219 protein-coding genes, 8 tRNA genes, 1 other RNA gene and 1 riboswitch (1 of these 229 running past the window's edge) are annotated in these 227,231 nt (G+C 71.2%); of the genes, 147 read left to right on the top strand and 81 right to left on the bottom strand.

The window, feature by feature from the left end:
* The 3 genes in view from EDF40_RS06095 to EDF40_RS06085 are tightly spaced (at most 52 nt apart) and all read right to left on the bottom strand, a layout consistent with a single transcriptional unit that may run on beyond the window.
* Window positions 1–324 carry the 5' portion of an HdeD family acid-resistance protein gene (locus EDF40_RS06095; RefSeq protein WP_185002820.1) on the bottom strand. The gene continues 252 nt to the left of window position 1, outside the view, so 324 of the gene's 576 nt are visible here — the first part of the coding sequence; it begins with the start codon at window positions 322–324; its stop codon lies beyond the left edge, outside the window.
* A gap of 52 nt (window positions 325–376) precedes the next feature.
* Complete coding sequence (locus tag EDF40_RS06090; RefSeq protein WP_185002817.1) at window positions 377–619, bottom strand: hypothetical protein; 243 nt, start codon at window positions 617–619, stop codon at window positions 377–379.
* A 52-nt stretch (window positions 620–671) separates the two neighbouring features.
* On the bottom strand, window positions 672–1,136 hold the full coding sequence (locus EDF40_RS06085) for a MarR family winged helix-turn-helix transcriptional regulator (RefSeq protein ID WP_123338763.1): 465 nt from the start codon (window positions 1,134–1,136) through the stop codon (window positions 672–674).
* A 62-nt stretch (window positions 1,137–1,198) separates the two neighbouring features.
* Between EDF40_RS06085 and EDF40_RS06080 the strand changes: the two genes are divergently transcribed.
* The 3 genes from EDF40_RS06080 (at window position 1,199) to EDF40_RS06070 (ending at window position 3,546) form a co-directional block, all read left to right on the top strand.
* On the top strand, window positions 1,199–1,567 hold the full coding sequence (locus EDF40_RS06080; protein ID WP_123338764.1) for a VOC family protein: 369 nt from the start codon (window positions 1,199–1,201) through the stop codon (window positions 1,565–1,567).
* 67 nt (window positions 1,568–1,634) lie between these two features.
* Window positions 1,635–3,038, top strand: a complete 1,404-nt coding sequence (locus EDF40_RS06075) for an LLM class flavin-dependent oxidoreductase (RefSeq protein WP_221180443.1) — start codon at window positions 1,635–1,637, stop codon at window positions 3,036–3,038.
* 4 nt (window positions 3,039–3,042) lie between these two features.
* Complete coding sequence (locus EDF40_RS06070) at window positions 3,043–3,546, top strand: N-acetyltransferase (protein WP_123338765.1); 504 nt, start codon at window positions 3,043–3,045, stop codon at window positions 3,544–3,546.
* A gap of 4 nt (window positions 3,547–3,550) precedes the next feature.
* Here the strand turns inward: EDF40_RS06070 and EDF40_RS06065 are convergent, their stop codons facing one another.
* The gene (locus EDF40_RS06065; RefSeq protein ID WP_123338766.1) at window positions 3,551–4,138 is read right to left on the bottom strand and encodes a VOC family protein; all 588 of its coding nucleotides are present in this window, start codon (window positions 4,136–4,138) and stop codon (window positions 3,551–3,553) included.
* 117 nt (window positions 4,139–4,255) lie between these two features.
* Window positions 4,256–5,011 carry an SGNH/GDSL hydrolase family protein gene (locus EDF40_RS06060; protein ID WP_123338767.1) on the bottom strand — a complete coding sequence of 252 codons (756 nt, stop codon included), beginning with the start codon at window positions 5,009–5,011 and terminating at the stop codon, window positions 4,256–4,258.
* 173 nt (window positions 5,012–5,184) lie between these two features.
* Here EDF40_RS06060 and EDF40_RS06055 point away from each other — a divergent pair, with 173 nt between their 5' ends.
* Genes EDF40_RS06055 through EDF40_RS06030 form a run of 6 tightly spaced genes read left to right on the top strand, consistent with a single transcriptional unit; the run spans window position 5,185 to window position 12,318 of the window.
* Window positions 5,185–6,744 carry an NCS1 family nucleobase:cation symporter-1 gene (locus EDF40_RS06055; RefSeq protein WP_123338768.1) on the top strand — a complete coding sequence of 520 codons (1,560 nt, stop codon included), beginning with the start codon at window positions 5,185–5,187 and terminating at the stop codon, window positions 6,742–6,744.
* A gap of 56 nt (window positions 6,745–6,800) precedes the next feature.
* The gene (locus tag EDF40_RS06050) at window positions 6,801–7,565 is read left to right on the top strand and encodes an aspartate/glutamate racemase family protein (RefSeq protein WP_123338769.1); all 765 of its coding nucleotides are present in this window, start codon (window positions 6,801–6,803) and stop codon (window positions 7,563–7,565) included.
* Window positions 7,562–8,956 carry an allantoinase AllB gene (allB, locus tag EDF40_RS06045; protein ID WP_123338770.1) on the top strand — a complete coding sequence of 465 codons (1,395 nt, stop codon included), beginning with the start codon at window positions 7,562–7,564 and terminating at the stop codon, window positions 8,954–8,956. Before EDF40_RS06050 ends, allB begins: the two co-directional genes overlap by 4 nt.
* Before the next feature lie 43 nt (window positions 8,957–8,999).
* Window positions 9,000–10,232 carry an alanine--glyoxylate aminotransferase family protein gene (locus EDF40_RS06040; RefSeq protein WP_123338771.1) on the top strand — a complete coding sequence of 411 codons (1,233 nt, stop codon included), beginning with the start codon at window positions 9,000–9,002 and terminating at the stop codon, window positions 10,230–10,232.
* Window positions 10,229–11,488 (top strand): allantoate amidohydrolase, encoded by a 1,260-nt coding sequence (locus EDF40_RS06035; protein ID WP_123338772.1) that lies wholly within the window; start codon window positions 10,229–10,231, stop codon window positions 11,486–11,488. Before EDF40_RS06040 ends, EDF40_RS06035 begins: the two co-directional genes overlap by 4 nt.
* Entirely contained in the window at window positions 11,485–12,318 is an 834-nt protein-coding gene (locus tag EDF40_RS06030) for a MurR/RpiR family transcriptional regulator (RefSeq protein ID WP_123338773.1), read from the top strand. The genes EDF40_RS06035 and EDF40_RS06030 overlap by 4 nt, the downstream gene beginning before the upstream one ends.
* Here the strand turns inward: EDF40_RS06030 and EDF40_RS06025 are convergent.
* A complete protein-coding gene (locus EDF40_RS06025; protein WP_123338774.1) occupies window positions 12,285–12,791 on the bottom strand; it encodes an SRPBCC family protein in 507 nt (168 codons plus the stop codon). The two genes, EDF40_RS06030 and EDF40_RS06025, sit on opposite strands and share 34 nt — an antisense overlap.
* Window positions 12,788–13,363 (bottom strand): GNAT family N-acetyltransferase, encoded by a 576-nt coding sequence (locus EDF40_RS06020; protein WP_123338775.1) that lies wholly within the window; start codon window positions 13,361–13,363, stop codon window positions 12,788–12,790. The genes EDF40_RS06025 and EDF40_RS06020 overlap by 4 nt, the downstream gene beginning before the upstream one ends.
* Before the next feature lie 44 nt (window positions 13,364–13,407).
* Between EDF40_RS06020 and EDF40_RS06015 the strand changes: the two genes are divergently transcribed.
* Entirely contained in the window at window positions 13,408–14,445 is a 1,038-nt protein-coding gene (locus tag EDF40_RS06015) for a dipeptidase (RefSeq protein ID WP_123338776.1), read from the top strand.
* A 78-nt stretch (window positions 14,446–14,523) separates the two neighbouring features.
* A complete protein-coding gene (locus tag EDF40_RS06010) occupies window positions 14,524–15,552 on the top strand; it encodes a YhcG family protein (RefSeq protein ID WP_123338777.1) in 1,029 nt (342 codons plus the stop codon).
* Here the strand turns inward: EDF40_RS06010 and EDF40_RS06005 are convergent.
* Complete coding sequence (locus tag EDF40_RS06005) at window positions 15,543–16,214, bottom strand: DUF899 family protein (protein ID WP_123339044.1); 672 nt, start codon at window positions 16,212–16,214, stop codon at window positions 15,543–15,545. The genes EDF40_RS06010 and EDF40_RS06005 overlap by 10 nt on opposite strands.
* Before the next feature lie 166 nt (window positions 16,215–16,380).
* Between EDF40_RS06005 and cysK the strand changes: the two genes are divergently transcribed.
* Window positions 16,381–17,319, top strand: a complete 939-nt coding sequence (gene cysK / locus EDF40_RS06000; RefSeq protein WP_123292013.1) for a cysteine synthase A — start codon at window positions 16,381–16,383, stop codon at window positions 17,317–17,319.
* Entirely contained in the window at window positions 17,316–17,900 is a 585-nt protein-coding gene (gene epsC / locus EDF40_RS05995) for a serine O-acetyltransferase EpsC (RefSeq protein WP_260212519.1), read from the top strand. Before cysK ends, epsC begins: the two co-directional genes overlap by 4 nt.
* A 14-nt stretch (window positions 17,901–17,914) precedes the next feature.
* On the opposite strand, the gene EDF40_RS05990 is transcribed toward epsC, so the two are convergent.
* Window positions 17,915–18,214: an excalibur calcium-binding domain-containing protein gene (locus EDF40_RS05990; RefSeq protein WP_240347376.1), complete on the bottom strand. Its 300-nt coding sequence runs from the start codon at window positions 18,212–18,214 to the stop codon at window positions 17,915–17,917.
* Window positions 18,215–18,369: 155 nt separating this feature from the next.
* Between EDF40_RS05990 and EDF40_RS05985 the strand changes: the two genes are divergently transcribed.
* A complete protein-coding gene (locus tag EDF40_RS05985; protein WP_123292015.1) occupies window positions 18,370–18,744 on the top strand; it encodes an MmcQ/YjbR family DNA-binding protein in 375 nt (124 codons plus the stop codon).
* Here the strand turns inward: EDF40_RS05985 and EDF40_RS05980 are convergent, their stop codons facing one another.
* Complete coding sequence (locus EDF40_RS05980; protein WP_123338780.1) at window positions 18,745–19,410, bottom strand: MOSC domain-containing protein; 666 nt, start codon at window positions 19,408–19,410, stop codon at window positions 18,745–18,747.
* Window positions 19,411–19,516: 106 nt separating this feature from the next.
* Here EDF40_RS05980 and EDF40_RS05975 point away from each other — a divergent pair, with 106 nt between their 5' ends.
* From EDF40_RS05975 to EDF40_RS05965, 3 genes are read left to right on the top strand one after another with little or no spacing between them, the layout of a single operon-like run.
* Window positions 19,517–20,071 carry an RNA polymerase sigma factor gene (locus tag EDF40_RS05975; RefSeq protein ID WP_111084365.1) on the top strand — a complete coding sequence of 185 codons (555 nt, stop codon included), beginning with the start codon at window positions 19,517–19,519 and terminating at the stop codon, window positions 20,069–20,071.
* Window positions 20,068–20,709 carry a hypothetical protein gene (locus EDF40_RS05970; protein ID WP_148053788.1) on the top strand — a complete coding sequence of 214 codons (642 nt, stop codon included), beginning with the start codon at window positions 20,068–20,070 and terminating at the stop codon, window positions 20,707–20,709. Before EDF40_RS05975 ends, EDF40_RS05970 begins: the two co-directional genes overlap by 4 nt.
* Window positions 20,706–21,014: a hypothetical protein gene (locus tag EDF40_RS05965; RefSeq protein WP_123338782.1), complete on the top strand. Its 309-nt coding sequence runs from the start codon at window positions 20,706–20,708 to the stop codon at window positions 21,012–21,014. Before EDF40_RS05970 ends, EDF40_RS05965 begins: the two co-directional genes overlap by 4 nt.
* A 209-nt stretch (window positions 21,015–21,223) precedes the next feature.
* On the opposite strand, the gene EDF40_RS05960 is transcribed toward EDF40_RS05965, so the two are convergent.
* The 7 genes from EDF40_RS05960 to EDF40_RS05930 form a co-directional block, all read right to left on the bottom strand.
* A complete protein-coding gene (locus tag EDF40_RS05960) occupies window positions 21,224–22,390 on the bottom strand; it encodes a low temperature requirement protein A (RefSeq protein WP_260212522.1) in 1,167 nt (388 codons plus the stop codon).
* A 92-nt stretch (window positions 22,391–22,482) separates the two neighbouring features.
* Window positions 22,483–23,373 carry a phospholipase gene (locus tag EDF40_RS05955; protein WP_123338783.1) on the bottom strand — a complete coding sequence of 297 codons (891 nt, stop codon included), beginning with the start codon at window positions 23,371–23,373 and terminating at the stop codon, window positions 22,483–22,485.
* A 291-nt stretch (window positions 23,374–23,664) separates the two neighbouring features.
* Window positions 23,665–24,120, bottom strand: a complete 456-nt coding sequence (locus EDF40_RS05950; RefSeq protein ID WP_111084361.1) for a MarR family winged helix-turn-helix transcriptional regulator — start codon at window positions 24,118–24,120, stop codon at window positions 23,665–23,667.
* Between the two features lie 186 nt (window positions 24,121–24,306).
* A complete protein-coding gene (locus EDF40_RS05945) occupies window positions 24,307–24,957 on the bottom strand; it encodes a GntR family transcriptional regulator (protein ID WP_123338784.1) in 651 nt (216 codons plus the stop codon).
* 141 nt (window positions 24,958–25,098) lie between these two features.
* Window positions 25,099–25,890, bottom strand: coding sequence for a DUF2071 domain-containing protein (locus EDF40_RS05940; protein ID WP_185002815.1), 792 nt, complete (start codon window positions 25,888–25,890; stop codon window positions 25,099–25,101).
* On the bottom strand, window positions 25,887–26,285 hold the full coding sequence (locus tag EDF40_RS05935; RefSeq protein WP_123338786.1) for a hypothetical protein: 399 nt from the start codon (window positions 26,283–26,285) through the stop codon (window positions 25,887–25,889). Before EDF40_RS05935 ends, EDF40_RS05940 begins: the two co-directional genes overlap by 4 nt.
* 29 nt (window positions 26,286–26,314) lie before the next feature.
* A complete protein-coding gene (locus EDF40_RS05930) occupies window positions 26,315–27,595 on the bottom strand; it encodes a phosphopantothenate--cysteine ligase family flavoprotein (protein WP_123339045.1) in 1,281 nt (426 codons plus the stop codon).
* 64 nt (window positions 27,596–27,659) lie between these two features.
* Between EDF40_RS05930 and EDF40_RS05925 the strand changes: the two genes are divergently transcribed.
* On the top strand, window positions 27,660–28,451 hold the full coding sequence (locus tag EDF40_RS05925) for an NRDE family protein (RefSeq protein WP_185002813.1): 792 nt from the start codon (window positions 27,660–27,662) through the stop codon (window positions 28,449–28,451).
* A 238-nt stretch (window positions 28,452–28,689) separates the two neighbouring features.
* Here EDF40_RS05925 and EDF40_RS05920 read toward each other — a convergent pair whose 3' ends face one another.
* Complete coding sequence (locus EDF40_RS05920) at window positions 28,690–29,598, bottom strand: SDR family oxidoreductase (protein ID WP_123338788.1); 909 nt, start codon at window positions 29,596–29,598, stop codon at window positions 28,690–28,692.
* Window positions 29,599–29,708: 110 nt separating this feature from the next.
* Here EDF40_RS05920 and EDF40_RS05915 point away from each other — a divergent pair, with 110 nt between their 5' ends.
* The 3 genes from EDF40_RS05915 (at window position 29,709) to EDF40_RS05905 (ending at window position 32,448) form a co-directional block, all read left to right on the top strand.
* Complete coding sequence (locus tag EDF40_RS05915; protein WP_260212523.1) at window positions 29,709–30,818, top strand: LLM class flavin-dependent oxidoreductase; 1,110 nt, start codon at window positions 29,709–29,711, stop codon at window positions 30,816–30,818.
* 148 nt (window positions 30,819–30,966) lie between these two features.
* Entirely contained in the window at window positions 30,967–31,596 is a 630-nt protein-coding gene (locus tag EDF40_RS05910; RefSeq protein WP_123292027.1) for a hypothetical protein, read from the top strand.
* 360 nt (window positions 31,597–31,956) lie between these two features.
* The gene (locus EDF40_RS05905) at window positions 31,957–32,448 is read left to right on the top strand and encodes a pyridoxamine 5'-phosphate oxidase family protein (RefSeq protein ID WP_123292028.1); all 492 of its coding nucleotides are present in this window, start codon (window positions 31,957–31,959) and stop codon (window positions 32,446–32,448) included.
* Window positions 32,449–32,592: 144 nt separating this feature from the next.
* Here EDF40_RS05905 and EDF40_RS05900 read toward each other — a convergent pair whose 3' ends face one another.
* Window positions 32,593–33,834, bottom strand: a complete 1,242-nt coding sequence (locus EDF40_RS05900; RefSeq protein WP_123338789.1) for a hypothetical protein — start codon at window positions 33,832–33,834, stop codon at window positions 32,593–32,595.
* A 228-nt stretch (window positions 33,835–34,062) separates the two neighbouring features.
* Between EDF40_RS05900 and EDF40_RS05895 the strand changes: the two genes are divergently transcribed.
* Window positions 34,063–34,464 carry a RidA family protein gene (locus EDF40_RS05895; RefSeq protein WP_123313916.1) on the top strand — a complete coding sequence of 134 codons (402 nt, stop codon included), beginning with the start codon at window positions 34,063–34,065 and terminating at the stop codon, window positions 34,462–34,464.
* Between the two features lie 101 nt (window positions 34,465–34,565).
* Here EDF40_RS05895 and EDF40_RS05890 read toward each other — a convergent pair whose 3' ends face one another.
* The 5 genes from EDF40_RS05890 to EDF40_RS05870 are packed head-to-tail and all read right to left on the bottom strand — an operon-like array spanning window position 34,566 to window position 40,014.
* Window positions 34,566–36,263, bottom strand: coding sequence for an amidohydrolase family protein (locus EDF40_RS05890; protein ID WP_123338790.1), 1,698 nt, complete (start codon window positions 36,261–36,263; stop codon window positions 34,566–34,568).
* Complete coding sequence (locus tag EDF40_RS05885; protein ID WP_123338791.1) at window positions 36,260–36,919, bottom strand: bifunctional 4-hydroxy-2-oxoglutarate aldolase/2-dehydro-3-deoxy-phosphogluconate aldolase; 660 nt, start codon at window positions 36,917–36,919, stop codon at window positions 36,260–36,262. Before EDF40_RS05885 ends, EDF40_RS05890 begins: the two co-directional genes overlap by 4 nt.
* A 55-nt stretch (window positions 36,920–36,974) precedes the next feature.
* Window positions 36,975–37,952: a sugar kinase gene (locus tag EDF40_RS05880; protein ID WP_123338792.1), complete on the bottom strand. Its 978-nt coding sequence runs from the start codon at window positions 37,950–37,952 to the stop codon at window positions 36,975–36,977.
* Complete coding sequence (locus EDF40_RS05875) at window positions 37,949–38,794, bottom strand: IclR family transcriptional regulator (protein WP_123338793.1); 846 nt, start codon at window positions 38,792–38,794, stop codon at window positions 37,949–37,951. The genes EDF40_RS05880 and EDF40_RS05875 overlap by 4 nt, the downstream gene beginning before the upstream one ends.
* Window positions 38,794–40,014: an alanine racemase gene (locus EDF40_RS05870; protein WP_185002811.1), complete on the bottom strand. Its 1,221-nt coding sequence runs from the start codon at window positions 40,012–40,014 to the stop codon at window positions 38,794–38,796. Before EDF40_RS05870 ends, EDF40_RS05875 begins: the two co-directional genes overlap by 1 nt.
* A gap of 171 nt (window positions 40,015–40,185) precedes the next feature.
* Here EDF40_RS05870 and EDF40_RS05865 point away from each other — a divergent pair, with 171 nt between their 5' ends.
* Window positions 40,186–41,583 carry an MFS transporter gene (locus EDF40_RS05865; protein ID WP_123339047.1) on the top strand — a complete coding sequence of 466 codons (1,398 nt, stop codon included), beginning with the start codon at window positions 40,186–40,188 and terminating at the stop codon, window positions 41,581–41,583.
* A 152-nt stretch (window positions 41,584–41,735) separates the two neighbouring features.
* Window positions 41,736–42,512, top strand: a complete 777-nt coding sequence (locus EDF40_RS05860; protein WP_111084345.1) for an endonuclease/exonuclease/phosphatase family protein — start codon at window positions 41,736–41,738, stop codon at window positions 42,510–42,512.
* Window positions 42,513–43,050: 538 nt separating this feature from the next.
* On the opposite strand, the gene EDF40_RS05855 is transcribed toward EDF40_RS05860, so the two are convergent.
* Genes EDF40_RS05855 through EDF40_RS05845 form a run of 3 tightly spaced genes read right to left on the bottom strand, consistent with a single transcriptional unit; the run spans window position 43,051 to window position 45,802 of the window.
* Window positions 43,051–43,668 (bottom strand): methionine ABC transporter permease, encoded by a 618-nt coding sequence (locus EDF40_RS05855; RefSeq protein ID WP_111084480.1) that lies wholly within the window; start codon window positions 43,666–43,668, stop codon window positions 43,051–43,053.
* A 50-nt stretch (window positions 43,669–43,718) separates the two neighbouring features.
* A complete protein-coding gene (locus tag EDF40_RS05850; protein WP_123338795.1) occupies window positions 43,719–44,849 on the bottom strand; it encodes a methionine ABC transporter ATP-binding protein in 1,131 nt (376 codons plus the stop codon).
* Entirely contained in the window at window positions 44,849–45,802 is a 954-nt protein-coding gene (locus tag EDF40_RS05845) for a MetQ/NlpA family ABC transporter substrate-binding protein (protein WP_123338796.1), read from the bottom strand. Before EDF40_RS05845 ends, EDF40_RS05850 begins: the two co-directional genes overlap by 1 nt.
* Before the next feature lie 146 nt (window positions 45,803–45,948).
* Between EDF40_RS05845 and EDF40_RS05840 the strand changes: the two genes are divergently transcribed.
* Window positions 45,949–46,443: a 2'-5' RNA ligase family protein gene (locus EDF40_RS05840; RefSeq protein WP_123338797.1), complete on the top strand. Its 495-nt coding sequence runs from the start codon at window positions 45,949–45,951 to the stop codon at window positions 46,441–46,443.
* Window positions 46,444–46,569: 126 nt separating this feature from the next.
* On the opposite strand, the gene EDF40_RS05835 is transcribed toward EDF40_RS05840, so the two are convergent.
* The 3 genes from EDF40_RS05835 to EDF40_RS05825 form a co-directional block, all read right to left on the bottom strand.
* Entirely contained in the window at window positions 46,570–47,817 is a 1,248-nt protein-coding gene (locus EDF40_RS05835; protein ID WP_123338798.1) for an FAD-binding protein, read from the bottom strand.
* Window positions 47,818–47,858: 41 nt separating this feature from the next.
* Window positions 47,859–49,340 carry an MDR family MFS transporter gene (locus EDF40_RS05830; RefSeq protein WP_123338799.1) on the bottom strand — a complete coding sequence of 494 codons (1,482 nt, stop codon included), beginning with the start codon at window positions 49,338–49,340 and terminating at the stop codon, window positions 47,859–47,861.
* Window positions 49,341–49,472: 132 nt separating this feature from the next.
* On the bottom strand, window positions 49,473–49,754 hold the full coding sequence (locus EDF40_RS05825; protein WP_228509678.1) for an acylphosphatase: 282 nt from the start codon (window positions 49,752–49,754) through the stop codon (window positions 49,473–49,475).
* A 166-nt stretch (window positions 49,755–49,920) separates the two neighbouring features.
* On the opposite strand from EDF40_RS05825, the gene EDF40_RS05820 reads away from it, so the two are divergent.
* The 7 genes from EDF40_RS05820 (at window position 49,921) to EDF40_RS19145 (ending at window position 56,385) form a co-directional block, all read left to right on the top strand.
* Window positions 49,921–50,619, top strand: coding sequence for an NrtR DNA-binding winged helix domain-containing protein (locus EDF40_RS05820; RefSeq protein WP_111084339.1), 699 nt, complete (start codon window positions 49,921–49,923; stop codon window positions 50,617–50,619).
* Between the two features lie 8 nt (window positions 50,620–50,627).
* Window positions 50,628–51,899: a quinolinate synthase NadA gene (gene nadA / locus EDF40_RS05815; protein WP_123338800.1), complete on the top strand. Its 1,272-nt coding sequence runs from the start codon at window positions 50,628–50,630 to the stop codon at window positions 51,897–51,899.
* Window positions 51,900–51,936: 37 nt separating this feature from the next.
* Window positions 51,937–53,568: an L-aspartate oxidase gene (gene nadB, locus EDF40_RS05810; RefSeq protein WP_123338801.1), complete on the top strand. Its 1,632-nt coding sequence runs from the start codon at window positions 51,937–51,939 to the stop codon at window positions 53,566–53,568.
* Complete coding sequence (gene nadC, locus EDF40_RS05805; protein WP_123338802.1) at window positions 53,565–54,443, top strand: carboxylating nicotinate-nucleotide diphosphorylase; 879 nt, start codon at window positions 53,565–53,567, stop codon at window positions 54,441–54,443. The genes nadB and nadC overlap by 4 nt, the downstream gene beginning before the upstream one ends.
* Before the next feature lie 2 nt (window positions 54,444–54,445).
* Window positions 54,446–55,621 carry a cysteine desulfurase family protein gene (locus tag EDF40_RS05800; protein ID WP_123338803.1) on the top strand — a complete coding sequence of 392 codons (1,176 nt, stop codon included), beginning with the start codon at window positions 54,446–54,448 and terminating at the stop codon, window positions 55,619–55,621.
* Window positions 55,622–55,714: 93 nt separating this feature from the next.
* Window positions 55,715–55,981 carry a hypothetical protein gene (locus EDF40_RS05795; protein ID WP_131921776.1) on the top strand — a complete coding sequence of 89 codons (267 nt, stop codon included), beginning with the start codon at window positions 55,715–55,717 and terminating at the stop codon, window positions 55,979–55,981.
* A gap of 322 nt (window positions 55,982–56,303) precedes the next feature.
* Window positions 56,304–56,385, top strand: a tRNA-Ser gene (locus EDF40_RS19145).
* A gap of 69 nt (window positions 56,386–56,454) precedes the next feature.
* On the opposite strand, the gene EDF40_RS05785 is transcribed toward EDF40_RS19145, so the two are convergent.
* Window positions 56,455–56,967 carry an MSMEG_6728 family protein gene (locus EDF40_RS05785; protein ID WP_123338805.1) on the bottom strand — a complete coding sequence of 171 codons (513 nt, stop codon included), beginning with the start codon at window positions 56,965–56,967 and terminating at the stop codon, window positions 56,455–56,457.
* A gap of 89 nt (window positions 56,968–57,056) precedes the next feature.
* Here EDF40_RS05785 and EDF40_RS05780 point away from each other — a divergent pair, with 89 nt between their 5' ends.
* Window positions 57,057–57,653 (top strand): NAD(P)H-dependent oxidoreductase, encoded by a 597-nt coding sequence (locus EDF40_RS05780; RefSeq protein ID WP_185002809.1) that lies wholly within the window; start codon window positions 57,057–57,059, stop codon window positions 57,651–57,653.
* A gap of 116 nt (window positions 57,654–57,769) precedes the next feature.
* Here the strand turns inward: EDF40_RS05780 and EDF40_RS05775 are convergent, their stop codons facing one another.
* Both EDF40_RS05775 and aroQ read right to left on the bottom strand, forming a co-directional pair.
* Window positions 57,770–58,822, bottom strand: a complete 1,053-nt coding sequence (locus EDF40_RS05775) for a Gfo/Idh/MocA family protein (RefSeq protein WP_260212530.1) — start codon at window positions 58,820–58,822, stop codon at window positions 57,770–57,772.
* Between the two features lie 311 nt (window positions 58,823–59,133).
* Window positions 59,134–59,577: a type II 3-dehydroquinate dehydratase gene (gene aroQ / locus EDF40_RS05770; protein WP_123292051.1), complete on the bottom strand. Its 444-nt coding sequence runs from the start codon at window positions 59,575–59,577 to the stop codon at window positions 59,134–59,136.
* Between the two features lie 142 nt (window positions 59,578–59,719).
* Between aroQ and EDF40_RS05765 the strand changes: the two genes are divergently transcribed.
* A complete protein-coding gene (locus EDF40_RS05765) occupies window positions 59,720–61,390 on the top strand; it encodes a sodium:solute symporter family protein (RefSeq protein WP_123338808.1) in 1,671 nt (556 codons plus the stop codon).
* A 22-nt stretch (window positions 61,391–61,412) separates the two neighbouring features.
* Window positions 61,413–61,748, top strand: coding sequence for a hypothetical protein (locus EDF40_RS05760; protein ID WP_111084327.1), 336 nt, complete (start codon window positions 61,413–61,415; stop codon window positions 61,746–61,748).
* Between the two features lie 271 nt (window positions 61,749–62,019).
* On the opposite strand, the gene EDF40_RS05755 is transcribed toward EDF40_RS05760, so the two are convergent.
* Window positions 62,020–62,415 carry a hypothetical protein gene (locus tag EDF40_RS05755; RefSeq protein WP_148053789.1) on the bottom strand — a complete coding sequence of 132 codons (396 nt, stop codon included), beginning with the start codon at window positions 62,413–62,415 and terminating at the stop codon, window positions 62,020–62,022.
* A gap of 231 nt (window positions 62,416–62,646) precedes the next feature.
* Between EDF40_RS05755 and EDF40_RS05750 the strand changes: the two genes are divergently transcribed.
* From EDF40_RS05750 to EDF40_RS05740, 3 genes are read left to right on the top strand one after another with little or no spacing between them, the layout of a single operon-like run.
* Window positions 62,647–63,063 carry a VOC family protein gene (locus tag EDF40_RS05750; protein ID WP_123338810.1) on the top strand — a complete coding sequence of 139 codons (417 nt, stop codon included), beginning with the start codon at window positions 62,647–62,649 and terminating at the stop codon, window positions 63,061–63,063.
* Between the two features lie 37 nt (window positions 63,064–63,100).
* Window positions 63,101–63,718, top strand: a complete 618-nt coding sequence (locus tag EDF40_RS05745; protein WP_123338811.1) for a DNA-3-methyladenine glycosylase I — start codon at window positions 63,101–63,103, stop codon at window positions 63,716–63,718.
* Between the two features lie 35 nt (window positions 63,719–63,753).
* Window positions 63,754–64,566 carry a DJ-1/PfpI family protein gene (locus tag EDF40_RS05740; protein WP_123338812.1) on the top strand — a complete coding sequence of 271 codons (813 nt, stop codon included), beginning with the start codon at window positions 63,754–63,756 and terminating at the stop codon, window positions 64,564–64,566.
* 50 nt (window positions 64,567–64,616) lie between these two features.
* Here the strand turns inward: EDF40_RS05740 and EDF40_RS05735 are convergent, their stop codons facing one another.
* Both EDF40_RS05735 and EDF40_RS05730 read right to left on the bottom strand, forming a co-directional pair.
* Window positions 64,617–65,087, bottom strand: coding sequence for a GNAT family N-acetyltransferase (locus tag EDF40_RS05735; protein ID WP_123338813.1), 471 nt, complete (start codon window positions 65,085–65,087; stop codon window positions 64,617–64,619).
* Window positions 65,084–65,911, bottom strand: a complete 828-nt coding sequence (locus EDF40_RS05730) for a LysR family transcriptional regulator substrate-binding protein (RefSeq protein WP_185002807.1) — start codon at window positions 65,909–65,911, stop codon at window positions 65,084–65,086. The genes EDF40_RS05735 and EDF40_RS05730 overlap by 4 nt, the downstream gene beginning before the upstream one ends.
* Before the next feature lie 33 nt (window positions 65,912–65,944).
* Between EDF40_RS05730 and EDF40_RS05725 the strand changes: the two genes are divergently transcribed.
* On the top strand, window positions 65,945–66,334 hold the full coding sequence (locus tag EDF40_RS05725; RefSeq protein ID WP_123292059.1) for a DUF5997 family protein: 390 nt from the start codon (window positions 65,945–65,947) through the stop codon (window positions 66,332–66,334).
* Between the two features lie 39 nt (window positions 66,335–66,373).
* Window positions 66,374–66,880, top strand: coding sequence for a hypothetical protein (locus tag EDF40_RS05720; protein ID WP_123338815.1), 507 nt, complete (start codon window positions 66,374–66,376; stop codon window positions 66,878–66,880).
* Between the two features lie 20 nt (window positions 66,881–66,900).
* Here the strand turns inward: EDF40_RS05720 and EDF40_RS05715 are convergent, their stop codons facing one another.
* Together EDF40_RS05715 and EDF40_RS05710 are read right to left on the bottom strand one after the other, a co-directional pair.
* On the bottom strand, window positions 66,901–67,341 hold the full coding sequence (locus EDF40_RS05715) for a phage holin family protein (RefSeq protein ID WP_123338816.1): 441 nt from the start codon (window positions 67,339–67,341) through the stop codon (window positions 66,901–66,903).
* A 197-nt stretch (window positions 67,342–67,538) separates the two neighbouring features.
* Entirely contained in the window at window positions 67,539–69,014 is a 1,476-nt protein-coding gene (locus EDF40_RS05710) for an MFS transporter (protein WP_123338817.1), read from the bottom strand.
* A 112-nt stretch (window positions 69,015–69,126) separates the two neighbouring features.
* On the opposite strand from EDF40_RS05710, the gene EDF40_RS19140 reads away from it, so the two are divergent.
* Both EDF40_RS19140 and EDF40_RS05700 read left to right on the top strand, forming a co-directional pair.
* Window positions 69,127–69,693: a TetR/AcrR family transcriptional regulator gene (locus EDF40_RS19140; RefSeq protein WP_123338818.1), complete on the top strand. Its 567-nt coding sequence runs from the start codon at window positions 69,127–69,129 to the stop codon at window positions 69,691–69,693.
* A 9-nt stretch (window positions 69,694–69,702) separates the two neighbouring features.
* Complete coding sequence (locus EDF40_RS05700; protein ID WP_123292064.1) at window positions 69,703–70,230, top strand: Lrp/AsnC family transcriptional regulator; 528 nt, start codon at window positions 69,703–69,705, stop codon at window positions 70,228–70,230.
* Window positions 70,231–70,243: 13 nt separating this feature from the next.
* On the opposite strand, the gene EDF40_RS05695 is transcribed toward EDF40_RS05700, so the two are convergent.
* On the bottom strand, window positions 70,244–70,675 hold the full coding sequence (locus tag EDF40_RS05695) for a GNAT family N-acetyltransferase (RefSeq protein ID WP_111084314.1): 432 nt from the start codon (window positions 70,673–70,675) through the stop codon (window positions 70,244–70,246).
* Window positions 70,676–70,786: 111 nt separating this feature from the next.
* Between EDF40_RS05695 and EDF40_RS19135 the strand changes: the two genes are divergently transcribed.
* The 7 genes from EDF40_RS19135 to ribH all read left to right on the top strand — a co-directional run bounded on the left by EDF40_RS19135 (window position 70,787) and on the right by ribH (window position 79,940).
* Window positions 70,787–72,118, top strand: a complete 1,332-nt coding sequence (locus EDF40_RS19135; RefSeq protein ID WP_185002804.1) for a hypothetical protein — start codon at window positions 70,787–70,789, stop codon at window positions 72,116–72,118.
* Between the two features lie 88 nt (window positions 72,119–72,206).
* On the top strand, window positions 72,207–73,796 hold the full coding sequence (locus EDF40_RS05680) for a hypothetical protein (protein ID WP_185002802.1): 1,590 nt from the start codon (window positions 72,207–72,209) through the stop codon (window positions 73,794–73,796).
* A 163-nt stretch (window positions 73,797–73,959) separates the two neighbouring features.
* Window positions 73,960–75,300, top strand: coding sequence for an esterase family protein (locus EDF40_RS05675; RefSeq protein ID WP_260212535.1), 1,341 nt, complete (start codon window positions 73,960–73,962; stop codon window positions 75,298–75,300).
* Entirely contained in the window at window positions 75,297–77,720 is a 2,424-nt protein-coding gene (locus tag EDF40_RS05670) for a bifunctional lysylphosphatidylglycerol flippase/synthetase MprF (protein ID WP_123338821.1), read from the top strand. Before EDF40_RS05675 ends, EDF40_RS05670 begins: the two co-directional genes overlap by 4 nt.
* A 167-nt stretch (window positions 77,721–77,887) precedes the next feature.
* A riboswitch (FMN riboswitch) is annotated at window positions 77,888–78,022 on the top strand.
* A 90-nt stretch (window positions 78,023–78,112) separates the two neighbouring features.
* Window positions 78,113–78,784, top strand: a complete 672-nt coding sequence (locus EDF40_RS05665; protein WP_123338822.1) for a riboflavin synthase — start codon at window positions 78,113–78,115, stop codon at window positions 78,782–78,784.
* Entirely contained in the window at window positions 78,784–79,464 is a 681-nt protein-coding gene (gene ribB, locus EDF40_RS05660) for a 3,4-dihydroxy-2-butanone-4-phosphate synthase (RefSeq protein ID WP_123338823.1), read from the top strand. The genes EDF40_RS05665 and ribB overlap by 1 nt, the downstream gene beginning before the upstream one ends.
* Complete coding sequence (gene ribH, locus EDF40_RS05655; protein WP_123338824.1) at window positions 79,461–79,940, top strand: 6,7-dimethyl-8-ribityllumazine synthase; 480 nt, start codon at window positions 79,461–79,463, stop codon at window positions 79,938–79,940. The genes ribB and ribH overlap by 4 nt, the downstream gene beginning before the upstream one ends.
* An 84-nt stretch (window positions 79,941–80,024) precedes the next feature.
* Here ribH and EDF40_RS19130 read toward each other — a convergent pair whose 3' ends face one another.
* The 5 genes from EDF40_RS19130 to EDF40_RS05635 form a co-directional block, all read right to left on the bottom strand.
* Entirely contained in the window at window positions 80,025–80,195 is a 171-nt protein-coding gene (locus EDF40_RS19130) for a hypothetical protein (protein ID WP_159574085.1), read from the bottom strand.
* Between the two features lie 66 nt (window positions 80,196–80,261).
* Window positions 80,262–80,810, bottom strand: coding sequence for a TetR/AcrR family transcriptional regulator (locus tag EDF40_RS05650; protein ID WP_123292071.1), 549 nt, complete (start codon window positions 80,808–80,810; stop codon window positions 80,262–80,264).
* 95 nt (window positions 80,811–80,905) lie between these two features.
* Window positions 80,906–81,820 (bottom strand): carbohydrate ABC transporter permease, encoded by a 915-nt coding sequence (locus EDF40_RS05645; RefSeq protein ID WP_123292072.1) that lies wholly within the window; start codon window positions 81,818–81,820, stop codon window positions 80,906–80,908.
* On the bottom strand, window positions 81,817–82,851 hold the full coding sequence (locus EDF40_RS05640) for a carbohydrate ABC transporter permease (RefSeq protein WP_111084305.1): 1,035 nt from the start codon (window positions 82,849–82,851) through the stop codon (window positions 81,817–81,819). The genes EDF40_RS05645 and EDF40_RS05640 overlap by 4 nt, the downstream gene beginning before the upstream one ends.
* Window positions 82,848–84,158 carry an ABC transporter substrate-binding protein gene (locus EDF40_RS05635; RefSeq protein WP_260212536.1) on the bottom strand — a complete coding sequence of 437 codons (1,311 nt, stop codon included), beginning with the start codon at window positions 84,156–84,158 and terminating at the stop codon, window positions 82,848–82,850. Before EDF40_RS05635 ends, EDF40_RS05640 begins: the two co-directional genes overlap by 4 nt.
* Window positions 84,159–84,360: 202 nt before the next feature.
* Here EDF40_RS05635 and EDF40_RS05630 point away from each other — a divergent pair, with 202 nt between their 5' ends.
* The 5 genes from EDF40_RS05630 to EDF40_RS05610 all read left to right on the top strand — a co-directional run bounded on the left by EDF40_RS05630 (window position 84,361) and on the right by EDF40_RS05610 (window position 90,764).
* Entirely contained in the window at window positions 84,361–86,397 is a 2,037-nt protein-coding gene (locus EDF40_RS05630; protein ID WP_123338825.1) for an aldo/keto reductase, read from the top strand.
* Window positions 86,376–87,407, top strand: coding sequence for a LacI family DNA-binding transcriptional regulator (locus EDF40_RS05625; RefSeq protein ID WP_123338826.1), 1,032 nt, complete (start codon window positions 86,376–86,378; stop codon window positions 87,405–87,407). The genes EDF40_RS05630 and EDF40_RS05625 overlap by 22 nt, the downstream gene beginning before the upstream one ends.
* Window positions 87,408–87,846: 439 nt before the next feature.
* Entirely contained in the window at window positions 87,847–89,370 is a 1,524-nt protein-coding gene (locus EDF40_RS05620) for an MFS transporter (RefSeq protein WP_123292076.1), read from the top strand.
* A 225-nt stretch (window positions 89,371–89,595) separates the two neighbouring features.
* A complete protein-coding gene (locus tag EDF40_RS05615; RefSeq protein WP_111084301.1) occupies window positions 89,596–90,105 on the top strand; it encodes a flavin reductase family protein in 510 nt (169 codons plus the stop codon).
* A gap of 44 nt (window positions 90,106–90,149) precedes the next feature.
* Window positions 90,150–90,764 carry a superoxide dismutase gene (locus EDF40_RS05610; protein ID WP_123338827.1) on the top strand — a complete coding sequence of 205 codons (615 nt, stop codon included), beginning with the start codon at window positions 90,150–90,152 and terminating at the stop codon, window positions 90,762–90,764.
* A gap of 84 nt (window positions 90,765–90,848) precedes the next feature.
* Here EDF40_RS05610 and EDF40_RS05605 read toward each other — a convergent pair whose 3' ends face one another.
* Window positions 90,849–91,424: a hypothetical protein gene (locus EDF40_RS05605; RefSeq protein ID WP_123338828.1), complete on the bottom strand. Its 576-nt coding sequence runs from the start codon at window positions 91,422–91,424 to the stop codon at window positions 90,849–90,851.
* Between the two features lie 154 nt (window positions 91,425–91,578).
* On the opposite strand from EDF40_RS05605, the gene EDF40_RS05600 reads away from it, so the two are divergent.
* Window positions 91,579–92,550 (top strand): carbohydrate kinase family protein, encoded by a 972-nt coding sequence (locus EDF40_RS05600; protein WP_123338829.1) that lies wholly within the window; start codon window positions 91,579–91,581, stop codon window positions 92,548–92,550.
* Window positions 92,551–92,604: 54 nt separating this feature from the next.
* On the opposite strand, the gene EDF40_RS05595 is transcribed toward EDF40_RS05600, so the two are convergent.
* The 5 genes from EDF40_RS05595 to upp all read right to left on the bottom strand — a co-directional run bounded on the left by EDF40_RS05595 (window position 92,605) and on the right by upp (window position 98,099).
* The gene (locus EDF40_RS05595; protein ID WP_123338830.1) at window positions 92,605–94,062 is read right to left on the bottom strand and encodes a serine hydrolase; all 1,458 of its coding nucleotides are present in this window, start codon (window positions 94,060–94,062) and stop codon (window positions 92,605–92,607) included.
* Entirely contained in the window at window positions 94,059–95,408 is a 1,350-nt protein-coding gene (locus EDF40_RS05590) for a deoxyribodipyrimidine photo-lyase (protein ID WP_123338831.1), read from the bottom strand. Before EDF40_RS05590 ends, EDF40_RS05595 begins: the two co-directional genes overlap by 4 nt.
* Window positions 95,405–95,917, bottom strand: coding sequence for a MarR family winged helix-turn-helix transcriptional regulator (locus EDF40_RS05585; RefSeq protein ID WP_123338832.1), 513 nt, complete (start codon window positions 95,915–95,917; stop codon window positions 95,405–95,407). Before EDF40_RS05585 ends, EDF40_RS05590 begins: the two co-directional genes overlap by 4 nt.
* A 278-nt stretch (window positions 95,918–96,195) precedes the next feature.
* Window positions 96,196–96,966 (bottom strand): winged helix-turn-helix domain-containing protein, encoded by a 771-nt coding sequence (locus EDF40_RS05580; protein ID WP_123292081.1) that lies wholly within the window; start codon window positions 96,964–96,966, stop codon window positions 96,196–96,198.
* A gap of 497 nt (window positions 96,967–97,463) precedes the next feature.
* A complete protein-coding gene (upp, locus tag EDF40_RS05575) occupies window positions 97,464–98,099 on the bottom strand; it encodes a uracil phosphoribosyltransferase (protein ID WP_111084293.1) in 636 nt (211 codons plus the stop codon).
* Between the two features lie 76 nt (window positions 98,100–98,175).
* Here upp and EDF40_RS05570 point away from each other — a divergent pair, with 76 nt between their 5' ends.
* Window positions 98,176–98,607 carry a nucleoside deaminase gene (locus EDF40_RS05570; protein ID WP_123339051.1) on the top strand — a complete coding sequence of 144 codons (432 nt, stop codon included), beginning with the start codon at window positions 98,176–98,178 and terminating at the stop codon, window positions 98,605–98,607.
* Window positions 98,608–98,634: 27 nt separating this feature from the next.
* On the opposite strand, the gene EDF40_RS05565 is transcribed toward EDF40_RS05570, so the two are convergent.
* Window positions 98,635–99,591 (bottom strand): cation diffusion facilitator family transporter, encoded by a 957-nt coding sequence (locus EDF40_RS05565; protein ID WP_123338833.1) that lies wholly within the window; start codon window positions 99,589–99,591, stop codon window positions 98,635–98,637.
* Window positions 99,592–99,655: 64 nt separating this feature from the next.
* Here EDF40_RS05565 and proC point away from each other — a divergent pair, with 64 nt between their 5' ends.
* Entirely contained in the window at window positions 99,656–100,486 is an 831-nt protein-coding gene (gene proC / locus EDF40_RS05560) for a pyrroline-5-carboxylate reductase (RefSeq protein WP_123338834.1), read from the top strand.
* A gap of 12 nt (window positions 100,487–100,498) precedes the next feature.
* On the opposite strand, the gene EDF40_RS05555 is transcribed toward proC, so the two are convergent.
* The gene (locus tag EDF40_RS05555) at window positions 100,499–101,164 is read right to left on the bottom strand and encodes a TrkA family potassium uptake protein (RefSeq protein ID WP_111084290.1); all 666 of its coding nucleotides are present in this window, start codon (window positions 101,162–101,164) and stop codon (window positions 100,499–100,501) included.
* Window positions 101,165–101,186: 22 nt separating this feature from the next.
* Window positions 101,187–102,620, bottom strand: coding sequence for a TrkH family potassium uptake protein (locus EDF40_RS05550; protein ID WP_123338835.1), 1,434 nt, complete (start codon window positions 102,618–102,620; stop codon window positions 101,187–101,189).
* Between the two features lie 74 nt (window positions 102,621–102,694).
* Between EDF40_RS05550 and EDF40_RS05545 the strand changes: the two genes are divergently transcribed.
* The 5 genes from EDF40_RS05545 to EDF40_RS05525 all read left to right on the top strand — a co-directional run bounded on the left by EDF40_RS05545 (window position 102,695) and on the right by EDF40_RS05525 (window position 104,361).
* Entirely contained in the window at window positions 102,695–103,210 is a 516-nt protein-coding gene (locus tag EDF40_RS05545; RefSeq protein WP_123292085.1) for a helix-turn-helix transcriptional regulator, read from the top strand.
* Window positions 103,211–103,310: 100 nt separating this feature from the next.
* On the top strand, window positions 103,311–103,505 hold the full coding sequence (locus EDF40_RS05540; RefSeq protein WP_022902482.1) for a helix-turn-helix domain-containing protein: 195 nt from the start codon (window positions 103,311–103,313) through the stop codon (window positions 103,503–103,505).
* A 128-nt stretch (window positions 103,506–103,633) separates the two neighbouring features.
* On the top strand, window positions 103,634–103,732 hold the full coding sequence (locus tag EDF40_RS05535; protein WP_003792170.1) for a 30S ribosomal protein bS22: 99 nt from the start codon (window positions 103,634–103,636) through the stop codon (window positions 103,730–103,732).
* Between the two features lie 84 nt (window positions 103,733–103,816).
* Window positions 103,817–104,071, top strand: coding sequence for a glutaredoxin family protein (locus EDF40_RS05530; RefSeq protein ID WP_123338836.1), 255 nt, complete (start codon window positions 103,817–103,819; stop codon window positions 104,069–104,071).
* Window positions 104,068–104,361, top strand: a complete 294-nt coding sequence (locus EDF40_RS05525; protein ID WP_123338837.1) for a Dabb family protein — start codon at window positions 104,068–104,070, stop codon at window positions 104,359–104,361. Before EDF40_RS05530 ends, EDF40_RS05525 begins: the two co-directional genes overlap by 4 nt.
* 184 nt (window positions 104,362–104,545) lie before the next feature.
* Here the strand turns inward: EDF40_RS05525 and aspS are convergent, their stop codons facing one another.
* Window positions 104,546–105,886 (bottom strand): aspartate--tRNA(Asn) ligase, encoded by a 1,341-nt coding sequence (gene aspS / locus EDF40_RS05520; protein WP_123292088.1) that lies wholly within the window; start codon window positions 105,884–105,886, stop codon window positions 104,546–104,548.
* A 227-nt stretch (window positions 105,887–106,113) separates the two neighbouring features.
* On the opposite strand from aspS, the gene EDF40_RS05515 reads away from it, so the two are divergent.
* Window positions 106,114–106,398 carry a hypothetical protein gene (locus EDF40_RS05515; protein ID WP_148053790.1) on the top strand — a complete coding sequence of 95 codons (285 nt, stop codon included), beginning with the start codon at window positions 106,114–106,116 and terminating at the stop codon, window positions 106,396–106,398.
* Window positions 106,398–106,628: a hypothetical protein gene (locus EDF40_RS18815; RefSeq protein WP_148053791.1), complete on the top strand. Its 231-nt coding sequence runs from the start codon at window positions 106,398–106,400 to the stop codon at window positions 106,626–106,628. The genes EDF40_RS05515 and EDF40_RS18815 overlap by 1 nt, the downstream gene beginning before the upstream one ends.
* Here the strand turns inward: EDF40_RS18815 and EDF40_RS05510 are convergent.
* Window positions 106,617–106,991, bottom strand: a complete 375-nt coding sequence (locus tag EDF40_RS05510; RefSeq protein ID WP_111084475.1) for a MerR family transcriptional regulator — start codon at window positions 106,989–106,991, stop codon at window positions 106,617–106,619. The two genes, EDF40_RS18815 and EDF40_RS05510, sit on opposite strands and share 12 nt — an antisense overlap.
* A gap of 69 nt (window positions 106,992–107,060) precedes the next feature.
* Here EDF40_RS05510 and EDF40_RS05505 point away from each other — a divergent pair, with 69 nt between their 5' ends.
* The 6 genes from EDF40_RS05505 to ccsB all read left to right on the top strand — a co-directional run bounded on the left by EDF40_RS05505 (window position 107,061) and on the right by ccsB (window position 113,400).
* A complete protein-coding gene (locus tag EDF40_RS05505; protein WP_123338839.1) occupies window positions 107,061–108,551 on the top strand; it encodes a SulP family inorganic anion transporter in 1,491 nt (496 codons plus the stop codon).
* A 68-nt stretch (window positions 108,552–108,619) separates the two neighbouring features.
* On the top strand, window positions 108,620–109,276 hold the full coding sequence (locus EDF40_RS05500; RefSeq protein ID WP_123338840.1) for a histidine phosphatase family protein: 657 nt from the start codon (window positions 108,620–108,622) through the stop codon (window positions 109,274–109,276).
* Window positions 109,273–109,929, top strand: a complete 657-nt coding sequence (locus EDF40_RS05495) for a TlpA disulfide reductase family protein (RefSeq protein WP_260212542.1) — start codon at window positions 109,273–109,275, stop codon at window positions 109,927–109,929. Before EDF40_RS05500 ends, EDF40_RS05495 begins: the two co-directional genes overlap by 4 nt.
* Window positions 109,930–109,974: 45 nt before the next feature.
* Entirely contained in the window at window positions 109,975–110,673 is a 699-nt protein-coding gene (locus tag EDF40_RS05490; RefSeq protein WP_123292336.1) for a cytochrome c biogenesis CcdA family protein, read from the top strand.
* The gene (locus EDF40_RS05485; RefSeq protein WP_260212544.1) at window positions 110,657–112,366 is read left to right on the top strand and encodes a cytochrome c biogenesis protein ResB; all 1,710 of its coding nucleotides are present in this window, start codon (window positions 110,657–110,659) and stop codon (window positions 112,364–112,366) included. Before EDF40_RS05490 ends, EDF40_RS05485 begins: the two co-directional genes overlap by 17 nt.
* A 5-nt stretch (window positions 112,367–112,371) precedes the next feature.
* Window positions 112,372–113,400: a c-type cytochrome biogenesis protein CcsB gene (gene ccsB, locus EDF40_RS05480; protein WP_123339054.1), complete on the top strand. Its 1,029-nt coding sequence runs from the start codon at window positions 112,372–112,374 to the stop codon at window positions 113,398–113,400.
* Window positions 113,401–113,519: 119 nt separating this feature from the next.
* Here ccsB and EDF40_RS05475 read toward each other — a convergent pair whose 3' ends face one another.
* Window positions 113,520–114,509 carry an o-succinylbenzoate synthase gene (locus EDF40_RS05475; protein ID WP_123338841.1) on the bottom strand — a complete coding sequence of 330 codons (990 nt, stop codon included), beginning with the start codon at window positions 114,507–114,509 and terminating at the stop codon, window positions 113,520–113,522.
* A 133-nt stretch (window positions 114,510–114,642) separates the two neighbouring features.
* Here EDF40_RS05475 and EDF40_RS05470 point away from each other — a divergent pair, with 133 nt between their 5' ends.
* Genes EDF40_RS05470 through EDF40_RS05455 form a run of 4 tightly spaced genes read left to right on the top strand, consistent with a single transcriptional unit; the run spans window position 114,643 to window position 118,204 of the window.
* A complete protein-coding gene (locus EDF40_RS05470; protein ID WP_123338842.1) occupies window positions 114,643–115,053 on the top strand; it encodes a hypothetical protein in 411 nt (136 codons plus the stop codon).
* 22 nt (window positions 115,054–115,075) lie between these two features.
* On the top strand, window positions 115,076–116,005 hold the full coding sequence (locus EDF40_RS05465; RefSeq protein WP_111084280.1) for a 1,4-dihydroxy-2-naphthoyl-CoA synthase: 930 nt from the start codon (window positions 115,076–115,078) through the stop codon (window positions 116,003–116,005).
* A gap of 16 nt (window positions 116,006–116,021) precedes the next feature.
* Window positions 116,022–117,197 carry an AMP-binding protein gene (locus EDF40_RS05460; RefSeq protein ID WP_123338843.1) on the top strand — a complete coding sequence of 392 codons (1,176 nt, stop codon included), beginning with the start codon at window positions 116,022–116,024 and terminating at the stop codon, window positions 117,195–117,197.
* A gap of 5 nt (window positions 117,198–117,202) precedes the next feature.
* Window positions 117,203–118,204 (top strand): 1,4-dihydroxy-2-naphthoate polyprenyltransferase, encoded by a 1,002-nt coding sequence (locus tag EDF40_RS05455; RefSeq protein ID WP_123339055.1) that lies wholly within the window; start codon window positions 117,203–117,205, stop codon window positions 118,202–118,204.
* 12 nt (window positions 118,205–118,216) lie between these two features.
* On the opposite strand, the gene EDF40_RS05450 is transcribed toward EDF40_RS05455, so the two are convergent.
* Window positions 118,217–118,552 carry a DUF4229 domain-containing protein gene (locus EDF40_RS05450; RefSeq protein ID WP_123338844.1) on the bottom strand — a complete coding sequence of 112 codons (336 nt, stop codon included), beginning with the start codon at window positions 118,550–118,552 and terminating at the stop codon, window positions 118,217–118,219.
* Between the two features lie 64 nt (window positions 118,553–118,616).
* Here EDF40_RS05450 and EDF40_RS05445 point away from each other — a divergent pair, with 64 nt between their 5' ends.
* Both EDF40_RS05445 and menD read left to right on the top strand, forming a co-directional pair.
* A complete protein-coding gene (locus EDF40_RS05445) occupies window positions 118,617–118,973 on the top strand; it encodes a PLD nuclease N-terminal domain-containing protein (RefSeq protein ID WP_131921755.1) in 357 nt (118 codons plus the stop codon).
* Entirely contained in the window at window positions 118,966–120,771 is a 1,806-nt protein-coding gene (menD, locus tag EDF40_RS05440) for a 2-succinyl-5-enolpyruvyl-6-hydroxy-3-cyclohexene-1-carboxylic-acid synthase (RefSeq protein ID WP_123339056.1), read from the top strand. The genes EDF40_RS05445 and menD overlap by 8 nt, the downstream gene beginning before the upstream one ends.
* A gap of 45 nt (window positions 120,772–120,816) precedes the next feature.
* On the opposite strand, the gene EDF40_RS05435 is transcribed toward menD, so the two are convergent.
* Window positions 120,817–122,076, bottom strand: a complete 1,260-nt coding sequence (locus EDF40_RS05435; RefSeq protein ID WP_123338845.1) for an isochorismate synthase MenF — start codon at window positions 122,074–122,076, stop codon at window positions 120,817–120,819.
* A gap of 108 nt (window positions 122,077–122,184) precedes the next feature.
* Here EDF40_RS05435 and EDF40_RS05430 point away from each other — a divergent pair, with 108 nt between their 5' ends.
* The 4 genes from EDF40_RS05430 (at window position 122,185) to EDF40_RS05415 (ending at window position 126,663) form a co-directional block, all read left to right on the top strand.
* Window positions 122,185–122,976 carry a demethylmenaquinone methyltransferase gene (locus EDF40_RS05430; RefSeq protein ID WP_111084274.1) on the top strand — a complete coding sequence of 264 codons (792 nt, stop codon included), beginning with the start codon at window positions 122,185–122,187 and terminating at the stop codon, window positions 122,974–122,976.
* A gap of 32 nt (window positions 122,977–123,008) precedes the next feature.
* Window positions 123,009–124,085, top strand: a complete 1,077-nt coding sequence (locus EDF40_RS05425; RefSeq protein WP_123338846.1) for a polyprenyl synthetase family protein — start codon at window positions 123,009–123,011, stop codon at window positions 124,083–124,085.
* 86 nt (window positions 124,086–124,171) lie between these two features.
* Entirely contained in the window at window positions 124,172–125,545 is a 1,374-nt protein-coding gene (locus tag EDF40_RS05420) for an FAD-dependent oxidoreductase (RefSeq protein WP_123338847.1), read from the top strand.
* 5 nt (window positions 125,546–125,550) lie between these two features.
* Window positions 125,551–126,663, top strand: coding sequence for a heparan-alpha-glucosaminide N-acetyltransferase domain-containing protein (locus EDF40_RS05415; RefSeq protein WP_123338848.1), 1,113 nt, complete (start codon window positions 125,551–125,553; stop codon window positions 126,661–126,663).
* 369 nt (window positions 126,664–127,032) lie between these two features.
* On the opposite strand, the gene cls is transcribed toward EDF40_RS05415, so the two are convergent.
* Together cls and EDF40_RS05405 are read right to left on the bottom strand one after the other, a co-directional pair.
* Window positions 127,033–128,493 carry a cardiolipin synthase gene (gene cls, locus EDF40_RS05410; protein WP_123338849.1) on the bottom strand — a complete coding sequence of 487 codons (1,461 nt, stop codon included), beginning with the start codon at window positions 128,491–128,493 and terminating at the stop codon, window positions 127,033–127,035.
* 5 nt (window positions 128,494–128,498) lie between these two features.
* Window positions 128,499–128,987, bottom strand: a complete 489-nt coding sequence (locus EDF40_RS05405; RefSeq protein WP_123338850.1) for a YajQ family cyclic di-GMP-binding protein — start codon at window positions 128,985–128,987, stop codon at window positions 128,499–128,501.
* Between the two features lie 137 nt (window positions 128,988–129,124).
* Here EDF40_RS05405 and EDF40_RS05400 point away from each other — a divergent pair.
* The 5 genes from EDF40_RS05400 (at window position 129,125) to EDF40_RS05380 (ending at window position 131,731) form a co-directional block, all read left to right on the top strand.
* Window positions 129,125–129,209 (top strand) — tRNA-Tyr (locus EDF40_RS05400).
* A 57-nt stretch (window positions 129,210–129,266) separates the two neighbouring features.
* Window positions 129,267–130,088 (top strand): inositol monophosphatase family protein, encoded by an 822-nt coding sequence (locus EDF40_RS05395; RefSeq protein WP_123338851.1) that lies wholly within the window; start codon window positions 129,267–129,269, stop codon window positions 130,086–130,088.
* A gap of 148 nt (window positions 130,089–130,236) precedes the next feature.
* Window positions 130,237–131,460 carry a M23 family metallopeptidase gene (locus EDF40_RS05390; RefSeq protein ID WP_123338852.1) on the top strand — a complete coding sequence of 408 codons (1,224 nt, stop codon included), beginning with the start codon at window positions 130,237–130,239 and terminating at the stop codon, window positions 131,458–131,460.
* Window positions 131,461–131,553: 93 nt separating this feature from the next.
* Window positions 131,554–131,625: transfer RNA gene (locus tag EDF40_RS05385), tRNA-Thr, on the top strand.
* A gap of 32 nt (window positions 131,626–131,657) precedes the next feature.
* Window positions 131,658–131,731: transfer RNA gene (locus EDF40_RS05380), tRNA-Met, on the top strand.
* A 255-nt stretch (window positions 131,732–131,986) separates the two neighbouring features.
* On the opposite strand, the gene EDF40_RS05375 is transcribed toward EDF40_RS05380, so the two are convergent.
* The gene (locus EDF40_RS05375; protein ID WP_123338853.1) at window positions 131,987–132,385 is read right to left on the bottom strand and encodes a hypothetical protein; all 399 of its coding nucleotides are present in this window, start codon (window positions 132,383–132,385) and stop codon (window positions 131,987–131,989) included.
* A 129-nt stretch (window positions 132,386–132,514) separates the two neighbouring features.
* Between EDF40_RS05375 and EDF40_RS05370 the strand changes: the two genes are divergently transcribed.
* The 3 genes from EDF40_RS05370 to EDF40_RS05360 are packed head-to-tail and all read left to right on the top strand — an operon-like array spanning window position 132,515 to window position 134,417.
* The gene (locus EDF40_RS05370) at window positions 132,515–132,964 is read left to right on the top strand and encodes a MaoC family dehydratase N-terminal domain-containing protein (RefSeq protein WP_123292106.1); all 450 of its coding nucleotides are present in this window, start codon (window positions 132,515–132,517) and stop codon (window positions 132,962–132,964) included.
* Complete coding sequence (locus EDF40_RS05365) at window positions 132,961–133,386, top strand: MaoC/PaaZ C-terminal domain-containing protein (RefSeq protein ID WP_123338854.1); 426 nt, start codon at window positions 132,961–132,963, stop codon at window positions 133,384–133,386. The genes EDF40_RS05370 and EDF40_RS05365 overlap by 4 nt, the downstream gene beginning before the upstream one ends.
* Before the next feature lie 2 nt (window positions 133,387–133,388).
* Window positions 133,389–134,417 (top strand): UDP-N-acetylmuramate dehydrogenase, encoded by a 1,029-nt coding sequence (locus EDF40_RS05360; RefSeq protein WP_123338855.1) that lies wholly within the window; start codon window positions 133,389–133,391, stop codon window positions 134,415–134,417.
* Window positions 134,418–134,531: 114 nt separating this feature from the next.
* Here EDF40_RS05360 and EDF40_RS05355 read toward each other — a convergent pair whose 3' ends face one another.
* Window positions 134,532–135,713, bottom strand: coding sequence for a pyridoxal phosphate-dependent aminotransferase (locus tag EDF40_RS05355; RefSeq protein WP_123339057.1), 1,182 nt, complete (start codon window positions 135,711–135,713; stop codon window positions 134,532–134,534).
* A 180-nt stretch (window positions 135,714–135,893) separates the two neighbouring features.
* Between EDF40_RS05355 and EDF40_RS05350 the strand changes: the two genes are divergently transcribed.
* The 9 genes from EDF40_RS05350 (at window position 135,894) to EDF40_RS05315 (ending at window position 143,419) form a co-directional block, all read left to right on the top strand.
* Window positions 135,894–135,966, top strand: a tRNA-Trp gene (locus EDF40_RS05350).
* 35 nt (window positions 135,967–136,001) lie between these two features.
* Window positions 136,002–136,265: a preprotein translocase subunit SecE gene (gene secE, locus EDF40_RS05345; protein WP_228504884.1), complete on the top strand. Its 264-nt coding sequence runs from the start codon at window positions 136,002–136,004 to the stop codon at window positions 136,263–136,265.
* 119 nt (window positions 136,266–136,384) lie between these two features.
* Complete coding sequence (gene nusG / locus EDF40_RS05340; RefSeq protein ID WP_111084261.1) at window positions 136,385–137,398, top strand: transcription termination/antitermination protein NusG; 1,014 nt, start codon at window positions 136,385–136,387, stop codon at window positions 137,396–137,398.
* A 144-nt stretch (window positions 137,399–137,542) separates the two neighbouring features.
* Window positions 137,543–137,974 carry a 50S ribosomal protein L11 gene (rplK, locus tag EDF40_RS05335; protein ID WP_022906459.1) on the top strand — a complete coding sequence of 144 codons (432 nt, stop codon included), beginning with the start codon at window positions 137,543–137,545 and terminating at the stop codon, window positions 137,972–137,974.
* Between the two features lie 90 nt (window positions 137,975–138,064).
* Window positions 138,065–138,754, top strand: a complete 690-nt coding sequence (rplA, locus tag EDF40_RS05330) for a 50S ribosomal protein L1 (RefSeq protein ID WP_123292110.1) — start codon at window positions 138,065–138,067, stop codon at window positions 138,752–138,754.
* A 154-nt stretch (window positions 138,755–138,908) separates the two neighbouring features.
* Complete coding sequence (locus EDF40_RS05325) at window positions 138,909–140,051, top strand: DUF3696 domain-containing protein (protein ID WP_123338856.1); 1,143 nt, start codon at window positions 138,909–138,911, stop codon at window positions 140,049–140,051.
* Complete coding sequence (locus EDF40_RS18810; RefSeq protein WP_148053792.1) at window positions 140,048–141,010, top strand: hypothetical protein; 963 nt, start codon at window positions 140,048–140,050, stop codon at window positions 141,008–141,010. Before EDF40_RS05325 ends, EDF40_RS18810 begins: the two co-directional genes overlap by 4 nt.
* On the top strand, window positions 141,010–142,728 hold the full coding sequence (locus tag EDF40_RS05320) for a DUF262 domain-containing protein (protein ID WP_123338857.1): 1,719 nt from the start codon (window positions 141,010–141,012) through the stop codon (window positions 142,726–142,728). Before EDF40_RS18810 ends, EDF40_RS05320 begins: the two co-directional genes overlap by 1 nt.
* 82 nt (window positions 142,729–142,810) lie before the next feature.
* Window positions 142,811–143,419, top strand: coding sequence for a Pr6Pr family membrane protein (locus EDF40_RS05315; RefSeq protein WP_123338858.1), 609 nt, complete (start codon window positions 142,811–142,813; stop codon window positions 143,417–143,419).
* On the opposite strand, the gene EDF40_RS05310 is transcribed toward EDF40_RS05315, so the two are convergent.
* Entirely contained in the window at window positions 143,416–144,099 is a 684-nt protein-coding gene (locus EDF40_RS05310; RefSeq protein ID WP_123338859.1) for a YqaJ viral recombinase family protein, read from the bottom strand. The genes EDF40_RS05315 and EDF40_RS05310 overlap by 4 nt on opposite strands.
* 67 nt (window positions 144,100–144,166) lie before the next feature.
* Window positions 144,167–145,378 carry an ROK family protein gene (locus tag EDF40_RS05305; protein ID WP_185002799.1) on the bottom strand — a complete coding sequence of 404 codons (1,212 nt, stop codon included), beginning with the start codon at window positions 145,376–145,378 and terminating at the stop codon, window positions 144,167–144,169.
* A gap of 144 nt (window positions 145,379–145,522) precedes the next feature.
* Here EDF40_RS05305 and EDF40_RS05300 point away from each other — a divergent pair, with 144 nt between their 5' ends.
* The 6 genes from EDF40_RS05300 (at window position 145,523) to EDF40_RS05275 (ending at window position 151,962) form a co-directional block, all read left to right on the top strand.
* Window positions 145,523–146,269 (top strand): sugar phosphate isomerase/epimerase, encoded by a 747-nt coding sequence (locus tag EDF40_RS05300; protein WP_123292112.1) that lies wholly within the window; start codon window positions 145,523–145,525, stop codon window positions 146,267–146,269.
* The gene (locus EDF40_RS05295; RefSeq protein ID WP_123338860.1) at window positions 146,266–147,411 is read left to right on the top strand and encodes a Gfo/Idh/MocA family protein; all 1,146 of its coding nucleotides are present in this window, start codon (window positions 146,266–146,268) and stop codon (window positions 147,409–147,411) included. The genes EDF40_RS05300 and EDF40_RS05295 overlap by 4 nt, the downstream gene beginning before the upstream one ends.
* A 115-nt stretch (window positions 147,412–147,526) precedes the next feature.
* Window positions 147,527–148,828, top strand: a complete 1,302-nt coding sequence (locus tag EDF40_RS05290; RefSeq protein ID WP_123338861.1) for an ABC transporter substrate-binding protein — start codon at window positions 147,527–147,529, stop codon at window positions 148,826–148,828.
* Window positions 148,829–149,052: 224 nt separating this feature from the next.
* Window positions 149,053–150,048: a carbohydrate ABC transporter permease gene (locus EDF40_RS05285; RefSeq protein ID WP_111084254.1), complete on the top strand. Its 996-nt coding sequence runs from the start codon at window positions 149,053–149,055 to the stop codon at window positions 150,046–150,048.
* Window positions 150,041–150,880: a carbohydrate ABC transporter permease gene (locus EDF40_RS05280; RefSeq protein ID WP_111084253.1), complete on the top strand. Its 840-nt coding sequence runs from the start codon at window positions 150,041–150,043 to the stop codon at window positions 150,878–150,880. Before EDF40_RS05285 ends, EDF40_RS05280 begins: the two co-directional genes overlap by 8 nt.
* A gap of 140 nt (window positions 150,881–151,020) precedes the next feature.
* A complete protein-coding gene (locus EDF40_RS05275) occupies window positions 151,021–151,962 on the top strand; it encodes a hypothetical protein (RefSeq protein WP_148053793.1) in 942 nt (313 codons plus the stop codon).
* A 60-nt stretch (window positions 151,963–152,022) separates the two neighbouring features.
* Here EDF40_RS05275 and EDF40_RS05270 read toward each other — a convergent pair whose 3' ends face one another.
* From EDF40_RS05270 to EDF40_RS05250, 5 genes are all read right to left on the bottom strand, one after another.
* The gene (locus EDF40_RS05270) at window positions 152,023–152,700 is read right to left on the bottom strand and encodes an ABC transporter ATP-binding protein (RefSeq protein ID WP_111084468.1); all 678 of its coding nucleotides are present in this window, start codon (window positions 152,698–152,700) and stop codon (window positions 152,023–152,025) included.
* Between the two features lie 134 nt (window positions 152,701–152,834).
* Window positions 152,835–154,394 carry an ABC transporter permease gene (locus EDF40_RS05265; RefSeq protein ID WP_123338863.1) on the bottom strand — a complete coding sequence of 520 codons (1,560 nt, stop codon included), beginning with the start codon at window positions 154,392–154,394 and terminating at the stop codon, window positions 152,835–152,837.
* Between the two features lie 129 nt (window positions 154,395–154,523).
* Window positions 154,524–155,234 (bottom strand): glycosyltransferase, encoded by a 711-nt coding sequence (locus tag EDF40_RS05260; RefSeq protein WP_185002792.1) that lies wholly within the window; start codon window positions 155,232–155,234, stop codon window positions 154,524–154,526.
* Complete coding sequence (locus EDF40_RS05255) at window positions 155,231–156,586, bottom strand: bifunctional PIG-L family deacetylase/class I SAM-dependent methyltransferase (protein ID WP_260212557.1); 1,356 nt, start codon at window positions 156,584–156,586, stop codon at window positions 155,231–155,233. Before EDF40_RS05255 ends, EDF40_RS05260 begins: the two co-directional genes overlap by 4 nt.
* Window positions 156,583–157,620, bottom strand: coding sequence for an acyl-CoA/acyl-ACP dehydrogenase (locus tag EDF40_RS05250; RefSeq protein ID WP_123338866.1), 1,038 nt, complete (start codon window positions 157,618–157,620; stop codon window positions 156,583–156,585). Before EDF40_RS05250 ends, EDF40_RS05255 begins: the two co-directional genes overlap by 4 nt.
* 104 nt (window positions 157,621–157,724) lie before the next feature.
* On the opposite strand from EDF40_RS05250, the gene EDF40_RS05245 reads away from it, so the two are divergent.
* The 5 genes from EDF40_RS05245 (at window position 157,725) to EDF40_RS05225 (ending at window position 162,430) form a co-directional block, all read left to right on the top strand.
* Complete coding sequence (locus tag EDF40_RS05245; RefSeq protein WP_017888661.1) at window positions 157,725–158,465, top strand: response regulator transcription factor; 741 nt, start codon at window positions 157,725–157,727, stop codon at window positions 158,463–158,465.
* Window positions 158,462–159,982, top strand: a complete 1,521-nt coding sequence (locus EDF40_RS05240) for a HAMP domain-containing sensor histidine kinase (protein WP_123338867.1) — start codon at window positions 158,462–158,464, stop codon at window positions 159,980–159,982. The genes EDF40_RS05245 and EDF40_RS05240 overlap by 4 nt, the downstream gene beginning before the upstream one ends.
* A gap of 280 nt (window positions 159,983–160,262) precedes the next feature.
* Complete coding sequence (gene rplJ, locus EDF40_RS05235; RefSeq protein WP_123292121.1) at window positions 160,263–160,778, top strand: 50S ribosomal protein L10; 516 nt, start codon at window positions 160,263–160,265, stop codon at window positions 160,776–160,778.
* A 51-nt stretch (window positions 160,779–160,829) separates the two neighbouring features.
* Window positions 160,830–161,210 (top strand): 50S ribosomal protein L7/L12, encoded by a 381-nt coding sequence (rplL, locus tag EDF40_RS05230; RefSeq protein WP_017888664.1) that lies wholly within the window; start codon window positions 160,830–160,832, stop codon window positions 161,208–161,210.
* 302 nt (window positions 161,211–161,512) lie between these two features.
* On the top strand, window positions 161,513–162,430 hold the full coding sequence (locus tag EDF40_RS05225; protein WP_123338868.1) for a type IV toxin-antitoxin system AbiEi family antitoxin domain-containing protein: 918 nt from the start codon (window positions 161,513–161,515) through the stop codon (window positions 162,428–162,430).
* 184 nt (window positions 162,431–162,614) lie between these two features.
* Here the strand turns inward: EDF40_RS05225 and EDF40_RS05220 are convergent, their stop codons facing one another.
* Entirely contained in the window at window positions 162,615–164,039 is a 1,425-nt protein-coding gene (locus EDF40_RS05220; RefSeq protein ID WP_123338869.1) for an amino acid permease, read from the bottom strand.
* A 159-nt stretch (window positions 164,040–164,198) separates the two neighbouring features.
* Here EDF40_RS05220 and EDF40_RS05215 point away from each other — a divergent pair, with 159 nt between their 5' ends.
* The 7 genes from EDF40_RS05215 to EDF40_RS05185 all read left to right on the top strand — a co-directional run bounded on the left by EDF40_RS05215 (window position 164,199) and on the right by EDF40_RS05185 (window position 174,666).
* Window positions 164,199–166,073 (top strand): ABC transporter ATP-binding protein, encoded by a 1,875-nt coding sequence (locus EDF40_RS05215; RefSeq protein ID WP_123339059.1) that lies wholly within the window; start codon window positions 164,199–164,201, stop codon window positions 166,071–166,073.
* Window positions 166,074–166,389: 316 nt separating this feature from the next.
* On the top strand, window positions 166,390–168,630 hold the full coding sequence (locus EDF40_RS05210) for an adenylate/guanylate cyclase domain-containing protein (RefSeq protein ID WP_123338870.1): 2,241 nt from the start codon (window positions 166,390–166,392) through the stop codon (window positions 168,628–168,630).
* Complete coding sequence (locus EDF40_RS05205) at window positions 168,627–170,060, top strand: mechanosensitive ion channel domain-containing protein (RefSeq protein ID WP_123338871.1); 1,434 nt, start codon at window positions 168,627–168,629, stop codon at window positions 170,058–170,060. Before EDF40_RS05210 ends, EDF40_RS05205 begins: the two co-directional genes overlap by 4 nt.
* Before the next feature lie 10 nt (window positions 170,061–170,070).
* Window positions 170,071–171,435: a cystathionine beta-synthase gene (locus tag EDF40_RS05200; protein WP_123338872.1), complete on the top strand. Its 1,365-nt coding sequence runs from the start codon at window positions 170,071–170,073 to the stop codon at window positions 171,433–171,435.
* Window positions 171,436–171,449: 14 nt separating this feature from the next.
* Window positions 171,450–172,595 carry a cystathionine gamma-synthase gene (locus EDF40_RS05195; RefSeq protein ID WP_123338873.1) on the top strand — a complete coding sequence of 382 codons (1,146 nt, stop codon included), beginning with the start codon at window positions 171,450–171,452 and terminating at the stop codon, window positions 172,593–172,595.
* A 66-nt stretch (window positions 172,596–172,661) separates the two neighbouring features.
* On the top strand, window positions 172,662–174,062 hold the full coding sequence (locus EDF40_RS05190) for an MFS transporter (RefSeq protein ID WP_123338874.1): 1,401 nt from the start codon (window positions 172,662–172,664) through the stop codon (window positions 174,060–174,062).
* Between the two features lie 31 nt (window positions 174,063–174,093).
* On the top strand, window positions 174,094–174,666 hold the full coding sequence (locus tag EDF40_RS05185) for a substrate-binding domain-containing protein (protein WP_185002790.1): 573 nt from the start codon (window positions 174,094–174,096) through the stop codon (window positions 174,664–174,666).
* Between the two features lie 74 nt (window positions 174,667–174,740).
* On the opposite strand, the gene EDF40_RS05180 is transcribed toward EDF40_RS05185, so the two are convergent.
* Window positions 174,741–175,322: a TetR/AcrR family transcriptional regulator gene (locus EDF40_RS05180; RefSeq protein WP_185002788.1), complete on the bottom strand. Its 582-nt coding sequence runs from the start codon at window positions 175,320–175,322 to the stop codon at window positions 174,741–174,743.
* A gap of 225 nt (window positions 175,323–175,547) precedes the next feature.
* Between EDF40_RS05180 and EDF40_RS05175 the strand changes: the two genes are divergently transcribed.
* On the top strand, window positions 175,548–176,804 hold the full coding sequence (locus EDF40_RS05175; protein ID WP_123338877.1) for a multidrug effflux MFS transporter: 1,257 nt from the start codon (window positions 175,548–175,550) through the stop codon (window positions 176,802–176,804).
* Between the two features lie 64 nt (window positions 176,805–176,868).
* Complete coding sequence (locus tag EDF40_RS05170; RefSeq protein ID WP_123338878.1) at window positions 176,869–178,962, top strand: helicase HerA-like domain-containing protein; 2,094 nt, start codon at window positions 176,869–176,871, stop codon at window positions 178,960–178,962.
* 19 nt (window positions 178,963–178,981) lie between these two features.
* Here the strand turns inward: EDF40_RS05170 and EDF40_RS05165 are convergent, their stop codons facing one another.
* The gene (locus EDF40_RS05165; RefSeq protein WP_123292133.1) at window positions 178,982–179,626 is read right to left on the bottom strand and encodes a hypothetical protein; all 645 of its coding nucleotides are present in this window, start codon (window positions 179,624–179,626) and stop codon (window positions 178,982–178,984) included.
* A 292-nt stretch (window positions 179,627–179,918) separates the two neighbouring features.
* Window positions 179,919–180,006 (bottom strand) — tRNA-Ser (locus EDF40_RS05160).
* Between the two features lie 121 nt (window positions 180,007–180,127).
* Here EDF40_RS05160 and pta point away from each other — a divergent pair.
* Window positions 180,128–182,236 (top strand): phosphate acetyltransferase, encoded by a 2,109-nt coding sequence (gene pta, locus EDF40_RS05155; RefSeq protein ID WP_123292134.1) that lies wholly within the window; start codon window positions 180,128–180,130, stop codon window positions 182,234–182,236.
* A 66-nt stretch (window positions 182,237–182,302) separates the two neighbouring features.
* Window positions 182,303–183,499: an acetate/propionate family kinase gene (locus EDF40_RS05150; RefSeq protein WP_123292135.1), complete on the top strand. Its 1,197-nt coding sequence runs from the start codon at window positions 182,303–182,305 to the stop codon at window positions 183,497–183,499.
* Window positions 183,500–183,830: 331 nt separating this feature from the next.
* Here the strand turns inward: EDF40_RS05150 and EDF40_RS05145 are convergent, their stop codons facing one another.
* The gene (locus EDF40_RS05145) at window positions 183,831–184,505 is read right to left on the bottom strand and encodes an SDR family oxidoreductase (protein ID WP_123338879.1); all 675 of its coding nucleotides are present in this window, start codon (window positions 184,503–184,505) and stop codon (window positions 183,831–183,833) included.
* Window positions 184,506–184,542: 37 nt separating this feature from the next.
* Between EDF40_RS05145 and ffs the strand changes: the two genes are divergently transcribed.
* The 14 genes from ffs to EDF40_RS05075 all read left to right on the top strand — a co-directional run bounded on the left by ffs (window position 184,543) and on the right by EDF40_RS05075 (window position 206,496).
* Window positions 184,543–184,639, top strand: an RNA gene (gene ffs / locus EDF40_RS05140) — signal recognition particle sRNA small type.
* 321 nt (window positions 184,640–184,960) lie between these two features.
* On the top strand, window positions 184,961–185,650 hold the full coding sequence (locus tag EDF40_RS05135) for a choice-of-anchor G family protein (protein WP_123338880.1): 690 nt from the start codon (window positions 184,961–184,963) through the stop codon (window positions 185,648–185,650).
* Entirely contained in the window at window positions 185,539–192,552 is a 7,014-nt protein-coding gene (locus EDF40_RS05130) for an Ig-like domain-containing protein (protein WP_123338881.1), read from the top strand. The genes EDF40_RS05135 and EDF40_RS05130 overlap by 112 nt, the downstream gene beginning before the upstream one ends.
* Before the next feature lie 164 nt (window positions 192,553–192,716).
* Entirely contained in the window at window positions 192,717–195,536 is a 2,820-nt protein-coding gene (locus EDF40_RS05125) for a DNA polymerase III subunit gamma and tau (protein WP_123338882.1), read from the top strand.
* Entirely contained in the window at window positions 195,536–196,135 is a 600-nt protein-coding gene (gene recR / locus EDF40_RS05120) for a recombination mediator RecR (protein ID WP_111084231.1), read from the top strand. Before EDF40_RS05125 ends, recR begins: the two co-directional genes overlap by 1 nt.
* 116 nt (window positions 196,136–196,251) lie before the next feature.
* The gene (locus EDF40_RS05115; protein WP_123292139.1) at window positions 196,252–197,517 is read left to right on the top strand and encodes an aspartate kinase; all 1,266 of its coding nucleotides are present in this window, start codon (window positions 196,252–196,254) and stop codon (window positions 197,515–197,517) included.
* A gap of 32 nt (window positions 197,518–197,549) precedes the next feature.
* Window positions 197,550–198,602, top strand: a complete 1,053-nt coding sequence (locus EDF40_RS05110; RefSeq protein WP_123292140.1) for an aspartate-semialdehyde dehydrogenase — start codon at window positions 197,550–197,552, stop codon at window positions 198,600–198,602.
* An 86-nt stretch (window positions 198,603–198,688) separates the two neighbouring features.
* Complete coding sequence (locus EDF40_RS05105; RefSeq protein ID WP_111084228.1) at window positions 198,689–200,176, top strand: malate:quinone oxidoreductase; 1,488 nt, start codon at window positions 198,689–198,691, stop codon at window positions 200,174–200,176.
* Window positions 200,177–200,222: 46 nt separating this feature from the next.
* On the top strand, window positions 200,223–201,329 hold the full coding sequence (locus EDF40_RS05100) for an Rv2578c family radical SAM protein (protein ID WP_123338883.1): 1,107 nt from the start codon (window positions 200,223–200,225) through the stop codon (window positions 201,327–201,329).
* Between the two features lie 153 nt (window positions 201,330–201,482).
* Window positions 201,483–202,736: a sensor histidine kinase gene (locus EDF40_RS05095; RefSeq protein ID WP_123338884.1), complete on the top strand. Its 1,254-nt coding sequence runs from the start codon at window positions 201,483–201,485 to the stop codon at window positions 202,734–202,736.
* Window positions 202,733–203,992, top strand: a complete 1,260-nt coding sequence (locus tag EDF40_RS19125; protein ID WP_185002786.1) for a hypothetical protein — start codon at window positions 202,733–202,735, stop codon at window positions 203,990–203,992. The genes EDF40_RS05095 and EDF40_RS19125 overlap by 4 nt, the downstream gene beginning before the upstream one ends.
* The gene (locus tag EDF40_RS05085) at window positions 203,979–204,680 is read left to right on the top strand and encodes a response regulator transcription factor (RefSeq protein ID WP_235035937.1); all 702 of its coding nucleotides are present in this window, start codon (window positions 203,979–203,981) and stop codon (window positions 204,678–204,680) included. The genes EDF40_RS19125 and EDF40_RS05085 overlap by 14 nt, the downstream gene beginning before the upstream one ends.
* Window positions 204,680–205,306 (top strand): thymidine kinase, encoded by a 627-nt coding sequence (locus tag EDF40_RS05080; RefSeq protein WP_123292145.1) that lies wholly within the window; start codon window positions 204,680–204,682, stop codon window positions 205,304–205,306. Before EDF40_RS05085 ends, EDF40_RS05080 begins: the two co-directional genes overlap by 1 nt.
* A gap of 128 nt (window positions 205,307–205,434) precedes the next feature.
* A complete protein-coding gene (locus tag EDF40_RS05075) occupies window positions 205,435–206,496 on the top strand; it encodes an LLM class flavin-dependent oxidoreductase (RefSeq protein ID WP_123338885.1) in 1,062 nt (353 codons plus the stop codon).
* An 81-nt stretch (window positions 206,497–206,577) separates the two neighbouring features.
* Here EDF40_RS05075 and EDF40_RS05070 read toward each other — a convergent pair whose 3' ends face one another.
* From EDF40_RS05070 to EDF40_RS05050, 5 genes are all read right to left on the bottom strand, one after another.
* A complete protein-coding gene (locus EDF40_RS05070; protein ID WP_148053794.1) occupies window positions 206,578–207,195 on the bottom strand; it encodes a response regulator transcription factor in 618 nt (205 codons plus the stop codon).
* On the bottom strand, window positions 207,192–208,235 hold the full coding sequence (locus EDF40_RS05065) for a sensor histidine kinase (RefSeq protein WP_123338887.1): 1,044 nt from the start codon (window positions 208,233–208,235) through the stop codon (window positions 207,192–207,194). The genes EDF40_RS05070 and EDF40_RS05065 overlap by 4 nt, the downstream gene beginning before the upstream one ends.
* A 150-nt stretch (window positions 208,236–208,385) precedes the next feature.
* A tRNA-Pro gene (locus EDF40_RS05060) sits at window positions 208,386–208,459 on the bottom strand.
* 91 nt (window positions 208,460–208,550) lie between these two features.
* A complete protein-coding gene (locus EDF40_RS05055) occupies window positions 208,551–209,507 on the bottom strand; it encodes a metallophosphoesterase (protein WP_123338888.1) in 957 nt (318 codons plus the stop codon).
* On the bottom strand, window positions 209,504–212,068 hold the full coding sequence (locus tag EDF40_RS05050; RefSeq protein ID WP_123338889.1) for a transglycosylase domain-containing protein: 2,565 nt from the start codon (window positions 212,066–212,068) through the stop codon (window positions 209,504–209,506). The genes EDF40_RS05055 and EDF40_RS05050 overlap by 4 nt, the downstream gene beginning before the upstream one ends.
* A gap of 50 nt (window positions 212,069–212,118) precedes the next feature.
* On the opposite strand from EDF40_RS05050, the gene EDF40_RS05045 reads away from it, so the two are divergent.
* Window positions 212,119–212,277 (top strand): DUF4177 domain-containing protein, encoded by a 159-nt coding sequence (locus tag EDF40_RS05045; protein ID WP_017888699.1) that lies wholly within the window; start codon window positions 212,119–212,121, stop codon window positions 212,275–212,277.
* Window positions 212,274–212,735: a RidA family protein gene (locus tag EDF40_RS05040; RefSeq protein WP_123338890.1), complete on the top strand. Its 462-nt coding sequence runs from the start codon at window positions 212,274–212,276 to the stop codon at window positions 212,733–212,735. The genes EDF40_RS05045 and EDF40_RS05040 overlap by 4 nt, the downstream gene beginning before the upstream one ends.
* A gap of 69 nt (window positions 212,736–212,804) precedes the next feature.
* Here EDF40_RS05040 and acs read toward each other — a convergent pair whose 3' ends face one another.
* On the bottom strand, window positions 212,805–214,766 hold the full coding sequence (gene acs / locus EDF40_RS05035; protein WP_123338891.1) for an acetate--CoA ligase: 1,962 nt from the start codon (window positions 214,764–214,766) through the stop codon (window positions 212,805–212,807).
* 679 nt (window positions 214,767–215,445) lie between these two features.
* On the opposite strand from acs, the gene EDF40_RS05030 reads away from it, so the two are divergent.
* From EDF40_RS05030 to EDF40_RS04975, 12 genes are all read left to right on the top strand, one after another.
* Window positions 215,446–216,507 carry a TadA family conjugal transfer-associated ATPase gene (locus EDF40_RS05030; protein ID WP_123338892.1) on the top strand — a complete coding sequence of 354 codons (1,062 nt, stop codon included), beginning with the start codon at window positions 215,446–215,448 and terminating at the stop codon, window positions 216,505–216,507.
* Between the two features lie 59 nt (window positions 216,508–216,566).
* Window positions 216,567–217,367 carry a type II secretion system F family protein gene (locus tag EDF40_RS05025; protein ID WP_185002784.1) on the top strand — a complete coding sequence of 267 codons (801 nt, stop codon included), beginning with the start codon at window positions 216,567–216,569 and terminating at the stop codon, window positions 217,365–217,367.
* Between the two features lie 84 nt (window positions 217,368–217,451).
* Entirely contained in the window at window positions 217,452–217,664 is a 213-nt protein-coding gene (locus tag EDF40_RS05020; protein WP_123338894.1) for a DUF4244 domain-containing protein, read from the top strand.
* Window positions 217,648–218,010, top strand: a complete 363-nt coding sequence (locus EDF40_RS05015; protein WP_123338895.1) for a TadE family protein — start codon at window positions 217,648–217,650, stop codon at window positions 218,008–218,010. Before EDF40_RS05020 ends, EDF40_RS05015 begins: the two co-directional genes overlap by 17 nt.
* A gap of 16 nt (window positions 218,011–218,026) precedes the next feature.
* Window positions 218,027–218,485 (top strand): hypothetical protein, encoded by a 459-nt coding sequence (locus EDF40_RS05010; RefSeq protein ID WP_185002782.1) that lies wholly within the window; start codon window positions 218,027–218,029, stop codon window positions 218,483–218,485.
* A complete protein-coding gene (gene topA, locus EDF40_RS05005) occupies window positions 218,461–221,268 on the top strand; it encodes a type I DNA topoisomerase (protein ID WP_123338896.1) in 2,808 nt (935 codons plus the stop codon). Before EDF40_RS05010 ends, topA begins: the two co-directional genes overlap by 25 nt.
* Entirely contained in the window at window positions 221,265–221,900 is a 636-nt protein-coding gene (tmk, locus tag EDF40_RS05000) for a dTMP kinase (protein ID WP_123338897.1), read from the top strand. Before topA ends, tmk begins: the two co-directional genes overlap by 4 nt.
* Window positions 221,901–221,996: 96 nt before the next feature.
* A complete protein-coding gene (locus EDF40_RS04995) occupies window positions 221,997–223,139 on the top strand; it encodes a DNA polymerase III subunit delta' (protein ID WP_123338898.1) in 1,143 nt (380 codons plus the stop codon).
* A 48-nt stretch (window positions 223,140–223,187) separates the two neighbouring features.
* A complete protein-coding gene (locus EDF40_RS04990; RefSeq protein WP_111084208.1) occupies window positions 223,188–223,823 on the top strand; it encodes a TetR/AcrR family transcriptional regulator in 636 nt (211 codons plus the stop codon).
* A gap of 46 nt (window positions 223,824–223,869) precedes the next feature.
* Window positions 223,870–223,942 (top strand) — tRNA-Thr (locus EDF40_RS04985).
* 194 nt (window positions 223,943–224,136) lie between these two features.
* Window positions 224,137–224,943, top strand: a complete 807-nt coding sequence (locus EDF40_RS04980) for a glycoside hydrolase family 16 protein (protein ID WP_123338899.1) — start codon at window positions 224,137–224,139, stop codon at window positions 224,941–224,943.
* 112 nt (window positions 224,944–225,055) lie between these two features.
* Window positions 225,056–225,496: a BLUF domain-containing protein gene (locus EDF40_RS04975; RefSeq protein WP_123338900.1), complete on the top strand. Its 441-nt coding sequence runs from the start codon at window positions 225,056–225,058 to the stop codon at window positions 225,494–225,496.
* A gap of 15 nt (window positions 225,497–225,511) precedes the next feature.
* Here the strand turns inward: EDF40_RS04975 and EDF40_RS04970 are convergent, their stop codons facing one another.
* A complete protein-coding gene (locus EDF40_RS04970) occupies window positions 225,512–227,179 on the bottom strand; it encodes an HAD family acid phosphatase (protein ID WP_123338901.1) in 1,668 nt (555 codons plus the stop codon).
* Between the last annotated feature and the right edge of the window lie 52 nt (window positions 227,180–227,231).

Here is a 227,231-nt window from a genome sequence, read left to right as displayed (position 1 = left end):
GCCGATCACGAACGCGATCCACCGCACCCCGACCGGCGGGGCGACGAGCGCCACGATGCCCCCGGCGAGGATCAGTGCGCCGAGGACGACCAAGCCGATGCGGCGGCCGGTGCCGATCCCGCGGGCGAACGCACGGACGATCATCGACAGGCCGGACACCAGCAGGTAGATACCGAACACCCACGCGACCGCGAACAGCGTCGCGTGCGGGTGCACGAGTGAGGCGACACCGACGAGGACCGCCACGATGCCGACGATCAGCAGCGCGGTCCGTAGTCGTCGATCCCCGCCGACGTCGGTGACGACGTCGTCCTGCAGCGCCATGGTGTCCGCCCTTCCCTGAGAGGATCTGGTCCTGCGCGCTTCTGCGTCAGGGCTACTCCTCGGAACCGCCCGTGTCCGGTGCCGATGCGGACGCATCGGTCCGCGCGGGGTCGGTGCGGCCCGGCGGGCGCGCTGGCCACGTGACGAGCAGCAGCACCGCGACCGGGCCGAACAGCAGCGTCAGGAGGAACCAGGTCCACGCCGATCGGTTCCGGGTCCGGGCGTACCCACCGGCGAGCATCGCGACGCTGAGCCAGAGGCTCGACAGGTACAGGCCGGAGAAGTCCTCGTGCACGAACGGTTCCCTTCGAGAGATACATCAATACCGGTCGAAGGGTAGCGCGTCGTCAGACCGCGGTGGCCTCGTCGTCGCTGGTGCGACGGAGGGAGCGCACCATGCTGCGCAGCGCCCCCCGCGCCGCCACCTGCTGCTCGTCCGACAGTCCGTCGAGCATCCGGACCTCGACGCCGCGGACAGCCGCGCTCGCGAGCTCGAGGCTCGCCTGCCCGCTCGCCGTCAACCGCGTCGGGAGCGCCTTGCCCACCGGCGCCTCGGTGGCCCGCGTCACGAAGCCGTCCCGTTCCAGGGCCTGCAGCAGCACGTTCATCGACTGCCGGGTGACGAAGGCGCCGCGTGCGAGCTCGGAGTTCGACAGTCCGGGCCGCTGGGCCAGCAGTTCGAGGCACGAGTAGTGCGTCATCGTCATGCCGAGGGGGCGCAGCACGGCCTCCATCGCGGCGCGGAGCGCGCTCGCGGCTTCTTTGAGCAGGTACCCGAGGGACATCTCGAGGTCGATACCGTCTTGACTCATGTCAGGAGTCTGACATAGATTGCTCCGTGTCAGAAGACTGACACGACACGAAGGAGCACCACATGCCCGTCACCGGACCCGATTTCATCTCCCTGCAGACCCGCGACCTGACGGCGTCCCAGGCGTTCTACGAGCAGTACCTCGGTCTGGTCCGCTCGCAGGCCGGCCCGCCGCACGCCGTCGTCTTCGAGACGACGCCGATCGCGTTCGCACTGCGGGACGTCGTCCCCGGCACCGACCTCGACGCGGTCTCGCAGCCGGGCATCGGGGCGGCGATCTGGCTGCACGCGACCGACGTGCAGGCCATCCACGACGCCCTGGTGGCCGACGGCCACACGATCGTCGCGGCGCCGATCGACGGCCCGTTCGGTCGGACGTTCACCTTTGCCGACCCGGACGGCTACCAGGTCACGCTCCACGACCGCGCCTGAGTCGCCGGCCGTCACGCTTCGTCACGATGGATGACGGACGCAGACCCCGCACGTAGCGTCGCCAAGCGTGACCAGCAGCAGCGAGCCCCGGCAGATCCGCTTCAACGCGTTCGACATGAACTGCGTCGCGCACCAGTCCTCCGGGCTGTGGCGGCACCCGCGCGACCGATCGCGGGACTACCGCGACCTGACGTACTGGACGGACCTGGCGAAGACGCTCGAGCGCGGGGCGTTCGACGGCATCTTCATCGCCGACGTGCTGGGCACCTACGACGTGTACGGCGACTCGAACGAGGCCGCACTCCGCACGGGCTCGCAGGTGCCGGTCAACGACCCGATCCTGCTGGTGTCGGCGATGGCGTCGGTGACCGAGCACCTCGGCTTCGGGATCACGGCGGGCACGGCGTACGAGCACCCGTACCCGTTCGCCCGGCGGATCTCCACGCTCGACCACCTGACCAAGGGGCGCGTCGGCTGGAACGTCGTCACCGGCTACCTGCCGAGCGCCGCGCGGAACATGGGCCAGACCGACCAGCTGTCGCACGACGACCGCTACGACGTGGCCGACGAGTACCTCGAGGTCCTCTACAAGCTGTGGGAGGGCTCGTGGGAGGACGACGCGGTCGTCGCCGACCGCGCGTCCGGCGTCTTCACCGACCCGGCGAAGGTGCACCCGATCGAGCACCACGGCAAGCACTTCGACGTGCCGGGCATCCACCTGTCCGAGCCGTCGGTGCAGCGTTCGCCTGTCATCTACCAGGCGGGCGCGTCGCCGCGCGGCATCCGCTTCGCAGCGGAGAACGCCGAAGCCGTCTTCGTGGGCGCACCGACCGTCGAGCAGCTCGCGTCGACCGTCGCGAAGGTCCGTGACGCCCTGGAGGCAGCTGGTCGCGACCGCTACGCCGCTCGCGTCTACACGCTGCTCACCGTGATCACGGACGCCACCGACGAGCTGGCGCAGGCGAAGTACGAGGACTACCTGTCGTACGCGTCGGAGCTCGGTGCGCTGGTGCTCAACTCCGGCTGGATGGGCGTCGACCTGTCGCAGTGGGACCTCGACGAGCCCCTCGGTGATGTCGAGTCGAACGCGATCCAGTCGGTGGCGGCGAACATCGCGGCGGCGACCGGCGAGGACGGCAGCTCGTGGACGATCCGCGACCTCGCCCGGCACACCGCGATCGGCGGGCTCGGGCCGGTCGCCGTCGGCGGGGGAGCGACCATCGCCGACCGCTTGCAGGAGATCCAGGAGCTCACCGACGTCGACGGCTTCAACTTGGCGTACGCGGTGACCCCGGGCACGTGGGAGGACGTCATCGAGTTCGTCATCCCCGAACTCCGGGCGCGTGGGGCCTACCCGACCGGCTACGAGCCCGGTTCGCTGCGGCACAAGCTGCACGGCCGCGGTGACCGGCTGCCCGACGAGCACCGTGGGGCGTCGTTCAGGATCGGCAGCAGCGCGGTCGTAGGCTGACCGGGTGATCGAACCGTCCGTGTCCGTGCGTCCAGCGGACCCGGACGAGGTCTCGGCGTGTGTCGACCTGTGGGTCGCAGCGGTCGCGGCACGGGACAGCGTTCCGGAGTCCGACGCGGTGCGAGCCCGCGCGGCGTCGAAGTTCGCCGTGCCGCGCGTCGCACTGCTCGTCGCTGCCGGAGCGGCCGGTGCGATCGACGGCTTCGCGCTCGTGACGGCGCCGGGGTCCGGGCGTCCGACCGACCCGTCCGACGCCGCCTACCTGTCGCTGCTCGCCGTCCGCCCGGACGTGCAGGCGCGGGGTGTGGGGCGTGCGCTCCTGGCCGCGTCGGTCGACGCGGCGTCGGCGACGGGACACCCCGCGGTGGTCCTGCACGCACTCGCCGGCAACGAGCGGGCGCTGCGGCTCTACGAAGCCGGCGGGTTCCGGGCGGACGGGGTCGAGTTCCCGCACGCCCTGACGGGCGGGCCGACGCGGACGTACATCGCGACGGCCCCGGCGCACTGAACGGTCAGACGCGCCACTTCGGTCGCGGGGCGTGGTCCTCGTAGGACTGCCGACTCGGGTAGGTGATCAGCTCGATCGTCGATCCCCACGGGGTGCCGACGTACACGAACCGGTTGCCGAATCCTCCCTCGTTGCCGCCCAGGTCGCGCGGGTCCGCGTACCGCTGGCCGCCCGCCGTCTCGATGTGCGACAGCGCGTGGTCGATGTCGTCGACGTAGAACGCCACGTGCTGCCAGCCGAGGTCGCTCGCGCGGACGGCCGGGCGCTGATCGGGGCCGTGGTACTCGAACAGCTCGAGTCCCGGACCGTTCGGCAGCGCGAGCATGCGCAGCGCGCCCTGGGCCATGGTCTTCGGGATGCCGAGCCGGCGCTGCACGTCGGGTTGACCGCGGAGCGGTTCGCTCCGGAGGAACCGGTCGTACAGGGGGACGGCGTCGAGTCCCAGGACGAAGAAGTCGGTGGCCTGGTCGATGTCGGGCACGGTGAGGCCGATGTGGTCGATGCCGTGTGCGGTGCTGGGGGTGCCCGTCGGGGTGGTGACGGTTGCAGGACGTGTCGCGGTGGTGCCGGATGGGCGTGGCGCAGTGTGCATGGTGCCGTCTCCCCTGAGTTCGGCTCGGACGTGGATCACCCGAGTAGAACGGCTGCGCGCGGGGGAGGACAAGCGGAGCGCGGGACGCGTGCGGAGAACCGCCGCGATCGTGCGTGATCAGTCGACGGGGGTCCACGCCGGGTACGTTGCCGAGCGTCCGTCGCCCGAGGACCGCCGGGTGACGCGGCGCTGCACCCAGGGCAGGACGTGCTCGCGGTAGTAGCGGAGTTCCTCGGAGAATCGGGTGCGACCGGTCTGTTCGGACGCCGGCTCGATCGGTGCCGGTCCGTCCCCGATCGCGTGCAGGGCGAGGTCCGCGACGCGCTGGTGGCCAGTGTCGTTCATGTGCAGCCGGTCCTCGGACCAGAACTCGGCACGGCGCAGGTGTGGATCACGGGACACGTCGACGAAGGGCAGGTCGTACCGCCGGGCGAGGTCGGCGAGGGCGTCGGCCCAGGCGTCGCCGCGCGCGTTGATGAGGTGCCCCAGGGGGAGCCGGGCGCTCGGGTCGGCCGGGCTCAGCAGTGCCAGGTGGACGCCGCGGTCGAGGACCGTCCTGACCGCTGCCTCGAGCGGCGCGATGAGGGCGGCAGCGTCGAACCGTGGCCGCAGCAGGTCGTTGCCGCCGGCGCAGAAGGTGATGAGCGTCGGGGTGGGGTCGAGTGCGAGCGCCGCGTCGAGTTGCTCGTCGAGGACCCCGGCGAGCAGGCGCCCGCGGACCGCGAGGTTGGCGTACCGGACGTCTGCGTCGTGCGCACGGGCCATGCCGCTCGCGAGTCGACCGGTCCAGCCGGGGAACGGTACGGCGCCGGCGTCGCCGATGCCCTCCGAAAAGCTGTCGCCGATCGCGACGTAACGGATGGTGTCGGGCATGGGGCCATCATCGTGCACATGTCTGTGCACGTTCTGGTGTGGAACGAGCGTTTCAGGACAGCGACCACGACACACGACCGTTACACGAGGGAAACGGCGGGCGCGAAGAGGCTCCCTAACTTCTGTGGTGGAGGCGATCACCGCCTCCCCACCCCACTCCCTCGGAGGACGCCATGGCTACCGATCTCGTGACACCCGTCGCAGCGCCCCACGCCCCCACCACGACCGCCGCACCCGCTGGTGCCGGCGTCGTCAAGCCCGGGTACGACCCGGCGCTCACGAACGAGGACCTCGCCCCGCTGCGCAAGCAGAGCTGGACGAGCTACAACTTCTTCGCCTTCTGGATGTCCGACGTGCACTCGGTCGGCGGCTACGTCACCGCCGGGTCGCTCTTCGCACTCGGCATCGCGAGCTGGCAGGTGCTCATCGCCCTGGTGGTCGGCATCCTGATCGTGCAGGTCTTCGCCAACCTCGTCGCCAAGCCGTCGCAGCGCACCGGCGTGCCCTACCCGGTCATCAACCGTGCGGTGTTCGGGGTGCTCGGGGCGAACGTGCCCGCGATCATCCGCGGGCTGATCGCGATGGCCTGGTACGGCGTGCAGACGTTCCTCGCCGCGCAGTCGCTCAACATCATCTTCCTGAAGTTCATCCCCGCCTCGGCCGGGCTGCTCGACCACTCGTTCCTGGGGCTGTCGGCGCTCGGGTGGATCTCGTACGCGATCCTGTGGGTCGCGCAGGGGGCCCTGTTCTGGATGGGCATGGAGGCCATCAAGAAGTTCATCGACTGGGCGGGCCCGGCGGTGTACGTCGTGATGATCGCGCTGGCGATCTACCTCGTCAGCCAGGCCGGCATCGGCAACATCTCGTTCACGCTGTCGGTGGGAGAGCCGCTCTCGTTCGGCGCGTCGATCCCGGTCATGCTCTCCGCGGTCGCCCTGGTGGTCAGCTACTTCTCCGGCCCGATGCTCAACTTCGGTGACTTCTCGCGCTACGGCAAGTCCTTCGCGTCCGTCAAGCGGGGCAACTTCTGGGGCCTGCCGATCAACTTCCTGTTCTTCTCGGTGCTCACCGTGCTGTGTGCGAGTGCGACCGTGCCGGTCTTCGGCAAGCTCATCACCGACCCGATCGAGACCGTGCAGGCGATCGGCGCTCCGTTCGCGATCCTGCTCGGCGGCCTGACCTTCGTGACGGCGACGGTCGGCATCAACATCGTCGCGAACTTCATCAGCCCCGCGTTCGACTTCTCGAACGTCGCTCCGCGCAAGATCTCGTGGCGAGCCGGCGGCATGATCGCCGCGGTCGGCTCCGTGCTGCTGACCCCGTGGAACTGGTACGGCAACGACCAGGCCATCCTGTACACGCTCGGGGTGCTCGGCGCGCTGATCGGCCCGCTGTTCGGCATCCTGATCGCCGGGTACTACATCGTCGGGAAGCAGCGCATCGCCGTCGACGACATGTACACGAAGGACACCTCGGCCCGGTACTGGTACCGCGGCGGCTTCAACCCGAACGCCATCGGTACCCTCGTCGTCACCGGGGTGGTCTCGGTCGCCAGTGCGGTGCTGCCGCCCGCGCTCGGGATCCTGCCGGGGTTGAACAACTACAGCTGGTTCATCGGCTGCGGCCTGGGACTCGTGGTCTTCTGGGGCCTCGAGCGGGTCCGGCCGAGCATGCCGGAGCTCGCCTCGGACGACCCGACGGTCGACGACGGCGCCGCCGTCGGGCGAGCCTGAGACGCCCCCGCACCACCAGCGACACCCGCACCGCCCGCACCACCGGAAGGACCCCGATGCGCATCCGCGTCGTCAACCCGAACACCACCGCCTCGATGACCCGCTCGATCGGCGTCGCCGCCACCGCGGTCGCCGGCCCGGGAACCATCGTCGAGGCGGTGAACCCCACGATGGGCCCGGCGTCGATCGAGAGCCACTACGAAGAGGCGCTCGCGGTGCCGGGGCTCCTCGAGCAGATCGCGCTCGGGGAGCAGGACGGCGTGGACGCCTACGTCGTCGCCTGCTTCGGTGACCCGGGCCTCGACGCCGCGCGGGAGCTCGCCGCCGGGCCGGTCATCGGGATCGCCGAGGCGGGCTTCCACGCGGCGGCGATGCTCGGGCGCCGGTTCGGCGTCGTGACGACCCTGGCGCGGACGACCGGACGGGCCCACGAGCTCGCCGAGCGCTACGGCTTCGCGTCGCTCGTCACCGAGATCCGGGCGTGCGAGGTCGCGGTGCTCGAGCTCGACGACCCCGCCTCGGGAGCACGTGCCCTGGTGATCGAGGAGTGCCGGGCCGTCATCGCTGGCGGAGCCGACGCGGTCGTGCTCGGCTGCGCGGGGATGGCGGACTTCTGCGCCGAGGTCTCGCGGGCGATCGGGGCGCCGGTCGTCGACGGCGTCGCCGCGGCGACCGTGCTCGCCGAGTCGCTCGTGCGGCTCGGGCTCTCGACGGGCAAGCACGGCGAGTACGCCACCCCGCCGACTAAGGCGATGTCGGGTCTGCTGGCGGGCTTCGAACGCCAGCCGGCGGCGGCCGCGACGGTCGGGGCGGGCGCATGACGGGCCTCCCGGCCGCCGCCGACACCGTCGCGGACCTCGTCCTGCGCGCGGATCGCGCCTGGATCGACGGAGCCTTCCGCCCCGCTGCGGTCGTCGTGCGCGACGGCCGCGTCGACGGCGTCCTGCCCGTCGACGCCGTGGTCCGGACGCTCGACGACCGCACCGTGCCGGACGACCAGGTCCTGCTGCCCGGCCTCGTCGACACCCACGTGCACGTCAACGAACCCGGACGCACCGAGTGGGAGGGGTTCGCCTCCGCGACCCGGGCCGCCGCCCTCGGCGGGGTCACGACCATCATCGACATGCCGCTCAACTCGATCCCCGCGACGACGACGGTCGAGGCGCTCGCCGTGAAGCGGGCGAGTGCCGAGGGGCGGGTCGCCGTCGACGTCGGGTTCTGGGGCGGGGCGGTCCCCGACAACGCCGGCTCGCTCGGCGCACTGCACGACGCGGGTGTCTTCGGCTTCAAGTGCTTCACCGCGCCGTCCGGGGTCGACGAGTTCCCGCACCTGGACGCCGACCAACTGCGCGCCGCGATCGAGGAGGTCGCCCGGATCGATGCCCTGCTCATCGTGCACGCCGAGGACCCCGAGTTCCTGGTCGACCACGCCGCGCTCGGCGGCCACTACGAGGACTTCCTCGCCACCCGCCCGGTCGACGCCGAGCGGTCCGCCATCGCGCGGGTCATCGACGGCGCACGGGCCACCGGCGCCCGGGTCCACATCCTGCACCTGTCCGACGCGGGAGCGATCCCGATGATCCGCGCCGCGAAGGACGACGGCGTCCGGATCACGGTCGAGACCTGCCCGCACTACCTGTCGTTCGAAGCGGGGTCCATCCCCGACGGCGCGACCGAGTACAAGTGCTGCCCGCCGATCCGTGACGACGCGAACCGTGACGCCCTGTGGGCCGGTGTGCTCGACGGCACGATCGACATGATCGTGTCCGACCACTCGCCGTCGACCGCCGACCTCAAGGTCGACGACTGGGGACTCGCCTGGGGCGGGATCGCCGGCCTGCAGGTCGGCTTCCGGGCCGTCTGGACCGAGGCCCTCCGCCGCGGCGTCCCGCTCGAGGCGCTGCTGCCGCTGTTCACGACCGGTCCGGCAGCACTCGTCGGCTTCCCCGACCGCGGGGTCATCGCCCCCGGCGCGCTGGCCCACTTCGCCGTGTTCGACCCGTCCGCCACGGCCGTCATCGACGTGGCCGGCCTCGCACACCGCAACCCGGTCTCCGCGTTCGCCGGCCTGGAGGCCCGTGGCCGCGTCACCGAGACCTGGCTGCGCGGGCGCGTGGTGGCGTCCACCGCGTCCGGCGTCACCGCCGTCGAGGGGCAGCTCGTCGCTGCGCCCGCGACCGCGGATGCCCGGGTCACCGAAACACGTCTGTAACGATCGTTCCGGTACGCTCGTGACCGGAACGGAAGGATCAACCATGCACCCCGTGAACCCGCCAGCCCGCCTCCTCATGGGCCCCGGCCCGATCACCGCCGACCCGCGTGTGCTCCGCGCCCTGTCGACCCCGCTCGTCGGGCAGTACGACCCGTGGATGACCTCCGCCATGAACGACACCCAGGAGCTCTACCGCGGTGTGTTCGGCACCACGAACGACGCCACCGTGCTCGTCGACGGCACCTCGCGCGCCGGGATCGAGGCGGTGCTCGTGTCGCTCCTCGCACCGGGTGACCGCGTGCTCGTGCCGGTGTTCGGCCGGTTCGGGCACCTGCTCGCCGAGATCGCCGGCCGTGCCGGGGCCGAGGTCCACACCATCGAGACCGCGTGGGGGCAGGTCTTCACACCGTCCGCGATCGAGGACGCCATCGTCCGTGTCCGGCCGAAGGTGCTGGCGATCGTGCAGGGTGACACCTCCACGACGATGAACCAGCCGCTCGACGAACTGGGCGCGATCTGCGAGCGGCACGGCGTGCTGTTCTACACCGACGCCACGGCGACCGTCGGCGGCAACCCGCTCGAGGTCGACGCCTGGGGCATCGACGCCGTCAGCGCCGGCCTGCAGAAGTGCCTCGGCGGGCCGTCCGGCAGCGCACCGGTCACCGTCTCGCCGCGTGCGACCGCCGTGCTCGACGAGCGCCGCAGCGTCGAGGCGGGCATCCGCGAACCCGGTGACGACGTCGCCGACGAGCCGATCCGCTCGAACTACCTCGACCTCGCGATGATCCTGGACTACTGGGGCCCGCGGCGCCTGAACCACCACACCGAGGCCGCGTCGATGCTCTACGCCGCCAACGAGTGCGCCCGCATCCTGCTCGACGAAGGGCGCGAGCAGGCGATCGCTCGGCACGAACTCGCGGGCCGCGCGATGCTGCAGGGCGTCCAGGCGCTCGGGCTCGGGGTGTTCGGTGACGTCGCACACAAGATGCACAACGTCGTCGCCGTGGAGATCCCGTCCGACGTCGTCGGCGACCAGGTCCGTGGTTCGATGCTCGACGACCACGGCATCGAGATCGGCACCTCGTTCGGACCGCTGCACGGCAAGGTCTGGCGCATCGGCACCATGGGCTACAACGCCCGCAAGGACACCGTCGTGACGACCCTCGCCGCCCTCGAGCACGCGCTCCGCCGTGCGGGGCACGCCGTCCCGCACGGCGGTGGGGTCGACGCGGCCCTCGACGCCTTCGCCGGTGCGCCGGTCGGGGTGCTGGCGTGACCGCGGCCCCGGTCGTGACCGCCACCGCCCTGGGCACCGCCGACGCCGAGCTCGTGGCGCGCTGGTGCGACGAGCTGGCCCTGGTCACCGCGGAGACCGGTCGGATCACCCGCGTGTACCTGTCGCCCGAGCACGCCCGCGTCAACGGGATCGTCGCCGGGTGGATGCAGGATGCCGGACTCACCACCTGGCAGGACGCCGCCGGCAACCTGCACGGACGGGTCGACGGCGCGACGCCCGACGCCCCCGTGCTGCTGCTCGGCTCGCACCTCGACACCGTGGTGGACGCCGGCCGCTACGACGGGATCGTCGGGGTCCTGATGGCCATCCGCACCGCTGCGCGACTGACGACCGCGGGACCGCTGCCCGTCGCGCTCGAGGTCATCGCGTTCTCCGACGAAGAGGGGACCCGCTTCGGCAAGGCCCTGCTCGGGTCGTCCGCCGTCGCCGGGGTGTGGGACGAGTCCTGGTGGGACCTGGCGGACGGCGACGGCGTGACCCTGCGCGAGGCCTTCACCCGGTTCGGGCTCGACCCGGCCCGGGTGGGTGACGCGACGGCAGACCCGACGACGCTCGCCGGGTACCTCGAGGCGCACATCGAACAGGGCCCGTACCTCGAGCAGGCCGGTCAGGCGCTCGGCGTCGTCACGAGCATCGCGAGCGCCCGACGCTTCTCGGTCGAGGCCGTCGGCGAGGCCCGGCACGCGGGCGGAACGCCGTACGAGCGCCGCCACGACGCGCTGCTCGCCGCGGCCGAGGCCGCCTTGGCCGTCGAGCGGATCTGCCGGGCGTCGCACCACGTCGGCACCGTCGGCACGATGACCGTCGAACCGGGCGCCGTGAACGTGGTCCCCGGGCTCGCGCGGTTCTCGGTGGACCTGCGCGGCGAGTTCGACGACGGCCGCGACGCGGTCTGGGACGAGCTCACGAAGGCGTTCTCGCTGATCGGGGAACGACGCGGGGTCAGCGTCACGCCGACCGAGGTGCACCGTGCACCGGCGGTGTTCTGCGCGCCGCGGCTGATGGACGCCGTCCGCGCCGGCATCGAGTCGACGGGCGAGGCTGCGCCGATGGAGCTGTTCTCGCGGGCCGGACACGACGCCATGTCGCTCGGGCTCGTCACCGACGTCGCGATGCTGTTCCTGCGCAACCCGGACGGCATCAGCCACCACCCGGACGAGTTCGTCTCGACGCCCGACATCGCGCTCGGGCTCGACGCGCTCGCCGTCGCGGTGGAGCGGGTGGCCCGGGCATGAGCACCGCCGGACCGGACGTCCGCGCCCGCATCGACTCCGTCTGGGAGCAGCTCTCGCCCGCCGAACGCCGCGTCGCCGCGATGGTCCGGCACGACCCGGAACTCCTGCTCGTCGGAACCTCGGCCGAGCTCGCCGCCGAGTCGGGCACGTCGAAGGCCACGGTGTCCCGGCTCGTCCGGTCGCTCGGGTTCCAGGACGCGGCCGAGGTCCGGCAGAACCTGATGTCCGCACGCGGTTCCGGCCTGCCGTGGGTGGCGGAAGACGCCGCCCACGTCGACCAGCGTGCCGTCGAGGCCCGCAACCTCGACGCGGCCTTCGCCTCGCTGGCCCGTGCCGATCGTCCGCGACTCGCTCGCCGCATCGTCCGCGCTCATCGTGTGCTCGTGTTCGGGGAGCGCGGTGCCTACCCGGTGGCGCTGCAGCTCCGCGCGCAGCTCGCCCAGGTCCGCTCCGACGTCCGGGTCGGTCCGGCCCCGGGGCAGCGGCTCGGCGAAGAGGTCGCCGACCTCGACCGCCGTGACCTCGTCGTCCTGGTGACCGTGCGTCGTCACACCGCCGGGGTCGACCGGATCGTGCGGCACTGCGTCTCGACCGGCGCCGACGTCGTCGTGCTGGGCGACCCGACCGCAGCCGTCATCGCGGCACCGGCGAACACGGCGATCCTGTGCCCGGTCGACTCGCCGGCGGCGTTCGACTCGATGGCGGCCATGTTCGCGGTCGTCGCGGCCATCGCGAACGACGTGTACGAAGCCTCGGGGCCGGCCGGCCGCGCGCGGGTCGACGCGGTGGCGAGTGCCTACGACGCGCTGGGGGAGCTCGCAGCGCCCTGACCGTCGCGGCCGTCCCGGCCGTCGGCGTGCAGCTCGGTGGCGAGCGACGCGTTGCGCTCACGGATGAGCCGCGGCAGGTAGCGCTCGAGGGCGACGACCTCGGCCAGACGACCGAGCGGGCCGAACGGTGCGCGGAACGTGATGGTGTCGACCATGCGCGTGCCGCCGGCCGACGGCTCGAACCGGTGCTCGTGGTGGAAGCGGGCGAACGGCCCACGCACCTGTTCGTCGACGAACCGGTGTGGGGCCTCCAGAGCAGTGATCCGACTCGTCATCCGCCAGACGATCCCGAAGTGCCGCGCGCGCCACGTGACGGACTCGCCCAGGCCGATCGTGCCGGACGTCGTGCCGGCGACGGCGCGTTCGTCGGTCGCAGCCATCGACCGCTCGTGCGCGCCGATGTCGAGTGACAGCGCGAACGCGCGCTCGGGCGGTGCCGCGAGCTCGGTCACCACGCGGAACGTCACCGTCACGACGCGGGCCAGACCGTCGGCGTCGAGCGGTCGTCATCGTGCAGAGCAGCCGCGATGAGCTGGTCGTGGCGTCGTCCGCGGTGGAACACGCCGGACCGGAGCCGTCCCTCGTAGCGGAGCCCGAGCCGCTGCGCGATCGCCGCGGACGGGGCGTTCGCCGCGATCGCCCGCCACTGCACGCGGACGAGCCCGAGCCCGTCGGACGACGGCGTGAACGCCCAAGCCAGGACGGCGGCTGCGGCCTCGGTCACGAAGCCGTGGCCGCGCCCGTCCGGGTGCACGGCGTAGCCGACCTCGGCCGCGCCGTCGACGAACCCGAACAGTCCGATCGTCCCGAGCAGCCGGAGGTCGTCGGCCCGCCGGATGCCGAACTCGTAGCGGGAGTCCGTGGACCAGCCCGCGCGCACGACGTCGGTGATCCAGTTGTGTGCCTCGGCGTGGCCGTACGGCACCGGTACCGGTGTGTAGGCGACGACGTCGGGATCGTTCGCGTAGGCGATGACGTCCTCCGCATCGGACGGTTCCGGCACGGAGAGCACCAGGCGATCGGTCCGGAGGGTGACGGGGTCCACGCACCGAGCCTAGCCACGGCAGTGCGCGCGGTACCGTCGGGAGCATGACGTTCGACGCGATCCCGTTCCCGGTCATCGACGGCCACAACGACCTGCCGTGGGAGCGCCGCGAGACCCACGACTCCGGGGTCGAGGGCATCGACACCGAGGTCGACTCGCTGCACACCGACCTGCCGAAGCTCCGCGCCGGTGGGGTCGTCGGCCAGTTCTGGTCGGTCTTCGTGCCCGTCGACGAACCGGACCCGGTGCGGACGACGCTGCAGCAGATCGACCTGGCGCACCGGATCATCGCGCGGTACCCGGAGTCGCTCGCACTGGCCCGGACGGCGACCGAGGTGCGGGCGGCGGTCGAGTCCGGCCGGATCGCGTCGCTGCTCGGCGCCGAGGGCGGGCACTCCATCGGCGACGACCTGGCGGTGCTCCGCGACTTCGCCCGACTCGGCGTCCGGTACATGACGCTCACGCACAACGACGACACCCCCTGGGCCGACTCGGCGACGGGCTCGCGTCCGCACGGCGGGCTGACCGACCGCGGCCGCCAGGTGGTGGCCGAGATGGAGCGGATCGGCATGCTCGTCGACCTGTCCCACACCGCACCGGCGACCATGCGGGACACCCTCGACGTCGCCACGCAGCCCGTCGTGTTCAGCCACTCGTCCACCGTCGCCGTCGACGACCACCCGCGGAACGTGCCGGACGACGTGCTCGCCCGGCTGTCGGACAACGGCGGCGTCGTGATGATCACGTTCGTGCCGAAGTTCGTCTCCCGCGACTGGGTGGACTGGGAGGACGCCGGCTCGGTGGGGGAGCCGCCGCTCGTGACGGTGTCGGACGTCGCGGACCACGTCGAGCACGCCCGCGACCTCGCCGGCGCAGCACACATCGGCCTCGGCGGGGACTACGACGGCACCCCGGTGCTGCCGCCGGACCTGCGCGACGTGTCGCGGTACCCGGTGCTCGCGGCCGAGCTGCAGCGGCGCGGGTGGGGAGCGGACGACCTGCGGGCGCTCGCCGGGGGCAACGTGCTGCGGGTGCTCGAAGCGACCGACGAGCGCTTCGCGCGGACAGCATTCGTGCGCTGACCCTGGCCATGTGCTTTCACACCTGACGTCCATACCGATTCGTGGACGGCGCGTGCCAGCAGCCCCCACGATCGGCGGATGACTGATGGATCGACGCTCCCGGCCGAGTACGAACACACGTTTCGAGTGATCCGCGAACAGGTGACCGCGACGCGGCATCGCGTGCAGCTGGCAGCGAACGCGCAACTGGTGCACCTGTACTGGTCGATCGGCACGGTCCTGCTCGAGCGGTCGAAGAGCGGGCAGTGGGGGAGCGGTGTCCTGAACCGGCTCGCCGACGATCTGCGAAGCGAGTTCCCGTCGATGAAGGGGCTGTCGGCGACGAACCTCAAGTACATGCGGCAGTTCGCAGCGGCCTGGCCTGAGGAAGCATCAATTGGTCCACAGCTTGTGGACCAATTGCCGTGGGGGCACATCCGTGCTCTGCTCCCAGTGCCGGAGCCTGATCGCCGGGCTCGGTACGCAGTAGCTGCAGTTCAGGGCAGCTGGTCGCGAAGCGCGCTCGTGCACAACCTGCGAACCCGTGTCCTGGAGCGCAGCGGGACTCCGCCAACGAACTTCGGTCGTCTCCTGGACGAAGACGGTGCCGATCTGGCTCGGCAGATGACCCGGGACCCGTACGTGCTCGACTTCCTCGCCGTCGACGGCGACCTCGACGAGCGAAAGCTCGAGCGCGCACTGGTGCAGCGGATCGAGGAAACCCTCCGCGAGTTCGGTACCGGGTTCGCATTCGTCGGGCGGCAGGTGCACTTCGACGTCGACGGCAACGACTTCTTCGTCGATCTCCTCTTCTTCCACGTCGAGCAGCTCCGGTACGTCGTCGTGGAACTCAAGACCGGAGAGTTCCGGCCGGACAACATCGGGCAGCTCTCGTTCTACGTCGCCCTCGTCGACGGCGAGCTCCGCCGCCCAGCGCACGCTGAAACGGTCGGGCTGTTGCTCGTCGCGGGCAAGAACGACGCCGTCGTCCGGTACGCACTCGGCGCGTCCAACGCCCCGGTGGGAGTGGCTTCGTTCGATCTGCTGCCAACTGAGCTGCAGCGAGCGCTGCCTTCGGAGGCGCAACTCCGGCGGGCGCTGCGGCCAGCGGAGGACGCTCAGCCGTAGGTGGGGTACTGCGGCCAGCCCTCGGGGCTGTCCTCCCAGTCCTGCTGGCGGCCGTACGCGGTGCGGTCCATGATGTGCGCGACCGGCAGGATGGCCTCCGTCCCACGCGATCCGGTGGCGTACGTCAGGTAGGGCACGCCGTCGCGCAGCAGGTAGTACGAGTAGCCCGGCACCGGACCGTCGTAGTCGTCGTGGTGCAGGGTCCATCCCCAGTCGTCGTGGTAGCTCGTGGCGCCCGACGACACCCACCGGTGCGGCCAGCCGCGCAGCTCCCGCCAGCGCTCGAGCTTCTCGATCGGGGCCTGCGAGACCATGGCGAACGCGATGCCCTCGTCGTCGAGCCGGCCCGTGTTCGCCGGCAGGTTGTCCACGGCCCAGGTGCAGCTCGGGCAGCCGTCGTCCCAGTCGGGCGCGAACATCACGTTCTGCACGAGGAGCAGGTAGCGGCCGTCGAACAGCTCGGAGAGCCGGACCGGGCCGTCGGCACCCTGGAACTCGTAGTCCTCCACCTGGACCATCGGGAGTCGGCGGCGGGCGGCGGACACCCGGTCGCCGTGCCGGGTGAGTTCCTTCTCTTCGCGGACCTGGGTGGCGAGTGCCTCGTCGAACGCGGCACGGTCGACCACGGGCGGTGCGACCTCGGGTTGCTGCAGCTTGGACATGGCGACCTCCTCGTCGTTGCCCGGCACCGTACGCCCAGGTGGGCCACACGGCAACGGGAGCCCGATGCCGTGGACAGGACCACCTGGGGTCCGGTCGCTAGGATCGGGCGCACACCGCGCCTCCAGGAAGAGCGATGCGCGACCTGACCCGATGAGGACGGACCGGATGAGCGGCACGATCTACGACAACATCTCCCAGGCGTTCGGCAACACCCCGCTCGTCAAGCTGAACCGGCTGCCGAAGGCGGGCGGCGCCGAGGTGCTGGCCAAGCTCGAGTTCTACAACCCCGGCGCCAGCGTGAAGGACCGCCTCGGCGTCGCGATCATCGACGCGGCCGAGCAGTCCGGCGACCTGCAGCCGGGCGGCACCATCGTCGAGGGGTCGTCGGGCAACACCGGCATCGCCCTTGCGCTCGTCGGTGCGGCCCGCGGGTACAAGGTGATCATCACGATGCCGGAGACGATGAGCGTCGAGCGTCGTGCAGTGATGCGCGCCTACGGGGCCGAGATCGTGCTCACCCCCGGTCCCGAGGGCATGAAGGGCGCGGTCGAACGCGCCGCCGCGATCGTCGACGAGACGCCCGGCGCGATCCTCGCCCACCAGTTCGAGACCGCCGCGAACGCCGCGATCCACCGGAAGACCACCGCTGAGGAGATCCTGCGCGACACCGAGGAGCACGTCGACGTGTTCGTCGCCGGCGTCGGGACCGGTGGCACGATCACGGGTGTCGGCCAGGTGCTCAAGGAGCGCGTGCCCGGCGTGCAGATCGTCGCGGTCGAGCCGAAGGACTCCCCGCTCCTGACCGAGGGCAAGGCCGGACCGCACAAGATCGCGGGCATCGGCGCGAACTTCATCCCCGAGGTCCTCGACCAGTCCGTCATCGACGAGGTGTTCGACGTCGAGCTCGACGACGCTCTGCGTGTGGCGCGGGCGCTCGCGACCGACGAGGGCATCCTCGCCGGCATCTCGTCCGGGGCGATCATCCACGCCGCGCTCGAGATCGCCGCACGACCCGAGAACGCCGGCAAGCGCGTCGTCGCGATCGTCTGCGACACCGGGGAGCGCTACCTGTCGACGGTGCTCTTCGAGGGACTCACTGCGTGAGTCGTCCCGTCCGACGAGGCGTGCTGCGGACGGTCCGGGAGGACCTGGCCGCAGCACGCCGCGGCGACCCCGCCGCCCGTGGTGACCTCGAGAACGCGATCGTCTACTCCGGGCTGCACGCCATCTGGACCTACCGCGTGACGCACCGGCTCTGGCTCGCCAGGGGCCTGCCCGGAGCTCGGTTCGTCGCGCGGGTCATCGGCCAGGCAGCACGGTCGGTCACGGGCATCGAGATCCACCCCGGCGCCCGCATCGGCCGACGGTTCTTCATCGACCACGGCATGGGCGTCGTGATCGGCGAGACCGCGGTGATCGGAGACGACGTCGTGCTGTTCCACGGGGTGACCCTGGGCGGGCGCGGCGGCGACCACGGCCCAGGAGCCCGACGGCACCCGGTGGTCGGCGACCGCGTCGTGCTCGGCGCGGGATCGTCCCTGATCGGGGCGATCAGCATCGGGCAGGACTCCGTCGTGGGTGCGAACACCGTGGTGACGAAGGACGTCCCCGTGGGGTCGGTCGTCACCGGGGTCGCCGGGACCGCCCGCCCGAGGTCCGGGCACGAGGGCGTCCCGACGCTCTGACGGGTGCGCGCCGCTCAGCTCTTCTCGCAGGCGATGCCGTCCTTGTCGCGGTCGAGTTTCGCGTTCGCCTTGTACAGGGCGTCGTCCTTCTTCACCGTGCCCTTGAGCGCACGGGTCGTGGTCTTGCCGCCGGAGACGACCTTGTTCTGCGTGACGGACTTCTTCGCGATGCCGCCCGAGTACACCTTCTGTACCGCGGTGCAGTTGGCGTAGGTCTTCGGGGCGGCTTGCGCGGTGGAGGCACCACCGACGACGACGGTGGTGGCGAGGACTGCGGTGGCGGCGGCGATGCCGAGGGTACGGATGATGCGCACGGGTTCCCCCTGGAACAGGTGTGTGGCCGCCGGGGCGACCGCCGCGTCGGGTACGCGGCGAGCTGATCCTACGATGTGAACGACGCTCATGACATGCCCCCGAACAGGTCCGGTCCGCGAGCCGCGGTGTCGGGCGTCTGGGGCATGCTGGGTGCATGGACGGCGCGCAGTTGCACGAGATCGCGAGTCGCACCGCGATGGGCCTGCCCGCGGTGTTCGAGACCGAGCCCTTCGGCGAGGGCGCCCTGGTCTACAAGGTCGTCGACAAGATGTTCGTGATGACGAGCGAGCTCCGTGGTGTGCCGATCGTCAACCTGAAGTGCGCGCCGCCGCACGGGGCAGCACTCGTCCGCGACCACGCCGAGATCACACCGGGGTGGCACATGAACAAGCGCCACTGGATCACGCTCGCTCCCGGTGACGGCATCGACGAGACCCTGGTCGAGGACCTCGTCGCGAACGCCTACGACCTGGTCGTCGCCGGGTTGCCCCGAGCGAAGCGGCCCCTCGACCCGACGCGCGGCGACTGATCAGGAGCTGGCGGCTGCCGAGGAGCTGGCGGCTGCCGAGGACCGGGCGAGGACCTTCGACACGTCGCGGACGACCTTCGGCGCGAGTCGCTCCCCGGACTCGAGCACCGCACGGGCACGCTCGGGGGTGAGCCCCGCGAAGACCTCGCCGATCGTCACGCCGTGCTCCGGCCGGTACGTCACGACGACCGGGTCGCCTGCTGCCACCGGGCCGGACTTCACGACCCGCAGGTACGCGCCCGGACGGCCTTCCTCGGTGAACCGCCGGACCCACTTGTCGACGCCCATCCGGCGCGCGAACGTGCCGCACGGGATCCGGGGGATCGTCACCTCGAGCTCCAGCGTCTCGCCGATGCGCCACCGCTCGCCCGTCACGGCCCCGGTGACGTCGACGCCCGTGGTCCGCAGGTTCTCGCCGAACAGGCCCGGCGGGATCTCGCGGTCCAGCGAGGCGGCGAAGTACTCGGCGTCCTCGTCGGCGTAGGCGTACACGGCCTGGTCCTCGCCACCGTGGTGCTTCCGGTCGGCCTGGACGTCGGCGTACAGCCCGAGCGGTCGGACCCGGACCTTGCCGTCGACCGGACGCTTGTCGATGGCGGTGACGCCGATCGTGCCGGAGTCGGGCAGCAGGCGGTCGACGCGGCAGACGGCGGTGACGAGCGACATGTCTCCACTCTGGCGCAAGTGTGACGACAAGTGTGACGATCCGCCGTCCTCGCGCGTCCCATCAGCGACCGACCTCGTTCCCAGCCCCGACCAGTAGAAGGAAAGCGTGCACCACCAGTCCCTCGCCGAGCTCGACGACGCGGTCCTCGCCGGCCGGTCGTCCGATGGCGACGTCCGGGCCTTCGAGGTCCTGATCCGCCGCTACACACCGCTCCTGCGCGCTTACGCCCGTCGGACCCTGGGATCGACCGACGAACTCGACGACGTCGTGCAGGAGACCTTCATCACCGCGTGGGACCGCCTGGACCGGCTCGAGGACCACGCCAAGGTGAAGTCCTGGCTGATGCGGATCCTCAGCCGGAAGTGCCTGGACCGCATCCGGGCCCGCCGGTTCCACGACGACGTCACCGAACTCGAGGTCGCCGCACCCGCCGACGACGCTCCCGACCGGGTCGCCGAGGCCCGCTCGCGCGAGGAAGCGGCGGAGACGGCGCTCGCCGAACTGCCCGAAGCCCAACGACGCTGCTGGATCATGAAGGAGGTGCTCGAGTACAGCTACGACGACATCGCCGCAGAACTCGACCTGCCTCCCTCGACGGTCCGCGGACTCCTGTCCCGAGCGAGGAAGAACATGATCCGACTCATGGAGGGATGGCGATGAGCGACCTCGACGCACTCGAACTCGACGACCTCGACGGCCACTCCATCGACGAGCTCGCCGACTACCTGGACGCCGGCATGCAGCCGCCGGACCCCACCATCGACGGCTCACCCGCGTGCCAGAACGCCCTCGCGGCGATCCTGCGCGTGCGGCACGCGTCGCTCGGGTCCCTCGAGGCCGCCGCCCGCGACGAAGCCCCGGCCGACGAGTCGTGGATCGGCGGCGTGCTCGCCAACATCTCGCTGGAGTCCCGCTCCGGACGGGACGTCCCGCTCCGCGCGCAGTCCGAGTCGGAGCGCCCGGTGATGACCGAGGGAGCGATCCGGTCGCTCATCCGCCGGACCGGCGACGGTGTTCCCGGCGTCCTCGTCGCCCGGTGCCGGCTCGACGGCGACGTCACCGAACTCGCCGCACCGGTCCGCGTGGTCGTCGAGGTCGCGATCATGTCCGGCCCGTCGATCGTCGCGACGGCGGACCTGGTCCGCACCGGGGTCGCCCAGGCGCTGGCCGAGCAGACCGATCTGGTCGTCGAGTCGATCGACGTGGTGGTCCGCGACCTGCTCGAACCGCAGCCCGACAACACCGACGACCCGAACACCGACACCGACACCGACACCGACACCGAGGGGACCCGATGAGCACCACCGACGACACCCTCGCCGTGGTCGAACAGGCCGTGGTCGACGTCCCCGGCGTCACCGACCTCTACCGCGCCCGCCCGACCGTGGCCAGCACCGTCAGTGCCGTCCGCGGCATGGCGTCCAGCACGACCCCCGCACGCATCGTGGTCGACGACGGCGTCCTGCGGGTCGTCATCGGCACCGACGGACACCGCCCCGCGCCCGAGGTCGCCCGCGCCGTGCACGACGTCGCCCTGACGACGGCGTCAGCGCACGGCCTGGCGCTCACGCGGGTCGACGTGCGGGTCGCGCGGGTGGGGTGAACCCGGCTCGTCAACGCGACACAGTCCCGTCACCGTGCACGGACCGTCCCGCTGAAGGGACACAGTCCCATCACCGTGCACGGACCGTCCCGCTGAAGCGACAGAATCCCGTGAACAGTTCGCGGGTCTCTGTCGCTTCGGCGATGACGGACGGGAGGCCCGTGGCGGCGCCGTCACGGGCCTCCCGTCCGATCACCGGTCGCGGTTCGTCACCGGATGCGGCGCGTCCCCGGCCGTCGCTCGGCGACCTCGAGCACCACGACGATCGCGGCGACGAGCAGCGCGGTCCCGACGAGGGAGACGTCGGGCACCGCGATCGTCGCGAGGATCGCGACGGCGAGCACGACGACGATCGCGTTCCACCCGGCGGACAGCGACGGCCGGAGTGCGAGCGCCCAGATCGCGAGCACGAACAGCGCGACCGGGACGGCCACGGTCGCAGCGACCGTGGCGTGCGACAGGTCGGCCTCGCCGGCGTCCGCGCTGACCGCGACCTCGATCCCGGCCGGCAGCGCACCCGCGGCGGCGAACACGAAGTAGTGGCCGTAGCCGAACACGAGCGCGCTCGGCAGGTTCCGGATGTGGTCGTGCTGCTCGCGCGAGAAGTAGATCCACCAGAGTCCGGCGACGATGACGAGCCCGGCCGCGGCCAGCACGAGCAGCGACGCGAGGTGGTCGGCCTGGGCGATGCCGTCGATGACCGCGTTCGCCGAGGCGACGAGTCCTTCGCCCAGCACGATGAGGGTGAACAGCGCGTACCGCTCGGCGATGTGGTGCGTGTGCCACGGCGTCGTCTCGCCCGTGCCCTCGGCGATCGGCGGGACGAGGACCTCGAGCAGGACGAGGACGGGGAACGCCCACACCGTCGATCCCTGCGGCAGTGCGAGCATGCCGACCCAGAGCGCCTGCACGACGACGATGCCCACGGCGTACCGGAGTGCGGTGCGGCGGTACCGCGAGGACGACACGGCGACGCGGAGCCACTGCGCCACCATCGCCAGGCGCATCACCACGTAGCCGATCACCGGGACCGTGAAGTCGCCCTCGGTCATCGCGGCGTGCACCCCGGCGGCGAGCACGAGCACGCCGGCCATCTGCACGAACGTCGTGATGCGGTACAGCCAGTCGTCGGTGTCGAACGAGGTCGCGAACCAGCTGAAGTTCAGCCACGCCCACCAGATGGCGAAGAACACCATGGCGTACGCCACCACCGCGGAACTGACGTGCCCCTCGGTCTCGATCTCGTGCAGGTTGGTGGCGGCGAAGCCCACCGCGACGACGAACACCAGGTCGAACAGCAGTTCCAGGGGGCTCGCGGCACGGTGTCCCTCGGCGGGGTCGCGGGGCGCCATCCGGCGCAGTCCGATCGTCGTCACCCGGCATGCCTACAGGACGAACGGCCCCGGGCGGTACCCGGGGCCGTTCGACGTGCAGGTGCGTGGGCCAGCAGGCGGCCGGCCCGCGCCGCTCAGTAGAAGTTGCTCGCCTGCGAGTGCGCCCACGCCGAGCACGGGGTGCCGTACGCGGCGCTGATGTACTGCAGGCCCCACTTGATCTGGGTTGTGGCGTTGGTCTGCCAGTCGGAGCCGATGGTCGCCATCTTCGAACCGGGCAGCGCCTGCGGGATGCCGGTCGCCCCGCCGTTGGCGTTGACGGCCTGGTAGTTCCAGCCGGACTCCTTGGTCCACAGGTTGTCGAGGCACTGGAACTGGTCGGAGCCCCAGCCGTACTCGGAGGACGCCAGCGAGGTCGCCGTTGCCTTGGCACCTGCGACGGTGTTGCCCGCCGCCAGCTTCCGGGCGGCCTCCGCTGCTGCTGCGGCGGCCCGCTTCTCGGCGGCGGCCTTCGCGACGGCGGCCGCCTTCGCGTCCACGTCGCGCTTGTCCTGCGTGGCGCTGGCCTGCGCGACGTGCGCGGTCGACTCGACGGTCGACGAGATGCGCGTCGTGAGCGCGGCGCCGGACAGCTCCGGGTAGTCACTGAGCGCGTCGATGTGCTGCTCGAGCGAGGCCGTGTCGGTCTTGGCGTTCGCCGTCGTCATCACGGTCTTCGCGGTCGAGATGGTCGCCGCTGCCTGGGCACGGTCGAGGGCGGTGCCGCGCAGCGCGGGCTGGGCCGTCGCGGACGCGCTCGCGGTACCGGTCGGCATGCCGAGCGCTTCGCCGATGGCGGGCTGGGTGCCGATCGTGAGGGCACCGCCGGCGACGGCGAGGACCGCGGCACCGCCGACGATCAACGTCGCACGGTGTCGGAGCGCACGGTGGCGGAGGGCGCGGCGCACGCGCCGGCTGGGGGAGTTCAGGGCCTCACGTCGGGTCGAGGCGGTGGTGGTGGGGAGGTCGGGGGTGTGTCCTGGCATCGGTTCCGGTGGTCGGGCGGTTCGTGGTGCGGGACTCCGGGCTGCGCGGCACGTCGGGGCCGGTGAGCGATGCTGCGCGCGTCGAGGTGAGCGGAGCATGGGGGAGTCCGGCGAACCGGGGAGGACCGGACGGTGGTGTGGGGCCCGTCCGTCCGCCGCGACCGGCCCTGGGGAGGCCGCCGTCGGGCGAAGCCGACACGATGACTCGTCAGACTGGATGACGCGTCCAGGATCGCTGGCAGAACCGTCCGTCCACCCGTTGGTAACGGTTCGGTAACGGCCCGTTCAGACCTAGAACGTGTGAGGTTCCTGGGTGCGGTCGCCCTGGGCGACGCGTTCGAGGGCGTCGAGCGCTCCGGCGATCGCGGTGACGTCGGACTCACCGAGCTCGGCGATGAGCTCGGCGACGATCCCGGTGCGGTCCGAGCGTGCTCGTTCGACCGCGGCGATGCCCTCGTCGGTGGCCGACACCATGAAGGCACGGCCGTCCCGGGGGTCCGCTTCGCGCTCGATGAAGCCGCGCTGTTCGAGCTCGGTCAGGATGCGGGTCATCGTGGGCTTCGTGACCACCTCGATCCGCGACAGGTCGCCCGGGCGCAGGGGTCCTTCGCGCTGGATGGTGGCGAGTGCGGACACGATCCCGTACCCGAGCGAGGCCGAGTCCGTCCGTGCTCGCCGGTTGATCCGTCCGACCGCCGCGGCCAGACGTGCGGCGACCTCGGTACGGTCCGTCGATCGAGGACTCATGTGCTGCTCCGGGTGGGCGATCGGGTGGTCGCCAGCGATGCTATCGGCTCGCCGGATCCGCAGTCTGGGAGCGTCGTGCGCGTCGGTCGCGGGCCAGGGCGGGGTGTCCGGGAGGCCCGTGGAACGCGGACCGCCCGCCTCGCGTACGCGAGACGGGCGGGTTCCTGTACGGGGGTACAGCCGGACTCAGCGCTTCTCGCCCGGCAGCTGGTGGATCGCCTCGGTCGCGAGCTCGGCGGCGACGTTGTCGCCGGACTCGGTCGCGGTGCGCAGGCGACGGAAGTCCGCGGTCATGCGGTCCCAGTCGACCAGCTCGTCGAGGTTCGGCAGGCGCAGGCGGAAGGCCAGACCGTCCATGGTGTCGCGGCACACGCGCTGCAGGTTCTCGTTGCCGCACTCGGCGACGTAGAGCGCGAACACGTCGAGCGCATCGTGGTTGACCGCGGGGACGTCGTGCGACTTGAACTCGGCGATCGTCTTGTCGATCTGCGCGAGGATCTTCTTCCGAGCGCCGGCACCGAGGCGGGGGACCGCCAGTCGGACGACTCCGCCGAACAGCACCCCGAGGGTCTGCATCGCCTCGATCACCTCGGTGGGCTGGGGTGTCGTGACGCGCGTGTACCGGTTCGGCGCCATCTCGATCAGGCCGGCGCGGGAGAGCTGGCTCAGCGCCTCGCGGATCGGCGTGCGGGAGACGCCGAGCCAGGCGATGAGCTCGTCGTCGTTGAGCCGCTCGCCGGGGACGAGCGTGCCGTCCATGATCGCGTCGTGGATCTTGTGCCGGACGGTGTCGCGGAGCAGCTGGTGCTCGGTCGGGGCGCTGCGGGGGACCGGCATGCGTTCTCCTTCGATCGGGGCGCGGTCAGTGCACGCGCACCGATCAACGTACCTGATATGAGACCGGCGTTCCGCTCGGCTCAGCGCGTGTCACCGGGCGGTCGAGGTCGTCCTGGGCAGCATCGTCCGTGGCGTGGTCGCTCACCGCACGACCCCGCCCCAGGCGTACCGCACCGTGGTGCCGTCGACGACGAGCAGCGAGTCGGGTGCCCGGTCGAACAGTCCCGGCATGCCGACGGCGTCGGGCAGGTCCCCCTCGAGCCGGTCGAGGTGCGCGGCCCGCACGGTCAGCGGCGGGTGCTGTCGCTGCCAGAACAGCGTCTGGGCCAGGTACCGGGCGTGGATGCCGGCGCGGGTGGTGAGTTCGGCGGCCAGTGGCGTGTCGACGACGTCACCGGCGGTGACCCGGATCGAGGCCGCGTGCCGGGGTCGGGCCGTGCCCGAGGGGCGTTCCTGCCGCAGCGACCGCGCCCAGCGCACCGGGTGCAGTGCACGTGCGGGGTGCCGGACCGACCGGTGCGCGACGACCTCGCCGCGGCGGCGCGACCGGGCGTGCGCGAAGGTGTACGGCACGCCGAGCAGCGCGTGTGCGGCCACGATCGCCGGCACGTTCGCGGTGTCCACGGTGCGGTACGCGACCCCGCGCCGGCCCTGGTCGTCCACGGTCAGGACCTCGATGGTGACCTCGGTCATACGCCCGAGGCGGCCGGCGGAGGGGAACGGTGGCACCCGCGTCTCGTGGAAGACGTAGGCCGTCAGTCCCACCCAGGCGCTGCCGTCGACCACGTCGGGGCGCGTCCCCCGTGGGACGAGTCGCGCCAGCGGCCCCGGGTCGTGCCGCCAGTGCGCGAAGACGACGTCGTCCCACGCGTGCTGGGTCACCGGCCGGTGCAGCAGCGGTGCGGCCGCACGGGTCCAGGACGGCTGGGTCACCGCTTCGGTGCGTGCCGACCGACGCGCACGGCCCACAGGACGAGCGGGGCCTGCAGCGGGAGTCGGAGTACGGAGACCAACCGCATCGCCCGGGTCGACCGCGGGCTGTCGAGCAGGTCGTTCGCCATCTTCACGTTCGCGGGGAAGACCGCGGCGAACAGTGCAGCTGCGGCCCACCCCGAGGCCCGGCGAGTGGCCGGGAACGCGAGCCCGGCGGCGATGCCGAGTTCGGCCACGCCGGACGCGACGGTCGTCAGTCGCGGTGGCAGTGTGTCCGGCACGATCCGGTCGTAGTGGCGCGGCTGCAGGAAGTGGGTGACGCCGGCCCCGCCGAGCAGCACCGCGAGCAGTGTGGCAGTCCGGGTGGCTCGTTTGATCCGCTCACGTCGTCGCATGCCCCCATCGTGCTCGCCCGTCCTCGGAATCAGGTCAGTGCGGTCGCGACGAGGTCGAGGATCGCCGCCGCCACCTCGGCCTTCGTGCCCCAGGTCTCGCGGACCACCTCGCCGCCCGGCACCAGGACCTCGATCGCGTTCTCCTCGCGCTCGAACCCGGCCGACCAGCCGACGTGGTTCACGACGAGCAGGTCGGCGGGCTTGCGGGCGATCTTCGCGCGCCCGAGTGCGATGCGGGCGTCGCGGTCGGGTTCGGTCTCGGCGGCGAACCCGACGATGACCTGCCCGGTGCGCCGCGCCGCCACCAGGTCGGCGAGCACGTCGGGGTTCCGCACCAGCTCGAGCGTCATCCGCTCGCCCTGGGCGTCCTTCTTGAGCTTCTCGGCGAGGACCTCGGCCGGCCGGTAGTCGGCGACGGCAGCGGTCATCACGACGACGTCGGCATCGACCGCCGCGGCGTGCACGGCCTCGGCGAGCTCGAGCGCTGACCCCACCGGCACGACGGTCGCGTCGATGCCCGCGGTCAGCCCAGCCTCGACGTTCGCGGTGACGACGGTGACGACGGCGCCGCGCGCCGCTGCGTCGGCGGCGATCGCCAGGCCCTGCCGACCGCTCGACCGGTTGCCGACGAAGCGCACCGGGTCGAACGGCTCGCGGGTGCCGCCCGCGCTGACGACCACGCGGACACCGGACAGGTCGCCCTGCTCGCCACGGGCCCCGGCGCCGGCGCCGGACTGCGTCCCCCCGTCGGTGCCGGCGCGACGCCCCGCGCCTGCACCGGCCGGGTCGTCCAGCACGGCGAGCGCGGCGGCGACGATGTCCTCGGGTTCCGCCATCCGGCCGATGCCGGCGTCGTCGCCCGTCAGCGCGCCGACCACCGGTCCGACCAGGTGCACACCCCGCTCGCGCAGGACGGCGACGTTGGCCCGGGTCGCGGGGTGCTCCCACATCTGCGGGTGCATCGCCGGAGCGACGACGACCGGGGCGTCGGTGGCGAGCAGCGTCGTGCCGAGCAGGTCGCTCGCCAGGCCGTTCGCCATCCGTGCCAGGGAGTCCGCGGTCGCCGGGGCCACCACGACCAGGTCCGCGCGACGGCCGAGGGCGACGTGGCGGACCTCGGAGACGTCGTCCCAGACGCTCGTGGTGACGGGGTTGCGGCTGAGCGCCTCGAGCGTCGGCAGCCCGACGAAGCGCAGCGCCCCCTCGGTCGGGACGACGTGCACCTCGTGCCCGCGCTTGACGAGGTCGCGGACCACGCCGACGGCCTTGTAGGCGGCGATGCCCCCGGTGATCCCCACGATGACGGTCAGGGTGCGCTCTGCTGCTGCGTTCACGCCGCTCACGCTACCGGGGGCACGTGCGAGGATCGACGGCATGTGCACCGTCGTCGTCCGCGTCGACCCCGGGTCCGCGTGGCCCGTCACCGTGCTCGCCCTGCGGGACGAGTCACCCGAGCGTCCGTGGGACCCGCCCGCTGCGTGGTGGCCCGATCGCGACCCCGGGGTCCGCGGTGTGCGCGACCGTGCTGCCGGCGGTGCGTGGCTCGCCGCCTCGGACCGCGCCGGACTGGCGGTCGTGCTCAACCGCGGCGAACCGGTGCCGAGCGTCGACGGCACGTGGACGACCCGCGGCGTGGTGCCGGTCGACGCCGTCGCCGACGACGTCTTGCCCGGACACGACGGCACCCTGCCGACCACCCGCGCGTTCAACCTGGTGCGGGCGACCGCCGACGGCGCCGCGGTCCTGACCTGGGACGGCACACGGGTCCGCACGACCGAGCTCGGCCCCGGCGTGCACATGGTGACGCACGGCGAACCGGACGACCCGGCGGCGCCGCGCATCGGCCGGTGGCTCGAGGCCTTCCGCGCCGCGGACGCCCCGGTCGGGCCACCGGTGCTCGGACCCTTCGACGAACTCCGGACGGTGGACGCGGGCGACGACGCCGGAGACGGGTGGGGCGGCTGGTTCGGTGTCCTGGCCGAGTCCGCTGCGCTGCCGAGCGACCACCCCGACGCGATTCTCCGCGACGCGCACGAGGCCGAGGGGCACATGACGACGCTGTCGATCGTCGCCGCGGCGATCGGTCCGGACCGCACGGTCCTGCAGCACGCCCGCCTGACCGAACCCGGACGGCTGGACGGGTCGGTGGAGCTGCACCGCGCCTGACGCGGGCGTCCCGGGATGACGCCGGCGTGCAGCGTGCGACGCCGGCGTACTCGTTCGACGCCGCCCTGTGCGCGAGACGCCTCCAGATTCGGCGGCGTTTCGTGGAGCTGGGGGCGTCTTGGCGAGACGCCGGCGTCTTCGCGAGCCGGAGGCGAGGTCGCCGTCCTCGTCCTCGACCAGAGGGGGGCGGCCGCGTCGGACCGCAGCGCCCTCGCACCGTGCGAGCCGCGCCCCGCGCTCAGAGGGGCGGACGTGTCCCGGTGAGGTCCTCGGCGACGGCCCAGAGCGAGCGGGCGAGGTCGGCGCTCCGTGCCGACCCGGGGATCGAGACGGCGGTCGTCGGTCCGGTCAGGCCGAAGGGGCCAGCCGGGCCGTAGTAGGCGCCGCCGACCGCGTTCGGGCCGACCGCGGCGTAGAGCAGCGGCTCGGTGCCCTGCTCGACCGCCTGGGTGAAGGGGAGCGCGCGGTTGCTGGGCCGCACCGGCTTGGCGCGTCCGAGCGAGCGCCCGGCCGACTGCAGGTTCGTGCGGGTGTAGCCGGGGTGCGCCGCGGTGCTGACGAGGGGGACGTCCGCCTCGACGGTCAGTCGGTGCAGGTGCAGCGCGAGGAGCAGGTCGGCGAGCTTGGACTGGCCGTAGGCACGCCAGCCGTTGTACCCGCGTTCCCACTGCAGGTCGCCGAAGCGGATCCGGCCGGGGATCGCGGCGAGGCTCGACATCGTCGTGACCCGCGGTGCCTCGGCGCGCAGCAGCGACGGCAGCAGCAGGTTGGTCAGCGCGAACGGGCCGAGGAAGTTCGTGCCGAACTGCAGCTCGAACCCGTCGACCGTCTCGAAGCGCTTCGGCGGCGCCATGACCCCGGCGTTGTTCACCAGGACGTCGATCGGGCGGTCCTCGCCGACGATGCCGTCGGCGAAGCGGCGCACGCTCGCCAGGTCCGCGAGGTCGAGTTCGCGCACCTCGACGTCGGCGTTCGGGTGGGCTGCGCGGATCTCGGCCGCGGCGGCATCGCCCTTCGCGGTCGTGCGCACGGCGAGCACGACGCTCGCGCCGGCGGCCGCGAGACGGGTCGCGGCCTCCTTCCCGGTGCCACTGTTGGAGCCGGTGACGACGATCCTGCGTTCGGTCTGGTCAGGGAGCTTCGGCATGCGGGCGACCGTACACGCGGGCGCTGGCCGTGCCGGACCGCCGGCCTGGCCCTGCCGGCCCGATCGTGGTAGTTTGATGCAAACGCATGGAAGTGCGACCAGGAGGAACCATGAGCAACGCATTCGGCACCGATCGCCCCTCGGACGTCCCGCCGCCCGCACCCGAGCGGATCGGACCCGTGGAGCTCGGCATCGACACCTTCGGCGACGTCACCGAACTCCCCGACGGCAGTCTCAAGTCCGACGCGCAGAGCATCCGCGACGTCGTCGCCCAGGCCGTCCTTGCCGACCAGGTCGGCATCGACTTCATCGGCGTCGGTGAGCACCACCGCGCCGACTTCGTGGTGAGCGCACCCGAGGTCGTCCTCGCCGCGATCGCCGCCTCGACCTCCCGCATCCGGATGGGCTCCGCCGTCACGGTGCTGTCGTCCGACGACCCCGTGCGTGTCTACGAGCGCTTCGCCACCGTCGACGCGGTCTCGGACGGCCGCGCCGAGGTCATCCTCGGGCGCGGCTCCTTCACCGAGTCGTTCCCGCTGTTCGGCCACGAGCTGTCCGACTACGAGGTCCTGTTCGAGGAGAAGCTGCAGCTCTGGGCGGCCCTGCGCGGCGGCGACGCCGTCACCTGGTCCGGCAGGAAGCGCGCGAGCCTGGTCGACCAGGACGTCTTCCCGAAGCTCGAGCACGGTGCCATCCCCACCTGGATCGGCGTCGGCGGTTCCCCGCAGTCGGTCATCCGTGCGGCGTCGTACGGCCTGCCGCTCTTCCTCGCCATCATCGGCGGGCAGCCGGCGCAGTTCGCCCCGTTCTCGCGGCTGTACCGTCAGGCGCTCGCCCAGCTCGACCTGCCGCAGCAGCCCATCGCGATGCACTCGCCGGGCTTCGTCGCGGCCACCGACGAGGAAGCCGCCGAGCGCTACTGGCCGTACCACAAGGCCGTCACCGACCAGCTCGGCCGGGAGCGCGGCTGGCCGCCCCTCGACGTCGCCGGGTACCACGCGGGCCTGTCCGCCGGTGGTTCGCTGTACGTCGGGTCGCCGGAGACCGTGGCGCGGAAGATCGCCCGGAACATGCGGATCCTCGGCGCCTCGCGGTTCGACATGCGGTACGCGACCGGTCGCCTGCCGCACGAGGACATGCTGCGGTCCATCGAGCTCTACGGCACCCGGGTCGCGCCGCGCGTGCGCGAGCTGCTCGCCGAGCCCGTCCCCGTCCCGTAGGCGATCACCCCGGCGGGCCCACCCGCGAAAACGACAGATCGCCGCGCAACGTTCGCGGCGATCTGTCGCCATCGCGAACCCGCCGGCCGGGAGGCGCGGGTCGGCTCCGTCGGTCCGCCTCACGGGCACGCCGGGTACGGTCCACGGCATGCCGTCACGTCCCAGCACCCCTCCCGTCGAGCGCCGGTTCCGCGGCCGGATCATGGGCGTCGGCACCACGTCGGGCGTCCGGATCGTCGTCGGGATGTGGGACCGCTCGCCGTTCGGGGCGTTCACCGACGTGTTCCTCGAGCTACCCGACGGCACCAGTGTGCTGCTCGCGCCGGACGAGATCGTCGCCGCCTACGTCTCCGGCACCTACCGGTTCGACACGGTGTCCGTGGTCGACGTCCGGGCCCGACGGACGGCACGTGGCCTGGAGCTCGACGCCGGCGCGCTGCAGGTCTCGGTCGACGTCGGCACGATCTCCCCGCTCGGTCGGGTGCTGCGCGTGGTCCCGAAGCCGATCGCCCGCGACCCGCGCTGGCTCGCCGCGATCGACCCGATCGCCCGGCTCGTCGCTCCCGGATCCGGCACCGCCGGCTCGGCGGGGAACGGCCGCCGCGAGTACTACGGCGTGACCGGGGCGCACGACGTCACCGGCGTGCGCGGGACCTGGGCGGGGGAGCCCCTCGGTACCCTGGCGCCGCTCGACCCGCCCGTGGCGTTCGGCTTCGCGTCGATGCCGCGTGTGCCGCAGGTCGTCGACGTCGAGACCACGATCCGCGAGCCCGCCTGACGCGTTCCGTACTGGCGCACCTTCCGACGATCCACCACCGGATCGACTCGTGGAGTGTCGCTCGTTGCGCATGCATCCGGTGCGTGTGCACGTTCCGACGATGCACGCGGTGATCGTCTGGTGGAGTGCCGCTGTGTGCGGACGCATGGAGTGCGCCGGACCGGGTGCGGGCACTGCGGACCGGCCACCTGCGTGGCCGGACGTGTCCGGGGGAGTCGGCACGGTCCTCCCGGTCGGGGTGGTGCTGCCGTGTGCCGGACGCGCCCAGCGTCGAGGGGCACACTGGCGGGAACGGTACGGCCCCGCCGGACCCGCGGTCGAACGTCGGGACGGGTGGGGCGCACGACGCAAAGGAGCATCATGACCGACACGCAGACCGACCAGCGCGCCGCCATCTCGGACATCGTCCACGGCGCCCACACGGCCCTGTTGACGACGGTGAGCGAGGATGGCCAGCTGCACGCCCGGCCCCTCGCAGTGCAGGACAAGGCGTTCAACGGGACCCTCCGCTTCCTGGTGCAGGACGGCAGCGAGAAGGTCGACGACATCGCCAGGAACCCGCACGTCAACGTCTCCATCGAGTCGCAGGGCGGCTACCTGTCAATCGCCGGCACCGCCACGGTGACGCAGGACAGCGCCGTGATCGACGAGCTGTGGTCGCCGTTCGCCGAGGCCTGGTTCCCGGACGGTCGCGACGACCCCTCGATCCGACTCCTCACCGTGTCGGGCGACTCGGTCGAGTACTGGACGCAGGACACCGGCCCGGTCGGCAGCCTGGTGCAGACGCTCAAGGCCGCACTCGGCAAGCAGAGCCAGCCGGACACCGGGGACCACGGGACCGTCGAGCTGTAGGGGCGGGGCGGGGCGGGCTCGGCTCGATCCGACTCCGAACGACGGGACCGATGTCGTACGACGTCGATTCCGTCGTTCCACGTCGGAGCTGCCGTCGTGCCGATGCCGATGCCGATGCCGGAGCCGCCGACGTCGCCGTCGTCGCTACGGGGGCCCGAGCAGCCAGAGCACCGCGACGAGCACCGGCTGCCCGGCCAGCGCCGCGGTGACGAAGGTCCACCGCATCCACGGCTTCGCGACGAGCTCCGGCGAGCCGAACAACGGCGCCAGGGGCATGAGCAGCCGCGGGGTCGAGGCCATCGGCAGCGACACCGCGAAGATGTAGAGCGTGTAGGCGGCCGAGTACAGCACGGTCGTCGACCCGAGCCGGTTCGTCGACCGGCGGAGCAGCCAGATCGGGAACCCGACGAGCAGGAACACCACGATCAGGATCCCGCCGACGCCGAGCCAGCGCCCGGCGATGAGGAACCACGGCGACAGCGGCACGAAGTCCACGCGGCCGATGAAGTTCACCCACCACGACATCTCGGTCTCGAGGTAGGCGTTCGGCGTGCCGGTGACGTGCGACGCGATGACCGGCCACGCGAGGCCCGCCGCCACCATCACGGCACCGGCGGCCACGACCTGCACCTGCTCGCGGAGCGGGAAGGTGTCGAGCACCCGCCCGGTCTCGCGGCGAGCCCGGACCCACCGCACCAGGGCGATGACCCCGAGCACGAGCGGGACCGCCAACGCACCCGGACGGGTGAAGGCGGCAGCGACCCCGAGCACGGTGAGCAGCCCGTACCGGCGACGCTCCAGGGCGAGCAGCGCGCCGAACGTGAGCGCGAGGAACATGCTCTCCGCGTAGCCGACCTGCAACAGGAACGACAGCGGCCCGCACGTGAAGAAGAACACTGCCCACATTGCCGCGGCGTTGCCCGCACGGTCACGGACCAGGCGGTGCAGCAAGTACGTCGCCAGAAGACCGGCCAGCACGGAGATGAGCGGGGCACCGACGGTGAACGGCAGCCCGGTCGAGGCGGTGAGCATCCGGATCGTGAACGGGAACGCCGGCAGGAAGGCCCAGGCGTTCTGCGCCACGTTGCCGACGGCGTCGAGCGGCAGCACGTCGGGGTACCCGTGCAGCGAGATCTGCTCGTAGTACTGGCCGTCCCAGGCGGTGAGGAACGCCGTGAAGCCGTGCCCGTTGCCCCAGATGGCGTTGTCCGGCATCGCCCGTCCGATGAGCGGGTACGCGAGTGCCAGCCACAGCGTCGACACGATCCGGCCGCCGGTCCAGACGAGCAGCACGGCCGCCCACGCCGGCAGGGAGGTCACGGTGTCGAGTGCGCGACGCCGTCCGGTCGAGGCGGTCCCGGTGACCGCGCCGTCGAGCCGGCTCATGCGCGTGCTCGGCGCGAGCCCGTGCGCGCTCGGCGGCGTTCGGGCAGGGAGGACGGCACCCGGCCAGGGTAGTCGCCCTCCACCTGGGTGGTCGGTGCGGCACCCCGGACGGGAGGCCCGACTCGCGTTCTGCAATGCGGAATGCGCTGGTCGGGTGGTCGGCCCCACCGCGTGGCGTCCGCCTAGCCTGGAGTCTCCGCCGACGACCGACGAACCACAGGAGCAACCGTGCCGAACCCCACCGCGCCGAAGACCGCCATCGTGACCGACGACGCCCCGAAGCCCGCCGGGCCCTACAGCCAGGGCATCGTCGCCAACGGCTTCATCTACACCGCCGGGTTCGGCCCGCAGGACCCCGCCACGGGTGCGATCGCCGACGACGTGGCCGGTCAGACCGCGCAGGTGCTGGCCAACGTCGCAGCGGTGCTGGCCGAGCACGGCGCCACCCTCGACGACGTCGTGAAGTCCACGGTGCACCTCGAGCACTCCGACCGCGACTTCCCGGCCTTCAACGAGGAGTACGCGAAGCACTTCTCGCAGCCGTACCCGGTCCGCACCACCGTGCAGTCGCACCTGGCGAACATCCTGGTCGAGATCGACGTCGTGGCGGTGCTGCCGAGCGCTTCGTGACGTCGGGACAGGCTGTGTGAAGCCTCACCGAGGGGCGTCGCCGTGCTGCGTCGCTGACCGTGCTGCGTCACCGGCCCGGCTGCTCCACCGGCCGTGCTGGGTCACCGCCCCCCCCCGGTGCCCGCTGCTCCCTGCTCCCTGCTCCCTGCTCCCTGCTCGTGGTCGATCCGGCCCGGGTGGCGACGCAGCCCGGCCCCGGGGGTCGCGTGCGTCAGGGCGCCCTCGGCCAGCACGGGGACACCGGCGACGAGGACGTCGTCGATGCCCTCGGCCAGGCGCATCGGTTCGTCGTAGGACGACCGCGCCGCGACCCGATCGGGATCCACGACCACGACGTCGGCGACCGCCCCGACGGTGACCGCGCCACGTCGACCGAGGCCGAGTCGCTCGACCGCAGTGGTGGACAGGTGCCGCGAGGCCTCGAGCCACGTCAGCAGCCCCGTGCGGGCGAAGTCCTGCAGGTAGCGCGCGAACGTGCCGTACGCCCGCGGGTGCGGGTGTGTGCCCACGAAGATGCCGTCGGAACCTGCCGTGTGCCCGGGCAGCCGGAAGAGCGGCGCCAGGTCGTCGGCAGTCCGCGGACGGGGCACGCGCATCACGGCGGTGACCTGCAGTCCCGAGTCGACCAGGAGGTGGAGGGCCAGGTCCACCGGATCCGTCCCGGTCGCCTCGGCGGCGTCGGAGAGGGTGCGGCCCTGCAGCGCGTGGAACTCGGCGGCGGGCACGTGCGACAGCGTGATCTGCTCTGCCCAGCCGGTGCCGAGGTCGGCGCGGGACAGCACGCGGTCGAGCACGGCCGCCCGGACCGCGGCACGACCGTCGTCGTCGGCGATCGCGTGGGCGAGGTCCTCGGTACCGGGACGGGCGAGGGCCGCGGGCAGCAGCAGCATCGACAGGATCGTGCAGCCACGCGAGTACGGGTAGGCGTCGAACGACATCGGGGCGCCATCGGCCTCGAGCTCGGCCAGTGCGGTCACCGCGAGGTCGACGGGCGCGTGCAGGTGGGAGACGTGTGCGCGGACGCCCGACGCGCGGACGATGTCGGCGATCTCGTCGAGGCCGGCGCGGGCGTTCCCCTCGTAACCACCGCGCATGTGCGACACGTAGAGGCCGTCGACAGCAGCGACCTCGGTGCAGAGCGCAGCGAGTTCGTCGGTGCCGGCGAACAGGCCGGGGACGTAGTCGAGCCCCGTCGCCAGGCCGACCGCACCGTCCACGAGGCCGTCGCGCACGAGCTCCCGCATCGCGGCCAGCTGTGCGCTGTCCGCCGGCTCCGGGTCGTCGCCCATGACCTGGTGCCGGACCGTGCCGGCGGGCACGAGCGTCGCGACGTTGATCGGGGTCGTTCCGTCGTAGGTCGTCAGCAGGCCGTGGACCCCGCCACCGCGGTACGTCGGATGCGGGCCGTCGATGGCGGCGAAGTACGTGTCGGCGTACGAACCGTCACCCGGCGCTGGTCCGACGCCGTCCTGTCCGGTCACGATCGTGGTCACGCCCTGGCGCAGGAGCGCGAGCTGCACGCCCTCGTCGAACACGAGCGACCCGGCGTGCGAGTGTGCGTCCACGAAGCCCGGCAGTACCAGGCGTCCGTCGCAGTCGATCACGTGCGCGTCGGCAGGGGCGGCCAGGTCGGCACCGACGGCACGGATGACGGCGTCGGTGACGAAGACGTCGGCGCGCACCGGGGCCCCGTCCGCACCGAGGACCGACCCGCCGCGCAGCAGGACGACGCCGCCGGCGGACTGCTCGCCGGTGGGCTGCTCGGAGCCCGTCACGTGCTCGGGATCGCCGGTGGTCATCGGTCGAGCGCCGCGACGAGGCGGCCGGCCCGCTCTCGCAGGGCGTCGAGGTCGCCCGAGGTCAGCGCGTCGCCGACGAGCGGGGACCCGAGTCCGACGGCGACCGCACCGGCGGCCAGGTAGTCCGGGGCGTCGTCGACCCCGATGCCACCGGTCGGGATGACGTCGACGAAGTCGAGCGGTGCCAGGACCTGCTTCAGGAACGCGGGGCCGCCGAGCTGCGCCGCCGGGAACACCTTCACCGCGCGGGCACCGAGCCGCCACGCGCGGACGATGTCGGTCGGGGTCGCTGCGCCGGGGTACCAGCCGAGGCCACGCTCGTGCGCGCGCTCGCCGAGTTCGGCGTCGAGGTGGGGACTGACGGCGAACGAGGCACCGGCCGCAGCGGCCTCGTCGAGCTGGCGGACGTCGAGCACCGTGCCGACGCCGATGGACGCCGCGGAACCGTACCGCTCGACCGCCCACGCGATGCCCTCGCGCCAACGCGGGGTGTTCGTGGTGATCTCGATCGCCGTCACTCCGGACTCGACCAGGGTGGCGATGACGTCCTCGACGTGGTCGCCGGTGCCGCCGCGGAGGATCGCGATCGCCGGACCGGCCTGGTGACGGTGCCGTGCGGCGGCGTGCTGCTCGGTGCTCGTGGTGTCGTTCGTCATGGTGCTCTTCCTCGAGTGGTGGTGTTCGGCGGACACGGTGTCGGCGGACGCGGTGTCAGCGGTCGACGTGGTCGTGCACGGTGTGATCGGTGTCCGACGGATCCGGTGCGTGGTGCAACGCGGCCGGGTCCGGACGGCGCCAGTCGCTCTCGACGGTGCAGGCGAGGGCGCCGGCGTCGGCGGCCCGGTCGAGCGCCTCGGCGGCGTCCGCTCCGCCCAGGCTCGCCGCGAGCCAGCCCGCGACGAACGCGTCACCGGCACCGACCGGGTCGACGACGCGCACCGGCGTTGCGGGCCGCCGCACGAACACGCCGTCGATCGACGCCACGGCGCCGCGGGAGCCGAGCTTCACGACCGCGCGGCCCCGTGCCAGCGCGGCGAGGTCGTGCGCGAGCGCTTCCTCGTCGTCGTCCTGGTCGTCGCGGCCGAGCACGAGCCGGGCTTCGTCGTCGCCGGCGAACACCACGGCGGACCGTGCTGCGACGGCCCGGTACCGGTCTCGTGCAGCGTCGGCGCCGATGAGCTTCGGCCGGTGGTTGACGTCGAACGACACCGGCACACCGGCGGCGGCCGCCCGGTCGAGCGCTGCGGTCACGGTGTCGTGTGCGGATTCGGAGAGTGCCAGGGTGATCCCGGTGACGTGCACGAGCGCAGCGGTCTCGACGATGCTGCTGGGCAGGTCCGTCGCGGCCAACGCCGAGCCGGCCGAACCACGGCGGTGGTACGTCACCCGGGTACGGCCGTCGAGCAGCCGCTCCTTCATCATGATGCCGGTGGAGCGCTCGGCGTCGGGGACCGCGAGCACGTCGACGCCCTCGCCACCGATGTCGGCGGCCACCCGGTCGCCGGCGGGGTCCGTGCCGACCCGACCGATCCACGTGGCCGGAACCCCGGCGCGGACCAGGCCGATCGCGACGTTGCTCTCGGCTCCGCCGGTGTCCACCCGCATGTGCTCGAGGTCCGGCACCGCGCCGACGTCGCGCCCGGTCAGGAGCAGCATCGTCTCGCCGAACGTCAGCACCGAGCCGGTCACCGCGCACCCCGCGCGAGGGCGAGCTGCGCCGACGAGGACCCCAGCGCGACGGAGATCTCGTGGGCGGTCCGCACGACCCCGTCGCCGAGTTCGCGGACCGCCGCTGCGGGGAACCGCGAGGCCAGCCCGGAGATGCTCATCGCGCCGACCACCTGGTTCGCGTGGTCGAACACCGGGGCGGCGACGCACCGGATGTCGGGCTCGTTCTCGCGGTCGTCGATGCCGTACCCCCGTCCGTGCGTGCGGTCGACCTCGTGCCGCCAGCGGTCGTCGTCGGTGATGGTGTGCTCCGTCATGACCTGGGCCGGTTCGGCGAGCACCCGGTCGAGCAGCTCCGGTTCACCGAACGCGACGATCGCCTTGCCGGACGCCGTGTTCCGCATCGGCAGGCGGTTCCCGATCCGGGAGCCCATGCGGACGGTGCCGCGGGTCTCGACCTTGTCGACGTAGACGATGTCGGTGCCGTCCGGCACGACGAGGTGGCACGTCAGCCCGGTCTGCTCCGCCGTCCGACGCAGGAACGGCGCGGCGGCGGAGCGCAGGTCGATCCCCTCGAGGTAGCTCTGCCCGAGCAGCAGGGCGCCGAGGCCGAGCGTGAACCCGGCGTCCGGGGTGCGGCGCAGCAGGTCGTTCTCGAGCATCGGGGCCGTCAGGCGGAGCACCGTCGACTTCGACGTGCCGAGCTCGGCGGCCAGCACGGACAGGCTGACGGACACCGCGCCGCTGCGGGTCCGGTCGGCGATGCAGTCGAGCAGGCGGAGCCCGCGACGCAGGGACAGTGCGGCGTTCCGGGCAGGACCGTCGCCGTCCGTCGGCACCGGGGCCGCAGTGGTCGCGCGCATCAGAACCACGTCGCGATCGTCCGGAGCACGGTGTCGTCGTCGGCGAGGACGTGCACCTGCCGCCACTTGTCGAACACCGTGCAGGGGTGCGAGATGCCGAAGAGGACGACGTCACCGGGCGTCAGCTCGGGGGCACCGTCCGCCAGCGCGAGGTAGCAGTGCTGGTCGTCGAGGCGGGTGACGGTGACCGCCCCGGGCGGCGGGACGATCTGTGGGTCGCCCGCCGGGCCTCCTGGCAGGGTCTGCCGCACCGACCTCACCACCGGCAGCCCTTCGTCGAAGGAGATGTCGCGCTTGCCCACGGCGACGAACGCGAGCCCGGGCTCCGGACAGGACGTCACGCGTCCCCAGACCTCGATCGCGGCGACGAGCGAGCCCTCGGCCGGGTGCCGGCCGAACGGCGTGCGCTCGGCGTAGAAGCCGTCGTCGTGGGTCAGGTACGCACCCGACCGCAGCAGCACGTCGAGGTCGTCGGTGCGGTGCGCCACCGCGTCCACGACGGCGTCGAACCAGGCGCTGCCGCCCATGCTGAGGAGTCCGCGACCGTCGACGAGCCCGCGGACGTCCTCGGCGACGTCGAGCACGCCGGCGACGTACTCGCGGGCAGCGTCGACGCCGGGCAGCCCGCCCTCGTACCCGGAGACACCGCGGAGCACGAGCCCGGCGTCGTGGGCGAGCAGCGCGAGGGCACGCGCGTCGTCGGGGGAGCGGACCCCGGTGCGCCCGCCCGGGAACCCGAGCTCGACCAGGACGTGCAGCTCGCCGGCGACGGTGCCCTGTGCGGCGACGGCGGCGGTGACGCCTGCGGCGGAGTCGACGTAGCAGAGGACGTCGGCGTCCGGGTCGACCGTGCCTCGGGACGCGAGCCAGGCGAGGCCGGCGGGGTCGAGGACCTCGTTCGCGACCAGGATCCGGTGGACGCCGTGCTCCCACGCGACCATCGCCTGCTGGACGGACGCGACCGTGACGCCCCACGCTCCGGCGTCGATCTGCCGCGCGGCGAGGTCGGGCGCCATGTGCGTCTTCATGTGCGGCGCGAACAGCAGCCCGTGGCGGTCGACGTAGGCCTGCATGACGGCGGTGTTGTTCGCCAGGGCGGACTCGCGCAGGGTCATCACGGGCAGGTGGGCGTGGTCGAGGACGTGGTGCGGAGTGCCCGTTGCCGGGTCCCAGGCGCCCTTCGTGGTCACGGTCCGGGTCGTCGTGTCGGCGTCGGTCATCGGTGAGCCTCCTGTCGTCGCGCAGCCTCCACGCTCGCGCTCGGCGGACCCGCAGGGCAACGCGCTGGTGCGCATCATTCTGCAATGCACAACACGATCGCGGAACCTCCTGACACGATCCCCCCACGACCCGGCACCGGGCATAGCCTTTGACGCGACATGGCGACGACGATGACGACACCCAGACGGCGGACGGGCAGCACGGCGGTCGCCGTGCTCGTGGCGGGGACCTTCTTCATGGAGCTCCTCGACGGCACGATCCTGGCGACGGCGGCGCCCGCGATGGGACGCGACCTCGGCGTCGACTCGGCCGCCGTCGGCGTCGCGATCACCGCGTACCTGGTCACCCTGGCGGTCTTCATCCCCGTGTCCGGCTGGCTCACCGACCGGATCGGGTCCCGCACCGTCTTCGCGGGCGCGATCGCGCTCTTCACGATCGCGTCGGCACTCTGCGCGATGTCGACCGGCCTCGTCGACCTGACGCTCTGGCGCATCCTGCAGGGGCTCGGCGGTGCGCTCATGGTGCCCGTCGGCCGCCTCGTGGTGCTCCGGAGCGCCGGCCGCGAGCAGCTCGTCACGGCGATCGCGATCCTCACCTGGCCCGCCCTGGCCGCGCCGATCATCGCCCCGTTCATCGGCGGCGTGCTCGTCGACACCCTGACGTGGCACTGGATCTTCCTGATCAACATCCCGCTCGGCGTCATCGCGTTCGTCGCCGCGCTCGTGCTCGTCCCGCAGGAGCGCGCCGCGCAGCGTGTGCCGTTCGACTGGTTCGGGTCGCTGCTCGCGTGCTTCGGCCTCGGGTCGCTCGTCGTGATGGCGTCGCTGCTCGCGCTCGACGTCATCCCGGTCCTGGCCGTCGTGGTGTCCGGTGTCGTCGGTGCCGTCTGCTGCTGGTTCGCGATCCGGCACTTCCGCCGGGCGCCGCACCCGATCATGGGGCTCGAGGCGTTCCGGCTCGAGACGTTCCGGGTGTCGCACGCCGGCGGCAGCCTGTTCCGCCTGGCGGTCTCCGCGGTGCCGTTCGTGCTCCCGCTGCTGTTCCAGGACGCCTGGGGCTGGAGCGCCGTGCTCGCCGGGTCCGCCGTGCTGTGGGTCTTCGTCGGCAACCTCGGCATCAAGCCGATGACGACGCCGTTCCTGCGCTGGTTCGGCTACCGCCCGGTGATCATCGTGTCGAGTGCGGTCGCGGCGCTGACCGTCGTCGCGATGGCGTTCATGACCGAGGCCACCCCGTTCTGGCTGCTCGCGGTCCTGCTCGTCGTCAGCGGCGCCGCCCGCTCCGTCGGCTTCACGGCGTACAACACCATCGCCTTCGCCGACGTCGAGCAGGCGGACATGACCCCGGCCAACACGCTCTCGTCGACGTTGCAGCAGACCGCCGCCGGGTTCGGCGTCGCCGTCGCCGCGGTCGTCATCCGCGCAGCCGGCGGGCTCGGTGGCGACGGCCCGTACACCGTCGCGTTCTGGGTGATCGCGGCGCTGCTCGCCGTCGCGTGCGTCGAGGGCATCCTGATGAGCCGCACAGCGGGGGACACCGTCCGCCCCGCCCGCCGGGTCCGCGCCTGACCCGGGCGGTTCCGCGCAGCCCACGACTGTCCGTTTCCGTCACGGTCACACGCGCGAAACCCGACAGGCGTTACAGTCTCAGCATCCGTTTGCGAACGCCGAGTACGGTTGCCGCGGCAGGGTGACCCGGACCACCCGGACAGGAAGGCAGCATGGCCGCGCCAGAACAGCAGAGCACGATCGCCACCGACGCAGGCGTGCCGCCCACTGCCCTCCGGGTCGTCAGCTACAACCTCCGCGAGCACACCGCGAACGGTGAACTCGCCGCCCTGGCCGAGGCCTCGGACGCCGACGTCCTCTGCGTGCAGGAGTGCGACAGCAACGACCTGGCCCCGTCGATCGGTGGGCTGTCGCTCGCCGCGTCGACCCGCACGAACCGCCTCGGACTCGCCATCTACAAGCGCGACGACCGCTTCGAGGTGCAGGACTTCAGCATCCACTCGCTGCAGAAGTCCCTGCACGACCGGGTCCTCGCACCCGCACACGAACGGCTCATCGCGATGCACCTGCGCGACACCGAGGCAGACGCCGAGGTCGTCGTCGCCTCGTTCCACGCCTCACCGCTGACCGCGACGAACTCGCTGCGTCGCAAGCAGATCGAGGCGGCCCACCAGTTCCTCCGCGAGCTCGCGAAGGACGTCCCCGCGGTCATGGTCGGCGACTTCAACTACCCCTGGTTCCAGACGAACCTGCGCCGCAAGATCGAGCAGGGCGGGTTCGCACTGTCGCTGTCCGACCAGCCGACGTACCTGCGCTACCGCAAGTTCACGGGCCACTTCGACTTCGCCACGAGCGTCGGGCTGCACATCGCCGGCGTCGAGACCCTGCCGGCGGGCATCTCCGACCACCGTCCGATCCTGGTGCGCGCACACTACGAGCACCCCGGAGCGACCGGCACGATCGAGACCGTGGAGTCCCCGGCCGCCTGACCCGCGCGCCCGCCCGCGCCCGCCCCCGCCCGCCGACGCCCCGCCCCGCTACTCCCGAGGTTCCGAAATCTCGGCATATCGGCGCTCGCAGCGGGCCTTCGTGGAACCTCGGCGGATCGCATGCGGCGAGTCGTGGAACCTCGGCGACCGGACCGAGCAAGGACGGCTCCGAGCGGCGCCCGGGGCACGTCCTGTCCCGCCCGGCCCGCCCGGGGCACGTCCCGTCCCGCCCCTTCCGCCCGTCCCGCCCGCCCGGGCCGCTGCCCCGACACTCCGAGATTTCGGAACCTCGGCGGCCCAAACGGGCGTTCGTGGAACCTCGGCGTATCGCGTGCGGCAAGTCGTGGAACCTCGGCGGACGTGAGCGGCGCGTCGTGGAAACCCGAGACCGCTCGGCGGACGACCCGGGGTGTGCCCGCAACCCGGCAACGCGCTGGAGGCCCGGCGCCGGTTCCAGGAACCGGCACCGGGCCTCCAGGCAGTCACGACCACGGCACGTGGCGAGGTCGCAGCACACGCCGCGCGCGGCGCGCCCGCGTCAGCGACGCAAGGTCGCGCGCGCCAGCCGGTTGCCGACGAACTGGCCGAGCTGCACAATGACGACGATCGCCGCCACCGAGACGTAGACGATCCACCAGTCGTACCGCTGCGATCCGTAGGTGATCGCGTACTCGCCGAGTCCACCGCCGCCGATCAACGCACCCTGCGCCGTCATGTCGACGATGCCGATGTAGATGAACGTGTAGCCGAGGATGAGCGGCCCGAGGCCCTCGGGGATCAGGACGGTCAGCAGGATCGAGATCGGGTGCGCACCCGATGCTCGAGCCGCCTCGACGACGCCGGGGTCGACCGCGAGCAGGTTCTGCTCGACGATGCGCGACACGGCGAAGGCCGCGGCCAGCGAGATCGCGAAGGTCACCGCGGGCACGCCGATCGTGGTCTGCACCACGACGCGCGACAGCGGGGCGATCGCGGCGAGGAAGATCACGAACGGGATCGGCCGGACCAGGTTCACGACGACGTTGATGATCGTGTACGCGGTGCGGTTGCCGAGCAGGTTGCCCGGACGGGTCGCGTAGAGCAGCAGCCCGAGGGCGAGCCCGATGACGCCGGCGATGACGAGTGACACGAGCGACATCACGATGGTGTCGCGCATGGCGGCGAGGAAGACGTCGAACGTGTCGATCACGCTCTGGAACGAGTTGTTCACGCTGCTGCCTCCTCGTCGGTCGTGACCCCGTCGGCGCGCAGGGCGGCGACGGCGCGGTCGATGGCGTCCGGTGTACCAGCACCAGCACCAGCACCAGCACCGGCACCGGCACCGGCACCCGCACCGGCACCGGCACCAGCACCAGCACCAGCGTCGGCAACCCCGCCGGCCGTCAGCTCGTACGTGAGCGAACCGATCCGGCGCTCGCGGATCTCGCCGACCCCGCCGTAGACGAGCTCGGCGGTGACCCCGGCGGACCGGAACACCGCGTCGATCCGGTTCTGCAGCCCGGCCTCGTCGGTGATCTGCACGGTCACCAGACGACCGGGGTGGCGTTCGCGCAGGCGAGCGAGCGTGTCGACCGAGGGGCGGTCGTGCAGCGCGGTGCGGACGAACCGCTGCGCAGCGCCCGTCTTCGGCGTGGAGAACACGTCGTAGACGTCCCCGACCTCGACGACGCGACCCTGCTCCATCACGGCGACGCGGTCGGCGATCTGCCGGACGGCGTCCATCTCGTGTGTGATGACGATGATCGTGACGCCGAGTTCCTTGTTCACCCGGCGGAGCAGCCCGAGCACCTCGGACGTGGTCTCCGGGTCGAGGGCGCTGGTGGCCTCGTCGGCGAGCAGCAGGTCGGGCGACGCCGCGAGGGCCCGCGCGATGCCGACGCGCTGCTTCTGACCGCCGGACAGCTGCTCCGGGTAGGCGTGGGCGCGCTCGAGGAGCCCGACGAAGTCGAGCAGCTCGGCCACGCGACGGTCGCGCTCGTCCTTCGGCACGCCGGCGACCTTGAGCGGGTACGCGACGTTGCCGGCGATGGTGCGGGACCGGAACAGGTTGAACTGCTGGAAGATCATCCCGATGTTGCGACGCGCCAGACGGCGATCCCGCTCGGGGATCGCCGTCAGTTCCTTGCCCGCCACGGTGACCGTCCCGGAGCTGGGCAGCTCGAGGGCGTTCACCAGGCGGACCAGGGTGGACTTGCCGGCGCCGGAGTACCCGATGACGCCGAGGACCTCTCCCTGGTGCACGTCCAGGGAGACGTCCTCGACGGCCACCACGGTCTCGCCGGTGTCGGCGCGGCGGTAGTGCTTCGAGACGCCGCGGAGTTCGACGAGGACCGGCACTACTCCGCTGCCGCCTTCGCGTCGGACTCGACCGTGGTGAGCTCCTTCTGCAGCGAGGCGGCGCTCTCGTCGCTCGGGACGGCGTCCGGGTAGTCCTTCGCGAAGACCTTCTGCACGGCCTCGTCCTGGAACAGCTTCGCCAGGTCGAGGTACGTCTTGTTGGTCTTGTCGGCGTCGCGGACGGCGAAGACGTTCACGTACGGGGCGGCGGAGGCGCTCTTCGGGTCGTCCTGGAAGATCGCGTCCTTGGTGTCGAGCCCGGCCGAGGTGGCGTAGTTCACGTTGACGATCGCGCCCTCGACGGAACCCTGCTGCAGGGCGTTCGCGGTCTGCGAGGCGTCGAGCGTCTGCACGTCGACCTTGTGCGAGGTGATGTCGGCCGTGGTCGAGAAGGCGTTGCCGCCGTCCTTGAGCTCGAGCAGGTCAGCGGCCTGCAGGACCAGGAGCGCACGGGCCTCGTTGATGGCGTCGTTCGGGATCGCGACCTTCGCGCCGTCCTCGAAGTCCGCGACGTCGGAGACCTTCGTCGAGTACAGCGGCAGCGGGTAGACGGCCGTCGCGCCGATCGGCTGCAGGTCGTCGTCCGAGGTGACGTTGTAGTTCGCCAGGTACTGGATGTGCTGGAACTGGTTGATGTCGATCTGCTTGTCCTTGAGCGCAGGGTTCGGCAGCGAGTAGTCCGAGAAGTTCTGGAGCTTCACGGTGACGTTGAGCTGCTCCTTGGCGGCCTTCACGTAGGTGTTCCAGTAGGGCAGCGACTTGTCCGAGACGCCGATGGTGACGGTCTTCGGCGCGGCGTCACCGGCGGCAGCGCCACCGCTGTCGCCACCGGAGCGCACGACTCCGACGATGACGGCGACGACGATCGCCACGACGACGATGACGGCGGCGATGATCCAGCCGATCGGGCGCTTGCCCTTCGGCTTCTCGGGCAGTGCGGGGGCTGCGGACATGCTGGTGCTCCTCGTGGGCCGTGCTGTGCGGGGGAGCCGCGGTGGTCCGCGGCGTGGAGTCGAGTGTGACGGGCGTGCGTCCCCGGTGCGAGTCCCGTTCCGCCGTGTTACATCGCCGTCACGGGGTGCATTGGTTCACTCGGTACGTGCGCAGCATCGAACTCGTCCTCGACGGCCCCTCGGACCGAGCGGTCCGGGCACTCTGGCAGACCCTCGTCGCCGCGGAGCTGCCGAGCCTCGGCCACTCGGGGACGAACGACCCGCACGTCACCCTCGTGGCCGGCGAGGCCGTTGCCGTCCCGACGGACCTCGACGTCGCCGTACCCGAGGCCCTGCGCGTCGCCGGTCTCCTGCTCTTCCCGGCCGGGCCCGGTCGGCACGTGCTCGGCCTCGGTGTGGTCGTCGACCAGCCACTGGCCCGCTTCCACCACGCGGTCGACGCCGCCGCTCCGGGCTCGGTCGACTCGTCGCTGCCCGGTCGGTGGGCGCCGCACGTCACCCTCGCTCGGCGGATCCGCGACGTCGACCTGCCGGCGGCGCTCCGGGTCCTCGCTGCGGACGCGCCCCTGCCCGAGGTGCTCACCGTGGGCGGTCTCCGGCACTGGGACGGGGATGTGAAGGTGGTCACCCGCCTGCGCTGACGCGCGCTGCGGACCGGCCCCGGGCCTCCCGGACGGCAAAGGGACTGCGGAACCTGGTTCCGGGGCGTCGGGTGCGCGGGTGCGCGGGTGTGCAGGGGCGCGGGGGCGTCGGACTGGAGGCGCGGGTCAGGCCCGCAGCACCCGCTCGCCGAACGCGGATGCGAACGTCCGGTCCGGGTCGGCTCGTGCGATCAGCTCACGGACGTCCGCCACCCGCGGGTACAGCTCCGCGATCGCGTCGCCGTCGAGCGAGCTCATCTTGCCCCAGTGCGGTCGCCCGTCGAACGGTGCGAGCCGCGCCTCGAGGTCGGGCAGCAGCGCAGCGACCGCCTCCGGGTGCTTCTGCCAGGTGAACGCGATGCAGAGCACGTCCTCGCCCTGGGTCGGGCTCAACCAGAGGTCGTCGGCCGCCATCGTCCGGAGCTCGCACACGTGCAGGTGCGGCTGGATGCGGTCGGCCAGCCCGCGCAGGGCGTCGAGCGCCGCCGCCGCGTGCCGGAGCGGGACGAAGTGCTCGCTCTGCACCTCGGACCCGTGGCTCGGCACGGACTCGATGGGGAAGTGCGGCAGCCGGTCCCACCACGGTCCCACCGAGCCGTCGCGCGCCGTGTGGTGGCCGTCGCCGGGGGAGCCGGGCAGCCGGGGTGCGCCGAACAGGTCGCCCGGCACGGCGACGTCGTCGGCGCCGTCGGGCACCCGGGACTTCACGAGCGCCTCGCTGATCTCGTCGCCGAAGACCGTGTAAGCGCACACCGAGTACCCGGCTGCGTGGACTGCGGCGACGTGGTCGGTGAACGTGCTCCACGGGAACGGCCCGTACGAGTCCTGCCGCATCCGGTACGTGGGTTCGAGGTCGAGTGTGACCCGGGTCACGATGCCGAACAGCCCGAGGTGCAGGACGGTCCCGGGGAACGCCGGGTCGGTGCGGTCGACGGTCCGGAGCGAACCGTCGGGACCGAGCAGTTCGAGGGACCGGACCGCGGTGGTCAACGAGCCGAGGGTGGTGCCGGAGCCGTGGGTGCCGGTGGCGACCGCGCCGCCGACGGAGATGTGCGGGAGCGATCCCATGTTGTGCAGCGCGAACCCGGCGCGGTCGAGGTCGGGAGCGACCACTCCGTAGCGGGTGCCGGCTCCGAGGGCCGCCGTCCGCCGCTCGGGGTCGACGACCAGGTCGGTGGGGATCGCGGTCAGGTCGAGCAGGACGCCCGGAGCGTCGGCGGAGTCGTTGAACGAGTGCCGGGTGCCGAGCCCGTGCACCCGGGGGGAGCGTGCGACGACCTCGGCTGCTTCGTCGATCGAGCCCGGTCGGAGCACCTGCTCGGCCGTGTAGGTGACCGTGCCGGACCAGTTCAGTTCGCTCGCCGTCGACCGCATGCCGCCCACGATGCCACGTGGACCCGTGGGCGGCACCGCGGTCAGTGCGCGGGCGGGGGCGTCGGCGCGCCTTCGGGCACCGCCGGACGGGTGACGAAGACCGATGCCAGGATGCCGAACAGCGAGATCACCGCGCCGACCATGAACGCGGTCTTCACACCAGAGGCGGTCGCAGCGGCCACGGCATCCGCACCCGCGCCGGTCGCTGCCGTGGCGGCGCCGATCGTGAGCAGGGTGACGAACAGAGCGGTGCCGGCGGCTCCGGCGAGCTGCTGCGCCGTGCCGAGGACCGCGCTGCCGTGGGAGTAGAGCTTCGGGGGCAGGCCACCGAGCGCCGCCGTGAACAGCGGGGTGAAGGTGAGCGCCAGGCCGATGCTCAGCACGACGTGCGCCCCGAGGACGAACCACACGCTGGTGTCCACGCCGACCGTGGAGAGCGCCCAGAGCACCGCGCTGACGATGATCGAGCCGGGGATGAGCAGTACGCGCGGTCCGCGACGGTCGTAGATGCGTCCGACGATGGGGGAGAGGAGCCCCATGAGCAGCCCGCCGGGGAGCAGCAGCAGTCCGACGTTCAGGACCTCGAGCCCGAGGACGCGCTCCAGGTAGATCGGCAGCAGGATGAGCGTGCCGAACATCGCCATGAAGCTCAGCGCCATCGCGACGATCGGGACGGTGAAGCCGCGGGTCTGGAAGGTGCGCAGGTCGAGCAGGGCGCTGTCGGTGCGCTGCAGTCGGGTCTGTCGGACGATGAAGACCGCCAGGGCGACGGCACCGACGACGAGCGCGGTGACCGGGACGAACAGGCCGGTGGTGCCGGCCTCGCCGATGCTGGACAGGCCGTAGACGATCCCACCGAACGCGAACGCGGACAGGATCACCGAGAACACGTCGAGCGGTGCCCGGCGGGGCGTCGAGACGTTGCGGACCTTCACCATGCCGAGGATGAGCGCGGCGATCGCGATCGGCAGGACGAAGCCGAACAGCCAACGCCACGAGAACGCGTTGAGGATGAGCCCGGAGATCGTCGGGCCGATGGCCGGCGCGACCGAGATGACGATCGAGATGTTCCCCATGATGCGGCCACGGTGGGCCGGGTCGACGAGGGTGAGCACCGTCGTCATCAGGAGCGGCATCATGATCGCGGTGCCGCTGGCCTGGACGATGCGGCCGACGAGCAGCAGCGTGAAGCCGGGTGCGAGCAGGGCGATCAGGGTGCCGGCCGAGAACAGGCCCATCGCCCAGACGAAGACGGGGCGGGTGTTGAACCGCTGCAGCAGGAACCCGGTGATCGGGATCACGACCGCCATGGTGAGCAGGAAGCCCGTGGTCAGCCACTGCCCGGTCGCCGCACTGATGTCGAGGTCGTCCATCAGCCGCGGCAGCGCCACGCCCATGATCGTCTCGTTGAGGATGACGACGAACGCGGACACGAGCAGCAGCCCGATCACGAGTCGGGTCTCGGCAGCGGTCGGTTGCGAGACGCTTCCCGTGCGGGGGGCGGAATCGACGGCCTGGGTCATGCGGGAGCTCCTGGTGGATCACGACTGGTGGAACGAGGTGGCGCAGAACGCGCAGACAGGGCAACCGCCTGAGTGGATTCGATTATTCCGCTCCGCACCGACATCCGCAGGTGAACGGTCGGTGTCGGCGGGTCAGTGCAGGATCGCGAACCCGTCGGCGTCGCCGTGCGGCACGACCGGCCGGAGGTCGACGTCCGTCACGGTGGCCGACGGCGGCCCGCTCCGCAGGCACTCCATCAACGTCTCCACCGCGACCGACGGCCCCTCGGCCTCGACCTCGACGGTGCCGTCCCAGAGGTTCCTGGCGTACCCGACGAGGTCGAGCCCGTCGGCCTTCCGTGCCGTCCAGTACCGGAACCCGACCCCCTGGACGGTCCCCGACACCACGGCATGCATCCTCGTCACCGTCGTCATGGTCCTCACCGTATCCACGCGGGGCCTCCCGGAGTTTTCGGCCTCGTGACGATCTGTTTCCGGTTCGTGACAACCCGGAGTCCCTCACGGGCGCAACACACCGCGCAGCGGTGATAGTGTCATCGCAACCCGAACACTTCGAGTCAGACTGACACTAAGGTCCACCATGGACGAAGCAGGCATCCGCGTCGCGGTCTCGACCGTGATCGTCGCGCTGCGCCCGCACCCCGACACCGGTGCACCGGCGCTGTGGATGCCGCTGGTGCGCCGGGTGGCCGAACCGTTCGAGGGGTCGTGGGCGCTGCCCGGCGGCTGGGTGGGCGTGGACGAGGGACTCGAGGACTCCGCCGCAGCCCGCCTGCGCGAGACGACGAACGTCCAGCCCCGCTACCTCGAACAGCTCTACGCGTTCGGCGACGTCGGCCGCTCACCGAGCCGGGTGGTGTCGATCGTGTACTGGGCGCTCGTGCACCCGGACGAGGCGAACGTCGTGCCGGACGACTGGAACGTCCGCTGGTTCCTCGCCGACGAGCACCCGCCGCTCGCCTTCGACCACGACCGGATCGTGGAGTACGCGCTCTGGCGGCTCCGCACCAAGATGTCGTACTCCCGCATCGCCCAGGCCTTCCTGGGGGACCGGTTCACCCTCGCCGAGCTGCGCGGGGTGTACGAGGCGGTGCTCGGGCGCGCGCTCGACCCCGCGAACTTCCGTCGGCAGGTCGAGAAGACCGACGCGATCCTGCCGACCGACGAGACCACGAGCGGGGGTCGGCACCGTCCGGCCCGGCTGTACCGCTCGAACCCCGACCTGGCCTACGCGGACAACGGCCCGCTGCAGCAGGGCACACGACCGCAGAACCGATAGGAACCACCGTGTCCATCGCGACGACCATCGACCTCATCTCGAACGGCAAGGCCGGCGGCAGCACCTGCACGCCCGACCTCGCCATGCCCACGTGGGACTTCGACTCCCGGCCCGGGTACGGCCCGGGCTCGTCGATGACCGACGTCATCCCGACCAGCGCACCGCGCCAGGGCGTGCTGCCGGACGAGTACAAGACCGCGCCGACCGACGAGCTGCACGCGCGCATCGAGCGGGCGAAGGCGACGCTCGGCGACCGGGTCGTCGTCCTCGGGCACTTCTACCAGCGGGACGAGGTCGTCCGGCACGCGGACTTCCTCGGTGACTCCTTCCAGCTCGCCAACGCGGCGCTGACGAAGCCCGACGCCGAGGCCATCGTGTTCTGCGGCGTGCACTTCATGGCCGAGACCGCCGACATCCTGGCCCGCGACGACCAGCGCGTCATCCTGCCGAACCTGGCCGCTGGCTGCTCGATGGCGGACATGGCCGACATCGACAGCGTCGAGGCCGCCTGGGCCGAGCTGACCGCCGTCTACGGCACCGAGCCCGACGCCGACGGCCGGGTGCCCGTCATCCCCGTCACCTACATGAACTCCGCTGCCGACCTGAAGGCGTTCTGCGGGCGCAACGGCGGCATCGTCTGCACCAGCTCGAACGCCGCGACGGTGCTCGAGTGGGCGTTCGAGCGCGGGCAGCGCGTGCTGTTCTTCCCCGATCAGCACCTCGGTCGCAACACCGCCAAGGCCATGGGGATCAGCACCGACCTGATGCCGATGTGGAACCCCCGGAAGCCCCTGGGCGGCAACGAGACGAGCGACCTCGAAGCGGCGAAGGTCATCCTCTGGCACGGCTTCTGCTCGGTGCACCGCCGTTTCACGGTCGACCAGATCGACCAGGCCCGACGCGAGCACCCCGGTGTCCAGGTCATCGTCCACCCGGAGTGCCCGATGGCCGTCGTCGACGCCGCCGACCACGCCGGCAGCACCGACCTGATCCGGAAGACCGTCGCCGCGGCCACCGAACCGACCACGTTCGCGATCGGCACCGAGATCAACATGGTGAACCGGCTCGCCGCCGAGTACCCGCAGCACACGATCTTCTGCCTCGACCCGGTCGTCTGCCCGTGCTCGACGATGTACCGGATCCACCCGGGCTACCTCGCCTGGGTGCTCGAGGCCCTGGTGCGTGGCGAGGTCCTCAACGAGATCGTCGTCCCCGCCGAGGTCCAGGCCGACGCCAAGGTCGCGCTCGAGCGCATGCTCGCGGCCAAGCCCCGCGGCTGAACCCGAGCCCGAACCCGAACGACCGAGGGAGACCACCGTGCACGTCGTCATCGTCGGCTCCGGCATCGCCGGACTGACCGCAGCGATCCGTGCCAGCGCCGTCCACGACGTCACGCTGGTGACGAAGGGTGCGCTCGCCGACAGTGCCACCGCGTACGCCCAGGGCGGGGTCGCGGTGGCGCTCGGTGCCGACGACTCGCCGGCACTGCACCAGGCCGACACCCACGTCGCGGCGGCCGGCAGCGCGGACGTGCGCGCCGTCGAGGTCCTCTGCACCGACGGTGCGGCGCGGGTCCGCGACCTGCTCGCCCTCGGTGTGCCGTTCGACCGCTCGACCGACCCGTCGGCGCTCGACCGGTACGGCGACGACCTGGCCCGCGGGCGCGAAGCCGCGCACGGACGCTGGCGCGTGGTGCACGCCGACGGCGACGCGACCGGCGCGGCGATCGAGCGCACGCTCATCGACGCGCTGCACCGCCAGCACGTCACGATCCTCGAGCGCACCTGCCTCACCGACCTGGTCGTGCGTGATGGCACCGTCGTCGGCATCGACGTCCTCGACCTGCTCGGTGAACCCCGACGGATCGACGCCGACGCCGTCGTGATCGCTTCCGGGGGAGCGGGACACCTGTACCGCGAGACCACCAACCCGCTCGTGGCGACGGGGGACGGCGTGGCCGCCGCGTGGCGTGCCGGAGCGGTGGTCGCCGACCTGGAGTTCGTCCAGTTCCACCCGACCCGCCTCGCGGTGCCGGACGGAGGTCTCGTCTCCGAGGCCGTCCGCGGCGAGGGAGCCGTCCTCCGCGACGCACGCGGACGCCGCTTCATGACGTCGGTGCACCCGGACGCCGAGCTGGCACCGCGCGACGTCGTCGCCCGCGGCATCGCCGCCGCCGTCCGCGACCAGGGCGGCGCACCCGTGCTCCTCGACGCCACCGGACTCGGCGCGGACTTCCTGACCGGACGGTTCCCCGGACTCACCCGGGCCACCCGTGCGGCCGGTTTCGACTGGACCCGACAGGGGGTGCCGGTGTCCCCGGCGGCCCACTACTCGATGGGCGGCATCGCCACCGACGCCGAGGGGCGCACCAGCCTCCCGGGGTTGCTGGCCATCGGCGAGGCCGCATGCACCGGGGTCCACGGCGCGAACCGACTGGCCTCGAACTCCCTGCTCGAGGGACTCGTCTTCGCGGTCCGCGCAGCGGACGCGGTCGCCGGACCCCGGCCCGGCCTGCTCCGCCTGCGGGGGAACGCAGACCTGCGCGTGACCAGCGTTCCCCGAGCGGCGGACGTGATCCGCGCCTCCCGTCAGACCCTGCCTGGAGGCGCGACCCACCTCGACGACGTCGGTGCCGTCCGGCAGGCGGTCCAGGCCGTCATGACCGACCGCGTCGGGCTGCTGCGTGACGCGACCGGACTGGCGAGCGCCCGGCGCGAGCTCGACGCGCTCACCGCGCCCGCCACCGGCGGCGTGCGCGAGCACGAAGACCGCGCACTGCTCGACCTGGCACGGCTGGTGGCGCTCGCCGCCGAGACCCGCACCGAGTCCCGCGGCGCCCACGCCCGCACCGACCACCCCGACACCGATCCAGCAGCCCCGGCCTCGTACGCCTGGGTCGCCGAGACGGTCACTCGACACATCGCCGTTCCGCAGGAGGTTCCCGCATGACCATCGACCCCGGCACCATCCCGCCGCACGCCCTGCGCCGCGTCATCGAGACCGCGCTGGAAGAGGACGCGCCCTGGGGCGACGTCACCAGCGAGACGCTCATCCCGGCCGACGCGACCGCGACGGCGACGCTCGCGGCCCGTGAGCCCGGAGTACTGAGCGGCGGGACCGTCTTCGTGGCGGTCATGCACGCGGTCGACCCGTCGATCCGGGCGACCCTGCACGCCGACGAGGGGTCCGCGTTCACCGCCGGCGACACGCTCGCCACCGTCACGGGGTCGGCGCGTTCGGTGCTCCGCGCCGAGCGGGTCGCGCTGAACCTGGTGCAGCGCATGTCGGGGATCGCCACCGCCACCGCGGCCCACGTCGCGGCCGCAGCGGGCACCTCGGCGCGGATCGTCGACACCCGGAAGACCACGCCAGGGCTCCGTGCGCTCGAGCGGTACGCCGTGCGCTGCGGCGGCGGGCACAACCACCGCACGTCGCTGTCCGACGCCGTGCTGGCCAAGGACAACCACCTGGCCGTGCTGCTCGCCGGTGGCATCGGCATCGGTGACGCGATCACCGCAGCACGGCAGCGACTCGGGCACACCGTGCACGTCGAGGTCGAGGTGGACCGCATCGACCAGATCGAGCCCGTCGTCGCGGCGGGCGTCGACACGATCATGCTCGACAACTTCACGCCGGCCGAGCTCGAGACGGGTGTCGGCATCGTCGCGGGTCGTGCGCTCGTCGAGGCGTCGGGCGGAGTGTCCCTCGACACCGTCGCGGCCATCGCCGCGACCGGGGTCGACGTCATCTCGGTCGGGGCGCTCACGCACTCGGCCCGGGCGCTCGACCTCGGGCTCGACATCGCGGTGGCGGCCGGGGACTGACCGTGTTCTACCTGGACCGGGCGGCCACGACCCCCGTCCGCCGCGAGGTCCTCGAGGCGATGTGGCCGTACCTGACCGGGGTGTTCGGCAACCCGTCGTCGACGCACGGTGTCGGGGACGAGGCCGCGCGCGGGCTCGCTGCTGCACGGGCCACGGTCGCCGGCGTGCTCGGCTGCCGACCGGCCGAGGTCGTCTTCACCACGGGTGGGACCGAGGGTGCGAACACCGCGGTCAAGGGTATCGCGCTCGCCGCCCCACGCGGACGCCACGTCGTCACCAGCGCGATCGAGCACGAGGCCGTGCTCGAGAGCTGCGCGTACCTGGCACGCTTCCACGGCTTCGACGTCACGGTGCTGCCGGTCGCGTCGGACGGCCTGGTCAACCCGTCGGTGCTGCGCGCGGCGCTCCGGCCGGACACGACCCTCGTGTCGATCGCGCACGCCGACAACGAGATCGGCACCGTGCAGGACGTCCCGGCGCTCGCCGCCGAGGCCCACGCGGTCGGCGCGCGCTTCCACACCGACGCCGTGCAGTCCGCGCCGTGGCTGCTGGTCGGGCTCGACGTCCTGGGCGTCGACGCACTGTCGCTGTCCGGGCACAAGCTCGGGGCGCCGAAGGGGACCGGCGTGCTCGCGGTCCGGTCGGGGGTGCCCGTCGAACCGTTGCTGCACGGCGGGGGACAGGAGCGGGGCCGACGCTCCGGCACCGAGGACGTCGCCGGCGCGGTGGCGGTCGCGACGGCGCTCGGGTTGGTGGCCTCCGGCGGTGCTGCTGCCTCCGGCGGTGCTGCTGCCTCCGGTGGTTCTGCTGCCTCCGCCGCCGCGACGACCGTCCGTGACGCCGTGCTCGACGGGGTGCTCGCCACCGTCCCCGGCGCGTTCGTGACCGGGTCGCGCGCGCACCGGCTGCCCGGGCACGCGTCGTTCTGCTTCCCCGGGGTCAACGGCGAGACCGTGCTGCTCGAGCTGGAACGGCGCGACGTCGTGTCCTCGTCGGGCAGCGCCTGCGCCGCGGGGAGCACCGAGGCGTCGCACGTGCTCACCGCGCTCGGGATCCCGGACGAGGTCGCCCGGACCGCGCTCCGACTCACCTTCGACGGTTCCCTCGCCGCGGAGGACGTACCGGTCGTCGTCGGAGCGGTCGCGGACGCCGTGGCCACCGTCCGCGCACTCGGCTGACGTGTCGAACGCAGGGTGTACTAGACGTTCTACTCCATGAGTGGGGTCGTGTCCCCCCTTATGCGGACACGGAATCTGCGCCAGAGTGTCCACATGGCAAACGTGATGATGACCCGGACACGACGGGACGACCGCTTCCGAGCGGTCCAGCTCCTGCCCGCACCGGCGACCCTCGTCGCGCTCGCCCTGGCTGCGCAGCACGACCTCGGCACCGCCCCCCTCGGGCTGATCGCCGCCGTCGGAGCCCTCGCGACCGTCGGGAGCGCCCTGCTCCCCATGATCCGACCCGCCGCCGCTCGACGGTCGATGCCCGCACCGATCGAGACGGACCGGTACCGAGAGGACACCGAACACCCTTGAGGTCCGACACCGCCCGGCTCCTCCCGTGACCCGGCCGGTGCCCCAGACCGGATGCCGATACCCCTGATCGACATCCGGAGCGGGGCGCGACGTTCCCCCTGTCGTCGCGTCCCGCCACACACCGCGACCCGCCGTGGGCCGACGTCGACCCCCTGAACGACGTCAGTTCCCCTGCAGCCCACGGCGGGCTCCCGGTGTCTCCCGCTCCCGCTACCGTCGGAGCATGCCCTCGTACCGTGTGACCCTGGCGATCGGCGCGCTCGCCGCCGGCACCGCGCCCGACGCCGTCCTGCCCGCTGCGGCCCGGCTGGTCGCCGAGCACGCCGTGGTCGAGGCGCAGGACGTCCGCCTGCTGCGCGGTGTGCCGTGCGCGGTCGTCCGGTTCGAGTCCGACAACGACGCCACGGCAGCGGTCGTGCGCGACCGGGCCGTGCACGGCCTCCGCGACGTGGTCGAGATCCGCTCCGACGTCGTCACGCGTCGTGACGGTGCGCGGTGGATCCCGGTGGCGTGACGGCTGCGGCCGTGCTGCCCGGGGCGTCCGGCGTGCCCGGCCAGACGTAGTCCAGGTCGTCGGGTGCGTCCGGGAACAGCGCGCGGTAGTGCTCCGGCGCCTTCTGCACCAACTTCGAGCGGTGTGACGCGTGCAGGGCCTCGTCGTCGTTCCACGGCGGGATCGGGACGTCGCCGCGCTCGTACGCCGCCAGGTCCTCCGGGACCCGCCCGAGGTCCAGCAGCGTCTTCTCCAGGCAGGTGTCCACGTGCCCGCGGTCGAGCCAGACGCGGCACGTCGCTTCCTGGTACGCCATCAGCGCCGGACGGTAGCCGCGCCACATCGCGGTGACCGGGTGGTGCTGCCAGCCGTACCCCGGCAGCGTCAGCGCCCGCATCACCTGCAGGGTCTCCACGCGCTGCTTGCCGAGACGCCGGTCGTCGAGGACCTCGGCAGAGGCCCGGAAATCGGCGTACGGCAAGAACGTCTGCATGCCGCGGGACGCTACCCGGGGGGCCTGGCACCCGACACATGTCGTCACACGCGGACCGCCCCGGTGGCAGGCGTGTGAGCATCGACCGCATGAGTGGAGAACTGGTCGTCGGCGTCAGCGGTAGCCCTTCGGACCCCTCGAGGACGTCCACCCTGGTCGCGGCCACGGTGGCGCGCCTCGGGCAGGAGGTCGAGGGTGCCCGCACCGAGACCATCGAGATCGGCCCGCTCCTGGCCGACCTCGGTGCCGCGTCCTCGCGTGAGGCGATGTCCGAGCGCACCCGGGCGGCACTCGAGATGGTCGAGGCCGCCGACGTGCTCGTCGTCGGCAGCCCGGCGTTCCGCGCCGCCTACTCCGGCGCGTTCAAGCTGTTCTTCGACTGGATCGGGCAGTACGACCTCGTCGACACTCCGGTCCTGCTGACCGCAACGGGCGGCAGCGACCGTCACGCCCTGCTCGTCGAGCACCAGATGCGCCCGCTGTTCGGCTTCTTCCAGTCGACGACGCTGCCGATCGGGGTGTTCGGCAACGAGCGCGACTTCACCAAGCGCGAAGGTGGCTACGACATCGGCAACGTCGACCTCGAACTCCGCATCGACCAGGCCGTGCGGCGGGCGATCCCGATCATCCGCGGGGGCTTCGCCACGGCCGGCCTGGCCGACGTGCGGCGCCCCGCGGACTTCTGACCCGCCGCCGCCGCCCTTCCGCGCGTTCCTGGTCGATTCGGGCGTACCTGGTCTGAAGTTCTCACCAGGTACGCCCGATTCGACCTCGCATCGCAGATGTCGTGGGAAGGAACGCCCTACGGAGTGGGGACGGTGACCGTCTCGCCCGACGCCGCCGACCGGCGCGCCGCGTCGAGCACCTCGACCACGTGCACCGCGTCGTCGACGGGCACCGGCACCGGACCGAGCCCGCGGACGGCCCGTGCGAACCGCTCGTAGTAGTCCGTGTAGGAGCTCTGTGCCGACGGGACGTCGACCGTGCCGGACTCCGTCGTGAGGGTCCCGGACGAGGGTTCGACTCCCCAGGCCGACCGGTCGTCGGCAGGTGACGCACCCGCCACGGCTGCCTGTGCCTGCACGTCGGTGCTCGTGGCCTCGTACGTGCCGTCGACACCGTCGAGGCGGAGCTGCCGTGCACCCAGCCACCCGGCCTTGTTCGACGTCAGGATGGACTCGACACCGGAGACGTGCGTCGCTGCGAGCGTGAAGCCGGCGTCGATCTGGCCGTCCTGGTCACGGCCGAGCGAGCGGGCATCGCGGACGTCGAGCGTGCAGGACACCCGGGCGATCGGTCCGAACAACGACACGGCCTGGTCGACCAGGTGCGAGCCGATGTCGGAGAGCACGCCGCCGCCGATGCCGGTCGCGATGCCGTGCCGCTCGACCAGGTCGAAGCGGGACCAGAAGCGCAGTGGCGTCCCGACCCGTCCGGCGTCCAGCACGTTCCGGAGGGTGGTGAGGTCGGTGTCCCAGCGGCGGTTGTGGAAGGGCGTGATCACGACGCCGGCGTCGGCGGCGGCCTGCCGGATCTCGCGCGCGGTGGCCGGGTCCGGGGCGAACGGCTTGTCCGCGACGACGGCGACCCCGGCGGCGATCGCCTGCAGGACGAGTTCGCGCCGGGTGGACGGGGGAGTGGTGACGACGACGGCGTCGACGTCCGCGGCGATCAGGTCACCGAGGGAGTCGTGCACGGTGACGCCGGGCAGGTCGGTCGCGAGTTGCTCGCGCTTGGCGGCCGAACGGGCGACGACACCGACGAGGTCGATGCCTTCCGCGTCCAGCAGGAACGGGCGGTGGAACGCCCGCCCTCCGATGCCGTAGCCGATGAGTCCGATGCGCACTTTGTCCATACATATGAACCTAGCGCGTCCAGCCAGCGTTGGGAACGTTCCAACGAGGCGGACGGGAGGCCCGCTGCGGCCCCGCCACGGGCCTCCCGTCCGCCTCGTGCGCACGTGTCGGGCGCGACGTGCGCGCTTGACGGGCGCGACGTCCGCGACGTGCGCGACGTGGGCGACGTGGGCGACGTGCGCGACCGCCGGGTTCCACGACTTGCCGTCCGCGTGACGCCGAGGTTCCACTCCGAGGCCGCAGCGGCGCCGAGGTTCCGAGATCTCGGAACCTCGGCGGGGCGAGAGATGCCCGTGCCGAGTGACGAGCGTCAGGCGATGAGGGACGCGACGTGTGCGACGGCCAGGCGGTAGCCGTCGGCGCCCGCGCCGGCGATGACCGCGGTCGCGGCGGTGGCGACGTGGTCGACGTGCCGGAAGGGCTCGCGCTTCCACGTGTTCGACAGGTGCACCTCGACGACGGGGACGGACAGCGCCTCGACCGCGTCGTGCAACGCGACCGAGGTGTGTGCGTAGGCCGCGGGGTTGATCACCACCGCGGCGAAGTCGTCGAGGGCCTCGTGCAGCCACTCGACGAGTTCACCCTCGCGGTTCGTCTGGCGGAAGTCCGCGTCCAGCCCGTGCACGGCCGCCTCGGTGTGCACGATCGCCTCGAGCTCGGCGAGCGTCACGGTGCCGTACTGCTCCGGGTCGCGCCGCCCGAGGATGTCGAGGTTCGGTCCGTTGAGGACGAGGATGCGCGCCTGGTCGGTCATGGGGCGAGCCTAGCCATCGCGGGCCACGGGCCGCCGCCGGCAGACACATGCCTCAGCTATGTGAACGGTCACAATTCGGTGTAACGTCTCCGTCCGGGTCGGCGGAGTTGTCGACTGCAACACACTGACGTGGAGATGTTGAATGGTTCTCGCTGCAGCGAACGAAGGGATCCGGCTCGACTTGGGCTGGGTCGACTACCTGATGGTCATCGTGTACTTCGCGGTCGTCATCGGGATCGGGTTCACCGCCCGCAAACAGGTCCGGACGAGCATGGACTTCTTCCTGTCCGGGCGCTCGATGCCGGCGTGGATCACGGGGCTGGCCTTCGTGTCCGCGAACCTCGGTGCGACCGAGATCCTCGGCATGGCCGCCAACGGTGCCCAGATCGGCATGGCGACCCTGCACTACTACCTGGTCGGCGCGGTGCCGGCGATGGTGTTCCTCGGGCTCGTGATGATGCCCTTCTACTACGGGTCCAAGGTCCGATCGGTTCCGGAGTTCATGCTCCGCCGCTTCGGCAAGGCCCCGCACCTGGTGAACTCGATCGCGTTCGCGGTGTCGAACGTGCTGATCGCAGGCATCAACCTCTACGCCATGGCCATCGTCATCGAGGCGATGCTCGGCTGGCCGGAGTGGCTGGCCATCGTCGTGTCCGCCGGCTTCGTGCTCGTCTACATCACCCTCGGCGGGCTCTCCAGCGCGATCTACAACGAGGTCATGCAGTTCTTCGTGATCATCGCCGGGCTCATCCCGCTGACGATCGTCGGTCTGCACCGCGTCGGCGGCTGGGACGGGCTCAGCAAGGCGATCACCGAGACCCAGGGCGTGCAGCACCTGCAGGCCTGGGCGGGCACCGGCTTCGGCGATGTGACCAACCCGATCGGCGCCAACTGGCTCGCGATCGTGCTCGGCCTGGGCTTCGTCCTCGGCTTCGGGTACTGGACCACCAACTTCACCGAGGTGCAGCGCGCGTTCTCGGCGAAGAACATGTCCGCGGCGCGCCGGACCCCGCTCATCGCCGCGATCCCGAAGCTGTTCATCCCGGCCATCGTCGTGATCCCCGGTCTCATCGCCGCGGCGGTCGTCGGCAACCAGTTCGCCGACGGCTCGCTCACCTACAACGACGCGATCCCGAAGCTCATCCAGATGTACCTGCCGACCGGTGTCCTCGGCGTCGCGGTGACCGGCCTGCTCGCGTCCTTCATGGCCGGCATGGCGGCCAACGTCTCGTCGTTCAACACCGTCTTCACGTACGACATCTGGCAGCGCTACATCAAGCCGAACATGCCCGACATCCACTACCTGAAGACCGGTCGCTGGGTCACCGTCGTCGGCGTCCTGGTCGGCATCGCGACCGCGTTCATCGCGGCCCAGGCGTCGAACATCATGACGTACATGCAGACGCTGTTCTCGTTCTTCAACGCGCCACTGTTCGCCGTCTTCATCCTCGGTCTGCTCTGGAAGCGGATGACCACGCAGGGTGCGCTCTGGGGCTACGTGCTCGGTATCGTCACGCCGACGATCACCTGGATCGCGTACCTCGTGAATCCCGACCTGTTCGCCACCGCGACCGCCGAGACCCTGTACGGCGCGATCATCTCGTTCGTGACCGTCCTGATCGTCGGGTTCATCGTCTCGATGTTCACCACGCCCAAGGACGAGAAGGAGCTCGGCGGTCTGGTCTACGGCATCGGCAAGATCGACCTGCACGGCGACTCCGTCGCGACCGACACCGCCTGGTACCGCTCGCCCGCACTGCTCGGCACCGTCGCACTGATCCTGTGCGTCGTCCTGTACCTGCCGTTCCTCTGATCCGCGAAGGAGATCACCGACCATGAGTGACACCACCACCCCCGGCGCGCTGACCGAGGAGCAGAAGGCCGCCCTCGTCCGCTCGACCCGTCGTCTCGACCTGCGCCGCATCCTCGGCGGCCTGTTCGTGCTCTACGGCGTCATCGTGACGATCGTCGGCATCGTCCACTGGGACACCGACCCCGAGAAGACCGGCGGCATCCACATCAACCTGTGGGTCGGACTGTCGATGCTCGTCGGCGGCCTGCTGTTCTTCCTCTGGGACCGCCTGAACCCGGTGCCGGCCGAGGACATCATCGGCCAGGCCGAGGCCGAGGCCGACCAGAAGGCCGCCGGCGAGGGCCGCGCGTCCGCCTGACCTCGGTCGCGCGCCACTGAGCCGACTCGGAACGACGACGTCGCTGTCGCACGACAGCGACGTCGTCGTTCCGGGTCTGCGCCACCCGTGCGGCACGGTACGAAACGGTCGCCTGCCTCCGACCGTCCTTGGTCCGGCGCCAGTTGACGGTCGGCCCGTGACGGCCCTAGTATTGATATGTCGATCGGGTGTTCTCGGTCGGAAGTGATCCCCGGAAGACCTGCAGCCAGCGCGGGGCCCGGGGATTTGCGCTGTTCGGGACTGTCGCCAGTCACTGGACAACGATCTCTGTCGTTGCCGACGCGCCTGTCAGAGCTCCGGCAGAGTGCGCTCCGCAGGCGATGTCTGCGAGCGCCAAGAGCGGCTCGTCGGGTCCCCGGAGGTGCTCGTGCCGGAGACCGCGGCCGAGTCCTCGGTCACGGATCGCATCGAGCAGGCGACGGTCGTTGCGGTCTGCGTGCGGCCCGCGGGACTCGAAGACGAGATGCCGCACACCTCGCTCGTCGAGTTCGAACACGAGTCGCTCGAGGCACCGCCGGCGGCGTCGCTCGGGCCGCGCTGGCACGCCGTCGTACCGGATGATGAGGACCTCGACGGCGCACAGGAGGAGCTCGAGCCACGAAAGCCGTTGTGTCGCGAGGGCTTCGTACCAGTGGAGCTTCCGCATGCGCGCTGGTCGCACGGCGTCGACAGCGCAACGCGCATCGGGCCGTGCACTCGGCGCGACGATGACCGCCGAGATCACGTACGTCGTGTGGTCGCGTCCGCCGCCCGGCTCCGATTCGTCGACGTACGCGCGCATCGAACCAGCATATTGCGTATCAGTTCGTACCGCGACGGAACGGTTGCGCATCGCCGCGCCACGGGCCAGGTTGAGCGTGACGAAAGGAACCTCCCCATGGACACGATGGTCTTCATCAACCTGCCCGTCACCGACCTCGACCGTTCGAAGGCGTTCTACGAAGCCCTCGGCTACTCGATCAACCCGATGTTCAGCGACGACACCGCTGCGTGCATCGTCATCAGCGACACGATCTACGTCATGGCGCTCACCCACGCGAAGTTCGCCGACTTCACCGACAAGACGATCGCCGACGCCGGCACCGTCGAGGTGATCAACTCGCTCACCGCCGGGTCGAAGGACGAGGTGCACCGCATCGTCGACGCCGCCGTCGCGGCCGGCGGGAGTGAGGACCGCGCGCCGATGGACCTCGGCTTCATGTTCCAGCGGAGCTTCACCGACCCGGACGGCCACCGGTGGGAGTACGTGTGGATGGACCCGCAGGCCGCCCAGGACGGCCCGCCGGCCGAGTGAACGTCGCACTGTCGGCGGAGCGCGCCAGGATGGGGGCGTGAACACCGAGCCTGCCGCAGCGCCCCACTCCGACCTGGTGACCGGCGAGGACGGACTCGCCCGGCCGGTGTGGGCATCGACGGATGAGCTGCTCCGCGACTACTACGACACCGAGTGGGGCATGCCCGTGCGGGACGAGCGCGGCGTGTTCGAGCGGCTGTCACTCGAGGCGTTCCAGTCCGGCCTGTCCTGGCGCACGATCCTGGCGAAGCGTCCGGCGTTCCGTGCGGCGTTCGCGGACTTCGACCCCGACACCGTCGCGGGCTTCGGCGAGGACGACGTCGCTCGGCTGATGGCCGACGCCGGCATCGTCCGGAACCGGGCGAAGATCCTCGCGACCATCACCAACGCGAACGCGACGGTCGCATTGCGGCAGGACGGCGGGCTGTCCGACTTCGTCTGGTCGTTCCGTCCGGCGACGACGCCCGAGCCCGAGTCGTACGCGCAGGTCCCGACGACCTCCGACGAGTCGGTCGCACTGTCGAAGGCACTGCGGAAGCGCGGCTTCGCGTTCGTCGGTCCGACCACGATGCACGCCCTGATGGAGGCGCTCGGCATCGTCGACACGCACCTGCTCGGCAGCCACCGGCGCGGGACCTCGGGCGTCTGGAACTGACCAGGATGCCGACCGCACCGGGCTAGGGTCGCGGCATGAGCACCGACCAGCCGAACCCGCGCGTGCGTCCCGTCCACCCGGTCGACGCCGACGTCGTCGCCGTGCCCGTCGACGTGCCCGCTCCCACGCCGGACGAGGCCGGGGATTCGGCGACGGAGCCGGGCCACGATCCCGCCGAGGTCCGGATCGCCTTCCTGCTCTTCCCGGACCTGACGCAGCTCGACTTCACCGGTCCGGCGCAGGTGCTCTCCCGGGTGCCCGGCGCGCGCGTCGAGTACGTGGCGGCGACGCTCGACCCGGTGCCGACCGACTGCGGGTTCGCGCTGGTCCCGACGACGACCATCGCCGACGCTGGTCCGGCGGACGTCCTCGTGGTCCCCGGTGGCGACGGTGCCTTCGATGCGATGCTCGACCCCGAGCTCATCGGGTTCGTCCGGCGCGAGGCCGAGCGCGCCACCTGGGTGACCTCGGTCTGCACGGGGGCGTTCGTCCTCGGTGCCGCGGGGCTCCTCGCCGGCAAACGGGCGACGACCCACTGGGCGTCGAAGCCGATGCTCGAGGCGTTCGGGGCGCAACCGGTCGACGAGCGGATCGTCGACGACGGTGCGATCGTCACGGCGGCCGGCGTCAGTGCGGGCATCGACATGGCGCTGTGGCTGGCGGCCGAGCTCGCGGGGCGGGCAGCGGCCGAGGCGATCCAGCTGCAGATCGAGTACGACCCGCAGCCGCCGTTCGACGCGGGCTCCGCCGAGCGCGCCGACGCCGTCGTGGTCGCCCGCGCACGGGCTGCGGCCGAGGCGGCTCGCGGGGACCGCGTCACCCGCGCAGCAGCTGCCGTCCTGCCGTGACGACACAGCTGCCCTGACGAAGCACCTGCCGTGACGAAGCGGCAGAGCCCTCAGACCAGCGGCTTCTGCATCTGCGTCGCGGTGACCTCGTACCCGAGCGAGGCGTACAGGTCCTGCGCGCCGGTGTTGTAGCCGAACACGTTGAGCCCGATGCTCGTCGCGCCGTGCTCCGCTGCGGCCTGGTGGCCGAGCTCGAGTGCACGTCGGGCGTGTCCGCGACGACGGTGCGGTTCGTCGATCTCGACGTCGAACACCCACCAGTCGGTCCCGCCCGGAGCGAACGGGCCGATCCAGAGGTACCCGACCGTGGTGTCGTCCTGGTCGAGGACGTCCCACACCAGGTGTCCGTCGGCCGGGGCCCCGCCCGGGAACCACTGGTCGAGCGACTTCTGCTTGTTCGCCTCGGCCTGTTCGCGGGTCTCACCCGCCTGCATCCGTGACGCCACGTACTCGGCCATGGTCCGGTCGAGCCAGGCCGGGAGGCGCGTGGCCGGCATCTCCTGCAGGCGCGTGTCCGTCATCGGTTGCCCTTCGAACCCCGGCTCGGCTTGCCGCGCATCTTCCCGCGGCCGGGGGTGGGGACCTTGCCGGTGTTGGACTTCTTGCCGCTGCCGGACTTGCCGCTGCCGGGCGACTTCGCCTTTGCCTTGCCGCCGGCGCCGGCGCCGGCCTTGCCCGACCCGCCCTTGCCCGAGCCGCTCTTGCCCGAGCCGCTCTTGCCGGAACCGTCGGAGCCGCCACCGGCCTTGGAACCGCCGCCTGCCGCACGCATGGCCTCTTCGACGTCGCGATCGGTGCCGGTCGGCTGGTTCCGCGAACTGTTGGCGGTGCGTCCGCGCACCACGCCGATGAACTCCTCGGTCGTCTCGGTGGCGTCCTCGTCTCGCCAGACCAGCGCGATCTGCGTGCCGGTCGCGCCGAAGAGCGGGCGCGCGACGAGGTCCTTGCGGCTCGCCGCGCGGAAGAGCGACTGGGGGAGCACGACCACGCCGACGTTCGCCTCGACCAGGTCGAGCGCGGCGGCGATGTCGGCCGGCACCGGACCGGCGTCGACGACGTGCACCTCGGCGTCCTCGAGGTCCACCTCGGCCAGGTCGGCGAGGGGGGAGTCCTTCGGCATCGCGACCACGGCCGTCTCGGTCCAGAGCGGGATGGCGTTGTGCTGCTCGGAGACGGGCATGCGTGCGAAGACCATGTCGACCTCGCCGGCGAGCGTGTCGTCGACGTCGTCAGACCCGATCGGCCGCAGCCGCAGCTCGATCGAGGGGTGTCGATCCCGCCAGACACGGGCCCACTTGGCCGGGGAGACCCCGGGCACGAATGCGATGGTGAGTGCCGCGGTCATGCAGACGAGCATAGGGGCCGTACCCTGGGGGGCATGGCGCAGGAACAGACCATGAAGCCCGAAACGGCTGCGAAGAAGCTCGGCATCTTGCTGGCGGCCGCTCCGGAGTCCTTCCAGGGCGCTCCCGTCACACGGACCGCCTTCGACGAGCTCCGGACCGAACCCCCGACGTGGCTCGAGGACCTCCGACGCGACGGCCCGCACCCGCGACCCGTCGTGGCGCAGAAGCTCGGCATCTCGATCTCGGGGCTGACCCGTGCGGGGATCGACGACGCGCTCACCACGGCGGAGATCAAGACGCTGCTCGAGCAGAAGCCCGAGTGGCTCGTCCGCGAGCGCGAGACGCAGGCGGCAGTGCACGTCGAGAACGCCCGTGTGAAGCAGGAGCGCGCCGCCAAGGCCGCTGCCCGCGCCGAGGACTGACCCGCCCGGCACCGCGCCGGGCGCAGCTGAGGACCCGCCGTGCACGAGACCGTCGCCGACGCCATGCTCGTCGTGCCGCAGTTCGCGTCGGTGTGCTGCATCGTCGGGGACCGCTACCGACCGCGCCCCGGCGTGATCGTGCCGGCCGCGGTGATGCTCGTCGCGATGCTCATGCCCGTCGTGCACGCGGGCGCGGTGTGGACGCTCTTCGCGGCGACGCTCCTGCTGCTGCTCGCTCCGCTGCCGGTGATGCGCCGACGCCGTGCCGACGGCCGCCGCGCCGAGCCGATGGACGTGCACCGCGCGCTGTCGGCGGTCGTGATGGCCGGCATGCTCCTGATGGGCCACGCGACCGGCGTCGCCGATGGGCACGCGGGACACGGCATCGCGTTGTCCGCGGTGCTCGGTGCTGGCGTGATCGGCTACTGCGCGTTCAGCGGGTGGCTGCTGCGGTACGAGTGGGCGCAGGACGACCGCCGGGTCGTGCGCAGCGGCGAGGTCTTCGCGATGACGGTCGCCGTCGTCGGCATGACCCTCGCGATGTAGCGCTCGAGCGCCGTCGGTGCTCAGTCGGTCGTGGCCGACGAGTCGCCCGTGTGCGTGACACGGTCCTTCGCTGCGCGGATGGTGTCCTTCGGCACCGGCGGCACGCCCCGTCGGATGCCTCGGAGTCCGACCACGAACAGGACGGCGGTGACGACGGCGAACACGGCGAACGTGATCCCCGTCGCGGCCCAGACCGGCAGCGCCAGGGCCAGGAGTGCCACCACGAGTCCGGCCAGCAGCACGAGCGTGGTCAGTGCGAAGGCCGCCGCGGCGCCGGTGAGCACCAGCCCGGTCTTCGCGCCGTTCGCCCGCTCGCTGATCTCCCGCCGAGCCGAGGCCACCTCGTCACGGACGGCGCGCAGCACGGGTTCCAGCGCCTTCTGCACCAGACCGGCGGTGACGGTGTCGCGGAAGGACGGCTTGCTGCTCGTCGTGGTGTCGTCGTGGTCCGTGGTGCTCATGGGTCTCCTGTCCGGGGCGCGGTGATCGCGTCCACCTGCTCTGACGCGTCCGGTCCGATGATCGTCACGTCGTTGGCGGCGTGCTCGGTCGCTTCCCAGCTTGCGGAGCCGCCGGTGGCGGTGGGCGCGACTGCCGGGAGGCCCGCCCCGCGTCGACGACGCAGGACGGGCCTCCCGGGGTGGTCGGGCCGAGGGCCCTACTCGGCGATCTCCTCGAGGTCGTCGATGCCACGGGCCGCTGCCGCTGCGCGGCGCGCGCGCATCGACGGGGCCGCGAGCGCGGCGAGGACGGCGAGGACCGCCACGCCGGTGCACGCCCAGAACCCGATGGTGAAGGCGTCGTCGGTCGGCAGGCCCCGCGGGGTGCTGTGCGAGGTGATGAGGGCCGCGATGACCGCGGTGCCGACGCTCGAGCCGATCGTGCGGACGACGGTGTTGGCGCTGATGGCCTCGCCGGTCTGGTTCGCGGGGACGCTCTCGATGATGGCGTTCGAGCACGCGGCGAGGGCCAGGCCGATGCCGATGCCGGTCAGGATGCCGGAGACGACGACCTGCCAGAGCTCGCCGTGCGCGATCGCGGGCAGCAGGAACGCGGCGACGATGGCGATCCCGCCGAGCAGCATGGGCGGCTTCGGACCGACCTTGCGCACGAGGATGCCGGCGATCGGCCCGGCGACGATCATCATCAGGACGGTCGGCAGCAGGAAGAGACCGGCCTGGGTGACGTCCTTGCCGAAGCCGTAGCCGAGGGCGCTCGGCAGCTGCAGCAAGGTGGGCACGAGCACGAAGGTGCCGAACATCGCGAAGCCGAAGACGAGCGCGACGACGTGGGCCGTCCAGACGCCGCGGACGGCGAACAGGCGGACGTCGATGAGCGGTTCGGCGACGCGGAGCTCGACCAGGACGAACGCGACCAGTGCCACGGCGCCGAGGACCAGCAGGCCGATGGTCTTGCCGTCACCCCAGCCCCAGGTCTCGCCCTCGCTGACGGCCAGCAGGATCGAGACGAGCGAGACGGCGAGGACGAACGTGCCGACCATGTCGAGGCGGCCGGGCTTGCGGACCGGCGACTCCGGCATGCCGAAGATCGCGCCGAGCAGGGCGATGACGACGAGCACGGCGGGCAGCCAGAACAGCCAGTGCCACGACAGGTGCTCGACGATCGGGCCGGCAGCGACGATGCCGACGCCGGCGCCGATGCCGAAGATCGCGGAGAGCAGACCGATCGTGACGCTGACCTTCTCCTTCGGCAGCTCGTCGCGGACGATGCCGATCGACAGCGGCATCACCGCGCCGGCGGCGCCCTGCAGTGCACGGCCGACGATGAGGACGCCGAGGTTCGGTGCCAGCGCGGCGAGCACGGCGCCGACGAGCAGGATCGACAGCACGACGATCAGGACCTTGCGCTTGCCGATCATGTCGCCGAGACGCCCGAGGATCGGCGTGAGCACCGACGCGGAGAGCAGGTAGGCGGTGAGCACCCAGCTCGTCGCGCTCGTCGAGGCGCCGAGGTCCTGTCCGATGGTCGACAGCGCCGGGGCGACGAGCGACTGCAGGACCGCGAACGACAGCCCGCCGAGGGACAGGTAGACGATGATCGCCGTGCTGTTCGGCCGGTGTCCGGCGGTGGTGGGGTGCGAGCCCGTGCGGGGGCTCTGCATGGTGTCGGTCATCGTGCTCCGTGTCTCGGGTGATGTAAACAATTGCTGACTTGACGAGGGTACGCAGTTCTCACGTGATGTCAACACTTGCTTACATCCCGGGTCCGGCCGGTACGCTTCGACCATGAGCAAGGACGCCGCCGCCACCCGACTGCTGCTCGTGCGGGCGGCGCGGCACCGGTTCGCGTTCGACGGGTACAAGGCGACGACGGTGCGGGACATCGCCGCCGACGCCGGGGTCAACGTCGCGCTGATCAACCGCTACTTCGGGTCGAAGGAGGGGCTGTTCCGCGCCTGCCTCGACCGGGTGGTGCAGGACCTCGGGGTCGAGCAGCCCGTCGAGCGCGGCCTCGAGCGCGCGCTGGCCGGCCTGGTGTCACACGTGGTCCGCGCGCCGACCGACGACGACTCCCTCCAGCTCATGCTGCTGCTCCGGTCCTCCGGCGACGACGGTGCCGACGCCATCCGCCGCGAGACGCTGCGCCGGTACGCGGAACGGCTCGCCACGGCCGTCGGCGGAGAGGTCACCGAGGAACTGCTCGTCCGGGCCGAGATCGCGCTGTCGGTGGTGCTCGGGATGACGATGCTCCGGCGGTCCACTGCGGTGGAGCCGCTCGCGTCGGCCGACGACGACGTCGTGGCCGGGGCACTCGACGACGCGCTCCGCGCCCTGCTCGCACCGTCGCGGTAGCGTCGAGCCGTGTCCGACCGACCAGCTCGCCGTCCCGACCCCGCCCCGCGCCTCGACGAGGTCGACGAGCGCATCCTCTGGACCCTGGCCGGCGACGCCCGGATCCCGAACAACCGGCTCGCCGCCGCGGTGGGCATCGCGCCGTCGACGTGCCTGACCCGGGTCCGGGCCCTCGAGGACGCGGGGGTGATCCGCGGCTACCGGGCCGAGGTCGACATCGCGCGACTCGGGTTCTCGATCGAGGCGATGGTCTCCGTCCGGGTCCACGCCGCCGCCCGCCACGAACTCCGGGACTTCGCGAAGCGACTGCTGCGAGTGCCCGTCGTGCAGGACGTCTCGTTCCTGGCCGGCGACAAGGACTTCCTCGTGCACATCGCGTGCGAGTCGACCGAGCAGCTGCGGGACTTCGTCGCCGACGAGCTCAGCGGCGACCCGTCGGTGGCGACGACCCAGACGAACATCGTGTTCGAGCGGCTCGTCGCCGACCGGTCCACGCAGGGCCGCTCGTTCGACGAGCTCCGCCGCTGGCGCGCCTGACGCGCCGGTTCGCTCAGCGCTGGCGGGTCATCGGGACGTGCGGGATCCGGTCCTCGAGGTACTCGTCCCCGGAGCGCACGAACCCGAAGCGGGCGTACCACTGCTCGAGGTGCGACTGGGCGCCGAGGGCGATGCTCGCGGAGCGGGACTCGGCGATCGCGGCCTCGATCAGCTGCCCCGACAGGCCCTGCCCGCGGGCGTGCGCCGCCGTGACGACCCGGCCGATGCGTTCGGTGCCGTCGGGTTCGCGCAGGAGCCGGAGCGTGGCGTCCACCGAGCCCTGGCCTGCCCAGAACTGCACCGTGCCGGGCTCGAGGTCACGCCCGTCGATGTCGCCGTAGGCGGCCCCCTGCTCGACGACGAAGACGTCCTGTCGCAGGCGGAGGATCTCGTGCAGCGTGACGATGTCCAGGTTGCGGGTCGGGGCGGAGAAGATCGAGACCACGGACGGCCTTTCCTGAGAATTTCTTCCAGAACGGGGTGCGTTCCGGAACGGACCGGCGTACATTGCCGGTCAACCACTCTACGTGCGCAGCCGAGTTCAGGAGGTGAGCGCATGGACACGACGTCGCGCGCACCCTGGCTCGCGGTGTTCCGGATCGCCCTGCTGGGCGTCGGGACCCTCGCTGCCCTCGTGCTGCTGTCCCTGGCGTTCGGGGCCGGTCCGGCCTCGGCTGCCGAGGCAGCGTCCACTCCGCCCGCCCAGACGCAGCAGCGCGGGCTCGTCAGCGGTGTGGTCGACGGGCTCGGCGAGACCGTGCACGACGTGTCCGGCGGTGTCGGACAGGTCGTCGGCGGCGTCGTGGACCCCGTCCGCAAGGCGGTCGCGTCAGTTCCGAAGCCAGCACCGGCACCAGCACCGGCACCGGCACCCGCGCCAGCACCGGCACCCTCGAAGCCGGCCACGGCACCCCCGGCACCCCCGACAGCGCCCGTGCCTGCGCCGGCTCCCGTCGCCCCCGCCCCAGCAGCGCCGGCTCCCGCAGCTCCGACCCCCGCCGCTCCGGCGACCGCGCCCGCGGTGCCGGCCACGACCGCCCCGGCGGCCGAGTCGGCCACGCACCCGGTGCAGGGCGTCGTCGAGCACGTGGGCACCGCCTCCCGGCCCGTCACCGACACCGTCGCGACGGTGCTGCGTCCCGTCACCGGGACCGTGCGGACGGTCACCGACGCGCGACCCGTGACCACGGTCGTCGACACGCTCGACCACGTGGTCGGCAACGTCCCGGTGGTCGGCCCCGTCGTCGGTGACGACACCCTCGGCACGGTCACCGCTCCCGTCACCGGCCTGGTCGACGACACCCTCGGCGGTGTCGGCACGATCGTCGGACAGGTCCCCGACGTCGTCGCGGGCGTGGTCCCGTCGGTCGGTGGCGTCCTGCCAGGAGGCACGGATCCCGTCATCGACGTCACCGCGCCTCCGGTCGTCGTCGGCACCACCCCGTCCGGCGTGCCCGGCTCGGCTGTCCCGTCCGCGCGACCGCCGCAGGCTGCCGCCCCGGCGACGACCCCGTCCGCGACCACGTCGACGGGCGTGGGCGTGACGTCTGCCCCGGACGCCGAGCGCCGGTCGGCCGTGACCGCGCCGTCCACCCTCGTGACCGGCCCGCTCGCCGGCCCCCTCGCTGGTGCCGTGCAGGACGCGACCCTGGGCGGCGCCGCCCTGCTGGTGCCCGAGCCGGGCGACGGCCACGCGCCGTCCGACGGCCCGGGCGGCGCGGGCGTCCTCGGCGGCAGTGCCACCTCGACTCCCGGCGGCGCCGCAGCCGTCGGCATCGTCGGCTCGACCGACGACATCGTCTCCCTCGCCGCGGGGTCTCGCGGCACGCTCTCCGACGACGCGGTGCCCGCATCCTTCGTCGGCGAGCACGACGTCGCCCCTGACTGAGATCGGTGCGCCTGGCCGCCACGGCAGGCACGCACACACACCGACCGCGACCGCGGTCGGCCAACGATCTCGATCAGGGAGTACGACCATGAACAAGTACGTCTCGAGAGGGCTCTGGTTCGCCCTCTTCGTCGGCGGCCTCACGCTCGGAGGGGCGGCAGCGGCGAACGCTGCCACGACCTCCGGGGCGGACGGCGCCGTGTCCGGAACCCAGGTGGTTCCCTCGGTGGACGCTCCGGTGTCCCTCACCGGCAACGCCCTCGGGGTGCTCGGCGACGCGGTGTCGTCGGTGACCGCGCCCGCCGCGGCTCCTGCACCCCCAGCGGCCGTTCCGGCGCCCGCGCCGGCTCCGGCTCCGGCTCCAGCGCCTGCTCCAGCTCCTGCCGCGGCGCCGACGACCTCGGGCGCCGACGGCGCGGCCTCCGGCACCCAGGTGGCGCCGGCCGTGACCGCCCCGGTCTCCGTCGGTGGCAACGCCGTCGCCGTCGGTGGCGACGCGGTGTCGACCCCGGCTGCTGCTCCGGCCCCGGCGGCACCCGCCCCGGCGCAACCGGCCGCTCCCGCCGCTCCCACACCGGTCACCTCGGGGCAGGACGGCACGGTCTCGGGGACCCAGGTCGCCCCGGTCGTGTCGGTCCCGGTGACGGTGTCCGGCAACGGCATCGCAGTCCTCGGGGACGGCGCCGCTGCCGTGTCCAGCCCGGCGGCGACGCCGGCACCGGCCGCTCCGGCCACGACCGCACCGGCCACGACCGCGCCGAGCACGTCCGGCGACGACGGGCTGCTCTCGGGCACGCAGGTCGGCGGACTGGTCGACGTCCCGGTCACGATCGGCGGCAACGGCATCGGGCTGCTCGGTGACGGCACCTCGGCGGGCACGACGCCCGCTGCGGGGACCGGCACGGCTGCCGGTCCGGCTCCGGCTGCCGGTGGCACGACGGACGGGTCGAACGGGACTGCCTCGGGCACCCAGGTGTCCCCGGTGGTCGCGGTCCCGATCACGATCGGTGGGAACGGCATCGGCGTCGTCGGCGACGGCACCGCCACCACCCCGGGCACCAGCACCACCCCGGGCAGCACGACCCCGTCGACCGGAGGCTCGACCTCCGGCGACGACGGTCTGCTCTCCGGCACCCAGGTGGTCCCGGTGATCAGCCTGCCGATCACGATCGGTGGGAACGGCATCGGCGTCCTCGGTGACGGCACCGCCACCGCCCCGGGCACCGGCACCACGCCCGGCGACGGCACGGACCCGGGCACCGACCCCGGCACGGACCCGGGCACTGACCCCGGCACGGACCCGGGCACCGACCCCGGCACGGACCCCGGAACCGACCCGGGCACGACGCCCGGTGACGGGACGGACTCGGGCACGATCCCCGGTGACGGCACGGACGCCGGGAACGGCACCACCCCCGGCGTCGTGACCACCCCGGCCGGCGCCACCGGCTCGGACGGACCGACCCGGGCCTCCGCGACGGGTGCGGTGACCACCGCGGTCGCCGCGACCAGCGGGATCCCGGCCGTCGCGCAGACGGCGGCGGACACGGTCGCCAGCGGCGACGGTGCGACCGAGCTCGCCTACACGGGAGTGACCTCGCCGGTCGTCCCCCTCGGGCTCGCGCTCCTGCTGCTCGTCGCCGGAGCGGGGACCCTGGTGCTGCGCACGCGGCACTGACACGAACGGGGCTCGAGGGGCACCGCACCTGCGGTGCCCCTCGTCCCCCTGCCCGCGGCTGGGAGGATCCCGCCAGGCCGCTGTGACCGGACGGTGGCGAACCTGTGCGCAGCCGAAGCGCCTCGACGGCTGGCCAGCAGCGGGGTGACGCCACGATGAGACCGTGTTCCACGACCTGCTGCGCCTCCCCGTCACCAGCCGCGACGTCCTCGTCCCCGTGGACGTCCTCGCGGTGCTGCTCACCGCCTGGGTCGTCACGGCCCCCGTGCTCCGACGCACCCGTGCGCACCCCGTCCGGGCCGTGCTCATCCGGCTCGCGGCGTTGCTCGTCGGCGCGGGGGCCGGGCTCGTCGCGGTCTGGTGGACGGGCGACGTCCAGGACCTGTTCGGGGTCGCGTTCACCCCGGTCACCCGGATGTGGATCGCCTTCGCGTTCGCCGCGGTCGCCCTGCTGCTCGTCGTCCTCGTGCAGGGCGGCTGGACGCTGCGGGTGGTCGCCGTCGGTGCGGCCGCCGCGGTCGCGCTGTCGGCCGGTCTCGGGGTGAACGTGGACTTCGGCTTCTACAAGGACCTCGAGCAGGCGGTCGCGACGAACCCGTACGCGACGCGGTCCCTCGCCGTCCAGCAGCACGGTGCGCACGACGGGGCGGTCATCGACGCCGCGCGCTGGCGGGCTCCGGCGCGCATGCCGCGCGAGGGCGAGACCCTGAGCGTCCGGATCCCCGGCACGGTGTCGCACTTCCGCGCCCGGAAGGCCGTGGTGTGGCTGCCGCCGGCCGCCCGGGTCGCCCACCCGCCGACCCTGCCCGTCCTCGTGGCGCTCTCCGGCCAGCCCGGGCAGCCGGCGGACATGTTCCAGACCGGTGACCTCGGCCGGTACCTTGAGCGCTATGCCGACGCCCACCACGGTCTCGCCCCGATCGTCGTCTCCCCGGACCAGCTCGGTGCTCCTGAGCGCAACCCGATGTGCGTCGACTCCCGGCGCCTCGGCCGGAGCGCGACGTACGTGATGACCGACACGGTGCGGTGGATCCGGGAGCACCTGCCGGTCGCGACGGCGCCGAGCGCGTGGGGGATCGTCGGGTTCTCCCAGGGGGCGACGTGCGCGATGCAGTTCTCGACCGCGCACCCGGACGTCTTCGGGTCCGCGCTGGCGATCTCGAGCGAGGCCGGACCGCGGAACGGCACGGTCCAGAACACGATCGCCCTGGGCTTCGGCGGGTCGGCCGCCGCGTACCGCGCAGCGTCGCCGAGCGCGATCATGACCGCGCACGGCCGGTACGGCGACCACCTGACGGTCTTCGGGTTCGGCCAGGACGACGCTCCGTACCGGGCGTCCACCGATGCCCTCCGAGCGGTCGCCGAACGCGTCGGGATGCAGGCGCCGCTCGTGGTGTCGCCGGGCTCCGCGCACGACTGGAACACCGTGCGGTACGTCCTGGCACACGGTCTGCCGACGGTCATCGCACACCTCGGGCTCCCCGCGACGACGGGCGCCCTGTGACCCGCACCGGGTGGGGCTGGCGCGGACCACTGCGGGCGGTCCGTCGCCACCCGGTGACGACCGCGATCGTCGTCCTCGTGCTCGCCACCTCGGCCGCCGCGGTCGTCCTCCGCGTGCTGCACGGCGGCGGACCGGTGTCGTACGGCCCGTTCCGGGTGTTCGCGGTGTCGACCGGGGTCGTCGCCCTGCTCGTCACGCTGGCCGGGGTGGTGGTCCTCGTCGGTGCGGCCGAACGGCTGATGGGGTCGTGGCGGACCGTCCTCGCGTTCGTGGTGACGACGACGGTCGGCACCGGGATCGGCGCGCTCAGCGCCTTCGTCGACTCCGACGGGCGCGACGTCGGGTCCTTGCTGCTCGGTCGTGCGACGAGCTTCGACCCGTGGACCGCGATCGTCGGGACGATCGTCACCGCGAGCGCCTTCGCCGGACCCCTGTGGCGACGCCGGATCCGGGTGAACGCGCTCGCCGTGGTGGCTGCGCTGCTGCTGTACGCCGGACACGCCTCGGACCTCTACGCCGTGCTGGCCGCCGGTGCCGGCTGGCTGCTCGGCGAACTGCTCCGTCGGACGCCGAAGCGCAGCGGCTGGGTACGGAGCTCCCACCGCGAGACCCGGGTGCTGCTCGGCACCGTCGTGCTGGTGTCCGCCGTCGGCCCCGTCATCGCGCTGGTCTCGCGCGCACGGGTCGGCATCCTCGCTCCGATCGCGGCGGTGGTGGGCGCCGGTCCGGTCACGCCGGTGCACGGGTGCCGCGCCGACGGGGTCGCGGGGGAGTGCCTCCGCGCGCTGCTCGCGTACCGCGCGACCGACCCGTGGAGCCTCGTCCTCGCTGCCGCACCGCTCCTCGTGCTCGTCGTCGGCGGCCTCGGCCTGTTCCGCGGCAGCCGGTTCGCTGTGTGGCTCGTGGTCGTGGTCGACGTCGTCACGGCGGTCGCTGCGGCAGTCACGTACGGCGCGGTGCCGGGACGGATCGAGCAACTGCGCGGGCCGGAGGACCGGTTCGTCGTCGACGTGTCCATCGCCGCGTCGATCGTCGTCCCGCTCGCGACCGCCGTGGTGCTCGTGCTGCTCCGACGGTCGTTCACCGTGTTGCCGTCACGCCGACGGGTCGTCACCTTCGCGGTGACGGTCCTCGCCGCCGCGGGCGTCGTCGTGACCGCGGTCCTGGTCACGGCCGCCTCGTCGCCGCAGCACGTCGAGGACCCCCTGCGCCTGGCCGTGGCCGCGCTCGGTCCGATCGCGCCGGTGACGTTCTGGGACCGGCTCCCGTCGCTGCACCCGATGCTGCGCGTCGTGATCGGTCTGGCCGGTCCGCTGCTCTGGTTCGTCATCGCCTTCGCAGCCGTCCGGCCGACGGGGGCGGTCGAGCCCGATGCGGACGGTGACCGGACCCACGGCGACCGTGAACGCGCCAGGGCGCTCCTCGAGGCCGGCGGCGGTGACGCGTTCGGGTGGATGACGACCTGGCAGGGCAACGCGTACTGGTTCGCCGCGGACGGCCGTGCCGGTGTCGCCTTCCGCCGGAACGGCCGGGTCGCGGTGACGGTCGGCGGTCCGTTCGGCTGGCCGGACGCCCGCGCCGACGCCATGACGGCGTTCGCGCGGTGGTGCGACGACGTGGGCTGGACGGCCGTCTTCTACGGCATCGGCACGGACACCGCCGACACCCTCACCGCCCAGGGGTGGAGCACGCTGCCGGTCGCCGAGGACGCGGACCTCGACCCGAGGGTCTGGACGACGAGCGGCAAGCGCAAGCAGGACGTCCGGACGGCGGTGAACAAGGCGAAGCGCGACGGCACGACGGCCACCTGGTCGTCCTGGCAGGAGCTGCCGGGCTCGACCACGCGGCAGATCGAGGCGATCTCCGAGGAGTGGGTGTCCGAGCGGGACCTGCCGGAGATGGGCTTCACGCTCGGCGGCGTCGACGAGATGCGCGACCCGGCGGTCCGCGTCCTCGTCGCGCAGGACGCCGCGGGCACGGTGCTCGCCGTCACCAGCTGGCTCCCCAGCCACCGCGCGGGCCGCGTCGTCGGGTGGACGCTCGACGTCATGCGCCGGACCGGTGCCGCCCCGAACGGCGTGATGGAGTTCCTCGTCGCCAGCGCCGCGGAGCGGATGCGCGAGGACGGTGTCGAGCGGCTCAGCCTGTCGGCGGCGCCGCTCGCACAGGCGGGTGAGAACGCTGCGCCGAGCGATGGCGTGCAGAGCCTGCTGGACCTCGTCGGGGGCGTCCTCGAACCGGTCTACGGGTTCCGCTCGCTGCTCCGGTTCAAGCAGAAGTTCGGCCCGGAGCTGCACCCGCTCGTCCTCGCCTACCCCGACCCGGTCGCGCTGCCGTCGATCGGCCTCGCGGTCGTCCGGGCGTACCTGCCGGACCTGTCGCTGCGGCAGGCGGTCGCGCTCGCGCGCGGACGCGGCTGACCCGTCATGGTCGGCGGGGCCGGTGCGGTGGACGCGACCGGGCGGCGGACGGGAGGCGCGGTGCGGGCCCGCCACGGGCCTCCCGGTCGTGCGCCGCGTCGCCCCGTTACGTGCCCCGCGCCGGCCCGACGCGTCCGTCACCGGTCTGGGGTATCGTTCCGACTACGCAAGCGCTCCGGGGTCGGTGTAATTCCGAACCGGTGGTGACAGTCCACGAACTGATGACGGGTGCGAACCCGGCAGAGGTTGACTCGGTGAAACTCCGGGACCGACGGTGAGAGTCCGGATGGGAGGCGCGCTGGCGGACGAGACGACCCACCCTGCGTGGGACGACCCGTCCGTCGATGCCGACGATCGTCGAACACCCCCGGAGTCCCGTTGAGAGGACACCAGTGTTCACCGGCATCATCGAGGAACTCGGCACCGTCACCGCCGTCGAGCAGCACGGCGACTCCGTCGCGCTCACCGTCCGCGGGCCGATCGTGGTCGCGGACGCCAGCCACGGCGACTCCATCGCCACCAGCGGCGTCTGCCTGACCGTCGTCGAGCAGACTCCCGACTCCTTCACCGCCTTCGTCATGAAGCAGACGCTCGACATGAGCGCGCACGGAGCGTTGCGGGTGGGCGACCGCCTGAACCTCGAGCGCGCGGCGTCGGTCGGCGACCGCCTCGGCGGCCACATCGTGCAGGGCCACATCGACGGCACCGCCGCCGTGCTCGAGACCGCGGACGGCGACGGCTGGCGCCGGGTGCGGTTCTCGCTCGCGCCGGCGCTCAGCCCGCTCGTCGTCGACAAGGGATCGATCGCGCTCGACGGCGTCTCGCTCACCGTCAGCGCCGTCTCACCCGAGGACACCGCGCCGGACGCCGCCTGGTTCGAGGTCAGCCTCATCCCGGAGACGCTCGAGGCCACGACCCTCGGCCTGCGCGTGCCGGGCGACCGGGTGAACGTCGAGACCGACGTGCTCGCGCGGCACGTGCGCCGGATGCTGCGGCTCGACGCCGCCGTCGGCTCGCTCGAGACCGTCGGACCGCTCGAGACCGTCGGATCGGAGGCCCGGTGATGGTCGCCGCGGTCCCGCAGACCCTCGGCTCGTCGAGCATCGAGGCCGCGATCGCGTCGATCGCGACCGGCCGCCCGGTGATCGTCGTCGACGACGAGGACCGCGAGAACGAGGGTGACGTCATCCTGTCCGCCGAGCTCGCGACGCCGGAGTGGATCGCCTGGACCGTGGCGCACTCGTCAGGGTTCATCTGCGCGCCCGTCAGCACCGAGATCGCCGACGCCCTCGACCTGCCGCCGATGGTCCAGCACAACGAGGACGTCCGTGGCACCGCGTACACCGTCACCGTCGACGCAGCCGTCGGGGTCACCACGGGCATCAGCGCCCACGACCGAGCGCGCACGCTGCGGGTCCTCGCCGACCCGACCTCCGTGCGCGACGACCTGCACCGCCCCGGCCACGTCGTCCCCCTGCGGGCACGACCGGGCGGGGTCCGCGAGCGTGCGGGGCACACCGAAGCCGCGATCGAGCTCGTCACCGCAGCCGGGCTCCGGCCCGCCGCGGCGATCTGCGAGATCGTCGACGAGGACGGCAGCATGATGCGGCTGCCGGCGCTCGTCGCACTCGGGGCGCGCGAGGGCGTGCCCGTCATCACCATCGCCGCGCTCGTCGAGTGGCTGGACGCGGCAGACCGGACGGCGGCAGCAGCTGCCCTGTCCACGGAAGGAACAGCACGATGAGCGGAGCAGGCGCGGCGGACCGCGACCACGTCGACGGCACCGGGATCCGGGTGGCCATCGTCGCCGGGCAGTGGCACGACACGATCGCGGCGGGTCTCCTCGCCGGGGCGCAGCGCGAGGTCGAACGGCTCGGCGCCACCGCGTCGGTGTTCCCGGTCCCGGGGAGCTTCGAGCTGCCCGTCGTCGCGAAGACCGCCCTCGAGGCCGGGTTCGACGCCGCGGTCGCGCTCGGCGTGATCATCCGCGGCGGCACCCCGCACTTCGAGTACGTGTCCGACGCCGCCACGAGTGGGCTCACCCGCGTGGCGATCGACACCGGCAAGCCCGTCGGGTTCGGCGTGCTCACCCTGGACGACGAGCAGCAGGGCATCGACCGGGCCGGGCTGCCCGGCTCGAAGGAGGACAAGGGCGCCGAGGCCGTGCACGCCGCGGTCGCGACCGCGGTGATGCTGCGCTCGTTGCGCGTGCTCGCGTAGCGCGGTTGGTTCCCGACACGGCGCCCGCACGCAGAACGGCCCCGCACCTCGAGAGGTGCGGGGCCGTTCTGCGTGGCGGAGTGGTTACCGCTTGCCGAACACGTGGATCGGCAGGAAGAAGGAGAGGGTCATCAGGATGAGGCCACCCATGAAGATGAACGCCTGGCCCGAGTCGACCTGGAACGCGAACCCGAACAGGTACATCGACACCAGCAGCAGCAGGATCGAGAAAACAGCGGCGATGACGCGGCCCACGGGATACCTCCGGGTGTCGACGAGTGGAACGTCGCCAAGTCTATCCCCAGGAACGGGGATGGTCGTTCACGCGCCGGGCTTCGTCGCGATCAGCCGGTCCACGACGGCGAGGAGCGCCTCCATGTCGACGGTGCTGCGCTTCGGTCGACCGTCGCTCGCGGCACCGAGGGAGGCCTGGTGGTACAGGCCGTCGCCGAGGAGTTTGACCGCCTGGGCGGTGGGCTCGTCGTGGAGGGCGTCGACGAGGGTCACGAGCCAGGCGTTCTCGGTGTCGTCGAGGGTCCGGCCCGCTTCTTCGTAGCCGGCCTGCTGCAGGCGGCTCGCGGCGAGGAGTGCGAGGTCGAGCTCGCTGCCGACGAACAGGCAGTTGCGGACGAAGTAGCGGGCGGCACCGTCCTCGGCCTCGGCCATGCGCTCGACGTCGATCGCGGACAGGTCGGAGAGTCGCTCGCACAGCCCCTCGACCAGGGCCGCCTTGGAGCCGAAGTGGTACAGCAGCCCGCCCTTGGAGACACCGGCGCGGGCGGCGACGGCGTCGAGCGTCGCGGGACGTTCGCCGTCTTCGCACACGATGGCGACGAAGCTGTCGAGGACGCGGTCGCGGGCACTGGCCATGGGCACGAGTCTAGGAGGAGTTGTGCACGAGCAGGTGCAGGCGTCGCGGGCCGTCCCGCGACGCCTGCACCCTGCCGGTCGGGGCGCTCGGCGCGTCAGCCCTTCAGCGCTCCTGCGGCGATGTTGGCGATGAAGTGGCGCGAGCCGATGATGAACACGCCGATGAGCGGGAAGACGCTGATCACGGCGCCGGCCATCACCGCCCCGAGGTCGGTCGCGTTCACCGAGCTCAGTCCGGCCAGGGCGACCTGCAGGGTCTGCCCCTTCGGGTCGATGAGGACGATGAGCGGCCAGACGTAGTCGTTCCAGGCGGTGATGAAGGTGAAGATGCCGAGGAACGCGAGCCCGCCGCGGAGCATCGGGACCGCCACCGACCACCAGGTGCGGAAGAACCCCGCTCCGTCCACCCGGGCCGAGTCGATCACCTCGTTCGGGATCGACGAGGTGGCGAACTGCCGGAGCAGGAAGATGCCGAACGCGTTCGCCGCCCCCGGGATGATGAGCGCCTGCAGACCACCGATCCACCCGAGGTTCGCCATGAGCACGAAGCTCGGCACCAGCGACAGGCTGCCCGGCACCAGGAACGTGGCGAGCATGACGGTGAACAGTGTGCGCTTGAACGGGAACTCGTACTTCGCGAAGGCGAACGCGGCGAGCGAGTCGAACAGCATGACCAGGACGGCGGTGCTGCCGGCCACGAGCACGGTGTTCAGGAGTGCCCGCAGCATGTCCACGTTGCTGAACACGGACGCCACGTTCGCGAGGGCGTTGTCCCCGAACCAGAGCGACGGCGGGTAGCCGAAGATCTCGGCGTTCGTCGACGTCGACATCACGAGCAGCCACCAGAACGGGAAGATCGACAGCAGCACCCCGATGATCAGGCAGAGGTGCGTGACGGCGGTCCCGAGCCAGCCGCGGCGGAACCCGCGGCCACGGTCGTTCCCCGCGGCGCCCGGTCGCCCGAGTGCTGCAGCGGTGTTGGTCGTCGTCGTGGTCGGTGTCGCGGTCATGCGTCGACCCCCTTCGTGCTGGTGCGGACCGTGCGGGCCACGCGGAGTCGTCGTGGGGTCTTCAGGCCGTCGCGTTCACTGAGCAGACGCCAGTTGATGATCGCGAACACCACGGAGAACAGGAACAGCACCCAGGCGATCGCCGAGCCGTACCCGAAGTCGAACTGGTTGAACGCCTGCTCGTACTGGTAGAGCACGATCGTCATGCCGGCCTCGTCGGGGCCGCCCACCGCTTGTCCGTTGAAGAGGATCTGCGGCTCCGTGAAGAGCCCGAGCCCACCGATCGTCGACGTGATGAGGGTGAACAGGATCACCGGGCGCAGCAGCGGCACGGTGATGCGCGAGAAGATCTGCCACGCGTTCGCGCCGTCCACCTTCGCGGCGTCGTACAACTCGGTCGAGATGGACTGCAGTCCGGCCAGGTAGATGATCGCGTTGTAGCCCGTCCAGCGCCAGATCACCATCACCGAGATGGTGACCTTGATGCCCCAGTACGACGACAGCCACCCGACCGGGTCCGCACCGAGTGCGCGCAGTGCCGCGTTCACCAGGCCGAAGCCGTCGGAGAACACCGAGCCGAACACGATCGCCATCGCGACCATGCTCGTGACGTTCGGCACGAAGAACGCGACGCGGTAGAAGCCCTTCGCCCGGATGTTGCCGTGCAGCAGGAACGCGAGCACGAGCGCGAGGAACAGCATCGGGATCGTCGACATGACCCAGATGAGGAACGTGTTGCCGACGGCGTTCCAGAACCGCGGGTCGCCGAGCAGGTACTGGTACTGGGCCAGACCGACGAACGCGGGGGAGCCGACCCCGTCCCAGTCGGTGAACGACAGCACGATCGAGAACACGATCGGGAACAGCCCGAACACCAGGAAGAGCACGTAGAACGGCGCGATCGCGACGTACTGCGGCCAGAACCGGCGGAGCCCGTACCGCTTGCCGGTCGCTGCGGTGGTGATGGAGGACGTCGGGGTCCCGACGACCGCGGGGATGCTCGTGGTCGGTGGTGCTTGCTTGGTGCTCATGCGCGGACCCCCCGCTTGTCGAGGACCCGGTTGGTCTGGTCGACGGCGTCCTGCCAGGCGCGGTCCGGGTCCTTGCCCCCGGCCTCGACGTTCGTGATCTCCGTCGCGAACGCACCGATGAACCGTTCGGAGTTCGAGATGTACGTCACCGGGACGTCCATCGCCGAGGCGTTGAAGAACGCCAGCGGGTCCTGGTCGCCGAAGTAGTCGCCGGGCTTCCGCATGATCCCGTTGTCGAACGACGCCGGGGTGGAGGGGAACAGCTGGATGTCGTTGTACGTGTGCGACTGCACCTCGGGCGAGGTGATCCACTGCGCGAACGCGGCGGCCGCGGCCGGGTCCTTCGAGGTCTTCGGGACGGCGAGGAACGACCCGCCGCTGTTGCCCGGGCGATCCGGTTGCCGGGCGACCCGCCACGTGCCGGCGGCGTCCGGAGCGGTGTCGTGGATGACCTGCGTCCACCACGCGCCCTCGATCTGTCCCGCGACCCGGCCGGACACCCACCCGGCGTTCTGGTCGGTGCCGGACTGCAGGTTGCCGGTGAGGCCGGAACGGACGCAGGCGACGGCGTTCTCCCACGCCTGCCGCACCGAGCTGTCGTCCTGCTCGAAGACCGGCTGGTCGTCGCGGTCGAAGTACCGCGTGGGGCTCGCGTAGATGTACTGGTTGAAGAGCTGGTTGGCGGTGATGACCGTCGCGGCGTCCGCACCCTTCCGGATCTTCGCGCCGAAGGAGCGGAACCCGTCCCACGTCGCGATCGCGTCGGAGACCTCGTCCGGGTCGGTCGGCAGCCCGGCCTTCGCCAGGACGTCCTGCCGGAAGAAGAAGCCGGTCGGTCCGGTGTCGACGGGCCAGAAGCACTGCCGGCCGCTCGGCGTCCGGCCGAGCGCGCTCTTCCAGTCGTAGTACTCGTCTCGCTTCGTCGCGCCGCCGTGGTCGTCGAAGTCGGTGAACAGGTCTTCGTCGGGGAAGTAGAGCCAGCAGTTCGAGTTGACCATCAGCACGTCGGGGATGAACGCGTTGCCGGCGAGTGCCGTCCGGAACTTGGTGTCGTACGAGGCGCCGCCGATCAGGTCGGGGCGGAGCCGCTTGGACCCCTGCCCGGCGATCCCCCCGGCGGCCTGCCGCAGGAACTTCGGGTCGAGCGACCGGTTCCAGTACCAGAGGACGAGTTCGTCAGGGTCCTTGGAGATGGCGGTGCTCGTGGAGCACCCGGCCAACAAGGCGGTGGTGGCGAGGGCTCCGAGGGCACCTGCGCCGGCGAGGAACCCCCGCCTGCTGAGACTGATCGATGGAGATGACGTCACGAAACTACCTGCTCTCGTCGTTGAGATCGGGTTGGAAACAGCGATACCGGGTCCCCGGAGCGTTCGACCGTGAACGCTCACGAAGTGGTCCAGAGCATCCTCTGTGAGACACGCCGTGTCAAGCACTTCCGCATTGATCCGCCGGGCGTGTGGCACTAGCGTCGTGGTGACCGTGAAGGTTCACGAGACGACAAGGATCCGCATGTCAGCGCAGACCGCGAACACCGCCAGCACCCCGACTCCGACGGTCGCAGACCGCCCCGGCTGGGCCGTCCTCGGCCCCGGGGGCATCGCCCGCCGCTTCCTCTCCCAGCTGCCCGCGAGCGGTGGTGCACTGGTGGCCGCCGGCAGCTCGTCCACTGAGCGAGCGCAGACCTTCGCCGACGAAGCCGCGCAGCTCGGGTTCGCCGACGTCTCCGCTGCGACCTACGACGAGGTCCTCGCCGACCCGCGCGTCGATGCCGTGTACGTGTCGACCGTGCACACCGGGCACGCGCGGCTCGTCCTCGCCGCGCTCGAGGCTGGCAAGGCCGTCCTGTGCGAGAAGCCCCTCGCCCCGAACCACGGCACCGCCATGGCGCTCGCCGATGCCGCACGCCAGGCCGGCCTGCCGCTGGTCGAGGCCTTCATGTACCGCTTCCACCCGCAGACCGCCGCACTGCTCGACCTCGTGCGGGACGGCGTGATCGGCGAGGTCACGCACATCGACGCCTCGTTCGCGTTCCGGACCGGTGAGCGGACCGGCCGACTGTTCGACGTCGACACGGCCGGCGGCGGGATCCTCGACGTCGGCGGGTACCCGGTGACGATGGCCGCCGCGATCGTGCAGGCCGCGACCGGTGTCGCCGTCGCCGAGCCGACGGAGCTCACCGCCACCGGCACGCTCGGGCCGACCGGTGTCGACGAGTGGACCGTCGCGCAGCTGACCTACCGCGGCGGCATCACCGCCTCCGTCCGCACCGGCGTCTTCGTGCAGGACGACAACGCGGTCGCGGTGTACGGCACGCGCGGTCGCCTCCTGCTCGCCGACCCGTGGACCCTCGGCGCCGACCCGACGATCGAGGTGCACGCTGTCGACGAGGACCCGCGCACGCTGTCCTTCGCCGGCGAGCACCCCTACGCACGTGAGGCCGACGCCACCACCGACGCCCTGCGTGCCGGTGCGGTCGAGGCAGCACAGATGACGATCGACGAGTCGCTCGCGACCGCTCGCACCCTCGACAAGTGGCGCGCCGCGATCGGCCTGCGCTACCCGTTCGAGGCCGAGTCCGCCGACATCCCCACCGTGAGCGGTCGGCCGCTCCGGGTGCAGGACGGCAACCCCATGCAGTACGGCGAGATCCCGGGTGTCGGCAAGCGGCTGTCGCGCCTGGTGATGGGCGTCGACAACCAGCCCGACCTCGCCCACGCCAGCGCGATCTTCGACCTGTTCGTCGAGCAGGGCGGCAACGTGTTCGACACCGGCTACATCTACGGCGGCGGTGTGCTCGAGGGCCGGCTCGGCAAGTGGATCCAGAACCGCGGCGTCCGCGAGGACGTGGTCGTCATCACGAAGGGTGCGCACACGCCGTTCTGTGACCCGGAGTCCCTGACGAAGCAGCTGCTCGAGAGCCTCGAGCGCCAGGGCACCGACTACGCGGACATCTACATGATGCACCGCGACAACCCGGACATCCCGGTGGGGGAGTTCGTCGACGTCCTCGACGAGCACCGCCGCGCCGGCCGCATCCGCGTGTACGGCGGGTCGAACTGGACGCCGGCACGCTTCGACGAGGCCAACGCCTACGCACGGGCGAACGGCAAGCACGAGTTCGAGGTCCTCAGCAACCACTTCGGCTTGGCCGAGGCCTACGACGTGCCGTGGGACGGCTGCGAGCACGCGACCGACGCCGCGTCGAAGGCGTGGCTCGAGGAGCGTCAGGTCCCGCTGCTGCCGTGGTCGTCGCAGGCCCGTGGCTTCTTCACCGGTCGTGCGACGCCGGATGACACCAGTGACGCCGAGCTCGTCCGCTGCTACTACAGCGACGAGAACTTCGAGCGGCTCCGTCGCGCGCGGGAACTCGGCGACCGGTTCGGCGTGCCCGCCACGGCGATCGCCCTGGCGTACGTGCTCAACCAGCCGTTCCCGACGTTCCCGCTCTTCGGACCGCGTACGATCGCGGAAGCCCGATCGTCCATGACGGGCCTCTCCGTCGACCTCACCCCGGAACAGGTGGCATGGCTGGACCTCCGCGACTGACCCAGTCGCCACCGGACGGCCCGCACTCCGGCGGCCGCGCGACGATCATCGACGTCGCCGCGGCCGCCGGGGTGTCCCGGCAGACCGTCACCCGCGCGATGAACGGCATGTCCGGCATCAGCGCGACCACGAAGGAACGGGTGCTCGCCGTCGCGGCGGCGCTCGACTACCGGCCGTCGCGCTTCGGCCGCGGGCTGGTCACCGGCGGGGACCACCAGCTCGGGCTCGTCGTGAACGACCTGCGGAACCCGTACACGCCCCAGCTCGCGTCCGCCGTGTTCCGGCTCGCCGCCGAGCAGGGGTGGAACGTCATGCTCGCCGACGTCGACCTGGCGAGCGACGCCGACCGGATGGTCCAGGCGCTCGGTGCGCAGACCGACGTGGTCATCGGCTACCTCGGCTCGCGCCGGCACCGGTGGAGCGAGCTCCTCGGCAACGTGCCGATGGTCGAGCTCGACCCGTCATCCGACCCGCCCACGGCGGCGGTGTGGATCGACCCCGCCGACGCGATCGAGGCCCTCGCCGACCACCTGGTGGCCACCGGGGTCCGGCACCCCGTCGTGCTCGACAACTCGTCGCCGGACCACACGAGTGCCCGCGGCCTGCTCATGCTGGACGCGCTGCACCGCCGCGGCTACCTGCCGGAGCTCGTGCACGCGCCGCACGGCACCGCCGAGTGCGGTGCCGACGAGACGGTGCGGATCCTGGCTCGGAAGCGCCGACTCGACGCGATCCTGGCCTTCAACGACGTGATGGCGCTCGGCGTGCTGCAGGCCTGCCGCCGCGCGGGCGTCGACGTCCCCGGTGAGGTCCGGGTCGTCGGCGTCGACGGCCTGCCGCTCGGCGCTTTGGTGTCGCCGATGCTGACGACCCTGGCGGTCGACCTCGACGCCGTCGCGCGTGAGGCCCTCGCGCTCGCGCTCGGCATGCTCGCCGGTGAGCTGCCGCGGCACGGCGCCGCAGTGCAGCGCACCGTGCGCCACAGCCTGCTGGTCCGCGACTCCGCCTGACGGCGCGCCCCGCCCGCCCGCCCCCGCAGGCGCGCCCCGCCCCGCCCCGGTCCCGCCCCCGAGGTTCCGAAATCTCGGCATGTCGGCGCTCAGGCCGCCCGACATCGGAACCCGGGCAGAGACCACGCGGCGTGTTGTGGAACCCCGGCACCGAAACCCCGGCACCGGAACTCCGGCACCGGAACCCCGGCACCGGACGCAGGTCGTGCCGTCGCCCCAGCCTCCCGCCCTGGGCGGGACCAGCCGTCGGACTGGAGGCGCGTGGCGAGCCCGCCACGGGCCTCCCGTCAGCCTGTTGGTTGCATTTGCAACCATAACCGTCCAGACGGTACACTGACGGAGTCCTGACGGGGCGCGTGTCCATCCCGCGTCCCGTCTCGTCTGCCCCACGCACCGCCCGCCGTCGACCAGGTCCGGCTCGAAGTCCCAGGAGTCCGCCGTGTCCGCACTGCTCACCAGTCCCATCGCCACCCGCGTCACCGGCAGCCGCGCCCGACGGTTCCTCGCGCTCGCCGTGCTGATGCTGCCGGTCCTGCTCATCTCGGTGGACAACACCGTGCTGAGCTTCGCGCTGCCGTCGATCAGTCGTGCGCTCAACCCGGACGCCACCACGCAGCTCTGGATCGTCGACGCGTACCCGCTCGTCCTGGCCGGGCTGCTCGTCGTGATGGGCAGCATCGGTGACCGGATCGGCCGCCGTCGGATCCTGGTGATCGGGGCCACCGGCTTCGCGCTGTTCTCCGTCGCCGCGGCCTTCGCGACCGACGCCTGGATGCTCGTCGCCGCACGGATCGCGATGGGGGTGTTCGGCGCGATGCTCATGCCCGCGACGCTCTCGATCATCCGCAACGTCTTCGTCGACGCGGGGGAGCGGCGCATGGCGCTGGCCGTGTGGTCGACCATGTTCGCGGCCGGCAACGCCCTCGGTCCGCTCGTCGGTGGCACGCTGCTCGCGCACTTCCACTGGGGCAGCGTCTTCCTGGTCGCGGTGCCGATCCTCGTGCTCATGCTCGTCGGCGTCCCGTTCTGTGTGCCGGAGTCGCGCGACCCGATGCCGGGGCCGGTCGACGTGCCGAGCATGTTCCTGTCCCTCGGTGCGCTGGCGCCGATCGCCTGGGCGATCAAGTCGTTCGTGCACCCGGAGGAGCGCGGGTTCGCGGTCGCGATGCTCGCCGTCGGCGTCGTGTGCGGTATCGCGTTCGTCCGCCGGCAGCTGCGGTCCCGCACCCCGATGCTCGACCTGCGCCTGTTCCGCAGCACGGCGTTCACCGGCAGCGTGCTCATGAACCTGATGGCGATGTTCTCGCTGACCGGCTTCCTGTTCTTCATCGCGCAGCACCTGCAGCTCGTCGCGGGGCTCGATCCGTTCGCCTCGGGCGTCGTGCTCATCCCCGGATCGGTGCTCACGATCGTCGCAGGCCTCGCGGTGGTGCCGGTCGTCGCACGGGTCGCCCCGCGCTGGGTCGTGTCGGTGTCCCTGCTGTTCTCGGCCGCGGCGTACGCCCTCGTGGCGGTCCTCGGACACCACGCGTCGATCGCGGCACTGGCCTTCGCGTTCGTGCTGCTCGGCATCGGCATCGGGGCGTCCGAGACCGTCACGAACGACCTCATCATCTCGACCGCTCCGGCGGACAAGGCCGGTGCCGCGTCCGCGATGTCCGAGACGGCGTACGAGATCGGTGCGGTGCTCGGCACGGCCGTCCTCGGCACGATCCTGGCGACCACCTACCGGGCGCACGTCGTGGTGCCCGGCGGACTGAGCTCGACGGCGCACACCGCTGCCCAGGAGACGCTCGGCGGTGCGGTGTCCGCCGCGTCGTCCCTCGGTGGCGGCGCCGGCCAGGCGCTCCTCGAGTCGGCGCGGGCGGCGTTCGACTCCGGCGTGACGATCACGGCCGGCGTCGCCGCGGTGCTCATGGTGATCGCTGCCGCAGGCGCCGTCGTCATGCTCAAGCGCCGCTGACGCGCGCCGCTGACGCGCGCCGCTGACGCGCGCCGCTTCGTGAGCGGAAATGGTCGGGTTGCGCCACGCGACCCGACCATTTCTGCTCACGAAATCACCGCCACGGCGCGCCCGGGAGCCGTCGAACCTGTGAATCGTTGACCTCAACCATGGTTCAGGTCATACGTTGGGACATGCCCGCCCAGTGACGGCACACCCCCGCACGAAGGAACGACGACGAACACCATGCCCGACGAAGCCCCGGCGAACATCGCCGAAGCGTACAAGTCCGCGTTCCGCGGGCACCCGGCCGGCGTCGCCGTCATCACCGCCGAGGGACCGGACGGTCCGACCGGACTCACCGCCTCGAGCGTCGCGAGCGTGGCTGTGGACCCGCCGGTCCTCGTCTTCTCGCTGTCCACGAACTCCGGGTCCGCCGGGGTCGTGCTCGGTGCCCCGGTCTTCGTCGTGCACCTGGTCGACTCGCTCAGCGTGGCGCTCGCCCGGCGGTTCGCCTCGACCGGCAGCCCGACCGCCGACGACCCGATCTGGGGCACCCTGCCCTCGGGTGACCGCTACCTGCCCAGTGCCGCGAGCGCGCTGCGGTGCCGCCCGCTCTCCACGACCCCGATCGGCAGCTCGACCGTCGTCGTCGCCGAGGTCCTCGACATCGTCGTCGGCCTCGAGCACGGCGAGCCGCTGGTCTACCACAACCGGGAATTCCACTCCCTCACCGATCGTTCCCGGCTCTCGTGAGCCGCGGAATCCCATCCGCAACCCACTGATCGAAAGGACCTCACATGGCTGAGTACACCCTGCCGGAGCTGCCGTACGACTACGCCGCACTCGAGCCGCACATCAGCGGCAAGATCATGCAGCTGCACCACGACAAGCACCACCAGGCCTACGTGACCGGAGCGAACACCGCGCTGCAGCAGCTCGGTGAAGCGCGCGAGTCGGGCAACTTCGGTGCGATCAACAAGCTCGAGAAGGACCTGGCGTTCCACCTCGGTGGCCACGTCAACCACTCGATCTTCTGGACCAACCTCGGCCCGGACACGAAGGTCCCCGAGGGCGAGCTCGCCGCGGCGATCGACGAGTTCTTCGGCTCGTTCGACACCTTCAAGGCGCAGTTCGCCGCCGTCGCGAACGGCATCCAGGGCTCCGGCTGGGCCGTCCTGGCCTGGGACACCGTCGGCCAGAAGCTGACCACGTTCCAGCTGTTCGACCAGCAGGCCAACGTGCCGTTCGGCCTCGTGCCGATCTTCATGCTCGACATGTGGGAGCACGCCTTCTACCTCGACTACCTCAACGTCAAGGCGGACTACGTGAAGGCCGTCTGGAACATCGTCGACTGGGAGAACGTCGCGGCGCGCTTCGCCAACGCGAAGTCGCAGTCGTTCGTGACGCTCTGATCCACCGACCGCGGGTCGCGTGACGCGACCGACGGACGAACGGGAGGCACGGTGCCAGCTGGCACCGTGCCTCCCGTTCGTGCATCACGCCGCGGTGATTGCCGCGCCGGCGGCGAGCCGGTCGGCGATCGCCCGGAGCGCGGCGTCGGTGTCGGCGCGCTCCCGGTCGACGATCGCGGTCCACTGGGCGCCGCGGGCAGTCGTCACGGCGTCGCGTGCGACGCGGTCGGCGGCCTCGGCGTCGTAGCCGTGTGCGAGGCACCACGCGGCGACCGCTGCCACGTGGCCCCGGTGCAGACCGCGTTGCCGGACCCGGCCGTCCATCGCCTCGACGCACCCGAGCTCGAAGGTGAGCCGGGCGGCGAGGGCTCGGTGCGGGTCGTCGAGGCGACCGAAGCTGGTCACCAAGTAGTCAGCCAGGGCGGAGCGGTCTGCCGCGGGATCGAGCGCAGCGTGGCAGACCGTGTCGGCCAGGTGCACGACGACGGAGTCGATGAGGGCATCGCGGGAGCCGAAGTGGTAGACGATCGGGTACGCACTGGTGCCCAGGATGCGACCGAGGCTGCGGACCGAGACGTCCTCGAGCTTGGTGTCCAGCAGGTGCAGGGTGACCTTCTCGAGGATCGCCGGCTTGAGCGTCGGGTCGGGCTTCCGGGGCATGGCATCTCCGTCGGATCGTCGGCGGCGGGCACACGACCCGCCACATCGTGGCATTGCGTATGTTACCGGTCACGTAGGGTGATTGGCCACCACGACGAGGGTACGAGTGGTCCCGAAAACGGAGCTTTGCTCGGTTCCCCGTAGACTGGGGCAGATGTCCATGCCGCAAGAGGCCTCCGTGCCCGTGTCGCAGCCCGAGGGCACCCGTGCCGGACGGGTGGTCGCCGGTCGCCGTCGCGGCGCCGGAAAACGGTTCCTGGTCGTCGGCGACGTCCTGGACGGCGTGCTCGTGCAGACCACCGCACACACCATCGGGGTGCACGACCCCGCCGCCGTGATACGCCACCGACCGACCGGTGCAGCCGGCAACACCGCCGCCTGGCTCGGCTGGCTCGGTGCCGAGGTGGACCTCGTCGCGCGGGTGGGCGTCGACGACGTCTACCGGCACGAGCGGTCGCTGGAGGACGCCGGTGTCCGTCCGCACCTGCGCTACGACGCGATGACCTCCACCGGGGTCGTGGTGTCGGTGCGCAACGACAGCGGCCGCACGGCGATGTCCGACGCGGCCGCGAGTGGGAAGCTCACGGCTGCCGACGTCCCCGAGGCCGTGGCCCGACGCGCGGACATCGTGCACCTGACCGGGCACGCGATGCTCGGTGGCGGCGCCGACCGCATCGCGTCCCTGGTCGCCCGCGCTCGGACGGGATCTGCCCGGGTGTCGCTCGACCCGTCCTCGGCAGCGATCGTCCGGTCGGTCGGTGCCCCCGCCTTCCTCGAGGCCCTCGTCGGCGTCGACGTCCTCTTCCCCGGCCGGCAGGAGGCCCTCGAACTGACCGGGACGACCGACCTCGACGACGCGGTGCGGCGGCTCACCGAGCACGTGCCGCTCGTGGTGGTCACGGTGGGCGCCGACGGCGTGCTGGTGGGGCGACGCGGACGGAGCGTCCACCGCGTCCCCGCGACGCCGGCCACGGTCGTCGACACGGTCGGCGCCGGTGACGCGTTCGCCGCGGGCTTCGTGCGTGCCTGGGCGACCGATCCCGTGCGCGTCGGAGCGGCTGCACGTGAGGGCACTCGCGTGGCGGCCCGAGCACTCGGGTTCGTGGGTGGTCGCCCACCGGTGTGACGGTCGGTCGCCGGCGCAGCCCGGCCGCGGTGCGGCCCGTCGGCGCCCGCCCTGTCAGCGCTCGGCGGGCTCCGCCACGACGGTGAGGGTCTGGACGCGTCCTGCCGCGGCAGGGGCGAGGCGGATCTCGACGCGCAGGCGCCCGCAGGTGCCGGGCAGCCACCACCGCAGGTGCGACGGCGCCGACGACTGCTCGGCGACGGGAGCCGCGGTCAGGTCAGCGCCCACCTCGGCCACCGCCGCCGCGATCGCCCGACGGCGTCGGTCGTAGGGGACGTCCATCGCCACGTTCGGCGTGCAGACCGCGTCCGCCACGGCGTCCTGCCAGTCGGCCAGGAGGCCCGTCACAGCTACCTGCGCCGCTCGCGTCGCCCGGATGGTCGGCTCGGCGCCGGGGCGGCGCACCGGTCCGGTCGTCGTGTCGGGGTGCCCGTCGGACGCCGCCGGACGCGTTGCGTTCAGGAACAGGTCGTGTGCCTGCTGGGCAGCGGCGGAGACCTTCGCCTGCGTGGCGTTCTCGAACGCGACGACACCGAGACCGGTCTGTGCGGACCAGCGCATGTGTGCGGAGAACCCCGGGTAGCCGCCGGAGTGCGAGACGAGTTCGCCGAAGTGGTCGTCCTGCTCGACGAACAGCCCGAAGCCGTACGCCGTGGCGCGTGACGAGCCGGGGACGACGGACGACGGCACGACCCGCATCGCCTGCTGCATGAGCCGGCGGTCGGCGGGGGAGACCGGGCCGGGTTCCGGGGCGTCGGAGGACGCCGACCCGAGGTGCGTCGCCCACCGTGCGAGGTCGCGGACGGTGGAGAACAGTCCGCCGATCGACGAGAACGCACCCGGGCCGGTCATCGGCAGGGGTTCCCAGCCGCCGTCGTGCGGGCGGAACCCGGTGACGACCGGTCCCTGCGCCTCGGCCGCGCTGAACACCGTGTGGTCGAGACCGAGCGGTCGGAGCACGGTGTCACGTGCCGCCTGGGTGAACGGACGGCCGGTGACGACGGCGACGACCCGCCCGAGCAGGGCGTAGCCCAGGTTCGAGTAGGCGAACCGGGTGCCGGGCACGGAGTCGAACAGCAGACCGCCACGCAGGACGTCGTCGAGCTCGGCGTCGCTGATCGACTCCTGCCGGTCCGCCCAGGGGTCGTCGGTGGGGAAGCCGGCCGACATGGTCAGCAGCATCCGCACGGTCGGCACGGGGGAGTCCGGTGTGGGCAGGGGCACCGCGCCGAACGCCGGGACGAACGCGGTGATCGGCGCGTCGAGGTCCAGTCGACCGTCGGACACCAGCGTCAGCAGTGTCGCCGCGGTGACGCTCTTCGTGCACGACGCGATCCGGTAGACGGTGTCGGCGTCCGGCCGCTGCCCGTCTCCGCGGTCGCCGTGGCCCCCGGAAGCGATGAGACCCGTCCGGTCGAACACACCCCACGCACTGCTCGGCGCGACGCCACGGTCGACACGGTCACGGAAGAGCGCGTCGACCTGCGCGACGGCGGCGTCCCACGGACTCATGACCGACGCATCTCGGCGTACGCGTCGAGGGCGCGCTGCCGGGTCGCCTTGAGGTCGACCATCGGCTCGGGCCGGAGCTCGTCCGACGGCACCCACCGGTGTACGTACTCGCGGTGCGGGTCGAAGCGCTCGAGCTGTCGGTCGGGGTTGAACACCCGGAAGTACGGCGCCGCGTCGAAGCCCGACCCGGCGACCCACTGCCAGTTCGCGGCGTTGTTGGCGGAGTCGGCGTCGACGAGGGTGTCCCAGAACCACTGCTCACCCACCCGCCAGTCGACGAGCAGGTTCTTGACGAGGAAGCTCGCGGTCGCCAATCGGACGCGGTTGTGCATGGCGCCGGAGTGCCACAGCTCGCGCATGCCGGCGTCGACGAGGTCGAACCCGGTCGTCCCGGTGCGCCACCGGTCGACCTCGGCATCGGGGGCGTCCCGCCACGGGAACGCGTCGAACTCGCGACGCACGTTCATCGTCGTGATGTCCTCGCAGTGGAAGTACTCGTTCCAGTTGAACTCGCGCCAGGCCAGCTGCCGCAGGAAGGCGGAGGCGTTCTGGCGCTGCTCGGGCTCGAGCGCTCCGTGCAGCCGGTGCCACACCTGGTACGGGCTGACCTCGCCCCAGCGCAGGTGCGGGGACAGGTCGCTCGTGGCGGCCATGGCGGGTTCGTCGCGCTGGTCGTAGTCCTCGAGCGCATGGGTGACGAAGTGCTCGAGCCGCTGGTGTGCGCCGTGCTCGCCGGGCTCCCAGGCATCGCGGAGTCCGCCGGCCCAGTCGGGGCGGGTCGGCAGCAGGTCCCACTCGCTCAGGTCGTCGCTCGCGACCCGGGCCGGGGCGGGCAGGTCGCGGGGCTTCGGGAGCGGGTGCCGTGGTTCCGGCATCGCCTGGGCAGCGCGCCAGAACGGGGTGAACACCCTGTACGGCTCGCCCTGTCCGGTGCGGACGGTCCACGGTTCCCAGAGCAGGCTCGCCGCGAAGCTGTGCGCCTCGATGCCGCGGTCGTGCAGGGCGCTCTTGATGCCGGCGTCGACCTCGCGCTCGGCCGGACCGTACCGACGGTTCCAGAACACGGCGTCGGCACCGGTGTCGGCGACGAGGGTGTCGATCACCGCGGCGGCCGCACCCCGTCGCAGCACCAGCCGCGAGTCACGGTCACGCAGTTCGCCGTCCAGCGCGGTGAGCGAGTGGTGGAGCCACCAGCGGCTCGCCGCGCCCGCGGGACGGATGCCGGGGGATTCGTCGTCGAGGACGTAGACCACCGTGACGTCGCCGCCGTGGTCGATCGCGGCACGCAGTGCGGGGTTGTCGGCCAGCCGCAGGTCGTCGCGGAGCCAGACCAGCGCGCCGGTCACACCGCTGCCGGGTCCGACTCGGAGACCGACCGCGCGACGGCCCGTCGGCCCGGGGCGGTGCCGACCGCGAGGCGCAGCTTCGTGCAGAGCTCGGTGAGGGTGCGGAGTTCGGCGTCGGACAGTCCGGCGCCGACCTGCTGCGCGATGCTCGCCGCGTGCTGCACGGCCACCTGGCGGTAGACGTCGAACCCGTGCGGGGTGAGTGCCACGATGACGCCGCGGGCATCGGACGGATCCGGCTGCTTCTCGACGATCCCGCGGGCGAGCAGACGATCGACCAGACGGCTCACGCTCGGCTGGGTGAGGAGCAGGTGGCCGGTGAGGTCACGCATGCGGCAGCGTCGACCGGGCTGCGTCGACAGGTTGAAGCAGACGTCGTACTCGTTGAAGGAGATCTCGCCGCCGGGGAAGTCCGCGTTGAGGCTCCGCATCACGGTGACCTGGGCGCGGAACAGTGATTCCCAGGCGGCGACGGCGGTCGCCTTCTCGCTGCGGCGTGACTCGCTCACGATGGCGCTCCCCTCTGGTCGGACGGTCCGTCCACACTACCGACGGCCCCCGACAGGCGCGGGTTCGACATGCACGCGCTCGGACATGCACGAGGGCCGGCCGCTCTTCCGAGCGACCGGCCCTCTCCCTTGCACCAAGAGTTTCCTGCAATCACATTCCGCAGGCGGTGCCACAGCAAACACCGTCTGCACGACCGACTGTATAACGAAGCGGTAACGGCGCGCTAGCCTCCCCGTGCGTCGTTCGCTGCGAGTTCACCAAGAGCGACCGATCAGGATCAGAAGAGGTCGGGCGAGGGCGTCGAGGCGTAGCGCACGGCCACGTCGGCGTGCCGGTCGAACCGGTAGCCCACGCCGCGGACGGTGCGGACGATCTCCTCGAACGCGCCGAGCTTGGAGCGGAGCCGGCGCACGTGCACGTCGATGGTGCGTTCGTTCGGGGTCTCGTCCTCGCCGTCCGACCACAGGCCGTCGATGATGGCCGAGCGGTCCACCGTCTGGCCCTCGCGCAGCACCAGGAACTGCAGGAGTTCGAACTCCTTGTAGGTCAGGGGCGCTGCGTCGCCGTCGAGCGTGACGCGCTTGCGGGAGATGTCGATGACGACCCCCGTCTCCTCCGGCTCGGGCTTCTCGGCCTGCTTGCGGGCGGCGACCGCGGACCGGTCCTGCAGGGCCAGGCGGACGACGTCGACGTCACGGCCACCGGACTGCTCCGCGGCGACGGCGACGGCCGCGTAGGTCTCCGAGTTCGGCACCAGCTGCGCGGTCAGTGCCTTCAGCTGCTCGACGACGGCTGCGAGGGTCGTGCCGGCCGCTGCCGCCTTCGCCTCGTCGATCCCGACGTAGAGCGCGAAGCCACGGGCCTCGGTGCCCTCGGGCAGGGAGCGGTTGCGCTGCGGTGCGACGACCGGGCTGGTCGGCACGCTCGTCTGCCCCGTCGTGGCCGGCGTCGCGGGACGCGGACGGATCGGGGTGACCGTCCCGAGGTCGGTCGGTGCCGGAGCGGCGGTGCGGAGCGCGGTGCGGGGCTGGGCGATGGTGAGCGACATGGTGGTTCTCCGGGCGATGTGGCCGGTGCGCGTGTGGCGCTGGCGGCGGTGTCGAATGCGTCGACCCGGGTACGGCTGGATGCCGATGTGCCCTGCGGTCCTGCTGCGGACCGGGGCGGACCCGGGGGAACGGGAGACAGACCTCGTGACGTGGTGCGCGTCGCCGACGGTGTCCGTCACCCGGGGATCACGCGCTCGCGACCGGGGTGGTGTCGCGGGGGATCCGGCTGGAACGGGTGCCGATCAGGCACACATTCGACAACGCATGACGGCGACCGGCATCATCATGCCGGCAGTCCCCTGGACCTCGGAGAGGACGCGGGTGGACACGGTTGCAGTCATGGGACGAGTATCGGCGGTATACCAAGGTGGTGTCAACCGTCCGAGCAGACGGTGCGTTCCGCGCACCGGTGGCGGTGGACCGGGCTGACGGATGACGGGAGGCCCGTGGCGGTGTCGCCACGGGCCTCCCGTCGATCGTCGGTGACGTCGACTGCCTACTCGGCCAGACCGTAGAGGCGGTCGCCGGCGTCGCCGAGACCGGGCACGATGTACCCGTTCTCGTCGAGCTTCTCGTCGAGGGCACCGAGGACGATCGAGACGTTGCGGTCGCCGACGGCCTCTTCGACCATGGCGAGTCCCTCCGGCGCACCGAGGATGCACACGCAGGTGATCTCCTCGGCGCCGCGGGCGAACAGGAAGTCGATGGCAGCGGCGAGGGTCCCGCCGGTGGCCAGCATCGGGTCGAGCACGAAGCACTGACGGCCGGACAGGTCGTCGGGCAGGCGCTCAGCGTAGGTCTGCGGCTCGAGCGTCTCCTCGTTGCGGGCCATGCCGAGGAACCCGACCTCGGCCGTCGGCACGAGCTTGACCATCCCCTCGAGCATGCCGAGGCCGGCACGCAGGATCGGGACGACGAGCGGACGCGGCTTGGCGATCGAGACGCCCATGGTGTGCGCCACGGGAGTGTCGATGGGCGTCGCGGTGACCCGGACGTTCCGCGTGGCCTCGTACGCGAGGAGCGTGACGAGCTCTTCGGTCAGGGCGCGGAACGTGGGGGAGGGTGTGGTCCGGTCGCGGAGCACCGAGAGCTTGTGGGTGATGAGCGGGTGGTCGGCGACGTGGACTCGCATAGGGTCGAGCCTACCGTGCTGCCGACCACCTGGAGGTCCCGTGGAAGCGCCCGCTGCCCGTCCGTTCGTCCCGGCGATGCAGCGCGCGCTCGACGAGGCCCGGGCCTGCCTGGCGACCGGCGACGTGCCCGTGGGGGCGGTGGTGCTCGACCGCGACGGCGTGGTCGTCGCCGTCGGCCGGAACGAGCGCGAGGCGCTGCAGGACCCGACCGCCCACGCCGAGGTGCTCGCGCTCCGCGCGGCCGCTGCGGTCACGGGGGACTGGCACCTCGACGAGCACACGCTCGTCGTGACGCTCGAGCCGTGCCCGATGTGCGCCGGGGCGATCCTGGCCGCACGTGTGCCGCGGGTCGTGTTCGGCGCCTGGGACCCGAAGGCAGGCGCGACCGGCAGCGTCTACGACATCGCCAGGGACCGCCGGCTGCCGCACCGCTCCGAGGTCGTCGGCGGCGTGCTCGAACGCGAGTGCGCCGCGCTGCTCGACGCGTTCTTCGCCGGGCGGCGCTGAGCCGGGCGTCGCTGAGGCGGGCGCCGCTCAGTCAGCGGTGAGGATGACGATCGCCTCGGTCGGCGGGCGCGGACCGGTGCGGAGCACGTCGGGCTCGACGTAGATGACCCGGGCGATCGGCACCGCGGATCGCACCCGGTGCTCGACCGTGTCGATGCCCGCGGCGACATCTCCCAGGCGGCGGTCGCCGTCGACGGCGACCTTCACGCCGACCATCAGCTCGTCCGGACCGAGGTACAGGGTCTTGATGTGGATGATCGAGTCGACCTCCGGGCCGTCGAGCACCGCGTGCTTGATCCGCTCGACGTCGGCGGCGGTCGCGCCTTCCCCGACGAGGAGGCTCTTCGTCTCGATGCCCAGGACGACAGCGACGGCGATGAGCAGGGCGGCGATGAAGATCGTGCCGATCGCGTCGAAGACCCCGTTCCCGGTGATCGCGGTCAGCCCGACGCCGAAGAGTGCGAACACCAGGCCGAGCAGTGCCGCGGTGTCCTCGAGCATGACGACGGGCAGCTCCGGGGCCTTGGCTCGGCGGACGAACTGGACCCAGCTGAGCGTGCCCTTCTGCGGGCGGGCCTCCTGCAGCGCGGTGCGGAGCGAGAAGCCCTCGAGCCCGATCGCGATGACGAGCACGACGAGCGGCAGCCACCAGTTCTCGAGCGGGTGCGGGTGGGCGAGCTTCTCGATGCCCTCGTAGAGCGAGAAGACGCCGCCGACGGAGAACAGGATGATCGAGACGACGAAGGCGTAGACGTAGCGCTCGCGGCCGTAGCCGAACGGGTGCTCCTCGTCGGCAGCGCGGCGCGCCCGGCGACCACCGAGCAGCAGGAGGAGCTGGTTCGCGGAGTCGGCCAGGGAGTGCACACCCTCGGCCAGCATCGACGCGGACCCGCTGATCGCCGCCGCGACGAACTTCACGATCGCGATGCCGACGTTCGCACCGAGTGCGGCGAGGATCGCCTTCGTGCCTCCTGAAGCGCTCACAGCTGTCCCCTTCTCCCGATCTGGAAGACGATCCTAGGCGAGGCCGGTCGGTAGGGTCGGGAGCATGACGATCGACCTGCCCCGTACCGCCCTGCTCGGCGTCGGCTCCATGTCCGGCTCGGTCCTCGACGGCCTGCTCGCCGCCGGACTCGATCCGGCGACCGTGACCCTCACGACGAAGTCCGAGGCGTCGGCGGCCGCCCACCGGGAGCGCGGGCTCGACGCCACCGCGAGCGACACCGACCCCGACGCGAACCGCTCGGCCGTCCGTGGCGCGGCACTCGTCGTCGTCGGTGTGAAGCCGTACATGATCGCGGACCTGCTCGACGAGGTCGCCGCCGACCTGGAGCCCGGTGCGGTGCTGGTCAGCGTCGCGGTCGGCACCACCACCGCGAGCATGGAGGCGCGCGTGCCGGCCGGGGTCCGCGTCGTCCGAGCGCTGCCGAACACACCGATCGGCGTCGGCCACGGCGTCACCGGGATCAGCGCCGGCGCCTCGGCGGACGCCGAGGCCGTCGCGCTCGCGTCGTCGGTGTTCACGGCGTCAGGACGGGTGATCGAGGTGCCCGAGGAGCAGCTCGACGCCCTGTCGGCGGTGTCCGGCTCGGGCCCGGCCTACGTCTTCCTGCTCGTCGAGGAGTGGCAGCATGCCGCCGAGGCGCTGGGCTTCACCCCGGAGCAGGCGGCCACGATGGTGCAGGGCACGCTCCGGGGTGCCGTCGAGCTGCTCGACCGGTCGGATCGCGGACCCGCAGACCTGCGGCGCGCCGTCACGAGCCCGAAGGGCACCACCGAGCGGGCCGTCGCGGTGCTGCAGGACGCCGACCTCGCCGACACGTTCCGGCGCGCGTCGCGCGCGGCGATCGCTCGCGCGGAGGAGATCGCGGCGTCGTAGCCGCGTCCGGGACTACTCGTAGGCGGCGAAGCGCTCCAGGTCCGTCTCGGACCCCGAGACGATGATCACGTCGTTCTCGCCGATGATGCTCTCCGGGGTCGCCGGCACGAACGGGCTGCCCGGCGGCTTGATGCCGAGCACCGTCAGGCCGAACCGCGTGCGGATCACCGTGGTCGCGAGGTCCTTGCCGCGCACCGCCCGCGGCGGGAACATCTTCACCACCGCGAAGTCGTCGTCGAACTCGATGAAGTCGAGCATGCGCCCGGACACCAGGTGCGCCGTGCGCTCGCCGGCCTCGCGCTCCGGGTAGACGACGTGGTTCGCGCCGATGCGGGACAGGATCGTGCCGTGCGACCGGCTGATGGCCTTCGCCCAGATCTGCGGGATGCCGAGGTCGACCAGGTTCGCGGTGATCAGCACGCTCGACTCCAGGTCGCTGCCCGTGCCGACGACCGCGATCGCGAAGTCCTGCGCACCGATCTGGCGCAGGGCGTCGATGTCGGTCGCATCGGCCTGCACGGCGTGCGTGACCCGGTCCGACCACTTCTGCACCAGGCCCGGGTCGGTGTCGACGACCAGCACCTCGCGGTCCTGCCGCTCGAGCTGACCGGCGGTGGCGGCGCCGAACCGGCCGAGGCCGATGACGAGCACGGGTGCGTCGTGACTGATCGCACCCATCGGGTGCGGGGGACGGGTTCGGTCAGCCAACGATCGGCCTCTCCTCGGGGCGGCGGAACAGTTGCCGGCTCTGACTCGCGGCCAGGGCTGCGGCGATGGTCACTGTACCGACCCGGCCGAGGAACATGGTGGCGGCCAGGACGTACTTGCCGGACTCCGGCAGGTTCGCGGAGACACCCGAGGAAAGCCCACTGGTGGAGAACGCCGAGATCACCTCGAACAGGACACGGTCGAGCGAATCGTCCGTGATCTGCAGGAGCACCACGGTCGCGACGGCCACGATCGTCGCGCCCCAGAGCACGATGGCGACCGCGACCCGCAGCACGTCGCTCGGGATGCGGCGCCCGAACGCCTCCATGCTCTGCCGGCCCCGGGCCTCGGCGACCGCGGCGAGGAACAGCACCGCGAGCGTCGTGACCTTGATGCCGCCGGCGGTCGACGCCGAGCCGCCGCCGATGAACATGAGCATGTCGGTGACGAGCAGGCTCGAGCCGTTCAGCTGGTCGAAGTCGACGAGGGAGAAGCCACCGGACCGGGTCATCGTCGACAGGAAGAGGGCCTGGAACGCGGTCCGTCCCGCGCCTTCCTCGCCGAAGGTCGTCGGGTTCGACGCCTCGAGCGCGGTGTAGACGATCGCACCGCCGACGAGCAGGACGGCGCTCGTGGCCAGCGTGAGCTTGACGTGGATGGGCCAGCGGCGCGGCGAGCGGAGTTGCTTCGTCAGGGTGCGGATGACCGGGAAGCCGATCGACCCTGCGACGACACCGATCATCAGGAGCGTCAGGAACCAGTAGTCGTGGGCGAACGGGTCGAGACCGTCCGCGTTCGGTGAGAAGCCGGTGTTCGTGAACGCCATGGCGGCGTAGTAGAAGGAGTCACCGACCGCGGTCCAGAACGGGATGCCGGCGATCAGCACGGACGGCAGCAGCAGCAGGCCGAGGACGATCTCGATCGACAGGGTGCTCACCGCGACGGTGGCGAGCAGGGTGCCGACCTCGCCGAGGCGGACGGCCTGCCCCTCGGGGACCGCCCCGTGGTGGGTGCGGAGCGGGTTCGAGTCGCCGGCTGCCATGAGCTTCGCGCGGAGCCCGAGCTTGCGGGTCACGAAGAGCCCGAGGATCGACGCGAAGGTCAGGACGCCCACGGCACCGATCTGCGTCCCGATCACCACGAGGACCTTGCCGAACACCGACCAGTGCGTGGCCATGTCGACGGTCGCGAGGCCCGTGACGCAGACCACCGACGCCGCCGTGAACAGTGCGTCGGAGAAGTGCGTGCCGGTTCCGTCGGCCGCCGCCCACGGGGTCATGAACAGCGCTGTGAACACGAAGATGAGGGCGACGAACACCAGGATCGCCAGACGTGACGGCGACGAGCGCAGGACCGTCGCGATCCGTCCGCCGCGTCGTCGGGTGACGGTCACGTGCCGCGGGAGCGGCTCGGTACGGTCGAGCATCGTATGCCTCCGAGGACATGGGTCGGGACGGTTCGTCATGGTACATCCGTGGTGCCCCGGCTAGCCTTGCCCGCATGGCCGACATCTTCTCCGTCGTGGCGGACCCCACGAGGCGCGAGCTGCTCGGGACCCTCCTGGCCGCGTACGGATCGGACGTCACCGGCGGGGAACTCAGCGTCGGGCAACTGGTCGAACGACTGGGCGTCAGCCAGCCGACCGTGTCGAAGCACCTCCGGGTCCTGCGCGACATCGGGCTCGTCACCAGCCGCGAAGAAGGGCAGCACCGCTTCTACCGGCTCGACCCGGAACCGCTCGTGTCGCTGGAGGACTGGGTCCTGCCGTTCACCGGCGCGGTCGACGCCGACGGCATGCCCGCGACCACGGCCTGGACCCCCGACGGTCAGCCCGTGTCCGTCCGCCGGAACGGTGCGGCCGGCAAGACCACCGTCGAGGTCGGGACCGAGCTCGGGCGTGTCATGGCCGAGGCGTCCTACCGGGCCACCGCGGCGATCTCCGGTGCGCAGCAGGGCTGGGAGCGTGTCGTCGACCGCAGCCGCAAGCGCTTCACGCGCCGCGGCGACGAAGACTGAACCTGGACACTGGGTCGCACGCGCCTCTACAGTTACCAGTGACCACACAGGTCACACCAAACCCGTGCGCGGATCGCGTGCGAGCCACCGAAGGCGGATCATGACCGGCAGTTTCGACGACGTGCGCTTCCTCACCGTCGCTGAGGTCGCCGAGATGATGCGTGTCTCGAAGATGACCGTGTACCGCATGGTCCACGCCGGTGAGCTCCCCGCCATCCGTTTCGGCCGGTCCTTCCGTGTCCCCGAGTCAGCCGTCGCCGACGTGCTGCGCGGCGGCATCGCAGACGTCGGCTGAGCGCACACCCGTCCGTTCCGGGCGCGTTCGACATCGCGTCAGCCCTCCGGTAGACTCGGCCGGGTTGATTTTCCGCGGTCTCGACGGCCCGGTGTCCGATACATCAGCACAGTCCGAGCGAGGTCCACATGGGTTCTGTCATCAAGAAGCGTCGCAAGCGCATGGCGAAGAAGAAGCACCGCAAGCTGCTTCGCAAGACGCGCCACCAGCGTCGCAACAAGAAGTAGGCCCCGAGCCTGCAGCGTCAAGCCCCGGTTCGCCGGGGCTTTCGCATTCCCCAGGGGACGCGGACCGCGGGCTACGCTGGAGCCATGCCCGCAGTGACGTTCCTGACGAAGCCCGGATGCCACCTCTGCGACGACGCACGGCCCGTGGTCGAACGCGTCGTCGCCGAACACCCCGGCGTGACGCTGCAGGAACGCTCGATCCTCGACGACGACGCCCTCCGCCAGGAGTACGCGGAGGACATCCCCGTCGTGCTGGTCGACGGGCGCGTCCACAGCAACTGGCACGTCGACGCCGACCGGCTCGCACGTGCCCTCGAGAAGGCCGGTTCCCCCGCATGATCTCCCACGTCGTCGCCTGGACCCTGCGCGAAGACCTCGACCGCGCCGCGTCCATCGCCCGGATCCGTGAACTCCTGACCGGCCTGACCGGCACCATCGGGTCGATCCGTTCGCTCGAGGTCGTCGAGAACGTCGCCTACCCGGAGAAGAACAGCGACGTCGCCGTCGTCGCGTCGTTCGACGACCTCGCCGGACTCGACGAGTACCAGGTGCACCCGGACCACCAGGCTGCCGCAGCCGAGATCCGTGGACTGGTCACGGGGCGGGCTGCCATCGACTGGCAGCGCTGAGCCGGGCCTCCCGTCCGCCCCCGGCGCTGCGTGCGCCGCGGCGCTTCGTGAGCAGAAATGGTCGCCTCCCACATCGGGAGGCGACCATTCCTGTTCACCATGTGCGCTCGCGCGGGCGCCGCGCGACGTGCGCTCGCGCGGGCGCCGCGCGACGTGCGCTCGCGCGGGGCGACGCGTGACGTGACTACGGCGTCAGGCGCGTCGGTCCCCGGAAGAGGTACGTGACCTCGCGGATGGACGGCTCACCCAACATGAGCATGAGCACGCGCGCGAGGCCCATGCCGAACCCACCGTGCGGCGGCACGCCGTAGCGGAAGAAGTCGAGGTACCAGCCGAGCTCCTCGGGGTCGAGGCCCTTCTCGACGGCCTGTGCCTCGAGCACGTCGACGCGGTGCTCGCGCTGTGCGCCCGTGGAGATCTCCGCGCCGTTGAAGATGAGGTCGTAGCTGTTCGTGAGCGACGGGTCGCCGGGCTTCCGCATGTGGTAGTACGGCCGGATCGAGGCGTCGTACTCGGTGACGAAGACGAACTCCGACCCGTGGTGCTCCTTGGCCCAGGCGGCGACGCGGCGCTCGCCCTCGGGGTCCAGGTCGCCGTCGGCGCGGACGACGTCGTGTCCGCTGTCGGCCACGATCTTCCGGGCCTCGGCCAGGGTCACGCGGGGGAACGGGGTCGCGGGGACCTGCAGCTCGAAGCCGAAGACCTCCTCGATGTCCTTGCCGTACTTCTCCTTGACCGCGGTGATGCCGGCGACCAGGACCTCTTCGTGCATCGCCATGACGTCTTCGTGGGACTCGATCCACGAGAACTCGGCGTCGACGCTCGTGAACTCGGTCGCGTGGCGGCTCGTGAACGAGGGGTCCGCGCGGAACGCGTCGGCGATCTCGAACACGGCGCCGAAGCCGGCCGGCTGGGCCATCTGCTTGAAGTTCTGCGGCGACTGCGCCAGGTAGGCGGTCGTCTCGAAGTACTCGAGCTGGAAGAGCTCGGCGCGCGACTCGGACGCCGACGCCATCAGCTTCGGGGTGTGGATCTCGATGTAGTCGCGGTCCACCCAGTAGGTGCGGAACGCGTGCTCCAGGGTCGTCTGGATGCGGAAGATGAGGTTCTGCTTGCGGTTGCGCAGGTCGAGGAAGCGCCAGTCGAGCCGCTTGTCGAGCGACGAGTCGTCGGCGATCGGGGTCTCCGGGATCGCGGCGCTCACCACCTCGAGCGTGCCGACCTTGACCTCGAGGCCGCCGAGCTTGACGCGCTCGTCGTGCTTCAGGGTGCCGGTGGCGTGGATGAAGGTGCCGTGGGCGAGGGCCGAGATCTCGGTGGTGGTGGCGAGCGCGGCCTGGGCGGCGTCGTCACCGTCCTCGGCCTCGCGCGTGGCGGGGTTCACGAGCTGGACGGCGCCGGATTCGTCGCGGAGGACGACGAACTGCACCTTCTTCTGGTCTCGGACGGTCTCGACCCATCCGGCCACGGAGACGGGGCCGTCGGGGAGGGCAGCGAGGTCGGCGATGCGGGTGCGTTCGATCACGGTGGTCGAGTCTAACCGTCTGCGTCCGGCGGCGTCGGTCCGCAGGGTGTTCCCCTCCACAGGGCGGCCCGCTTCCGGCGTCGTCCACAGTTCTGACCGGGAGGCCCGTGGGGCGTCACGCGGGTCCGTAGCGTTCTCGACGTGGCCGGGTCGCGAGACGAGAGGGGGACCGGGTGGGGACGGGGACGGGGGAGCTCGCGACCTGGCCGCCTGCGGCGGTCGCGGTCGTGGCAGCAGCGCTGTGCACGGCGGCGTTCACGCTGCTCGCGGCGTTCGTCGGTGGGCTGTGGGCGGTCACCCGGTGGCGGCGGGACGTCGCGCGCGAGCAGCGGGACCGCTACTGGACGCGGCTGACGGTGGTCTTCGACCTGATCACTGCGAGCGAGGTCGGACGTCGCGAGATCGGACGCAATCTGGCGCAGGCGATGTACGACATGCAAAAAGTGCCCGCCGGAGAAGAACCCGCTGCAAGGGTGCTGGCGGAACTGTTCATCGAGAAGAGGAGACCGTGATGACGACTCGTCTGCGTCGTGCTTGGCGAGAACTGGTACGGAAGGAAGCGGCTCCTGCCGAGCGGCCGCACATCGGTCCTGCGCCCGGCGAGAGCATGTGGGACTGGGCGCAACGAGGAGCGATCGACTGGCAGCTGCACGTCGAAGAAGGAGAGCTGAAGCTCGAGCTCGAGCGGCAGCGCATGCGGGCTCGGGTGCTCGCCGAGGACGGCGGGGTGTCAGGGGAGTGAAGCGCGGAGTGACCCCAGGGTGCCGATGAACTCCTCGGCCATGCCGGCGCGCTCGACGAGCTTGGCGTGCCGGGCCCGGGCATCGTCGAGGTACTCGTCGAGGCGTGCAGCCAGCGCGGGCTCGTCGTCGGGGTCCTTCGCCGCCAGCGCATCGACGACCCGCAGCAGGTCCGCCATCTCGTCGAGCGTGAACCCGAGCGGCTTCATGCGGCGGATCACGAGCAGCCGGTCCAGGTCCTGCGCGGTGTAGACCCGGAACCCGCCCGTGGTGCGGCCGCTCGGCACGAGCAGCCCGACCTCGTCGTAGTGGCGGATCGTCCGCAGGGACATGCCGGCACGGTCCGCCAGCTCGCCGATGTGCATCGTGTCCGGGGTGTCGGTGGTGCTCACGGTGCACAACTCTACCCTCACGTGAGGGTAGAGTTCCGAGCGATGTCCGTGATCACACACGCGCCGGCGGCCCCGAGCGTCCTCACCGCCCTCCGCTCACCCCGCATGCTGACCCGCGAGGTCCTCGCCGGTGTCGTCACCGCGCTCGCGCTCATCCCCGAGGCGATCTCGTTCTCCGTCGTCGCCGGGGTCGACCCCGCGGTGGGCCTGTTCTCGAGCGTCATCATCGCCGTCGTCATCTCGATCGTCGGCGGCCGTCCGGCGATGGTGTCCGCCGCGGCCGGTTCGGTGGCCCTGGTCATCGCGCCGCTCGTCCGCGAACACGGCATCGAGTACCTCGTGCCCGCGATCGTCCTCGGTGGCGTGTTCCAGCTCGTGCTCGGGTTCCTCGGGGTCGCGCGCCTGATGCGCTTCATCCCGCGCAGCGTCAACGTGGCGTTCGTCAACGCGTTGGCCATCCTCATCTTCACCGCGCAGCTGCCCAACCTGCTCGGCGACGACGTCCCGTTCGTCGTCTGGCCGCTCACCGCCCTCGGCATCGCGATCATCGTCGGCTTCCCGTTCCTGACCAAGGCCGTCCCGGCGCCGCTCATCGCGGTCGTCGTGATCACCGGCATCACCATGCTCTTCAGCGTCGTCGTCCCCACGGTCGGCGACGAGGGCGAACTGCCCACCGCACTGCCCGGGTTCAACGGCATCGTCACCCCGTTCTCCTTCGAGACGCTGCAGATCATCGCGCCGTACGCGTTCGGCGTCGCGATCGTCGGCCTCATCGAGACCCTGTTGACCGCGCAGCTCGTCGACTCCATCACCGAGACCGGCTCGAGCAAGTGGCGGGAGTCCTGGGGGCAGGGCGTCGCCAACATCGCGTCGGCGTTCTTCGGCGGCACGGGTGGTTGCGCGATGATCGGCCAGACGGTCATCAACGTGAAGACCGCGGGCGCACGGACCCGGATCTCGACCTTCGTCGCCGGTGCTTCCGTACTCGTCCTGACGATCGTGCTGCACGACCTCGTGGCGGAGATCCCGATGGCCGCGCTGACCGCCGTGATGCTCATGGTGTGCGTGGCGACCTTCGACTGGCACAGCATCCGTCCGCGAACCCTGCGGCGGATGCCCCTCGGGGAGACCGCCGTCATGCTGATCACCGTCGTGGTGGTCGTCGTGACCGAGAACCTCGCGACCGGCGTGCTCGTCGGGGTCGTCGTCGCAGCACTGGTCTTCGCTCGCCGGGCGGCGCACGTCGTCACCGTCGTCCGTGAGCCGGTGGACGAGCACACCGTGCGGTACCGGGTGCGCGGCGCCCTGTTCTTCGCGTCGTCGAACGACCTCGTCACGCGGTTCTCCTACGCCGAGGACCCGGAGCACGTGGTCATCGACCTGTCCGACGCGCACGTCTTCGACGCCTCGACGGTCGCGGCGCTGGACGGCGTCGAGCAGCGGTTCGCCAAGCACGGGTCCACGGTCGAGGTCGTGGGCCTGAACACCGGGTCGGTGGCCATCCACGGGCGGTTGTCGGGCGAGCTCGGCTGAGTGCTTCCGCATCCGGTGAATCGGCTGTGGGGCCGGTGAGCACCGGTGGGCGACCTACACTGGAACCCATGCCCGCCACCCGACTCCACCTCGTCCGGCACGGTGAGGTGCACAACCCCGACCGCGTCCTGTACGGGCGGCTCCCGGGCTTCGGACTGAGCGACCTCGGCAAGCAGATGGCCCTCGCCTCGGCGACCACGTGGAAGGACGCCGGTGTCGACGTGCGCCGGATCGTCGCCTCGCCGCTGCAGCGCACGCAGGAGTCCGCGGCGCCGTGGTCGGCCGCGTACGGGCTCGACGTCACGCTGGACGAGCGCCTCATCGAGCCGACGAACCGTTACGAGGGGCAGCCTCCGGGCTTCACGAAGCGTTCGCTCGGCCGTCCGGCGGAGTGGCCCTGGATCGCGAACCCGTTCCGGCCGAGCTGGGGCGAGGCGTACGAGTCGATCGCGAACCGCATGCTCGCCGCGATGACCACGGCGTGGGAGAGCGTGGACGGCGGCGACGTCGTCCTGGTCAGCCACCAGCTGCCGATCTGGACGGTCCACCGGAAGCTCGCGGGGGAGTCGCTCTGGCACGACCCACGCAAGCGCCGCTGCGACCTGTCGAGCATCACGACCGTCGAACGGGTACCCGCCACGTCGACCGGTCGGTTCACCGAGGTCGGGTACACGGATCCCGCGCAGGAGCTGCGCGCGACCGCCATCGACGAAGGAGCAGTGTGAACGGCACGAGCAGTGTGAACGGCACGCGCAGTGTGAGCGTCATCAGCAAGCGGTTCGCGGTCCTCGCAGCGACGGCGGTCGCCGCGGCGCTCGTCCTGTCCGGGTGCTCGTCGGACAACGGTGGCCTCGCCAAGCAGTACGGCAACGGCACCACCCAGAACTACATCTCCGGCGACGGCGCGGTGACCGAGGTCACCGCCGACAAGCGGTCCGACGCGGTCGACTTCGAGGCGAAGGACTCCGACGGCGACACCGTCTCGTCGAAGGACCTCAAGGGCAAGGTCGTCGTCCTGAACTTCTGGTACGCGAGCTGCCCGCCGTGCCGCGCCGAGGCGAAGTACCTCAACGAGGTGCACGAGTCCTACGCCGGTGCCGACGACGTCGCGTTCATCGGCGTCAACGTCCGCGACGAGGCAGCGACCGCAGCCGCCTTCGAGCGCACCTTCGGCGTCGACTACCCGACCGTCCTCGACCAGAAGACCGGCACGATGCAGCTCGCCCTGTCCGGTCAGATCGCCCCGAACGCCGTGCCGGCCACGATCGTCCTCGACACCAAGGGCCGCGTGGCTGCCCGGGTGCTCGGTGCCGTCGACGGCACGAGCATCCTGAAGACCCTGATCAGCGACGAAGTCGACGCCGGCAAGGCCTCCTGACCCGTGGCCTCCAACCCCTTCGCCGAGGCGATCCTCAGCGGCCAGATGGCCGTCGCGCTGCCCGTCGCGGCGCTCGCGGGACTCGTCTCCTTCCTGTCGCCCTGCGTGCTCCCGCTCGTGCCCGGCTACCTCGGGTACGTCGGTGGGATCGCCGAGGGCGGGCAACGCCGAGGGCGGGTCGTGCTCGGCGTGCTCCTGTTCATCCTCGGCTTCACGGCGGTCTTCGTCGCGTACACGACGGTGTTCGGCGCGCTCGGGTTCTGGCTCGTGCGGTGGCGCGACCTCATCACGCAGATCCTGGGTGTCGTCGTCATCGCGATGGGGCTGGTGTTCGTCGGCCGGTTCACGTTCATGCAGCGCACCATCAAGCCGAGCTGGACCCCCGCGACCGGACTCGTCGGCGCACCGCTGCTCGGCATCGTGTTCGGCCTCGGCTGGACCCCGTGCCTCGGCCCGACCCTCGCCGCCATCAACCTGCTCAGCGTGCAGTCGGGCAGCGCCTGGCAGGGCATGTGGCTCGGCGTCGCGTACTGCCTGGGCCTCGGCATCCCGTTCGTCCTCGTGGCCCTCGGGGCCGGCTGGGCGACCGGTGCGATCCGCGCCGTGAAGCGCCACATGCGCACCGTCAACATCATCGGAGGAGCGATCCTGATCGTCATCGGTCTGCTCATGGTCACCGGAATCTGGTCGGCCGTCATGTCGAGCGTCGGGGCGGTGATCCAGAGCTTTGTCCCCGCGGTCTGATCCCGAAACCGAAGCGACGGGCGCCGACACCGCGTCGGACCCGCAGCGACCGTCCGACCACGTCGACGGCTCCGGCCCCGGCGACGCCGGCATCAACCAGCCGAAGCTCGGCTTCGTCGGCACCCTCCGGTTCTTCTGGCGGCAGCTCACGAGCATGCGCACCGCGCTGTTCCTGCTCATGCTGCTCGCCCTCGCGGCGATCCCGGGCTCGCTCGTGCCGCAGCGCACCGCCGACCCGAACGGCGTCGTCCAGTACAAGGCCGACCACGCGACGCTCTACCCGATCCTCGACAAGCTGCAGGTCTTCGACACCTACACCTCGGTGTGGTTCTCGGCGATCTACCTGCTGCTGTTCGTCTCCCTGATCGGCTGCATCGTGCCCCGCACGAAGCACCACTGGCAGGCGCTCCGGACCCGTCCACCCCGGACCCCGGTCCGCCTGACGCGACTGGCGGGCTTCCGCACCGTGGCGGTGCAGCCCGACGCGATGATCGACGGCACCACCGGGATCGACGCGGCCACGGGCCTCCCGTCCAGCGAGCACGCGGTGACGCGCGCGATGGCGATCCTGAAGCGCTCCGGGTACCGCGTCGAGCGTTTCGGCGACTCGGTGAGCGCGGAGCGCGGCTACCTGCGCGAGACCGGCAACCTGGTGTTCCACGCGGCGCTCGTCGGTGTCCTGTTGGCCGTCGGTGTCGGCGGCGGGTTCGGGTTCACCGGCCAGCGGCTGCTGGTCGAGGGGCAGACGTTCTCGAACGTCCTCGGCTCCTACGACTCGTTCAACCCGGGTCGCTGGTTCCAGCAGACCGACCTCAAGGGCTACAACCTGACGCTCGACAAGTTCGTCACGAAGTACGAGGAGCGCAACCTCGACGCCCTCGGCCAGGCGCTCGACTACTCGGCGACCGTGACGAGCAAGGAGAAGGGCGGCGAGTCGACGACCAGCCGTCTTGGTGTGAACGACCCGCTGCACGTGGGCGGCACCAACGTCTACCTGCTCGGCAACGGCTACGCGATGAACGTCACGGTGCGCGACGGCGAGGGCAACGTGGCGTTCCAGGACGTCGTGCCGTTCCTGCCCGAGGACGCCAACTACACGTCCACCGGCGTCATCAAGGTGCCGGACGCGCTGCCGGACCAGCTCGGCATGGTCGGGTTCTTCTACCCGACGGCGTCGAAGCTCGCCTCGGGTGCGTACACGAGCGCCTACCCGGACACGCAGAACCCGCTGCTGACGCTGCAGGTCTACACCGGCGACCTCGGCCTCGACAGCGGCGTGCCGCAGAGCGTCTACACGCTCGACACCAAGGGCCTCACGCAGATCGCCGGCCGTCAGTCCGACACGGCGAGCATCGCGCTCGAGCCCGGGCAGACCAAGAAGCTGCCGAACGGTGCCGGGTCGATCACCTTCGACGGCGTCAAGCGCTACGTGTCGCTCGACGTGCACCACGACCCGTCGCAGGCGTGGGTCGCCGCCTTCGCGCTGCTCTCCACACTCGGGCTGCTCACGTCGCTCTTCGTCCCGCGCCGACGCGCGTGGGTGAAGGTCGTCCCCCGCAAGGGTGCAGAGCACGGCGAGTACGACTTGGAGTACGCGGGCCTCGCCCGCGGTGAGGACCCCAACCTCGAACGGGCCGTCGCGGACATCGCACAGCGCCACACGTCGGACCTCGGAGTTAGGATGCCCCAGTGAACGACATGACCACGAACCTCGCGACCTACTCGGTCGTGCTGACGTACTCCGCGATGGCGGTCTACGTCATCGCGTTCATCTCGTTCGCGCTGGACATGGCGAAACGCTCCGGCGAGGTGACAGCAGCGGCGAAGAACGCTGGTGCGGACTCCGACGACGCTGCGGCGACCGCCTCGGTGGGCGCGGCCAGCTCGGCGAAGACCGTCGCCACCGTCCGGGGCGGCACCGTCGTGCTCGAACCGGTCGCGGCACCCCCGGCGAACGCCGGCGGCTCGGCCGCGCGCGGCACGAAGTTCGAGCGCGTCGGCATGGCCATGACGATCCTCGCGCTGGTGCTGCACGTCGCATCGGTGGTCCTGCGCGGCATCGCGGCCGACCGTGTGCCGTGGGGCAACATGTTCGAGTTCTCGCTCACCGGCACGGCGCTCATCACGCTCATCTTCCTGCTCGTGCAGTTCTGGCAGAACCTGAAGTTCCTCGGCGTCTTCATCACCGGGCTGACGATCATCCTGCTCGGCATCGCGACGGTGAACTACTGGGTGCCCGTCGTGCCGCTGCAGCCGGCGCTGCAGTCGTACTGGCTCGTCATCCACGTCTTCGTGGCGATCGCCGGCACCGGGTTCTTCGCGCTCGGTGCGGGGCTCGCGGTGGCGCAGCTCGTGCAGACGTACCGCCAGGGCCGGACCGCCTCGGGCAAGCTCCGCTTCATGGCGACCCTGCCGGACGCCGACCGCCTCGAGGTCCTGACCTATCGCGTCCTGCTCGTCGGCTTCGTCCTCTGGACCTTCACCCTGATCGCCGGTGCGGTCTGGGCGGAGCGTGCCTGGGGCCGGTACTGGGGTTGGGACACCAAGGAGGTCTGGACGTTCATCATCTGGGTCGTCTACGCCGGGTACATCCACGCCCGTGCGACCCGCGGCTGGCGCGGTGCGCGGTCGTCGTGGCTGGCGCTCATCGGCTTCGCCGCCGTGATGTTCAACTTCTCGGTCGTGAACGTCTTCTTCAAGGGCCTGCACAGCTACTCGGGCCTGTGAGCGACGCGCGTCACTGACGCGGCTCTGGTCACGACCAGGACCGGACGGGAGGCACGGTGCCAGCTGGCACCGTGCCTCCCGTCCGTCTTCCGGTCGCGTGCAGGGCCGGGAAGACGGGTCTACGCGGCGGCCAGTACGGCGTGCACCCGCGCCACCCGCGCGAGCCACCACGCCGTGCGCTCCGGCGACGCGGCGTTCCGGTCGAGCAGGTCCGCCGACACCGCGACCCGTCGCACCGGCACGCGCCCCCCGACCGGCAGCAGCGGGTCCGCGGTGACGTCGGACGCGAACATGGCGGCGGTCCCGAGCCCGGCGGCGTACCCCGGGGACATCGCAGCCGCGGCCAGGAACGCGCCCATGCCGAGGCCCACCGAGGTGTCGAGCGCGCTGGAGACCACGCACGGCAATCCCGCCTCGGCGATGACCGAACGTGCCGCGGTGACGCCCCCGAGGGGCTGTGCCTTGACGACGAGGACGTCGGCAGCCCCGGCCCGCGCGACGGCGAGCGGGTCCGCGGCCTTGCGAACGCTCTCGTCCGCGGCGATCCGCACCCCGAGGCCGTCGATCCGTGCCCGCAGCGCGGCGAGCTCCGGCACGGTCCGACAGGGCTGCTCGGCGTACTGCAGGTCGAAGGGGGCGAGGCGTTCGAGCGCCTCGGTGGCCTGGTCGACGCTCCACAGTCCGTTGGCGTCCACCCGGACGGCGGCCGCGGGGCCCATCACCCGTCGGACCTCGGCGACCCGGGCGACGTCGTCGTCGACGGTGGTGCCGGGTTCGGCGACCTTGACCTTGGCGGTGGTGCACCCGGGGTAGCGCGCGAGCAGTGCGGCGACCTGGTCCGGGGCGATCGCCGGCACCGTGGCGTTCACGGGCACCGAGTCGGCGGCGGCCTCGTGCTCGGTCCACCCGAAGTCGATCGCGCCCCGGAGCCACGCGGCGGCCTCGGCGTCGTCGTACTCGACGAAGGGTGAGAACTCGGTCCAGCCCGAGGGGCCGCGGAGGACGACCGCCTCGCGCGTGGTGATGCCGCGGAACCGCACCCGCATGGGCAGGGCGACCACGTGCGCGTCGGCGGTGAGTTCAGCGAGGTCGGGGAGCACGTCGGCCATCTTCCCACCGCACCCAGGGCACCTGCCGGTTCCTCGGAGGGGACCGCCAGGGCAGGGCATTAGCATGCATCGGTCGGCCCCGGTCGGCACTGGTCACGACCCGGATCGAACCGTCCGGAACGAGGGAGGCGCGGTGGCGCGGGAACCGCAGCAGCGTGCGCAGCGCCCCGCTCGCGACACCGACGAGTTCGCGCGGCTCATGCAGCAGAACACCGTCGACGTCCGCCAGACGGCGGGTCGGAAGCGCCGCAGCCCGATCGTCGGCAAGATCGCCCTCGGCCTGGCGGTGGTGTCCGCCGCGGTGGACGCCAGCGCCTTCGCGGTCTTCATGGGCGGTGACACCGAGTTCGCGTTCGGGATCTGCTTCGTCGTGGTGTTCCTGACCCTCATCGCGGCGGTGCTCGGCTTCGTCGCCGCCGTCGGTGGCCTCGGCCGGTGGTACGGGGCGATCGGTGTCGTGGTGGCCTTCTTCGCCAACCCGGTGATCCTCATCGTGATCATGGTGTTCGTCGCGCCCGAGGTCCTCACCGGCATGGGCGCCTGACCGGCGGCGGTACGTTGGGGGCATGGCTGCTCCCGTCTCCGACCTGTTCGACCCCGACGTCTGGACCGCGGCTCCGATCGCGGAGCAGTTCACGGACATCACGTACCACAAGCACGTCTCGAAGGGGATCGTCCGGGTCGCGTTCGACCGGCCCGAGGTGCGGAACGCCTTCCGTCCGCGCACCGTCGACGAGCTCTACCGCGCGCTCGACGACGCCCGCCAGGACCCCCGCGTCGGCGTCGTCCTGCTGACCGGCAACGGGCCGAGCCCGAAGGACGGCGGCTGGGCGTTCTGCTCCGGCGGCGACCAGCGCATCCGGGGGCGCAGCGGCTACCAGTACGTCGGCGACGAAGGAGCACCGCCCGAAGGAGTCGACCCCGCCGCCGCGCAGGCGTCGATGGGACGACTGCACATCCTCGAGGTGCAGCGCCTGATCCGCATGATGCCCAAGGTCGTCATCGCCGTGGTCCCCGGCTGGGCCGCCGGCGGCGGGCACTCGCTGCACGCGATCTGCGACCTGACCATCGCGAGCGCCGAGCACGGCAGGTTCAAGCAGACCGACGCCGACGTCGGGTCGTTCGACGGTGGGTACGGCAGCGCCTACTACGCCAAGCAGATCGGCCAGAAGTTCGCGCGCGAGGTCTTCTTCCTCGCGCAGGAGTACTCGGCGCAGCGTGCGTACGAGATGGGGGCCGTGAACGCGGTCGTCCCACACGAGGACCTGGAGCGCGAGGCGATCCGCTGGGGCGAGATCGTCCTGGGCAAGTCCCCGACGGCGATCCGGATGCTCAAGTACGCGTTCAACGCCGTCGACGACGGGATGGTCGGCCAGCAGGTCTTCGCGGGCGAGGCGACGCGGCTCGCCTACGGCACCGACGAGGCCGTCGAGGGCCGCGACTCGTTCCTCGAGAAGCGCGCCCCCGAGTGGACGTCGTTCCCGTGGCACTACTGAGCTCGGCGGTGCCGGCATGACCCGTCCGCTGGTCGCGCTGAGCACGTCGGATCCGCTGGCGGTGCTCCGCGGCCTGGAGGCGGCGCTCGCCGGCGGCCCCGCGCTGCTCCCCGTCGCCGAAGGGGCACCGGCGCTGCCGACCCCGCCACCTGCCGACGTCCGGCAGCGGGTCGCCCTGGTGGTCGAGACGAGCGGTTCCACCGGCACCGGCAAGCGCGTGGCCCTCTCGTCCGAGGCGCTCCTCGCCGGTGCCGCAGCGGCGGACGCAGCGCTCGGCGGACCGGGCAGCTGGGTGCTGGCGCTGCCCACGCACTACATCGCGGGCCTCAACGTCCTGACCCGCTCGATCGCCGCGGGGACGACGCCGGTCGTCGTGGCACCGGGGCACTTCGACGCCACGGCGTTCGCGGACGCCGCGGACCAGCTCGTCACCGGCCCAGCGGCCCCCCGTCGCTACACGTCGCTCGTCCCCGTGCAGCTCGCCCGCGTGCTCGACGACGACCGCGCGACGCCTGCGTTGGCAGGGTTCGACGCGGTCCTCGTCGGCGGGCAGGCAACCCCGGCGGCGCTCCGCGAGCGAGCGGTCGCCGCGGGCGTGCGCATCGTGACGACCTACGGCGCCAGCGAGACGAGCGGCGGCTGCGTGTACGACGGCGTGCCGTTCGGGACGGTCCGCACCGCGGTGGTGGACGACGAGCTCCAGTTGTCGGGACAGATGCTCGCCGAGGGGTACCTCGGCGACGACGACCGCACCGCCGCGACGTTCGTCGAGCGCGACGGCCTGCGCTGGTACCGCACGGGTGACGCCGCCACGGTGTCCGACGGCGTGGTCCGGGTGCTCGGACGCCTCGACGACGTGGTGATCTCCGGCGGCGAGAAGGTCCGGCTCGGCGCGGTGGAGCGGCTCGTGCGCGACCTGCCCGACCAGCACGGTGCAGTCGTCACCCGACGGGCCTCGGGGGAGTGGGGCGAGGTGCCGGTCGTGGTCACCGAGCGACCGCTCGACCTCGACACCGTCCGGTCTCACGTGGGCGACGCCCTCGGCCGAGCCGCGCGTCCGGCCGCGGTGGTGGTGGTCGACCGGCTGCCGATGCTCGCGTCCGGCAAGCCCGACCGGCGGGCGATCCAGGACCTGGCGTCCTCGTGGGCCCGCGCGACGGCACCGCGGTGCAGTGCGTCGCGGCGCGGATAGGATCGGTGGTCGTGGCACGAACGAAGAACACGACGCACAAGCAGGGCCGCTCGGGCAACCCGGCGAAGGCTGCGACCCCGGTCCGCTCGAAGCGCCGGGCGACCGCGCGGGACTGGATCGGCGGGGCACGACTCCGCACCCTGACGCTCGGCGTGGTCCCCGTGGTGCTCGGCACCACCGTGGGCTTCGTCGACAGCGGCACCACGGGCGACTTCGGTGCGTTCCTGGCGCAGGACGGGCACCTCGCCATCGCGCTGCTCGCCCTGGCGGTGGCACTGTTCCTGCAGATCGGCGTGAACTACAGCAACGACTACTCCGACGGAGTCCGCGGCACCGACGAGTACCGCGTCGGCCCGGCACGACTGACGGGGGCCGGCCTCGCGAAGCCCCGCACGGTGCTGACCGTCGCGCTGACGTTCTTCGGGCTGGCAGCCGTCGCCGGGATCGTCATCGTGGTGCTCACCCAGCTGTGGTGGCTGCTGCTCGTCGGCGCCGCCGCGATCGTCGCCGCCTGGTTCTACACCGGCGGCAAGAAGCCCTACGGGTACAACGCGCTCGGCGAGGTCTTCGTCTTCGTGTTCTTCGGACTCGTCGCCGTGCTCGGCACCCAGTACGTGCTCATCGGCCAGGCCACCACGAGCGGATGGGCCGCCGCGGTCGCCGCCGGGTTCTTCGCCTGCGCGGTGCTGATGGTGAACAACATCCGCGACATCGACGAGGACCGTCTCGCCGGCAAGCGCACCCTGGCCGTCGTCGTCGGACGACCGGTGGCACGGGTGCTGTACGGCCTGTTCCTGCTGCTGCCGTACGTCGTGCTGCTCTGGTTCGTCCTGCTCTACTTCCGCACGGGCTTCACGTACTTCTCGCTGCTGCTGGCACTGCCGGCGCTCGCGATCGGGGTGTCGTCCCGCAAGCCCCGTGAACTCATCACGGCACTGCAGCTGTCGTCGTTCGCATCGCTGGTCTTCGGCGTGGTGCTCGGCATCACGCTCGCCGTCCAGCCGTAGGACTCCGCCGGACTACTCGGCGTCGGTGTCCCGGCGCGCGGCGTGCCGGTCGGCGTCCGACACCGGGCGCACGGTCGGGGCGTCCGCGGCGTCGGTGTCCGCCGCATCGACGAAGTCGTCCTCGAAGTCGGTGTCCGCATCGCGCTCCGGGCCACCGCGGCGGTTGGCCAGGCTCAGGGCGACCTGCGTCCGGAGCCCAGCGAGCGCGATGTAGGACACCAGCAGCCCGACGAGGGCGGCGATGATCGTCGCCCAGTACCAGGGCATCGGGGTCAGGAGCAGGAGGAGCACGAGCGCCGCCGCGAAGATGCCGAGCCGGGCCAGGGTGTACAGGAGCCACGCTTTCACCCTGCGAGTCTACGGACGGCCGACCGGCAGGGTCGTCACAGGCTCGCGACCTAGACTCCTGGGCATGGTCCGCTTGTGGTTGATCGTCGTCGTCGCCGCTGTCGCCTTCACGGTGTACGCGGCCATCGACTGCGCGACGATGCCCCGCGAACGTGTCCGATCCCTCAGGCGCGGTGTCTGGATCCTCCTCGTGATCGTCCTCCCCGTCCTCGGTGGGGTGCTCTGGTTCCTGCTCGGCCGCTCGCCGGCGTCCCCGGGCACGACCGCCCGGTACCGTGGACCCGAAGACGACCCGGACTTCCTCGGCACCACGCCCGTTCCGGGGGACACCCTCACGGACAAGGACCAGGACGACGCGACCCTCCGAGACCTCGAAGACCAGTTCCACGACCGAGACGACGACGGCCGCACCGATCGCTGACGGTCCCGCCGGATCGGGCAGTCCGGCTACGGACGCTGCCCTGACGCTGCTGCAGGAACTCGTCCGCGCCGGCGTCACCGACGTCGTCGTCAGCCCGGGGTCGCGGTCCCAGGCCCTGGCGCTCGCGGCCGTCGCCCTCGAGCGTGCCGGCGGCCTGACCGTCCACGTCCGGCTCGACGAGCGCACCGCCGGGTTCTTCGCCCTCGGGCTCGCGGTGGAGTCCGGTCGACCAGCCGCGGTCGTGACGACCTCGGGCACCGCCGTCGCCAACCTGCACCCCGCCGTCCTCGAAGCGCACCACTCCGGTGTCCCGATGATCGTGTTGAGCGCCGACCGGCCGGACGAGCTCCGTGGCATCGGCAGCAACCAGACCACCGTCCAGCCGGGGATGTTCGGCGACGCGGTCGCCTTCGTCCGCGACGTCGAGGCACCGTCCGCGCACGGAGCCGACGCCTCGGTGCGTGCAGCGCTCCGTGACCTGGCCCGTCAGGCCGTCGCCGCGGCCGCCGGACACACCGGGCAGCCGGGGCCTGCGCAGCTCAACGTCGCGTTCCGTGAACCCCTGTCCGCCGGCCTCGACGCCGAGCACGTGCAGGGCGTCCCCGACGACGAGGTCGACACCGCCTTCGCCACCCGTCGTGCGCACGGCGGACTCCCGGTGGCCGAGCTGTCGCCGGACGACGAGCCGGGCACGGTCGTCATCGCCGGGCACGATGCCGGCGAGGACGCCGAGCGCATTGCGTGGGAGCTCGGGGCACCCCTCCTCGCCGAGGTCTCCAGCGGCGCACGGTTCGGCCGGAACCTCGTCGTCACCTACCGCGAACTCCTGCGCGACCAGGACTTCGGCGGAGCGGTCCGTCGTGCCGTCGTGCTCGGCCACCCCACCCTGAGCCGCGAGGTCCCGGCGCTCCTGCAGCGGCAGGGGGTCGAGACGATCGTGGTCCGCGGACACGCGGCCGACCCCTTCGACCCGGCCCGCGCCTCTCCCCACCGGCACGGCCCGGACGCCGCTGGCGCGTCGCCCGGGAACCGGCGGCGTGAGCCCAGCGAATCGTTGACCACCTTCGTGTCCGACGTCCGCGTGACGGGCCGGACCCGGCCGGAGCACCGTGCGTGGGTCGGGCGCTGGGTCGGTGCGAGCCGTCAGCTGTTGGGCGACGGTGACGCCGGACCCGACCTCGGTGCCAAGCGGTCCCCGGACCGTGCCGAGCGCAACAAGTTCCTGCGCGACGAGGTCGCCCTCCGTCGACGACCCGTCGACCGCGCGATGCTCGCCGACGCCGTGTGGGGCGTGACGTGGCCGCACGACCGGCTCGTGTTCGGCGCCTCGCAGATCATCCGCGTCGCCGACGGGCGCGTGCTCGGCAAGAAGATCCGGGTGCACGCGAACCGTGGGCTCGCCGGCATCGACGGCACCGTGTCGACGGCCCTCGGGATCGCCGCGGCCCTCGAACAGTCGTCAGCGTCGGTCGGCACCACGCGCGTGCTGCTCGGCGACCTGACCCTGCTGCACGACCTCGGGGCGTTCGTCACCGGCACCGAGGAGCGCACGCACCGGGTCCAGGTCGTCGTCGGCAACGACCACGGCGGCGCGATCTTCCGCGGGCTCGAGGTGGCACGCACCACTCCACCAGAGGACATGCGTCGGATGATGTCGACCCCGCAGCACGTCGACGTCGAACGGGTCGTGACCGGCCTCGGCTGGGAGTACCGCCGCGCGGAGACGTGGGGCGACCTCGAGCGGGTGCTCACCGACCCGGCCGAGCGGGTCGTCATCGAGGTGCCGCTGGCCGACTGACGCGGCGCTGGCCGGCGCAGCGCGACCGCGTGGCCGCTGCGCCGCTCAGGCCAGCGCGTCGGTGACCGGTCGGAACTTCAGGGCGGTCTCGGCGACCTCGCGCGCCGGTTCCGACCCCGCGACGACGCCCGCACCCGCCCAGGCCCGGACGGTGCCGTCGTCGTCGATCCGGGCGCTGCGGAGCGCCAGCATCCACTCGCCGTCGCCGGTGGCGCTCATCCAGCCCACCGGGCCGGCGTAGCGGCCGCGGTCGACGCCCTCGAGCTCGGCGACGAGCCGGACGGCCACGTCGGTGGGGGTGCCCGCGACGGCGGCCGTCGGGTGCAGGGCGTCGGCGACGTCGAGCGAGGTGGTGTCCGGCGGCAGGGTCGCCTGCACGTCGGTCGCCAGGTGCCACAGGTTCGGTAGCTGCAGCCGGAACGGCTCGGGGTCGGCGCGCAACTCGGTCACGAGCGGGCGGAGCGAGGCGAGCAGGCTGTCGATCGCGAACGCGTGCTCCTCGACGTCCTTCGCGCTGGCGGCGAGGGCCTCGGCAGCGGCACGGTCCGACACCTCGTCGGCACCGCGTGCGGCGCTGCCGGCAAGCACCCGCGCCGTCAACCGGGTGCCGTCGGTGCGGGCGAGCGTCTCGGGGGTCGCACCGACCAGGCCGTCGACGGCGAACGTGACGCACTGCGGGTAGGCGGCGGCGAGGTCGAGCAGCAGGGCGCGGTGGTCGGCGTCCGCTGGCATCTTGCCGACGAGGTCGCGGGCGAGGACGACCTTCTGCGCGCTCCCGACGGCGATGCGCCGCACGGCCTCGGCGACGTTCGCGGCGTAGGCGGCCTCGTCGATCCGGCCGGGGTGCAGCGCGACGGAGACGTGTGGTCCGACGTGGGGGACCGGCACCGAGGTCCGCGTGAACGTGAGCGGCTCGGCGCCGACGGTCGTGTCGATCGCCGTGAGCCAGGCCTTGCCGCGCCGACGGCCGATGACCACGCGCGGGACGATCAGGACGCTCTCGTCGGCGGAGTCGTCGGCGAAGGCGAAGGAGCCGAACGCGACCAGGCCGGAGCCGCGCAGCTGCACCGGGTCGTCGACGACGGCCGACTCCACGACGGTGCGCCACACCGCGGCGGCGTCGCGCATCCGGTCGGGGCCGGTGAACGTGAACCGCAGCGCCTCCCCGATGCCGATGATGCCGTCACCGTTCCGGACGAAGGCCAGGGGACGGTCGCGCAGGGTGTGGCGGAGGACGGTGCCCGGGTCGTCGAGGATCCGGGTGGAGACCGTCAGCGGGGGCGCCGCCGTGGTGGTTCGGGTCACGGCTCCGATGCTACGCGCGGTCGGTCGGACGCCCGGCCGTCCGCCAGTCACGCGAGCCGTTGCTGCGAGTCCGGTGAACGTACGGTCGGGACCTCTAGGATTGGTCGGGTGAGCAGAGCGGACCTGAACAAGCGGCCGGACGAGGTGGCGGCGATGTTCGACGACGTCGCGGCCAAGTACGACCTCACGAACGACATCCTGTCGGCGGGCAACGCACCGCTGTGGCGTGTCGCCACGGTGCGCGCGGTCGACCCCCAGCCCGGCGAGAAGGTCCTCGACATCGCCGCGGGCACCGGGACGAGTGCCGCGGCCTTCGCGAAGAAGGGGGCAGAGGTCAGCGCGCTCGACCTCTCCGCTGGCATGATCGCGGTCGGTCGTGAGCGGCACCCCGAGATCACCTTCGTCGAGGGCGATGCCGAGCACCTGCCCTTCGACGACGACACGTTCGACGCCGTCACGATCTCGTTCGGGCTGCGCAACGTGAACGACCCGAAGCAGGCGCTCGCCGAGATGCTGCGGGTCCTCAAGCCCGGTGGCCGCGTGGTCATCTGCGAGTTCTCGACGCCGCCGCGTGCACTGCTGCGCCTCGGCTACGGCACCTACCTGAAGCGCGTGCTCCCCGGCATCGCGAAGCTCTCGAGCAGCAACCCCGCCGCCTACCGCTACCTCGCCGAGTCGATCGACGCGTGGCCGGACCAGCAGGTCCTCACCCAGTGGCTGCGCGGCGTCGGGTTCTCCGTGGTCGCCTACCGCAACCTCACGGCCGGTATCGTCGCACTGCACCGTGGCCGCAAGCCCGTCGCCGACACGGTGCGCGAGTCCGCGGCCCGTCGTGCGAAGGCGCGCCGCGACCACCAGACCACCGGCGAGCAGCCGCGCGTCGACCCGGCCGACGACTGACCGGTCACCATCCCCCGAAGACGGAGCAGCACTTGAATCCGAGCGTCCCGGTCGCACGTCGCGCGCCGAGCCTCCGCGCCTCGCTGGGCATCGGCGAGCGGTTGTTCGCCACGCCCGCCGACCGCCGCTTCATCGCCGCCGTCGACGACGGTCTCGAGCTCGTCGAGCAGGGGCTCGAGGACGCCATGCGTTCCACGGACACCCTCGCCGACACCACGAGCCGCTACCTGCTGTCCGCGGGCGGCAAGCGGATCCGTCCGACGCTGACGCTGCTCATCGCGCAGCTCGGCGACGGGGTGACCGACGCCGTGGTCAAGGCGGCCGTGAGCATCGAGACGACCCACCTGGCGTCGCTCTACCACGACGACGTCATGGACGAAGCGCCCGTCCGCCGCGGGGTCCCAGCAGCGCAGATCACGTACGGCAACAACGTCGCGATCCTGACCGGCGACCTGCTCTTCGCCCGCGCCAGCCTCATCACCGCCGACCTCGGCACCGAGGGCATCCGGATGCAGGCCGAGACCTTCCAGCGCCTCTGCATGGGGCAGCTGCACGAGACCACCGGCCCGCAGCCCGACGACGACCCGGTCGAGCACTACATCCAGGTGCTCAGCGACAAGACCGGTTCGCTCATCGCGACCGCCGCCCGCGCCGGTGTCATGTTCTCCGGCGCCGACCGTGCCTACCTCGACGCCGTCGGGACCTTCGGCGAGAAGGTGGGCGTCGCCTTCCAGCTCGTCGACGACGTCATCGACCTGGCACCCGCGACGGACAAGACCGGCAAGATCGCCGGCAACGACCTCCGTGCCGGCGTCGACACGCTGCCGATGCTGCACCTGCGGCGGCACGCGGCGACCGACCCGGCGGCGCAGGACCTCGTCCAACGAATCGAGCGCGACGTGAACGGCGCCCCGGACGACGCGGTCGGCTCCGTGCCGTACCAGTCGGCCGTCGCCGCACTGCGCGACCACGAGGCGACCGCGTCGACGCGCACGGTCGCGGTCCGCTGGGCCCGCGACGCCGTGGACGCCCTCGCCCCGCTGCCCGACGGCACCGTGAAGCGGGCACTCACCCGCTTCGCCGACTCCGTCGTCGACCGCAGCCGCTGAACACCACCCGCGACCGGGCGGCCCCACGGTCGCCGCGCGGGACGCACCACCGGGAGCACCCCACCCGAACGAACTGGAGACGATCAGTGCCCACCCTCCGAATCGCCATCGTCGGCGCCGGACCCGCCGGCATCTACGCCGCGGACATCCTGCTGCGCGAGGCCCACGGACACGACGTGTCGATCGACCTGTTCGAGCAGCTCCCCGCGCCGTACGGACTCGTCCGGTACGGCGTCGCCCCCGACCACCCGCGGATCAAGGGCATCGTCAACGCCCTGCGCGACGTGCTCGACCGCGGTGTCGTCCGGCTGTTCGGCAACGTCCGCTTCGGCGAGGACATCACCCTCGAGGACCTGAAGAAGCACTACAACGCGGTCGTCTTCTCGACGGGCGCGATCAAGGACGCCGACCTCGACGTCCCCGGCGTCGACCTCCGGGGCTCCTACGGTGCCGCCGACTTCGTCAGCTGGTTCGACGGCCACCCCGACGTCCCGCGCACCTGGCCGTTGACCGCGGAGAGCGTCGCGGTGATCGGGGTCGGCAACGTCGCGCTCGACGTCTCCCGCATCCTCGCGAAGCACGCCGACGACCTGCTGCCGACCGAGATCCCGGCGAACGTGTACGAGGGCCTCAAGGCGTCGCCCGTCACGGACGTCCACGTCTTCGGCCGCCGTGGTCCCGCCCAGGTCAAGTTCACGCCGCTCGAACTCCGCGAGCTCGGCGAGGTCCGTGACGTCGACATGGTCGTCTACGACGAGGACTTCGACCACGACGAGGCGTCGAAGACCGCGATCGCGACGAACAAGCAGGTCATGGTCATCAACCGGGTGCTCGAGCAGTGGCGCACCCGCGAGACCGGCCAGGCGAGCCGGCGGCTGCACCTGCACTTCTACGCGAAGCCGACCGAGTTCGTCGGCGACGAACAGGGCAACCTCACCGCGATCCGGTACGAGCGCACCCGGCCGAACGGCGAGGGCGGTGTCGAGGGCACGGGCGAGATCCGTGAGATCCCGATCCAGGCGGCCTACCGTGCCGTCGGCTACTTCGGTTCCCCGCTGCCGGGGCTGCCGTTCGACGAGCGCCACGGCGTCATCCCGAACCACGAGGGCCAGGTCCTCGACGACGACAACCAGCAGATCCCGGGCGTCTACGCCACCGGCTGGATCAAGCGCGGCCCGGTCGGTCTCATCGGCCACACGAAGTCCGATGCCATGGAGACCGTGCAGCACATCGTCAACGACCAGGCGAGCTGGTGGACGCCGGAGGACCCCTCCGAGGGTGCGATCCCGGCGCTGCTCCGCGAGCGCGGTGTCGAGTACACCGACCTCGAGGGCTGGCACCACCTGGACACCCACGAGCTCGCGCTCGGCGCTGCCGAGGGCCGTGAGCGCATCAAGGTCGTGCCCCGCGACGAGATGATCGACGTGTCCCTCGGTCGCGTCGACGTGCCCACGAACTGACACCGATGACCGACACGCGCCCCGTCCCGCCCACCGCGGTGCGGGGCGCGTCCGCGTCCGGAGTGCGACTGCAGGGCGTCGACGTCGCGCGGGCCGTCGCGCTGCTCGGCATGATGGCCGCACACATCGGCGGCATCGCGGACCAGCTCGACTGGTCCGATCCCTCGACCTGGTCCGCCGTGGCGCACGGACGCCCGTCCACGCTGTTCGCCGTCCTCGCCGGCGTCTCGATCGGGCTGACGAGCGGTCGCACGACTCCGCCAGGACCCCCGACGATCGGGCGGGTCCGGGCCCGCCTGGCGGTCCGGGCCGCGGCGGTCGTCGCCATCGGCTTCGTGCTCATCGCGTTGGACACCCCCGTCTACGTCATCCTGCCGACGTACGGAGTGCTGTTCCTGCTGGTGATCCCGGTGCTCCGGGTCCGCCCGGCGTGGCTCCTCGTCATCGCGAGCGCCTGCGCCGTGCTGTCGCCGATCGTCGCTGTCTCGACCGCACCGGCCTACGCCGACGCGGGCATGGTCGGACAGCAGCTCGGCCTGGTCTACCCCGTGGTCACCTTCCTGGCGTACGTCCTGGTCGGTCTCGCCGTCGCCCGAGCCGGTCAGGCGCGGGGCACGCAGGTCGTTCTCCTCGCGTCCGGCGCACTGGTCGCCGCCACCGCGTACGTCGTCGGCACGGTCCTCGCGCCGCTTCCGTCCGGGGCCGCGTTCGCGTTCCCGGGGGTCCCGTACGCCGCCGAGGGCAGTACGCCGGCCGAGGCCCTCGCCCAGCTCTTCCTGTCACCGCGCGACCACTCGTCGACGACGGTCGACGTGATCGGCACCGCGGGGGTGGCGGTCGCGGTCATCGCGCTCTGCACCCTGCTGTTGGACGGGCGCGGGCGGGTCGCCGAGCGGATCGCGTTCCCGCTCGCCGCCGTCGGGTCGATGCCCCTGACGATCTACTCGGGACACCTCGTGGTGATCGCGATGCTGCCCGAGTACCCGGAGTCGGTGTCCGCGTGGGGTTGGTTCGCGCTGGGCTCGGTCGTGTTCGCGATGGTCTGGCGCCGGTTCCTCGGCCGGGGCCCGCTCGAGCGGGCCATCGCGGCCCTGGCGTCCACCGTCCCGATGCGCTGAGCGCCCCTGCCGGGGCCGATCCGGTCCCGGAGCGCCGCCGCACGGTGCAGCGTTGTTCGTTCGCCGCGGGCTTGCCCGCTGGGTGACACGCTGTCGTGACGCACCGTGCTGCCAAGGTCGCACCGGGTGGAGGACGACGCACCGTGCGCGGCGGAGGCGAGCCGCGCCTCCCGTCCGCACCGTGCGTGGGTGGTTGCACGGCGCCCTGACCTGGTCGGAGCGCCGCCGCACGGTGCAGGGTTGTTCGTTCGCCGCGGGCTTGCCCGCTGGGTGACACGCTGTCGTGACGCACCGTGCTGCCAAGGTCGCACCGGGTGGAGGACGACGCACCGTGCGCGGCAGAGACGAGCCGCGCCTCCCGGTCGTCCGCTACTGCAGCGCTGCCGTGAGCCGCGCGACGTTGTCGAGCACCTTGGACCGGCGCGGACGGTCCACCCACTCGTCGAGCGTCAGCTCGAAGCTGTGCTCCTTGTAGGCGTCCTGCACCTCGCGCAGGGCATCGACGAAGCGGTGTCCACGGACCATGACGGAGACCTCGAGGTTCAGGCTGAACGAGCGCATGTCCATGTTGCTCGACCCGATCACCGACACCTCGTCGTCGATGGTGAAGTGCTTGGCGTGCAGGATCGTCGGTGCCCGGTACAGCCAGATCCGCACGCCGGCGCGGAGGAGTCCCTCGTAGTACGAGCGCTGCGCGTGCCACGTCATGGCGTGGTCGCCCATCTCGCCGACGAAGAGCTCGACCTCGACGCCGCGCTGGGCGGTCGTCGTGATGGCGTAGAGCATCGAGTCGTCCGGCACGAAGTACGGCGAGGTGATCGACACCTTCTTCTGCGCCGAGTAGAGCAGTGCGTTGAACAGGCGCAGGTTGTTCTCGCCGTCGAACCCTGGCCCGGACGGCACCACCTGGCAGTCGAGGGCGTCGCCGCGGTCGGCCCGCTGGACGGGGTCGCTCTCGCGGAGCAGCAGTTCGTCGGTCTCGCTGTACCAGTCGGTGACGAACAGGGCGTTCAACCCCGCGACGACCGGTCCTTCGAACCGGGCGAACAGGTCCTTGTAGACCATGCCCTTCTCGATGTGCGACTTGATGTCGTACGAGGGGTCGATCAGGTTCTGCGACCCGGTGAACGCGACCGAGCCGTCGATGACCATGATCTTCCGGTGGTTGCGCAGGTCGGGGCGCTGGAACTTCCCCTGCAGCGGCAGCAGCGGGAGCATGAGGTGCCACTCGATGCCGGCGCGGTCCATGAACGCCAGCGTGTCCTTGTACCCGGGGTAACCGCGGCTGGCCCAGTGGTCGAGCAGGAACCGGACGGTGACGCCGCGGGCCTGTGCGCGGGCGAGCGCGTCGAAGAACGGTCGCGTGGTGTCGTCGAGCGTCGCGATGTAGAACTCGACGTGGACGAACCGGCGCGACTGGTCGATCGCCCGGGTCATCTCCGCGATCGACTCCTCGGAGTCGGGGTAGAGCTCCGCCGAGTTGCCACCGACCAGCGGCATCGCGCCGAGTTCGCGGTTCAGCGTGGTGATGCTCTCGAGCCACAACGGCCACGGGTGGTCACGGCGCACGCGTTCGATGCCCTCGGTCTGCTCGAGGATGTACGCGTTGATCTCGGTCTGCTTCTCACGCCGCGCACGCGGCAGCTTCGTCGACCCGATGACCAGGAAGACGATGAAGCCGATGTAGGGGATGAGGAAGATCGCGAGCAACCAGGCGGTCGCCGTCTGCGGCTTCCGGTTGATCGGCACGTAGATGATCGAGAAGACGCGGATCGCCAGGTCCAGCAGGACGGCCAGGACCGTGATCGCGACGGTGAGCCAGTGCTCCACGGACGTCAGCGGAAGTTGATGTACTGCAACGGGACGTCGAACTCTTCACCCTTGAGGAGCTGGATCGTGTTCTGCAGGTCGTCGCGGCTCTTCGAGGAGACCCGCAGTTCGTCGCCCTGGATCTGGCTCTTCACGCTCTTCGCCGCGTTGGCCCGCAGGAACGCGCCGATCTTCTTCGCGACGTCTTGCTCGATGCCGTTCTTGAACTTCACCTCGATGCGGTACTCCTTGCCCGAGGGGTAGGGGTCGCCGGCGTCGAGGCTCTTCAGGCTGATGTTGCGCTTGATCGCCTTGCTCTGCAGGACGTCGAGGACGGCCTTCGCGCGCTCTTCCGAGTTCGCCTTGATGAGGACGTCCTCGCCGCTGAAGGCGACCGACGCGTCCGCGCCCTTGAAGTCGTACCGCTGCTCGATCTCCTTGGCCGCCTGGTTGAGGGCGTTCTCCGCCTCCATCTTGTCGACCTTGCTGACCACGTCGAAGGAACTGTCTGCCATGCCGGACAGCCTAACGGCGGACTGGAGGCACGGTTCCGGTCGCGCGGATCGGCTCGCGGTGGTCACGACCACCGTTCCGGATCCGCTATGCTTTTGTGCGCGCCTTCGGTTGGTGATCACACCGGCTGGGTGCGCATGGCAAGTTACCCAAGCGGCCAAAGGGATCTGACTGTAAATCAGCCGGCGTAGCCTTCGGGGGTTCGAATCCCTCACTTGCCACCATCGCAAAGCCCCGTCCGACCCGGACGGGGCTTTCGTCGTCCCTGGCAGGATCGGTGCATGGCATCCGACCTCGCACCGTCCCAGTTCGCCGACCTCGCCGAGACGATCGCGCGCGAAGCGGCCACGCTCGCCGCACGACGACGGGCCGAGGGGGTCGAGGTCGCCGACCGGAAGTCGAGCATCGCCGACGTGGTCACGGCGGCGGACCGCGAGGTCGAGGCGCTCATCCGCGCCCGGATCGCCGAGGCCCGGCCGGACGACGCGTTCCACGGCGAGGAGTCCGGCTCCGCGTCGGGGGAGTCGGGCATCACCTGGGTCGTCGACCCGATCGACGGCACGGTGAACTACCTGTACGGCAGCGCCGAGTACGGCGTGAGCATCGGCGTCGTGCGGGGTTCCGCCGACCCGACGACGTGGGAGCCGATCGCCGGCGTCGTGGTGGCCCCCGCGACCGGGGTGGTGTTCCGTGCCGCCGCCGGACAGGGCGCCACCCGTGACGGCGTCCCCCTCTCCGTCAGCGCGCCGGCCTCGCTCGCCGAGACGCTCGTGGCGACGGGCTTCGGGTACACGGCCGGCCGGCGCCGCGAGCAGGTGTCAGTGCTCGCCGGGCTGATCGGTGAGGTGCGGGACATCCGGCGCGGGGGAGCGGCGTCGCTCGACTGCTGCGCGGTCGGTGCCGGGGTCGTCGACGCGTACTACGAGCGCGGGATCAACCCGTGGGACATGGCGGGCGGCTCCGTCGTCGCGCGCGAGGCCGGAGCGTCGGTCCGCATCTGGGACGCCGGCGGCACCCGTTCCTTCCTGTTCGCGAGCCCCCGGGTGGCCGACGACCTCGAGGCGCTGCTGCGCGGGCTGGAAGTCGAGGCGCTCGGCGTCTGAGGTCCGTCGGTCCCTCGGTCTGGGGGTGCCCGGTGGACATGACCACGACTGGCGACGTGCGACGACGTTTGCTACCGTGCTCAGGTCCCGTTATCTGCTCGTTACCAACGAGCGCGCCCCTTCCCCGATCAGGATCGCCACCGCACGCATGCCCCACTCCCCACTGACGTCCGTCCCCACCGGTCCCGTCGACGCCGCCACCCCGGTCGTCCACCTGACCCGACGAGCACGGATCGAGGCGGAGCGACTGGCTGTGAAGGGTGCTCCCGTCACGCAGGACCACGCGCAGGACGTCGCACCTGACCGTGCCGCGGGCCCGTCGTTCGACGAGGTCGTCGGGCTGACCACGCCGTCGTCGGCCGCCGCTCCCGTGTCGCCGATCGACCTCGCACCGGTGTCGCCAGCGCTGCCCGAGTCGGCGGTCCGTCCGGCCTCGCGCATCACGACGCCGCCGGCTCCCACGTCGCCGGACGTCCGCGCCACGGCGCCGCGGACCGCGACGGCTGCAGCGGAGTCCGTCGTACCGCAGCCCCGTCGTGTCATCGGCCAGGTCCCGGCGTCCCGTCGGCGGACCGGCCGTGCCGCACCGGCCGTGCAGGTCGACCGCGCCGCCCGGCACATCGCGGCCAGCCGCACCGCCGCCGTGCCCGCCCCGGCTCCTGCTGCCCGGAAGCAGGGTGCCTCGTTCCGCCGTGCGGCCTCGCGCGTGACGGCCGTCGGTGCGCTCCTCTTCGTCGCCGGCCTCGTCGTCTCGACGTCACTGCCCGCCCAGGCGCTCTACGTGCCGGAGACCGGCTCGACCGCGGACCGGTCGACGGCGAGCGGTGCGACCCAGTCGATGAGCGTCAGCGCCGCAGCCGACGGGTCGACGAGCCGCGACCAGTACACGGTGTCGGACGCCACGCAGTACAAGAACGTCGACTCGTCGAGCTTCACCAACGACCCGACCGGCACGATCCAGTGGCCGTTCCTCACCGGCGTCCCGATCACCTCCGGCTTCGGCGGTCGTCAGGTCGCGGGCTGCTCGTTCTGCTCGACGAACCACATGGGCGTCGACTTCGCTCCCGGCGAGGGCACCCCGATCCGGGTCATCGCCGCCGGCACCGTCATCAAGGTCCAGGCGAACGACGGCGGCTTCGGCAACGACGTCTGGGTGGAGCACGACGTCGACGGCAAGCAGTTCGTCAGCGTGTACGGCCACATGGAGGACAACTCCTTCAAGGTGGTCACCGGTCAGCAGATCGAGGTCGGCGACGAGCTCGGTCTCGTGGGCAGCACGGGCAACTCCACGGGCCCGCACCTGCACCTCGAAGTGCACGTCGACGGGGTCCCCGTGGACCCGCTCGCGTGGCTCCAGACCAACGCGAACTAGCGGTCCTGGGCGCGGCACGCCCGGGCGTCTCGCCCGGTTCCGGAGCAGCGTCGGAGGTCTGCTATCCTCGTGTGGTGCCGTTCGCGGCACATCGCCCCGATAGCTCAGTGGTAGAGCACCTCCATGGTAAGGAGGGGGTCGTCAGTTCAATCCTGACTCGGGGCTCCGACCCGGTGCGCGTGTCGCTCCGGATCTCTGGCGGGGTAGCTCAGTTGGTTAGAGCACACGACTCATAATCGTGGGGTCGCGGGTTCAAGTCCCGCCCTCGCTACAGCAAGCCCGGCGATCTGTTCGCCGGGCTTTCGTCGTTCCCGGGCTGTTCTCTGCCGCCACGAGACGTCGCAGCCACGAGACGTCGCAGCCACGAGACGCCGTCGTCCCGACGAGACGCCCCGGTCGTCGCAGGACGCCTCCAGAGCCGGCGGCGTCTCGCCTGGTCGGGGGCGTGCCGTGGACACGACGGCGTCTCGGCCAGGAGGCACGTGGCGGGCGCACACCGGGCCTCCCGTCCGCCCTGGGGCCGGCCCTACAGCGCGGAGTGCGACCCGGTGTCGGTCCGCATCTGCAACACGCCGGCTGCGCGCAGCGCGCGCTCGATCGCCGCGTTCACCTCGTGCCACGCGGCCCGTCGCCGGCTCGCGCCGATGCTGCCGCCGGAGACGGCCGTGCCGTGTCCGCTGTGCCGCAGTGTGATGGTGGTGGAGGTCCCGGTGACGGTCGTCGACAACTCGTAGCGGCGGAACTCGCGGGAGGGGTGCACGAGCGCGCCGAGCAGGATCGTCAGCAGCCGGTTGCCGGTCGTCGCGGTGAGGGTCCCACCGGTCGACTCGACGTGGTGTCCCGCCGTGCGGAGCGCCGCGCCGGCGACCTCCATCGCGGTGCACCGGTCGCCCGTGTGCACGGCGAACTCGGTCCTGGTGTCCATCGTTGCTCCCCCATCCCCTGATCCGGTGTCGCGACCGGACCGCCGATTCCCCCGAACCGGCGCAGCAAGCCTAGCCGATGCATCCTCAGCATCGACAGGGCCCAGGACGGGCGTCGGTAGACTGCCGACGTGTCAGTGAACCCCGAGCTCGTCGGCAGGACGTTCCCGCCGGCCCAGCCCTACCTGGTCGGTCGCGAGAAGGTGCGCGAGTTCTCGCGCGCGGTGTTCGCGACCAACCCCGTCCACCACGAACCCGACGCGGCCCGCGCCGCCGGGTACGCCGACGTCGTCGCCCCGCCGACCTTCGCGGTCGTCGTGCAGGAAGCCACGCTCGCGCAGCTCCTGGCCGAGCCGGACGCCGGCATCGACTTCTCCCGTGTCGTCCACGGCGAGCAGTCCTTCACCTACGACCGGCCCATCGTGGCCGGTGACGAACTCACCGCGACCCTGACCGTCACGAGCGTCAAGACGCTCGGCGGCAACGCGATGGTCACGGCCCAGAGCACCATGAACGACGCCTCGGGGGAGCACGTCGTCACGGCGACGTCCACCCTCGTGGTCCGAGGAGACGACGCATGACCGCCGCACCCGCCACCGCGATCGAGGTCGGCACGGTCGTCGCCGAGCGCGAGGTGCACGTCACCCGCGACTCGCTCGTCCGCTACGCCGGCGCCTCCGGTGACTTCAACCCGATCCACTACCGCGACGACGTCGCCACCTCGGTCGGTCTGCCCGGCGTCCTCGCGCACGGCATGCTCACGATGGGCCTCGCCGTGCAGCCGGTCTCCGAGTGGCTCGGTGACAGCGGCTGGGTCGCGGGCTACGGCGTCCGCTTCACCCGCCCCGTCGTCGTGGACCCGGAGCAGGGCGCGACCATCGGCATCGTCGCGAAGGTCGGCACCGTCGACGACGACGGCCGACCGAAGCGCATCGACCTCACCGTGACCGCCGGCGGGCAGACCGTGCTCGGCAAGGCGCAGGTCACGGTGGCGTTCCGCTGACCGTGCACGAGCCGGTGCTCGCCGACCTCACGACGCTCGGCGTCGGTGGGGCGGCCGCCCGGCTGCTCACGGCCACGACGACCGACGAGCTCGTCGCCCACACCCAGACCGCGTGGGACGACCACGAGTGGCTGGTCCTCGGCGGCGGCAGCAACGTGCTGGTCGCCGACTCCGGCTTCGACGGCACCGTCGTCCTGGTCCGCACGTCGGGGGTGGATGCCGACACGGACGCCGACGGCGTCACCGTCCGCGTCGCCGCCGGCGAACCCTGGGACGCGTTCGTCGCCACCACCGTCGCGAACGGCTGGACCGGCCTGGAGGCCCTCAGCGGCATCCCGGGCACCATCGGCGCCGCCCCCGTGCAGAACATCGGCGCCTACGGGGTCGAGCTCTCCGACGTGCTCACCCGGGTCGAGTTCCTCGATGCGGCCACGGGGGAGCGCACGTGGGTGCCCGCGGCCGAGCTGGCGCTCGGCTACCGTACGTCGACCCTCAAGCACGGGCGCCGCGGTGTCGTGCTGACGGTCGAGTTCCGGCTCGGCACGGCGGGGGAGCACGGCGTGCCGGTGCGGTACGCCCAGCTCGCCGGTTCGCTCGGGGTCGACCTCGGTGCCTTCGTGGAACCCACGACGGTCCGCGACGAGGTCCTGCGCCTGCGCGCCTCGAAGGGCATGGTGCTCGACGCCGACGACCGGGACACCTGGAGTGCCGGGTCGTTCTTCACGAACCCGATCGTGTCCGCGGCCTTCGCCGAGACCCTCCCCGCCGACGCGCCACGGTGGCCGGCCGGCGACGACGTCAAGCTCAGCGCCGCCTGGCTCATCGAGCACGCGGGGGTGCACCGTGGCTACGCCGTGCCGGGGTCGCGCGCGGCGATCTCATCGAAGCACACCCTGGCCCTGACCAACCGTGGCGGCGCGACGGCGGCCCAGGTGGCCGAGCTCGCACGGTACGTGCAGGTCACGGTCCTGAACCGCTTCGGGGTGTCGCTCGTGCCGGAGCCCGTCGTGGTGGGGGACCTGCTCGACTGAGCGCACGAGCACGAGCACGTGCACGTGCACGTGCACGTGCACGACCCGGCCACGGGCCTCCCGGAACGCAGAACGGGCCACCTCGACGAGGCGGCCCGTTCTGCGTGTGGGGGACTACGCGAAGAACTCCGCCAAGCGGGCCACACCCTCGGCGATGTCGTCGTCGCCGAGCGCGTACGACAGGCGCAGGTAGCCGGACGGACCGAAGGCCTCGCCCGGGACGACCGCGACCTCGGCGTGCTCGAGGATCAGGTCGGCCAGCTCGAGGGTCGTCGTCGGGGTCGAGCCCGCCCACTCGCGACCGAGCAACGCGGTGACGTCGGGGTAGACGTAGAAGGCGCCCTGCGGGGTCGGCGTGACGAAGCCCGGGATCGCGTTGAGCCCGGCGACGATGGCCTGGCGGCGGCGGTCGAAGGCCTCGCGCATGGCCGTCACCGGCTCCTGCGGCCCGGTGAGGGCGGCGATCGCGGCGCGCTGGGACACGTTCGACACGTTCGACGACAGGTGCGACTGCAGGTTCGACGCGGCCTTGACCGCGTCGGCGGGACCGATGAACCAGCCGACGCGCCAGCCGGTCATCGCGTAGGTCTTCGCGACGCCGTTGACCAGGATCGTGGTGTCGGCGAGGGCCGGCACGGCGTCGAGGATGCCGGTGAAGCGGAGTCCGTCGTACACGAGGTCCTGGTAGATCTCGTCGCTGATCACCCAGATGCCGTGCTCGAGTGCCCACTCGCCGATGGCCGTGGTCTGCTCGGCGGTGTAGACGGCGCCGGTCGGGTTCGACGGCGAGCAGAACAGCAGCGCCTTCGTCTTCGGGGTGCGCGCGGCCTCGAGCTGCTCGACGGTGACGAGGTAGCCCTGGTCGCTGCCGGCGAAGACCTCGACCGGCTCGCCACCGGCCAGACGGATGGCCTCGGGGTAGGTGGTCCAGTACGGGGCGGGGAGCAGGACCTCGTCGCCGGCGTCGACGATCGTCTGGAACGCCTGGTAGACGGCCTGCTTGCCGCCGTTGGTGACGATCACCCGCGACGGGTCGACGGTGATGCCGGACTCGCGTGCGGTCTTCTCGGCGATGGCCTGCTTCAGCTCCGGCAGACCGGTCGCCGGCGTGTACCGGTGGTTCTTCGGGTCCTGTGCGGCCTCGACCGCGGCGACGACCACGTGGTCGGGCGTGGCGAAGTCGGGCTCGCCGGCGGCGAAGGAGATGACGGGTCGGCCCGCGGCCTTCAGGGCCTTGGCCTTCGCGTCGACCTTGAGCGTCGCGGACTCGGCGATCGCCGCGATGCGGGACGCGATGCGCGGCCGATCGGTCGGCGCGGCGGCGGGGGTTGCGGTGGACTCGGGGCCGGGGGCTGCGGTGCTCACGGGTGCCAGCCTATCGGCGCGGCACGCCGTGGAGGGGGCCAAGTGGACACCGTGTGACGGACTCCCGTACACTCGACCACCGGAACACGATCGGTGACGGACGTGCTCTGAAGGGCGGTGGCTCAATTGGTAGAGCAGCGGTCTCCAAAACCGCAGGTTGCAGGTTCGAGTCCTGTCCGCCCTGCAACTCTGGAAGGGTAGAAGTTGGCGAGCAAAGACATGGAGACGACGGCGGACGACGTCGTCGCCAAGGCGAAGCAGGACCGGGCCGAGCGCCGGGGCCCGATCGCTGCCATCGTGCTCTTCATCCGTCAGGTGATCGGCGAACTGCGCAAGGTTGTGACGCCGACCCGCAAGGAGCTCTTCAGCTACACGCTGGTCGTGCTCGTCTTCGTCGTCGTGATGATGATCCTGGTGTCGATCCTCGACTTCGTGTTCGGTCTCGGCGTCGGGTACGTCTTCGGCAACGGGCCCACGGCCTGACCCGGACGTCGACTGCCGAGTGCGGCAGTCCACTGGAGTACGGTCGCCCGAGACGGTGCCGATCGTGACCAGGACCGTCCGCCATCCCGACCCGCACCACCGAACGGAAAGAATCGACTGTGTCTGACTACTCCCGCGACGACATCGACCTCGCGACGGCTGCCGAGCAGTCCTCCGAGGTCGAGGAGAACCAGGAAGGCGACGTCGAGACCGGCGAGGAGCGCTCCGCCGAGTCCGCCGAGGAGCGCGCGATCTCCGTCGAGTCCGAGGACGACGAGTCCCTCGGCATCGACGAGGAGCTGACGGCACTGCAGGAGTCCAAGGACCCCGAGGCCGACGCCGTCGTCGAGGACGCCCTCGAGATCGACTCCGCTGACGAGGCCGAGGCCGCGGTGGAGGCGGTCGAGGACGAGGAAGAGATCGAACTCGAGTCCGAGACCGCCGAAGAGGCGAACGAGACCCTCGCCGCCGACGAAGCGATCGACGCCGAGGACGATGACGCCGAAGAGGCCGAGGTCGACCCGTACGAGGCCTTCAAGGTCGAGCTGCGGATGAAGCCGGGCAAGTGGTACGTCATCCACTCCTACGCGGGCTTCGAGCGCCGCGTGAAGTCGAACATCGAGAACCGCATGGTGTCGATGTCGATGGAGGAGTCGATCTACCAGGTCGAGGTCCCGATGGAGGACGTCGTCGAGATCAAGAACGGGCAGCGCAAGCTGGTCACCCGCGTCCGGATCCCCTCGTACGTGCTCGTCCGCATGGACCTCAACGAGGACTCGTGGTCCGTCGTCCGGCACACCCCCGGTGTCACCGGCTTCGTCGGCAACGCCCACAACCCGACGCCGCTCCGTTTCGACGAGGCGTTCGGCATGCTCAAGTCCCTCGTGCAGGTCGCCGAGGCCGCCCCGACCAAGGGTGGCTCGAAGTCCGGCGGTTCCCTGCAGGCGCAGCCCGCTGCCGAGGTCGACTTCGAGGTCGGCGAGACGATCACCATCAAGGAAGGCTCGTTCGCGGGCCTGCCGGGTTCGATCTCCGAGATCAAGCCGGAGAGCGGCAAGCTCACCGTCCTCGTCTCGCTGTTCGAGCGCGAGACCCCGGTCGAGCTCAGCTTCGACCAGGTCACGAAGCTCTAGTCCAGGTCTCCCCGTTCGGGTATACTCATCGAGTTTGGGCCCGCACGCCTCGTGCGTGTGGGCCTTCACCGCGGTCCGGAACGGCCGGACCGGCGGGAGAGTGCACGGATCCCCGTGCGTTCGATTCCAGGAGGAAGACAAGTCATGGCACCGAAGAAGAAGGTCACGGGCCTGATCAAGCTGCAGATCAACGCGGGAGCCGCCAACCCGGCCCCGCCGATCGGTCCGGCACTCGGTCAGCACGGCGTCAACATCATGGAGTTCTGCAAGGCGTACAACGCGGCGACCGAGTCGCAGCGTGGCAACGTCGTGCCGGTCGAGATCACCGTCTACGAGGACCGTTCGTTCACGTTCGTCCTCAAGACCCCGCCGGCCGCTGAGCTCATCAAGAAGGCTGCTGGTGTGCAGAAGGGGTCCGCGACCCCGCACACGGTCAAGGTCGCGAAGATCTCGATGGACCAGGTCCGTCAGATCGCCGAGACCAAGCAGGCCGACCTGAACGCCAACGACATCGAGCAGGCCGCGAAGATCATCGCCGGCACCGCACGCTCGATGGGCATCACGGTCGAGGCCTAAGCACCGATCGGGCTCCGGCCCACACCCAGACACCTTTCCGTGGGAGAGCCGCGCCGGCTCGTCAACCACGTATCTCGCAAGGAGACCACCATGGCGAAGAAGTCCAAGGCCTACGAAGCCGCGGCCGCGAAGATCGAGGCCGACAAGTTCTACACCCCGACCGAGGCAGTCGCCCTGGCCAAGGAGACCGGTTCTGCGAAGACCGACTCCACGGTCGAGGTCGCACTGAAGCTCGGCGTCGACCCGCGCAAGGCGGACCAGATGGTCCGCGGCACGGTCATCCTGCCGCACGGCACGGGCAAGACCGCCCGCGTCATCGTGTTCGCGACGGGTGCAGCGGCCGAGGCCGCGATCGCAGCCGGCGCCGACGAGGTCGGTGGCGACGAGCTCATCGCGAAGGTCGCCGAGGGCTACACGTCCTTCGACTCCGCCGTCGCGACGCCCGAGCTCATGGGCAAGGTCGGTCGTCTCGGCAAGGTGCTCGGCCCGCGTGGCCTCATGCCGAACCCGAAGACCGGCACCGTGACCCCGAACGTGGCGCAGGCCGTCAACGACATCAAGGGCGGCAAGATCGAGTTCCGCGTCGACAAGCACGCCAACGTGCACTTCGTCGTCGGCAAGGCCTCGTTCACGCCGGAGCAGCTCGACGAGAACATCTCGACCGCGCTCGAGGAGATCAACCGCCTCAAGCCGAGCTCCTCGAAGGGCCGTTACGTCATGAAGGGCGCCGTCTCGACGACCTTCGGTCCCGGCATCCCGCTGGACGTCAACAGCATCTGAGTCGAGAGACTCGTGGAAGGGCCCGCACCGGCAACGGTGCGGGTCCTTCTGTGGTCGGGCGTCTGACATCTCTGACAGACGACCCGTAAGTGGCGTCGACGAGAGTCCTCCTGCTTCTGCAGCCATCCGCTCATCCGGCCGGTAGTGTTGGTTCATGCTCACGGGGCTCTACTTCAACGACTACAAGGCTTTCGGCGAGGCTCAGACTGTCCCCCTTCGCCGATTGACGATCCTGATCGGTAAAAACAATTCGGGCAAAACGGCGGTCACAAGGAGCGTCGCGCTTTGGGGTGAATTAGCGCATGCCCGCCCGGACGCGCACTCGGGGCTCCCTTTGCAGGTTAGAGGGCTGCCAATCGCTGCGACCACATCGGACCTGGTCCACAACCAGATGACGCATGGGCGCTTCAGCCTCGGATTCGAAGCCGAGAAAGAAGGCGGATCTCGACGTCTAACCTTTGATCTGCAGAATGTGTCAAGTCTTCGAGCTGCAACAGCTGCGCTCTTCGTTGAAGCGCGGGTTACTGACGGGTCAAACCAGGTAACGTTCAAGCGATCTGGGGACGCTGGTGCTCGATCTCTTTGGGAACTTATGGAGTCGCCGGAACTCTCAGGCACCAGGAGTTGGGCGCAAGAAGTCTTCAAGGATATCTTCTACTTAGCGGCCGTTCGTGCCCCAGTAGAGCCTATTTACCCGAACAAGAGTTATCAAGCAGATTATCTGAGCGGCGGTGCGACCGCGCCCCATCTCCTGGCCTCGAACCCGCTCGTTACGGAGTGGGTGAGTAGTTGGTACGAAAAGTCACTAGGAGTCGGCCCTCTTCGTCTTGAGCGGGACGCGAACTCTTTCCTTCTACAAGTTGGAAAGTCGAATCTAGCCGCGAGTGGGCAAGGACTGCAGCAGGTCCTTCCAGTCATAACAGCTCTCAGCTACATGGCGGTAGGCGGCGATGAGATCTCTACGCTAGTGGTAGAAGAACCCGAACTTCATCTGCACCCCGCCGCCCAAGGCGCTTTGGCTCGGGCCCTGGCGAACGTTCTTCTGAGGTCGTTCGATTCGCAAGTCATCGTAGAGACCCATTCGGAGAACTTGATTCTCGGGATTCGTCAGATGGTAGCAGAGCGTCTCATCGATCCAGCCGATGTTCAGATCGTCTGGTTCGAGCCAACTGAAATTGGCACGGAGGTTCGACCCATCATGGTGGAAGAAGATGGGTCCGTCGACTTTTGGCCGGAGGGCGTCTTCTCAGAGAACCTCGAATTTGTTCGAGCTATCTCGCGGGCGAATCGCCGGTGAGGATCACATTCGAGCCGCATATAGTCATCTCTGAGCGCGAGTTTGCGAATATCGGGGCGTTGATGCAACAGGTCGAGGATCAGCTGCATCAGCTCGAGGTAGATGAGGAGCCGGCAGGCCTGAGGGCCTACCTCGATACTCATCCTTGGCATCGTGAGTTGATGCATGGCGAGTTAGTCGCCAGTGCCTATCGGGAAGCGCATCGGCATTCGATCGCTGTGGGCGGGCCGGTCGCTCCGGGCGGTAGTTCGAGTAGCGCTGCGTACAGCCTCAGTCCTGCGGATGCGCAGAGATATCTATCTGAGCCACTCTGGGTGTTTGTGGAGAATGAGATTGAGGACGGGGCCTTCTATCGGAAGGTCTTGGGGCTCTTGGACGCTCGGTTGGGGGAGATTCTTGCTGACGAACGCATAGTTCGGTTCCAGCACGGCGGTGGTAAAGGGGAACTGGAACGGCTCGTCACAGAGCGGGCGCAGGCAGATAGTCAGCGTGGGTACAGGATTCGAGCAGTTGTTGTTGTGGATGGCGATTCGCGATGGCCAGGGGACTCGAGTGGAAACGGGCGGATAGCACGGTTAGCTAACGAGGCTGGCTACGGTTTTCACTCGTTGAGTAAGCGCGCGATCGAGAACTACGTTCCTGATGAGTCTCTCCGAGCCTACGGAGACGCAAATCCAGACGTTAGCTTCCGTGTCGATTGGTTCCTCAGGCTCTCGAGTAAGCAACGTGATCACCATCCGATCAAGCGTGCTTTAGACCCCGAGAAGTTTATTGGCCAACGGGGGGCCGAGGGTGAGCTCTATTCGGGGCTGAAGCTCGAGGATTTACGGGGAAATTCTCTACCAGGGTTGATGAAGTTCTTCTTAGCTCATCCAAACGTGGTATGGGAAGAACTCTCCCGAAGAGACTGGTCCAACGATATTCCCGAAATTGGGGATAAAATCATGGAGAAGCGATAATGGCAGATCCCCGTCCAGGCCACGTGCCTGAGTTGCGAACCGACGTGTCCTACCTGCGGGATCTGATTCGTCAACTTATCATGGGCCGAATACGTATCCCGCGGTTCCAGCGCGCTTTCGTATGGCGCCCGCGACAGATGACGGATCTGCTGGACAGCATCTGGCGGCAGTATCCGATCGGAAGTTTACTTGCCTGGGACACTGACACCACCGTCGGGTCCCTGGAGCGCATCGGCCCGGTCTTGCTTGGGGGAGCGACTAGCGAAACGGCCTCCTTCTTGCTTGACGGGCATCAGAGGCTATCGACGTTGGCGGGTGCTCTGGTCGCCACTGGTGATCGCACTGAGTCAACGAATGACGCCCTTTGGAATATCTACTTCAACGCAACTACGGAGACGTTCGAGCATCTACCGCTCGGTGTTGATCCCGATGCTCATCAGTTTCCGACGGCGAAGGTATTCGATACGATTGAATTTTTGGCAGAATGCCAGCGGGTGCTTGCACAAGATCCCGTCAATGGTCCTGGGTATGTCCAACAGTTTCAAGAACTGTCTAGAATCTTCTACGCCTATAAGGTGCCTGTGATTCGGATTGAACAAACTGGCGCTACGGAGGCTGTCGAGATCTTCGCTCGACTAAATTCGAAGGGGCAGGCGATGACGGCGGATCAAATGGTGTCTGCTCTACTATATCGGGAGGGGGACGAGGAGTCCTTCGACCTGGGATCTGACATTACACGGATTACTTCGCTTCTGGGGCGGCGCGGATTCGGGGACCTGAACCGGGATCACATATTGCGTATTTTCTTGGGTGCCGCTGGCGAGGATATCTACAGGACGGACTGGTCACGGATAGCGTCAAATAGGCGCTCGGAATTGCTGGAGCGCATAAGGGCCGTCATACCCGATGTGGAGCCGGCGGTGGAAAGCGCTATTTCATTCCTTCGTGACGAATTGGGAGTGCCAACCCAGAGGCTCCTCCCTTACGCTCAGCAGATTGTTGTCTTGGCCACTTTCTTCTTCGCCAAGCCTTCGCCTTCGGCTGCCCAGAAGTCACTGTTAGCGAAATGGTTTTGGGTTACCTCATTCACCGAGTGGTTCGGATCAGCAAATCCTTCTCGTGTGAATGCGCTCGTGCGAGATTTCATGGACCGGGTCGCGAGAGACGAGACGACGCCGTCTCTCACTGCCATGAGGTTGGATGTCTCAGCAACACCGATCCCTGAAGCCTTCGACATGCGGAGTGCGAGGACAAAAGCGACGCTGTTAGTACTTCTCGCGCAGTCTCCTCGTGCGAGGGACGGCAGCATCATTGTTGATCTCCCTCAGCGCCTTGAAGCATCGGGGCCCTCGGCCGTTACATACATTGTGTGGAATCAGCGCGGAATGAGTTTCGGGGGTAGCCCGGCGAATCGAATCTTTGTGGACGACGTCGACGATCGTCGCCAAGGAAAAGGTTGGCTACTGGAGCTAGACTCAGATCAGAGAGAATTGGTGCTACGTAGTCATGCGATTACGAGTTCGGCGATCGAGTTCCTTCGGGAAGGGGACACGGCGGCGTTCCTTGCTGCTCGATTAGAGGAGATAGAACGGCTCGAACGAGAATTCCTAGAGGCTAGATCTGTGCATCCTGTTGACGTGCTTGTTACTCGGAGGCCGCCGGAGAATCCGGAGGCAATTGAGGATACTGCTGACCCTGTCGATGTCAGCCTGAGCTGATCAGCAGGCCATGAGGGGCCCGCACCGGCAACGGTGCGGGCCCTTTCCGCATGTGGGGCGCGTGTCCCGATACCGTGGTGTCGTGCGCACCCTCGTGAACTCGCTCCGGCTCATCGCCGTCATCGTCGTCGTGGTCGCGATCGTCGCCCAGTGGCTCGTCAGCTCCAAGACGGACGTCTACAACCCGTGGAACTTCTTCGGCTACTTCACGATCCAGTCGAACGTCATCGTCGCCGTGGCCCTGGCGGTGACCCTCGTCGCCTCGGCCCGCCGCAAGCGTGGGGATCTGCGGGTGAGCCTGCTCCGGGGCGCCGGCACGGTCTACATCGCCACGACCGGGATCGTCTACAACACCCTGCTGACGAACGTCGACGTGTCGGCGAGCGTGCAGTGGTCGAACGACGTCCTGCACAAGGTCATCCCCGCGTACGCCGTGCTCGACTGGCTGCTGTTCTCGGACCGGTCGAAGCTGCTCCTCCGTCACGTCTGGTGGTTCCTGATCTACCCGGCGGTGTGGACGATCGTCATCCTGATCCGGGGCGCGACCGACGGCTGGGTGCCGTACCCGTTCCTCGACCCGGCGCAGGGGTACGGGGTCGTGGCGATCTACTGCGTCGGCGTGGGCGTCTCGATCGGGTTGCTCGGCGTCCTCGTCGTGGGGATGAGCCGGCTCCGACTCGTCAAGGTCTAGGAACGGAAGTCGCGCAGTTTGTCGAGCACCAGGTCGGCGAGCTGCACGAGTCCGCGGATCTGGTCGTCGTCACGGTCGACCCAGCGGCACTCGGGCTCGTCGGCGACGGGGATGAAGCCGTCGTGGCGCTCCCAGACGAACAGGGTGCGATCGGCGCCGAGCACGTACTGCTGCCACCAGATCTGCCGCAGGTAGTGCCGGGGGATGCTCCGCCAGCCCTTCGCGGTGGTCTTGATCTCGGCGAGCACCACCCGCGAGCCCTGGACACCGACGCCGTCGGGGGTGGCGAGGTGCGCCCGGTTCGCAGCGGCGTGGAACAGGTGCGCCGAGGGCTGGATGCCGTGCGTGGCCGCGACCCAGGCGGCGATGTGGGGCTCGCGGTCCTTGCCGTGCTCGGTGAACGCGTTGCCGGAGAACCGTGAGCCGTAGCGCTTCTCGGTGACGACGGCCTCGACCGCGTGCAGCGAGGCGAGCCGCGCGACGTCGGTCGCGGTGATGCCCGCGGCGCGGGCGCGGAGCCAGGCGAAGCGGTCCGAGGAGTGCGCCACGATCCGCTCGGTGTGGCCGCGCAGGGCGGTGAACGCGTCGCGCCCGGGGACCGCAGCCGGCGTGGCGGAGGCAGACGACTCCTCCAGTCCGGGGTCCAGGTCGCCCCACAGGGTGGGCTGCACGATCGTCACCCGACGATTCTCCCCCGGACCACCGGCAAGACCGAATCCGACGCGCTCACGAGGCGCAGCGCACACGTCAGGAGACCAGCTCGCGCCCTTCGGCGTAGGCGACCAGCTCGTCGACCCCGGCGGGCGAGAGCGCGTAGCCGATCGCGAGCGCCGCTGCTCCCTGCAGCGCGGCGAGCGACCCCGCACGCGACTGGGCGATCACGAGGTGCTCGGTGGCGAGCGGCATCGACCGCGAGTAGACGACCTCACGGACGCCGGCGAGCAAGTGCTCCCCGGCCTGCGTGATCGAGCCGCCCAGGACGATCACCGACGGGTTCATGAGCGAGACGCACGTGGCGAGCACCTCGCCGATGTCGCGGCCCGCCTGTCGGACGGCGTAGATCGCGTCGAGGTCGGAGCGGTTCACCAGGTCCAGCACGTCCGCGCCGGTGTGGGCGTCGTGCCCCTTCGCGCGCAGGGCGCGGGCGATCGCCGGACCGGACGCCACCGCCTCGAGGCACCCGGTGTTGCCGCAGTGGCAGGGGACGTCGCCGGCGCGGGACACCCGCACGTGGCCGATGTCACCGGCGGTGCCCTGGGCGCCGCGTTGCAGTTCGCCGTCCGACACGATGCCGGACCCGATGCCGGTGGCGACCTTGACGAACAACAGGTGGTCGACGTCGGGCCAGCCGTGCTCCCGTTCGCCGAGGGCCGCGATGTTCACGTCGTTGTCGAGCAGGACGTGCGCCGCGATGTGCTGGCGGAGCCACGACGGCACGTCGAAGCCGTCCCACCCGGGCATGATCGGGGGGTTCGCCGGGCGCCCGGTCGAGAACTCGACCGGACCGGGCACGCCGATGCCGATGGCGATGACGTCCTGTCGGGCGCGGCCGACCTCGTCGAGCAGCTCGTCGATGGTGGCGACGAGCCACGAGAGGGTCTCCACCGGGCCGGCGGCGATGTCGATGCGTGCTTCACGGGTGGCGAGCGGGGCGGCGACCAGGTCGGTGACGGCGACACGGCCGTGCGAGGCGCCGAGGTCGGCGGCGATCACGAGCCGGGCGCGGGGCTTCAGCGCCACCTGGGCCGGCGGCCGTCCTCCGGTGGAGACGGCGGTGTCGACGGGGCCGACGAGACCGACCTCGATGAGGGAGTCCAGGCGCACGCCGATGGTGGAGCGTGCGAGTCCTGTCAGTGCGGCGAGCTCGGCCCGGGTCCGCGGCACGCCGTCGCGGAGGATCTGGAAGAGCTCGCTCGTCCCGACCGGAGGCGACGCTGCCGTCCGAGTCAAGTCGACCATGGGGGGAGTGAAGCACACATCGAACGCGCCACGCAACGAAGTTCGTCGACCTTCCACGAACTTCTGCTTGACCGCCGACAGAAGTGGTCATAGTGTGACGCTCGGTCAGTGACGACCGCACCATCTCGACGAGGAGAACCCCTGGTGACCCAACCGATCTCGGTTCAGCTCTACACCGTCCGCGACGCCCTCTCGGCCGACCTGCCCGGCACGCTCCAGCGCATCGCCGACATCGGCTACACGAACGTCGAGGCCTTCGGCTTCGTCGACAACGCCGACGAACTCGCCGCCGCGCTGCGCGACGCCGGCCTGGCCGCCCCGAGCGGACACGCACGGCTGCTGGACGCCGGCGAGCAGGACCTTGAGCGGATCTTCCACGCGAGCGTCACCGTCGGACTCGGCACCCTGATCGACCCGCACATCGACGAGGCCCGCTGGACCACCCGCGAGGACGTCGAGGCCATCGCCCGCGAACTGAGCGCCCTCGCTCCCCGCGCGGCCGACCACGGCCTGGTGCTCGGTTACCACAACCACGCGTTCGAGTTCTCGAACCGCATCGACGGCGTCAGCGCCTACGAGGTCTTCGCCGACGCGCTGTCCGACGACGTCGTGCTCGAGCTCGACACCTACTGGGTCACGGTCGGCGGTGACGACCCGGTGGCGATCATCGGCAAGTACGGTGACAAGATCGAGTTCCTGCACGTCAAGGACGGCGACGGCTCGCACGACGACGACAAGCAGGTCGCCGTGGGCAACGGCATCATGCCGATCCGCGAGATCCTCGCCGCCGCACCCGACGCACTCCACGTCGTCGAGCTCGACGGCCACGAGGGCGACGTCTTCCAGGCGGTCGCCGACTCCTACACGTTCCTCGAGGGGGCCCGCGCATGACCGACACCACGGCGTCCACCGCCCTCGACAGCAGCACCCGGACCGGCCGCGTCGGCGTCGGCGTCATCGGTGCCGGGGTCATCTCCGACCAGTACCTGTCGAACCTCACCGTCTTCCCCGACGTCGAGGTCCGCTTCATCGCCGACATCGACCTGCCGCGCGCAGCCGCCCAGGCCGAGAAGTGGGGCGTCGCCGGGTCGGGCACCGTCGAGGAGCTCCTGGCCGACGACGACATCGAGATCGTCGTCAACCTCACGATCCCGGCCGCCCACGTCGAGGTCGCCCTGCAGGTCCTCGCCGCCGGCAAGCACGTGTGGGGCGAGAAGCCCTACGCCCTCGACCGCGAGAGCGCGACCGAACTCCGTGACGCCGCACGCGCCGCGGGCAAGACGGTCAGCGTCGCACCCGACACCTTCCTCGGTGCCGGCCTGCAGACCGCGCTCCGCACCATCCGCGACGGCCGCATCGGCAAGCCGCTCAACGGCCTGACGCTCTTCCAGAGCCCCGGCCCGGAGTCCTGGCACCCGAGCCCCGAGTTCCTCTTCGCGTACGGTGCGGGCCCGCTGTTCGACATCGGCCCGTACTACATCACCACCCTGGTGCAGACGTTCGGTCCGGTGAAGAAGGTCACGGCGACGGCGTCGAAGTCCCGCGCCACGCGCACGATCGGCTCCGGCCCGAAGGCGGGCACCGAGTTCTCCGTCGACGTCCCGACGAACCACTCCGCACTGATCGAGTTCGAGGACGGCGGGAGCGCGCAGAGCGTCTTCTCGTTCGAGTCGGACCGCGGTCGCACGGGCGTCGTCGAGATCGCGGGCGAGACCGGCACCGTCGTGTTCCCGGACCCGAACAACTTCGACGGCGACACCGAGCTGTACGCGCTCGGCGCCGAGGAGCCCGAGACGATCCCCGCGGTCGGCTCCACCTACTCGCGCGGCACCGGCGTGGTCGACCTCGCCCGCTCGCTCCGCGCCGGCGACGAAAACCGGGTCCCCGGTGCCCTCGCCTTCCACGTCCTCGACGTGATGGTCTCCATCGCCGAGGCGGCAGAACGTGGCGAGGCGGTGCTCGTCGAGAGCACCGTGTCGCCCTCCCAGACCCTCCCAGAGGGTTGGGACCCCGCGGAGCAGACCCTGGCCTGACCGGCCCGGATCCGCCCCGCACACCACAGCAGCACCCGAAGTTCCATCCCGCACCACCCCTGCACCATCCCTGCACCATCCCTGCACCATCTCAACGACGAGAAAGTAGAGAGTCATGCGCACTGCCATCCGCGCACTGGCCATCACCGCGGCCGCCGCACTCACCGTGACCGGCCTCGCAGCCTGCTCCTCCGGATCGTCCGGTTCCTCCGGCGACTCCAAGACGCTCACCTACTGGGCGTCCAACCAGGGCACGTCGCTCCAGAACGACAAGGAGGTGCTGACCCCCGTCCTCAAGAAGTTCACGAAGGAGACCGGGATCAAGGTCGACCTCCAGGTCATCGGCTGGAACGACCTGCAGACGAAGATCCAGACCGCCGTCACCTCGGGCCAGGGCCCGGACGTCGTCAACATCGGCAACACCTGGGCCACCTCGCTCCAGGCGACCGGTGCGTTCCAGGAGTACGGCGACTCCGAGATGAAGGCGATCGGCGGTGCCGACAAGTTCGGCAAGGTCGCGCTCTCCACCGGTGGCGCCCCCGGCAAGACCGTCACGAGCGTCCCGCTCTACGGCCTCGCGTACGGCCTGTACTACAACAAGTCCATGTTCAAGGACGCCGGCCTCGAGGCACCGACCACGTGGGAAGACCTCACGGCGGACGCCAAGAAGCTCACGACCGGCGGCAAGTACGGCTTCACCATCGCGGGTGGTTCGTACACCGAGAACTCGCACTTCGCGTTCATCACCTCGGCGCAGAACGGTGGCGAGTGGTTCGACAAGGACGGCAAGCCGACCTTCACCGACAAGGCGAACGTCGACGGCATCAAGCGCTACCTCGACCTGATGCAGTCCGACAAGGTGGTCAACACCTCGAACGCGCAGTACGACAACGGCACGCAGGCCGTCTCGGACTTCGCGAACGGCAAGGCCGCGATGATGCTGACGCAGAACAACGCGAACGCGACGATCACCTCGCAGGGCATGACGACGGACGAGTTCGGCGTCGTGCCGTTCCCGACCACCGCTGACGGCGAGGACATCGCGTCGTTCCCGGCCGGCATCAACCTGTCGATCTTCAAGAACACGAAGAACAAGGACGGCGCGCTCAAGTTCGTCAAGTACATGACGAGCGCGGACACGCAGACCACGCTCGACAAGCCGTACTCGGCCCTCCCGGTGCTCGCCGCCGCGGCTGACTCGGTCACCGACGAGCAGACGAAGACGTTCCTCGACATCTACAACAACAAGGCCAAGCCCCTCCCGCTGGTCCCCGCCGAGGACCAGTTCGAATCCACCGTCGGCAAGGCGATGAACGACATGTTCGCCAAGATCGCCACCGGCGGCTCCGTGTCCGACAGCGACATCAAGACCGCGCTGCAGACCGCCCAGGACCAGGTGTCCCAGGCGAACGGCTGATCCACCCAGGAGGCCCGGGGCGCGTCCGCAAGGACGCCCCGGGCCTCCACCCCTCGCGTCCACAGCCGGACGCGCCGGGGCAGGTCGTCACCGGCCCCACAGCCCCAGAGCCGGCCATCCGCCGGCAGTGAGCGTCCCGTCTCACGCACGCCGTGCCTCCCGTCCGCTGCCACGGACCGGAGTGCGAAGCACCCGAACCCCCTCCTGCCGAAAGGCCCCCGCCCATGTCCACGACGGTCCTGCCCGATGCGGAGCGCATCGACCTGACGCACACGAAGGGCTCGACGCTGTCGGGCCGTCCGCCAGGTCGCAAGCGCAAGACCAACTGGCTGCCCTACGCGCTCGTCGCGCCGGCCATCCTGTTCGAGCTGCTCATCCACATCGTCCCGATGCTCACCGGCATCTGGATCTCGTTCATCCAGCTCACCAAGTACTTCATCGCCAACTGGGGCGCTGCACCCTTCGCGGGACTGCACAACTACTCGGTCGTCGTCGACTTCGACCAGGCGATCGGCAAGGGCGTCCTGCACTCCTTCCTGATCACCTGCGGCTTCACGGTGCTCGTCGTCGGCCTCTCCTGGACCTTCGGCATGGCCGCCGCGGTCGCGCTGCAGAAGCCGTTCAGGGGCCGCGGTCTGTTCCGCACCCTGTTCCTGGTGCCGTACGCGCTGCCGATGTACGCCGGCATCATCACCTGGAAGTTCATGTTCCAGCGTGACTCCGGCGCGGTGAACCACGTCCTGGTCGACCAGTTGCACCTGTTCAACGGCACCGGCCCGTTCTGGCTGATCGGCTCGAACGCCTTCGTCTCCGTCGTCGTCGTGGCGATCTGGAAGACCTGGCCCTTCGCGTTCCTGATGCTGATGGCCGGCCTGCAGTCCGTGCCGAACGACGTCTACGAGGCCGCCTCGGTCGACGGCGCGAAGCCGTTCCGGCAGTGGCGCTCGATCACGCTGCCGATGGTCCGCCCGGTCAACGTGACGCTCGTGCTCGTGATGTTCCTCTGGACCTTCAACGACTTCAACACGCCGTTCGTGCTGTTCGGCTCGACCGCGCAGCCCCCGGCCGCGGACCTGCTGAGCTTCCACATCTACAACGCGTCCTTCATCACCTGGAACTTCGGCTCCGGTGCCGCGATGAGCGTCCTGCTCCTCATCTTCCTGCTCATCGTTACCGGCATCTACCTCGCCGTGACCAACCGGAGGTCCGTCCGTGCGTGAGACATTCGGCGCCAAGTCCTTCAAGGTCGTGACCCTGGTCATCCTGACCCTGTTCACGGTCGTGCCCCTCTACGTGATGATCACCACGGCCATCAAGCCGCTCGGTGACGTGCAGAACGACTTCACGTGGATCCCGACGAACATCACCATCCAACCGTTCATCGACATGTGGTCGACGGTGCCGCTCGGCAAGTACTTCGTGAACTCGCTCGTGGTCTGCACGGTCGCCACGGTGTTCTCGCTGATCATCGCGACGTTCGCCGCCTACGGTGTCTCGCGGTGGAACTTCAAGGGCAAGAGCACCTTCACCACCGCGGTGCTCTCCACCCAGATGTTCCCCGGCGTGCTGTTCCTGCTCCCGCTGTTCCTCATCTTCACGAACCTCGGGAACTCGCTCGGCATCCAGCTCGTCGGCAGCTGGACCGGCCTGATCATCACGTACCTGACGTTCACGCTCCCGTTCTCGATCTGGATGCTCGCCGGCTACTTCGAGACCATCCCGCGTGAGCTCGACGAGGCCGCGATGGTCGACGGTTCCGGCCCGATGGGTGCCCTGTTCCGGGTCATCCTGCCCTCGGCCCGCCCGGGGCTGGTCGCGGTCGGCATCTACTCGTTCATGACGGCCTGGGGCGAGGTGCTCTTCGCCTCGGTCATGACCAACGGCGACGGGCAGACCCTGGCGGTCGGTCTGCAGCAGTACTCGACGCAGACGAACGTGTACTGGAACCAGATCATGGCCGCGTCCCTGGTCGTGTCCATCCCAGTGGTGATCGCGTTCCTCATCGTGCAGCGCCAGTTCGTGGCCGGCTTGACCGCCGGTGCGGTGAAGTAGGCAGCTGGCTTCAGCTTCAGCTCCAGCTCCAGCTCCAGCTCCAGCTTTAGCTCCGCGAAAGCGACAGATTCCCGGCGAACATCGCCGGGAATCTGTCGCTTTCGCGTTCCGGTCAGTGCCGCCCGGGCAGGATGGGGCGCATGAGTGGAGCGCGCGGGCGGCAACTGCTGCCAGGACAGACGAGTCGGGTGCACGTGTACGACCTCGAGTCACGGACGAGCCGCCTCGTCTTCGAGTCGTCGTCGCTCCTCGTCGAGGCGCCGAACGTCCTGCACGACGGCACGATCCTGCTGAACGGCGGCGGCGACCTGTGGCTGCTGCCGCTCGCCGACGGCGCACAGGTCCTCGACGAGACTGCACTCGTGCCGGTGCCGATGCCCGGTGTGCCCGAGATCAACAACGATCACGTGCTCGACCCGTCGGGCAACTCCGTCGTCGTGAGCGGCCGCGACGGGGACCTGTACCGGGTGCCGGTGCCGGCCGGCGGAGCGGCGGCGACCCTCACCGACGTCACCACCGCGCTGCCGGTCGTCCGGAAGTTCTACCTGCACGGCATCGCCCCGGACGGGGACACCCTCGCGGCGATCGTCGGGGAGCGCACCGAGGCGGGCGTCTGGACCACCGACGTCGCACTCGTCGACCCCGCCACCGGCGAACCGACGTTCCTGACCCGCGACGAGCACCCCGACGACGGCGTCTCGTTCGCGGGCGAGATGCTCGTGTGGAACTCGGAGCGGTTCACACCGGGCACCGCGCAGCTCGTCGCGCTCTGGCCAGGGGCGACCGACCCGGTCCGGATCACGAACGACGACCGGGTGAACTGGTTCCCGCACGTCTCGCCGGACGGGGAGCACCTGCTCTACCTGTCGTACGAGCCGGGGGTGCAGGGCCACCCGGCCGACCACCGCGTGGAACTGCGGCGGCTGCCCGGAGTGCTCGTCCGCGGCGCCCGGATCATGCAGGTGCCGGAGACCCTCGTCGTGCTCGACGGCGGCCAGGGCACGGTCAACGTGCCGCCGTGGTCCCCGGACTCGCGGTGGTTCGCCTACTGCGACTACCCCGTGGGTCGAGACTCGGTCTGAGCGACAGTCCTCGGGCTCGTGGCCACGAGGACTGTCGCCCACCGCGAGACTCGGGTCACCTCAGACCTCGCGCACCTGCCCCTGCTTGAGGTGCAGGCGACGCTCGGCCCGCTTCGCCACCCACGAGTCGTGCGTGACGATGACGACCGTGAGCCCGCGTTCCTTCCACTGCTTCTCGATGAGCCCCATGATCTCATCGCGGGTGCCCTCGTCGAGCGCGCCGGTCGGCTCGTCCGCCAGCAGCACGCTCGGGTTCTTCACCAGGGCGCGGGCGATCGCGACGCGCTGCTGCTGCCCGCCGGAGAGCTCGGCCGGCAGGTGCTCCATCCGCTCGCCGAGACCGACCTCGCGGAGCGCCGCCGTGGCCCGCTCGCGGATCTCCGAGCGTGCCCGGTTCGCGAGCGACCCCGCGAACGCCGTCTCGACGTTCTCGAGCGCGGTCAGCGTCGGGATGAGGTTGAAGCTCTGGAACACGAAGCCGATCTCCGTCGCCCGCAGGTCGGTCAGCGCACGGTCGCCGAGCTTCGCCACGTCGCGGTCGCCGCCGAGGTGGATCGAGCCGGCCGTCGGCCGGTCGAGTGCCCCGAGCATCTGCAGCAGCGTCGACTTCCCGCCGCCGGTCGGCCCCTGGATCGCCACGAGCTGTCCCTGCGGGATCGTCAGGTCCACGTTCGTCAGGGCGGTGACGGTGCGGTTCTTCTGCTTGTACGTCTTGCTGACGTTGGTCAGCCGGTACATCGGACTGGAGGCGCGGCTCGCCTCCGCCTGGCCCGGTGCGGTGTCGGTGCTGGTCACTGTCACTCCTTCTGGTCGCGTGCTCGGGGTCGGTGCGGGTCCGGCGGTCGGCACCGCGCCGGTGGCGGGGCCGGGCATCAGGCCACGCTCCGCAGGGCCTCGGCCGGGCGGAGCTTGCTCGCGCGCCAGCCGCCGAGTGCGCCGGCGATGAGGCCACCGAGGATCGCGAGGCCGATCGCCAGCAGGATCACCTCGACGGTCACCGGGGCGTGCAGGACGACGTCGGTCGTCGACGCGGTGCTCGCACCGCCGCCGAAGCCGCCGGCCGGGGCACCGCCCGTCGTGCCGCTGCCCGCGGCCGTGGTCGCCGCGGCACCGGGCATGCCACCGCCGCCACCCGCGCCGCCGCCACCGGTCGTGCTCGACGCGCTCGCCGAGATGGTCGGGCTGATGACGTTCACCACGAGGATGCCGATCAGACCGGCTGCGGCGCCGAGGACACCGCCGATGAGGCCCTGCACGAGGGACTCGCCGGCGACCTGGCGGGTGATGCGGCCGTTCGACCAGCCGATGGCCTTGAGGGTGCCGAACTCGCGGGTTCGCCTCGTGACGCCGGAGATCGTGAAGAGGATCGCGATGAGGAACGCCGCCGCCAGCACGACGATCGACAGCCAGGTGCCGAGGTTCGAGACGAGGCTCGACGCCGTGCTCAGCGAACCGGAGACGCTCGACGCCAGGTCGGACTCGGTGGAGACCGTGGCGGTGGTGAGCTTCTGCTGCAGGGCGGTCTTGATCGCGCTGACGTCCGACGAGGACTCGGCGGACACGTAGATCGAGGTGACCTTGCCGTCGAGGTCTGCCAGTGCCTGCGCGGTGTCGAGGGGGATGTAGGTGTTCGAGCCGGTCGTCGACGACGAGCCCGTCGAGGTGACGATGCCGATGACCTCGAAGTCGGTGCCGCCGATGTCGACGGTGTCGCCGACCGCCTTCGACTCGCTCTTCGCGTAGGACGCGTCCAGCACGACGACGTCCTTGCCCGCGTCCTTCGCGGTGAACGTGCGGCCCTTGGTGAGCTCGGTGCTGGTCAGGGGGCCGACGGCGTCGCCGGAGACCGGGATGCCGGTCACGGTGAACGAGTCGACGTTGAACGAGCCGCCGCCGAAGCCGCCGCCCTGGCCGGAGTCGCCGCTCGGCGGGCCCTGCTGGGTGGAGCTGTCCGTGCTGCTGCTGTCGGAGCTGCTGCTGTCCGTGCTGCTGCCGTCGGTCGACTGCTGGACCTGCCCCGAGAACGTGCTGTTCTCGAGGGTCAGGACACCGGTCGCCGCCTTGACGCCGTCGGTGCCCGTCACGGTCGTGAGGTTCGTGGCGCTGAGCGTGCTCGTGCCGCGGGCGACGGCGAGCCGTGACTGCGACAGGTCGGTCGAACCGCTGCTGTCGCTGTCGTCACCGCTCTGGCTGCCGAAGTCGAAGCTCGGCCGACCGGAGCCCGACGCGCTCGGGGTCGTCGTCTTCGTGACGGTGATGTCGGTGCCGACGCCGTACACGGACTGCAGGACGCTGGACTGGGCCGCCTTCACGCCGCCCGCGATCGAGGACACGATGACCACGAGGGCGATGGCCAACGCCATGCCGATCGCGATGATGACGGTCTGCTTCTTGCGGTTCGTGAGTTCGCGCCTGAGGTAGGTCAGGAACATGGTTCTCCTCGGTGGTGGCCGGCTGGGGTCACCGGCCGCGCAGAGCGCACGGCGGGGCCGACGGAGGAGAACGTAGGCAGCCGGTCAGTGGCCGCCCCATCGGCAGCCTATGAGCTGTCTAAGGGGCCCTCAGCTCGCGTCGCCGTACTCCCGACGCAGGTGCTCCGCGTAGCCGCCGGGCGTCCGGCCGGCGAACCGACCGCTCGTCACCACGGGCAGGTCGACCGTCGCGTCGACGCGGAACCCCATCGCGTGCGCCCGCTCGACGAGCCGGACGTCTTCGTGCTCGGGGACGGGGTCGAACCCGCCGAGCGCCAGGTACGCCGATGCCAGCACGCCGAGGTTCGCGCCGTGCACGTGCCCGAGCGCGGCACCGGGCGGGTGCGCCTGCGTCCACCGGGCGAGCACGACCGGGTCCAGGTCGTCCGGGTCGGGGACGACGGCGCCGACGAGCACGTGCGCCCCGGAGCGGAGGGCGTCGGCCTGCTGGACGAGCCAGCCCTCCGGTACCCGCGAGTCCGCATCGGAGTGGGCGAGCCAGCGGGACGCCGGGTCGGCGGGGTGCCGCCGGAGCGCGTGCGTGGCGCCGATGGTGCGCGCCCGACCGACGCCGACGTGGGCGGTCGCGACGACGTCGACGGGGAAGCGCTCGACGACCGTCGCCGTGTCGTCGGTGCAGCCGTCGAGCACGACGGTCACCGAGACCGCCACGTCGGGGTGCTCCTCGGCGAGTCGGGCGCGGGCGGCGAGCAGGGCGTCGAGGCAGGCGGCGATGCGGTCCTCCTCGTCGTGGGCGGGCAGCACGACGTCGATCCGCGTGACGCCGGAGGGCGCGGTCACCGGACGAGTCCCTCGGCCCGTGCGACCGACACGACGCCGGGGCCGGGCAGCACGCTCAGCACGAAGTCCGGTTCGACGTGGCGGACGAGCGCCGGTCGTGGCCACCGTTCCGCGAGCCGGGCGTCCACCGCGTCACCGCTCGACACCGCCTCGTCGTCGGGGTGGCGCCAGTGGCAGGCGACCAGCACGCCGTCGTCGTCGAGCGACGCCAGCACCCGGTCGATCGTCTCGTCGAGGTCGGCGGGGGACAGGTAGTAACCCACCTCGGACATCACGACGAGGTCCCACCGACCCGTCGGCCACTCGGCGGGCAGCGAGGCCTGCACGAACCGGGCCCCCGGCGCACGGACGGCAGCCCGGGCCAACGGTGCGGCCGAGATGTCGGTGCCGAGCACGGCGTCGGCCCGTTCGGCGAGTGCTGCCGTGAGGACGCCCGTGGCGCAGCCGAGCTCGAGCGCGGACCGGTACCGCTCGCGGGGGAGCGCGGCGAGCGTCACCGCCCGCTTGCGGCGTTCGTACCAGGAGCGCTCGAAGTCCCAGCCCTCCGGCTTCCGCTCGTAGTGCGCGTCGAACGACTCCCGCGAGCGCGACGCCGTCGGCTCGAGCGCGAAGAACCACTCGGTCGACCGCAGGTGGTGCGCGGCGTGCCGGTCGTCGACGATCGCCTCGTCTCCGGCGGCACCGGACAGCGGGCGGACCTGCGAGGCGTAGGCGTCGAGGGCGGCGCGCTTCCGTTCCCGGACGGCGTCGGCCAACGGCAGGCCCCGGGCTCGGTCCCACGGCTGTGCGGACGCGGACGGGGCGTCCCAGTGCCACGCCCAGATCGGGTACGTCAGCAGCGACACCTCGGTGGCATCGGCGGTCACCGCTTCGGCGACCTCACCAGCGATGCGGTGGTCCCGGTGACCGTCCCCGCGCCACGGCGCCACCACGAGCGTCGGCCGCGCGGCGTCGTCGAGCGCTCGCCGCAGGGCGTCGGTGACCTCGTCCCGGTGCTCCCGCGTCCCGCCGTCGGGGATCCTGACCGACGACGCCCTCGCCCCGGGGTGCAGCGTGGCGAGGGCCCGGGTGAACTCGTCGTCGCGCACGGTGGCCAGCTCCGACGCCGTCGTGGTGGGGGAGTCCGGGTGCGAGCGCTCGCCGCGGGTGAGGAGCACGACGTGGGTGGGGAGTCCCGCGTCGGCTGCGGCCGCGATGAGCCCGCCGGCACCGAGGGTCTCGTCGTCGGGGTGCGGCGCGAGGACCACCACGGAGCCGATGCCGTCCAGGTCGACGGGTGCGGCCGAGAGCGCGTCGAGGAACGGTGTCCACGCCGCGGGGTCGGTGCCCGGCTCGCGGTGGTCGAAGCTCACCACGCGACACCGCCGCGCTCCGTCACGATGCGGCCGATCCGGGCGAGGTCACGGGCCCCGTGGTCCTGCAGCACGTAGAGCTCGAGGTCGGCGACCCGCGCCGCGACCGCGGGGTCCGAGGTCAGGGGAGCCGGGCCGACGGTGGCGACGACCCGCTCGCGCACGGCGTCCACCGCTCGGCGCACCCGGGAGCGCACCGTCTGGGCGAGCAGCGGCCAGTCGGCGTCGGGAGCATCGGCGGCCTCGGACCGGTCGATCCGTGCGGCGGCGTCGGCGAGGGCGTCCTCGGCGTCCGCGAGGTCGAGCACGGTCGCACCGAGGGCGGCCTGCAGCAGTTCGGACTCCGGGTGGGCCGCGGCCAGCGCGCGCAGGATCCGGCCGAGGCCCACCGCACCGCCCCACCAGCACGCGGCGACGCCGATGCCGCCCCACGCGAAGCCCGGTCGCCGCAGGTACCAGCCGGGTGCGCCGACGAGCCGTGCCGTGGCGCCGTCGAAGTCCACCGGGCCGCTCGGCACGTCGGGCATGCCCCGGGCGACCCAGGCCTCGTCGTGCGGGGTGACGCCGTCCTGTCGCAGGTCCACCGCGACGAGGACACGGTCGTCGCCGGCGTGCGCGGTCACCAGCGCGTGCGACAGCGTCGACGCGAGGGAGCACCACGGCTTCGTGCCGGTCAAGAGCGCCGTGCCGTCGTCCTGCAGTGCGGCCTCGAGGCGGAGTCCCGGGCCCTCGGCGGCGAAGACGCCCCAGGTCGAGTCGGCGGGGACCGGCACGTCGGCCTGCTGCAGGATGCCGAGCGCGTCGAGGTGCGGTTCGACGGTGCGGGCGGTCGCGACGTCGCCCGCGGCGACGGCGGCGAGTGTGGCGAGGAAGCCGCCGGCGGTCCCCGCGGACAGGAGCGGGGTGGTGGCGGCGAGTGTGCGCGCGGCCGTCAGACGGTCTGCCGGGCTCGAGCCGGGCCTCCCGGCCGTCTCCTCGATCCCCGCGGTGTCGACGTGCCTGGCGGACGGTGGCCAAGCGGAGGATCGCAGCATCCCCCCAACCTACGAAGGAGCGGCCGAGTGCACTCGGAGCGATCCACAGAGCGCGGAGGGGCAGCCCACAGACAGCTCATAGGAATTCCTCGATACTCGAAGACGTGACCATCTCCCAGCCTGCAGCAGCCCCGCGCCTCACGCGTGCCGACGGAACCCCGTTGCGCATCCTGGTCGTCGACGACGAAGCCAGCCTCACCGACCTGTTGTCCATGGCGCTCCGCTACGAGGGCTGGGACGTCAAGAGCGCGAACGGCGGGCAGGACGCCCTGACGACGGCGCGGGAGTTCAAGCCCGACGCGATGGTGCTCGACGTGATGATGCCGGACCTCGACGGTCTGCAGGTGCTCAGCCGGCTGCGGCAGAACAACGACGACACCCCGGTGCTGTTCCTCACCGCGAAGGACTCGGTCGAGGACCGCGTGACCGGGCTCACCGCCGGCGGCGACGACTACGTCACCAAGCCGTTCTCCCTCGAGGAGGTCGTGGCGCGACTGCGAGGCCTCATCCGCCGCTCGCAGATCTCGATCTCCGAGGCCGGCGACTCCCGCATCGTCGTCGGCGACCTGGTGCTCGACGAGGAGTCGTACGAGGTGCACCGTGCCGGCCGGCCGATCGAGCTGACCGCCACCGAGTTCGAGCTCCTCCGCTTCCTGATGCGCAACCCCCGGCGCGTGCTGTCGAAGGCGCAGATCCTGGACCGCGTGTGGTCGTACGACTTCGGCGGCAAGTCCTCGGTCGTCGAGATCTACATCTCCTACCTGCGCAAGAAGATCGACGCCGGTGAGACCCCGATGATCCACACGGTGCGCGGCGTCGGGTACGTCATCAAGCCCACCTCGTGACCCTCCGGCGTCGGCTCGTCCTGAGCATCGTCGCCCTCGTCGTCGCCGTCAGCGCGGTGATCGGGGCGGTGAGCATCATCGCGCTCTCGTCGATCCAGACGGGTGCGATCGACAAGCAGATCACCAGCGCCACCCACCGAGCGCAGCGCTACCTCGAGCAGAACCAGAGCGGGCAGCCGAGCATCGACCTGTCCCGTCCGTCGGGGCAGGCCGCGGGGACCCTGACCGCCTACTTCGTGGACGGGCAGGTCGTCATCGCGAACGTCCTCGACGACTACGGGCGACCGAGCTCCATCACGCAGTCGAGTGCCTCGGCCCTCGGCCAGGTGCGCGTGGGCGGCGACCCGGAGACCGTCGACCTCGGCTCGGACATCGGGCGCTACCGGCTCACCGCCGTCACCGTCGGTCCCGCCGTCCTGGTCGTCGGGCTGCCGATGGCCCCGGTCTACGCCAGCGTCTGGTCGCTGTTCTGGGTGGTCGTCATCGTCGTCGGCACCGCGCTGCTCGCCGCGTCGATCGTCGCCGCCGTCGTGGTCCGGCGTTCGCTGCGCCCGCTCGAGCGCGTCGCCGAGACCGCCTCGACCGTGGCCCGGATGCCCCTCGACCGCAGTGACGCCCTGGATGGCGTCCGCGTACCCGACACCGACCCCCGCACCGAGGTGGGCCGGGTCGGCAGCGCCTTCAACCGGATGCTCGGGCACATCGCAGGCGCCATGCAGGCGCGGGAACGGTCCGAGCAGAAGGTCCGGCAGTTCGTCGCGGACGCCTCGCACGAGCTCCGCACCCCGCTCGCCTCGGTGCGCGGGTACGCCGAGCTCACCCGTCGGATGGGCGGTGACCTGCCGAAGGACGTCGTCTACGCCATGAGCCGCATCGAGTCCGAGTCGATCCGGATGACGTCCATGGTCGAGGACCTGCTGCTCCTCGCCCGCCTCGACGAGGGGCGCGAGATCCAGTTCGACGAGGTCGACCTGACCGGCCTCGTGCTCGACGCCGTCAACGACGCCCACGCCGCATCGCCCGAGCACGTCATCGAGATCGACGTGCCGTCCTCGCCCGTCGTGGTCGTGGGGGACGCCGCACGCCTGCACCAGGTGATCGTGAACCTCGTCACCAACGCCAGGACCCACACACCAGAGGGCACCCGCATCACGGTGGGTCTCGCGCCGTCGCCGTCCGGCCCCGGCGTGGACCTGACCGTGCGGGACACCGGCCAGGGCATCGACCCGGAGTTCCTGCCGAAGCTGTTCGAGCGGTTCGCCCGTGCCGACAGCTCGCGGTCGCGCACCGTGGGGTCGACAGGGCTCGGGCTCGCGATCGTGGACGCGGTCGTGCAGGCGCACGGCGGCAGCGTCGAGGTGGCGAGCGTGCCGGGCGACACCGTGTTCACGGTGCACCTGCCGGTGGATCCGTCCGCTGCGTCGGAGTCGGCCGCGTCGGAGTCGGCCGCGTCGGCTGCTTCTGCGGTGTCCGCTGATTGGTCGGGGACGCCCGCTGCGGTGGACACGACCCACTGACGGCCAGGAGGCGCGGGGCGGGCCCACACCGCGCCTCCAGACCGGTGTTTGGTCTCGTCCACGGCATCTGCTACTGTTCTCGAAGCCAAAGACCGCCGGATGTCGTGCTGCTCGCAACGTGGTTGTGAACATCGTGACCGAAGGTCCTCACTCGTGAGGCATCCCGCGCAGGTGTTCCGAACCACTCCCACCATCTGGTGAGAGCAGCTCCGAGCCTCTGCGCCGGAGCTTTTTTCGTTCGTGGACCTGGGGCTACCGGCAAGAAACCCCAAGGAGAACCATGGCGAACAAGGAAGCTGCGGTCGCCGAGCTCACGGAGTCCTTCCGTAGCTCGAACGCCGTTCTGCTCACCGAGTACCGCGGTCTCACGGTCGCGCAGCTCAAGGAGCTCCGCAACTCGATCCGTGAGCACGCCACGTACGCCGTGGTGAAGAACACGCTGACCAAGATCGCGGCGAACAACGCCGGCATCTCCTCGTTCGACGAGGAACTCGCCGGTCCGTCCGCTCTCGCCTTCGTCCACGGTGACACCGTCGCCGTCGCGAAGTCGCTGCGTGCATTCGCCAAGGCGAACCCCGAGCTCGTGGTGAAGGGCGGTTACTTCGACGGTAACCCGCTCACCGCGACCGAGGTGGACAAGCTCGCCGACCTCGAGTCCCGTGAAGTTCTGCTCGGCAAGCTCGCCGGCGCCTTCAAGGCCTCGCTGTTCGGTGCTGCGTACCTGTTCCAGGCCCCCCTCTCGCAGGCCGTCCGCACCGTGGACGCCCTTCGCGAGAAGCAGGAGTCCGCGGCCTGATCAGGCTCGCGTTCCACAACCACACGTATTACTGAGTAGTAGGAGAAAATCATGGCGAAGCTTTCGCAGGACGAGCTCATCGAGGCCTTCAAGGAGCTCACGCTCATCGAGCTCTCGGACTTCGTGAAGAAGTTCGAAGAGGTCTTCGAGGTCACCGCTGCTGCCCCGGCCGCTGCTGCCGCTCCGGCCGCCGCTGCCCCGGCCGAGGCCGCTGAGGAGAAGACCGAGTTCGACGTCATCCTCAAGTCCGCTGGTGACAAGAAGATCCAGGTCATCAAGGAGGTCCGTGGCCTGACGTCGCTCGGCCTCGGTGAGGCAAAGGCGCTCGTCGAGACCGCCGACGCCAAGATCCTCGAGGGTGCGAACAAGGAGACCGCCGACAAGGCGAAGGCGACCCTCGAGGCCGCTGGCGCCACGATCGAGCTCGCGTAGTCTCGACCGTTCGGTTCACGAAGGCCGCTGCCCCTCGGGGTGGCGGCCTTCGTCGTTGCTCGGGGTGCGGTGCGGCGGGGTGCGGTGCGGCGGTGCGTGTGCGGGTGTGTGGCGCTTCCGCCAAAGCGACAGAGTGGCGCCAACTGTTCGCGGCATTCTGTCGCGATGGCAGTACAGCCAGTCGGGGACTGCTGAGATCTGTCGCTTTGGCAGGACACTGTTGACCGCCGGGAGGCGCGGCGGTTGTCCACAGATCGGCTCAGTTTCCTGAGACCGGTCGTCTGGAGCGACAGTGTGCTGTCATGCATCCCGCCAACGCCATCGACATCCTCCGCACGAACGACCTCGACCGGGCTGGCGCCCGCCATCTCCAGCGACGGCAGCGGGCTGGCGAGCTCGTGCGCGTCCGGCACGGCGTCTACGTCGAACGTGCGCACTGGGAGGCTCTGGACGGTCGCTCCCGACACCTCGTCCGGATGCGGGCCGTCATCCCGTTGCTCCGGTCCGACGCGGTGTTCGCGCTCGACTCGGCTGCCGCAGTGTTCGGTCTGCCACGACTCGATCCGTGGCCCGAGCGTGTCCAGGCCGTCGACGCCGGGCTCGAGCACGATCGGCACCGCGTTGGACTGACCGTCCACGCCGGTGCGCCCGAGCGGTCGGGAAAGCTGTTCCACGGTGTCCCGTTCACCGCGCTGGCGCAGACCACCGTCGAGAACGCTCGGCGTGGCACCCTCGCCGATGCCGTCGTGGGGCTCGATCATGCGATGCGGAGCGGTGTCGAACGCGGGGAACTCGAGCGTCTGTGCGCCGCCGGAGGTCCGTGGGGTGCGGTGCGGCTCGAGCAGGCCCTGGCGATCTGTGATGTGCGCCACGAGTCGGTCGGTGAGTCGTACCTGGCCGTCCGCGCTGCCGAGTTGCACTGTCCGGACTGGGAACCGCAGCACGAGTTCCGCTCGCCGGACGGCCGTGTCGACCGCGTGGACTTCTGGCTGCCACGCCAGGGCATCGTCGTGGAGTTCGACGGTCGACAGAAGTACGAGGACGCCGGGATGCTCGGAGGGAAGACCGGCGTCGAAGCCGTGTGGACCGAGAAGCAGCGTGAAGACCGTGTCCGGGGTCGATCGGAGGTGAACGGCTTCGTCCGTGTCTACTGGGAGCACGTCGTGGCACCGGAACGGCTCCGTTCGCTGTTCCGACAGCACGGCGTGCCGTGCCGCTGACCGGTTCGGTTGTCGGTGGGTGGGCGGAGGTCAGACCGATCGTGTTGCCAAAGCGACACTTCTTACCGGCGCCGGGCCGGGCCTCCTAGCAGAGCGACAGATGTCTGCGAACAGTTGGCGGCACCCTGTCGCTTTGGCGGAGGGGGGCGCACCCAGGGCGGGGCCGGCCGGAGGGCGGCGCGGGTCAGCGCAAGGTGCTGTGACGGCGGCCGTAGGCCAGGTAGAGCACGGCGCCGACGACCATCCAGATGCCGAAGGCGATCCACGTCGTTGCGCCGAGGAACACCGCCAGGAGCACGCAGCTCAGGGCGCCGAGGATCGGCACGACGGGGAACAGCGGGACGCGGTACGAGCGCTCGAGGTCGGGCTGCGAGCGACGGAGCACGATGACCGACACGTTGACGAGCGCGAACGCGACGAGGGTGCCGATGCTGGTGGCGTCGGCGAGCTCGCCCAGGGGGACCAGGGCGGCGACGATCGTGACCGCGATGCCGATGATCAACGTGTTCGCGATGGGGGTGCCGGTGCGCCGGGAGACCCGACCGAAGACCTTCGGGACGAGGCCGTCGCGGGCCATGGTGAGCAGGATCCGGGTCTGGCCGTAGAGCACGGTCAGCACCACGCTGGCGATCGCGATCACCGCGCCGATCGAGAACACCAGCGCGACGAGCGGCTGCCCCGTGACGTCGACCACGATGCGGACGAGCGAGGCCTCGGACGACGAGAAGTCCGTCCACGAACGGGCACCGATCGCGGCGATGGCGACGAGGATGTAGAGCGCCGTGATGAGCGCGATCGAACCGATGATCGCCCGGGGGAGGTCGCGGCGCGGGTTCTTCGCCTCTTCGCCGGCGGTGGAGGCGGCGTCGAAACCGATGTACGAGAAGAAGAGCCTGGACGCCGCGGCCGTCACTCCGGCGGCACCCATCGGCGCGAGCGGCTCGAAGTTCTGCGCCTGGAAGGCCGTGAAGGCGACGACCACGAAGAACACGAGCAGTGCGATCTTCACGACGACCATGACGGTGTTCACCCAGGCGCTCTCCCGGGCACCGGGGATCAGGACGACGGTGGCGAGCAGGACCAGGACGGCCGCCGGCAGGTTCACGACGCCGCCGTCGCCCGGAGGCGCGGACAGTGCTGTCGGCAGGTGCAACCCGAACACGCGCAGGGTCTCGTCCACGTACTCGCTCGCGCCGACCGCGACCGCGGCCACCGAGACGGCGTACTCGAGGACGAGGCACCATCCGCAGACCCACGCGATGCCCTCGCCCATGGTGGCGTAGGTGTACGAGTAGCTCGACCCCGAGGTCGGGACGGCTCCGGCCATCTCGGCGTAGGACAGTGCCGAGAGCAGGGCCGCGATCCCGGCGACGACGAAGGAGATCCACACGGCGGGACCCGCGAGCGGCACGGCCGTGCCGAGCACCACGAGGATGCCGGTCCCGAGGGTCGCACCGACGCTGATCATCGTCAGGTGCCAGACACCGAGCGACCGGCGGAGCGGTTCGCCGTTGACGCCGACGGCCGCCTCGGACTGCAGTTGCTCGATCGGCTTGCGGCGGGCGAGCTGCTGGCGGAGGGACGTGGGACGGGACGGCGCGGACGTCATGGGACCTCGGTGGTGCGGGGGCGGGGACGGCACATGCTCGCACGCCCCCTGAACGGGGTCAAATACGGCCGTCGGACTGCACTGCGGAACGGCGGTCGTCGAGCGCGCGCCGATGTCCGACCGCGGGGATACGGTGGCTGCATGAGCATGGGCGGCGGGATGCGCGGGGGCGGCGGTGGCGGTGGTCCGCGCGGCGGCGGCCGGATCTCCAGCGGTGACTTCCGTGCGCAGAAGGCCGCCAACGCCGAAGCGCCGAAGATCCCGCACCTGGTGAAGCGGATCGCCGGGCTGTTCGTGCCGCACCGGCGGTCGATCGTCCTGACGGTCGTCCTCGTGCTGATCGGTGCTGCGATCTCGGTGATCCCGCCGCTGTTGACGCAGCAGGCGTTCGACCGGGGCCTGTTCCCACCCTCCGGCAGCCCCGACGTCCCGGTGCTGGTCGAGCTCGTGTCGGCGATGGTGTTCCTCTGGATCGCGAGCGCCGGTGTGGGCGTCTGGCAGACCTACCTGACGGCGACGGTCGGCAACAAGGTCATGGGTGCCATGCGGATGCGCCTGTTCGGGCACCTGCAGCGCATGGAACTCGCGTTCTTCACCCGCACGAAGACCGGTGTCATCCAGTCCCGCCTGCAGAACGACGTCGGCGGCGTCGCGAGCGTGCTGAACAACACGATCTCGTCGGTGCTCGGCAACACCGTCACGGTCATCGCCGCCATCGTCGCCATGCTGCTGCTGAGCTGGCAGATGACCCTGGTCGCGGTCGTGCTGCTGCCGTTGCTCGTCATCGCGCAGCGTCGGGTCGGGCAGGTCCGTGCCCGCATCGCCGGGCAGACGCAGGAGTCGCTGTCCGACATGACGGCGATCACGCAAGAGGCACTGAGCGTCTCCGGCATCCTGCTGGCCAAGAGCTTCAACCAGCAGCGCAGCGAGACCCGCCGCTACGGGGACGAGAACCGCAACCAGATCCAGTTGCAGGTCCGCCAGCAGATGTCCGGGCAGTGGTTCTTCGCGATCGTGCAGATCTTCCTGTCGATCATCCCGGCGATCATCTACCTCGTCGCAACCTGGCTGATCATCGGCGACGTCCCGATCACCGCCGGCACCATCGTCGCGTTCACGACGGTGCAGTCGCGCTTGCTGTTCCCGACGGTCGGACTGCTCCGGGTGGTGCTCGACCTGCAGACCTCCGGAGCGCTGTTCGCTCGGATCTTCGAGTACTTCGACCTGAAGCCCGCGATCACCGACTCGCCCACGGCGAAGCCCGTCGACGACACCATGGTCGGTCACGTCGCGTTCGACGACGTGACGTTCACGTACCCGGACGGCGAGGCCGACAAGCCGACGCTCCGCGGGGTCTCGTTCGACCTCCGACCCGGGCAGTTCGCCGCCTTCGTCGGTCCGTCTGGTGCGGGCAAGACCACCGTGTCGTACCTGGTGCCGCGCTTGTACGAGGCGACCGAGGGTTCCGTGCGGTTCGCCGGACAGGACGTCCGTGACCTCGTGCACGATGACCTCATGCGCCACGTGGGGATCGTCAGCCAGGAGACGTACCTGTTCCACGCGACGATCGGCGACAACCTGCGCTACGCCAAACCGGACGCCACCGACGACGAGGTCGAACGGGCGGCACGAGCGGCGAACATCCACGACACGATCGCCTCGTTCCCGGACGGCTACGACACGGTCGTGGGGGAACGCGGGTACCGACTGTCCGGCGGCGAGAAGCAGCGGATCGCGATCGCGCGGGTGCTCCTGAAGGACCCTCCCGTGCTCGTGCTCGACGAGGCCACGAGCGCGCTCGACTCGATCTCGGAGCGCGTGGTGCAGACCGCGCTCGACACCGCCGCCGCAGGGCGCACCACCATCTCGATCGCGCACCGGCTGTCGACGATCCGTGACGCCGACGTCATCTTCGTGCTCGACCACGGGCGGATCGTCGAGCAGGGCACGCACGATGAACTCCTCGCGCTCGACGGCACCTACGCGCTCCTGCACCGGCAGCAGAACACGCCCGCGGACGCCGTCGAGCGCTGAGCCGGCCGGCCGGCGCCGGCGCGCACAGACCGACCGGTGCCAGCGTGCGCGGCGCGTGCGCGGAACGGACAGGTGACCCGACGGCGGACGGGAGGCCCGTGACCGGGCCGCAGCGCGCCTCCCGTCCGACCGCCCGCGTCTCCAGCCCGCGTCTCCAGCCCGCCGTCTCCAGCCCGCCCCGCGACAGGTGTCGCGAACGCGACCACCGAGGTCACGAAGCCGCAACGAACGTCGGATACCTGACACGAGTGTTGCTCGCGTGGTACCTGTGGTTGACGCGCACGCGCGCACCCTGCCCTCCTGAGCGGAGTTCGAAGTGACTGCAGTCCCACCGACGTCCGACACCAGCAGCCCCGGTCCCGACCCGATCCCCCCGGCGACGGACGCGCAGACGGGCGGTCCTCGCGTCGTCGAGGACGCACCGCGCAGGAAGGGCAAGCTCCGGGCGTTCCTGACGAGCGGCTCACTCGACATCCAGTCGAAGCTCCTGGTGATGCTGCTCGCCGTGAGCATCATCGCGGCGCTGGTGGTCGGCGTCGTCGGGTACCTGAACGGTCGTGCCTCGCTCGAGAACGCGGCGCTCAACCAGGTGACGTCGCTGCGCGAGGCGCGGATCACCGAGCTGAAGCGGTCGTTCGACCAGTTCACGCAGACGGTCGTCGCGCAGACCCGCAACGAGAGCGTGATCGGGGCGACCAAGGCGTTCTCGGCCGGGTGGGACGACCTGCGTGACCGTCCGGTGTCCGACGCCGACCACACGAAGGTCGACGCCTGGTACGCGGACACGTTCGTCCCGCAGCTCGACGCCCGGAGCGGCGGCTCGGCGAACCCGGACCAGTTCGCGCCGACGACCGATCCGCAGGCGTACCTGCAGGCCCGGTACACGGCGCCCTTCGACGACTACGACAAGGCCGCACAACTCGACGACGCCGGTGACGGCAGCACGTGGTCCGACGCGCACGCCGAGTACCAGCCGTACTTCCGCCAGGCGGTCGAGTCCGCCGGCTACGAGGACCTGCTCCTCATGGACACCGACGGCGACGTGACGTACTCGATCTACGCCGGGGCGGACCTCGGTTCCAACCTGCGGGACGGCCCGTACCGCGACTCGAACTTGGCGAGCGGGTACGAGCAGGCGCTGCAGCTGACCAGTGCGGACGACTTCGTGGTGACCGACTTCGCCCGGTACGCACCGAGCCTCAACGTGCCGACGCTGTGGGTGATGTCCCCGGTGGCCGACGACGGCAAGATCATCGGCGTGATGGCCGTGCAGGTGCCCGTGGACCTCATCAACCAGGTCATGACGGGCAACCAGGACTGGGCCGACGACGGGCTCGGCGACACGGGGGAGTCGTACCTGGTGGGGGCGGACCACCTGATGCGGTCCTACCCGCGCCAGTTGCTCGAGCACCCGAAGCAGTACCAGCGCGACGTGATCGCCGCGGGGACCGCGCCCGGCACGGCCGCGCGGCAGGCCGCCGTGAAGGGCTCGGTACTCCTGCAGGAGGTCAACACCACACCGGTCAGCCGGGCACTGCAGGGCAAGTCGGGCACGGTGATCTCGAACGACTACCGGGGCAAGGAGGTGTTGTCCGCGTACGCGCCGCTCGAGGTGGACGGCCTGCGCTGGGTGGTCGTGGCGCAGATGGACACCGCCGAGGCCTTCGCTCCGGTGAACGACTTCGCCCGGAACATCGGGTTGTCCCTGGTCGCCATCATCGTCCTGGTGAGCCTGCTGTCGTTGCTGCTGGCACAGGTCTTCGTCCGCCCGATCCGTCGCCTGCAAACCGCGGTGAACCGGGTCAGCAGTGGCGATCTCGGCGTCGAGGTGAAGACGAAGCCCGGCGACGAGATCGGTGACCTCGGCCTCGCCTTCAACGACATGAGCCGGAGCCTGCAGGTGAAGCAGGACCTGCTCGACGAGCAGCGACGGCAGAACGACACCCTGCTCCTGACGCTCATGCCGGAGGAGGTCGCCCGGCGGTACAAGCAGGGCGACGAGACGATCGCCTCGGACCACCAGGACGTCGCGGTCGTCTACGCGGACATCATCGGGTACGACGACTTCGCCGCCGGCCTGACGGCGGAGGAGTCGCTGTCGCTGCTCAACGACCTGTGGCGGTCGCTCGACGAGGCCGCTGGTCGGCACGGCATCGAGCGGGTGCGCACGACGCGCAGCGGCTACCTGGCCAGCTGCGGTCTGAGCGTGCCCCGCGTCGACAACGTCCGGCGGGTGGTCGACTGGGCGGAGGAAGCACAGGGTGCGCTCGAGCGGTTCAACGCCCAGCACGGTTCGAAGGTCGGGCTGCGCGCGGGCATCGACACCGGCCAGGTGACGAGCGGTCTGGTGGGTCGTTCCAGCATCGTCTACGACATGTGGGGCGATGCCGTCAGCCTGGCGTACCGGGTCCAGGGCATCGCGCCCGCGCCCGGGGTGTACGCGACGCAGCGCGTGATCGACAAGCTCGGTGACCGCAGTGGCGTGCAGGACGTCGCGACGGTGCAGACCCAGAGCGGACCGCAGAAGGTCTGGAAGCTCGAGCGGGTGGCGTCGTGATCGCCTTCTGGGAGCAGGCGTGGTTCTGGCCATCGATCAGCGTGATCGTCGGGTTGCCACTCCTGCTGCTCCTGCTCACCGAGGTGCAGTCGAGCCTCGAGCGCCGGCACAACCCGATGTCGAAGGTCGTCGCGCTGCTGCGCAACGCCGTCGTCCCGGTCATCGCGATCCTGGTCCTGTCGGTGCAGGTGACCGACGCGGTCGACCCGGGTCGACCGGTGGTCAGCCAGGTCATCGCGACCGTGCTCGGCTTCCTGCTGATCGTCTTCGTGCTGAACGGGCTGAACATCCTGATGTTCACGAACGCCCGGAAGGGGACCTGGCGCGAGAAGATCCCTTCGATCTTCGTCGACATCGCCCGCGTCATCCTGGTGGCGATCGGACTCGCGGTGGTGTTCCGCATCGTGTGGGGGACCGACATCGGCGGCATCTTCACAGCGCTCGGGGTCGGGTCGTTCGTGATCGCCCTGGCGTTGCAGACCGCCGTCGGGCCCATCGTCGCCGGCCTGTTCCTGCTGTTCGAGCAGCCGTTCCGCCTCGGCGACTGGCTCGACATCGGCGGCACGCGCGGCCGGGTGGTCGAGGTCAACTGGCGATCGGTGCACGTCGACACCGGCGAGGGCATCCTGATCACCCCGATCGGATCGCTGGCCGGGGCGTCGTTCACGAACCTCAGCCGCACCGGTGGCACGTTCCCGGTGTCGACCGACGTCACGTTCACGACGGACGACCCACCCGCCGCCGTGGTCGCCCTGCTCGAGCGGGTCGCCAGCGGTCTCCCGCAGCTGTACACCGGGACGCGACCGACGGCGGTGCCTGCGGGGGGCGCGGCGTACACGGTGTCGTTCCAGGTGCGCGGCCCGTCCCAGGAAGCCGACGCGCTCGCCCAGTTCCGGATGTGGCTCTGGTACGCGGCGCGTCGCGCCGGACTCGGGCTCGACGGCGACACCACCGACGACTTCGTGACGGACGCCCGCCGCGACGAGGCGCTCGCGGCCATCGCCGCGACGCTCTACCTGAGCGAGGACGACAGCGTCGCGCTCGCCCCGGTCGTGCGCCTGGAGCGCTACGCCGCCGGCGAGGTCATCCACCGGGTGGGGACCGTGCCGGACTCGGTCCGGTTCGTCCTGTCCGGCAGCGTGGACCTCCGGGTCCCGTTCGAGGACGCCGAGTTGCCGGCGACCCGCGTCGAGGCCGGCGACTACGTCGGACAGACGGCGTTGACCCGGGAGGCGCTGCTCACGACCGCCACGGCGCTCACCGAGGTCTCGGTGCTGGTCATCCCCGCCACGGCGCTCGACCAGATCGTCCGGTCCACCCCGGCGCTGGCGCGCGACATGGGCGACGTGATCGACCGTCGACGCGCCGAGGTGTCCGCAGCGGTGTCCGCGCACGTCGCATCCCAGCAGAACGCGGTGACGGCGTCCTAGACTCGGGCCCGTGCGTTACGCGAACTCCGTGGTCGACCTCGTCGGCGACACCCCGCTCGTCAAGCTCAACCGCGTCACCGAGGGGGTGCGCGCGACCGTCCTGGTGAAGGTCGAGTACCTCAACCCCGGTGGGTCGTCGAAGGACCGCATCGCCACGCGGATCATCGACGCTGCCGAGGCCTCCGGTGACCTGCGACCCGGCGGGACGATCGTCGAACCCACCTCGGGCAACACCGGGGTCGGGCTGGCCCTCGTCGCCCAGCAGCGCGGCTACCGGTGCGTGTTCGTGCTGCCGGACAAGGTCGGCGAGGACAAGCGCAACGTCCTGACCGCGTACGGCGCCGAGATCGTCGTCACGCCGACCGCGGTTCCGCCGGAACACCCGGAGTCGTACTACTCGGTGTCCGACCGGCTCGTCCGCGAGATCCCGGGCGCCTACAAGCCGAACCAGTACGCCAACCCGAACGGCCCGCGCAGCCACTACGAGACCACCGGTCCGGAGATCTGGCGCGACACCGAGCAGCAGATCACCCACTTCGTCGCGGGCGTCGGGACGGGTGGCACCATCTCGGGCACCGGGCGCTTCCTGAAGGAGGCATCCGGCGGCCGTGTCCGCATCGTGGGGGCCGACCCCGAGGGCTCGGTCTACTCCGGCGGCACCGGCCGGCCGTACCTGGTCGAGGGTGTGGGCGAGGACTTCTGGCCGACCGCGTACGACCCCGAGGTGCCGGACGAGATCATCGCGGTGTCGGACGCCGACTCGTTCGCGATGACCCGCCGCCTGGCGCGGGAAGAGGGCCTGCTCGTGGGCGGGTCCAGCGGGATGGCGGTCGTCGCAGCGCTGCGGGCCGCCCGCGACCTGACCGAGGACGACGTCGTCGTGGTGCTGCTGCCCGACGGCGGTCGCGGCTACCTCGGCAAGATCTTCAACGACCGGTGGATGCGCTCGTACGGCTTCGCCGAGACCGACGAGGCGCGCACCGTCGGGTCGCTCATCGCCGGCAAGGACGGCCGTCTGCCCGACCTGGTGCACGCGCACCCGGCGGACACCGTGCGCGAGGTCGTCGACATCATGACCAAGTACGGGGTGTCCCAGATGCCCGTGCTCAGCGCGGAACCGCCGGTCGTCATCGGCGAGGTCATCGGGGCCGTCGCCGAGAAGGACCTGCTCGAACAGGTCTTCACCGGTGCCGCGAAGATGACGGACGCCCTGACCGGGTTCGTGGGCGAGCCACTCCCGTTGATCGGCGTGGGCGAGTCCGTGTCCGCAGCGCGTCGAGCCCTCGAGACGGTGGACGCCCTGCTCGTCGTCGAGGACGGCAAGCCGGTCACGGTCCTGACCCGCCACGATCTCCTGACCTACCTCTCCGAGTAAGGAACGCAGCCAGCATGACCGAGTTCAGCACCCGCGCCGTCCACTCCGGCCAGGAGCCCGACGGCCCCACCGGCGCCGTCATCCCGCCGATCCACCTGACGTCCACCTACGTGCAGGACGGCATCGGCGGGATGCGGAACGGCTACGAGTACTCCCGCGCCGGCAACCCGACGCGCGACTCCCTGCAGACGCTGCTCGCCGACCTGGACGGCGGCGTGGCCGCGTACTCGTTCGCATCCGGTCTCGCCGCCGAGGACGCCCTGCTCCGGGCGGCGCTCCGTCCCGGGGGCCGCGTCGTGATGGGGAACGACGTGTACGGCGGGACCCACCGTCTGGTCAGCCGGCTGCACGTGCCGTGGGGCGTCGAGCTCGTCGTCGTCGACATGAGCGAGCTCGACCAGGTCCGGGCCGCGCTGCAGGGCGCCCCCGAGGACACCGTGCTCTGGGTCGAGACGCCGACCAACCCGCTCATGAAGATCGCCGACATCGCCGGACTCGCGACCACCGGGCACGAGGCCGGTGCACTCGTCGTCGTGGACAACACCTTCGCGTCGCCGTACCTGCAGCAGCCGTTGTCGCTCGGTGCCGACGTCGTCGTGTACTCGACGACGAAGTACCTGGGTGGACACTCCGACGTCGTCGGTGGGGCCGTCGTGCTCGCCGACCAGGAGCTCGCGGCGAAGGTGCAGTTCCTGCAGTTCGGCGCCGGTGCGATCTCGTCGCCGTTCGACGCCTTCCTGACCACCCGCGGCATCAAGACCCTGGCGGTCCGGATGGAGCGGCACTCCACGAACGCGCAGGCCGTCGCCGAGGCGCTCGTCGCAGCGCCGGGCATCGAGCGCGTCTACTACCCGGGGCTCGCCGACCACCCGGGGCACGACGTCGCCGCCCGGCAGATGCGCGGGTTCGGCGGGATGCTGTCCGTCGCACTGTCCGGCGGCCCGGACGCGGCCCGGCGCTTCGCGGAGTCCACGGAGCTGTTCGCGCTGGCCGAGTCGCTCGGGGGTGTGGAGTCGCTCATCGGGTACCCGAGCGAGATGACGCACGCCTCGGTGAAGGGCACGGAGCTCGCGGTGCCCGAGAACGTGGTGCGGCTGTCCGTCGGCATCGAGGACGCGGGCGACCTGATCGCGGATCTGCAGCAGGCGCTGACGCGCTGACGCGCATCGCGCGGGTTCCCGCCCCGCGACGTCGGCGGTGTCGCCCCTCGCCCCTACGATGAGCGGGTGAGCACCACGGCGACGAGGACGGGCCTGCTGAGCGGGCGGTACGCCCTCGCGACGATCGGCATGGTCGCCATCGTGGGCGTCGCGGCGTTCCAGAACCTGGCGATGACGACGATCATGCCGGTGATCAGTCGCGACCTGGACGGCGAGGCCCTGTACGCCCTGGCCTTCGCGGCACCGCTCGCGGCCGGGGTGCCCGGCATGGTGCTCGCCGGCAACTGGACCGACCGCGCCGGCGGCCGGATCGTCGCCTGGGTCTCCGCGCTGCTGTTCGCCGTCGGGACCGCCGTGGTCATGCTCGCGCCGACGATGGAGGTCTTCCTCGTCGGTCGACTGGTCGAGGGCTTCGGTGCCGGCGCGATCGACGTCGTGCTGTACGTGCTCGTCGCCAGGATCTTCCCCGCCGAGCTGCACGGACCGGTGTTCGCCGGGTTCGCGGCCGCGTGGGTGGTCCCGGCGCTCATCGGCCCGGCGATCGCCGGCATCGTCACCGACACGTGGAACTGGCACTGGGTCTTCGCGGGGGCGCTCGTGATCGCCGTGGGTGCGTTCAGCGTGCTCGTACCGACGCTCGGGCGGCTGCAGGCACCGGCGGTCGAGCTGCGGCCGCCGTGGCAGCGGATCCGGATCGGGTGGTCGGTCGCCGCTGCCGTGTCGATCCTGCTGCTGAACGTCGCGCCGGACCTGACCCCGTGGGGGATGGTGGCCGCGGTCGTGGTCGGACTGGTCGGGACGTGGTTCGCGCTGCGCCCGCTGCTGCCGACCGGCACCTTCCGCGCCGCCGCCGGACTGCCGTCGGTGGTGCTGCTGCGCGGGCTCGTGGCAGCGTCGTTCTTCGGCAGCGAGGCGTACGTGCCGTTCCTGCTGCAGGCGAAGCACGGCCTGTCCGCATCGGCAGCGGGACTCGCGCTGACCGTCGCCGCACTCAGCTGGGCGGCCTCGAGCTGGGCGCACGGTCGGCTGGGGGAGCAGCGCCTGACCGCACGTCGGACCTTTGGTGTCGGACTCGCGCTCGTCCTGGTGAGCCTGCTGGCGGCCTTCGCGGTGGCGACGCTCGACCTGCCGTGGTGGGTGCTCGTCGGCGGCTGGTTCGTCGGCGGCGCGGGCATGGGGGCGATCTACCCGCGGACGTCGATGCTCACCCTGCGGTTCTCGGGCGAGGGCGACGACGGGTTCGCGAGCTCGGCGCTCACCATCGCCGACGCCGCGGGCAGCGTCATCGGCCTGGCGGTCACCGGGCTGCTGTTCACCGCGACCGGCGGCGCCGAGGGCACGGTGTCCTTCCCGCTGGTCTTCGCGGCGATGATCTGCTTCGCCGCACTGGCGATCGCCGCGGTCCGGCGGCTCGGACCCGTCCCCGCACCGGTGTCGTCGGCGTCGCCGGACCGCGCAGCCGGGTAGCGTGGCAGACCGGACGGAAGAGGAGACACCCGTGGTGCGCATCGTCGCTGCAGCCGTCGTCCTGACGGCCGCCCTCGCGTTGGCCGGCTGCCAGGGCACGACCTCTGCTGCGCCCACGCCGGTGCAGAGCACGGACCTGACCAGCTCCGACGGCGGGTTCGACAAGCAGGCCGTCATCGGCGTCGTGCTGCTCGACGACGACGCGGCCCTGGGTGAGGACCTGCGGACCGGCCTGTCCGATGCCGGGTTCCGTCCCGACGTCCGGGTCGCACCCGCGTCCGGTGCGGCGGCGTCCCAGCGGACCGCGGTCGCGCAGCTCGTCAGCAAGGGCGCCAAGGCCCTGCTCGTGCACGCGGCTCGGCCGTCCGCGCTCACCGGGGTGATCCAGACCGCGCACGACGCCGGCGTCGTGGTGGTGTCCCTGGGCGATCCGCTGCCGGCGAGCGGTACCGGCGGCGACGGTGTGTCGGCCGACTACCGGGTGCCCGCCGGTGCGGATGACGCGGACCTGGCGGCCACCGCGGTCGAGGTCGTGCAGTCGTTGCAGCGCGGCGAGAAGCCGGAGACCGAACCGAGCGACGGCGACACGACCGACGCCGAGTGAGCCGAGCCGAGCCACCAGGCCGGTCAGCGCGACGCCAGCAGGCCGGTCAGCGCCGTGCCACCAGGCGGCTCAGCTCAGCTCCACCAGGCCGGGAACGACAGCGTGATCGTCTCGACCAGCGCCTTCCGCGACCGTCGGGGTCCGGCGAGCCACGCCTCGATGGCCCCGACGAAGCCCTGCGCGACGTAGCCGGCGGCCACGTCGTCGAGGAGTTCCGGGCGGCGGTCGGCGTCGAGTTCACGGATGTGCAGAGCGCTCGACTCCGTGAAGTGGCCCACGAGCAGCCGGTGCAGCGACGCGTCGTTCGGGTCCGGCAGTGCCTTGGCGTAGATGTCGCGGTGGGTGGTCACGTGCTCGACGACCGCGTTGATGCCCCGCCGCGTGATGGTCGCGAGCTCGCCCGCGTCGGCCCCGCGGGCGGCTGCGGCCCGTCGGTCGTCAGCGTCGTCCTGCCGGATGCGGTCGAGCTCCGGCGTCAGCACGTCGGCGAGCAGCGATCCGGGGGAGACCGCGTGCGAGTAGAACGTCGCGCGGTTGATGCCGGCGGCACGGGTGACGTCCGCGACGGTGATCTCGGAGACGGGGCGGTCGGCCGCCAGTCGCAGGATCGCTTCACGCAGGGCGGCGGTCGTGTGCAGGATCCGGGCATCCACCATGACGCCCACCCCCTTCTGATCCGGTTCACCCGGAGGCCCCCGAGCAGTCCGACGGTACCGCATGGCGCGGGATCGGCACGCTGACGGCGGGTGGCAACACGCGGGCAATCCGTGCCGACGGCGTTGGGAGCGCTCCGTCGGCCCGTAAGATGGTTCCGCGGACGAATCGATTCGATCGACGCCGCGATCACCTCCCCGCCCCTCACCGCCGAAGGACTCCTGCTCGTGACCGCGCCCGCCACCACCGGTTCGCTCCGGGTCGTCCTGCACCCCGGAGACTCCCTCTCCCGTGGGCAGCGACTCGTCTACGTCTTCGTCCTGGGCGCCCTGACAGCGCTCGGGCCGTTCACGATCGACCTGTACCTGCCGGCGTTCCCGGCCATCAAGGAGCAGTTCGGCGTCACCGACGGCGCCGTGCAGCTGACGCTCACGGCGACGACGCTCGGGTTCGCGTTCGGGCAGCTGCTCGTCGGGCCGTGGAGCGACAAGGTCGGCCGCCGGCTGCCGCTGATCATCGCGACCACCGTGCACATCGCCGCGTCGATCGGCGCGGCGACCGCTCCCGACATCGAGCTCCTCGCGGTGTTCCGCGTGCTCCAGGGCATGGGCGCGGCCGCCGGCGGTGTCGTCGCGATGGCCACCGTCCGCGACCTGTTCGGCGGCAAGCCGCTCGTCCGGATGCTGTCGCGCCTGGCGATGGTGAACGGGCTGGCACCGATCCTCGCGCCGCTCATCGGCTCGCAGATGCTCCAGTTCACCAGCTGGCGCGGCATCTTCGTCTTCCTCGCCTGCTACGGCCTGGCCGTGGTGATCGCGTCGATCCTGCTCATCGTCGAGACCCTGCCCCCGGCCCGACGTCGCGAGGCCGGCCACTCCACGATCGGTCAGCGGTACAAGGCGCTGTTCTCCGACCGGATCTTCGTGGGGGTCGCGCTCATCGGGGCGATGGTGTTCAGCGGGTTGTTCTCGTACCTCAGCTCGTCGCCGTTCCTGTTCCAGGGCGTCTACGGACTCGACGCCCAGCAGTACGGGCTGCTCTTCGCGGTGAACTCGGTGGGCGTCGTGCTCGGTGTGCAGATCTCCGCGCGGTTGGCGCAGCGCGTCGGGCCGCAGTGGATCCTGGCGTGCTCGACGGCGACCCTGTTCCTGGCGTCGATCGCGATCATCGTGCTCGACCAGCTCGGTGCGGGGCTCGTGGGCGTGCTCGTGCCCCTGTGGTTCTTCATCGCGGCGTGCGGGTTCTCGTTCCCCCTCGTCCAGGTCATCGGCCTGGCTGCGCACGGCAAGGAGGCCGGCACAGCGGCGTCGCTGCTCGGTGCCCTGAACTTCGGTGTCGCCGGCCTGATCTCGCCGATCGTCGGCTGGCTCGGCATCACGACCGCGACCCCGATGGCGATGGTGATGGCCTCGACCGCGTTGATGGCCATCCTGATCCTGTGGTTCGTGGTGCGGCCCCGGACGGTTCCCGAGCTCACGCACTGACGGGTTCTCCACAGCTGCCCGGAACAGCCGGACAGCGGCCCCCGCGCGTCCATAGGCTGTGCCCATGAGCGACGCGGTGGAGCAGGCACGGGCAGCGGCCGAGGCCGCCAGGCAGGCAGCGGACGAGGCACGCCGGTTGGCCGACGAAGCCGTGCAGCGGGCCGAGGAGCTCGCCGCCGCACTCGCGGCACAAGCACAAGCACAAGCACCGGCACTCACGCCGGACGCCGAACCGGCGGTCGTCGAGTCCCCGGCACCCTCCGGACAGGAGGCCCGGCTCGCCCCCGACGCGGAGCCCGCCGCCGCCACCCCACCGGCTCCAGAGCCCACCACCGCTGGACCCACCGCAGCCGTCCCGGACGACGTGCCGGCGGCTCCCGACGCGGCCGTCCTGGCACCGGCGGACGCCCCTGCGGCCGGCACCGCGCCTCCCGGCAGTGGCGGGGGCCCGCTCGGACCGGACGCCGTCGCCGCGATCCGCACCGGCTACACCGTCGAGGGGCAGGCGCTCGAACTCGGTGCCCTGGTGAACGGCGAGGCGCAGCCCGACGTCCAGGTCCGCATCCCGCTCGGCATGCTGAACCGGCACGGGCTGGTCGCCGGCGCGACCGGTACCGGCAAGACCCGCACGCTGCAGGTCCTCGCCGAACAGATCGCGGCGAACGGCGTGCCGGTCTTCGCGGCCGACATCAAGGGCGACCTCTCCGGGCTCGCGGTGGTCGGGCAGGGGAACGAGAAGCTGCTCGCGCGCACCGCGGGCATCGGCCAGCAGTGGCAGGGCGTCGCGAGCCAGGCGGAGCTCTTCTCGCTCGGTGGTCAGGGCACGGGCGTGCCGATCCGCGCGACGGTGTCCGGGTTCGGGCCGTTGCTGCTGTCGAAGGTGCTCGGCCTGAACGACACCCAGGAGTCCTCGCTCGGACTGGTGTTCCACTACGCGGAGCAGGCCGGGTTGCCGCTCGTCGACCTGGCGGACCTGCGGAGCGTGCTGACGTTCCTGGTGGGCGACCAGGGCAAGGGCGAACTCGCCGAGCTCGGTGGTCTGTCGAAGCAGACCGCCGGGGTGATCCTGCGCGAGCTCATCACGTTCGCCGACAAGGGCGCCGACCAGTTCTTCGGCGAGCCCGAGATCGACACGCAGGTGTTCCTGCGCACGGCGGCGGACGGCCGGGGGATCGTGAGCCTGCTCGAGGTCCCGGGCGTGCAGGACCAGCCCGAGGTCTTCTCGACGTTCCTGATGTGGTTGCTGGCCGACCTGTTCAACGAACTGCCGGAGGTCGGCGACCAGGACAAGCCCAAGCTGGTGTTCTTCTTCGACGAGGCACACCTGCTGTTCAGCGGGGCGTCGAAGGACTTCACGGACCAGATCGTGCGGACCGTGCGGTTGATCCGGTCGAAGGGCGTCGGGATCTTCTTCGTGACCCAGACCCCGAAGGACGTGCCGAACGACGTCCTGGCGCAGCTCGGCTCGCGCATCCAGCACCAGCTGCGGGCGCACACCCCCGACGACGCGAAGGCGCTGCGGGCGACGGTGTCGACCTACCCGTCGAGCGACTACGACCTGGGCGAGGTGCTGACCTCGCTGGCGACCGGCGAGGCGATCGTCACCGTCATGAACGAGAAGGGCGCGCCGACGCCGGTCGCGTGGACCCGGTTGCGCGCGCCGCAGGGCTCGATGGACCCGATGCCCGCCGCCGAGATGCAGTCGCGGGTGCAGGCATCGCCGTTGCTCGCGACGTACGGCACCCGGGTGGACCCTGACTCGGCGCACGAGATGCTGGCACGTCGGATGGAGGCAGCTGCTGCCGAGGCGGCGGCGGCGGACGCGCAGAAGGACGCAGCCCTCGCGGCGGCCGAGGCCGAGAAGGAAGCCGCGCGGGCGGCGGCGACCGCGGCCAAGGAGGCCGCGGCGCAGGCCAAGCAGGAGGAACGCGAGCGGGCTGCTGCGCAGAAGGAGTACGAGCGGACGCAGCGCGAGTTCGAGAAGGCCGAGCGGGCTGCGGCGTCGCGGCGTTCGGGCCGTTCGGGGCGGAGCACGCGGACGACGACCTCACGGAAGGCGGACGACCCGCTGTCGGACCTGCTCGGGTCACGGCTCGGCGGCACGATCGCGAAGGAGGTCGTGCAGGGGATCTTCTCGACGCTGCGCCGACGTCGGTGACGTCCAGCAGCGCCGAGCGTCAGCGACCGAGCAGGCCGGTGAACTCGACGACGAGCAGACCCAGGACGACGAGTGCTGCCACGCCGCCGACGAGCAGGTAGGCCGGCCGCTGTTCGTACCAGGCGCGGCTCGACGGGTAGCGCTTCGCGAAGACCCGGGCCGAGACCGGACGTGCCTCTTCCGTCACCTGCACGCCCAGGGCGTCGACGACCTGAGCGAGCCCGTCGTCGCCCCACACGTCGGCACGGATGCGGAACAGGTGGGCGCCCGTCGCGTCGAACGCCACGAGCTCGCGCATGGTGCGGTCGACCGAGCTGCCGTAGGTGGTGGCGAGCACCAGGCTGTGCACACGGTCGCGGGGGATCCGACGGTGCGCGGTGACCACGCCCCGGATCGTCAGGCCGTCGGGGTCGATGCCGATGTACGCCGTGCTCAGTCGGACGAAGACCACGCCGACCAGGACCGCCAGCGCGACGACCACCGTCGCGACCATCGCCCACGTCCGGAACGGGAACGACACCCAGACCAGGGCGACGGCGAGCGGCACGGCCGAGAACACGATGCTCAGCGCAGTCGAACGGACCAGGGACCGGCGGGGGCGGAGGACGACGTCATACACGGTGGCACGCAGGTGCGGCGTCGCTGGCACCGTCATGTCCCCCATGCGCGTCTCCTGAACCCTCGGGTCTCCCGGGCACGCCGAATCGGCCGCCCTGCGAGCGACGCCCCTGCCGCTCGATGCACCGCGCTCGACTCGTCCCGGAGTCGTCCGCTCCGGCAAGCATAGGTGCACGACGGGGACCGAGGACAGCCCGTTCCACCCCGGATCGGCGTTTGACGGCCAGTCCTTGGCGAACAGGGGACAGATGGGTCCGCCGCGTGGGGGACCAGCCGGCGCGACCACGACGCGCGCCGCCTGGAACCACGAAGGCCCCGCACTCGGTGCGGGGCCTTGCTGGCGGAGAATGGGGGATTCGAACCCCCGAGGGCTTGCACCCAACACGCTTTCCAAGCGTGCGCCATAGGCCACTAGGCGAATTCTCCTTGCGCTGTCTCGCGACGGCGACACCCAATGGTACAGGTTCCCGGGGGTGCTCACGACCGTGTGTCGTCGAGGCGGGTGCTCCCAGTTGTCGTGACATGTCCGGCGACTACCCTGGGTCTCGTGTCGACCCGCATCTACATCACGTCAGCAGAAGGGCACACGGGCAAGAGCACCGTCGCCCTCGGTGTCCTCGAGACCCTCGCGCGCTCCGTCGGCCGCGTCGGCGTGTTCCGCCCCGTCGCCCGCTCGGTCGCCGAACCCGACTACGTGCTCGAACTGCTGCTGCAGCACACCGCGGTCGGGATCTCGTACGACGACGCCGTGGGGGTCACCTACGACGACGTCCACGCGGATCCGGACGCAGCGCTCGGCACCATCGTCAACCGCTTCGCCCAGGTGGAGCGGCAGTGCGACGCGGTGGTCGTGCTCGGGTCCGACTACACCGACGTCGGCAGCCCCACCGAGCTGTCGTTCAACGCGAAGGTCGCCGCGAACCTCGGTGCCCCGGTGCTCCTCGTCCTCGGGGGTCGTGACGCAGCCGAGCGCGGTGCCCGCACGCCCGAGGGGATGGCGCAGGTCGCGGACGTCACGACGAGCGAGCTGCGGGCGGCACACGCGCAGCTGTTCGGCGTCGTCGTGAACCGCGCCGACCCGGAGGCCCTCGCCGCGATCGTGGCGAGTGTCGAGCGGGCCGTGCACGACGACCACCCGGACGTGCCCGTGTGGGCGATCCCGGAGGACCGCGTCCTCGTCGCCCCGACCGTCCGCGCGCTGCTGCAGGCGACCGACGCCACCCTGGTGCGCGGGGACGACGCCCTGCTCGACCGCGAGGCACTCGGCACCGTCGTCGCCGGCATGAGCATGGAGAACGTCCTGCCGCGCCTGATCGAGGGCGGCATCGTCGTGGTCCCCGGTGACCGCAGCGACGTCCTCATCGCGACCCTGCTGGCGAACCAGTCGGACACGTTCCCGAGCCTGGCCGGCGTGATCCTGAACGGCGGGTTCGAGACCGCACCGCAGATCTCCCGGCTGCTCGAGGGCCTGTCGAGCTCGCTGCCGATCGCGCAGAACGACCTGGGCACGTACGACACCGCTCTCCGCATCACGCAGACCCGCGGGCGCCTGGCGGCGGACTCGCCCCGCAAGGCCGACCTCGCGCTCGCCCTGTTCGAGCAGCACGTCGACGCCGAGTCCCTGCGCGACCGCCTGCAGCTCACGCCGTCCGGTGTCGTCACGCCGCTCATGTTCGAGCACGGCCTGCTCGACCGGGCACGGGGGTACGGCAAGCACATCGTGCTGCCCGAGGGCGAGGACGACCGCATCCTCCGAGCGGCGTCGACGCTGCTCGCCCGCCAGGTCTGCGAGCTGACGATCCTCGGCGACCCCGCCGCGATCCGCACCCGCGCGACCGAGCTCGGACTCGACCTCGACGCCGCCCAGCTCGTGTCGCCGTTCGACCCCGAGCTCCGCGAACGCTTCGCCGAGGAGTACACCCGGCTCCGCGCACACAAGGGGATGTCGATCGAGCTCGCGCGCGACACCGTGACCGACGTCTCGTACTTCGGCACCATGATGGTCCAGCTCGGACTCGCCGACGGCATGGTCTCCGGCGCGAAGCACACCACCGCGCACACCATCCGGCCGTCCTTCGAGATCATCAAGACCCGTCCGGACACCTCGATCGTGTCGAGCGTGTTCCTGATGGCGCTCGCCGACCGCGTCCTGGTCTACGGCGACTGCGCGGTGATCCCGGACCCGACGAGCGAGCAGCTCGCCGACATCGCGATCTCGTCGGCCGAGACGGCGACCCAGTTCGGCATCGACCCCCGCGTCGCGATGCTCAGCTACTCGACCGGCGACAGCGGCACCGGCGCCGACGTCGACAAGGTCCGCGCCGGCACCGCCTTCGTGCGCGAACGCCGTCCCGACCTGCTCGTCGAGGGCCCGATCCAGTACGACGCCGCAGCCGACCCGACGGTCGCGAGCACGAAGATGCCGGACTCCCCGGTGGCCGGCAAGGCGACCGTCTTCATCTTCCCGGACCTCAACACGGGCAACAACACCTACAAGGCCGTGCAGCGCTCCGCCGGAGCGGTCGCCATCGGGCCGGTCCTGCAGGGCCTGCGCAAGCCGATCAACGACCTCTCGCGCGGCGCCCTCGTCAGCGACATCGTGAACACCGTCGCGATCACCGCGATCCAGGCCGGCACCGCGTCCGACGCGGCCTGACCTGCGCGACGCACACCGCGCCTCCCGTCCGGCCGACCAGGCCATGAGCAGAAAGCGACACCACCCGTGACCGCAGCCCTCGTCGTGAACTCCGGATCGAGTTCGTTCAAGTACCAGCTCATCGAACTCGAGGGGGAGCGCACGCTCGCCTCCGGGCTCGTGGAGCGCATCGGCGAGTCGGCCGGCGCGTGGAAGCACACCAACGCGCTGACGGGGGAGTCGTCGTCGAACGACGCCGCGTCCGTGCCGGACCACGCCGCCGGGTTCCAGGCGATGATCGACGCGTTCGCCAAGGTCGGTCCGTCGTTCGACGAGCACCCGCCGGCCGTCGTCGGCCACCGCGTCGTGCACGGCGGCACCACCTTCGACCGCGCGACGGTGGTGACGGACGACGTCGAACGACAGATCGAGGCGCTGAACAGCCTCGCGCCGCTGCACAACCCGGCGAACCTCGAGGGGATCCGGGCCGCGAAGCAGGTGTTCTCCGACGTGCCGCACGTCGCCGTGTTCGACACCGCGTTCCACCAGACCATGCCGCCGCACGCGTACACGTACGCGATCCCGGCCGACCTGGCGGCGAAGTACTCCATCCGCCGCTACGGCATGCACGGCACGAGCCACAAGTACGTCTCCGAGCAGGCCGCGGTCTTCCTCGACCGCCCGCTGTCCGAGCTGAAGACCATCGTGCTGCACCTGGGCAACGGTGCCTCGGCCGCAGCGATCGACGGCGGGAAGTCGATCGAGACGTCGATGGGCCTCACGCCGCTCGAGGGCCTCGTCATGGGCACCCGCTCCGGCGACCTCGACCCCGCCGTCCTGCTGCACCTGCACCGCGAGGCCGGGCTGTCCTTCGACGAGCTCGACACCATGCTCAACAAGCAGTCCGGGCTGCTCGGCCTCACCGGCAACGGCGACATGCGCGACGTCCAGGACGCCGCCCTCAACGGCGACGAGGTCGCCGAGGCGGCGCTCGCCGTGTACCGCCACCGCATCCGTCGCTACGTCGGCGCTTACACGGCGCAGCTCGGCGGGCTCGACGCGGTGGTCTTCACCGCCGGCGTCGGCGAGAACAACGCGCTGCTGCGCCGGCGCGTGCTCGCCGGGCTCGAGCACCTGGGCATCGAGATCGACGCGGACCGCAACGAGCTGGGATCCCGGGAGGCCCGGGTCATCTCCACGGACACGTCACGTGTCGCGGTGCTCGTGATCCCGACGAACGAGGAACTGGAGATCGCGCGGCAGTCGGCTGCGGTCGCGCTCTGACGCGGGGCGCGCTGCGCGGTGCGTGGCCCGGTGCCAGCATGGTGCGGCGTGCGTGGGCTGGTGCGGGGTTGGTCGCTGGGTGCGCGCTTGTGGCGCGGCACGGAGCGTGCAAGCTCGCACGGGGTGACGAGGTGCGCACGGTGCGGTCGGGAGGCGCGGGGCGGGCTGGCGCCGTGCCTCCCGTCCGGCGCTGGGTCGCGGTCACCGCATGGTGCGGCCTGCGTGGGCTGGTGCGGGGTTGGTCGCTGGGTGCGCGCTTGTGGCGCGGCACGGAGCGTGCAAGCTCGCTCGGGGTGACGAGGTGCGCACGGTGCGGACGGGGGCGCGCGCCTCAGGACAGGGCGTCGAGGGCAGCGGGGATCGGCGTGTTGCCGCTCGTGACCTCGAACTGGACCCCGACCGCCGAGTCGTCGAGCAGCGCGTGCAGCACGACCGTGGCGACGTCGGCACGGGGGATCGAGCCGCGCGGCACGGTGCGCCCGACGTCGACCGTTCCTTGCGGCGGCGTGTCGAGCAGGGCTCCCGGACGCACGATCGTCCACCGCAGCCGTCGGGCGCGCAGGTTCGCGTCGGCCTCGGCCTTCGCTCGGAGGTAGACCTGGAACACGGCGGCGTCGTCCTTCGCGGGGACCACCGCGGCCTCGGCGTCGTAGGTGTCCGCCGCCATCGCCGACACCATCACGTAGCGGTCGATGCCGGCGCGCTCCGCGGCGTCCGCGAGCAGGATCGCGCCGTCCCGGTCGACGGTGAGCTTGCGCTCCGCACCGCTGTTCGGCCCGGCGCCGGCGGCGAACACCACGGCGTCGATCCCACGGAGGCGCAGTGCCAGGTCGTCGTCGCCGAGCTGTTCGAGGTCCGCGACGATCGCCGTGGCACCCTGCTGCTCCACGTCGGCGACGTGCGCGGGGTTGCGGACGATCGCGACGGCGTCGTGTCCGGCGTCGGCGATCTGGCGGGCGAGGAGCAGTGCGATCTGGCCGTGTCCTCCGGCGATGGCGATCTTCATGTGTCAATCCTGCCCGGTCGTATCCGGTAGAGTTGTCGGCGGCTCCTCACGTGACGCCATCCAGGTGAACTCCCCCAGGGCGGAAACGCAGCAAGGGTAGCCGGGCTCTGGCGGGTGCGTGAGGAGTCTTTTCTGTCTCCGCAGGGGTAGCCGGGGCTGTGTCCGTCTCCGGCGCGGGTGCGTAAGGAGTCTTTTCTGTCTTCGCAGGGGTAGCCGGGGCTGTGTCCGTCTCCGGCGCGGGTGCGTGGGGAGTCTTTTCTGTCTCCACACGGTCTCCGCGCGTCTCCGCGCCGCTTCCACATGTCTGTTTCGTAACGGGTTGCGGACAGCAACCTGATCGTGTGTAAAGATCTGCCTCAGGAATCCCCAACCAGGATTCCTGACTCCGCCGCCTCACCAGCGGGGGAGATCCGAGGATCAGGTGGCGGGTGCGCCCGCCAGGATGAGAGACACGCATGCGCAGGCACGCGTCGCAGCGCGGTACCCGGGTACCGACCGCAGCGAACAACTGGACACGACGGATCATCGATGCTGGCGACCGAGCTCGACGACGAGCATCGGACGATCGGCGTCTCCTCCTGCGCGGCAGTGTCATCGCCACGGTGACGGCGCTCGTCGCCGCCACCGTGGCGATCCAACCGGCGGCGGCGGCACAGACCGACGTCGCCGAGGGCGAGGGCGTCCTGCTCAGCGGCTCCGGGATCGTCAACGTCGACGACATCGCCCAGCTCGGTGGCGCGTACTCCGCACGCGGGGTGACCACGGGCGGCGGCACGACGAACCAGCCGCTGAACCTCACCGCCCTGAACGCGGTGGGCGTGGACCTGGGCAACGACATCGACCTGCTCGGCACCAACGGCATCCTCACGCTCGGGGTGGACGGGCAGTACGCCACCACCTCGGCATCGGGGGCCACGGCATCGTCCGGCCTGCTGACCAACGACGGCGGCATCGGGGTCGGCACGGGACTCGGCACCGGAGCCAGCACCCTGAACCTGAACCCGTTGTTCTCGCGGGTGGGCGCGGCACCACGGTGCTGTCGAACGCGCAGCTGCAGATCGGTGCCCTGGCGTCCCGCATCCAGTCCACGCGCGGCACCACGGTCGGCACCACGACCGACTACCGCATCGCCGGCGCGAACCTGAACCTCACCAGCCCCGCGGTTGCAGGCCTGACGACGTCGCTGCGGACCGACCTGCGCACGCTCTCGAACTCCGTGAACACCACGGTCGGGGCGAACGGTGCCCTGTCCGGCACGACGACGGCGCTGACCGCCGAGCTCCAGCGGCTGCTCCGGTCCACGGCGCTCGGACTCGTCAACCTCAACGGCACGAACGTGACCGCCTCGGTGAACCTCAACCTCGACGGCACGCTCGAGCAGGTACTCGCACAGCCGCTGACGGACGGCGCGGTGACGATCACGCCGGCGACCGGCGCGATCACCGTCGACCTCGACAAGCTGACGACACTGAACAACCAGCCCGCGAACACCCCGGTGCTGACCGAAGCGGCCGTCAGCTCGATCAACCAGAGCATCACGACGATCCTCGGCACCCAGCTGCCGACGGCGCTGCAGACCGCCGTCGTGAACACGATCAACTCGACCGCGGTGGCCGTGAACGTCACCGCCAACGTCAACCTGGCCGGCGTCCCGCTCACCGCCCTGGCGCTCCGGGCGGACACCACGCTCGGCGCCCTGGCCGGCACCGCCCCGGCGAACGCCACCGTCACCGCGACCGGCGGCCCGCTCGGGCTGGCCGTCCTCGGGAACCTGCTCGCCCCAGCCGTGAACTCCATCGTGGTCCCGGCACTGCAGACCATCGTGCGGCCGCTCGTCACCGGCACGGCCCTGACGACCCTCGGCACCACGCTCACCGCGACGACCACCGCGGTGTCCACGCTGCTGCGCCCCGTCGTGCTGCTGCTCCGCCAGGTGGTCGACCTGACCGTGAACGCACAGGACACCACCACCGGCTTCCGCGACGCGCGCGGGTACGACCCGGGGTCGCGCAGCGTGCACGCCCTCCGGCTCTCGGTGCTGCCGGGCGCGAACGTCGCCACCGTCGACCTCGCCACCTCGACCGTCCGCGCGACGGCCATCGCTCCGCCGACCATCACGGCCCCGACGGCGAACCAGCAGTTCAGCGTCCCCTCGGCTTCGTCCACCCGGAGCATCACCGTCAGCGGTGCCGGTGAGCCGGGCGCGACCATCGCCGTGAGCCTCGGCGGCGGACGCACCGGCACGGCCACCGTGGCGGCGAACGGCACGTGGACGACCTCGATCCCGAACGTCCCGGTCGGCGACCACACGGCCACGGCGAACCAGACGGTCAACGGGACGGCGGCGGGCTCCGCGACCCGGACCTTCTCGGTCGTCGCACAGCAGGCGCTGACCATCACGACCCCGACGGCCGGTCAGACCTTCACGACCACCGGGACGACCACGCCGGTCACCCTGACGGGCACGGCGACCGCCAACGCGCGGATCGACGTCGACCTCGGCGGCGGCCGCACGGCGACCACCACGGCCAACGGCAGCGGCGCGTGGAACGTCACCGTGCCCGGCGTCCCCGTGGGCGACCAGACCGCGAGCGTGACCCAGACGGTCGGCGACACGACCTCGAACCCCGTCACCCGGGCGTTCCGCGTCGTGGCCGCCGCGGGCCTGACGATCGACACCCCGACGGCGGACCAGGACTTCCCGCTCGCGGGCGACACCCGGTCCATCCCGTTCTCGGGCAGCGCGCAGCCAGGGGCCCGCGTGGACGTGGACCTCGGCGACGGCCTGACCGCAACCACGACGGCGAACGCCGGCGGCACGTGGTCGACGAGCGTCACCGGTGTTCCTGCGGGTGACCGCACGGCGCAGGTGACCCAGACGGTCGGTGGCACCACGAGCGCCCCGGTCGAGCGCGACTTCACGGTGACGGCGGCTCCGGGGTTGACCATCGACGAACCGGTCGACGGCAGCACGATCACCGTCGCGGACGCCACGTCGACGACCCCGGTCACGGTCTCCGGCTCCGCCGCCCCGAACGCGCGGGTCTCGGTCGGCATCGGCGGCTCGTTCACCACGACGGTCGACGCGGACGACGACGGCGACTGGACGGCGACGTTCGTGGGCGTCCCGACCGGCGACCGTACGGTCACGGCTCGGCAGACCGTCGACGGCACGACCTCGGTACCGGCGACCTCGACCTTCACCATCGCGGCCGGTGACCCCATCGCGATCACCTCGCCCGACGACGGTGACGTGGTCACGGTCCTCGACGCGGACACCACGGCCGACCTCGAGCTGACCGGCACGGCCGAGGGCGGAGCCGAGGTCCGGGTCTCGCTCGGTTCCGGGCGCACCGCGACGACCACGGCCGAGGACGACGGCTCGTGGACCGTCACCGTCCAGGACGTCCCGGTCGGTCGGTACACGATCGCGGCGACGCAGACGGTGAACGGCACGACCTCGCCCGCCGTCCGTCAGGTCGTCACCGTGCAGGCGGGCGCTCCGCTCGCCGTGACCGCCCCGGTGCAGGACGCGACCGTCACGGTCGCGACCGACGACTCGGAGGTGGACGTCACGGTGCGGGGGACCGCCCAGCCGAACGCAGACATCGAGGTCGTCCTGGACGACGGCGACGCGGTCGCCACGACCGCGAACGCGCAGGGCGCCTGGTCGGTGACCCTGTCGGACGTCGGCACGGGCGACCACACCGCCTCGGTCACGCAGACCGTCGGCGGAGCGACCTCGGCTCCGATCGACCGCGACTTCACGGTCGAGGCTGGCGACGCCCTGGTCATCGAGGCTCCGGGCGACGCGCAGGAGGTCCCGGCGGGCACCGGCGGACAGGCGAACGTCGTCGTCCGGGGGACCGCCGAGCCGGGTGCGACCGTCGCCGTGACGATCGATGACGCGGACGCCGTCGAGGTGGTCGCGGACACGGCCGGCAACTGGGCGGCCCCGAGCACCCAGCTCGGCATCGGCGACCACACCGTCACCGCGGTCCAGACCGTGAACGGCACCGATGGTCCCATCGTCACGCGGGACTTCACCGTCGTGCCGGGCAACGCGATCGTGATCGACACCCCGGCGAGCGGCACCCGCTTCGTCGTGGTCGACGACGACGCCACCGCGACGGTCCGGATCACGGGCTCGGCCGAACCGCTGGCCGCCGTCTCCGTCTCGGTCGGACCGGGCACGCAGTTCGCCACGACCGCGGACGCCGACGGCGCGTGGGCCGTCGACGCCACCGGCCTCGCCCCCACGGGCGTGTACACGGTGACGGCGAGCCAGGAGATCGAGGACGTCGTCACGAGTGCCATCCCGACGACCTTCCAGGTCGTCACGGCGAACGCACTGACCATCACGGCTCCGAGCGCGGACCCGATCACCGTGGCCGGCCCGGACGTCGAGCGCGACGTCACCGTCTCCGGCACCGGTCAGCCCGGAGCCCGGGTCACCGCGTCGACCGCCGGCGCGGACGACCAGCTGGACACGATCGCGGCCGACGGGACCTGGTCGGTGACGTTCCCGGACCTCGGCGTCGGACCGCACCCCGTGTCGGTGACGCAAACGCTCCCGGGCACCGTGTCCGACCCGCGCACCTCGGCACCAGCCCAGCGCACGATCACGATCGAGGCCGCCGACGCGGTGTCGGTCACGTCGCCCGACGCCGACGACGTCCTGCTCGTGCCGGACGCGGACGCGACGCGTGACGTCGTCGTCTCGGGGACGGCGGAGCCGGACGCGCCGGTCACGGTGCGGCTCGGCGGCAGCACGCAGACCACCACCGCGAACGGCGACGGTGACTGGACGGTCACGTTCGGCGGGGTCGGTGTCGGTACCCCGACGCTCACCGCGACCCAGACCGTGGGCGGGACCACTGCCTCCAGTCCGACGCAGACCGTCACGGTGCGGGCGGGGACGGCCCTGACCATCGCGACCCCCGAGGACGGCGACGTCCTGACGGTCGCGGACGCGGCGGGCACCGCCGACGTCGCGGCGAGCGGCCTCGCGCAGGCCGACGCCGAGGTCACGGTGCGGCTCTCCACCGGCGAGACCCAGACGGTCAGGGCCGACGACGACGGCGCCTGGCAGGCGACGTTCGCGGACGTGCCCGTGGGCGACCACCGCGTCACCGCGACCCAGGTCGTCGGCGGCCAGACGTCGTCGCCGGTCACGGCGGCGGTGTCGGTCCGCGCCGGTTCCCCGCTCGTCGTCTCGACACCCGCCCGTGCCACCACCGTCACGGTCGCCGACGGCGCCGCCACCACCGACGTCGACTTCGCCGGCACCGGCCAGCCCGGCGCGACCGTCGCGGTCGACCTGGGCGACGGCGGCAGCGCGACGGCACGGGTCGACCAGCAGGGACGGTGGTCGACCACGGTCGACGACGTGCCGACCGGGTCGTTCACGGCCTCGGTCACGCAGGCGGTCAACGGCACCACGAGCGCCGCGGTCGAACGACCGGTGTCGGTCGTGGCCGCCGCCGCGCTCACGATCCGGCAGCCGGGCGACGACCCGATCACGGTCGCCGCCGACGACGCCACGACGACCGTGACGGTCGCCGGCGACGCCGAGCCGGGCTCCACCGTGACGGTCACGGTCGACGACCGCGACCCCGTCGAGGTCACCGCGGGCGACGACGGCTCGTGGACGGTCGACGTCCCCGACCTCGGAGTCGGCGAGCACACCGTCGAGGTGACCCAGACCGTCGACGGCTCCACCTCGACCACACCGGTCTCGAGCACCTTCGAGATCGTGCCGGGCGCCCCCGTCGTGATCGACGAACCGACCGTCGGCCAGGAGTACACGGTCGCCGGTGAGGACGCGACCACCGCGGTCGACGTCAGCGGCACCGCGCAGCCCGGAGCGACCGTCGTGGTCGACCTCGGCGGCGGCCGCAGCGAGTCGACCACCGCGGACGACGACGGCGCCTGGAGCGTCACCGTCCCCGGGGTGCCGGCCGGCAACCGGACCGTGAGCGTCACCCAGCGCGTGGGCGACACGGAGTCGGCTCCGGTGACGGTCCGCATCCGCGTCCTCGTCGCCGCCCCGATCACGATCGCCACGCCGGCGGACGGTTCGACGGTGCGGGTTGCGCAGCGGGACTCGGTCGTCACCCTGACCGCAGGCGGCGCGGCCGAGCCCGGTGCACGGGTCCGCGTCACGATCGACGGGGGCGACCCCACGACCGTGACCGCGACCGACGCGGGCACCTGGACCCTCGCGCTGCCCGGCCTGGACGTCGGGGAGCACACGATCCGCGCGACCCAGACGGTCGACGGCTCCACGTCCGAGCAGGTCCGGAGCACCTTCACGGTGGCCCCCGGTGCCGCCCTGACGGTGACCGCCCCGGCCGACGACGCGACCCTCACCGTGCCGGACTCCGACCCGTCCGCGACCGTCCCGGTCAGCGGCCAGGGCCAGCCCGGCGCCGACGTCCGGATCGTTCTGGACGACGACGACCCGGTGACGGTGCGGGTCGGGCCCGACGGCCGCTGGTCGACGAGCCTGACCGGCGTGCCGGCCGGTGACCACACCGTGTCGGTCACCCAGGTCGTGAACGGGACCACGTCGTCCCCGGTCGAGCGCGACGTCACCGTCGTGGTCGCCGAGGCGGACGCGATCGTCGTCACTGCCCCGGCCGACGGCACCTCGTACCGCGTGCTCGGTGGACGGACGGACGTCCGCGTGGTCGGCACCTCGGCGCCGAACGCCACGGTCTCGGTGCGCATCGACGACGGCACCGCGGTCACGACGACCGCGGACGACGACGGCGACTGGGCGGTCACCGTCCCGGGCGTCGGCACCGGTCCGCACACGATCGCCGCCAGCCAGACGGTCGACGGCGCCACGACGGACGCACCGGAGGTCGGCTTCCGGGTGACCGCGGCGACCCCGGTCACCGTGACGAGCCCGACCGACGGACAGGTGGTCCCGACGACCGGCACGACCGCGCCGATCCCGGTGAGCGGCACGGCCGAGCCCGGGGCGACGATCACGGTCGACATCGACGGACGGACCGCGACGACGACCGCCGGCGACGACGGGTCGTGGACGGTCACGGTCGGTGGTGTCCCGGCAGGCGAGCACACGGTGTCGGTGACGCAGACGGTCGGCGGTCGGACCTCCGACCCGGTGACCAGCGCCGTCACCGTCGTGGTCGCCCAGCCGACCGACATCACGATCACCAGCCCGACCCCGGGTCAGCTGATCCCCGCGAACGGTCCCGGCGACACCGGTTCCTTCACGGTGACCGGGCACGCGACCCCGGGGACGACGGTGACGGTCACCCTGTCGAACGGCCAGGTGCGCACCACGACCGCCGACGCGGACGGTGACTGGAGCGTCACGTTCGACCGTGTGCCCGAGGGCGCGTGGACGATCCGTGCGACCCAGTCCGTGAACGGCACGACGACCGCCGCACCCGAGGTGCCGATCGTCGTCGACGCCGTGGACCCGCTCGCGGTCACGTCGCCCACCCCGGGCGCGCACCAGACGGCCTCGGCCGCCGGGTACGTCGACTGGCTGGTCACCGGCACCGCCGAGCCGGGAGCGACCGTCACGGTCGTCGCCGACGACGGGACACCGGTCACCACGACGGCGGACGAGACCGGCGCCTGGTCGGTGACGGTCCGGCTCGCGGTCGGTGCGCACACCCTCCGGATCACCCAGACGGTGGCGGGTGCGACCTCGGCCGTCCAGACGATCAGCGTGGTGGTGGACGCCGCCACGGTGACGCCGGGTGAGCCCGGGACCCCGGGTGACCCCGGAACGCCCGGAACCCCGGGGACGCCCGGCCTGCCGGGCACGCCCGGGACCCCGGGGACGCCCGGCCTGCCGGGCACGCCCGGGACCCCGGGAACGCCCGGTGCGCCCGGCAACCCGGGGAACGGCACGGGTGCCGGCGCCGGCCCCGGCGGACTCGCCTGGACCGGCGCGGAGGTCGCCCCGATCGCCGGGACGGCAGCCGGACTCGTGGTCCTCGGGTTCCTGCTGCTGGGGCTCTCCCGCCTGGCCAGGGGCGCCCGCCGCCGCAGCCGCGGCTGAGCCCGAGCAGCGTCACGCACCGCGCCTCCTGTCCGACCCCGAGTCGGCCGGGAGGCGCGGTGCCGTCCGTGCGCTCGGCCCACTCTGGGCAGGCGGTCCGGTCCAGTGCCCGTGGACCTGTGGAGGGGCACGCGGGTGTCGGTCGTCCCGGCTACCCTGGTCGCGTGGTCACCGCCCTGTATCGCCGTTACCGGCCCGAGAACTTCGCCGAGCTGATCGGGCAGTCGCAGGTCACCGACCCGCTCCGCACGGCGCTCCGCACCAACCGCGTCAACCACGCCTACCTGTTCAGCGGCCCGCGCGGCTGCGGCAAGACGACCTCGGCCCGCATCCTGGCGCGGTGCCTCAACTGCGCCGAGGGGCCGACCGACACCCCGTGCGGCGTCTGCCCGAGCTGTGTCGAGCTCGCCCGCGACGGCAGCGGTTCGCTCGACGTCATCGAGATCGACGCCGCGAGCCACAACGGTGTCGACGACGCGCGCGACCTCCGTGACCGCGCCGTGTTCGCCCCCGCGCGCGACCGCTACAAGATCTTCATCCTCGACGAAGCGCACATGGTCACCCCGCAGGGGTTCAACGCGCTGCTCAAGCTGGTCGAAGAACCGCCGGAGCACGTCAAGTTCATCTTCGCGACGACCGAGCCGGAAAAGGTCATCGGCACCATCCGGTCGCGCACCCACCACTACCCGTTCCGGCTCGTGCCGCCCGCGGTCATGCTCGAGTACATCGAGCAGCTCTGCACGCAGGAATCCGTGACGGTCGCACCCGGCGTCCTGCCCCTGGTCGTGCGCGCTGGCGGCGGTTCCGTCCGCGACACCCTGTCCCTGCTCGACCAGCTCATCGCCGGCAGCGAAGACGGCGCGATCGCCTACGAACGCGCGGTCGCCCTGCTCGGCTACACCGACGCCGCGCTGCTCGACGACGTCGTGGACGCCCTCGCCGTGGCTGACCCGGCCTCCGCCTTCGCTGCGATCGACCGGGTCGTGCAGACCGGTCAGGACCCGCGTCGGTTCGTCGAGGACCTGCTCGAGCGCTTGCGCGACCTGATCGTCGTCGCGGCGACGAACGAGAGCGCCGCGGCGGTCCTGCGCGGTGTCTCGCCGGACGAGCTCGACACCATGACCCGGCAGGCCGGTGTCTTCGGTGCCACCGGGCTGTCCCGCGGCGCGGACATCGCGAACAAGGCGCTGACCGACATGACCGGAGCGACCTCGCCCCGGCTGCACCTCGAGCTCATGACGGCCCGCATGCTCGTGCCCGAGGCCGACGACACCCAGCGCGGTGCCCTCGCCCGGGTCGAGCGGCTCGAGCGCCGCGTCGGCGTCGGGGACGCCGGCGGCCACCAGGCACCGTCCGGCGCGGTCGCAGCGCAGGCGTCGGCACAGCCGGCCGCCACCAGCACGGCGCCCGCACCGGCCCCGTCGTCGACTGCGGCACCGCGTCGGCAGGTCCCCGCCACGCAGCAGGGCCCCGCCGCGCAGCAGGCCCCGGCCGTCCAGCAGGCCCCGGCGGCGCAGCAGGAGCCCGCCGCGGCGTCGGCGAACGCGGCTCCTGCGGCGCAGTCCGACGCCGGCAGTGCGGCGCGTGATGCCGCAGCCTCCTGGGCCGCAGCCGTCCCGAGCGCTGCCGAGCCCGCTGCTCCGACCTCCCCGGCCACGGAACCCGTCAGTGCTTCGTCCACGGGCCAGGGCACGACGATCGGTGACGAGCCGGCGGTCCGGACCGTCGGCGCCGTGGGCTTCCAGCAGATGCGCGACGCCTGGCCGCAGATCGTCGAGCACGTGCAGCACGCCAAGCGGTCGGCGTGGTCGGTGGTCGTCACCGCTCAGGTGACCGCGCTGCGCGACGACGTGCTGACCCTGACCTTCCCGAGCCAGCAGGACGTCGCCTCGTTCAAGGAGATGTCCGACCCCTCGGCCAGCGTCAGCGAACTGCTCCGCGCCGCGATCATGGACGTCATCGGGCTCCGCGTGAAGTTCGTCGCTCGCGGTCCCGGGGGCCCTGGTCAACAGCGCACCCCGGCCCCCACGCAGCAGCCGTCCGCGCCGGCCGGCCGTCCGGCGCCGGCGAGCCAGCCCGCCGCGCAGCCACAGGCGCAGCCGCAGCCGCAGCCGCAGGCATCGTCGGCGCCGCAGTCCGCCGCGCCCACTCCGACGTCGGCCCCGGCCTCCGAGGCTGCTGCAGCCACCGGGGACGGTCCGGCCGCCGCTGCCGAGGCCGCTGCCTTCGCAGCGCCCGACACGACGGCGGCACCCGAAGCCGCGGCGTCCACGCCCGAGTCCGGTCCCGCCGCCACCGAGCCGGAGCCCCGTCCGGCGCAGGCACCCGCTCCGGCGCAGGCACCCACTCCGGCGCCGGCACCCGCTCCCGAGCAGGCGCCGGCTGCCGAGCAGGCGCCGGCACCCGCTCCTGCACAAGCGCCCGCACCGTCCGGCGCACCCGTCACCGACTGGGCGGTCGCGACGATCCCCGCGAGCGACCCCACCGCCGACGCCGTGCCCGAGTCCGTCGAACCCGGCTGGGCGGCACCCTTCGGCACCGCTCCGGCTGCCGCGCCCGTCGCCCCGGCGGAGTCCGTCGACCCGCAGCAGCCCCGGTCCGAGGCGCCTGCGCAACCCGCCGGTGCCACCGCACCGCAGGGGGTGCAGCCGACCGACGGCGGTCCGCAGGCGGCGTCGTCGACGGTCGCCGCGCCTCCCGGAGGACCCGTCGTACCGGGCGTGCCCGTCGACGACTACCCGCTGGACGACGAACCGTACGACGACGGCGCGCCGTTCCCGGACCCCGGTCACGGCCGATCCGCCGCAGCGCCCGCGCAGGCGCCGGCCGCCCCGCGCGCGCAGACCGCCCCGCCGGCCGCACCGCGGACCGCACCACCGGCACGTCGTGCGCCGGTCGCCGGTCGCTACGGTGAGGCCGTGGTGCGTGAGATCCTCAATGCCCAGTTCATCGAGGAGACCGCTCTCCACCAGGACGGTGCCTGATGTACGACGGGATCGTCCAGGACCTCATCGACGAGTTCGGTCGCCTGCCGGGCATCGGCCCGAAGTCGGCGCAGCGCATCGCGTTCCACATCCTGCAGACCGAGTCGTTCGACCCGTCGCGGTTGTCCGAGCTGCTGGCGGACGTCAAGGAGCGCGTGCGCTTCTGCGAGATCTGCGGCAACGTCACCGAGAACGTCCAGTGCAGCATCTGCCGCGACCCGCGCCGGTCGCCGGCCACGATCTGCGTGGTGGAAGAGGCGAAGGACGTCGCAGCGATCGAGCGCACCCGTGAGTTCCGCGGGCTCTACCACGTGCTCGGTGGCGCGATCAGCCCGATCGACGGCATCGGCCCGGACGACCTGCGGATCCAGCAGCTCATGACGCGCCTGGCCGACGGCACGGTCGAAGAGGTCATCATCGCGACCGACCCCAACCTCGAGGGCGAGGCGACGGCGACCTACCTGAGCCGGCTGCTCGTCCCGATGGGCATCCGGACGACCCGGCTGGCCTCGGGCCTGCCGGTCGGCGGCGACCTCGAGTACGCCGACGAGGTCACGCTCGGCCGTGCGTTCGAGGGCCGTCGCGTCGTCGGCGGCTGAGCCCCACGCAGGATCGTTGCGTGTGGGGCGGCTCGCACGCAACATCCTCGAAACACCGACTACCATTGTGAGACCGCGTGACCTCGCGGTGTCGCCGTCTCCGGGAGTACCAGCCAGTGGCCTTGATCGTGCAGAAGTTCGGTGGATCCTCCGTCGCGGACGCCGAGAGCATCAAGCGCGTGGCGAAGCGGATCGTCGAGACGAAGAAGGCCGGCAACGACGTCGTCGTGGCGGTCTCGGCGATGGGTGACACCACCGACGAACTCGTCGATCTGGCCCACTCGGTCACGCCGATCCCGGCCGGCCGTGAACTCGACATGCTCCTGACCGCGGGGGAGCGCATCTCGATGGCGCTGCTCGCGATGGCGATCAAGAGCCTCGGGGTCGAAGCCTCGTCGTACACCGGCAGCCAGGCGGGCATGCTCACCGACGCGCAGCACGGCAAGGCGCGCATCGTCGACGTCACCCCGAAGCGCGTGCGCGAGGCGCTCGACTCCGGCCACGTCGCCATCGTCGCGGGGTTCCAGGGGTTCAACCGCACGACGGGCGAGATCACCACGCTCGGCCGGGGCGGCTCGGACACGACCGCCGTCGCCCTCGCTGCCGCGCTCGACGCCGACGTCTGCGAGATCTACACCGACGTCGACGGCATCTTCACCGCCGACCCTCGTGTCGTACCGAAGGCCCGCAAGGTCGACCGCATCACGAGCGAGGAGATGCTCGAGCTCGCGGCGTCCGGCGCCAAGGTCCTCTACATCCGCGCCGTCGAGTACGCCCGCCGGCACGGCGTCACCCTGCACGTCCGGTCCTCGTTCAACAACACCGAGGGCACCATCGTCTACAACCCTGCCGAGGGGGAAACCGTGGAAGAACCGATCATCACCGGGATCGCCGGAGACCTCTCCGAGGGGAAGATCACCGTCGTGGGCGTCCCGGACCAGCCGGGCAAGGCCGCCGAGATCTTCACCAACGTCGCACGCGCCGGGGCGAACATCGACATGATCGTCCAGAACGTGTCGGCGGCGTCGACCGGGCGGACGGACATCTCGTTCACCCTGCCGAAGGACCAGGGCCAGACCGTGCTCACGGCGCTCGAGGTCGCGAAGTCCGACATCGGCTACGAGAGCATCCAGTACGACGACCAGATCGGCAAGCTCGCCCTGGTCGGTGCCGGCATGCGTACGAACGCCGGCGTCTCGGCGAAGCTCTTCCGCGCGCTGCACGACGCGTCGATCAACATCGAGATGATCTCCACCTCGGAGATCCGCATCTCGGTCGTCACCCGCGCCGACACCCTCAACGAGGCGATGCGGGTCGTGCACAACGCGTTCGACCTCGACGCCGAGGCCGAAGCCGTCGTCCACGCCGGCACCGGCCGCTGACCCACGCTGACCCGCTGAACCAGGAGCACCGCATGAGCACCCTCACCGTCGCCGTCGTCGGCGCCACCGGACAGGTCGGCGCTGTGATGCGTCGTCTGCTCGAAGAGCGCGCGTTCCCGGCCGACCAGGTCCGGTTCTTCGCGAGCGCCCGGTCCGCCGGCACGACCCTGCCGTTCCGTGGCGAGCAGATCGTGGTCGAGGACTCCGAGCTGGCCGACCCGTCGGGCATCGACATCGCCCTGTTCTCGGCCGGTGCCACCGCCTCGCGGGCCCTCGCGCCGAAGTTCGCCGCAGCCGGGGCACTCGTCGTCGACAACTCGAGCGCCTGGCGCATGGACCCCGAGGTCCCGCTCGTCGTGAGCGAGGTCAACCCGCACGCGATCGACCAGGCCCCCAAGGGGATCATCGCGAACCCCAACTGCACCACCATGGCGATCATGCCGGTGCTCAAGGTGCTGGACACCGAGGCCGGGCTCCGCCGTCTGGTCGCCACGACCTACCAGGCCGTCTCCGGCTCCGGGCTCGCCGGCGTCGAGGAACTGCTCGGCCAGGCGCGTGCCGCCCTCGAGCAGGACACCGCAGCGCTCACCCACGACGGTTCCGCCGTGACGTTCCCCGAGCCGGTCAAGTACGTCCGCCCGATCGCCTTCGACGTCGTGCCGCTCGCCGGCAGCATCGTCGAGGACGGCCTGGGGGAGACCGACGAAGAGAAGAAGCTCCGCAACGAGAGCCGCAAGATCCTCGAGCTCCCCGACCTGCTCGTCGCCGGCACGTGCGTGCGTGTGCCGGTCTTCACCGGTCACTCCATATCGGTGCACGCCGAGTTCGAGCGTCCGCTGTCGCCCGAGCGTGCGACCGAGATCCTGTCGAGCGCACCCGGCGTGGAGCTGTCGGACGTGCCGACGCCGCTGCAGGCCGCCGGCCAGGACCCCGCGTTCGTCGGGCGCATCCGTGCCGACCAGTCCGCACCCGAGGGGCGTGGGCTCGCACTGTTCGTCAGCAACGACAACCTGCGGAAGGGTGCAGCGCTCAACGCGGTGCAGATCGCCGAGGCGATCGTCGCGCGCCGCACCGTCGCCGCGTAGCGGCACCGTCGCCGCGGAGCGGCACGGCCGCACCTTCACCGCGCGCGGCTGACCGGCCTGTCGGTCGACGCCGGTAGGATCGACGGGTGGCAGTGAAGCAGGTGGACCCGATCGATGTCGTCCTCGTCGGGGGAGGCATCATGAGCGCCACCCTCGGCGCGATCATCCACCGGCTCGAGCCCTCGTGGAAGATCCGCGTGTACGAGCGTCTCGGCGCCGTCGCGCAGGAGTCCTCGAACCCGTGGAACAACGCCGGCACCGGGCACTCCGCGCTCTGCGAGCTGAACTACACACCCGAGCTCGCCGACGGTCGCGTCGAGATCGCAAAGGCCGTCACGGTCAACGAGCAGTTCCAGGTCTCGCGGCAGTTCTGGTCGCACCTGGTCGAGATCGGTACGCTGCCCGACCCGTCCAACTTCATCAACCCGACCCCGCACATCTCCTTCGTCTGGGGTGCGGACAACGTCGAGTACATGCGCAAGCGGTACGAGGCGATGCGGGGGCACCCGCTGTTCGCCGGGATCGAGTTCTCCGACGACCCCGCTCAGATCCGCAAGTGGGCGCCCGCGCTCATCCCCGGTCGCAAGAAGGACCAGCCGATCGCCGCGACCTACTCGGCGGCGGGCTCCGACGTCGACTTCGGTTCGCTCACCCGGCAGCTGTTCGACCAGCTCGAGCTCGACGGGCTCGAGTTCGAACCGAACCACCAGGTCAAGAACATCTCGCGGGGCAAGGACTTCGACGGCTGGGCGCTCGACGTCCTGAACGAGGTCGGTCGGTCGACGCAGAAGATCGCCGCGAAGTTCGTCTTCGTCGGTGCCGGTGGTGGGGCCCTGCAGCTGCTGCAGAAGTCCGGCATCCCGGAGATCCGCGGGTACGGCGGCTTCCCGGTCTCCGGCGAGTTCCTGCGCACCGACGATCCCGAGGTCGTGCAGAAGCACGCAGCCAAGGTCTACGGCAAGGCCAGCGTGGGGGCGCCGCCGATGTCGGTGCCGCACCTGGACACCCGCATCGTCGACGGCAACGCGTCGCTGATGTTCGGGCCGTACGCCGGGTTCAGCCCGAAGTTCCTGAAGCAGGGGTCGATGCTCGACCTGTTCAAGTCGATCCGACCGCACAACCTGCGCCCGATGCTGAGCGTCGCGTTCTCGAACTTCGACCTGGTGCGCTACCTGATCGGCCAGCTGCTCGCCTCGAAGCAGACGAAGTTCGACGCGCTGCGCGACTTCATGCCGAGCGCCGAGCCCGAGAACTGGCACAAGATCATCGCTGGCCAGCGGGTGCAGGTCATCAAGCCGGACAAGGACAAGGGCGGGGTGCTGCAGTTCGGCACCGAGGTCATCACTGCCGCCGACGGTTCGATCGCCGGGCTCCTCGGGGCCTCGCCGGGGGCGTCGACCGCCGTCCCGATCATGCTCGGCCTGCTCCGGAAGTGCTTCCCCGACCGTTGGGACGGCTGGCAGGACGCGGTCCACGAGATGGTCCCGACCTACGGGCAGGACCTCGGCGACGACGCCGCCCTGGCCGACGCCACCCTCGAGCGCACGGCGAAGGTGCTCGGCCTGCACCACTGACCAGCTCCGGCTTGCGGCCTGTTCGAACATGTGTTCGAATGACGGCATGCGGTGGAGTGGACAGGCGATCGATGCCGAGCAGAGCGACGCACTGCCTGGCATGGAATCGAGCAGCGGGTTCGTCCGGAGTGTGACGACGCCCGAGTTCGCGGGTGTCACGTTCCACGAGGTGCTGGCGAAGAGCGCGCTGAACCGGGTGCCGAGCGCCGACGGCTCCGGCACCTACGGCTGGACCATCAACCCGTACCGGGGGTGCAGTCACGCGTGCGTGTACTGCTTCGCGCGGCCGACGCACACCTACCTCGAGTTCGACGGCGGGGCCGACTTCGACCAGCAGATCGTCGTGAAGACGAACGTGGCCGACGTCCTGCGGCGTGAGCTCGGCAAGCCCACGTGGGACCGCCACCCGATCGCGCTCGGCACGAACACCGACCCGTACCAGCGTGCCGAGGGTCGGTACCGACTGATGCCCGGGGTGATCCAGGCGTTGGCGGACAGCCGCACACCGTTCAGCATCCTGACGAAGGGCACGCTGCTCCGGCGCGACCTGCCGCTCCTGGCTGAGGCGGCGAAGGTGGTGCCCGTCGACCTCGCGATGTCGATCGCCGTGTACGACGACGACCTGCAGCAGTCGGTGGAACCCGGCACCCCCACGACGGCTGCGCGGCTCGCCACCGTGCGGGCGATCCGCGACGCCGGGCTCGACTGTGCGGTGTTCCTCATGCCCGTGCTGCCGTACATCACCGACACCCGTGCACACCTCGACGACGCCGTCAGTCGGGCGGCGGCGGCCGGTGCCACGAGCGTCATGTACTCCGCGCTGCACCTGCGGCCGGGCGTGAAGCCGTGGTGGTTCGAGTGGCTCGGACGCGAACGGCCCGACCTGGTGGCGCGCTACCGGGCGATGTACCTCGACAACACCTTCGCGCCGAAGGACTACCGCCGGTGGCTGTCGGAGCGCATCCGACCGATCCTGGCGACGCACGGCGTCGGCCTCGGACGCGTGGACCCGGCGACGGGGTCGATGGGCTTCTCGGACCCCTCGACGGTGCCGCAGGAACAGTCGATCCCCCCGACGTCGCCGCTCAAGCGCGCGGATCCGGGCTTCGACCGCCGTCTGCTCCGACCGGTCGCGACCGAGACGTTGTTCTGAGCAACGAAGGTTGCGCGTTCGGGGGACATCGGAGCGTCGTGGGGGCCGGTATCATCGACCGGGTCGCCGAACGGACGCTGTTTCGGGGTACACGGTCAGCACCGAGGTGTTTGATCGTGGGCGGCATTCCCGCCACCCGGAAGGACCCATCTCGTGCTCGGCATCCCCACGCACCTCGCTCCGCGAGTGAACGCGTGGTCGACGGTGCGGGCCTTCCACGCCGGTGCGATCGGATCGCTGGTGGCGGCGGCGATCGCGCTGCTGCTGTACCGGCTGTCCGAGCCCGACGTGCACGTGATCAGTGCGGTCCTGGCGCTCGTCCCGATGCTCGGCATGATCGGCGTGCACGTGCAGTTCGGCACCTGGCGCTCCGCGGTCGCGTTCCTGGTCGTCGGTGGTGTCTGCGCCTGGTGGTTCGCGATGGTCGTGCAGCAGCAGGTCCCGTTGGGCTGGGTCACCTCGTACCTGCTGTCGTTGGCGGTCATCCCGCTCATCCTGGTCGGCGGCGCCGGCGCGGTGCCGAGCCGCGTCGTGCTGTGGTCCTTCCTCGGGTTCCTGACCGGTCGGGTGGCGACGTGGATCGCGGTCGTCCAGGCCGACAGCCCGCCGCGTCCGCTCGTGCTCGCCTGGGTGACGCTCGGCTTCGTGGTCGTCCTGGTGCTGTTCACGAGCCGGAGCACCGGTCGGTCGGAGCGGGTGCAGCCGGAGCTGCTGCGGTCAGCGCGTGAGGAGCACGTCTCCGCGTACCGTGCCGGGGTCGAGGCCGAGGCGGCCGCGATCCTGCACGACACCGTCCTGAACCACCTCAACGCGATCGCCCTGGCGCCCGACGGGCCGATGGACCCGCACCTGGCGCGGACCGTCGAGGCCGACGTCGCCGTCCTGACCGGCAAGGGGTGGCTCGCACCGGCCGCCCGGCAGCGGCCGGGCGCAGCGCTCGACGCGTTCGCCGTCATGGTCGACGAGCACCGTGCCGCCGGTCTCGACGTCACGGTGTCCGGCGACCCGTCCGCACTCGACCGGCTCGACCAGCGCGCCGTCACGGCGCTCGTCCGCGCCGTGGGGCAGTGTCTTGCCAACGTCCACAAGCACGCCGGTGTCGACGCGGCCGAGGTCAGCGTCTTCGACGACGGTGCGTCGTGCACCGTGATGGTGGTCGACGACGGTCGCGGTTTCGACGAGGACTCCACGGGCTCCGACCGGATGGGCCTGCGTGGCTCCGTCCGCGACCGCATCGGTCGGGTGGGCGGCGACGTCCAGATCTGGTCCTCGCCCGGTTCGGGGACGAGCGTGATGATGACGGTGCCGTTCGGACCGGTCACCGCCACGACCGACGCCGTGGCCACCGACCACGTCGGCACCGCGGTCCCCGACGAGGTCGGCGGCGTGCAGGGAGCCGACCGGTGAGCGCCACGACCGAGGCCCGTCGGACCGCGCAGCAGTACGACCCGCTCGGCGCGATGGGGTCACGTCCGCTCGCGATCGGGCTCGGCGCCGCCAGCATCGTCTGGGCGCTCCTGGTGTCCGTGTTCGACCGTGACGTGGTGGGCAGTCCCACCCTCAGCGCGCTCACCGTCATCCTGGTCGCGGCGTCTGCAGCCGTCGTGTTCACCGCCTCGAGTCCGTTCCGCGCACCCTTCCCGCGGTGGGCGTTCGTCGCGCACGTCGGGTTGCTCGGCCTGGCGTCGGTGACGAGCGTCGCCGCGCAGTGGGGACCCGACCGCAGCGCCCTGAACGACTTCATGTCGCTCATCACGGCGACCGGCATCGTGATGGTCGCGCCGTACCGGCCCTGGACGGACCTGGCCATCGGCGGCGCCGTGCTCGCCGTCGTCAACGCCGCGACCTGGGGCGTCGGTGCGGCGACGTTCCCGCACGAGATCCCCGTCGCCGTCGCGGCCTTCCTCGCGGCAGCGCCGACCCTGGTGCTGACCGCTGCGTCGGCCGTCTTCGCGTGGACGTTCGCGGGCCTGGCCGAGCGGGTGCAGATCCGGGCCGGTTCCTACTCGGTCGAGCGTGCGGAGCGGGACGGCATCGCGGCGAGCGTGCAGCAGGACCGGTCGACGATCCTCGCCCGCGACGTCGCACCGTTCTTCGCCGAGCTGCGCACGCGCGAGGTCATCACCGACGCCGACCGCGAGCGGGCACGACTGATCGCCGACGGCATCCGCCGGGCGATGGTCGCCGACGCGGACCGCACCTGGTTCGAGCAGGCCGTGCGGGTCGAGGGTGGGGCCGCCCCGGTGGTCGACGACCCGGACGGGCTCACCGCGATGCTCGACGCCGACCAGCGCTCCGTGGTGCGGACGTTCCTGCGGGCTGCCTTCCGTGCCTCGACCGTCGACCCGGCCGGGTTCCGGGCAACGGTCCGGCGCGCGGACGGGCAGGACGACGCGGCCACCCGCGGCGATCCAGCACGCGCCGACCCGGCCCGCACCGACCCGGCCCGCACCGACCCGGCCCGCACCGACCCGGCCCGCACCGACTCGGCCCGCGACGCTCGCGTGCTGCTCGAACTCGACCTCGCCGTGGCCGACTCCGACGTCGGGATCCACCGCACCTTCGACCCCTACTTCGCCGTCCTCCGTGTGACGTTCCCCGACCTCGACGTCGCGGTTCGTCCGTCCGCCCTCGCACTAAGGTTCTCCTATGACCAGCACTGACCCGAACAGGCTCTCGGAGGGGTCCCCGTCCCTCCCGAACCCGGGGGCACGACGTGTGCGGTTGGCCATCCTCGACGACCACGAGGTGCTGCTGGACAGCCTGTCGAGCTGGATCGCGGTGAACGCGTTCGACTTCGACCTGGCCCTGACCGCGCACACCTGGCTCGAGATGGTCCACAGCGACAGCTTCCCGACCGACCTGGTGTTCCTCGACTTCCAACTCAAGGAACCCGTCTCGATCGAGGCCCGTGTCCGCACCTGCCGTGCCGCCGGCGCGAAGGTGATCGTGCTCTCCAGCGTCGACAGCCGCGAGTCCCGCGATCGTGCCCTGGCAGCAGGCGCCGCGGCGTTCCTGTCGAAGTCCCTGCCGATGCGCGAGGTCATGGACGTCGCACGCGAGATCATGGGCGTCGCACGCGAGACCCCGCAGCCGCGGGAGTGGCGTCCGCTGCCCACCGGAGCGGCTGCGCACCAGCGTCCGAAGCTCAGCCACGGCGAGGAAGAAGCGCTCCGGCTGTACGTGTCCGGCTACTCGACCAACGAGGTCGCCGCGCAGATGAACGTGCAGTACGAGACCGCGAAGACCTACCTGCGCCGCGTCCGCGAGAAGTACAGCAAGGTGGGCCGTCCCGCCTCGAAGAAGTCCGACCTCATCCGGCGGGCCGCCGAGGACGGGTTCCTCGCGTAGTGGCGAAGCTCTACTTCCGCTACGGCGCGATGAACAGCGGCAAGAGCACGGGGCTGCTGCAGGCTGCCTACAACTACGAAGAGCGCGGCCACCGGGTCCTGCTCGCGAAACCCGCGGTGGACACCAAGGGCGACCGTGAGATCGTGTCCCGCCTCGGCGTGACCCGCACCGTCGACCTGGTCTTCGCCCCCGATGCCGACGTCCGGTCCGCGGTCGCCGCGGCCGGCGCCGTCGACCCCGAGTCCGACCGCCTCGACGGCATGGTCCGCGCGGTCAGCTGCGTCCTGGTCGACGAAGCACAGTTCCTCACTCCGCAGCAGGTCGACGACCTGCTGCGCATCGCGGTCCTCGACGAGATCCCGGTGATCACGTACGGCATCCGCACGGACTTCCGCACCGAGGCGTTCCCGGGCAGCGCCCGCCTGCTCGAGGTCGCGCACTCGCTCGAAGAGCTCAAGACGATCTGCCGGTGCGGTCGCAAGGCGGTCTTCAACGCCCGCACGGTCGACGGCCGGTTCGTGTTCGACGGCTCGCAGGTCGCCATCGACGGTGTCGACGTCGCCTACGAGTCGCTCTGCGCCAACTGCTACCTGACGGAGTCCGGCGGCCGGCTCGACGGCGCCTGACGCGTCCTGCAGGTGACCGGCAGGCGGACGGGAGGCCCGTGGCGGCCCCGCCACGGGCCTCCCGTCCGCTCGTCGGATGCGTCCAGGGCACGTGGAATGCGCGCGTCTCGGCGCGCGTTGGTGACCACATGAGCGACGACACCCTGCACCTGTCCGTCCTGGACCTGGCGACGCGCGAGTACGGCCAGTCCAACACCGAAGCCCTGCAGGGCTCGATCGACATGGCCGTCCACGCCGAGAAGCTCGGCTACGAGCGGTTCTGGGTCGCCGAGCACCACGGCATGCCCGGCATCACCTCGTCGGCCCCCGCGGTGCTGCTGAGCGCCGTCGGCGCGGCCACCTCGACCATCCGCATCGGCTCCGGTGGCGTCATGCTGCCGAACCACGCACCCCTCGTCATCGCCGAGCAGTTCGGTACGCTCCGAGCGCTGTACGGCGACCGTGTCGACCTCGGGCTCGGTCGTGCGCCGGGCACCGACGGGGCGACCGCGATGGCGCTGCGTCGCACCGATCGGCTCGACGTCGACGACTTCCCCGACCGCCTCGCCGACCTGATCGGGTTCTTCACCGGCATGTCCTCGGACAACCCGTTGTCGGGCATCCGGGCGGTGCCGGGCTACGGCGACGTGCCGGAGTTCTGGCTGCTCGGGTCCTCCGGGTACAGCGCCCAGGTGGCCGGGGCGCTCGGCGTCTCGTTCGCCTTCGCCCACCACTTCGCGTCGGACAACACCGAGGCGGCGCTCGCGCTGTACCGCGATTCGTTCCGGCCCTCGCGGTTCCGCCAGACGCCGAACGCGCTCATCGGCGTGCAGGTCGTCACGGACGAGGACCCGGCCGTCGTCGACGAGCAGAGTGCTCCCGGGATGATCTCGTTCATCCGGATGCGGCAGGGGGCGAAGCCCGAGCCGGTGTCGATGGACGAGGCCCGTGCGTACGAGTTCAACGACCTCGAGCGTCGGTTCATCGCCGCCCGCACCGAGCGCCAGGCCTACGGCACCGCTGATCAGGTGGCGGACAAGATCAACGCGCTCGTGGAGTCCACCGGGGCGAACGGCGTGATCGTCGCTCCGGGTGCTGCACAGGCGCGGTACCGTCACCAGGCGCTCGACGTCGTGGCCGGGCTGCACGCCGCGGGGCGGCTCGTGCGCGCTGGGGCGTCGGCGGGCGCGTCCGCGTCCGCGTCGGTCTAGGTCGAGTTCGCTTGGTGAGCAGAAATGGTCGGGTCGCCGTCGGGCACCCGACCATTTCTGCTCACCGAGTGGAGCGGAGCCTCAGGTGAGCAGGCCGAGGCGCGTCGCTGCAGCCACGGCGCCGACCCGCGAACCGACGTCGAGCTTCCGGAACACGTTGTAGACGTGCCGCTTGACCGTGCCGATCGCGAGCTGCAGGTCCGCCGCGATCTCGGCGTTGGTGCGCGCAGCCGCGAGGAGCCGCAGGACCTCGAGTTCGCGGTCGCTGAGCGGTGTTCCCGCGCGGGCCTCGGTGACCAGGTCGACCGGGAACGTCACCGGCGCGGCGTCGGCGTGCGCGGCCCGGGCGATGCGGTCGACGAGCTCGCGGCTCGGGGTGTCCTTCGTCACGAAGTCGACCGCACCGGCGTCGAGCAGCGTCCGGCGCAGGACAGCATCGCGGTGCATCGTGAGCACCACCACGCGGACGTCCGGACGGGTTCGGCGCACTGTGGCGATCGTGGTGCGCGCCGGCGGACCGTCGAGCTCGACGTCGAGGAGCAGGACATCGATGGCGGCAGCCTCGGGGGAGTCGAGGACGTCGGACGGACGCTCGCCGTGTGCGACCACGCGGATCGTGGGGACGGCGGCGAGGATCGTGGCCAGTCCTTCGCGGAACAGTTGGTGGTCGTCGACGATGGCGACGTGCGTGATGGTCACAGCGTGCCCCTCGGGATCGTCAGGCGGACGGTGGTGCCGGTGTCGGGAGCGCTGTCGACACTCGCGGCGCTCTCGACGTCGAGTCGTGCGCCGATGACGGCCGCGCGCTCGCGCATCGTCTGCTGCCCGAGGCGCCCGTCGGTGTCGGCGGCGGGGTCGAAGCCCGGACCGTCGTCGGACACCGTCACGACGAGGGCGGCCGGTGTCCACGCGAAGTGCACCGCGGCGGCGGAACCCGGAGCGTGCTTCCGCCGGTTGGTGAGTGCCTCGAGCAGGATCGTCAGTGCTTCCTCGGCTTGCCAGTTCGGCAGGTGCTCGGGCGTGCCCGTGGTGTTGAACGACAAGCGGTCGTCGTCGGAGAACAGGTCCCTGGCGTGCCGGGCGAGCGCATCGTCGAGCAGGGCGTCGCCGACGCGGGCGTGCAGGCTCACCGCCAGGTCCTGCACGTCTCCGAGTGCTCCGCGCAGCAGCCGTGCGGCGTAGTCGAGCTGGTCGGCCCGGTCGCCGGCCGGGGGATCGGTCAGCAGCACCAGGTCGAGTCGCTGCAGCCCGGCGAGGATGCCGTGCGCCACGCGGTCGTGCAGGTCACGGGCGATCTGCGTGCGGGAGTCCAGGTGCGCCGTCGTGACGCGCTGGCGCAGCGCCTCGGTGTAGGCGACGGCGCCGGCGGGGAACCGGCTCCAGATGCCCGCGTGCAGGGCCCTGGTGGCACGCAGGACCTCGGCGGTGGACTCCGCGCCGACCTCGTCCACGAAGAGGGGCAGGTAGGCGTCGAAGAGCATCTCCGCCGCGAGCATCGCCCCGGCCGGGTGCTGTGCCTGCTCGGCGTGCAGCGCACCGGTCGCCAGGTGGTCCGGATCGAGGTACGCGTTGCTCACCACGCTGTCCTCGGCGCCGGCGGCGTAGCGGGCGTGTGCCTCGGCGATCATCGACGTCACGTTGTCGACGAGGTTCTGCATCAGGACCGGGTCGTCGGCGAGCTCGGGGAACTGTGCGGCGATCCGTTCGAGAACCGGGCGGAGGTGGTCGGCGCGTGACATCGCTGTCGAGGCTATCTGCGTCGTCGCAGCCGGGGGAGCTGCGGCCACGTCGTGTGTCGGGAGGTGTAGTGCCGAGCGCTCGACCGTGGAAAAGCAGAAGGCCCCGGTTCCGGAGAACCAGGGCCTTCTTCGTACTGTCTCAACACAGTGTCGGGGTGACAGGATTTGAACCTGCGACCTCCTCGTCCCGAACGAGGCGCGCTACCAAGCTGCGCCACACCCCGCGGTGTGATCACTCCGTACCGGAGCAACCCGACAATACTATCCGATGATCGGGGGTGCTCACGACCATCCGGCGAACTCCCGGGCGCGTCGTCAGGAGGCGCGGGCGGTGAGGGTGACGACGACCGCTTCGGGGCGGCACGAGAACCGCACCGGCGCGTAGATCGAGGTGCCGAGACCGGCCGAGACCTCGAGCCAGGACCAGTGGTTCCGGTGCTCCCACTTGTGCAGCCCGCTGACGTACCGGCGGGGCAGGTCGCTGTTCGTGACGAGCGCACCGACGCCGGGCACCTGGACCTGGCCGCCGTGGGTGTGCCCGGCGAAGATGACGTCGGCGCCCTGGGTGACGAAGGCGTCGAGCACCCGACGGTAGGGCGCGTGGGTCACTCCGATCGCCACCGGTGCGGGGCCGTCCTCGTCCTCCGACCAGGGGACTTCTCCGCGCATCTCGTCGACGTTCGTGGGGAGCAGATCGAGGCGGTCCCAGTCGCGGTGGGCGTCCGAGGTGCCGAACAGTTCGAAGCGCGAGCCGCGGAGCTCGACGGCGTGGGCGTGGTCGTTCAGGTCGAGCCACCCGAGGGACTCGAAGAACGCCGTCTGCCGGTCGATGTCGAGCTCGACGGGCTTCGCCGTGCTGTGCGTCCGGCTCGGACCGGCGAAGTACTTCAGCGGGTTGCGCGGCGACGGCCCGAAGAAGTCGTTCGACCCGTACGCGAACACACCGGGCACACCGCGGAACGGCTCCAGCGCGTACTCCACCGCCGCGTTCGCCGTGGGGTGCCCGAGGTTGTCGCCGGTGTTGACGATGAAGTCCGGCTCGACCAGGGACAGGTCGCGCAGCCACTGCTGCTTGTCGGCCTGCCACGGCGCCATGTGGATGTCGGACAGGTGCAGGACCGTGACGTCACGGGACCCCGGCGGGAGGACCGGGACGGTCTCCCACCGGATGCCGAAGCGTCGGCGCTCGACCAGGGAGCCCCAGGCGAACGCAGCGGCGCCGACGGCCGCGCCGGCTCCGATGACCCCGAGGGCGGCGCGGCCGCGGGTCACTTGCAGTCCTTGGGCGCCTTGCCGTTCTTGTCGCCGTACAGCGTCAGCGTGACCGTCGAGCCCTTGCTGGCGTCCGTGTGCACGCCCGGGTCGACCGCAGCGACGCGGCACTCCTTGTCCCCGCCGCCCTTGGCGAACTGGTCGGAGATCGCGACGTTGGTCAGTCCGACCTCGTTCAGCTGCGCGCGGGCGTCGGCGAGGGGCTTGCCGGTCACCGAGGGGACCTTGATCTGCGCACCGTCCGACGTGTACACGGTGACGGTCGATCCGGAGGACAGCAGCGAACCGCCGGCCGGGGAGGTCGAGGTCACGGTGCCGGCCGCACCGGTACCGGGCTGCGTGCCGCCGTCGACGTACGTGAACCCGGCTCCGGAGATGGCGGCGCGGGCCTCGTCGGCGGTCTTGCCCCGGAGGTCCGGCAGCGCCTTGCTGTTGCCGCGGAGCGCCGAGTTGTCGGGGTTCGTGAACGCCCCTGCCGGGTACGCCGCGTTCACCGGGGTCTGCGCCTGCTGCCAGACACTCGCTCGGACACCGGCGTAGGTGCCGTTCACACCGTTGCTGTAGTGACGCAGGTTGTTGAGCTTGCCGTCGGTGTTGCCCTGCCAGTAGGCGGTGGCGACCCGCGAGCTCGAGCCGACGAGCCAGATCTGGTTCGCGGTGTCGGTCGTACCCGTCTTGGCGAACAGCTGCGTGCCGTCGGGGGTCTGCGCACCACGCGCGGTACCGCTGGTGATCGTGCCCTTCATGGCGTAGACCGCGGCGTGCGCGACCTCGGGGTCGAGCGCCTGCTTGCAGTCCTTGGTCTGGCCGCCGAGCTTCTTGCCGGACGGCGAGGTGACCTGCTCGATGGCGATCGGCTTGCAGTAGATGCCGTTGTTCGCGACGGCGGCGTAGGCGGCGGCCATCGTCATCGGGGCGATCTCGTTGACGCCGAGCACCGACGAGGGGGTGTACTGCAGTTCGCCGCCGTCTGCGCGGTGCACACCGAGCGAGGCCGCGGTGTCACGGATGTCGCAGAGGTCGAGCTTCTGCGCCATGTTGAGGAACGCCAGGTTGATGGACCCGGCAGTCGCTGCCGCCACCGTGTAGTTACCGCTCTCACCCGGGCTGTCGTTCTTCGGGGTGTACCCGGGCGCCGTGACGGGCGAACCGCAGGCCGTCCAGCCGGACGACATGTTCCGCGGGGCACCGCTGACGACCTCGTTCAGACCGTGTCCGGCCTTGAGCCATGCGAGCAGCGTGAAGAGCTTGTACGTCGAGCCGGTCTGGAAGCCGCCGGAGTTGCCGTACTTGTAGTCGACGCTGTAGTTGATCGAGGTGGACGTCGGCGCGGACTTCAGGGACTGGTCGTAGTCCTTGTTCTGCGCCATCGTCAGGATGCGGCCGGTGCCGGCCTCGATCGAGTTGAGCGTCGCACCGAGCGCCAGGCTGGTCTCGGCCTTGTTGTCGTAGGTGTTGACGAGCTGCTTCTGCTCGGCGTTGAGGTCGATGTTCAGCGTCGTCTGGATCGAGTAGCCACCGTTGCGCCATGCGGTGTCGCGGGCCTTCTGCGACGAGCCGAGCTGCGACATCTCCTTGACGACCTTGACGGCGTAGTCGCAGAAGAACTGCGAACCGTCGCCCACCGATGCCCGGCAGCCCTGCGACGGCTCGGTCAGGTGGACGTAGTCCTTCGGGTTCGCCGCGATGGCCTGGTCGTACTCGGCCTTCGTCAGGTTCTTCTGCGCGTACATCGACTTGAGGATGACGTTGCGCCGGGCAACGTTGGCCTCGTACTTCTTCGGGCTCGACAGGTTGCGCGCCTCGGGGTACTGCACGATGGCGAGCAGGGAGGCCGCCTCCGCCGGGGTCAGGTCGGTCGCGCTCTTGTTGTAGTAGTGCTGCGCCGCCGCCTGCACGCCGTAGGTCTGGTCGCCGAAGTAGGCGATGTTCAGGTACGCGGTGAGGATCTCCTTCTTGGAGTACTTCTTCGCCAGCCCGATGGCGAGCTTCATCTCCTCGAGCTTGCGGGGGATGGTCTGCTCGACGGCCTCGTTGTAGGCCTTCTGCTGCTCCTTCTTCGTGGGGAGCTCGAGCGCCTGGTTCATCTTGATGTTGCGGACGAGCTGCATGGTCAGCGTCGACCCACCGCCCGACTCGCCGAGCCCACCGGCGACGCTGCCGACGCCTGCGCGGATGAGCGAGGTCATGTCGACGCCGCCGTGGTCGTAGAAGCGCTTGTCCTCGCCGTCGATGGCCGCGTTCTTGAGCTGGTCGCTGATCTTGTCGAACTTCAGCTCTTGGCGGTTCTGGTCGTAGACGGTCGCGAAGTGCACCGACTTGCCGCCCGAGTAGGCGTACAGCTCGTTGCGCTGCGGCAGGTCACCGATCTCGATGTACTCCGGCAGCGACTCGAACACACCGATCGTCGACGTCGTCGTGACACCGGCGACCGCGATCGCCGGCGTGACACCGATCGTGACCAGCAGGCCGGCGAGGGCACTGAACCCGACGAATCCGATGAAGGCGCCGACTGCTGAGACGGGCTTGGTCCGCGAGGCAGACGTCTTCTGGGCAGACATAGGATGCAGCCTAAACGACACCCACGACTGAAAGGCTGGCAAGGAACCGCATGACTCGCTGGGAGTACTTCACCACGCCCCTGATGATCCACAACACCACCGCCATCCTCAACAACTACGGGGACGAGGGCTGGGAGCTGGTCCAGATCGTCACCGGCCCCGAGGGTGGGCTCGTCGCGTACCTCAAGCGCCCGAAGGCCGACGCATGAGCATCGCGGACCGCCTCGCCGAGCTGGGGCTGACCCTCCCGCCGGTCGCCGCACCCGTCGCGGCGTACGTCCCCGCGGTCGTCACCGGCCAGTACGTCTACACGGCCGGGCAACTGCCGTTCGTCGACGGTGCACTTCCCGTCACCGGCAAGGTCGGGGCGTCCGTCGACGCCGAGACCGCCACCGCGCAGGCCCGCGTGGCAGCGCTCAACGCACTCGCCGCCGTCGAGTCGGTCGCCGGCTCGCTCGACCGCGTCGCCCGGGTCGTCAAGGTCACCGTGTTCGTCGCGTCGGAGCCGTCCTTCACGGGCCAGCCCGGGGTCGCGAACGGTGCCTCCACGCTGGTCGGCGAGGTCTTCGGCGATGCCGGCGTCCACGCGCGGAGCGCGGTGGGCGTCGCGGTGCTCCCGCTGGACGCTCCTGTCGAGGTCGAGCTGGTGGTGGAGCTCACCGCCTGACGGCAGCGACCGACGGAAGGAACGTGAGCAGGGCCTCCAGTCCGAGATGGACGGGAGGCCCTGCTTCCGTTACCGGGACTCCATGAGTTCCGCGATGGTCGCCATGATCGTCGGGTCGGCCAGCGTCGTCGTGTCGCCGATGCGGCGGCCCTCGGCCGCGTCGCGGAGCAGGCGCCGCATGATCTTGCCGGAGCGCGTCTTGGGCAGCTCGGGGACGATGACCACCTGGCGGGGCTTCGCGATCGCGCCGATGCGCTTGCCCACCCAGTTGCGGAGTTCGGTCGACGCCGATTCGCGGTCGACGTCGGCGGCGGCTTCGGCGGTCAGGATGACGTACGCGACGACCGCCTGTCCGGTCGTCTCGTCGGCGGCCCCGACGACGGCGGCCTCGGCGACGCCCTCGTGCCCGACCAGTGCGGACTCGATCTCGGCCGTCGAGAGGCGGTGGCCCGAGACGTTCATCACGTCGTCGACGCGGCCCTGGATCCAGATGTCGCCCTGGCCGTCGAGCCGTGCACCGTCGCCGGCGAAGTACCGGCCGGGGAACCGCGACCAGTACGTCTCGACGAACCGGTCCGGGTCGCCCCAGATGCCGCGCGCCATCGACGGCCACGGCTCCGTGATCGTGAGGTAGCCGCTCTCGCCGGGATCGGCGCGGTTGCCGTCGTCGTCGACGATCTCGGCGACGATGCCGGGCAGCGGCGTCTGGGCGGCACCGGGCTTGAGCTTCGTGACGCCGGGCAGGGCGGAGATCATGATCGCGCCGGTCTCGGTCTGCCACCACGTGTCGACGATGGGTGTGCGGTCGTGGCCGATGACCTGGCGGTACCAGTTCCACGCCTCCGGGTTGATGGGTTCGCCGACGCTGCCGAGCAGACGGAGGGTCTCGAGACTGCGGGCCTCGGGGATCTCACGGCCGGCCTTCATCGCCGCACGGACCGCCGTCGGCGCGGTGTACAGGACGGTGACGCCGTAGGAGTCGACGATGTCCCACCAGCGGCCGGGCTTCGGCTCGTCGGGCGTGCCCTCGTAGAGCACCTGCGTCACGCCGTTCGCCAGGGGGCCGTAGACGACGTACGAGTGCCCGGTGATCCAGCCGATGTCGGCGGTGCACCAGTAGACGTCCTTCTCGGGGTGCATGTCGAACACGTTCTTGTGCGTGTACGCGGCCTGGGTCAGGTACCCGCCGGAGGTGTGCACGATCCCCTTCGGCTTGCCGGTCGTGCCCGAGGTGTACAGGATGAAGAGCGGGGTCTCGGCGGGGAACGCCTGCGCCTCGTGGGTGGCGTCCGCCTTCGCCAGTTCGTCGTGCCACCAGAGGTCGCGGTCGTTCCAGTCGATCTCGTTGCCGCCGCGCTTGACGACCAGGACGTGCTCGACGCTCTCGGTGCCCTCGCCCTCGAGTGCCTCGTCGACCGCGGGCTTGAGCGCGGAGACCGCGCCGCGCCGCCAACCGCCGTCGGCCGTGACGACGAGCTTCGCGCCGGCGTCCTCGATGCGCGCACGGAGGCTCTCGGCGCTGAACCCGCCGAACACGACGGAGTGCACGGCGCCGATGCGGGCGACGGCGAGCATCGTCACGACGGCCTCGGGGATGAGCGGCAGGTAGACGACGACGCGGTCGCCCTGCCCGACACCGAGGTCGGTGAGCATGTTCGCGGCGCGCTGCACGTCGGCGGTGAGTTCGGCGTAGGTGATGCGGCGGGTGTCGCCGGGTGCGCCCTCGAAGTGGATCGCCACCCGGTCGCCGTTGCCCGCCCGGACGTGCCGGTCGAGGCAGTTCTCGGCCACGTTGAGCGTGCCGTCGGCGAACCACTTCGCGAACGGGGCGCCGGACCAGTCGAGGGTCTGCGTGAACGGGGTGCGCCAGTCGAGCAGGCTGCGGGACTGCTCGGCCCAGAAGGCCTCGCGGTCGGCGGCGGCGGCCTCGTGCAGGTCCTCGTGCGCGACGGCGTCGGCGACGAACTCGGGCGTCGGCGGGAAGGTGGCGCCGTCGTCCTCGCGGTGGTCGGTCTGGGTCGGAGTGGACATCGATGTCCTTTCGCGTCGTTGCGTCCTCAGGGTGCGCCACGGAGACTACCCCTCGGCCGGTGCGCTGCGTGGTTCCGTGACGAGCGGCGGCCCGGGTGCAGGCCCGCCGGGCCGCGACGGTGGGGCCGGCGGTGTCCTCGTCGAGGCGGCACGTCGGGCGGGGTCGGCTGTCGGTCGCGGCGGCACGCCCGGCCGTCGTGTCGGGGGTTGCCCCGAGGGGCGGATCGTGGGGTACAGTAGTTCCTGCTGGACTCGTTTCCGGCGGCACCGAATCGGATTCCCCCCAATCCTTCGGTGTCCAGGCGGCACCAGTTCCCCCCAACCGGTGCCGCCTCTTCTTTTGTCCGGGGTCCGGCTCGAGCGATCGGCGCTCGCCGACCGCTGACGATCGGCGGCGATCCGCACAGGGACGCCGGTCCGGTGGACAGACCGGTACATGCTCACGCATCGAGTGCGCGGATTGGCCGTAGCAATTGCTACTCCGCCCCGGCGCCCGTGAACGGCGGGACCTGCTCGCGTGGTCAGTCGTCGCGCCGTGTCGGGTGCTCCGCACCGAGTGGGGTACGGCTTTCCGTTTCGGGGGACAAATCGGTCCGTTGGTGCCGTCGAGCCTTACCCCTCCACAGGCTGGTTGTGGCACCCGATGCCGAAAACGGCTCTCCTCCTACGCTCTGGCGTCATGCACCGTCACCGTGCCACGCCGTTCCTGCCCGGCTCCGGGCCCTTCCTGCCGGGGGCCGGGCCGTACCTGCCCGGGGCGGGGGCTCTTCCGCCGGGGGCTGCCGCTGCCGCCCTTCGGCGCCGGACGCACGGTGTCGTCGAGTTCGAGGAACTCGCCGGGCTCGTGACGGACGCCGGGGTCACCGACGTCCTGGTCGTCGGCGGTGTCGGCACCTGGGTCGACCGTGGCGGCGGACTCGAAGCCGCCGCGCCCCGCCTGACCGAGGCGCGCACCCGCGAGCTCGCCACGCGGCTGGTGGCGCTCGGCGGACGCCACGTCGACGAGACCACGCCGTGCGCCGACGTCCGGCACGGCGACGGGATCCGGGTGCACGTCGTGCTCGCCCCGGTCTCGGTCGGTGGCACGGCGATCTCGATCCGGCTCCCACACCCCGACCGTCCGACCCTCGCCGCACTCGACCGCGCCGGCACCTTCGAGCACGTTCCGCGCTCCGTCGTCGAGGCGGCCGTGCACCAGCGCCGCAACGTCCTGGTCACCGGTGCCACCGGCAGCGGCAAGACCACCCTGCTCGCCGCGATGCTCGGCGCCGTCCCGGCCGACGAGCGGATCGTCACGGTCGAGGACGTCGCCGAGCTGCGCATCGCCCATCCGCACGTGGTCGCACTCGAGGCGCGGCAGGCGAACGCCGAGGGCGTCGGCGCGCTCGGCCTCGACCGGCTCGTGCGTGAAGCCCTGCGGATGCGCCCGGACCGGATCGTCGTGGGGGAGTGCCGGGGCGCCGAGGTCCGCGAGCTCATGTCCGCGCTGAACACGGGCCACGACGGGGGCGCCGGCACCGTGCACGCGAACGGTGTCGCGGACGTCGCCGCTCGGCTCGAGGCGCTCGGCGCCCTCGCCGGGCTCGGCGTCGAGGCGCTCGCCCGACAAGCGGTCAGCGCGTTCGACCTGGTGCTCCACGTCGAGCGTCGGGCAGGCGGACGACGGCTCGCTGCGGTGGGCGCGTTCCACGTCGGGGCGGACGGGAGGCTCGGGGTGCGCCCGGTGGACGGGGCACCGTGAGCAGGGGGTTGCTCCCGGGGCGTCGGGTCCGGCGCCCTCTGCCGTTCGACCCGGCGCACGTGGCCGGCACCCTCGACCGGGTCGCGACGCTCGTCGCCGCCGGGGTCCCGCCGCCGCGGGCCTGGGAGCTCGTCGGCCGGCTCCCCGCAGGGACCGCTCCCGCGTCCGCGGACATCGCCGTCGTCCTGCGGGTCGCGGACCGGACCGGCGCCCCCGTCGCGGAGACGCTCGGGGCACTCGCCGGCGCGCTCCGCCGATCGGCAGCGTCGGACCGGGCGATCCGGGTCGCCCTCGCCGGCCCGCGCACCAGCGCCCGCGTCGTCCTGGCGCTGCCGTTGTTCGGCCTCGGACTCGGGGCCGCGTGGGGCTCCGGAGCGGTGCAGGTCCTCACGAGCTCGCCGCTCGGCTGGGTCTGCTCGGCGCTCGCGGCCGTGCTCGTCCTGTCCGGGCGCGCCTGGACCGCGCGGCTCGTCCGGTCGGCGACGCCGGACGGACGCGTGCCCGGGGTCGTCCTCGACGCCTGGGCGGTGGCCGTCTCGGGCGGTGGTTCGTGGATCGCCGCCGGCGAGGCGGTCCGTCGTGCCGCCGACGGGATCGTCCCGCCGGCGGCCGACGTGGTCCGCCTCCGCGAGGTCCTCGACCTGGCCGTGCGAGCGGGCGTGCCCGCGGCGGGACTGCTGCGCCGCGCCGCGGAGGACGTCCGTGACGACGCTGCTGCTGCCGGCCTCGCCGCGGCCGAGCGCCTGGCCGTCCGACTCGTGCTGCCGCTCGGTGTCTGCGTCCTTCCCGCGTTCGTGCTCGTCGGGGTGGTCCCCGTCGTGGTCGGCGTCCTCTCCTCCACCGTCGTCGGTGCGCGATGACCTCTCCACAGATGCCGCTCGAGGCCACGATCGTGCGGTGGCCACGCGCCACGCTGGGATCACCGCAACAGAAGGGACGAACCCATGTGCACCACCCCGAACCGAATCCGTCGCACCAGCCGCTTCTTCGACCGGCTCCGCGCCGTCGCGCAGGACGACCAGGGGTCCGCGACCGCCGAGTACGCGGTCGTCATCCTCGCCGCCGTGGCGTTCGCCGGTGTGCTCGTCGCCGTCATGCGCTCGGGCGAGGTACAGACCATCCTCACCGAGCTCGTCCGCGGTGCCCTCTCGCTGTGACCAGGCGCGGCGCCCCGACCGGGACTCCGACCGGGGCTCGGTCACGGTCGAGTTCGCGGTCGTGCTGCCCGCCGTCGCACTCGTCCTCACCCTGCTCGTCGCGGCCGTGCTGGTCGTCGACGGACAAGGACGCCTGCAGTCGGCCGCCGCGGCGGCTGCGCGGGGCGTCGGGCGCGGGGACGACGCCGTCGGACTCGCCGCCGCCGAGCGGATCGCGCCGGGATCCTCCGTCACCGTCCGGCGCACCGACGACCTGGTGTGCGTCGACGCCACGCGCGGCGGCACCGGTCCGTTCTCGGCGCTGCCGCTCCGGGCGACGGCGTGTGCTGCGGCCGGGGGACGCTGACCGCGAGCGCGGTTCGGTGACCGTGCTCGTCGCCGCCGTCCTCGGCGTCGGGGTGCTCGTCGCGTCGTCGGCGCTCGCCGCCGCCGGACACCGCACGCAGGCAGTCCGGGCCGGGGACGCGGCCGACGCCGCCGCGACCTCGGCCGCTGCGGCGTCCGTCGGACTCCTGACCGGCTCGCCGTGCGACGTCGCCGAGCGGGTCGCGCGGGCGAACGGCTCGGCCCTCGTGGCCTGCGACCTCGCCGCCGTGACGGCCCGGGTTCGGGTGGTCGTCGACTCCGGACCGTTCGCCGTCGGCGCGTCCGCGGTCGCCGGTCCGGCGGACGACCACCCCGACCACCCCGACCACGGTGTGTATGGTGTGCCTGTCGGCCACCGGTCACCGATGTCCCGGGCGACCCGGACACGTTCGTGTCCAGGGCCGACCAGCACCACGGATCAAGGAGACACGTGCCAGGCACGAAGAAGCTCGTGATCGTCGAGAGCCCCGCGAAGGCGAAGACGATCGCGCAATACCTCGGTGACGGATACGAAGTCCAGGCCTCGGTCGGACACATCCGCGACCTCGTCGAGCCCAAGAACCTGCCGGCCGAGCTCAAGAAGGGCTCCCTCGGCAAGTTCTCGGTGGACGTCGACAACGGCTTCGAGCCGTACTACGTCGTGTCCGACGCCAAGAAGAAGACGGTCGCCGAGCTCAAGCGTGCGCTCAAGGATGCCGACGAGCTCTACCTCGCAACAGATGAAGACCGCGAGGGTGAAGCGATCGCCTGGCACCTGCTCCAGGTCCTCAAGCCGAAGGTCCCCGTCAAGCGGATGGTCTTCCACGAGATCACGAAGGAGGCGATCCAGCGTGCGCAGGAGGCCACCCGTGAGCTCGACACCGCCCTCGTCGACGCGCAGGAGACCCGCCGCATCCTCGATCGTCTCTACGGGTACGAGGTCTCGCCGGTCCTGTGGCGCAAGGTCGCTCCCGGCCTCTCCGCCGGTCGCGTGCAGTCCGCCGCGACCCGGCTCGTGGTCGACCGCGAACGCGAGCGTCTCGCCTTCGTCTCGGCCAACTACTGGGACCTCTCCGCTCGGTTCGAGAAGGCGGGGGAGTCCTCCTTCTCGGCGCGACTCGCCCGGATCCAGGGCACCCGCGTCGCCTCGGGGCGCGACTTCGACGACCGCGGTGCGCTCAGCGGTGACGTCGTGCGTCTGGACGAGGCCGCAGCCGCCTCGCTGACCACCGTGCTCGAGCGCGCCGGGGACGCCACCGTCCGCAGCGTCGACTCGAAGCCGTACACCCGCCGTCCGGCGGCACCGTTCACCACGTCGACCCTGCAGCAGGAGGCAGCGCGCAAGCTGCGCCTGTCGCCGCGGCAGACGGCGCGTGCGGCGCAGACGCTGTACGAGAACGGGTACATCACCTACATCCGTACCGACTCGGTCTCGCTCTCGAAGCAGGCGATCGACGCGGCGCGCAAGCAGGCGGCCGACCTCTACGGCGCCGCGACCGTGCCGGACCAGCCCCGTCTGTACGCGAGCAAGAGCAAGAACGCGCAAGAGGCGCACGAGGCGATCCGTCCCTCGGGCGACTCCTTCCGCACCCCGCAGGAGCTCCAGGGCACACTCACCGGTGTCGAGTGGCGGCTCTACGACCTCATCTGGAAGCGCACCGTCGCCTCCCAGATGGCGGACGCCAAGGGTTCGACCGCGTCGATCGTGCTCGGGATCGCGTCGACCGAGTCGGTCGAGGGCATCACGTCGACCGCGAACGGCACGGACGCCGAGTTCACCGCGTCCGGCACCGTCATCACCTTCCGCGGGTTCCTCAGCGCCTACGAAGAAGGCCGCGACGAGGACCGCCACGAGTCGAGCGAGCGTGCCGGTCAGGACGTCGCGCTGCCCGATGTCAAGCAGGGCGAGCACCTCGAGGTGCACGACGTGCTGGCGAAGGGGCACGACACCACGCCGCCGCCGCGCTTCACCGAGGCCAGCCTCATCAAGACGCTGGAAGAGCTCGGGATCGGGCGTCCGTCGACCTACCCGACGATCAGCCCGACGATCATCGACCGCGGCTACGTGTCCCTGCGCGGCACTCAGCTCGTGCCGAACTGGATCGCGTTCAGCGTGGTCCGGTTGCTCGAGGAGTACTTCGGCGAACTGGTGGAGTACGACTTCACCGCCGAGATGGAAGAGGACCTCGACCGGATCGCCCGCGGCGACGCCGACCGGGTCGACTGGCTCAAGGGCTTCTACTTCGGTGGCGGCGACGACGACCAGCGTGGCCTGCGGACCGTCATCGACAACCTCGGCGAGATCGACGCGCGTGAGATCAACTCGGTCGAGCTCGCACCGGGCCTCACCCTGCGGATCGGTCGCTACGGCCCCTACATCGAGGTGCCGAGCGACGACCCGGAGAAGCCGCGTCGCGTCAACGTCCCCGAGGACCTGGCACCCGACGAGCTGACCGTCGAGAAGGCCAAGGAACTCGTCGACGCCCCCGTCATCGGCGACCGCGTCGTGGGCATCAACCCGGACACGGGCAAGGAGGTCCTGGCGAAGGACGGCCGCTTCGGCCCCTACGTCACGGAGCGCACCCCGGAGCCCGAGCCCACCGTCGACCCGAAGACCGGCGAGGTCGTCGACGACGCCGCCGCCGCCCCGGAGCCCGCAACGGCCGAGGCCCCTGCCGAGACGACGACCGGCAAGAAGGCCCCGGCGAAGAAGGCCCCGGCGAAGAAGACGACGAAGAAGGCCGCGGCGCCCAAGGAACGGACCGCCTCGCTCTTCAAGTCGATGGACCCGGCGACCGTCGACCTCGAGACCGCGCTGAAGCTCCTCGACCTGCCCCGAGTGGTCGGCCAGGACCCGGAGACCGGCAACGACATCACCGCGCAGAACGGTCGCTACGGCCCGTACCTGAAGAAGGGGACGGACACTCGGACGCTCCCGGGCGAGGACGCGATCTTCGACATCGACCTCCCCGGTGCGCTCGAGATCTTCTCGCAGCCGAAGTACGGCGGGAACCGTGCCGCGAGCTCCGCGCTGAAGGAGTTCGAGGCGGACCCCGTGTCCGGCAAGCCGATCAAGATGAAGGACGGCCGGTTCGGCCCCTACGTCACCGACGGCGAGACGAACGCGACGATCCCGAAGGGCGAGGACGTCGAGGCGGTCGACCATGCCCGTGCGGTCCAGCTCATCGCGGACAAGCGCGCCAAGGGCCCCGTCAAGAAGAAGACGCCGGCCCGACGGGCTCCGGCGAAGAAGAAGTGACCGGACGGTTCATCACGCTCGAGGGCGGCGACGGCGTGGGCAAGACGACCCAGGCCGAGCTGCTCTCGGCGTGGCTCGCCGAACACGGCCGCACGGTCCTGCGCACCCGCGAGCCCGGCGGCACCGACCTGGGCCTCCGGATCCGCGAGATCGTGCTGCACGAGCGAGGGCACGTGTCGCCCCGGGCTGAAGCGCTGTTGTACGCGGCGGACCGCGCGCACCACGTCGAGACGGTCGTGCGTCCCGCGATCGCCCGCGACGAGGTCGTGCTGCAGGACCGGTACATCGACTCGTCGGTCGCCTACCAGGGCGTCGCGCGCGGCCTCGGCGCCGAACACATCCGCTCGGTGTCGGAGTGGGCGGCGGACGGCTTGGCGCCGGACCTGACGATCCTGCTCGACCTCGATGTGACGGTCGGACGCGCCCGGGTCGCTGCGGCCCGTGGCGACACGTTCGACCGCCTGGAGTCCGAGGCCGAGGCGTTCCACGAGTCGGTGCGACGGGCCTTCCTGGACATGGCGGCAGCCGAGCCCGACCGCTTCCTGGTGGTCGACGCCGGCGGATCCACCGATGACGTGCAGCGTGCCATCCGTGCCGCGGTCGCCCCGCTCGTCGCGATCGACCCGGCATGACCGTGGTCGCCCGCGTGACGGTGGTGCCCGCATGACCGTGGTCGCCCGCATGACCGTGGTCGCCCGCATGACGGTGGTCGCTGACAGGATGGTCCCGTGAGCGTGTGGGACGGCCTGACCGGTCAGGAAGAAGCAGTCGCCTCCCTCCGGAACGCCGCGGAGTCGACCGACGGCACCGGCGGCATGACGCACTCGTGGTTGATCACGGGGCCGCCCGGGTCCGGGAGGTCGAACGTGGCGACGGCGTTCGCCGCGGCCCTCGTGGGCAACGGTCCCGACGACGACCACACCCTGCAGCAGATCACCGCGAAGACCCACCCCGACGTGTCGGTGCTCACGACGCAGCGCGTGATCATCACGATCGACGAGATCCGACAGCTCGTGACGTCGTCGTACTACTCGCCCTCGGTCGGGCGCTACCGCATCGTCATCATCGAGGACGCCGACCGGATGACGGAACGCACCTCGAACCTGCTGCTCAAGGCGCTCGAAGAACCTCCGGAGCGCACGGTCTGGATCCTCTGCGCCCCGAGTGAAGCCGACCTGTTGCCCACCATCCGGTCGCGCGTCCGCTCCGTGCGCCTCCGGGTCCCCGGCGTCGAGTCCGTCGCCGACCTCCTCGTCGCCCGCACCGGGATCGACCGCGCCCTCGCGATGGACGCAGCGCGGCAGGCGCAGAGCCACATCGGCATGGCGCAACGCCTTGCGACGAGTGAAGACGCCCGCGATCGTCGACGCCGCACCCTGACGACCGTGCTCGGCGTCCGGAGCGTCGGTGACGCCGTGATGGCCGCTGCCGACCTGCTCGCCGTCGCCGACGAGGACGCCAAGGCCATCACGCAGCAGCGCGACTCCGAAGAACGCGACGCCGCACTGCGATCGCTCGGCATCGAACCCGGCGGCACGATCCCGCCGGCCCTCCGCTCGCAGCTCCGGCTGCTCGAGGACGACCAGAAGCGCCGTGCGACCCGCAGCCTGCGCGACGGTCTCGACCGCATCCTGGTCGACGTGTCCTCGCTGTACCGCGACCTGCTCCTGCTCGGTCTCGGTGCCCCGGCGGAACCCGTCAACCTGGCGATGCGCGACCACCTCGACCAGGCGCTGCAGTCGGTCACGCCGGCCGCGGCGCTCGAGGTGCTCGACGCCATCGCCCTCGCCCGGCAGCGGATCGCCGCAAACGTGGCGGCGTTGCTCGCGCTCGAGGCGCTGCTCGTCACGATCGCCCGCGTCCGGCACTGACCGCGACGCACACTCCCCGCAGCGAGTGGGGCATGGGACAATCACGGCATGCCCGACGCTGAACCCGGCCTGCGCGAACGGAAACGCCGTGCCACCCGCCGCGCCATCCAGGCGGCCGCGCTCCGCATCGCGATCGAGGACGGCCTCGGTGCGGTCACCGTGGACGAGATCTCGCGTCGAGCCGACGTCTCACCCCGCACGTTCTTCAACTACTTCCCGAGCAAGGAACAAGCGATCCTCGGGGACGACCCGGAGCTGCCGGACGACGCCGCGCTGCAGGAGTTCGTCGACGGGGGACCCGACGGTGACCTCCTGTCGGACCTCGGTGCGCTACTCGTCCACTCGACGCAGGAGCTCATCGAGGAACGTGGACTCATCGAGGAGCGCCAGCAGGTGCTCCGGGCGAACCCCGAGCTCTTCAGCCGTCGCATGGAGTCGATGAAGGAGTTCCAGGCCGAGATCCAGGCGGCGGTCGCCCGACGGCTCGAGCGCGAGGACCCCGAGCTCGCTGCGGACCCCGATGCGCTCCGCCGTCGCGCGCGCCTGGCGTCGATCGTGGCGCTCGGTGCGCTCCGGCACGCATGGTGGGAGTGGTCCGGGTCCGAGGCCGGTTCGCACCTGGTCGACGAGCTCCGCAGGTCCTTCGCCGAGCTCGGCGTGCTCGTTTCGCGTTCACTCGTCTGAGCCTGTATAGTCATTGATCGTGCCGCTCCGGGTTCGGAGCGAGCGCGCCGCCTTAGCTCAGTCGGTAGAGCGATTCACTCGTAATGAATAGGTCGTCGGTTCGATTCCGACAGGCGGCTCAGCACACATCCCCGGTCACGGATCTGCATCAGGTCCTGACCGGGGATTTTTCTGTTGGCGTGAAGCCGCACGCTTCGGCTGCAGGACAGACAGGGGCACGGGGCCCGGGATAGCGTGACGACGTCGCGGGGGTCCCTGCGACGCAAGAACCACATCGCCCAGCCTCCTCCGGCGGACGATCGATGGAGGCACCGTGCTCACCCGTGTGACGATGATCGTCCTCGTGGGTGCGGCGGCAGCGGCACTCGCCGTGAGCGCCGCCGCAGTTCCCGAATCCAGCCGCTCGTCGGCAGCCGCTGCGTCCCAGGGGCAGCAGGCGAACGCGACGCCACTGCGGGCGGACGGCCCCGCCGTCCGACCCGACCCGACGATCGGCCGGGTGCCGACCTTCTCGGTCGACTTCGACACACCGGCGGCGGCGGATGGGCCGTTCGCTGCGACGTACGCGCAGTCGTGGCAGCCGTACCCTGACGGCACTGGTGGACGGTACTGGTCGGGTTCGCAGATCAGCGCGCACGACGGGTACATGGACGTCGCCCTGGACGGCGAGCACGGTGCGGCTGGCACCTTCGGCACCCCGGAGGATGCCTGGTCCCACGTGGGCGGGACGTTCAGCATCCGAGCGCGCGCGATCGGCGGCGCCGACAACGGCGTCGCGGTCATGCTGTGGCCGACGTCGGACGACTGGGCCGACGGCGAGGTCAACTTCCCCGAGGGCAACTTCGACGGCACGCCCCGTGTGTTCCACCACTCGATGGTGCCCGGGCACGAGAAGGGGTTCGACCACTACAACACCCACGTGTCCTGGAGCTCGTGGCACACCTACACGACGGAGTGGATCCCGGGGCGAGCGGTCAACTACTACCTCGACGGGGAGCTGGTGTACACGGTCGCCCGGAACGTCCCGGCGTCCCCGCACCGCTACATGTTCCAGGTCGGCAACTGGGGCGACCCTGGCCACCTCGAGATCGACTGGGTCCGCACGTACGATCCGCGGTGACGGGTGCGGACAACCGCACGTTCTCCCCGTTCTGGGGATTCCCGGGGGCGACGTCCATCGGCCACCATCAGAACCGAACCCGCTCCGCGCGTCGAAAGGTCGTCAGGTCGTCATGCTGCTGTCCCTCCTCTACATGAGTGCCGCTGACGAGCCCTTCGACCAGGAACGCCTGGACGCGCTGCTCGAGCACGCGCGGTCCCGCAACGCCGCGTCCGGGCTGTCCGGTCTGCTCGTGTACAAGGACGGCCGCTTCATGCAGTTGTTGGAGGGTCCGGAGGACGCGGTGCTCGAGACCTACCAGCGCATCATCGACGACCCTCGTCACACCGATGTCGGCCTGCTCGTGGAGGAGCGCATCCACACGCCGCGGTTCGGCGAATGGACGATGGCGTTCGATCGCGACGCGGAGACGCCGCTGCCGGACGGGTTCGACGCGTTCCTGGTCGACGGCGACAGCAGTGCGGACACGAGCAAGGCCCGCGCCCTGCTGCGGTGGTTCCGCAACCACCCGCTGGCGGCGCCGGACGCGGCGCTCGGCAAGCACCGCCGCTGAGGGCGAGCGCCGGCCTCAGGGCAGGTAGTACGTCGGGTTCGGCAGCTTGACGCTGCGGTCCGCCGAGCCCCCGAGCAGGTCGCTGTACTGGTCACCGAAGTTCGCGACCACGTCGTACCGGCCGCCCGATCGTGACTCGATGTGCGCCCGGGTCTGCGACTTGTACTCGACGGTGGTGCACTTCGCCGTGGCGCAGGTGATGTACGACGGCTGCTGCGACGCCCCGACCCCGGTCCACTTCGTGTAGTACGTCTCGGTGCCGCGCTCCGTCGCAGAGAACTGCGGGTAGCCGACGCGCTGCAGGTTGTCGATGGTGGCGGTCTCCTGATCGGCGTTCCGGCCGGTCAGCCCGATGATCGTGCAGCCGGAACGCTGTGCGATCGACACGAGCGAGGTCATCGACGGGGTCGCGGGGAACCGTTCGTCCTGCACCCACTCGTCCTGCCGTGCGGGGTCGAAGACGAAGTGCATGTCCGCGACCTCCATGTCGTACGTCCAGAGCGTGGTGTCGTCGGCGTCGAGCACGATCGCGGGGTTGCGGTGCAGCTTGCGGCCGACGGCGCACTGGGCGGCGACGACGGGGGCCTGCCGCCGGACGAGTGACCGCATCTCGCGGATGTACGGGGAGTCGGTGCGGTTCGCCAGGCCTGTGCCGGGGTCGCCGTAGTACGTGGCGATGGTCTTCTTGACGGAGTCGATGTTCGGGATGCCCTCACCGGACTGCGTCGCACCGGAGGAGCCGTCGGCCGCCATGGTGAACTGCGTCCGTGGGGACAGCCGGGGCTCGGAGACGCCGGGCAGGTCGGCCGAGGGGAGGTAGTAGGTGGGATTCGGCAGCTTGAGGGACCGGTCGGCGTACCCGCCTTGTAGGTCGCTCCACTGGTCGCCGATGTTCAGCGTGATGTCGTAGCCGAGGTCCTGCTCGATGTGCTTGCGGGTCAGGGCCTTGTACTCGACGGTCGTGCAGCTCGCGGCGGCGCAGGTCACGTACGACGGCTGCTGCGAGGCGCCCTTGCCGGTCCACTTCGTGAAGAAGCGGTCCTCGGTGAAGGCGGTGTAGCCGACCTTCGACAGGTTCTGCACGGTCGCGGTCTTCTGGTCGTCGTTCCGGCCGGTCAGTCCGAACACGGTGAAGCCCATCGCGGCGGCGCGGTTGACGAAGCCGACCATGGACGGGGTGGCGGCGAAGCGCTCGTCCTGCACCCACTCGTCCTGCCGTGCGGGGTCGAACACGAAGTGCATGTCCGCGACCTCCATGTCGTACGTCCACAGGGTGGTGTCGTCGGCGTCGAGGACGATCGCGGGCCGCTCGCCGTGCCGGACGGCACGGTCGTGGATGCGCTGCAGCGACGCTCCCTGGCGGGCGACGATCGATCGCATCTCGCGGATGTAGGGGGAGTCGGTCCGGTTCGCCAGGCCCGTGCCGGGGTCGCCGTAGTAGGTGGCGATGGTCTTCTTGACGGAGTCGATGTTGGGGATGCCCTCGCCGCCCTGCGTCGCACCGGACGTGCCGTCGGCAGCCATCGTGAAGTGCGTCCGCGGCGTCAGGCCGGCGTGGGCCGAGTGCCCCGGTCCGTGTCCTGGGTCGCCCCACCCGTGTGCACTGGCCGGACCGCCGACGAGGGTGGACGTGAGGACGATCGCCGCGCTGGTGGCGACGACGGAGAGGACGGAACGGCGCATGGAGGACCTGCACACCTTCGACTCGGGGAGGAGTGACCCCCAGATGGGGGAT

It is taken from the genome of Curtobacterium sp. PhB170 (assembly GCF_003752345.1).
Taxonomy (GTDB): domain Bacteria; phylum Actinomycetota; class Actinomycetes; order Actinomycetales; family Microbacteriaceae; genus Curtobacterium.
Note: the sequence above shows the minus strand (reverse complement) of the source record. Positions and strands in the feature narration are given on the sequence as shown.

Excerpts from the sequence above, each read along its gene's own strand:
- EDF40_RS04990 (WP_111084208.1), top strand. The coding sequence starts at position 223,188 with ATGCCCGACGCTGAACCCGGCCTGCGCGAACGGAAACGCCGTGCCACC.
- EDF40_RS05710 (WP_123338817.1), bottom strand. The coding sequence starts at position 69,014 with ATGACCGACACCATGCAGAGCCCCCGCACGGGCTCGCACCCCACCACC.
- EDF40_RS05605 (WP_123338828.1), bottom strand. The coding sequence starts at position 91,424 with ATGCCCCGGAAGCCCGACCCGACGCTCAAGCCGGCGATCCTCGAGAAG.
- EDF40_RS05740 (WP_123338812.1), top strand. The coding sequence starts at position 63,754 with ATGAGCACCGACCAGCCGAACCCGCGCGTGCGTCCCGTCCACCCGGTC.
- EDF40_RS05905 (WP_123292028.1), top strand. The coding sequence starts at position 31,957 with ATGACCGACACGCAGACCGACCAGCGCGCCGCCATCTCGGACATCGTC.
- EDF40_RS05445 (WP_131921755.1), top strand. The coding sequence starts at position 118,617 with ATGGTCCGCTTGTGGTTGATCGTCGTCGTCGCCGCTGTCGCCTTCACG.
- EDF40_RS05640 (WP_111084305.1), bottom strand. The coding sequence starts at position 82,851 with ATGAGCACCAAGCAAGCACCACCGACCACGAGCATCCCCGCGGTCGTC.
- EDF40_RS05215 (WP_123339059.1), top strand. The coding sequence starts at position 164,199 with ATGCGCGGGGGCGGCGGTGGCGGTGGTCCGCGCGGCGGCGGCCGGATC.
- EDF40_RS05540 (WP_022902482.1), top strand. The coding sequence starts at position 103,311 with ATGACCGGCAGTTTCGACGACGTGCGCTTCCTCACCGTCGCTGAGGTC.
- EDF40_RS05875 (WP_123338793.1), bottom strand. The coding sequence starts at position 38,794 with ATGCGCGCGACCACTGCGGCCCCGGTGCCGACGGACGGCGACGGTCCT.
- EDF40_RS05625 (WP_123338826.1), top strand. The coding sequence starts at position 86,376 with ATGGCTGGACCTCCGCGACTGACCCAGTCGCCACCGGACGGCCCGCAC.
- EDF40_RS05030 (WP_123338892.1), top strand. The coding sequence starts at position 215,446 with ATGCACCGTCACCGTGCCACGCCGTTCCTGCCCGGCTCCGGGCCCTTC.
- EDF40_RS05110 (WP_123292140.1), top strand. The coding sequence starts at position 197,550 with ATGAGCACCCTCACCGTCGCCGTCGTCGGCGCCACCGGACAGGTCGGC.
- EDF40_RS05530 (WP_123338836.1), top strand. The coding sequence starts at position 103,817 with ATGCCCGCAGTGACGTTCCTGACGAAGCCCGGATGCCACCTCTGCGAC.
- EDF40_RS05295 (WP_123338860.1), top strand. The coding sequence starts at position 146,266 with ATGACCGACACCACGGCGTCCACCGCCCTCGACAGCAGCACCCGGACC.
- EDF40_RS05965 (WP_123338782.1), top strand. The coding sequence starts at position 20,706 with ATGAGCACCACCGACGACACCCTCGCCGTGGTCGAACAGGCCGTGGTC.
- EDF40_RS05165 (WP_123292133.1), bottom strand. The coding sequence starts at position 179,626 with ATGGGGGACATGACGGTGCCAGCGACGCCGCACCTGCGTGCCACCGTG.
- EDF40_RS05170 (WP_123338878.1), top strand. The coding sequence starts at position 176,869 with ATGAGCGACGCGGTGGAGCAGGCACGGGCAGCGGCCGAGGCCGCCAGG.
- EDF40_RS06085 (WP_123338763.1), bottom strand. The coding sequence starts at position 1,136 with ATGAGTCAAGACGGTATCGACCTCGAGATGTCCCTCGGGTACCTGCTC.
- EDF40_RS05085 (WP_235035937.1), top strand. The coding sequence starts at position 203,979 with ATGACCAGCACTGACCCGAACAGGCTCTCGGAGGGGTCCCCGTCCCTC.
- secE (WP_228504884.1), top strand. The coding sequence starts at position 136,002 with ATGGAGACGACGGCGGACGACGTCGTCGCCAAGGCGAAGCAGGACCGG.
- EDF40_RS05290 (WP_123338861.1), top strand. The coding sequence starts at position 147,527 with ATGCGCACTGCCATCCGCGCACTGGCCATCACCGCGGCCGCCGCACTC.
- EDF40_RS05270 (WP_111084468.1), bottom strand. The coding sequence starts at position 152,700 with ATGTACCGGCTGACCAACGTCAGCAAGACGTACAAGCAGAAGAACCGC.
- EDF40_RS05545 (WP_123292085.1), top strand. The coding sequence starts at position 102,695 with ATGGCCGACATCTTCTCCGTCGTGGCGGACCCCACGAGGCGCGAGCTG.
- EDF40_RS05100 (WP_123338883.1), top strand. The coding sequence starts at position 200,223 with ATGCGGTGGAGTGGACAGGCGATCGATGCCGAGCAGAGCGACGCACTG.
- EDF40_RS06080 (WP_123338764.1), top strand. The coding sequence starts at position 1,199 with ATGCCCGTCACCGGACCCGATTTCATCTCCCTGCAGACCCGCGACCTG.
- EDF40_RS05580 (WP_123292081.1), bottom strand. The coding sequence starts at position 96,966 with ATGTCGCTCACCATCGCCCAGCCCCGCACCGCGCTCCGCACCGCCGCT.
- EDF40_RS05285 (WP_111084254.1), top strand. The coding sequence starts at position 149,053 with ATGTCCACGACGGTCCTGCCCGATGCGGAGCGCATCGACCTGACGCAC.
- EDF40_RS05595 (WP_123338830.1), bottom strand. The coding sequence starts at position 94,062 with ATGAGTCCGTGGGACGCCGCCGTCGCGCAGGTCGACGCGCTCTTCCGT.
- EDF40_RS06040 (WP_123338771.1), top strand. The coding sequence starts at position 9,000 with ATGCACCCCGTGAACCCGCCAGCCCGCCTCCTCATGGGCCCCGGCCCG.
- EDF40_RS05180 (WP_185002788.1), bottom strand. The coding sequence starts at position 175,322 with ATGGTGGATGCCCGGATCCTGCACACGACCGCCGCCCTGCGTGAAGCG.
- EDF40_RS05910 (WP_123292027.1), top strand. The coding sequence starts at position 30,967 with ATGCCGTCACGTCCCAGCACCCCTCCCGTCGAGCGCCGGTTCCGCGGC.
- EDF40_RS05050 (WP_123338889.1), bottom strand. The coding sequence starts at position 212,068 with ATGTCTGCCCAGAAGACGTCTGCCTCGCGGACCAAGCCCGTCTCAGCA.
- EDF40_RS05885 (WP_123338791.1), bottom strand. The coding sequence starts at position 36,919 with ATGACGAACGACACCACGAGCACCGAGCAGCACGCCGCCGCACGGCAC.
- EDF40_RS05860 (WP_111084345.1), top strand. The coding sequence starts at position 41,736 with ATGGCCGCGCCAGAACAGCAGAGCACGATCGCCACCGACGCAGGCGTG.
- cysK (WP_123292013.1), top strand. The coding sequence starts at position 16,381 with ATGAGCGGCACGATCTACGACAACATCTCCCAGGCGTTCGGCAACACC.
- recR (WP_111084231.1), top strand. The coding sequence starts at position 195,536 with ATGTACGACGGGATCGTCCAGGACCTCATCGACGAGTTCGGTCGCCTG.
- EDF40_RS05475 (WP_123338841.1), bottom strand. The coding sequence starts at position 114,509 with ATGGCCGACGTGCTCCCCGACCTCGCTGAACTCACCGCCGACGCGCAC.
- EDF40_RS05680 (WP_185002802.1), top strand. The coding sequence starts at position 72,207 with ATGAACAAGTACGTCTCGAGAGGGCTCTGGTTCGCCCTCTTCGTCGGC.
- EDF40_RS05135 (WP_123338880.1), top strand. The coding sequence starts at position 184,961 with ATGCGCAGGCACGCGTCGCAGCGCGGTACCCGGGTACCGACCGCAGCG.
- EDF40_RS05760 (WP_111084327.1), top strand. The coding sequence starts at position 61,413 with ATGAGTGACACCACCACCCCCGGCGCGCTGACCGAGGAGCAGAAGGCC.
- EDF40_RS05525 (WP_123338837.1), top strand. The coding sequence starts at position 104,068 with ATGATCTCCCACGTCGTCGCCTGGACCCTGCGCGAAGACCTCGACCGC.
- EDF40_RS05785 (WP_123338805.1), bottom strand. The coding sequence starts at position 56,967 with ATGCAGACGTTCTTGCCGTACGCCGATTTCCGGGCCTCTGCCGAGGTC.
- EDF40_RS05780 (WP_185002809.1), top strand. The coding sequence starts at position 57,057 with ATGAGTGGAGAACTGGTCGTCGGCGTCAGCGGTAGCCCTTCGGACCCC.
- EDF40_RS05925 (WP_185002813.1), top strand. The coding sequence starts at position 27,660 with ATGTGCACCGTCGTCGTCCGCGTCGACCCCGGGTCCGCGTGGCCCGTC.
- EDF40_RS05970 (WP_148053788.1), top strand. The coding sequence starts at position 20,068 with ATGAGCGACCTCGACGCACTCGAACTCGACGACCTCGACGGCCACTCC.
- EDF40_RS05950 (WP_111084361.1), bottom strand. The coding sequence starts at position 24,120 with ATGAGTCCTCGATCGACGGACCGTACCGAGGTCGCCGCACGTCTGGCC.
- EDF40_RS05775 (WP_260212530.1), bottom strand. The coding sequence starts at position 58,822 with ATGGACAAAGTGCGCATCGGACTCATCGGCTACGGCATCGGAGGGCGG.
- EDF40_RS05645 (WP_123292072.1), bottom strand. The coding sequence starts at position 81,820 with ATGACCGCGACACCGACCACGACGACGACCAACACCGCTGCAGCACTC.
- EDF40_RS05320 (WP_123338857.1), top strand. The coding sequence starts at position 141,010 with ATGGCAGATCCCCGTCCAGGCCACGTGCCTGAGTTGCGAACCGACGTG.
- EDF40_RS06065 (WP_123338766.1), bottom strand. The coding sequence starts at position 4,138 with ATGCACACTGCGCCACGCCCATCCGGCACCACCGCGACACGTCCTGCA.
- EDF40_RS05730 (WP_185002807.1), bottom strand. The coding sequence starts at position 65,911 with ATGACCGCGGCACTCACCATCGCATTCGTGCCCGGGGTCTCCCCGGCC.
- EDF40_RS05855 (WP_111084480.1), bottom strand. The coding sequence starts at position 43,668 with ATGCGCGACACCATCGTGATGTCGCTCGTGTCACTCGTCATCGCCGGC.
- EDF40_RS05935 (WP_123338786.1), bottom strand. The coding sequence starts at position 26,285 with ATGCGACGACGTGAGCGGATCAAACGAGCCACCCGGACTGCCACACTG.
- EDF40_RS05020 (WP_123338894.1), top strand. The coding sequence starts at position 217,452 with ATGTGCACCACCCCGAACCGAATCCGTCGCACCAGCCGCTTCTTCGAC.
- ccsB (WP_123339054.1), top strand. The coding sequence starts at position 112,372 with ATGACCACGAACCTCGCGACCTACTCGGTCGTGCTGACGTACTCCGCG.
- EDF40_RS06015 (WP_123338776.1), top strand. The coding sequence starts at position 13,408 with ATGACGTTCGACGCGATCCCGTTCCCGGTCATCGACGGCCACAACGAC.
- EDF40_RS05820 (WP_111084339.1), top strand. The coding sequence starts at position 49,921 with ATGGACGAAGCAGGCATCCGCGTCGCGGTCTCGACCGTGATCGTCGCG.
- upp (WP_111084293.1), bottom strand. The coding sequence starts at position 98,099 with ATGCGAGTCCACGTCGCCGACCACCCGCTCATCACCCACAAGCTCTCG.
- EDF40_RS06055 (WP_123338768.1), top strand. The coding sequence starts at position 5,185 with ATGGCTACCGATCTCGTGACACCCGTCGCAGCGCCCCACGCCCCCACC.
- EDF40_RS05225 (WP_123338868.1), top strand. The coding sequence starts at position 161,513 with ATGCATCCCGCCAACGCCATCGACATCCTCCGCACGAACGACCTCGAC.
- EDF40_RS18815 (WP_148053791.1), top strand. The coding sequence starts at position 106,398 with ATGACGACTCGTCTGCGTCGTGCTTGGCGAGAACTGGTACGGAAGGAA.
- EDF40_RS05500 (WP_123338840.1), top strand. The coding sequence starts at position 108,620 with ATGCCCGCCACCCGACTCCACCTCGTCCGGCACGGTGAGGTGCACAAC.
- EDF40_RS05265 (WP_123338863.1), bottom strand. The coding sequence starts at position 154,394 with ATGTTCCTGACCTACCTCAGGCGCGAACTCACGAACCGCAAGAAGCAG.
- EDF40_RS05405 (WP_123338850.1), bottom strand. The coding sequence starts at position 128,987 with ATGGCAGACAGTTCCTTCGACGTGGTCAGCAAGGTCGACAAGATGGAG.
- EDF40_RS05220 (WP_123338869.1), bottom strand. The coding sequence starts at position 164,039 with ATGACGTCCGCGCCGTCCCGTCCCACGTCCCTCCGCCAGCAGCTCGCC.
- EDF40_RS05755 (WP_148053789.1), bottom strand. The coding sequence starts at position 62,415 with ATGCGGAAGCTCCACTGGTACGAAGCCCTCGCGACACAACGGCTTTCG.
- EDF40_RS05505 (WP_123338839.1), top strand. The coding sequence starts at position 107,061 with ATGTCCGTGATCACACACGCGCCGGCGGCCCCGAGCGTCCTCACCGCC.
- EDF40_RS05890 (WP_123338790.1), bottom strand. The coding sequence starts at position 36,263 with ATGACCACCGGCGATCCCGAGCACGTGACGGGCTCCGAGCAGCCCACC.
- EDF40_RS05555 (WP_111084290.1), bottom strand. The coding sequence starts at position 101,164 with ATGGGTGCGATCAGTCACGACGCACCCGTGCTCGTCATCGGCCTCGGC.
- EDF40_RS06005 (WP_123339044.1), bottom strand. The coding sequence starts at position 16,214 with ATGTCCAAGCTGCAGCAACCCGAGGTCGCACCGCCCGTGGTCGACCGT.
- EDF40_RS05715 (WP_123338816.1), bottom strand. The coding sequence starts at position 67,341 with ATGAGCACCACGGACCACGACGACACCACGACGAGCAGCAAGCCGTCC.
- EDF40_RS05600 (WP_123338829.1), top strand. The coding sequence starts at position 91,579 with ATGTCCATGCCGCAAGAGGCCTCCGTGCCCGTGTCGCAGCCCGAGGGC.
- rplJ (WP_123292121.1), top strand. The coding sequence starts at position 160,263 with ATGGCGAACAAGGAAGCTGCGGTCGCCGAGCTCACGGAGTCCTTCCGT.
- proC (WP_123338834.1), top strand. The coding sequence starts at position 99,656 with ATGACGATCGACCTGCCCCGTACCGCCCTGCTCGGCGTCGGCTCCATG.
- EDF40_RS05075 (WP_123338885.1), top strand. The coding sequence starts at position 205,435 with ATGAGCGACGACACCCTGCACCTGTCCGTCCTGGACCTGGCGACGCGC.
- EDF40_RS05570 (WP_123339051.1), top strand. The coding sequence starts at position 98,176 with ATGCAGCGCGCGCTCGACGAGGCCCGGGCCTGCCTGGCGACCGGCGAC.
- acs (WP_123338891.1), bottom strand. The coding sequence starts at position 214,766 with ATGTCCACTCCGACCCAGACCGACCACCGCGAGGACGACGGCGCCACC.
- EDF40_RS05550 (WP_123338835.1), bottom strand. The coding sequence starts at position 102,620 with ATGCTCGACCGTACCGAGCCGCTCCCGCGGCACGTGACCGTCACCCGA.
- EDF40_RS05040 (WP_123338890.1), top strand. The coding sequence starts at position 212,274 with ATGAGCATCGCGGACCGCCTCGCCGAGCTGGGGCTGACCCTCCCGCCG.
- EDF40_RS19140 (WP_123338818.1), top strand. The coding sequence starts at position 69,127 with ATGAGCAAGGACGCCGCCGCCACCCGACTGCTGCTCGTGCGGGCGGCG.
- EDF40_RS05765 (WP_123338808.1), top strand. The coding sequence starts at position 59,720 with ATGGTTCTCGCTGCAGCGAACGAAGGGATCCGGCTCGACTTGGGCTGG.
- EDF40_RS05145 (WP_123338879.1), bottom strand. The coding sequence starts at position 184,505 with ATGAAGATCGCCATCGCCGGAGGACACGGCCAGATCGCACTGCTCCTC.
- EDF40_RS05630 (WP_123338825.1), top strand. The coding sequence starts at position 84,361 with ATGTCAGCGCAGACCGCGAACACCGCCAGCACCCCGACTCCGACGGTC.
- EDF40_RS05395 (WP_123338851.1), top strand. The coding sequence starts at position 129,267 with ATGGCATCCGACCTCGCACCGTCCCAGTTCGCCGACCTCGCCGAGACG.
- ribH (WP_123338824.1), top strand. The coding sequence starts at position 79,461 with ATGAGCGGAGCAGGCGCGGCGGACCGCGACCACGTCGACGGCACCGGG.
- EDF40_RS05615 (WP_111084301.1), top strand. The coding sequence starts at position 89,596 with ATGCCCGACGAAGCCCCGGCGAACATCGCCGAAGCGTACAAGTCCGCG.
- EDF40_RS05045 (WP_017888699.1), top strand. The coding sequence starts at position 212,119 with ATGACTCGCTGGGAGTACTTCACCACGCCCCTGATGATCCACAACACC.
- EDF40_RS05835 (WP_123338798.1), bottom strand. The coding sequence starts at position 47,817 with ATGCGGTCGACGGCGAGCGAACTGAACTGGTCCGGCACGGTCACCTAC.
- EDF40_RS05195 (WP_123338873.1), top strand. The coding sequence starts at position 171,450 with ATGACCGAGTTCAGCACCCGCGCCGTCCACTCCGGCCAGGAGCCCGAC.
- EDF40_RS05900 (WP_123338789.1), bottom strand. The coding sequence starts at position 33,834 with ATGAGCCGGCTCGACGGCGCGGTCACCGGGACCGCCTCGACCGGACGG.
- EDF40_RS05735 (WP_123338813.1), bottom strand. The coding sequence starts at position 65,087 with ATGACGGACACGCGCCTGCAGGAGATGCCGGCCACGCGCCTCCCGGCC.
- EDF40_RS05955 (WP_123338783.1), bottom strand. The coding sequence starts at position 23,373 with ATGCCAGGACACACCCCCGACCTCCCCACCACCACCGCCTCGACCCGA.
- rplL (WP_017888664.1), top strand. The coding sequence starts at position 160,830 with ATGGCGAAGCTTTCGCAGGACGAGCTCATCGAGGCCTTCAAGGAGCTC.
- EDF40_RS05250 (WP_123338866.1), bottom strand. The coding sequence starts at position 157,620 with ATGCTGCGATCCTCCGCTTGGCCACCGTCCGCCAGGCACGTCGACACC.
- EDF40_RS05825 (WP_228509678.1), bottom strand. The coding sequence starts at position 49,754 with ATGACGACGGTGACGAGGATGCATGCCGTGGTGTCGGGGACCGTCCAG.
- EDF40_RS06050 (WP_123338769.1), top strand. The coding sequence starts at position 6,801 with ATGCGCATCCGCGTCGTCAACCCGAACACCACCGCCTCGATGACCCGC.
- EDF40_RS05390 (WP_123338852.1), top strand. The coding sequence starts at position 130,237 with ATGCCCCACTCCCCACTGACGTCCGTCCCCACCGGTCCCGTCGACGCC.
- EDF40_RS05870 (WP_185002811.1), bottom strand. The coding sequence starts at position 40,014 with ATGACCGACGCCGACACGACGACCCGGACCGTGACCACGAAGGGCGCC.
- EDF40_RS05325 (WP_123338856.1), top strand. The coding sequence starts at position 138,909 with ATGCTCACGGGGCTCTACTTCAACGACTACAAGGCTTTCGGCGAGGCT.
- EDF40_RS05945 (WP_123338784.1), bottom strand. The coding sequence starts at position 24,957 with ATGCCGGTCCCCCGCAGCGCCCCGACCGAGCACCAGCTGCTCCGCGAC.
- EDF40_RS05305 (WP_185002799.1), bottom strand. The coding sequence starts at position 145,378 with ATGGTCGACTTGACTCGGACGGCAGCGTCGCCTCCGGTCGGGACGAGC.
- EDF40_RS04970 (WP_123338901.1), bottom strand. The coding sequence starts at position 227,179 with ATGCGCCGTTCCGTCCTCTCCGTCGTCGCCACCAGCGCGGCGATCGTC.
- EDF40_RS06010 (WP_123338777.1), top strand. The coding sequence starts at position 14,524 with ATGACTGATGGATCGACGCTCCCGGCCGAGTACGAACACACGTTTCGA.
- EDF40_RS05830 (WP_123338799.1), bottom strand. The coding sequence starts at position 49,340 with ATGACCCAGGCCGTCGATTCCGCCCCCCGCACGGGAAGCGTCTCGCAA.
- EDF40_RS05980 (WP_123338780.1), bottom strand. The coding sequence starts at position 19,410 with ATGTCGCTCGTCACCGCCGTCTGCCGCGTCGACCGCCTGCTGCCCGAC.
- EDF40_RS05460 (WP_123338843.1), top strand. The coding sequence starts at position 116,022 with ATGACCCGTCCGCTGGTCGCGCTGAGCACGTCGGATCCGCTGGCGGTG.
- EDF40_RS05610 (WP_123338827.1), top strand. The coding sequence starts at position 90,150 with ATGGCTGAGTACACCCTGCCGGAGCTGCCGTACGACTACGCCGCACTC.
- EDF40_RS06060 (WP_123338767.1), bottom strand. The coding sequence starts at position 5,011 with ATGCCCGACACCATCCGTTACGTCGCGATCGGCGACAGCTTTTCGGAG.
- EDF40_RS05490 (WP_123292336.1), top strand. The coding sequence starts at position 109,975 with ATGGCCGTCGCGCTGCCCGTCGCGGCGCTCGCGGGACTCGTCTCCTTC.
- aroQ (WP_123292051.1), bottom strand. The coding sequence starts at position 59,577 with ATGACCGACCAGGCGCGCATCCTCGTCCTCAACGGACCGAACCTCGAC.
- EDF40_RS05535 (WP_003792170.1), top strand. The coding sequence starts at position 103,634 with ATGGGTTCTGTCATCAAGAAGCGTCGCAAGCGCATGGCGAAGAAGAAG.
- EDF40_RS05365 (WP_123338854.1), top strand. The coding sequence starts at position 132,961 with ATGACCGCCGCACCCGCCACCGCGATCGAGGTCGGCACGGTCGTCGCC.
- rplK (WP_022906459.1), top strand. The coding sequence starts at position 137,543 with ATGGCACCGAAGAAGAAGGTCACGGGCCTGATCAAGCTGCAGATCAAC.
- EDF40_RS06030 (WP_123338773.1), top strand. The coding sequence starts at position 11,485 with ATGAGCACCGCCGGACCGGACGTCCGCGCCCGCATCGACTCCGTCTGG.
- EDF40_RS05865 (WP_123339047.1), top strand. The coding sequence starts at position 40,186 with ATGACGACACCCAGACGGCGGACGGGCAGCACGGCGGTCGCCGTGCTC.
- rplA (WP_123292110.1), top strand. The coding sequence starts at position 138,065 with ATGGCGAAGAAGTCCAAGGCCTACGAAGCCGCGGCCGCGAAGATCGAG.
- EDF40_RS05725 (WP_123292059.1), top strand. The coding sequence starts at position 65,945 with ATGGCGCAGGAACAGACCATGAAGCCCGAAACGGCTGCGAAGAAGCTC.
- ribB (WP_123338823.1), top strand. The coding sequence starts at position 78,784 with ATGGTCGCCGCGGTCCCGCAGACCCTCGGCTCGTCGAGCATCGAGGCC.
- EDF40_RS05375 (WP_123338853.1), bottom strand. The coding sequence starts at position 132,385 with ATGGACACCAGGACCGAGTTCGCCGTGCACACGGGCGACCGGTGCACC.
- EDF40_RS05065 (WP_123338887.1), bottom strand. The coding sequence starts at position 208,235 with ATGTCACGCGCCGACCACCTCCGCCCGGTTCTCGAACGGATCGCCGCA.
- EDF40_RS19135 (WP_185002804.1), top strand. The coding sequence starts at position 70,787 with ATGGACACGACGTCGCGCGCACCCTGGCTCGCGGTGTTCCGGATCGCC.
- EDF40_RS05465 (WP_111084280.1), top strand. The coding sequence starts at position 115,076 with ATGGCTGCTCCCGTCTCCGACCTGTTCGACCCCGACGTCTGGACCGCG.
- EDF40_RS05845 (WP_123338796.1), bottom strand. The coding sequence starts at position 45,802 with ATGTCCGCAGCCCCCGCACTGCCCGAGAAGCCGAAGGGCAAGCGCCCG.
- EDF40_RS05795 (WP_131921776.1), top strand. The coding sequence starts at position 55,715 with ATGGCAAACGTGATGATGACCCGGACACGACGGGACGACCGCTTCCGA.
- EDF40_RS05985 (WP_123292015.1), top strand. The coding sequence starts at position 18,370 with ATGGACGGCGCGCAGTTGCACGAGATCGCGAGTCGCACCGCGATGGGC.
- EDF40_RS05920 (WP_123338788.1), bottom strand. The coding sequence starts at position 29,598 with ATGCCGAAGCTCCCTGACCAGACCGAACGCAGGATCGTCGTCACCGGC.
- EDF40_RS05750 (WP_123338810.1), top strand. The coding sequence starts at position 62,647 with ATGGACACGATGGTCTTCATCAACCTGCCCGTCACCGACCTCGACCGT.
- allB (WP_123338770.1), top strand. The coding sequence starts at position 7,562 with ATGACGGGCCTCCCGGCCGCCGCCGACACCGTCGCGGACCTCGTCCTG.
- EDF40_RS05415 (WP_123338848.1), top strand. The coding sequence starts at position 125,551 with ATGACCGACACGCGCCCCGTCCCGCCCACCGCGGTGCGGGGCGCGTCC.
- nadC (WP_123338802.1), top strand. The coding sequence starts at position 53,565 with ATGACCATCGACCCCGGCACCATCCCGCCGCACGCCCTGCGCCGCGTC.
- EDF40_RS05275 (WP_148053793.1), top strand. The coding sequence starts at position 151,021 with ATGAGTGGAGCGCGCGGGCGGCAACTGCTGCCAGGACAGACGAGTCGG.
- EDF40_RS05915 (WP_260212523.1), top strand. The coding sequence starts at position 29,709 with ATGAGCAACGCATTCGGCACCGATCGCCCCTCGGACGTCCCGCCGCCC.
- EDF40_RS05650 (WP_123292071.1), bottom strand. The coding sequence starts at position 80,810 with ATGGCCAGTGCCCGCGACCGCGTCCTCGACAGCTTCGTCGCCATCGTG.
- EDF40_RS05510 (WP_111084475.1), bottom strand. The coding sequence starts at position 106,991 with ATGCACATCGGCGAGCTGGCGGACCGTGCCGGCATGTCCCTGCGGACG.
- EDF40_RS04975 (WP_123338900.1), top strand. The coding sequence starts at position 225,056 with ATGCTGCTGTCCCTCCTCTACATGAGTGCCGCTGACGAGCCCTTCGAC.